Origin of the sequence: Trichococcus flocculiformis (assembly GCF_963662535.1) — a bacterium.
Lineage (GTDB): Bacteria > Bacillota > Bacilli > Lactobacillales > Aerococcaceae > Trichococcus > Trichococcus flocculiformis.
On record NZ_OY759718.1, the window covers coordinates 537,166 to 715,000 of the forward strand.

The 177,835-nt window shown below is 47.3% G+C and carries 157 protein-coding genes and 1 other annotated feature (2 of these 158 running past the window's edge); of the genes, 118 read left to right on the plus strand and 39 right to left on the minus strand.

The annotated features are described in order from the left end of the window. The 4 genes from ACKPCD_RS02860 to ACKPCD_RS02875 form a co-directional block, all read right to left on the minus strand. Window positions 1-177, minus strand: partial view of a Crp/Fnr family transcriptional regulator gene (locus tag ACKPCD_RS02860; RefSeq protein ID WP_086990338.1) — the beginning only. It extends 534 nt beyond the left edge of the window; the window shows 177 of its 711 coding nt (coding positions 1-177); the start codon lies at window positions 175-177; its stop codon lies beyond the left edge, outside the window. A 240-nt stretch (window positions 178-417) separates the two neighbouring features. Next, window positions 418-2,328, minus strand: a complete 1,911-nt coding sequence (locus ACKPCD_RS02865; RefSeq protein WP_321433934.1) for a heavy metal translocating P-type ATPase — start codon at window positions 2,326-2,328, stop codon at window positions 418-420. A gap of 326 nt (window positions 2,329-2,654) precedes the next feature. Then, window positions 2,655-3,242: an Rgg family transcriptional regulator gene (locus ACKPCD_RS02870; protein ID WP_321433935.1), complete on the minus strand. Its 588-nt coding sequence runs from the start codon at window positions 3,240-3,242 to the stop codon at window positions 2,655-2,657. Window positions 3,243-3,299: 57 nt separating this feature from the next. Next, window positions 3,300-3,521 carry a helix-turn-helix domain-containing protein gene (locus ACKPCD_RS02875; RefSeq protein ID WP_321433936.1) on the minus strand — a complete coding sequence of 74 codons (222 nt, stop codon included), beginning with the start codon at window positions 3,519-3,521 and terminating at the stop codon, window positions 3,300-3,302. A gap of 286 nt (window positions 3,522-3,807) precedes the next feature. Here ACKPCD_RS02875 and ACKPCD_RS02880 point away from each other — a divergent pair, with 286 nt between their 5' ends. The 4 genes from ACKPCD_RS02880 to ACKPCD_RS02895 all read left to right on the plus strand — a co-directional run bounded on the left by ACKPCD_RS02880 (window position 3,808) and on the right by ACKPCD_RS02895 (window position 7,374). Beyond that, the gene (locus tag ACKPCD_RS02880; protein WP_321433937.1) at window positions 3,808-3,936 is read left to right on the plus strand and encodes a hypothetical protein; all 129 of its coding nucleotides are present in this window, start codon (window positions 3,808-3,810) and stop codon (window positions 3,934-3,936) included. Between the two features lie 1,102 nt (window positions 3,937-5,038). Continuing rightward, window positions 5,039-5,356, plus strand: coding sequence for a hypothetical protein (locus tag ACKPCD_RS02885; RefSeq protein ID WP_321433938.1), 318 nt, complete (start codon window positions 5,039-5,041; stop codon window positions 5,354-5,356). A gap of 481 nt (window positions 5,357-5,837) precedes the next feature. After that, window positions 5,838-6,728, plus strand: coding sequence for a hypothetical protein (locus tag ACKPCD_RS02890; RefSeq protein ID WP_321433939.1), 891 nt, complete (start codon window positions 5,838-5,840; stop codon window positions 6,726-6,728). Further along, a complete protein-coding gene (locus ACKPCD_RS02895; RefSeq protein ID WP_321433940.1) occupies window positions 6,721-7,374 on the plus strand; it encodes an ABC transporter ATP-binding protein in 654 nt (217 codons plus the stop codon). Before ACKPCD_RS02890 ends, ACKPCD_RS02895 begins: the two co-directional genes overlap by 8 nt. Window positions 7,375-7,517: 143 nt before the next feature. Here the strand turns inward: ACKPCD_RS02895 and ACKPCD_RS02900 are convergent, their stop codons facing one another. From ACKPCD_RS02900 to ACKPCD_RS02920, 5 genes are all read right to left on the minus strand, one after another. Continuing rightward, a complete protein-coding gene (locus ACKPCD_RS02900; protein WP_321433941.1) occupies window positions 7,518-8,912 on the minus strand; it encodes an L-cystine transporter in 1,395 nt (464 codons plus the stop codon). Window positions 8,913-9,417: 505 nt separating this feature from the next. After that, window positions 9,418-9,639 (minus strand): heavy-metal-associated domain-containing protein, encoded by a 222-nt coding sequence (locus ACKPCD_RS02905; RefSeq protein WP_276647283.1) that lies wholly within the window; start codon window positions 9,637-9,639, stop codon window positions 9,418-9,420. A gap of 85 nt (window positions 9,640-9,724) precedes the next feature. After that, the gene (locus tag ACKPCD_RS02910) at window positions 9,725-11,110 is read right to left on the minus strand and encodes an alanine/glycine:cation symporter family protein (RefSeq protein ID WP_321433942.1); all 1,386 of its coding nucleotides are present in this window, start codon (window positions 11,108-11,110) and stop codon (window positions 9,725-9,727) included. Between the two features lie 342 nt (window positions 11,111-11,452). Further along, window positions 11,453-11,803, minus strand: a complete 351-nt coding sequence (locus ACKPCD_RS02915; RefSeq protein ID WP_321433943.1) for a YtxH domain-containing protein — start codon at window positions 11,801-11,803, stop codon at window positions 11,453-11,455. A 140-nt stretch (window positions 11,804-11,943) separates the two neighbouring features. Further along, window positions 11,944-12,828, minus strand: a complete 885-nt coding sequence (locus ACKPCD_RS02920; RefSeq protein ID WP_321434528.1) for a MurR/RpiR family transcriptional regulator — start codon at window positions 12,826-12,828, stop codon at window positions 11,944-11,946. Between the two features lie 155 nt (window positions 12,829-12,983). Here ACKPCD_RS02920 and ACKPCD_RS02925 point away from each other — a divergent pair, with 155 nt between their 5' ends. The 5 genes from ACKPCD_RS02925 (at window position 12,984) to ACKPCD_RS02945 (ending at window position 19,708) form a co-directional block, all read left to right on the plus strand. Then, complete coding sequence (locus tag ACKPCD_RS02925; protein ID WP_321433944.1) at window positions 12,984-14,393, plus strand: glycoside hydrolase family 1 protein; 1,410 nt, start codon at window positions 12,984-12,986, stop codon at window positions 14,391-14,393. A 51-nt stretch (window positions 14,394-14,444) separates the two neighbouring features. Further along, the gene (locus ACKPCD_RS02930) at window positions 14,445-15,782 is read left to right on the plus strand and encodes a PTS sugar transporter subunit IIC (RefSeq protein WP_321433945.1); all 1,338 of its coding nucleotides are present in this window, start codon (window positions 14,445-14,447) and stop codon (window positions 15,780-15,782) included. A gap of 33 nt (window positions 15,783-15,815) precedes the next feature. Further along, complete coding sequence (locus tag ACKPCD_RS02935) at window positions 15,816-17,309, plus strand: glycoside hydrolase family 1 protein (protein ID WP_321434529.1); 1,494 nt, start codon at window positions 15,816-15,818, stop codon at window positions 17,307-17,309. Between the two features lie 167 nt (window positions 17,310-17,476). Next, window positions 17,477-17,809 carry a hypothetical protein gene (locus ACKPCD_RS02940; RefSeq protein ID WP_321433946.1) on the plus strand — a complete coding sequence of 111 codons (333 nt, stop codon included), beginning with the start codon at window positions 17,477-17,479 and terminating at the stop codon, window positions 17,807-17,809. A 468-nt stretch (window positions 17,810-18,277) separates the two neighbouring features. Beyond that, window positions 18,278-19,708: a 6-phospho-beta-glucosidase gene (locus ACKPCD_RS02945; RefSeq protein ID WP_321433947.1), complete on the plus strand. Its 1,431-nt coding sequence runs from the start codon at window positions 18,278-18,280 to the stop codon at window positions 19,706-19,708. 82 nt (window positions 19,709-19,790) lie between these two features. Here ACKPCD_RS02945 and ACKPCD_RS02950 read toward each other — a convergent pair whose 3' ends face one another. The 3 genes from ACKPCD_RS02950 to ACKPCD_RS02960 are packed head-to-tail and all read right to left on the minus strand — an operon-like array spanning window position 19,791 to window position 22,268. Then, window positions 19,791-19,994: a hypothetical protein gene (locus tag ACKPCD_RS02950; RefSeq protein WP_321433948.1), complete on the minus strand. Its 204-nt coding sequence runs from the start codon at window positions 19,992-19,994 to the stop codon at window positions 19,791-19,793. 10 nt (window positions 19,995-20,004) lie between these two features. Then, window positions 20,005-20,685, minus strand: a complete 681-nt coding sequence (locus ACKPCD_RS02955) for a response regulator (protein WP_276647293.1) — start codon at window positions 20,683-20,685, stop codon at window positions 20,005-20,007. Further along, the gene (locus ACKPCD_RS02960; RefSeq protein ID WP_321433949.1) at window positions 20,685-22,268 is read right to left on the minus strand and encodes a Spo0B domain-containing protein; all 1,584 of its coding nucleotides are present in this window, start codon (window positions 22,266-22,268) and stop codon (window positions 20,685-20,687) included. Before ACKPCD_RS02960 ends, ACKPCD_RS02955 begins: the two co-directional genes overlap by 1 nt. A 234-nt stretch (window positions 22,269-22,502) precedes the next feature. On the opposite strand from ACKPCD_RS02960, the gene ACKPCD_RS02965 reads away from it, so the two are divergent. The 3 genes from ACKPCD_RS02965 (at window position 22,503) to ACKPCD_RS02975 (ending at window position 25,954) form a co-directional block, all read left to right on the plus strand. Next, complete coding sequence (locus tag ACKPCD_RS02965; protein WP_319996420.1) at window positions 22,503-23,801, plus strand: 2-hydroxycarboxylate transporter family protein; 1,299 nt, start codon at window positions 22,503-22,505, stop codon at window positions 23,799-23,801. Between the two features lie 43 nt (window positions 23,802-23,844). Beyond that, window positions 23,845-25,017 carry an NAD(P)-dependent malic enzyme gene (locus tag ACKPCD_RS02970; RefSeq protein WP_321433950.1) on the plus strand — a complete coding sequence of 391 codons (1,173 nt, stop codon included), beginning with the start codon at window positions 23,845-23,847 and terminating at the stop codon, window positions 25,015-25,017. 253 nt (window positions 25,018-25,270) lie between these two features. Continuing rightward, window positions 25,271-25,954 carry an RraA family protein gene (locus ACKPCD_RS02975; protein WP_177208652.1) on the plus strand — a complete coding sequence of 228 codons (684 nt, stop codon included), beginning with the start codon at window positions 25,271-25,273 and terminating at the stop codon, window positions 25,952-25,954. 65 nt (window positions 25,955-26,019) lie between these two features. Here the strand turns inward: ACKPCD_RS02975 and ACKPCD_RS02980 are convergent, their stop codons facing one another. Continuing rightward, entirely contained in the window at window positions 26,020-27,177 is a 1,158-nt protein-coding gene (locus tag ACKPCD_RS02980; protein ID WP_321433951.1) for an ROK family protein, read from the minus strand. A 325-nt stretch (window positions 27,178-27,502) separates the two neighbouring features. Between ACKPCD_RS02980 and ACKPCD_RS02985 the strand changes: the two genes are divergently transcribed. From ACKPCD_RS02985 to ACKPCD_RS03020, 8 genes are all read left to right on the plus strand, one after another. Next, the gene (locus ACKPCD_RS02985; protein ID WP_321433952.1) at window positions 27,503-29,113 is read left to right on the plus strand and encodes a glycoside hydrolase family 43 protein; all 1,611 of its coding nucleotides are present in this window, start codon (window positions 27,503-27,505) and stop codon (window positions 29,111-29,113) included. A 55-nt stretch (window positions 29,114-29,168) separates the two neighbouring features. Then, a complete protein-coding gene (locus tag ACKPCD_RS02990; RefSeq protein ID WP_321433953.1) occupies window positions 29,169-30,674 on the plus strand; it encodes a sugar ABC transporter ATP-binding protein in 1,506 nt (501 codons plus the stop codon). A 68-nt stretch (window positions 30,675-30,742) separates the two neighbouring features. After that, complete coding sequence (locus ACKPCD_RS02995; protein ID WP_321433954.1) at window positions 30,743-31,726, plus strand: ABC transporter permease; 984 nt, start codon at window positions 30,743-30,745, stop codon at window positions 31,724-31,726. A gap of 75 nt (window positions 31,727-31,801) precedes the next feature. Then, window positions 31,802-32,860, plus strand: coding sequence for a sugar ABC transporter substrate-binding protein (locus tag ACKPCD_RS03000; protein ID WP_321433955.1), 1,059 nt, complete (start codon window positions 31,802-31,804; stop codon window positions 32,858-32,860). A 236-nt stretch (window positions 32,861-33,096) separates the two neighbouring features. Then, window positions 33,097-34,404: a xylose isomerase gene (gene xylA, locus ACKPCD_RS03005; protein WP_321433956.1), complete on the plus strand. Its 1,308-nt coding sequence runs from the start codon at window positions 33,097-33,099 to the stop codon at window positions 34,402-34,404. 52 nt (window positions 34,405-34,456) lie between these two features. Beyond that, entirely contained in the window at window positions 34,457-35,950 is a 1,494-nt protein-coding gene (gene xylB, locus ACKPCD_RS03010; RefSeq protein WP_321433957.1) for a xylulokinase, read from the plus strand. A 107-nt stretch (window positions 35,951-36,057) separates the two neighbouring features. Beyond that, a complete protein-coding gene (locus ACKPCD_RS03015) occupies window positions 36,058-38,439 on the plus strand; it encodes a phosphoketolase family protein (protein WP_321433958.1) in 2,382 nt (793 codons plus the stop codon). Window positions 38,440-38,926: 487 nt separating this feature from the next. Next, window positions 38,927-40,024 (plus strand): DgaE family pyridoxal phosphate-dependent ammonia lyase, encoded by a 1,098-nt coding sequence (locus ACKPCD_RS03020; protein WP_321434530.1) that lies wholly within the window; start codon window positions 38,927-38,929, stop codon window positions 40,022-40,024. Window positions 40,025-40,307: 283 nt separating this feature from the next. On the opposite strand, the gene ACKPCD_RS03025 is transcribed toward ACKPCD_RS03020, so the two are convergent. Genes ACKPCD_RS03025 through ACKPCD_RS03035 form a run of 3 tightly spaced genes read right to left on the minus strand, consistent with a single transcriptional unit; the run spans window position 40,308 to window position 45,362 of the window. Beyond that, complete coding sequence (locus ACKPCD_RS03025; RefSeq protein ID WP_140187239.1) at window positions 40,308-41,936, minus strand: glycoside hydrolase family 13 protein; 1,629 nt, start codon at window positions 41,934-41,936, stop codon at window positions 40,308-40,310. Next, window positions 41,933-43,558, minus strand: a complete 1,626-nt coding sequence (locus ACKPCD_RS03030) for a glycoside hydrolase family 13 protein (RefSeq protein ID WP_321433959.1) — start codon at window positions 43,556-43,558, stop codon at window positions 41,933-41,935. The genes ACKPCD_RS03025 and ACKPCD_RS03030 overlap by 4 nt, the downstream gene beginning before the upstream one ends. A gap of 40 nt (window positions 43,559-43,598) precedes the next feature. Continuing rightward, window positions 43,599-45,362, minus strand: a complete 1,764-nt coding sequence (locus ACKPCD_RS03035; RefSeq protein WP_321433960.1) for a glycoside hydrolase family 13 protein — start codon at window positions 45,360-45,362, stop codon at window positions 43,599-43,601. Between the two features lie 297 nt (window positions 45,363-45,659). Between ACKPCD_RS03035 and ACKPCD_RS03040 the strand changes: the two genes are divergently transcribed. The 15 genes from ACKPCD_RS03040 to ACKPCD_RS03110 all read left to right on the plus strand — a co-directional run bounded on the left by ACKPCD_RS03040 (window position 45,660) and on the right by ACKPCD_RS03110 (window position 61,441). Further along, complete coding sequence (locus ACKPCD_RS03040) at window positions 45,660-46,934, plus strand: extracellular solute-binding protein (RefSeq protein ID WP_086943530.1); 1,275 nt, start codon at window positions 45,660-45,662, stop codon at window positions 46,932-46,934. An 80-nt stretch (window positions 46,935-47,014) separates the two neighbouring features. Further along, a complete protein-coding gene (locus ACKPCD_RS03045; RefSeq protein WP_086989999.1) occupies window positions 47,015-48,364 on the plus strand; it encodes a carbohydrate ABC transporter permease in 1,350 nt (449 codons plus the stop codon). A gap of 4 nt (window positions 48,365-48,368) precedes the next feature. Next, a complete protein-coding gene (locus ACKPCD_RS03050) occupies window positions 48,369-49,241 on the plus strand; it encodes a sugar ABC transporter permease (protein WP_321433961.1) in 873 nt (290 codons plus the stop codon). Between the two features lie 197 nt (window positions 49,242-49,438). Then, the gene (locus ACKPCD_RS03055; RefSeq protein ID WP_068561215.1) at window positions 49,439-49,789 is read left to right on the plus strand and encodes a type II toxin-antitoxin system RelE/ParE family toxin; all 351 of its coding nucleotides are present in this window, start codon (window positions 49,439-49,441) and stop codon (window positions 49,787-49,789) included. Window positions 49,790-49,793: 4 nt separating this feature from the next. Next, complete coding sequence (locus tag ACKPCD_RS03060; RefSeq protein WP_245734417.1) at window positions 49,794-50,072, plus strand: type II toxin-antitoxin system RelB family anti-toxin; 279 nt, start codon at window positions 49,794-49,796, stop codon at window positions 50,070-50,072. A 212-nt stretch (window positions 50,073-50,284) separates the two neighbouring features. Continuing rightward, the gene (locus ACKPCD_RS03065; protein ID WP_321433962.1) at window positions 50,285-51,499 is read left to right on the plus strand and encodes a DUF1186 domain-containing protein; all 1,215 of its coding nucleotides are present in this window, start codon (window positions 50,285-50,287) and stop codon (window positions 51,497-51,499) included. 304 nt (window positions 51,500-51,803) lie between these two features. Continuing rightward, the gene (locus tag ACKPCD_RS03070) at window positions 51,804-52,637 is read left to right on the plus strand and encodes an AraC family transcriptional regulator (RefSeq protein WP_321433963.1); all 834 of its coding nucleotides are present in this window, start codon (window positions 51,804-51,806) and stop codon (window positions 52,635-52,637) included. Window positions 52,638-52,733: 96 nt separating this feature from the next. Then, window positions 52,734-54,044 carry an alpha-glucosidase/alpha-galactosidase gene (gene melA, locus ACKPCD_RS03075; RefSeq protein ID WP_321433964.1) on the plus strand — a complete coding sequence of 437 codons (1,311 nt, stop codon included), beginning with the start codon at window positions 52,734-52,736 and terminating at the stop codon, window positions 54,042-54,044. Window positions 54,045-54,488: 444 nt separating this feature from the next. After that, the gene (locus ACKPCD_RS03080) at window positions 54,489-55,184 is read left to right on the plus strand and encodes a response regulator transcription factor (protein WP_321433965.1); all 696 of its coding nucleotides are present in this window, start codon (window positions 54,489-54,491) and stop codon (window positions 55,182-55,184) included. After that, window positions 55,168-56,196, plus strand: a complete 1,029-nt coding sequence (locus tag ACKPCD_RS03085; RefSeq protein ID WP_321433966.1) for a sensor histidine kinase — start codon at window positions 55,168-55,170, stop codon at window positions 56,194-56,196. Before ACKPCD_RS03080 ends, ACKPCD_RS03085 begins: the two co-directional genes overlap by 17 nt. 120 nt (window positions 56,197-56,316) lie before the next feature. Beyond that, a complete protein-coding gene (locus tag ACKPCD_RS03090; RefSeq protein ID WP_086629832.1) occupies window positions 56,317-57,084 on the plus strand; it encodes an ABC transporter ATP-binding protein in 768 nt (255 codons plus the stop codon). Then, window positions 57,077-59,032 (plus strand): FtsX-like permease family protein, encoded by a 1,956-nt coding sequence (locus tag ACKPCD_RS03095; protein ID WP_321433967.1) that lies wholly within the window; start codon window positions 57,077-57,079, stop codon window positions 59,030-59,032. Before ACKPCD_RS03090 ends, ACKPCD_RS03095 begins: the two co-directional genes overlap by 8 nt. 347 nt (window positions 59,033-59,379) lie before the next feature. Continuing rightward, a complete protein-coding gene (locus ACKPCD_RS03100) occupies window positions 59,380-59,988 on the plus strand; it encodes a type IV toxin-antitoxin system AbiEi family antitoxin domain-containing protein (RefSeq protein WP_272162582.1) in 609 nt (202 codons plus the stop codon). Next, window positions 59,985-60,188: a nucleotidyl transferase AbiEii/AbiGii toxin family protein gene (locus ACKPCD_RS03105; RefSeq protein WP_068562648.1), complete on the plus strand. Its 204-nt coding sequence runs from the start codon at window positions 59,985-59,987 to the stop codon at window positions 60,186-60,188. Before ACKPCD_RS03100 ends, ACKPCD_RS03105 begins: the two co-directional genes overlap by 4 nt. Before the next feature lie 245 nt (window positions 60,189-60,433). Further along, window positions 60,434-61,441 carry a DUF1186 domain-containing protein gene (locus tag ACKPCD_RS03110; RefSeq protein ID WP_321433968.1) on the plus strand — a complete coding sequence of 336 codons (1,008 nt, stop codon included), beginning with the start codon at window positions 60,434-60,436 and terminating at the stop codon, window positions 61,439-61,441. A gap of 174 nt (window positions 61,442-61,615) precedes the next feature. On the opposite strand, the gene ACKPCD_RS03115 is transcribed toward ACKPCD_RS03110, so the two are convergent. Then, window positions 61,616-62,434 carry an endonuclease/exonuclease/phosphatase family protein gene (locus tag ACKPCD_RS03115; protein WP_321433969.1) on the minus strand — a complete coding sequence of 273 codons (819 nt, stop codon included), beginning with the start codon at window positions 62,432-62,434 and terminating at the stop codon, window positions 61,616-61,618. Between the two features lie 298 nt (window positions 62,435-62,732). Beyond that, complete coding sequence (locus tag ACKPCD_RS03120) at window positions 62,733-64,403, minus strand: PTS transporter subunit IIBC (protein ID WP_321433970.1); 1,671 nt, start codon at window positions 64,401-64,403, stop codon at window positions 62,733-62,735. A gap of 246 nt (window positions 64,404-64,649) precedes the next feature. On the opposite strand from ACKPCD_RS03120, the gene ACKPCD_RS03125 reads away from it, so the two are divergent. The 4 genes from ACKPCD_RS03125 to ACKPCD_RS03140 are packed head-to-tail and all read left to right on the plus strand — an operon-like array spanning window position 64,650 to window position 69,681. Further along, window positions 64,650-66,923 carry a maltose phosphorylase MdxK gene (locus tag ACKPCD_RS03125; RefSeq protein ID WP_321433971.1) on the plus strand — a complete coding sequence of 758 codons (2,274 nt, stop codon included), beginning with the start codon at window positions 64,650-64,652 and terminating at the stop codon, window positions 66,921-66,923. Window positions 66,924-66,946: 23 nt separating this feature from the next. Further along, entirely contained in the window at window positions 66,947-67,621 is a 675-nt protein-coding gene (gene pgmB / locus ACKPCD_RS03130) for a beta-phosphoglucomutase (RefSeq protein ID WP_086988954.1), read from the plus strand. Then, window positions 67,614-68,627: an aldose epimerase family protein gene (locus tag ACKPCD_RS03135; RefSeq protein WP_321433972.1), complete on the plus strand. Its 1,014-nt coding sequence runs from the start codon at window positions 67,614-67,616 to the stop codon at window positions 68,625-68,627. Before pgmB ends, ACKPCD_RS03135 begins: the two co-directional genes overlap by 8 nt. Window positions 68,628-68,664: 37 nt before the next feature. Next, window positions 68,665-69,681, plus strand: coding sequence for a LacI family DNA-binding transcriptional regulator (locus ACKPCD_RS03140; RefSeq protein ID WP_068562642.1), 1,017 nt, complete (start codon window positions 68,665-68,667; stop codon window positions 69,679-69,681). Window positions 69,682-69,881: 200 nt separating this feature from the next. Here the strand turns inward: ACKPCD_RS03140 and ACKPCD_RS03145 are convergent, their stop codons facing one another. Beyond that, a complete protein-coding gene (locus tag ACKPCD_RS03145) occupies window positions 69,882-70,838 on the minus strand; it encodes an AraC family transcriptional regulator (protein WP_319995156.1) in 957 nt (318 codons plus the stop codon). A gap of 400 nt (window positions 70,839-71,238) precedes the next feature. Here ACKPCD_RS03145 and ACKPCD_RS03150 point away from each other — a divergent pair, with 400 nt between their 5' ends. The 17 genes from ACKPCD_RS03150 to ACKPCD_RS03230 all read left to right on the plus strand — a co-directional run bounded on the left by ACKPCD_RS03150 (window position 71,239) and on the right by ACKPCD_RS03230 (window position 88,809). After that, a complete protein-coding gene (locus ACKPCD_RS03150; RefSeq protein ID WP_319995157.1) occupies window positions 71,239-72,732 on the plus strand; it encodes a sugar ABC transporter ATP-binding protein in 1,494 nt (497 codons plus the stop codon). A 15-nt stretch (window positions 72,733-72,747) separates the two neighbouring features. After that, the gene (locus tag ACKPCD_RS03155) at window positions 72,748-73,761 is read left to right on the plus strand and encodes an ABC transporter permease (protein WP_319995158.1); all 1,014 of its coding nucleotides are present in this window, start codon (window positions 72,748-72,750) and stop codon (window positions 73,759-73,761) included. Further along, window positions 73,762-74,754 carry an ABC transporter permease gene (locus ACKPCD_RS03160; protein ID WP_319995159.1) on the plus strand — a complete coding sequence of 331 codons (993 nt, stop codon included), beginning with the start codon at window positions 73,762-73,764 and terminating at the stop codon, window positions 74,752-74,754. A gap of 14 nt (window positions 74,755-74,768) precedes the next feature. Continuing rightward, window positions 74,769-75,800, plus strand: coding sequence for a substrate-binding domain-containing protein (locus ACKPCD_RS03165; RefSeq protein ID WP_319995160.1), 1,032 nt, complete (start codon window positions 74,769-74,771; stop codon window positions 75,798-75,800). Between the two features lie 295 nt (window positions 75,801-76,095). Then, entirely contained in the window at window positions 76,096-76,410 is a 315-nt protein-coding gene (gene rhaM, locus ACKPCD_RS03170) for an L-rhamnose mutarotase (protein WP_319995161.1), read from the plus strand. Window positions 76,411-76,916: 506 nt separating this feature from the next. Beyond that, window positions 76,917-77,747: a sugar ABC transporter substrate-binding protein gene (locus ACKPCD_RS03175; protein ID WP_321433973.1), complete on the plus strand. Its 831-nt coding sequence runs from the start codon at window positions 76,917-76,919 to the stop codon at window positions 77,745-77,747. Continuing rightward, window positions 77,747-79,045, plus strand: a complete 1,299-nt coding sequence (locus ACKPCD_RS03180; RefSeq protein ID WP_321433974.1) for a sensor histidine kinase — start codon at window positions 77,747-77,749, stop codon at window positions 79,043-79,045. Before ACKPCD_RS03175 ends, ACKPCD_RS03180 begins: the two co-directional genes overlap by 1 nt. Further along, entirely contained in the window at window positions 79,038-79,718 is a 681-nt protein-coding gene (locus ACKPCD_RS03185) for a response regulator transcription factor (RefSeq protein WP_321433975.1), read from the plus strand. The genes ACKPCD_RS03180 and ACKPCD_RS03185 overlap by 8 nt, the downstream gene beginning before the upstream one ends. Then, the gene (locus tag ACKPCD_RS03190) at window positions 79,711-81,003 is read left to right on the plus strand and encodes an ABC transporter substrate-binding protein (protein WP_321434531.1); all 1,293 of its coding nucleotides are present in this window, start codon (window positions 79,711-79,713) and stop codon (window positions 81,001-81,003) included. The genes ACKPCD_RS03185 and ACKPCD_RS03190 overlap by 8 nt, the downstream gene beginning before the upstream one ends. Window positions 81,004-81,444: 441 nt before the next feature. Continuing rightward, a complete protein-coding gene (locus ACKPCD_RS03195) occupies window positions 81,445-81,870 on the plus strand; it encodes a PTS sugar transporter subunit IIA (RefSeq protein ID WP_321433976.1) in 426 nt (141 codons plus the stop codon). 14 nt (window positions 81,871-81,884) lie between these two features. Then, window positions 81,885-82,379, plus strand: a complete 495-nt coding sequence (locus ACKPCD_RS03200) for a PTS sugar transporter subunit IIB (RefSeq protein ID WP_321433977.1) — start codon at window positions 81,885-81,887, stop codon at window positions 82,377-82,379. Between the two features lie 24 nt (window positions 82,380-82,403). Then, window positions 82,404-83,237: a PTS mannose/fructose/sorbose/N-acetylgalactosamine transporter subunit IIC gene (locus tag ACKPCD_RS03205; protein ID WP_272162566.1), complete on the plus strand. Its 834-nt coding sequence runs from the start codon at window positions 82,404-82,406 to the stop codon at window positions 83,235-83,237. A 4-nt stretch (window positions 83,238-83,241) separates the two neighbouring features. Next, entirely contained in the window at window positions 83,242-84,075 is an 834-nt protein-coding gene (locus tag ACKPCD_RS03210) for a PTS system mannose/fructose/sorbose family transporter subunit IID (RefSeq protein WP_321434532.1), read from the plus strand. 259 nt (window positions 84,076-84,334) lie between these two features. Beyond that, window positions 84,335-85,597: a CdaR family transcriptional regulator gene (locus ACKPCD_RS03215; RefSeq protein ID WP_321433978.1), complete on the plus strand. Its 1,263-nt coding sequence runs from the start codon at window positions 84,335-84,337 to the stop codon at window positions 85,595-85,597. A 126-nt stretch (window positions 85,598-85,723) separates the two neighbouring features. Then, window positions 85,724-86,989, plus strand: coding sequence for a GntP family permease (locus ACKPCD_RS03220; RefSeq protein ID WP_272162564.1), 1,266 nt, complete (start codon window positions 85,724-85,726; stop codon window positions 86,987-86,989). A 97-nt stretch (window positions 86,990-87,086) separates the two neighbouring features. Then, window positions 87,087-88,229: a glycerate kinase gene (locus ACKPCD_RS03225; protein WP_321433979.1), complete on the plus strand. Its 1,143-nt coding sequence runs from the start codon at window positions 87,087-87,089 to the stop codon at window positions 88,227-88,229. Window positions 88,230-88,440: 211 nt separating this feature from the next. After that, window positions 88,441-88,809, plus strand: coding sequence for a YccF domain-containing protein (locus ACKPCD_RS03230; protein WP_272162562.1), 369 nt, complete (start codon window positions 88,441-88,443; stop codon window positions 88,807-88,809). A 123-nt stretch (window positions 88,810-88,932) separates the two neighbouring features. On the opposite strand, the gene ACKPCD_RS03235 is transcribed toward ACKPCD_RS03230, so the two are convergent. Then, window positions 88,933-89,802, minus strand: a complete 870-nt coding sequence (locus ACKPCD_RS03235) for an SDR family oxidoreductase (RefSeq protein WP_321433980.1) — start codon at window positions 89,800-89,802, stop codon at window positions 88,933-88,935. Window positions 89,803-89,938: 136 nt separating this feature from the next. On the opposite strand from ACKPCD_RS03235, the gene ACKPCD_RS03240 reads away from it, so the two are divergent. Together ACKPCD_RS03240 and ACKPCD_RS03245 are read left to right on the plus strand one after the other, a co-directional pair. Beyond that, window positions 89,939-90,289, plus strand: coding sequence for a winged helix-turn-helix transcriptional regulator (locus ACKPCD_RS03240; protein ID WP_321433981.1), 351 nt, complete (start codon window positions 89,939-89,941; stop codon window positions 90,287-90,289). A gap of 342 nt (window positions 90,290-90,631) precedes the next feature. Continuing rightward, window positions 90,632-91,564, plus strand: coding sequence for an alpha/beta hydrolase (locus tag ACKPCD_RS03245; RefSeq protein ID WP_321433982.1), 933 nt, complete (start codon window positions 90,632-90,634; stop codon window positions 91,562-91,564). 177 nt (window positions 91,565-91,741) lie between these two features. Here the strand turns inward: ACKPCD_RS03245 and ACKPCD_RS03250 are convergent, their stop codons facing one another. After that, window positions 91,742-92,311, minus strand: coding sequence for a histidine phosphatase family protein (locus ACKPCD_RS03250; protein ID WP_321433983.1), 570 nt, complete (start codon window positions 92,309-92,311; stop codon window positions 91,742-91,744). A gap of 456 nt (window positions 92,312-92,767) precedes the next feature. On the opposite strand from ACKPCD_RS03250, the gene ACKPCD_RS03255 reads away from it, so the two are divergent. The 5 genes from ACKPCD_RS03255 (at window position 92,768) to ACKPCD_RS03275 (ending at window position 99,226) form a co-directional block, all read left to right on the plus strand. Further along, entirely contained in the window at window positions 92,768-94,090 is a 1,323-nt protein-coding gene (locus ACKPCD_RS03255; protein WP_321433984.1) for a purple acid phosphatase family protein, read from the plus strand. Between the two features lie 158 nt (window positions 94,091-94,248). Further along, window positions 94,249-95,544, plus strand: a complete 1,296-nt coding sequence (gene rpoN / locus ACKPCD_RS03260) for an RNA polymerase factor sigma-54 (RefSeq protein WP_319995176.1) — start codon at window positions 94,249-94,251, stop codon at window positions 95,542-95,544. A 271-nt stretch (window positions 95,545-95,815) separates the two neighbouring features. Further along, window positions 95,816-96,226: an IS200/IS605 family transposase gene (gene tnpA, locus ACKPCD_RS03265; RefSeq protein WP_321434533.1), complete on the plus strand. Its 411-nt coding sequence runs from the start codon at window positions 95,816-95,818 to the stop codon at window positions 96,224-96,226. Between the two features lie 34 nt (window positions 96,227-96,260). Further along, window positions 96,261-97,775, plus strand: a complete 1,515-nt coding sequence (locus ACKPCD_RS03270) for a transposase (RefSeq protein WP_321433985.1) — start codon at window positions 96,261-96,263, stop codon at window positions 97,773-97,775. A gap of 221 nt (window positions 97,776-97,996) precedes the next feature. Beyond that, window positions 97,997-99,226, plus strand: a complete 1,230-nt coding sequence (locus ACKPCD_RS03275) for an NCS2 family permease (protein ID WP_321433986.1) — start codon at window positions 97,997-97,999, stop codon at window positions 99,224-99,226. A 419-nt stretch (window positions 99,227-99,645) separates the two neighbouring features. On the opposite strand, the gene ACKPCD_RS03280 is transcribed toward ACKPCD_RS03275, so the two are convergent. Beyond that, complete coding sequence (locus ACKPCD_RS03280; protein WP_321433987.1) at window positions 99,646-100,770, minus strand: plasmid pRiA4b ORF-3 family protein; 1,125 nt, start codon at window positions 100,768-100,770, stop codon at window positions 99,646-99,648. Between the two features lie 332 nt (window positions 100,771-101,102). On the opposite strand from ACKPCD_RS03280, the gene ACKPCD_RS03285 reads away from it, so the two are divergent. Then, window positions 101,103-101,393, plus strand: coding sequence for a hypothetical protein (locus tag ACKPCD_RS03285; protein WP_321433988.1), 291 nt, complete (start codon window positions 101,103-101,105; stop codon window positions 101,391-101,393). 17 nt (window positions 101,394-101,410) lie between these two features. Beyond that, a complete protein-coding gene (locus ACKPCD_RS03290) occupies window positions 101,411-102,478 on the plus strand; it encodes a hypothetical protein (protein WP_321433989.1) in 1,068 nt (355 codons plus the stop codon). A 13-nt stretch (window positions 102,479-102,491) separates the two neighbouring features. On the opposite strand, the gene ACKPCD_RS03295 is transcribed toward ACKPCD_RS03290, so the two are convergent. Beyond that, window positions 102,492-102,683, minus strand: coding sequence for a hypothetical protein (locus ACKPCD_RS03295; protein ID WP_143148235.1), 192 nt, complete (start codon window positions 102,681-102,683; stop codon window positions 102,492-102,494). A gap of 170 nt (window positions 102,684-102,853) precedes the next feature. Here ACKPCD_RS03295 and ACKPCD_RS03300 point away from each other — a divergent pair, with 170 nt between their 5' ends. The 12 genes from ACKPCD_RS03300 to ACKPCD_RS03355 all read left to right on the plus strand — a co-directional run bounded on the left by ACKPCD_RS03300 (window position 102,854) and on the right by ACKPCD_RS03355 (window position 116,376). Then, window positions 102,854-104,017 carry an ATP-grasp domain-containing protein gene (locus tag ACKPCD_RS03300; RefSeq protein ID WP_321433990.1) on the plus strand — a complete coding sequence of 388 codons (1,164 nt, stop codon included), beginning with the start codon at window positions 102,854-102,856 and terminating at the stop codon, window positions 104,015-104,017. 15 nt (window positions 104,018-104,032) lie between these two features. Then, entirely contained in the window at window positions 104,033-104,785 is a 753-nt protein-coding gene (locus ACKPCD_RS03305; RefSeq protein ID WP_321433991.1) for an esterase family protein, read from the plus strand. A 404-nt stretch (window positions 104,786-105,189) separates the two neighbouring features. Then, window positions 105,190-105,449: a binding site (T-box leader), on the plus strand. A 52-nt stretch (window positions 105,450-105,501) separates the two neighbouring features. After that, a complete protein-coding gene (locus ACKPCD_RS03310; protein ID WP_321433992.1) occupies window positions 105,502-106,548 on the plus strand; it encodes a uroporphyrinogen decarboxylase family protein in 1,047 nt (348 codons plus the stop codon). Window positions 106,549-106,698: 150 nt separating this feature from the next. Then, window positions 106,699-107,739: a Gfo/Idh/MocA family protein gene (locus tag ACKPCD_RS03315; RefSeq protein ID WP_321433993.1), complete on the plus strand. Its 1,041-nt coding sequence runs from the start codon at window positions 106,699-106,701 to the stop codon at window positions 107,737-107,739. A 1-nt stretch (window position 107,740) separates the two neighbouring features. Then, window positions 107,741-108,844 (plus strand): uroporphyrinogen decarboxylase family protein, encoded by a 1,104-nt coding sequence (locus ACKPCD_RS03320; RefSeq protein WP_321433994.1) that lies wholly within the window; start codon window positions 107,741-107,743, stop codon window positions 108,842-108,844. A 32-nt stretch (window positions 108,845-108,876) separates the two neighbouring features. After that, complete coding sequence (locus tag ACKPCD_RS03325; RefSeq protein ID WP_086990056.1) at window positions 108,877-109,749, plus strand: transporter substrate-binding domain-containing protein; 873 nt, start codon at window positions 108,877-108,879, stop codon at window positions 109,747-109,749. Between the two features lie 61 nt (window positions 109,750-109,810). Next, the gene (locus ACKPCD_RS03330) at window positions 109,811-110,521 is read left to right on the plus strand and encodes an amino acid ABC transporter permease (RefSeq protein ID WP_321433995.1); all 711 of its coding nucleotides are present in this window, start codon (window positions 109,811-109,813) and stop codon (window positions 110,519-110,521) included. A gap of 24 nt (window positions 110,522-110,545) precedes the next feature. After that, entirely contained in the window at window positions 110,546-111,331 is a 786-nt protein-coding gene (locus ACKPCD_RS03335; RefSeq protein ID WP_369813491.1) for an amino acid ABC transporter permease, read from the plus strand. Then, window positions 111,306-112,046, plus strand: coding sequence for an amino acid ABC transporter ATP-binding protein (locus ACKPCD_RS03340; RefSeq protein WP_321433996.1), 741 nt, complete (start codon window positions 111,306-111,308; stop codon window positions 112,044-112,046). Before ACKPCD_RS03335 ends, ACKPCD_RS03340 begins: the two co-directional genes overlap by 26 nt. 216 nt (window positions 112,047-112,262) lie before the next feature. Further along, on the plus strand, window positions 112,263-113,930 hold the full coding sequence (locus tag ACKPCD_RS03345; protein ID WP_321433997.1) for a peptide ABC transporter substrate-binding protein: 1,668 nt from the start codon (window positions 112,263-112,265) through the stop codon (window positions 113,928-113,930). Between the two features lie 130 nt (window positions 113,931-114,060). Continuing rightward, window positions 114,061-115,353: a peptidase T gene (gene pepT, locus ACKPCD_RS03350; protein WP_321433998.1), complete on the plus strand. Its 1,293-nt coding sequence runs from the start codon at window positions 114,061-114,063 to the stop codon at window positions 115,351-115,353. A 36-nt stretch (window positions 115,354-115,389) separates the two neighbouring features. Continuing rightward, entirely contained in the window at window positions 115,390-116,376 is a 987-nt protein-coding gene (locus tag ACKPCD_RS03355; protein ID WP_321433999.1) for a hypothetical protein, read from the plus strand. Window positions 116,377-116,444: 68 nt separating this feature from the next. On the opposite strand, the gene fghA is transcribed toward ACKPCD_RS03355, so the two are convergent. Both fghA and ACKPCD_RS03365 read right to left on the minus strand, forming a co-directional pair. Next, on the minus strand, window positions 116,445-117,275 hold the full coding sequence (gene fghA, locus ACKPCD_RS03360; protein WP_321434000.1) for an S-formylglutathione hydrolase: 831 nt from the start codon (window positions 117,273-117,275) through the stop codon (window positions 116,445-116,447). Window positions 117,276-117,279: 4 nt separating this feature from the next. Further along, a complete protein-coding gene (locus ACKPCD_RS03365) occupies window positions 117,280-118,395 on the minus strand; it encodes an S-(hydroxymethyl)glutathione dehydrogenase/class III alcohol dehydrogenase (protein ID WP_068561550.1) in 1,116 nt (371 codons plus the stop codon). A gap of 123 nt (window positions 118,396-118,518) precedes the next feature. Between ACKPCD_RS03365 and ACKPCD_RS03370 the strand changes: the two genes are divergently transcribed. The 11 genes from ACKPCD_RS03370 to ACKPCD_RS03420 all read left to right on the plus strand — a co-directional run bounded on the left by ACKPCD_RS03370 (window position 118,519) and on the right by ACKPCD_RS03420 (window position 134,249). Beyond that, on the plus strand, window positions 118,519-118,857 hold the full coding sequence (locus ACKPCD_RS03370) for a winged helix-turn-helix transcriptional regulator (protein ID WP_083546523.1): 339 nt from the start codon (window positions 118,519-118,521) through the stop codon (window positions 118,855-118,857). A gap of 382 nt (window positions 118,858-119,239) precedes the next feature. Next, window positions 119,240-121,912, plus strand: coding sequence for a lipocalin-like domain-containing protein (locus ACKPCD_RS03375; RefSeq protein WP_321434001.1), 2,673 nt, complete (start codon window positions 119,240-119,242; stop codon window positions 121,910-121,912). Window positions 121,913-122,125: 213 nt separating this feature from the next. Beyond that, window positions 122,126-122,710 (plus strand): NfeD C-terminal domain-containing protein, encoded by a 585-nt coding sequence (locus tag ACKPCD_RS03380; RefSeq protein WP_086990034.1) that lies wholly within the window; start codon window positions 122,126-122,128, stop codon window positions 122,708-122,710. Then, window positions 122,711-124,225, plus strand: coding sequence for a flotillin family protein (locus ACKPCD_RS03385; RefSeq protein WP_086990031.1), 1,515 nt, complete (start codon window positions 122,711-122,713; stop codon window positions 124,223-124,225). Window positions 124,226-124,393: 168 nt separating this feature from the next. Continuing rightward, complete coding sequence (locus ACKPCD_RS03390; protein WP_068561546.1) at window positions 124,394-125,491, plus strand: glycerol dehydrogenase; 1,098 nt, start codon at window positions 124,394-124,396, stop codon at window positions 125,489-125,491. Beyond that, a complete protein-coding gene (ald, locus tag ACKPCD_RS03395) occupies window positions 125,488-126,600 on the plus strand; it encodes an alanine dehydrogenase (RefSeq protein ID WP_321434002.1) in 1,113 nt (370 codons plus the stop codon). The genes ACKPCD_RS03390 and ald overlap by 4 nt, the downstream gene beginning before the upstream one ends. Window positions 126,601-126,731: 131 nt before the next feature. Beyond that, a complete protein-coding gene (locus ACKPCD_RS03400; RefSeq protein ID WP_068561544.1) occupies window positions 126,732-127,805 on the plus strand; it encodes a GntR family transcriptional regulator in 1,074 nt (357 codons plus the stop codon). A 165-nt stretch (window positions 127,806-127,970) separates the two neighbouring features. After that, on the plus strand, window positions 127,971-129,581 hold the full coding sequence (locus ACKPCD_RS03405; protein WP_321434003.1) for a xylulokinase: 1,611 nt from the start codon (window positions 127,971-127,973) through the stop codon (window positions 129,579-129,581). Window positions 129,582-129,597: 16 nt separating this feature from the next. Next, window positions 129,598-130,296, plus strand: a complete 699-nt coding sequence (locus ACKPCD_RS03410) for an L-ribulose-5-phosphate 4-epimerase (RefSeq protein WP_119092681.1) — start codon at window positions 129,598-129,600, stop codon at window positions 130,294-130,296. Between the two features lie 13 nt (window positions 130,297-130,309). Next, a complete protein-coding gene (araA, locus tag ACKPCD_RS03415) occupies window positions 130,310-131,734 on the plus strand; it encodes an L-arabinose isomerase (RefSeq protein ID WP_319215133.1) in 1,425 nt (474 codons plus the stop codon). Between the two features lie 109 nt (window positions 131,735-131,843). Continuing rightward, window positions 131,844-134,249 carry a phosphoketolase family protein gene (locus ACKPCD_RS03420; RefSeq protein ID WP_321434004.1) on the plus strand — a complete coding sequence of 802 codons (2,406 nt, stop codon included), beginning with the start codon at window positions 131,844-131,846 and terminating at the stop codon, window positions 134,247-134,249. A gap of 307 nt (window positions 134,250-134,556) precedes the next feature. Here ACKPCD_RS03420 and ACKPCD_RS03425 read toward each other — a convergent pair whose 3' ends face one another. Both ACKPCD_RS03425 and ACKPCD_RS03430 read right to left on the minus strand, forming a co-directional pair. Continuing rightward, complete coding sequence (locus ACKPCD_RS03425; RefSeq protein WP_321434005.1) at window positions 134,557-136,338, minus strand: ABC transporter ATP-binding protein; 1,782 nt, start codon at window positions 136,336-136,338, stop codon at window positions 134,557-134,559. Then, window positions 136,319-138,076: an ABC transporter ATP-binding protein gene (locus tag ACKPCD_RS03430; protein WP_321434006.1), complete on the minus strand. Its 1,758-nt coding sequence runs from the start codon at window positions 138,074-138,076 to the stop codon at window positions 136,319-136,321. Before ACKPCD_RS03430 ends, ACKPCD_RS03425 begins: the two co-directional genes overlap by 20 nt. Window positions 138,077-138,199: 123 nt before the next feature. On the opposite strand from ACKPCD_RS03430, the gene ACKPCD_RS03435 reads away from it, so the two are divergent. Beyond that, window positions 138,200-139,039: an AraC family transcriptional regulator gene (locus ACKPCD_RS03435; protein ID WP_321434007.1), complete on the plus strand. Its 840-nt coding sequence runs from the start codon at window positions 138,200-138,202 to the stop codon at window positions 139,037-139,039. Window positions 139,040-139,363: 324 nt separating this feature from the next. Here ACKPCD_RS03435 and ACKPCD_RS03440 read toward each other — a convergent pair whose 3' ends face one another. Genes ACKPCD_RS03440 through ACKPCD_RS03450 form a run of 3 tightly spaced genes read right to left on the minus strand, consistent with a single transcriptional unit; the run spans window position 139,364 to window position 143,359 of the window. Next, window positions 139,364-140,938, minus strand: a complete 1,575-nt coding sequence (locus ACKPCD_RS03440) for a response regulator transcription factor (protein ID WP_321434008.1) — start codon at window positions 140,936-140,938, stop codon at window positions 139,364-139,366. Window positions 140,939-140,953: 15 nt separating this feature from the next. Next, on the minus strand, window positions 140,954-142,378 hold the full coding sequence (locus ACKPCD_RS03445; RefSeq protein WP_321434009.1) for a sensor histidine kinase: 1,425 nt from the start codon (window positions 142,376-142,378) through the stop codon (window positions 140,954-140,956). Between the two features lie 12 nt (window positions 142,379-142,390). Next, window positions 142,391-143,359 (minus strand): ABC transporter substrate-binding protein, encoded by a 969-nt coding sequence (locus ACKPCD_RS03450; protein ID WP_321434010.1) that lies wholly within the window; start codon window positions 143,357-143,359, stop codon window positions 142,391-142,393. 268 nt (window positions 143,360-143,627) lie between these two features. On the opposite strand from ACKPCD_RS03450, the gene chvE reads away from it, so the two are divergent. From chvE to ACKPCD_RS03475, 5 genes are all read left to right on the plus strand, one after another. Beyond that, window positions 143,628-144,677, plus strand: a complete 1,050-nt coding sequence (gene chvE / locus ACKPCD_RS03455; RefSeq protein ID WP_407702688.1) for a multiple monosaccharide ABC transporter substrate-binding protein — start codon at window positions 143,628-143,630, stop codon at window positions 144,675-144,677. Between the two features lie 65 nt (window positions 144,678-144,742). Continuing rightward, entirely contained in the window at window positions 144,743-146,275 is a 1,533-nt protein-coding gene (gene mmsA, locus ACKPCD_RS03460; protein WP_321434012.1) for a multiple monosaccharide ABC transporter ATP-binding protein, read from the plus strand. Further along, a complete protein-coding gene (gene mmsB, locus ACKPCD_RS03465) occupies window positions 146,276-147,487 on the plus strand; it encodes a multiple monosaccharide ABC transporter permease (protein ID WP_321434013.1) in 1,212 nt (403 codons plus the stop codon). Between the two features lie 13 nt (window positions 147,488-147,500). Continuing rightward, entirely contained in the window at window positions 147,501-147,824 is a 324-nt protein-coding gene (locus ACKPCD_RS03470) for a PTS sugar transporter subunit IIB (protein WP_086630159.1), read from the plus strand. A gap of 370 nt (window positions 147,825-148,194) precedes the next feature. Next, complete coding sequence (locus ACKPCD_RS03475; RefSeq protein WP_321434014.1) at window positions 148,195-148,917, plus strand: dihydrofolate reductase family protein; 723 nt, start codon at window positions 148,195-148,197, stop codon at window positions 148,915-148,917. 101 nt (window positions 148,918-149,018) lie between these two features. Here ACKPCD_RS03475 and ACKPCD_RS03480 read toward each other — a convergent pair whose 3' ends face one another. Beyond that, window positions 149,019-149,387 (minus strand): VOC family protein, encoded by a 369-nt coding sequence (locus ACKPCD_RS03480; protein WP_086630157.1) that lies wholly within the window; start codon window positions 149,385-149,387, stop codon window positions 149,019-149,021. Between the two features lie 180 nt (window positions 149,388-149,567). On the opposite strand from ACKPCD_RS03480, the gene ACKPCD_RS03485 reads away from it, so the two are divergent. Continuing rightward, entirely contained in the window at window positions 149,568-150,254 is a 687-nt protein-coding gene (locus ACKPCD_RS03485) for a CBS domain-containing protein (RefSeq protein ID WP_072763807.1), read from the plus strand. Window positions 150,255-150,526: 272 nt separating this feature from the next. On the opposite strand, the gene ACKPCD_RS03490 is transcribed toward ACKPCD_RS03485, so the two are convergent. After that, on the minus strand, window positions 150,527-151,966 hold the full coding sequence (locus ACKPCD_RS03490) for a SulP family inorganic anion transporter (protein ID WP_321434015.1): 1,440 nt from the start codon (window positions 151,964-151,966) through the stop codon (window positions 150,527-150,529). A 233-nt stretch (window positions 151,967-152,199) separates the two neighbouring features. On the opposite strand from ACKPCD_RS03490, the gene ACKPCD_RS03495 reads away from it, so the two are divergent. After that, on the plus strand, window positions 152,200-152,493 hold the full coding sequence (locus tag ACKPCD_RS03495; protein WP_068561524.1) for a type II toxin-antitoxin system RelB family anti-toxin: 294 nt from the start codon (window positions 152,200-152,202) through the stop codon (window positions 152,491-152,493). Window positions 152,494-152,556: 63 nt separating this feature from the next. On the opposite strand, the gene ACKPCD_RS03500 is transcribed toward ACKPCD_RS03495, so the two are convergent. After that, a complete protein-coding gene (locus tag ACKPCD_RS03500) occupies window positions 152,557-153,360 on the minus strand; it encodes a Cof-type HAD-IIB family hydrolase (RefSeq protein WP_321434016.1) in 804 nt (267 codons plus the stop codon). A gap of 201 nt (window positions 153,361-153,561) precedes the next feature. On the opposite strand from ACKPCD_RS03500, the gene ACKPCD_RS03505 reads away from it, so the two are divergent. Together ACKPCD_RS03505 and ACKPCD_RS03510 are read left to right on the plus strand one after the other, a co-directional pair. Next, window positions 153,562-153,804, plus strand: a complete 243-nt coding sequence (locus ACKPCD_RS03505) for a hypothetical protein (protein WP_068561522.1) — start codon at window positions 153,562-153,564, stop codon at window positions 153,802-153,804. 24 nt (window positions 153,805-153,828) lie between these two features. Then, window positions 153,829-154,140, plus strand: a complete 312-nt coding sequence (locus ACKPCD_RS03510) for a hypothetical protein (protein WP_321434017.1) — start codon at window positions 153,829-153,831, stop codon at window positions 154,138-154,140. Here the strand turns inward: ACKPCD_RS03510 and corA are convergent, their stop codons facing one another. After that, window positions 154,141-155,094: a magnesium/cobalt transporter CorA gene (gene corA, locus ACKPCD_RS03515; protein WP_321434018.1), complete on the minus strand. Its 954-nt coding sequence runs from the start codon at window positions 155,092-155,094 to the stop codon at window positions 154,141-154,143. Window positions 155,095-155,240: 146 nt separating this feature from the next. On the opposite strand from corA, the gene ACKPCD_RS03520 reads away from it, so the two are divergent. Next, window positions 155,241-156,044, plus strand: coding sequence for an HAD-IIB family hydrolase (locus ACKPCD_RS03520; RefSeq protein WP_321434019.1), 804 nt, complete (start codon window positions 155,241-155,243; stop codon window positions 156,042-156,044). Window positions 156,045-156,174: 130 nt separating this feature from the next. After that, window positions 156,175-156,558 carry a MerR family transcriptional regulator gene (locus ACKPCD_RS03525; RefSeq protein ID WP_068561589.1) on the plus strand — a complete coding sequence of 128 codons (384 nt, stop codon included), beginning with the start codon at window positions 156,175-156,177 and terminating at the stop codon, window positions 156,556-156,558. A 74-nt stretch (window positions 156,559-156,632) separates the two neighbouring features. Here the strand turns inward: ACKPCD_RS03525 and ACKPCD_RS03530 are convergent, their stop codons facing one another. Continuing rightward, entirely contained in the window at window positions 156,633-157,088 is a 456-nt protein-coding gene (locus ACKPCD_RS03530) for an OsmC family protein (protein ID WP_321434020.1), read from the minus strand. 202 nt (window positions 157,089-157,290) lie between these two features. Here ACKPCD_RS03530 and ACKPCD_RS03535 point away from each other — a divergent pair, with 202 nt between their 5' ends. Next, window positions 157,291-157,638 carry a hypothetical protein gene (locus ACKPCD_RS03535; protein ID WP_086990091.1) on the plus strand — a complete coding sequence of 116 codons (348 nt, stop codon included), beginning with the start codon at window positions 157,291-157,293 and terminating at the stop codon, window positions 157,636-157,638. Window positions 157,639-157,731: 93 nt separating this feature from the next. On the opposite strand, the gene ACKPCD_RS03540 is transcribed toward ACKPCD_RS03535, so the two are convergent. Both ACKPCD_RS03540 and ACKPCD_RS03545 read right to left on the minus strand, forming a co-directional pair. Next, entirely contained in the window at window positions 157,732-157,965 is a 234-nt protein-coding gene (locus ACKPCD_RS03540; protein ID WP_321434021.1) for a hypothetical protein, read from the minus strand. Window positions 157,966-158,108: 143 nt separating this feature from the next. After that, window positions 158,109-159,038, minus strand: a complete 930-nt coding sequence (locus ACKPCD_RS03545) for a LysR substrate-binding domain-containing protein (RefSeq protein ID WP_321434022.1) — start codon at window positions 159,036-159,038, stop codon at window positions 158,109-158,111. A 421-nt stretch (window positions 159,039-159,459) separates the two neighbouring features. Between ACKPCD_RS03545 and ACKPCD_RS03550 the strand changes: the two genes are divergently transcribed. The 3 genes from ACKPCD_RS03550 (at window position 159,460) to ACKPCD_RS03560 (ending at window position 163,294) form a co-directional block, all read left to right on the plus strand. Next, entirely contained in the window at window positions 159,460-160,395 is a 936-nt protein-coding gene (locus tag ACKPCD_RS03550) for a nitronate monooxygenase (RefSeq protein ID WP_321434023.1), read from the plus strand. An 84-nt stretch (window positions 160,396-160,479) separates the two neighbouring features. Continuing rightward, window positions 160,480-162,048, plus strand: coding sequence for an acyl CoA:acetate/3-ketoacid CoA transferase (locus tag ACKPCD_RS03555; RefSeq protein WP_321434024.1), 1,569 nt, complete (start codon window positions 160,480-160,482; stop codon window positions 162,046-162,048). A 13-nt stretch (window positions 162,049-162,061) separates the two neighbouring features. Then, a complete protein-coding gene (locus ACKPCD_RS03560) occupies window positions 162,062-163,294 on the plus strand; it encodes an L-lactate MFS transporter (protein WP_321434025.1) in 1,233 nt (410 codons plus the stop codon). A gap of 295 nt (window positions 163,295-163,589) precedes the next feature. Here ACKPCD_RS03560 and ACKPCD_RS03565 read toward each other — a convergent pair whose 3' ends face one another. After that, a complete protein-coding gene (locus tag ACKPCD_RS03565; protein WP_321434026.1) occupies window positions 163,590-164,144 on the minus strand; it encodes a plasmid pRiA4b ORF-3 family protein in 555 nt (184 codons plus the stop codon). A gap of 178 nt (window positions 164,145-164,322) precedes the next feature. Between ACKPCD_RS03565 and ACKPCD_RS03570 the strand changes: the two genes are divergently transcribed. The 6 genes from ACKPCD_RS03570 to ACKPCD_RS03595 all read left to right on the plus strand — a co-directional run bounded on the left by ACKPCD_RS03570 (window position 164,323) and on the right by ACKPCD_RS03595 (window position 171,068). Next, window positions 164,323-164,661: a thioredoxin family protein gene (locus tag ACKPCD_RS03570; RefSeq protein ID WP_288927687.1), complete on the plus strand. Its 339-nt coding sequence runs from the start codon at window positions 164,323-164,325 to the stop codon at window positions 164,659-164,661. 116 nt (window positions 164,662-164,777) lie between these two features. Then, a complete protein-coding gene (locus ACKPCD_RS03575; RefSeq protein ID WP_321434027.1) occupies window positions 164,778-166,526 on the plus strand; it encodes a LytS/YhcK type 5TM receptor domain-containing protein in 1,749 nt (582 codons plus the stop codon). Between the two features lie 2 nt (window positions 166,527-166,528). Then, window positions 166,529-167,263: a LytTR family transcriptional regulator DNA-binding domain-containing protein gene (locus tag ACKPCD_RS03580; RefSeq protein ID WP_276645767.1), complete on the plus strand. Its 735-nt coding sequence runs from the start codon at window positions 166,529-166,531 to the stop codon at window positions 167,261-167,263. Window positions 167,264-167,420: 157 nt separating this feature from the next. Beyond that, window positions 167,421-168,926 carry a carbon starvation CstA family protein gene (locus ACKPCD_RS03585; protein WP_321434028.1) on the plus strand — a complete coding sequence of 502 codons (1,506 nt, stop codon included), beginning with the start codon at window positions 167,421-167,423 and terminating at the stop codon, window positions 168,924-168,926. Window positions 168,927-169,153: 227 nt separating this feature from the next. Beyond that, window positions 169,154-169,534, plus strand: a complete 381-nt coding sequence (locus ACKPCD_RS03590; protein WP_198143327.1) for a Na-translocating system protein MpsC family protein — start codon at window positions 169,154-169,156, stop codon at window positions 169,532-169,534. A gap of 154 nt (window positions 169,535-169,688) precedes the next feature. Then, window positions 169,689-171,068 carry an L-lactate MFS transporter gene (locus ACKPCD_RS03595; protein WP_321434029.1) on the plus strand — a complete coding sequence of 460 codons (1,380 nt, stop codon included), beginning with the start codon at window positions 169,689-169,691 and terminating at the stop codon, window positions 171,066-171,068. Window positions 171,069-171,136: 68 nt separating this feature from the next. Here the strand turns inward: ACKPCD_RS03595 and ACKPCD_RS03600 are convergent, their stop codons facing one another. Further along, entirely contained in the window at window positions 171,137-171,394 is a 258-nt protein-coding gene (locus tag ACKPCD_RS03600; protein ID WP_068561508.1) for a hypothetical protein, read from the minus strand. A gap of 266 nt (window positions 171,395-171,660) precedes the next feature. Between ACKPCD_RS03600 and ACKPCD_RS03605 the strand changes: the two genes are divergently transcribed. The 8 genes from ACKPCD_RS03605 to ACKPCD_RS03640 all read left to right on the plus strand — a co-directional run. Then, a complete protein-coding gene (locus ACKPCD_RS03605) occupies window positions 171,661-172,029 on the plus strand; it encodes a CidA/LrgA family protein (protein WP_321434030.1) in 369 nt (122 codons plus the stop codon). Continuing rightward, entirely contained in the window at window positions 172,001-172,699 is a 699-nt protein-coding gene (locus ACKPCD_RS03610; protein ID WP_321434031.1) for an LrgB family protein, read from the plus strand. Before ACKPCD_RS03605 ends, ACKPCD_RS03610 begins: the two co-directional genes overlap by 29 nt. A 273-nt stretch (window positions 172,700-172,972) precedes the next feature. Beyond that, window positions 172,973-173,581, plus strand: coding sequence for an ECF transporter S component (locus ACKPCD_RS03615; RefSeq protein WP_321434032.1), 609 nt, complete (start codon window positions 172,973-172,975; stop codon window positions 173,579-173,581). Between the two features lie 12 nt (window positions 173,582-173,593). Further along, complete coding sequence (locus ACKPCD_RS03620; protein WP_068561503.1) at window positions 173,594-174,361, plus strand: energy-coupling factor transporter transmembrane component T family protein; 768 nt, start codon at window positions 173,594-173,596, stop codon at window positions 174,359-174,361. Beyond that, window positions 174,358-175,209 carry an energy-coupling factor ABC transporter ATP-binding protein gene (locus tag ACKPCD_RS03625; protein ID WP_068561502.1) on the plus strand — a complete coding sequence of 284 codons (852 nt, stop codon included), beginning with the start codon at window positions 174,358-174,360 and terminating at the stop codon, window positions 175,207-175,209. The genes ACKPCD_RS03620 and ACKPCD_RS03625 overlap by 4 nt, the downstream gene beginning before the upstream one ends. Beyond that, a complete protein-coding gene (locus tag ACKPCD_RS03630) occupies window positions 175,202-176,002 on the plus strand; it encodes an energy-coupling factor ABC transporter ATP-binding protein (protein WP_321434033.1) in 801 nt (266 codons plus the stop codon). The genes ACKPCD_RS03625 and ACKPCD_RS03630 overlap by 8 nt, the downstream gene beginning before the upstream one ends. A gap of 257 nt (window positions 176,003-176,259) precedes the next feature. Continuing rightward, window positions 176,260-176,694, plus strand: a complete 435-nt coding sequence (locus ACKPCD_RS03635) for a MarR family winged helix-turn-helix transcriptional regulator (protein ID WP_276645797.1) — start codon at window positions 176,260-176,262, stop codon at window positions 176,692-176,694. Between the two features lie 2 nt (window positions 176,695-176,696). Then, on the plus strand, window positions 176,697-177,835 hold the 5' portion of the coding sequence (locus tag ACKPCD_RS03640) for an MATE family efflux transporter (RefSeq protein WP_321434034.1). Its footprint extends 211 nt past the window's final position; 1,139 of the gene's 1,350 nt are visible here — the first part of the coding sequence; its start codon is at window positions 176,697-176,699; the stop codon falls past the right edge of the window.

Here is a 177,835-nt window from a genome sequence, read left to right on the forward strand (position 1 = left end):
GGGGCGGTAGAGCAGTTCGCCTTTTTTGTAGGTCGCCGGATGCGTGACGGACATGATTTCGTCCATCTGGTCCGGCTCCAAGTGATTGAAGATCGGCACCAGCGAAATGCAGGATTTGTGCGAGTTGCAGGCGCAGTCTCCGCCGCAATTGTGCGCTGGTTTATGGGTTTCGTTCATAGGGAAAATCCTCCGTTTCGGAATGGGACAGGCAGTCTTGGTTGCTTAAATTGTACCGCAAACCGTAGGCTGCATGCGAATTTTATCTTGGATGTGAGCTTTTTATAACGACTGATGGCTAGCTTCACGGGTTAGCCCTTCGGAAAGGATAAAGGAACCCCTTGTCTCTACGAGCCAAGGATACTATTCGACTAACCTGCTGACGCAGGAAGTCTCTCAGCATATTGCGCTCTACGATGCTCAGTCGGCACGATTTCCTAAATTTCTCTCATGGCTGAACGAACCCGTTCCGCTTTTATTCCGGTTGAAGCCGATTAAACGCATAGCGTTCAGGATGACGGCCAGGATGCTGGCTTCATGAATGAACATACCGCTGGCGAGATGGACGGAACCCATCAGCACGCCCGCCAAAAGGAAGAACACGACTCCAACCGCAATGGCGATGTTCTGTTTCATGTTGCGCATGGTCGCCTTTGAGAGCGAATAAGCATGGGAAAACTGCATCAGTTTGTCGGCCATCAGCACAACATCGGCTGTCTCCATCGAGATGTCGGTCCCGCCTTCGCCCATGGCCAAGCCGATGTCGGCTGTCGCGATGGCCGGTGCATCGTTGATGCCGTCACCGGCCATCGCCACGACGGCGCCATCTGCCTGCAGTTGTTTGACGAAACGCACTTTGTCCTCCGGCAACAGCTCGGCATGGAAAGCGTCCAATCCCAATTGTTCGGTGACCGCTTGGGCGGTGTGGCGGTTGTCCCCCGTCAGCATAATGATCTGTTTGATGCCGTTGCGGCGCATTTCGGCCAAAGCCTGCGGTGCGTCCTCGCGGATCTGATCAGCAGTGGAGAAGAGCCCGGCGAGCGTGCCGTCAATGGCCACGAAAACGACGGTATTGCCGGTTTTTTCGCGTGCAATCGCGTAGCTTTCTGCTGCTTCATTTATCAAGATTCCGGACTGGGCCATCAGTTTGCGGTTGCCGGCGACGAGATGTTGACCTTCAACTGTCGCTTTCAATCCGTGGCCTTTGATGACTTCCGCATCTTTCGGCGCAACAGATGTTTCCAGCCCTTGTTGATGTGCGTATTTCACGATTGTTTGTCCGAGATGGTGTTCGGAAATGCGCTCCGCCGAAGCCGTCAGCTGCAGCAGTTCGCTGCGATCGGCGCCACTGAGGACATGGATATCGGTCACTTCCGGTTTGCCTTTCGTCAGCGTGCCGGTCTTGTCGAAAACAAGTGTATCGACTTTGGAAAAGCGATCCATGACCTCGCCACCTTTCACCAGCACGCCGTATTTGGCGCCGTTGCCGATGCCGGCCACGTTCGATACCGGAGCACCGATCACAAGCGCACCCGGGCAGGCGATCACAAGGAAAGTGATGGCAAGATGCAGGTCGCGCGTCCAAACGTAAACGATGACGGAGAGCACCACAATCGCCGGCGTGTAGAAGTTGGCGAAGGCATCTAGGAAACGTTCGGCCTTGGATTTGGATTCCTGCGCCTCTTCGACCAATTCAATAATTTTTGCGAAAGTTGTGTCATCGCCGACCTTTTCCGCGATCATTTCAATGAAGCCATCGTCCACCAATGTACCCGAAAAGACTTTGTCATCCAAGGATTTATTGGCCGGGATCGCTTCTCCCGTCACAGCGGCTTCGTTGATGGCCGCCTGACCCTTCACGATGATGCCGTCAACCGGAATTTTGCCGCCGGGCTTGATGAACAGCCGATCCCCGACAGCCACTTCCTCGACCGGCACAACGACTTGATCGGTGCCATGCAGGACGATCGCTTCCTGGGGCGCCATGTCGATCAACGACCGCAGAGAAGAGCGGGTCTTTTCCAAGGTGCGTGCTTCCAGGAAGTCACCGAACAGAAACAGGAAGGTGACGACGGAAGACTCCGTATATTCGCGGATGAACAGCGCACCGATGACGGCAATCGTCACCAGCAGCTCGATGCTGAAAGCCTTCATCCGCAACGCCAGATAGGCTTTGTACATGATCGGAACCACCGCGATGAGCGTCGCGAGGATAAGCGCGAAGTCAGCAGCAGTGGTATATCCGAGAGTTTTCAAAGCAAAACCGATGACGATTAGGAAGCCTGATAGTGCGGTAATGCGGTTTTTGTATTTATTTATCCATTTGATCATTTGAATGACCTCCTCTGGTATTTTCCTATAGCCTAATCATACGCCATCAGGCAGGAAAGCGACTTGATGGGGGTCAAGCTTTGGATGCGCAATTTCGCTCAGCAGAATCTCAACCGTTTTCCTCCGGCGAACGGAGGCTACGCCGGAGTACGGCCCACATTTAAGTCTTGTGCTCCGACGAAACCCTGCCCGCAGGAGAAGAGCCCGCAAGTTACCGCTGTTCTCCGGTGTGGGAAGCCTCGCCGGAGGAACGCACCGATTCAGCTCGCTTAACTCCGCTCAGCGACGCTTCACCGTTCATTTTTGGTTATTCTGCCAATAAAGAGTCATTTTTTCTGATGGTTTTGTTTAATATGCTCTAGTAGCTGTAGGCACTGATTCTTTTTGTGCTCCATTCCTAAATATCCGAATGCATCGAGGATGCTATTGGCAGCAGCAAGATTCCACGTGGGATTCTCCAGCAAAGAAATAGCCTCCCGAAAGAAGTACACCATGGTTGTTTCATACATCCGAGTGTTGTCCACAGCTATATTCTCACGAAGTTCTTGCCAGTAGACGAGACACCCTTTGACGTCGCCAGCTTCGATTCGCACCACCAGAATATTGGAAATTAGAGTGAAAAGTTCGTTCTTATAGCGTCGCATCTCCTTGACTCCCTGCATCTTCGTACGCACTTTGCTGTATACGGTATCCACCATTTCGCTTGGAATGAAATCAAGGGCATTATTAAAGAGGACAAGCTCATAGTAATTCCAAGATTGAATCTGGAAAAGATAGTCTAAAATGATCTCTACCTGCTTTTTGGGATATGGCAATTCTACATAGGTCGTAGCTAAAAGGCGGGCAATACAGGCGTAGTGAAGATAACCCAAGTAGGAGGTCTTCTCATATTGCGCGGAAAAACCTCTTTCCAAGATCAGCAGGCTTTCTCCGTCCGATAACTTGTGGACTCGTACCAATTCGTCGAGAATTTAGAACAAAGGGTTCTCTCGACTGTTATAATACAAAAAGTAGAACTCATCAAGCGAGATATTAAGTCTCTGGAGAATCAGGAAAAGTCTCTCTGTCGTGGTGTCGCTCTCTCCCCGTTCAAAGCGGATACTGGCTGGGCGGGTAAGAATATCGGTGTATACATCCTTGGCCTTCAGTTTCTTGTTTAAGCGGATTGCCCTCACTAGTTTTCCAGTTTCCATTTTCTTCCTCCTTTTTATTGCTTATTGTTAACATTTTTTCCATCTAAGCGAATCTTACTTATAATTCTATTATAACCAAACGCAGAGGTCTAACGGGATTTGTGCAGAGGGAGGCGGTACAGGATGGGAGAGAACCTAGATTCCCTGATATGGGATATCATTGGGGGGCTTTGAATAAGTGGATGCTTGGCAAAGTCGGCTGTTATGTAAACTGCAATATATGCTGAAAATGAGGAAATGATAGGTTAAATCATTTTCTAAAATTTGATGAATGGAAGAGATTAATATGAAAAAATTAATTTTGTGCAGTTTAACTGGTTCGTTGTTATTAGGAGCTATCGTGCCAACTGCGACTGTTTTGGCTTCAGAAAAAGATGGCAATTATTCTAAAGACGGAAATCTTAAAATTGCCTAAGTAATTAATGAGAACGCTTCTGCATCTGATTTCGAAATCATTTCTATAATAGATCATCCTGTTGAAACAAAAGATGGTAATGATAGTCTTATAAAACCATATGTTATAATTAACGATGCGGGATACTCGTGGACAAGAATCAATACTAGGTATTATAGCGATGCATTATCAAATAGTATAGTCTATAATACATCAAATTATTTAGTAAATATTGTCCTTACCTATTTCGGTAGCAAAATAATTAAATCAGCTGTACAACTGAGTGATTTTATGAGTGCACTCGCTTCTTCTTCAGTAGCCAATGTTACAAATATATTAAGCCAGCCAGCAACTGTCTATTATACAGTTACTACATACGAGGACTATGGCTCAGTAAACTATTATGTTAAGCAAAATATAAAAATATATTCTGATAGCTCTCGAACAAAATTAGTTTCTAATTCAGATGTTGTTAGTAGATTCACAAGAAATTAGGAACAAATAGATGAATAATTATGTCAAAATTTTGGAGGGTTTATGTCTAAAAAAATGCGACTTTTTTTACTAAAAAACTCGATAACTTATCTTTGGTGTATATTTATAGGGATTATTTGTAGCACTTTTTTAAATTTCAATGTTGAGAAAGATAATGTTATCTTGTTTTTAATATTGGTGCTATCTGGCATGATGATTTCCATCTTTATAGACTATGTATTTAAGGATAAAAAATTAGACTCCGAAATGAGAGATAACAAGTCAATCGTTATGTACGTAGTCATTTATTTAACTCTTCGGTGGTTTCCTAGGTTATTCCCAAGATCAATAATTGAGCTAGTATTTTTCCTGACTGTTATATTTTTGCTAATAATTGGACAAAAGTTTTTCATCGATAAGAAAATAAATTGAATTTTTAGTAACGATGATATCTTTGAGTAATGAAATAATGGAGAGCTAGCCTATTTATGGGATATTGAAACTGAAACAAATCCAGGGTATGATTTTGAACCGTCAATTGATACGTAGATTATTCTAAAATAAATAGTACATCATACGCTGAAGGTGTAACACAATATATATATCCCATGTCGGGCATTAAGCGAAGCGAAAGGAATGAATAATAAATATGAAAAAACTAGTACTAGCGCTTGTTGCCGCAGTTTTCCTTTTTCCCGTCGTAGCATTTGCAACATCTTACTGGAGCGGCCCCAAGTGGGTAGCTAACACAGAGAATTGGCATCAATTGTCCTATTTTGGTGAAGCGTATACAGTCAAAGGATACGGTGGAGCACAGATTACTTATTATCGAAATAATAACTATGTTGGAGGAGCATACGCCTATGTAGACACTTGGCGAACAGAGAAGACTGATTATCAAACAGTAACCATATGGGATTCTTTAAATCCAGTTGCACCAAAAACAATATATTATTATGGTTTCTAGAAAACACTAATACAGTTAGAGCATTCAATGACATTAAATTCTATTTTTGTCATTGAATGTTTTTATTAAAAAAAGTGAGAATTACTATGACAAAAAAAACAAAGTTATCCATTACCGTATTGAATCTGTACACAATCAGTCTAATAGGCATGTTTTTACTTTTTCAAAATCAAAATAGAGCGGTCTTATTTATTTTGTTTTTGATTTTTATCAATATTGCCGTCTTTACAGTTATTGTGCTGTCTAATAAAAAGGAAATTAAAATTAATTTTATAGTAGGCAAATCCAGGAAAAAAGAAATCGTAGACAGCTTCATTTTGAATGGATCGACCCAATTTCTCGCGGTAATTCTATTTGGAATTTTTTCCTGGGCTGTGTTGAAAAACAGTGATATTGCTCATACAATAATTTTATGTATGATCGCTGTTGTTTTACTTGCTCTAAAAATAATCACTTTGTATGCATTGTTGAGGAAAATAATATGAAAAAAATAAATAGCTTGATTATGAGAAAAAGGTTCTTTCTGTTTGTATTACTGTTTTTAACAACGTTTTTAATGAATCTCTTTCTTTGGAACGAAACTACTCAGCTGATACGACAAATACCTATATTGGTTTCTTTGAAGGAAAACAGCACCGACGATGTTTATGAGCTTCATTATCAGCCTTCAGCAGATGAGAATAATGTGATTCAGACTTATTCAAAAAGTGAACAGGATCGTATTTTACAGTTTCTGGAAAATAGCTTTTTTGATTCTGATGGACAATCGAATCTTTATAGCGGTAAACAAAGTTATTTATCTGATCCAAATGCGAGAATGGACAAAGAGAACCTAACACCTGTCACGAAAGAAATGTTGGATAGCGAAATACGAAAAGATTTTATTGATGCAACATTTATGAATGATATTCTCGTACTTGATATAGAAAAATCCGTCATGAATGACATGGAAGAAGCTGCTGAAACTTTAGATTTTCGAATCGGATTAAATTCTTTAAGTGAAAAGTTCCGTGAGGAATTCAATTATTATTTTGGAAACTTTATTTTTGGCCTGGTCTTATCCTTGGTCTTTATGTCTTTTGGACTTTTGATTGTATATTGGATCATCTCTTCCAGCCTTAAAATTTTTCAACAGGATATTAGGTTACATCGCGTGATGGGGCTGACAAATAGAAAGATAACGAATAATTTCAAACTTCTACTGATGATTCCGGTCATTGTCTCTTTTATGGTATTCCTGGTCTTCGCTTATTCTACAGGCTTCCACGTTTTGCTTATCGATTATCTTTATCTTCTTTTGTTAAACAGTAGCGTACTCATTTTTTCAAATCTGATCATCAAAAAGAAGATGGGGAGGATGTTAGATGCTTAGCCTAAACAACATTACAAAAAAATACAAAGATAAAGTAATCTTTCAAAACGCTGATTTTGAAGCTGCAACAGGCGAAATAGTATTGCTTATGGGCCAATCGGGAATTGGCAAGTCCACTTTTCTTGATATTATCGCTGGAATAAAAAGCTTTGATTCGGGAAGATATTATTATCAAAATCAAGAGATATTTCCAAAAAATGACGAACAAATGAGTGCATTCAGAAATCAAACGATAGGCTATATATTGCAGGACTTCGCTTTAATAGACGAGTACAGTGTACTGGAAAACATCATTTTGCCTTCATTTTATAATGCAGCTATGGACACGGAAGCGGCAAAAGAAAGAGCCAGATATTTGTCGGATAAATTTGATTTAACAGAAATCCTCCCTAGCAAAGTAAAGAATATTTCTGGCGGTCAAAAGCAACGGGTTGCGATAGTCCGAAGTCTGATTTTGGACCCACCCATTATCTTAGCTGACGAACCCACTACGAATTTAGATGCGAAAAATTTTGATTTTGTCATGGAAACTTTCAAAGAAGCGGCACATAAAGGGAAAATGATCATCATTGCAACACATGATGAACGTATTCTGAATATAGCGGATAAGGTTTATCAAGTTGAAAACTATAAATTGATTGTCTGACATGTATTTCCACAAAAAAATATACTGTCCAGAAATGAACTATTTTCTGGACAGTATATTGGTAATAGATAGTGAGTTAGTTAGTTAGTATCTCTAATAGATTCAGATGTAATATCTTAGTTATTTATCGATGATACAAAAGACTAGATGGCATCCCCATCAACAACGGCTGCGTTGTCGTTCAGGATAGAGGAGTCAAATTCCCCGATGTTGCGGGAAGAAACGACGCCAGCCAGCATGCTGTCGTTGACGTTTGTCAGCGTGCGCATCATGTCGATGACCGGTTCAACGGAGATGACAAGTCCGGCGATTGTGACAGGCAAGTTCATGGCGCCCAGAACGATCAAAGCGGCGAAAGTAGCACCGCCGCCGACACCGGCAACCCCGAAGGAACTGATCGTAACGACCAAGATCAATGTCAATACAAAACCGATGCTGGTGACGTCGATGCCCAAAGTTGGAGCCACGATGGTCGCCAACATAGCAGGATAGACGCCCGCGCAACCGTTCTGACCGATCGACAAGCCGAAGCTGGCGGCGAAGTTGGCGGAAGCATCATCGACGCCCAAAGCTTTCGTTTGTGTTTCAACGTTCAACGGCAGTGCGCCGGCGCTGGAACGGGCAGTGAAGGCGAAGCTCAATACCGGGAAAGCTTTTTTGAAGTAGGTAATCGGATTGACGCCGACTCCAGCCAAAATCAAGCTGTGCACCAGCAGGACGACCAGTAACGCGGCATAGGAAGCGACCACGAACAGTCCTAAGTTGACGATGGCTTGGTAACTGGATGTCGCCATCATTTTGGTCATCAAGGCCAAGATTCCGTATGGAGTCAGACGAAGGACCAAAGTAACGATGCGCATGACGATCGATTGGATGACTTGCAACCCTTTCTTGAATAGAGCGGCATTGTCGGGTTGTTTTTTCTTGATGCCCATATAAGCGATTCCGACAAAAGCGGAAAAGACCACGACGGCAATCGTACTCGTGCTGCGCAGACCGGCCAGATCCTGGAAGATGTTGGTCGGGATGAAGCTGAGCACTTGACCAGGAATCGTCAAGTCAGCGACTTGTGTCTGTTGGGTAGTCAAAGCTTCGATTCTTGCAGTTTCAGCGGTACCTTGCGTGAATTGTGCGCCATCAAGATTGAAGAGAATGACCGATGCCCACCCAATCAGAGCCGCGATGGCGGTTGTGCCCAGCAAAGTTCCAAGAACGGATCCGCTGATTTTGCCCAGGTTCTTTGTTTCTTCGATGCGGGTAAAAGCGCCCACGATCGAAACGAAAATCAATGGCATGATCAGCATTTGCAGGAAGCGGACATAACCGTTACCGACGATATTGATCCAATCGATGGCGGTTAGTGTGATTGTGCTGTCAGGAGCAAAAAGTAACTGGATGGCGGCCCCGAAGACGATCCCTAAAGCCAGCGCGATGAAAACGCGTCTAGAGAACTTAACATGTTTGGAGCCTAAACGATAAAGTGCGAAAAGCAGTGCCACAAATACGGCCAAAATAATGACGATGGAAATGATATCCATTTGTATTCCTCCTTTAATTTAACTATCCCGAGAACGTAAAAAAGCCCTCGTCCCTATACTCCAAATGCTTGGAATACAGGGACGAAAGCTCTTCGTGATCCACCCTTGTTCGCACGACCCTCGCGGATGGTGCCTTATGAAGTACGCAAAATCAGCCATACTTCTGTACGCTATCGGGTACAAACCGAAATGACACTAACGCATCATCTTGCTCCGAGACGCATGTTCGCTTTACTAGCCATGCCTCTTCTCACCGACTGAGGCTCTCTTTGATGACCCTGAAAGGTACTTCTTCTCTTCAACGCACAACTTATTTTCATTTGTATTTTCATGATAGCATGCTAATTTTTCAAAAGCAACCAATATCCCTCGATTCAGGAATAATTGAATTTGCGGGAGTGATACTACGCGAAAATGAATCACTATCCGGAATCCATGTTTCAGGACATCTCCGACAGCAAAAAAATAGGGGTCGACTCGAAATTGAGGCGACCCCTAAAATGATTTAGGATTCTTTGACCGATTGGACTTCGTAGCCCAATTTTTGGATTGTTTCGCTGATGGCGTTCCCTGAAGTCTTGTTGCTGTCGAATGCGGCTTTGACTTTGCTGGAGTTGAACAGCACTTTGACGGTTTCGACGCCCTCGATTTTGCTGACGGCGGCTTCGATTTTCTTGATGCAGGATGGGCAAGTGACGGGTCCCAATTGGATAACGGCTTGGCTCATGATTCATTCCTCCTATGTGTCTGTTATGATTATAGTATAAGCGGAATAAGCCGGAAAGGACTTGACCGGCATCAAGTATTCGAAATCATTTTACGTCGTAGTCGTAGAAGATGCGACCTTCCAATTTGCAGCGGTCGTAATCTTCCAAGACAGCTTTGACTTGATTGGACAAGAAGAAGAGACCGAACAAGTTGGGGATGACCATTAAAGCATTGAAGGTGTCGGCAAGCATCCAAACGATATCGACTTCCTGCAAGGCGCCCAGGAATATGAAGATTGCCACCAGAATCTGATAAGGCAGAACACCTTTCGTTCCGAACAGGTATTTGATGTTCGATTCGCCGAAGTAGTACCAGCCGATGATCGTCGTGAAGGCGAAGAAAGTCAGACAGATGGCCAAAAGGACGGATCCGCTGCCTCCGAACGCGATCGAGAATGCCGCCTGGGTCACTTGTGCACCTTTCAGCGCTGGATCCATGTAGGATTCAGTAACCAAAATGATCAGTGCTGTAGCGGAACAGACGACGACGGTATCGATGAAGACACCAACCATCGCTGCCAAACCTTGTTGTACCGGGTGATCGACGTGCGCCACAGCATGCGCGTGCGGTGTCGAACCCATTCCAGCTTCGTTCGAGAACAGACCGCGCGCCACACCTTTTTGGACTGCGGCTCTTACGGAAGCACCGGCGATACCACCGATTGCAGCTTGGGGTGAAAAGGCTCCGACAAAAATCATTTTGAGAGCAGGGACCACATTATCGCGGAAAAGGAATAAAATAACGAGACTGGAAACGATGTAAACAAGCGCCATGATCGGAACCACGAATTCGGCGAAAGATGCAATACGCTTCATTCCACCTGCAAAAATCAGGATAGCTGCCAAAGCAACCAGGAAGCCGGTCACCCATTCCGGAATGGCGAAGGCGGTAGTCACTGCCGATGCGATCGAGTTCGATTGCACCATATTACCGATGAAACCCAACGCTACGATAAGCGAGACGGAGAAGAATTTAGCCAATGCATTGGAACCGACACCTTTGGAAAGGTAGAACGCCGGTCCTCCTACAAGGTCACCCTTGTTGCGGTCGCGCATCCGGTAGACCTGAGCGAGGATCGCTTCGTTGAAAATCGTGCCCATACCGAGGAATGCGGACACCCACATCCAGAAAATGGCTCCCGGTCCGCCGCCGAGGATGGCCGTAGCCACACCCGCCACGTTTCCAGTCCCGACTTGGGCGGCTATGGCCGTCGCAAGGGCTTGGAAGGAAGACATCGAACCTTCCTGGGAAGCGTCTTTTTTGAACAATTTACCGAAAACTTGTTTGAAAGCTTCCCACATGCGCGTAACTTGCGGGAACCCGAAGCGGATCGAGAAGTACAATCCGGCAAAAAGCAGGCCATATGTCAAAAAGTAGTCCCATAAGAGAACATTCACATAGTCGGCCAAAAAATTATATACAACATCCATATAATACCAAATCCTCCAATAAGTGAATTCACACCATTTTATTATGTATCTTTGATATTCTATCGATATCACAGGACGGTGTCAATGTAATTGTGAAACTTTCATTAGAGAAAACGCAATCAAAAAAGGGAATGATTAGAATTTTGTGATTAAAAACACATGTTTGCTGTTGGGAATAATGTTTTGCCCCTGTGAGTCACGAAGCGCCGTTCAGATGAAATGCTCCCCAGCCCCATAATCAAAAAAGCGAGAACGCATAATGTGAATGCAGGCTCGCTTTTACAGTTATCAAGTTGTTTAAGTTAATGACATGGAACTATAAAGTCACTTCTTCATCTACGCTCATAATGTCTTTAGCGCTTCCTCGATCGGATCAAGTTTGTCCGACTCGGTCGCTTGCGCTTCCGTTTCGGCATCGAATCTTTCCTCCGCTTCAGGGGCTTTCGCGGCGAATTTTTGCTTCACCGTATCGGTCGTTTCCTGAGCCTTTTCTTTGACCTGATCGACTGCCTCTTTCGCAGTCTCTTTGGCGGTTTCCGTGGCTTGATCGGCGTAGTCCATCACTTTGTCCAACGCTTCATCGGCTTTGTCGGCCAAATCTTTGCGGATTTCCTTCCCAGGCTTTGGCGACAGCAGCAGGGCAATCCCTCCGCCGATCACCAGCCCTTTGACGAAACTAGTAAATTTTCCCATTTTTGGTTCCTCCTTTATTTAGTCCAAATACCACCATACAAATGAACGGATTGGATGCTTGAAGAAAAAACAAAGACGATTTTACACCTTCAGTATAAGTCACGCCCAAAATTAAACAAAACAAAAACCACTGGCGCGCTCTAAATATCGTTCATCTTCTTGTTGATATGGACCATACTCAACCGGCCGGTATGCTCCAGCAAGTATTCGTAGTTGGCCAAGTAGTCCTTTTCGAAGAGGCCGCTGTAAAAAAGATCAAGGATATAGCTGAAGCCGGCGGAGGAAGCGAATTGGCCGACTTTTGAATAGTACTTTTCCCAAGGCGGGATGAAGAAATTGTAGTCGCAGGCTTCGCTGAGGCTGTTCTGGCCGAATGACGTGATCGAAATCGTCTTCGTTCCGCCGTAGCGGCACAGCTGGGCATCTCCGATCGTCTCATGGGTTTCGCCGGTGTAGGACAGCAGAATCGCCACATTCTCCTCGGAAGAACGGCTGGCGTAATAGTCCTGTTCACCCGGTCCGCTGGCGACGATCACGCGTTTGCCGATGCGCATGCAATGGTATTGGAACTCTTTGGCATGAGCGATTGTCGAATGGGAGCAGTAGACATTGATTGTTTCAGCCGCCACCAAGAGCGCGATGACCTCCTGCAACTTGGTGTAATCCAACAGGCTCTTGGTCTCTTCAATGGCGGCTTCCTTCAAGGATGCGATGTTGGTCGCGATCTTCTGCACTTTGTCGCCGCTTTGGATCGGGAAGTTGGCATCCAATTTTTCGGCTGACGGGGAGTCCGACTTCTGTTCCGTCAAGTATTTCAGTTTGAAATCATTGAAGCCTTTGTAACCGAGCTTCTGGCAGACCCGGACGACAGTGGCGTTCGATGTGAAGGTGTGCTTGGCCACTTGTAAAGTCGTCATATCGACGACGCTGTCAAAATGATTGATGAAATATTCCACTACTGTCTTTTCCGTTCCGGAAAAAGACTCCGAAGCAAGCTTCGTCTGCAAGTCCATCCTTCTGATCACCTCATTCAAAATTTTTACTCTTGTAATGCCGTTACAAGCAAACGGCAGGATGCAAACAAATTATGTAACCGCTTTCCAAATGCGTCCGAAAGTATATACGCGGGTCCTCTTAATGATTATCATAGCATTAACGAATCGATTAGAGGAGGAAAAAAATGAGTAGATTTCCAAAAGGCTTTTTGTGGGGAGGGGCGATCGCCGCGAATCAAGCGGAAGGCGCCTATCTGGAGGATGGCAAAGGTTTGGCCATCTCTGATGTGTTGACGAACGGGGTGCTGTCGCAACCCGATGAGGCAATCGATCCGGATAAGTTTTATCCGAGCCATGAAGCAATCGATTTTTACCACCGTTATCAGGAAGATCTGCAGTATATGGAAGAGATGGGCTTCAAGGCTTTCCGGACATCGATTTCCTGGGCGCGCATCTTTCCGACAGGCGAGGAAGAGGAACCGAACGAAAAAGGGCTGCAGTTCTATGATGACCTATTTGCGGAGATGCTGAAGCGCGGCATGGAGCCAGTCGTCACTTTGTCGCATTACGAAACGCCTTACGCCTTGGTTCAGAAATACAATGGTTGGGAAAGCCGTGAGCTGATCGGGCTGTTCGAGAAATATTGCCGGACCGTGTTCGAACGCTTCAAGGACAAAGTCAGCTATTGGATGACCTTCAACGAAATCAACAATATGCACACGATCCCGTTTGCGGCAGGCGCCGTGATTTTGGATGAGACGGACGAAAACGAGAAGCTGCGCGTCATCTATCAGGCTTCCCACAATATGTTCGTCGCCAGCGCCCGGGTCAACAAACTCTGCCACGAAATCATGCCGGAAGCGCAGATCGGCTGCATGCTTTCCTTGAGCGCGGTCTACCCGAACACCTGCAAACCGGAGGACATCTTCGGGGCGATGTCGTTGCGAAGACGGTCGTTGTTCTTCAGCGATGTGATGCTGAGAGGGAAATACCCGTCGTATGCCGACCGCATTTTTGAGGATTACGGCATCCAGCTTGAGATGGGCGAAAACGATCTGGCGGAAATCGCCGCTAATCCGAGCGATTATCTTGGTTTCAGCTATTACCGCAGCACGACCTACAAAGACGGCATGAAAATTCTGGGAAATACAGGCGGCATCATCGGTGAGAAGAATCCGTATCTGGATGAAACGCCTTGGGGCTGGCAGATCGATCCGCTGGGCTTGCGTTATGTCTGCAACGAGCTCTACGACCGCTATCAAAAACCACTGTTCATCGTGGAAAACGGTATGGGCAGCAACGACGAAGTGACGGATGACAACAAGATCCATGACGACTACCGCATCGATTACACGAAGAAGCATCTGGTCGAAGTCGCTGAAGCGGTGAAGGACGGGGTTCCGGTCATGGGCTACACCTACTGGGGGCCGATCGACATCGTCAGCGCCGGCACCGGCGAGATGAAGAAACGCTACGGCTTCGTCTACGTCGACAAGGACAATGCAGGCAACGGTTCGCTGAAGCGCCTCAAGAAGGACAGTTTCTATTGGTACCAGGAAGTCATCGCAACAAACGGAGAAAGCCTGTTCGAATAGGACAGGTTGATCATAGCAAGACAGTTCGAAACAGTTGAAGGAGGAATTTTAATGAGTTTCATGGACAAACTTAGCTCAGGGATCGATGTCGTCGCAGAAAAGGTCGAGGGGAACAAATATCTCCGCGCCATCAAGGATGCATTCACCGCCTACATGCCTTTCATCATCATCGGCTCGTTCGCATTGCTGTTCAATGTACTGCTGACCAGCCCGACGACCGGACTTGCCCAGTTCGCGCCGTTCAGCTTCCTGACCGCGTTGGCACCGGCATTCAGCACGATCAATTTCGCAACGATGGACATCATGTCCCTGCTCATTCCTTTATTTTTGGCTTCAAATCTTGCAAAAAGCAATAATACGAATCCGTTGATCACAAGCGCGGTCGCACTGATCGCTTACGTCATTGTGGTTCCGCAGTTCTTCACTACGACAGTCGATGGCGTGCAACAACTGGTAAAAGGATTGCCGGCAACGAGCACGAACGCTTCCGGCCTGTTCATCGGTATGATTTTGACGATCCTGGTCGTCGAATTGTTCACGAAATTATCCAATGTGGATGCGTTGCGCATCAAAATGCCGCCGAGCGTGCCGGGCGGAATCGTCGCTTCCTTCAACGTGCTGTTGCCGATTTTTGTGACCCTGATCATCGTGGCAATCGCTTCACAGGTGTTCCTGAACTTCAGCGGGATGTACGTGAATGAATTCATCTACAAAATTCTGCAGGCACCACTGGAAAGATTGGTCCAAAGCCCAGGCGGTATCATGCTGTTGGTCATCGTCAGCCAAATCTTCTGGTTGGTGGGTATCCATGGCGGCTTGATCATTTCGCCGATCCGCAATCCGTTATTGATCGCTGCTTTGGCCAACAACATTGCAGCCGTCCAAGCCGGTGAAGCTGCAACGAATCCTGTCACAATGGGATTCTGGATGTCCTTCATCGTTCCTGGCGGAGCCGGGTTGACGTTGTCGCTGCTGATTGCCATCCTGATCGCTTCCAAGCGTGATGACCACAAGGCCGTCGCCAAAGTATCCTTTATGCCTGGTTTGTTCGGGATCAGCGAGCCTGTAGTATTCGGTCTGCCGTTAGTGTTGAACCCGGTTTTTGCGATTCCTTTCGTATTCGCCTCCAGCATCGGAACGGCGATTGCGCTGTTCTTCAACCAAATCGGCTTCCTGCAGCCGAACACGGTCGATGTACCGTTCGGTCTTCCGATTGGAGCCGGAGCATTCCTGGGTTACGGCATCAACGGTGTGATCGTGCAGTTGCTGATTTTGGCTCTGGGCGTTGTCATGTACTTACCTTTCGTCTTGGCTACCAATAAAGCGACGGTTGCGGCAGAGGAAACGGAAACCGAAACTGAAAGCCGCATTGCCGCAGAAAAAATCTAAACAAAGGCTAACGAAAACAGAAAAGGGGACATCATAATGAAAAGTTACTATCAGGAAGGATTTCTCTGGGGCGGCGCCATCGCCGCCAACCAGGCGGAAGGTGCCTGGAATGTGGACGGAAAGGGCATGTCGGTAGCCGATGTCGCCCGTTTCAAACCAAGTATTTCAGTCGAGGACTACAAATCGCAATGGCACGTGTCGTTGGAGGACATCGCCATCGCGAAGGAGAGCGATGATGTCGTTTATTATCCGAAAAGAAGAGGCATCGACTTCTTCCACCGCTACAAGGAAGACATTGCTTTGTTCGCCGAAATGGGCTTCAAGGTGCTGCGCGTTTCGATTGCTTGGACGCGGATTTTCCCTAACGGAAACGAAACAGAGCCGAACCAAAAAGGCCTGGACTATTACCGCGACTTGTTGGAAACGCTACGGGCGCACAACATCGAGCCACTCGTGACGCTTTCGCATTATGAAATGCCGCTCTATCTGGTGGAAAACTACGACGGCTGGGTTTCGCGTGAAGTCGTCGGTTTCTTTACCAAATTCAGCGAGACGGTTTTCCGTGAGTACAAGGATCTGGTAAAATACTGGCTGTCCTTCAACGAAATCGACAGCGTCTTCCGCCACCCGTTCACGACGGTCGGTGTGATCGAAGAGAAATACGCCGACAAAAAAGCCGCCGAAGAAGCCATCTACCAAGCGTTGCATCATCAGTTTGTGGCCAGTGCGGAAGCGACCAAGCTGTTGCGCGAAATCATTCCGGGTGCACAGATGGGCGCGATGCTGACGAAAACGATGACCTATGCGGAGACTTGCGATCCGGACGAGGTGCTGATGGCGCAAAAAGCTAACCGCGACAACCATTTCTATGCGGATGTGCAGATTTTCGGGGAATATCCGAAACATGTATTGAACTACTTCGAAGAGAACGGCTTCCAGATCGCTTGGACTGAAGAGGATCTGCAGCTGTTGAAGGAATACACTGTCGACTTCCTTTCCTTCAGCTATTACATGTCGATGGTCGTGTCGAAAAACGCGGCCCAGCGCGAAAAAGTCGGCGGCAACTTGATGACCGGCGTGAAGAATCCGTATCTGAACACCTCCGAGTGGGGCTGGCAAGTCGATCCGGTCGGGTTGCGCATTTCCCTGATCGACCTCTATGACACGTACCGCATTCCGCTGTTCGTCGTCGAGAACGGCATCGGCTCGACCGATGTGCTGACCGCAGACGGAACAGTCGAAGATGATTACCGGATCGCTTATTTCCGCGACCATTTCGAACAGATGAACTTGGCCATCAAGGACGGCGTCGAGCTGATGGGCTACACTTCATGGGGCTGCATCGACATCGTCAGCGCCTCGACTTCCCAGATGTCGAAACGCTACGGCTTCATCTATGTGGACGCCGACGACCTCGGCAATGGGACCTACGACCGCTTCAAGAAAAAATCGTTCCACTGGTACAAGGATGTTATCGAAACGAACGGAGCCAGCCTGTACACGGAGCTGCAGACGGCAATAAAATAATCACGAGAACCATATCGGATGGCATGTCGCGCCATCCGATATGGTTTTTGCGAGTTTGGAAAAATTGTACAGCCGCTTGGATGGGCGTATAATCGAGTTGAGGAAACTATCTGATAACACAATTGTTAAGTGCGTCTGTTCTGGTACAGAAAAGAGGGGAAACCATTATGAAGAATCAATTTCTTCCGCAAACGTCCAAAGGCAAATGGTCCGTGGGCTTGTTTGCTGCCTTCCTGGTGCTGGGACTTGCGGCGAACCAGATTTCTACAGCGATAGGCAATAGCATAGAATATCCCAATCCCATCAACAGCCCCTTATTGGGAAGCGTGATCTACCTTGCTTTTACGGCTGCGATATTGGCTTCGCTGATGGGAATCCTGGCTGTAAAGAAGGATCATGAGCGCTCAATTCTGGTGTTCCTGTTGATACCGATCGGCCTGTTCTTTTTGGTCGCCATCGTGGGGTTTATGATTGCGAATCTGATCGGCCCGCCGGACTGATAAGACAGCTAAGGTGCTCTTCATCGGGGCGCCTTTTTGTTTGGGGATGTGGATGCGCTCCAAATATTCGGGAATATCGCTTTTACTCCGCTAGCTCAACTCCGGTGAGCGGATGCTGGCCGGAGTTGGACGTCTTGCGGGCATCTGTCCTCCGGCGAAGCCGCCGTGGTCGGAGGTGATGATCTTTTTGGAACTCCTCCTCCGGCAGAGGGGTGCTCACCGGAGAAAACCACGCTATGCTTTCCTGAGCCGGACGACCTTGCCGCGTCTTTGACTGTGAATCCGCAATAATTAGATTCCTTGTCTAACAATATTTACATTTTTCGCCCAAAAGTGTTAGTATTATTAATGTAACCGATACCGGGAAGCTCCTATCAATTGGTAGCGGTTGCTGGAAGCTTTTGCATAAGCGAAAGTGATGAACAGCTCATTCAATTATTCTGTATAAAAGATCAAGGAGGATGGCAAATGGCTTTAAGAGAAGACTTTTTATGGGGTGGCGCGACTGCTGCCAATCAATGTGAAGGTGGATACAACGAAGGTGGCCGTGGCTTAGCGAACGTTGACGTTGTTCCTGTCGGCAAGGACAGAGGAGCCGTCATCACAGGGAAAATGAAAATGTTCGATTTTGACGATGAGCATTTCTATCCTGCATTGGAAGCCATCGACATGTATCACCGCTATAAAGAAGACATCGCATTATTCGGCGAAATGGGCTTCAAAACTTACCGTTTATCGATCGCATGGACACGCATCTTCCCAAATGGAGACGAAACGGAGCCGAATGAAGAAGGGCTGCAATTCTACGAAGACCTGTTCAAAGAGTGCCATAAATATGGAATCGAGCCATTAGTGACAATCACGCATTTCGATTGCCCGATGCACCTGATCAAAGAATACGGTGGCTGGCGCAACCGTAAGATGGTCGGCTTCTATGAAAATCTGTGCCACGCCATCTTCAACCGCTACAAAGGTCTGGTTAAATATTGGTTGACTTTTAATGAAATCAACATGATTCTGCACGCGCCATTCATGGGTGCTGGTCTGTACTTCGAAGAAGGCGAAAACGAAGAGCAAGTCAAATTCCAATCTGCGCACCATGAGTTGGTTGCCAGCGCAATCGCTACCCGCATCGCGCATGAAGTGGATCCTGAAAACCAAGTGGGCTGCATGTTGGCTGCAGGGAACTACTATCCTTATACGTGCGATCCTAAAGATGTCTTCAAAGCGCAAGAAGAAGACCGCGAAAACTACTTCTTCATCGACGTGCAATCACGTGGCGAATACCCTGCTTACGCGCTGAAAAAATTGGAGCGCGAAGGCATCGAAATCCAGATGGAGGAAGGCGACAAAGAAATCCTGAAAGCAAACACAGTCGATTTCATTTCCTTCTCCTACTATTCTTCACGCGTAGCTTCCGCTGATCCTGAAGTGAACGCAAAAACAGCAGGCAACATTTTTGAATCCGTCAAAAATCCTTATTTAGATGCGAGCGAATGGGGCTGGCAGATCGATCCCTTGGGACTGCGCATCACGATGAACGCGATGTACGATCGCTACCAAAAACCATTGTTCATCGTTGAAAATGGTTTGGGAGCTGTAGATGTGCCGGACGAAAACGGCTATGTCGCAGATGATTACCGCATTGCTTACATGGCGGCGCATATCGAAGCCATGAAGGATGCTGTGAACTTGGATGGTGTCGATCTGTTGGGTTACACCAGCTGGGGCTGTATCGACCTTGTCAGCGCGGGAACAGGCGAAATGAAGAAACGTTACGGTTTCATCTACGTCGACCGCGACAATGAAGGCAATGGTACGCTGAAACGTACGAAGAAAAAATCCTTCGACTGGTACAAACAAGTCATCGCCAGCAACGGGGAAGACTTGTCGTTCTAAGAGCTAATTGGTTCGCTTGCTAGGGGCAAGCGGAAATTGCATAAGACACAAAAATAGCAGCAGTGAGGCATTTTTTGCCTCGCTACTGCTTTTTTTGCGGCGTGCCCGCTGCCGGGTTGTCACCTCCGGCGAGGGCCTGTTCACCGGAGTAGCCGGACGGAATCTGATCGTCAACTCCGGCGAAGACCCGCTCATCGGAGATGACGAATAAAATTTGATCATCAACTCCGGTGAAGACTTGCTCCCCGGAGTTGGCGACTGAAATCGACCAGTCGGTGCCGATCAAGCTGTTCCGTTTATTTTTTCCGGTAAAACGCGGTCGGTCTTCCGACCGTTCCGTATTCCAGCCTCATTTCAATGACCTGTTTGTCCTCCAGATAGCGCAGATATTTCCTGACCGATACATGCGACAGGTTCGCCAGACTGGTGATGTCGTTTACGGTGAAATCGCCTTTCTGTTGGTCGATGCAAGCCATGATCATGGCCAGCGTCGAAGGGGTCAGACCCTTGTCGATGGCGTCGTCGTCCTTCTCATCCGGTTGCTTATCCAGCGAGTGGAGCTGGTCCAATTGTTTTTGTGTGACCGGATTGCGGGAATGCAGCAGCTCCTGGCGCTGCACGAAAGCTTCGATGCTCTTTTCGAAGCGTTTGAACTGGAACGGCTTGAGGATGTAGTCGACGATGCCGCACTGCAGGCCGATCCGGATCGCTTCCTGTTCGCCGGCCGCCGTGATCATGATCAGCTCGGCCGGGTAATCCCTTTTCCGCAGTGCCCGGATCAGATCCAATCCGCTTTTGCCCTGGATGTTGACGTCGACCAAAAGCAGGTCATAGGTATGCTTGCTGGTCAAACGGATGGCCTCATCGAAGCTGCCGCAAGTCCCGGATACGATAAAGCCGGGTATTTTCTCCAGATAACGACGATTGATGGACAATACCATCGGATCGTCCTCCACAATCAAAACGTGATAGACCATCAGTTCCCTTCCTTTCGGTACGCAGTCTTCAGAGAAATCTTGATCCAGCGCTCATTGCTTTCGATTTCCAGTTGCCCGTCCACTCTTTTCAGGAGTTGGGAAATGACCGGCGCATGCAGTTCTTCCGTCAGCTGCTCTTTCATGGCGGGCTCCAACTGTAATTCATAAACAGTTTCCAACCGGTCGTTCCAGAAGCCAAAATGGATCTGCAGATCGTCCGCCAACCGGTTTTCCAAAATGAATTGGTCCAGGAAACGGATGATGTTGATCCAGCATTGGACAGCCGTATGATCGGTGGTCGGCGGCACATCCGGGTAGACTTCAATCATGAACGGATAGTTCTGCTCCGTGAATTTGCTGCGTTCGCCGATCAGGAAGCCGGCGATGACCGGATTTTTGACCAGGAAAATCATGCGGTGCGAAAATTCCTGCTCCGGTTCGAGTATTTTGCCTAAGTAGTCGTTCAATTCCTCATATTCCTCCAAGTCCGCCAAGCCGTAGATGACATGCAGCTTGTTCAGGAAATCATGCGATTGCGTCTGCAGGGTGGTGGTGTAGGTGGCCGCGTTGAACAGCTGATCCGTCAGCAGATAGAGCTCCGTGGCATCACGCATCAGGATGATTTGGCCGATGACCTTCTTGGCGACGGTGATCGGGGCTGTCGAAAGCAAGTAGTCCACGCCGTCCTGATGATAGATCCGGTCAGTCGTTTTGTCTTTCCCGGCCAACAGCTGCAAGTCCTGCGCTACAGGCAAAAGCGATTGGATCGGAAGGCCGACGATGGACTCATCCAACTCGTCCCCAGTTGTGCCATCCGCCTTTGCAGGCCGGAACAGTTTTTTTGCCTCCAGATTGGACAGGACGACCCGGTTGTCCTTGTCGGTGACGAGGATGGCGTCTTTCGTGTTCTCCAGCATCGCATTGCGTTCTTCCAATAATCGGGCTATTTCGATTGGCTCCAGATTGTACATTTGGTTTTTCAGCTGGAATGCAGTGAAGATCGCGGCGGCAGCTCCGAACAGCAGGCTGACCGCGAAACTAACAGAGAAGGGCTGCATCGTTTTCTTGGTGATCGAAGCGAGCGTTGTTGTCTTGATGCCGATCGCGACGACGCCGATTTCCACGTTTTCAGCATTGAAGACAGGGACGAAGGCGCGCAGCGATTGCCCCAACGTACCTTGCGCAATCGAAGTTGTCTCCTGGCCCGAAAGCGCGTCCTCTTCATCGCCGCCCTGGAAGGGGGCATTGATCTTTTCCGGATCGGGATGGGTGAGGCGGATGCGGTCCATCGTCATGACCACGACGAAGTCCAGCTGATAGGTTTCGGTTATCTGATTGGCATAGGTTTGCACTTCCGGATTGGTGGCGCCGTTGCTCAGCGTTTGGATCACCAACGGCTGCGCGGCCACGATTTCGGCGATGGACAGGAGCTGTTCTTCTTCCTGCGTCTGCGTCGCTTCATAGATGCGGTTCGTCAGCGAGAGGTAGAGGACGCTGACCGTCAGTGCCACCGTGATCAGTACCATGAAGGTCAACTTCACCCATAAGCGCTGATTTTTCCATTTTTGCTTCAGTTTGATCATTCTTCCATGTTCCTTTCCTATTGCACAGTCATTATACCAAATGGAAAGTAGGCGTTCTCAATTTAATTAATTGAATAACGCTTAAATTAATTAAATAATCTATTTTATATCTGTAAGCGGTAGCATAATGAAACCAGGTTAAAGAAAGCGCTTTATGAATTGCGGTTAATCAAAAGGAGGAGAAGGAAAGTGAGAGACACGACAAAAGAATTGGAGCTTGAACAGCTCCCGGGCATTTCCGAGTTGACGGTTTTCGACAGATTTAAAAATGCGAAGGTAGGCGCGATTCCGTTGCCGACTTATCTCGTGATGTCAGCCATTATAATAGCTTCTGCTTATCTGGGCGAGTTGCCCGTCAACATGCTGGGCGGTTTCGCAGTCATCTTGAGTTTGGGTTGGCTTCTGGGTGGAATCGGTGCTAGCATCCCGGGATTGAAAAATTTCGGGGGATCGGCCATCCTGTCGCTGATGGTGCCATCGATCATGGTATTCATGAATGTATTCAACCAAAATACGCTGGATGCAGCGAACATGCTGATGAGGGAAGCGAACTTCCTGTATTTCTACATCGCCTGTCTTGTCTGCGGAAGTATCCTGGGGATGCACCGCAAGATTCTGGTGCAAGGCTTGATTCGGATGATCATTCCGATGGCAGTGGCGATGATCGCTGCATTGATCGTCGGAACTTCAGTTGGAACTTTGTTGGGATTGGGTTTTGAGCATACGCTCTTCTACATCGTGACACCGATCATCGCCGGCGGAATCGGCGAAGGCATCCTGCCGTTATCGTTAGGCTACAGCGCCATCACCGGTATCCCGAGTGGGGAATTGGTTGGACAATTGATTCCAGCAACCATCATCGGTAACTTCTTTGCGATCATCTGCTCCGGTATTTTGAATCGCCTAGGCGAAAAATATCCGGAGAAAAGCGGCAAGGGCCAATTGATCAAATTCGGCGGCGACGACGATATGGCTGATGCCATGCAGGAAGACAAGAGCCCGCTGGACATCAAATTGATGGGCGCCGGCGTATTGACGGCCTGCACACTCTTCATTGCAGGCGGACTTTTGGAAAGACTTACGGGCTTCCCGGGACCGGTCCTGATGATCCTTATCGCTGCAACCATCAAATATTTGAGCCTGTTGCCTAAAGATGTCGAAAAAGGCTCGAAACAGCTGTACAAATTCGTTTCAGGCAACTTCACTTTCCCGTTGATGGTCGGCTTGGGCTTATTGTACATCCCGCTCAAAGACGTCGTCGGCATGCTTTCTTGGCAGTATTTCGTGGTTGTGATCTCAGTCGTGTTGACCGTAGTCCTGACCGGTTTCTTCGTCGGTGGAAAAATGAACATGAACCCGATCGAAGCAGCCATCGTAACGGCTTGCCAAAGCGGCATGGGCGGAACCGGGGATGTCGCCATCCTATCTGCTTCCAACCGCATGAACTTGATGCCGTTTGCCCAAGTAGCCACACGTTTGGGTGGAGCCATCACCGTCATTTCCATGACATCCTTACTGCGTTTCCTGTTCTAACAACATAAAAAACTAAAACGAGAAGAAAGAGAGAGTGTTCACTATGACAGATGTAAAAGAAAAAGCATTGGCTATCAGCAAAAAATTCGGCGGTAAATTGGAGGTCATCTCAAAAGTTCCGATCGAAACGATGGAAGATCTGAGCATCGCCTATACACCGGGCGTCGCGGCCGTCTGCATGGAAATCGCGAACAACAAAGAATCCGTCTATACTTATACAACCAAAAAAAATCTTGTTGCAGTCGTAACGGATGGATCGGCTGTCCTGGGCTTGGGCAATATCGGACCGGAAGCAGCCATTCCGGTTATGGAAGGCAAAGCGGCCTTGTTCAAACGCTTCGGGAATGTGGATGCCGTTCCTATTTCCTTGAATACGCAGGATGTTGAAGAAATCATCTCGCACGTTGCTGCCATCGCACCTTCTTTCGGCGGGATCAACCTGGAAGACATCAGCGCGCCTCGCTGCTTCGAAATCGAACGCCGCTTGAAAGAGATGTTGGACATTCCGGTCTTCCATGATGACCAACACGGGACCGCGATTATTGTTCTGGCTGCCCTTTACAATTCCTTGCGCCTGACAGGCAAAAAAATCGATGAGATTCAAGTGGTCGTCAATGGCGGCGGTGCTGCAGGGATCGCCATCAGCCAAATGTTCCTTTCCGCTGGCATCAAGAACCTGATGGTCGTGGACCGCACCGGCATCATTTCCGAAACCGATCCTGAATTGGCCGAACGCCATGTAGAAATCTCAAAAGTTACGAACCGCAGTTTCAGAACCGGAACTTTGGAGGATGCAGTTGTCGGAATGGACGTATTCGTCGGCGTATCCGCGCCAGGCGTCCTGAAGAAGGAATGGATTGCGACCATGAACGAAAAACCGGTCATCTTCGCGATGGCGAACCCGACACCGGAAATCTTCCCGGATGAAGCAAAAGCAGGCGGCGCCTATATCGTCGGCACCGGCCGCAGCGACTTCCCGAACCAAATCAACAATGTACTCGCATTCCCGGGAATCTTCCGCGGAGCCTTGGATGCCCGTGCCAAAGACATCACGATCGAAATGCAGCTTTCCGCAGCGCGCGGCATCGCCAGCATCGTCAGCGATGAGGAACTGAACGTCGACTACATCATGCCGGATGTCTTCACTCCGGGCGTAGCCGACATCGTAGCCGCCAGCGTTATGAACGCAGTCAAGAAAGAGGAAGTACTTGTTTAAAAAGTAGAGAACGAAGAAGCTGCCTCCAGAGTGGGGCAGCTTCTTCTGCATCCGCCGGAGAAGGAGCTAAAATCCGACAATCTGATTGCGCACGGGTCCAACGGATTCTTGTTTCGTCTGTCTGATTTGTCGGAAAAGTGTTTTTCCTTTGGTTTTCATGTCTCTAGCATATATACAAAAAAACGTCTATTCTGATATGGTTGAGTCAACAGTATGCTTTTTTGGGAAAAATCAAAAAAATGGAGGCATGAACATGAGCGAGAACAAGCAAAGAATGGGCTTCAGAATCTACAAGGACATACCCAGACCGACACCGGAACTGTTGGAAAGGTTGAACAAATTCACCGTACCGGAACTGTGCGACGGGATGGACGTCTTCCGCGCAATGGATTACCAGATCAAGCCAATGGTAACGACGCAAAAAATTATCGGGCCTGCCGTCACGTTGCAGTTACTGCTCGGCGACAGCCTGATTGTGCCGAAAGCTTTGGAGGTAGCGCAACCGGGTGACATCATCGTCATCGATGCGAAAGGCAGCTGCAACAATGGCGTTTGGGGCGATAACCGCAGCCGCGTGGCCAAAGCGATTGGCTTAGCCGGCGTCGTGATCGACGGTGCCTTCCGCGATATCGAAGAAAATGAAGCACTCGGCTTCCCAATCTACGCCCGGGCGAACACCTGCGGCAGAAGCACAAGGGGCGCGAAGGGGGAAGTCAATGTACCGATTTCCTGCGGCGGCGTGTCGGTGCGCCCCGGGGACATCATAGTTGGGGACCGCAACGGGGTCGTCGTGATTCCGTTGGAGCATGCCGAGGAAATCATCCAAGCAGCCCAAGAGCAGGTGGATAAGATGGAGGCGCAGATTGCCAAATTCGAGGCGACCGGACAGATCGTCCCGGACAGCCTGGAAGCGGAATTGAAAAGATTAGGCTACTAAAAAGAGACAACAACTCAAAATACAAAGACAAAACCACCTGTGCAGGGAGCGCAGGTGGTTTTGTCTTAGTTTTCGGTATTCATTTTCAGGTTTTGGATGTTCAGGAAATTTTGTGTGGACTTGGCCACACCCCCGAACAAGGTCGCTTTCCGCTTGAGCGAGCTGCTGATGACACGCGTATCGCACGAAAATTTACCTTTGAGGTCCCCTTTAAGGATGCTGATCAACTCAGGGATTTGCGAATAAATGGAACTGTTGATCACCACCAGATCGGGCTCGTAGATCACCGCCAGATTATTGACGGCGATGCTCAAATAATGCGCATTGGTCCGCAGGGTTTTTTGGATAACGGGATCGCCTTTTTTGTAGCGTTCGATCACCAAGGACGAATTAATGTCCGGCAACGCAAGCGTCTGTTCCAATTCGCTGTAGATGGCCTGGTGGGAAGCATACTGTTCGAGGCAACCTTCATTGCCGCAAGGGCATTTTCGGCCATCTGGATAGAGGATACTGTGGCCGATTTCACCGGCTTTGCCTTTTTTCCCTGTCCTCAGTTTTCCATTTTCGACGATTCCGGCTCCGATGCCCGTATGGATGCTCAGGCTGACGACGCTGTCCGAAATGGATCCAAAAGTATATTCACCGAGTGCCGCCAGATTCGCTTCATTTTCCAAATATACATAGAAGGGATAAATTTGTTCTAATTGAGACTTCAAATCACTCTGCAAAGTATAGTTGGGCGTAAAGATAATTTCTTCCTGATTGACGAGTCCGTGGATTGCAACGCAGACTCCCGTGATGCCATGCGGGGTTTCCACAGCGTGTTGCGTCAATTTGTCAACCATTTCCTTGATGTAGGCGATGACATTGTCGGAAGAAACTTTGATGCCTCTGATTTCGGATTCATAAAGGACCTTTCCGTCAATATAGGCGATGAGCCCTTCGATGTAGTTAGGGGCAACATCCAAGGAAAGGGTAAGCGCAGCTTTTCCATTAAAAGTGAGCATGATGGGCTTCCGACCACCGATTCTGGCTGCGTCGCCGATCCGGTCTTCATGGATCAACTCGTCTTCCAGCAGTTTTTTGGTGATTGCGGATACGGAAGCCTTATTCAAACCGGCAAGAACTGATAATTCAGCGCGGGAAATTTCTTTCTGGCTGATGATAGCATTTAAAATAATAGCTTCGTTGTTTTCGCGGATCGTATATTTGCTATGAATCAAAAAATACCACTCCTTCTTCCTTCATTATCTATCATATATCTTCTGAAAGCGCTTGACAATAAAAAAATAATCGTTTATATTGTGTTTATGAGTTGGTTGAGCGAACTAACTCAAATATTAGTAATGCAATCATATCATTTTTTAAGAAGGAAGGAAAGGGTGGAAAAGTTTAACAAACTATTAGTAAAAAGTAGCAGACCTCATACCTTATTAAATCAAGTCACATTTGCTGCACCTGATTTAGAGTAGTGATGGTTATTTACTTCAGCGAAAGATCATCTTTTTTTATTCAGAATACGGAAAGCTGAAAGGAAGAAGTTTATTTATGAAAATTATGAATCCAATACTAAAAGGATTTAACCCAGACCCTTCGATTATTCGTGTAGACGATACTTATTATATCGCTAATTCCACTTTTGAGTGGTTTCCGGGTGTTCAAATTCATGAATCAAAAGATTTGGTTCATTGGCAACTGATCACACATCCGCTAGCGACTACTGAACTGTTGGACATGAAAGGAAACGCTGATTCAGGTGGTATTTGGGCACCGGATTTATCTTATGCGGACGGTAAGTTTTGGTTGGTCTACACCGATGTGAAAGTGGTGAATGGTGCCTTTAAAGATTGCATCAACTATCTGACAACTGCTGAAAACATCCATGGTCCTTGGAGTGCCCCGATCAAATTAAATGGTGTCGGTTTTGATGCTTCGCTTTTCCATGATGACGATGGCAGAAAATATTTGGTTCAGATGGAATGGGATCATCGAGAGTATCACCATCCGTTCAACGGCATCAAATGTACAGAGTATTCTGTCTCAGAAAAGCGACTATTACCGGAAACTTCCAAGATTATTTGGAGAGGGACGGACGTCAAGTTGGTTGAAGGACCGCACTTGTATAAGTTATTCGGGAAATATTATTTGTTCTGCGCCGAAGGCGGCACGACCTATACGCATCAAGAAGTTGTTGCGCGTTCAGCCACTCTTTTTGGTGAATATGAAGGGCAGCCTGAAACGTTCCTGACGGCATTTGCGCACCCGGACAATCCGCTGCAAAAATGTGGACATGGCGCGCTCGTGGATACGCCAGACGGAGAATGGTATTTTGCGCATTTAACGGGAAGACCTTGGCATCATGCAAATGAATCCAGCCATGATCCCCGCGGTTGGTGTACCTTAGGAAGAGAAACTGCGATTCAGAAGGTGGAGTGGTCGGAAGGCCAATGGCCTCTGATTGTCGGCGGAAGACAAGGCAGCCTAGAAGTGGACGCGCCAAAAAATGCAGTGCCGGTTGAGTACCCTTCCAATTATCTGACGAAGGATGATTTTGATCAAGAAGAGTTAAACATCCACTTCAATACATTGCGTGTGCCATTTACAGAGAAAATCGGGAAAATTGAGGATGGCCATCTTGTCTTGAAAGGATTGGGCAGCTTAGCCAATCAGCATGACAATTCGCTTATCGCCAGAAGATGGCAAGCATTCGAATTCGAAGCTGAAACAAAATTGAGTTATGATCCGACAACCTACCAACAAATGGCCGGATTGACAAATTATTACAATACGCAACACTGGTCCATGATCCAAGTCACATGGGATGAGGAAAAGGGGCGTGTGATTGAAGTTACCGAGAACAACCAAGGTATTTTTACCAGCTACTTGAAAGAAAATGCAATCCCTGTGCCGGAGGAGATTGAATATATCTACTTTAAAACTAAAGTGAACGCGTGTTTTTACTTGTATGCGTATTCATTTGATGGGGAAAACTGGATCGATATTCCAGTCCAATTGGATGCCAAGGTTTTATCGGATGATTATGTGAACCAAAGTTATGGCGGCTTCTTTACGGGAGCTTTCGTCGGGATGGCCAATGTTGATTATTCGGGATACGAATTGGAAGCTAAATTTGATTACTTCAGCTATCTAGAAAAATAGCTGCATGCGATAAAAATAAGTTGATTATTCTCTGAGAGAGGAGAAAGAAAAGACAATGGAAGATGAGATTTTATTCTCAATGACTGGGATCGAGAAAAGTTTTGGTCCCGTTCATGTTTTAAAGAAGGCTCAACTTGAAGTACGCAAGGGTGAAATTCACGCATTTATGGGTGAGAACGGCGCTGGTAAATCGACTTTGATGAATATTCTGGCAGGTTTGTTGGAAAAGGATGCAGGGAAGATTGTTTTTGAAGGAAAAGAAATTGAAAAAATGACTCCAGAACTGGCGACCGAGCTAGGTATTGGATTTGTACATCAGGAACTTAATTTAGCAGAGGATGTTTCTGTCGCGGAAAATGTTTTTATTGGCCGGTTGCCATACACAAATAAGTTTTTGGGTATTGTGAATTTTAAAAAACTGTACGAAGATACAGCTTATTGGTTGAACATGGTCGGAGCAAAAGTCAATCCGACAGATCTTGTGGGATCGTTGTCCACTGCGAATAAGCAATTGATCGAAATTGCCAAAGCGTTGAGTTTGAATGCCAAAGTCATCATTTTTGATGAACCTACGACCGCTCTTTCGGATAAAGATGTCGAAGTGTTGTTTATCATTATTCGTCGCTTAAAAGAGAAAGGATTTTCAAGTATCTATATTTCTCACCGAATGAAAGAAATCTTTGAACTGGGCGAACGCATTACAATCATGCGCGATGGAGAGTATATTGCGACGGACTATGTAAAGAATCTGACTGAAGATCAGATTATTTCGATGCTGGTTGGACGGGAAATAAAGGATTTATATCCAAAACAGCCTACGGAAGTTGGAGCACCTTATTTACAGGTTAAAAATCTGACAGACAGTTTAGGTAAGGTTAAGGATGTCAGTTTTGAAGCAAGGCGCGGAGAAGTGTTGGGATTTGCAGGTCTGGTTGGTAGTGGCAGGACTGAAACGATGCGATTAATTTTTGGAGCGGATCGTGCAAAATCAGGAGACATAAAGATTGGTGATCGTGATGTAACCATCAAGTCTCCGTTAGATGCGATCAAAAATGGAATCGGTTTATTGACTGAAGACAGAAAGCATCAAGGACTTATGGCGGGGCTATCGATCAAAGACAACATAACAATCACCAATCTCAACCAATTCCGTCTTGATCATAAGCAATTGAATGAAATAGCCAATCGATATGTCCAAGAAGTGAATATCAAGGTCAGTGATATTGAGAATCCAGTTTCAAGTTTATCTGGAGGTAATCAGCAGAAAGTGGTACTGGCGAAATGGCTGAATACTGACAACCAAATATATATTTTTGATGAACCTACAAAAGGAATTGATGTAGGCGCGAAATCAGAAATTTATGCAATTATTAATCAGCTTGCTCTTCAAGGGAAGACGATTTTGATTGTTTCTTCCGAAATCCCTGAATTACTGGGTATTTGTGATCGTATTCACGTGTTTCACGAAGGAAAGATACGCGGCGAACTTGCTGTTGCTGACTATAGGAATAACAAAGACGAAGCACAAGAACTGGTCATGAAATATGCAACTGGCAATTAATAAAATCTGATTATCGGAAACAGTTGTCATCAAACATAATTATTAGGGAATGATAGGAGAGCCAAGTTATGGAAAACGAAACAAAGAAAATAGAAAAGAATAAAATAGATATAAAATCGTTGTTTATGAACTATTCGGTATATCTGGTTTTAATAATGTTAGTAGTGTATTTTTCGATTGCAAACAGTGATTTTCTAAGCACGTACAATATCGAAAACTTTTTGCAACAGATACCGCCTGTGGGGATTCTGACCGTTGCGTATGCAATGATCCTCATTTGTGGATATGTTGATCTATCAATCGGTTACGTAGGGATGGCATCTGGGATGGTGGGGTTATTTGTTTCCAATATGGGGCTTCCAGCGCCCATCGTTATCGTAACTTCTTTAGCTGTAGGTGCGATACTTGGAACTATGAATGCTTTATTGATCAAAAAATTTGATCTGCCTTCATTTATTTTGACTTTAGGAACAAGCTATGTGATTAAGGGAATGCTTGGTTTCTTTACGGATGAGCAGTTCATTGGTTCCGAACAGGAGTGGTTCAATAAATTAGCCAAAACACCTATTGGTACTGAAATGTTCAAAAGTAATGCATTGATATTTTTTGTCATCATTGCGATTGCTGTGTTCATCATGAAAAAAACTCGTCTCGGAAAATACACCTATGCTATAGGTTCAAACCAGGAAGCGGCGCGTCTTTCCGGCATTAACACGGATCTCCACATTGTTAAAATTTTCGTTATCGAAGGTATGTTGGCAGCGATTGCCGGCCTGTTGATTATTTCTAACTTAAATGGTGGCGCTTCAAAAGATGCTAATGGATTAGATTTGTTTGCGATGGCAGCTGCAATAATGGGGGGAACCTCTTTTAGTGGAGGTATTGGTACCATTGGTGGCGCAGTGGCAGGGATAATGACATTACAAGTCTTCAAAAATGGATTGACTCTGATGGGCATGAATTCCTTCTTACAGGATACTGTAACAGGTCTTGTCATCATTTTGTCCATCATTATCGATTATTTGAAACGAAGAGCAAGCCGGAATTCTTAGTAAGTTTTGTAAACGGTTTTATTTTTGGCGGTACTACATGTAAAAAAATAAAAAATTCAAAGGGGATACTTTATTATGTTTAAGAAAAGAAAATCGATGATTACTGGGATTTCAATTGCAACAATGTTATTGCTGGCTGGCTGTGGTAATGAAGGTTCTGCAGATGCAGATATGGCAAAAACTTTGTACTTTGTCCCTATTGTGGATACAGGAGCGTACTGGAATCCGATGAAAAAAGGGGCTGAAGATGCAGCTGAAGAATTAGGCTACACACTAGTCACCAAGACTTCTCCATCAGCTGAACCAAGTAAGAAAGAAAAACATATTGGATTCATAAAAGAAGCGACAGCAAAAGATGTGGCCGGGATTGCAGTTGCACCGATCGAAAAGAAAGCTTTTGTTGATCCGATAGTAGCTGCAATGGATAAAGATATCCCTGTCATTACTTTTGATGCAGACTTAGAAAATGAGACGGACCGTACAGCTTATGTTGGAACCGACAATATATCGGCCGGAAAAGAGTTAGGCAAGCAGGCTGCAGAAGAAATGAAAGAAAAAGGCATAACAAGCGGATCTATTGCGATCGTTTGCGTGGATGTTTCACAACCAACTATGATTGACCGCGAAGCAGGCATTAAAGCGGGATTTGAAGAGGTCTATGGCGCAGATGCGAGTAATTTCAAATTTCTAGCTACTATCCAGGATAATGACCAACCATCTGAGTCCAAGAAACAATTGGAAGGTTATATTTCCGCTAATAAAGACTTAGTAACAGTATTTTCATTAGGATCAGAAGGTCCTGACGTGGGTGTTATGAGCGCGATTGAATCACAAGGGAAATCAGGAGAAATTCTACATTATGGATTTGACTACACAGATACTTGGTTAAAAGGAATTGAAGATGGCCGGATCACTGCAATTGTTGATCAGGATGCATACCAAATCGGCTATCAGGTGATCGAGAACTTGGTGAAAGCAATCGATGGTGAAGAGATTGATAAGACAATTCCGATTGATGTGAAGTATGTTAAAGCTGCTGAATTGAAAGCTTACGGCGAAGAGAAAAGTAAAATAAAAACAGGATCGACTGATGATATTGAAGCTGAAGGTTCTGAAACAAAAGATTCAGAGTAACAAAAAGGATATACATAGTCATCGGGAGATAACGGATAAGTTATCTCCTATTGCTATCGAGAAAAAGGTTTGAAAGAGCAGTGAAAAAAAGAATAAAAGAATAAAATATAAGAAAAAAATACCTGAAAGCGTTTGACAAAGAAACGTTGATGGTTTATATTATGTTTATGAGTTAGTTGAGCGAACTAACTCAAACGACAAATAAAAATAAGATACCATTTTTAGGAGGAAAAGAAATGAGTTATTTTTCAACAGTAGATAAAATTAAATATGAAGGCGTTACCACAGAAAACCCAATGGCATTCCGTCATTACAACCCGTCTGAAATGGTGATGGGCAAAACGATGAAAGAACACTTGCGCTTCGCGGTAGCTTACTGGCACACAATGACGCAGAACGGTTCCGATCCTTTCGGAAGCCCTACGAACATCCGCACGTGGGAAGGGTCCACTCCAATGGAAACCGCAAAAAACCGCGTGGAAGCTTTCTTTGAAATCTTGGAAAAACTTGGCGTTGACTATTTCTGTTTCCATGATGTGGATATCGCACCAGAAGGAGATTCGCTGGAAGAATTCTTCAATAATATCGATGAAATCACGGATTTGATCAAAGAAAAAATGGATCAAACCGGCATCAAACTGTTGTGGAATACAGCAAACATGTTCTCCCACCCACGTTATGTGAACGGGGCAGCTTCCTCCAATAGCGCTGAAGTTTTTGCCTATGCAGCAGCACAAGTGAAAAAAGGCTTGGACATCAGCAAGAAATTGGGCGGCGAAAACTATGTCTTCTGGGGCGGCCGTGAAGGCTACGAGTCCTTATTGAATACGGATATGAAATTCGAACAGGACAACATCGCGCGCTTGTTCAAAATGGCAGTTGCTTACGGCGAAAAAATTGGCCACAAACCACAGTTCCTGATTGAACCAAAACCGAAAGAACCATCTAAGCACCAATATGATTTCGATGCAGCAACAACAATGGCCTTCATCCAAAAATATGGTTTGGAAGGCGACTTCAAGCTGAACCTGGAAGCGAACCATGCGACATTGGCTGGACATACATTTGAGCATGAAATGAATGTCGCCCGTTGCTACGATGCGCTGGGATCGATCGATGCCAACCAAGGCGACATGCTGTTGGGCTGGGATACAGACGAATTCCCGACAAACATCTACGATACGACATTGGCTATGTATGAAATCCTTGAAAACGGTGGGATTGCACCGGGCGGAATCAACTTCGATTCCAAAGTACGCCGCTCTTCATTCGAGATGGAAGATCTGTTATTGGCACATATCGCCGGGATGGACACTTTTGCCCGCGGATTGAAAGCTGCTGCCAAGTTGAAAGAGGAACGTTTCTTCGATGATCTGAAGGACAAACGCTATGCCAGCTACAACGACGGCGTTGGGGCAAGAATCTTGTCTGATGAAGAAACTTTGGAATCATTGACAGAGTACTCCATGCAAAACGGGGACATCAAATTAGAGTCCAGCCATCTTGAATTCGTCAAATCCCGTTTGAACGACTACCTAGTATAATCCATACAGAAGTCGTTCGGTTGATGGATGCAACAGAAGAGGAGCAGAAATTATGGCGTATGTATTAGGAATAGATTTGGGCACAAGTTCATTGAAGGGGTTGCTGCTGGATGAGCATGGCAAGGCAGTAGCTTCCGCCCAGAAAGATTATCCGCTGATCCATCCGAAATCCGGCTACAGCGAGCAGGATCCAGGGCAATGGATCCTGGCCTGCGAATATGTACTGGACAGACTGAAAGATGAAGTTGCGGACTTCACTGCACAACTGGAAGGAATCAGCTTCTCCGGCCAGATGCACAGTTTGGTTGTGTTGGATGAAGACAACAATGTCCTCCGCAATGCGATCCTTTGGAACGACGTCAGGACAACCAAACAGTGCAAGGCGATCACGGATGCTTTCGGGGAAGAACTGCTTGCGATCACGAAAAACATCGCGTTGGAAGGATTCACTTTGCCGAAGATTCTGTGGATTCAGGAAAATGAGCCGGAAATCTGGGAAAAAGTGCGGCATATGTTGCTGCCGAAGGATTATCTGGGATATTGGATGACCGGCACCATGCATATGGACTACTCGGATGCAGCCGGCACGCTGCTTCTGGATGCAGAAAAGAAAGAATGGTCCAAAGCCGTTCTCGAAAAATTCCGCATCCCGGAAACCCATCTACCTGAATTGATCGGCTCATCGGGAATGACCGGAAACTTGCGGTCGGAACTGGCAAACCGCTTCGGCTTTGAAAAGGAAGTAAAAATATTTGCGGGTGGCGCGGATAACGCCTGCGCTGCGATCGGCGCCGGTATCGTGAATGATGAGACAGGCATGGCCAGCATCGGCACATCCGGTGTGTTCCTCGCATTCGAGGATTCGGCTGAGCAAGATTACCAGGGCAAATTGCATCTGTTCAACCACACCATTGAGGATGGCTATTACTCGATGGGCGTCACCTTGGCGGCAGGACACAGCCTGAACTGGTTCAAAGATACTTTCGCGCCGGACAGCACGTTCGAAGAACTGTTGGAAGGCATGGATGCGACCAAACCAGGTGCAGACGGCTTGTTGTTCACCCCTTATATCGTCGGGGAACGCACGCCGCATGTAGACAGCCGGATCCGCGGCAGTTTCATCGGGATGGATACGAATCATACAATCAAACATTTTGCGCGAGCGGTTCTGGAAGGAATCACCTTCTCCTTGAAGGATTCGCAAGTACTGATGGAACAAGTGGCAGGCAAGTCCTTCAAGCGGATCGTTTCCGTCGGCGGAGGCGCCAAAAATCCGGATTGGCTGCAGATCCAAGCAGATGTTTTCGATGCTGAAATCACCTGTCTGGAAGTCGAACAGGGACCTGGATTGGGCGCTGCAATGTTGGCAGCGGTCGGACTTGGATGGTTCCCGACAGTGACTGCTTGCGCGGACGTGTTTGTTGCCTACAAAGGTATCGTCCGGCCGATTCCGGAAAACGTCGCAGCATACGAAAAAGTATATGCACTGTATACGCAAGTTTACGGAGCCACAAAAGAGCTTTGTCACGAATTAACAAAAGAGTAGTTAATCAGTCGGTTTGACAGAAAATCGTCAAATCGACTTTTTTGTAGGATATTTGTGAAAGACGTCGCAAGCGTTTTCGATAATACAACTGAAAAGGAGCAACAAAAATGACTGCATTTGATTCAAAAGCGTATCTGGACAAGGTGGATGCCTTCTGGCGCGCCGCCAATTTCATCTCCGTGGGACAACTGTACCTGAAGGACAATCCTTTGCTGCAACGCCCGATCGAGGCAACCGATGTGAAGCTTCATCCGATCGGCCACTGGGGAACCATCTCCGGACAGAACTTCATCTATGCCCACTTGAACCGCGTCATCAACAAATATGATCTGAACATGTTCTATGTCGAAGGTCCGGGACATGGTGGCCAAGTCATGGTTTCGAACTCTTATCTGGACGGTTCTTACACAGAAATCTATCCGGAAATCACGGAAGATCTGGAAGGGTTGACGAAACTCTACAAACAATTCTCCTTCCCCGGCGGGGTCGCTTCCCATGCGGCACCGGAAACACCCGGCTCGATCCATGAGGGCGGCGAACTCGGCTATTCGCTTTCTCACGCGACCGGCGCTATCTTCGACAATCCGGAAGTGATCGCGGCGACTGTCGTCGGTGACGGGGAAGCTGAAACCGGTCCGTTGGCGGCAGGTTGGTTCTCCAATGTGTTCATCAACCCGGTAACCGATGGGGCTGTTTTGCCGATCCTGTACCTGAACGGCGGCAAAATCTCCAATCCGACGATCCTCGACCGTAAATCGAACGAAGAATTGACGCAGTACTTTAACGGCATGGGCTGGGAGCCGTTGTTCGTGGAAGGGACCGATCCGGAAGCGGTGCATCCGATCATGGCGCAAGTGTTGGATACGGCTGTCGAAAAAATCAAAGCGATCCAAACCGAAGCCCGTAAAGGCTCCGCAGCCGAAGCGAAGATGCCGGTTTGGCCGGTCATCATTTTCCGCACCCCGAAAGGCTGGACGGGTCCGCAAACATGGGACGGTGAACCGATTGAAGGCGGCTTCCGCGCTCACCAAGTGCCGATTCCGGTAGATGCGCATCATATGCAACACATCGATGCGCTGGTGGATTGGATGCAGTCCTACCGTCCGGAAGAGTTGTTCACTGCCGACGGCCAATTAGTGGCTGAGCTGAAAGAAATGGCACCGAAAGGCGACCGACGGATGGCTATGAATCCGGTCACGAACGGCGGAATCGATCCGAAACCGCTCAATATTCCGGATTGGAAGCAGTATGCCGTCGACACGACGACTCCGGGCGCAGTCATTGCCCAGGACATGATCGAGTTCGGTAACTTCGCGCGCGACCTGGTCGTGGACAATCCGGATAACTTCCGCATCTTCGGACCGGATGAAACCAAATCGAACCGCCTGAACAAAGTCTTCGAAGTGACGAACCGCGTCTGGATGGAAGCGATCGATCCTGCGTATGATGAATGGCTTTCTCCGTCCGGCCGTGTCATCGATTCGCAGTTGTCCGAACACCAGGCCGAAGGTTTCCTGGAAGGCTATGTCCTGACCGGTCGCCATGGTTTCTTCGCCAGTTACGAAGCCTTCCTGCGCGTGGTTGATTCGATGATCACCCAACATTTCAAATGGTTGCGCAAAGCCAAAGAACAGACGTGGCGCAAACACTATCCGTCCTTGAATTTGATCGCGACTTCGACCGTGTTCCAACAGGACCACAATGGCTACACCCACCAAGATCCGGGTTTGTTGACGCATTTGGCTGAGAAGAAACCGGAATTCATCCGCGAATACTTGCCGGCAGATGCGAACTCCTTGATGGCCGTGATGGCGGAAACGATGGCTTCCGAGGAACAGATCAACCTGATCGTGTCTTCGAAACACCCGCGTCCGCAATTCTACTCTGCGGAGGAAGCGGAAGTGTTGGTCAAAGATGGCCTGAAAGTGATCGACTGGGCTTCGACTTGCGGAGATGAAGAACCGGATGTCGTGATCGCGGCAGCAGGAACGGAACCGAACCTGGAGGCACTTGCCGCAGTCACGATCCTGCACAAGCAGTTCCCGGCATTGAAGATCCGTTTCATCAACATCGTGGACTTGTTGAAACTGCGCCATCCGGACGTGGATCCGCGTGGTTTGAGCGATGAAGCCTTCGACGCCTATTTCACGGCCGACAAACCAGTCATCTTTGCTTTCCACGGTTTTGAAGGGTTGATCCGTGATATCTTCTTCGATCGCCACAACCATAACCTGCACATCCACGGCTACCGTGAGAACGGGGACATCACGACACCATTCGACATGCGCGTCTTGTCCGAGATGGACCGTTTCCACCTAGCGCAGGATGCGGCAAACGCCGTCTATGGCGAAGAAGCATCAGCCTTCTCGCAACGGATGACGGAAACGGTGGACTTCCACCATAAGTTCATCCGCGAGAACGGCGAGGACATTCCGGAAGTGATGGAATGGAAATGGGAAGCTTTGGAAGGTGCTGTTCCTCAGCGTTAAAGTAGGCCGACCTATTTGGTGAACGCAATCTCTGTCGATAAAGAGAACTATAAAGCTGAGCTGATCGATACGGAATGTTATACAGAAGCCGATTCAGCGCAATAAACGATAGGAACAAATGGAGGCTGCCTCATTTCGAGGCGGCCTTTCGTTGTTCTCCTCCGGTGAACGGAGGCTTTGCCGGAGCACGGCCCGCATTTTGAGTTGTGCTCCGAAGAGGACGGACTCGCAGGAGGAGAACCCGTAAGATACCGCTGAACTCCGGCGAGGGGAGCCTCACAGGAGGAGGGCATCGATTCAAATGGGCAACTCCAACAAACGAAATTTTGAAGATGATTGTACAGCAACGAATGGCTGATGTATGATGATGTTATACAACATTATCCAGGGAATCAGAATAGGACAGCCTACTTTTAGGGTCGGTGAAGGAAATCCGATAGCTGCAACGAATATCCAAGAATCCCTATCATTATTGGAGGACAATGCTATGACGGTCAGTTATGAGAAGTTTGATTTGAAGGAAGTTATCAATGCTTCCGGTCGGATGACGATTTTGGGTGTATCGAAAGTATCGCAAGCTGTTCTGGCTGCCCAACAATATGGGGGAGAACACTTTTTTGAGATGGAAGATCTGTCGGTGAAAGTCGGCGCTTATTTGGCTGGTTTGCTCAAAGCGGAAGACGCCCAAGTTGTGTCTTCTGCTTCGGCGGGCATCGCTCAATCCGTGGCAGGAGTCATCGGCAAAGGCAGTTTGTTTCATGCCTACCATCCTTATGCAGAAACAATCACGCAGCGGGAAATTATTTTGCCCAAAGGCCATAATGTGGATTACGGAACCCCGGTTGAAGTCATGGTTCAGCAAGGGGGCGGCAAAGTCGTAGAAGCCGGATATGCAAATGTGTGTACTCCGGAGCATGTGGAAATGATGATCACCAAGGAAACGGCGGCCCTGCTTTATGTCAAAAGCCACCATACCGTGCAGAAAAGCATGCTGACGGTGGACGAAATGGTGGCAGTGGCCCGAAAGTACGACTTGCCGGTGATCGTCGACGCCGCAGCGGAAGAAGATTTATTCGGCTATTACGCAGCGGGGGCGGACTTGGTGATCTATTCAGGAGCCAAAGCAATCGAGGGCCCGAGCGCCGGCTTGGTCGTCGGCAAAAAAAGCGCGGTTGAATGGGTGCGGCTGCAAGGTAAGGGGATTGGCCGAGCCATGAAGATCGGCAAAGACAATATTCTGGGGTTTGCCCAAGCCGTGGAAGATTATCTGGCTAATGGCAACGAAAGCGGCGAATCGATGAAGGCGCGTCTAGTGCCCTTTATCGAAGCGGTCAATCAAATTCCCGCTTTGCAAGCCACTGTCGTGCAGGACAGTGCCGGCAGGGAGATCTATCGGGGCAGTGTCAAGGTGTCTGGAGAAATAGATGCCAAAGAAGTCATCCGTCAGTTAAAAACGCAAAATCCGGCGATCTATACGCGCGAATATCAAGCCAATAACGGCATTATCGAGTTTGATATCCGTTCCGTCAACCAAACGGAAATGATGAAGACTGTGCAGCGGTTGCGGGAAATTTTGGGAGAATGATGAAAAAGTGATTCCCACCGTTTATTACCAGAAAGACAAAAACAAACAGCGAATGGACAACCTATTGTAGGCGTTCCATTCGCTGTTTGTTTTTTGTGGCACTCGATTGTCCTCCTCCGGCGAACGGAGGCTTTGCCGGAGGTCGGCCCACATTCAGGGGACTGTGCTCCGACTAGGACAGGCTCTCAGGAGAAGCGCCTGCAAATTACCGCTGTCCGCCGGTGTGGGAACCCTCACCGGAGCAGGGCACCCAATCCGTCGCGCAACTCCGATAAGCAGGCAATCAGCCGATTTCCTCAAACACCCAAGCATCGTAGGGCTGCATCTGCAGCCGCTTTGCAACAGCAGGCACGTCCGTTGTATTCGTCGACAGCAACTGCCATTTTTTGTTGGCAATCCGTGTCGGCAGATCGATTTGGCAAGGGTTGCGGCTCAGGTTCGTGAGCACGAGCACCTGTTTTGTGTCCGATTTCCGCAGATAAGCAAAGACTTGCGGATGATTTTTCAGAATCAGTTCGAACGTTCCCTCGGCGTAGACGGGCTGCGCCTTCCGCAACCGGATCAGGTGCTTGTAATGGCTCAAAACGGACTGCTCGTCCTTTTCCTGATCAAAAATGTTCACCTGCGTGGTGTTCGCATTGACGGCCATCCAGGGCAGCAACTCGGAAAATCCGCCGAACATGCCGCCTTCCCACTGCAGCGGGGTGCGCGAATGGTCCCGCGTCCAGTGGGTGACGTTGCGCAAGGCTTCTTCCGGCGAGGAACCTTTGTCCAATAACAAACGATAGAGATTATGCGAATCCTGGGCGTCGACTTGCTCCATCGATTCGAACGCGAAATTGGTCATGCCGATTTCCTGACCTTGATAGATGAAGGGCGTCCCTTTCAGCAGCATGTACATCGTCGCGATTGCTTTGGCAGATTTGGGCGATTCGTCCCCCAGAATCGAAGCGATCCGCGGATTGTCATGATTCTCCACGTACAGGGCGTTCCAGCCGTTCGCCCCCAAATCCTTTTGCCAACGCGAAAGCACCTTTTTGAACCCCAACAAATTGAGCCGTTCCGCACCCGGTTGGCCTTCGCGCACATTATGCTCCAACTCGAAGATCATGTTCAGATAGCCGTCTTCTTTGGTCCAATGCACCGCTTTTTTGCTGGAAACACCGCTTGCTTCGCCGACCGTCATGATCGGGTAGGCATCAAAAATTTCCTTCAGCTCCTGCATATAGACTTCGATCCCCGCGACGTTCATGAAAGGAGCCCAAGGATTATCGGTGATTCTGAAATCCCAGGGTTCTTTCTGGATATGGCTGATCGCATCCAAACGGAAGCCGTCGATCCCCAAGTCCAGCCACCAGCGGATCATCCGGTAGATTTCTTCCCGCACTTGCGGATTTTTCCAGTTCAGATCGGGCTGTTCCGGCGCAAAGACATGGAAATAGGCCTGGCCCGAGTTGTCATCGTAAGTCCAGGTCGAGCCGCCGAAGAAGCTTTGCCAAGCGTTCGGCAGCTTGTTTTCCGTGGCATCCGCCCACAAATAATAGTCGCGGTAAGGATTGTCTTTGCCTTTTTTTGCTTCCAGAAACCAAGGATGCTGGTCGCTCGTATGGTTCACCACCAGATCCATGATGATTTTGATGCCTGCAGCATGGGCTTTGCCCAACAGTTCCTCGAAATCGGCCATCGTCCCGAAATCGGGATGGATGTCCTGATAATCGGAAATGTCATAGCCGTTGTCGACATTCGGCGAAGCGTAAACAGGGTTCAGCCAGATGAAATCCACGCCCAATGATTGCAGATAGGGTAGTTTTTCGATGATTCCCTGCAAGTCGCCGATGCCGTCGTGGTTGGCGTCCCGGAAACTCCGGGGATAAATCTGATAGCCTACTGCATTTTTCCACCATCTGCTCATGCGCTCACCTTCACCACGAAAGCTTGCCAAGGCTTCAGTTGGAGGTCCTTCAAACTGGTAATCTCATTCCCGTCATTCTGGATGATCACTTCGGCTATCTCGTCTTCAGCCGAGAACGGTTGCGCGGCATCAGAGAAGTTGGCCACGACTAGCCAGCGTTCGCCTTCGTATTCCCGGTAATAGCTGATGACTTCGTCGACCGTATCGACCAGCTCGAATTCGCCCCAAATTATAATTGGGTTTTCTTTGCGCAAGCGGATCAGTTTTTGGTAGGTATAAAAAATCGAATCCGGATCGGCCAAAGCAGCTTCTGCATTGATGACCGGATAATTTTTGTTCACGGCAATCCAAGGGGTGCCTGTCGTAAATCCGCCGTGGGAAGAAGCGTTCCACTGCATCGGGCGGCGGGCATTGTCGCGGCCTTTGACATTGATGGAAGCCAGGATATCTGCTTCGGAATAGCCTTTCGCCAAGCGCTCGTTGTACATATTGAGCGTTTCGATGTCCCTTGCTTCGGCAATATCAGTGATCGGCGTATTGGTCATGCCGATCTCTTCGCCTTGATAGATGTAGGGCGTGCCTTTCATCATGTGCAACAGGATCGCTAGCATTTTCGCGCTCTCCGAACGGTATTCCTGGTCATTTCCCCAGCGCGAAAGCATCCGCGGCAAATCGTGGTTGTTCCAGAACAGGGAATTCCAGCCGTCGTGCCCGAGTTCGGTCTGCCATTTCGCCAGAATCCGTTTCAGTTCGGCGACTTTCATCGGCTGCAGATCCCATTTCTCGCCGTCCGATTTTTGGTCCAGGCCGATATGCTCGAATTGGAAAACCATCGACAATTCGTTGCGCTCAGGAGCAGAGTACAGTTTGGCGATTTCCGGAGTCGCTCCCCAGGTTTCGCCGACGGTCAGCAGGTCGTGGTTGCCGAAAGTCGCCTGCTGCATTTCCTGCAGAAATTCATGCAGCTGCGGCCCATTTCCGGTGATGGCTTTTTCGGGGATTTTTCCGATCAGGTCGATGACATCCATGCGGAAGCCGCCGATCCCTTTGGCGATCCAACGGTTCATCATCGCGTAGATTTCCTGGCGCATTTTTGGATTCTGCCAGTTCAGGTCCGGCTGTTTTTTGCTGAAAAGATGCAAGTAATATTGACCGCTCGCCGCATCCCATTCCCAGGCCGGTCCGGAGAAGGCGGAGCCCAATCCGTTCGGAACGCCGCCATCCACGCTAGAGTCTGCCCAGACATAATAGTCGCGGTACGGATTGTCTTTGCCTTTTTTGGCTTCGATAAACCAGGCGTGCTCATCCGAAGTATGGTTGACCACCAGATCCATCACCACTTTGATGTTGCGCTTTTCGGCTTCCGCGATAAAATGCTCCATCTCTTCCATCGTGCCGAACTCGTCGAGAATGGCTTCGTAGTCGGAAATATCATACCCGTTGTCGTCGTTCGGCGACTGGTAGACAGGCGAAAGCCAAATCGCTCCGATACCCAATTTTTCCAGATAGTCCAATTTTTCGGTCATACCGGCGATATCGCCAATACCGTCGCCGTTGCTGTCCCTGAAGCTCCGCGGATAGATCTGATAAACGACAACCTCTTGCCACCAATGTTTTTTCATGCTGCAACCTCATCTCTTATTAATTCTAAATAGGCAGTGATTATTCTTTCATCAACACAAAACCTTTGCGCGCCAATTCGACAGCCCCGTCCGATACGTCCGCAAGGTTCGAGAACAAAGCCTCTCCGATCAGCTCGACCCGTGCCGTGTGCTCGCCGGTATTGAAGGCGCCGCGGATGACCTCGCCGCCCAGCATGCGCTCAAAGATGACTACGCCGGATTCTTCGGATACCTGGCGCCAATAAACAGTGCCTTCCGAAAGGATTTTTTGTTGCTCTTTGCGGATCCCGTTCAGTTCTTTCACGAAACGGTGCAGATCGCGATCCTGTTTTTCTTCTTCCCAGACCATGCACTTTCGGCAATCCGGGTCCATCCCGCCGGTCAAACCGATTTCATCCCCGTAGTACAGGCAAGGGACGCCGGGCTGGATGTAGGTGAAGGCCATTGCTTGTTTCATGACGTCTTTGTCCTCGTTGGCTTCCGTCAACAAGCGCGGGGTATCGTGGGAATCGAGGATATTGAATTGCATCTGGTTTGTCTGATTGCGGTAGAGCATCAGCTGGTTGTTCATTTCCGAAACCATTTTACTCAATGATAATTCATTCTTCACGAAATAACCCATAATCGCATCAGTGAAGGCGTAGTTCATGACGGCATGGAATTCGTCGCCCTGCAGCCAGTTTTGGGAAGAATGCCAAATTTCGCCGAGAATGTAGAAATCTTTTTTGGCTTCATCGCAGACAATCCGGAATTTTTTCCAAAAAGCGTGATCGACTTCGTTCGCGACATCCAAACGCCAAGCGTCGATATCGAAAGCTTCGATCCAGTAACGGGCGATGTTCAGCAGATAATCCTGCACTTCCGGATTGGCCGTGTTCAGCTTCGGCATATGCGGGTTGGCGGCAAAGACATCGTAAGTGATGTCGTAGGCATCTTCGAAATTTTCACCGCGTTTGTAGGAAGCCGGAAACTCATTGATGTGGAACCAGTCGACGTATTGCGAATCTTCCCCATGCGCAAGTACGTCCTGCCATTGCGGCGAAGAATCACCGATATGATTGAAGACGGCATCCAGCATGACTTTCATGCCGCGTTTGTGGCATTCTTCCACGAGTTTTTTGAAAGTTTCTGCATCGCCGAAAGCCGGGTCGATCTTCAGGTAATCGATCGTATCGTACTTATGGTTGGAAGAAGCTTCAAAAATCGGGCAGAAATAGATGCCGTTGATACCCAAGTCCTCCAAATAATCAAGGTGATCGATGACCCCCTGCAGGTCGCCGCCGAAGAAGTTCTCGCGGCTTGGATCTGCCGAACCCCAAGGCAGCGTGCCTTCCGGATCGTTGCTCGGATCCCCATTGGCAAAACGTTCCGGGAAAATCTGATACCAAACTGTTTTTTTGACCCATTCCGGTGTTTTGTAGCGATCGACTTCATGGAAGAAGGGCATCCGAAAGTAGTTGTTCGGCATCCGCAAATAGTCTTCTTCTAATGGATAAACGCCGTGATCGCCGTAAAATACGGAAATCCCATCATGACCCTTCAAGGCAAATGCATAAGACAGGCGCTTTAAGGGGGCCGTGACTTCGACGAACCAGTAATCGTAAAGATCAGTGGAAAGGGTTTTGATCATCTGAAGCGGTTTGCGGAACCACTCTTCTTTGTCCAAAAAATAAGGATCCCCGTAAAGCAAACCCATCTCGCGGACGTCTCCACGAGCAGTACGCAGACGGACGTGCATCGTTTCTGGGTCATATAGGTAGGCAAATTCGCTTTCAGGGCGATGGTAAAGTGCGGAAGTGTTCATAGTAGTATCGGCTCCTTTTCATTCTTTGTTTTCCCACATTGTGTCACATCGCATAGTAGGATGCAAGAACTTTTAGCAATCGGTTGCATTTTGATTTTTAGTTAGGGAATGGCGTCCGATGGGTTATTGTTCACCGGAAAAGCTTTATATAACTATATAAGTAAGCTTTTTGGGACGAATCAAACACTGTCGGAAAATGAACCATTTTCTTTTTTTAAGAAATAAAGCTTGACTATTGAAGCAATCGGTTGCATAATCAAACATGTAAAGGAAATTCATTTCAAGGGGGACAAGTAAGTGAAAACGAATTGGAAAAAGTATTTTGGAAGCGGTTTAATATTGGGGGCATCTGCTTTAATCTTGGGCGCATGCGGCGGCACAGCTGATACAAGCGATACAGGCTCAGCTGAAAACACATCCGGAGAAGTCGTTGTGGAAGGCGACGTCAAATTGTGGGTGGACACAGATCACGTGGAAGTCTTCAAAGGGATCGTAGCAGAGTTCGAAAAAGAATTCCCTGAAGTTACGGTTGAAGTGGCGGCAGGAAGCTCAGCTGATGCAAAGAAAGATGTCTCGAAAGATCCAAAAGCAGCGGCTGACGTTTTCATGATGCCGCACGACCAAGTCGGTCAAATGGCTGAAGCAGGTCTGTTATATCCGAACACAAAATATGCAGATGAAGTAAAAGCAAATAACGTGGAATCGGCTGTCGAAGGCGTAACGTGGAACGATGAGCTTTACGGCTACCCATACGGCGTTGAATCGCAAGTTCTCTACTATAACAAAGCGAAACTGACTGAAGATGATGTGAAGAGCTGGACGACATTGTCTGAAAAAGGCAAAATCGGCACAAACTTTGCTGAAGCAGGAGCCAACTATATCTTCGGACCGCTGTTCATGAGTAACGGTCTTTACTTGTACGGTGAAACCGGCGAAGATCCAAGCGGAACCAACTTTAATGACGAAAAAGGTGCTGAAGTCCTTGCATGGATCGCAGCTCAAAAGAACAATCCAGGCGTGATCCAGTCCGGTGCTGAAGCCTTAGCCAACTTGGAAGCAGGCGTTTCGGACGCATTCCTTTCCGGACCTTGGTCGAAAAATGATGTCACCAAAGCATTGGGTGAAAATATGGGCGTTGCGGCTTACCCGACAGTCGATTTCGGCAGCGGCGAAGTTCAGATGAAAGCTTTCTTGGGCGTCAAATTATTTGCGGTAAACCAACAGACAGATGCGCCTTTAGCATCCATGGCTTTGGCGAACTACCTGTCCAATGAAACTTCCCAATTGATTGAATTCCAGGAAATGGGCGTTATCCCATCGAACAAAGTCGTTCAGGCAAATGCGGAAGTGCAAGAAGATGTCGTGGCGAAAGCAGTCATGGAAATGTCCCAATCCACTCATTCAGTCGTCATGCCTAAAGTTCCGGAAATCGTTTCGTTCTGGCCAGCGATGGATGCCATCATCAATGATGCATATAAAGGCAACATCACCGCAGACGAATACATGGAAAAACTGGACAAATTGGTAGAAGACACATCCAAAGTAACAGAACCTGAAGAAGAAAAAGAATAAAAGAAACTAAAAAGGGAGGGCGAAAGATCACGCATCTTTCGTCCCTCCTATTTAAAATGATGAAAGTGAGTGGGGAAGCCATGTTCAAGAAAAAAAGTTACGGCCAGCAGATGACCTTTCGGGAATTGTTCAAAGAAGGGGACGTCGCAACAAAACTTTCCTTTGTTGTCATGGGAGCTGCCAATCTTGCCAATAAACAATACCTAAAAGGTTTGATTTTCCTGTTTTCGCAGATCGCCTTCTTCTATTGGCTGATCCGCAACGGACTGCGGGCGCTATCCATGTTGGCGACGTTGGGTACCCAATCGCAAGGGCTCGTTTTTGACGAACGCCTAGGGATTGAAGTGCTGCAAGAGGGCGACAACTCGATGTTACTGCTATTATTCGGGATTGCTGCCATTGTGATTTGTTTGCTCCTTGTTGGTTTGTACGTCATCAATCTGAAAAGCGCAAGGAATATCCATGAACTGAAAAAAGCAGGAAAAAAAATCCCGAGCACGATGGATGATTTGGCGAGTTTGTTGAATGAACGATTCCATGCCACCTTGATGACGATTCCGTTGTTGGGCGTACTTTTGTTCACGGTCCTGCCGCTGCTCTACATGATTTCGATCGCCTTCACGAACTATGACCACACGCACCTGCCGCCGAAAAACCTTTTTACCTGGGTCGGCTTTGTAAACTTCGGTAACGTCATTTCCGGAAATATGGCAGACACCTTCTTCCCGGTCTTGGGCTGGACGCTGATTTGGGCGACGTTGGCAACAGTCACTTGCTTTTTCTTCGGCATCCTGCTGGCACTTTTGATCAATACTAAAGGCCTGAAATTCAAAGGCGTTTGGCGCACAATTTTCGTCACCACGATGGCCGTTCCGCAGTTCATTTCACTGTTGGTGATGCGTAATCTCTTGAATGGCGCGGGTCCCATCAACGCGACATTGTTGAACTTGGGCCTGATCGATTCAGCCATTCCATTTTTGACGGATCCGATTTGGGCAAAAATTACCGTCATTGTCGTCAACATGTGGATCGGGATTCCGGCAACGATGCTGGTTTCGACGGGGATCATCCAAAACCTGCCGACGGATCAGATCGAGGCGGCACGGATCGATGGCGCCAACAAACTGCAGATTTTCAGGAACATCACTTTCCCGCAAATTCTGTTCGTGATGATGCCTGCGTTGATCCAACAGTTCATCGGCAACATCAACAACTTTAACGTCATTTTCCTGTTGACCGGAGGCGGACCTTCGAACTCCGACTTTTACGGCGCGGGTTCGACGGACTTGTTGGTTACGTGGCTGTACAACTTGACGGTCAATACGATGGACTACAATTTGGCATCCGTCATCGGTATCCTGATCTTCATCCTGTCCGCAGTGTTCAGTCTGCTGGCTTACACAAGAACGAATTCATTCAAGGAGGGCTAAAAAAATGGCAAAAGAAAAGAAAACAACAGGATACAAAGCGCAACGGCGGTTTTCGCTGGCTACAGTCTATGCCGTCCTGGCTGTTCTGTCGGTCATTTGGCTATTCCCTATCGTGTGGATCGTTTTGACCAGCTTCCGGGCAGAAGGCGGCGCGTTCGTTCCGTACATTATTCCAAAATCATTCACGTTGGATAACTACAGGATTCTTTTGCAGAACACAACCGGAAATTATCCGTTTGTGCGCTGGTTCCTGAACACGTTGTTTGTTTCCGTCATCAGTTGCATTCTGTCGACTTTCATCACAATCGCAATGGCGTACGCACTGTCGCGCCTGCGCTTTAAGATGCGCAAACCGTTCCTGAAAGTCGCGTTGGTCCTGAACATGTTCCCCGGATTCATGAGCATGATCGCCGTGTACTACATCCTGAAAGCCCTGAACCTGACGGAAAGCCTGCTTGCTTTAATCCTGGTCTATTCCGCCGGCTCGGCGCTGGGCTTCTACATCGCCAAAGGATTCTTCGATACGATCCCGATGGCATTGGATGAATCGGCCATGATCGACGGTGCCAACAAGTGGGAGATCTTCACAAAAATCACACTGCCGTTGTCCAAACCGATCATCGTGTACACGTCCTTGCTGGCTTTCATGGGACCGTGGATGGACTTCATCTTCGCCAAAATCATCATGGGCGACAACATCCCGAACTACACGATCGCGATCGGGCTGTTCACGATGATGACCCGTACGACCGCGAACTCGCTGTTCATGGCGTTCACCGCCGGCTGCGTGCTGATCGCCATCCCGATCACGATCCTGTTCATCTTCATGCAACGCTTCTACGTGGAAGGCGTGACTTCCGGATCAGTCAAAGGATAGGAATATATAGTGAAAAATCCCAAAAGGCGCTCTTGCCGGAGCGCCTTTTGGGATTTTCTGTAAGGCCGAGGTTTTCTGCCCGATGAATCTGGATAAATGAAAATAGGACAGGGGTTGCCTAGAGTCTGAGTTCATTTTCAAGGTGCTGAAGTTGAGGGGATATTTACTTTTAATCACTTATAAGTTATAATGAGGGTATGAAAAAATACAATTTTGATGTCTATGAAAAAGAAAACGGTGAAGCTCCCTTTTTGGTGTATTTAGATAGTTTGGATGTAAAATCCAGAGCTAAAGTATTACGCGCAATAACTATTGTGGAAGATTTTGGAGCGCAGTCTCCACCAGGGTATATCGATCACTTAGGCGATGGCATTTACGAACTTCGAGTGAAATTCTCAAGCAATATATTTAGATGCTTATATTTTCATTTTCACAATAATAAGTATATTATCACCCATGGTTTCACGAAAAAAACACAAAAAACCCCGTCAAGAGAAATCACTAAATCTAAAGAGTATCGTAAAGACTACCTGGAAAGGAATGAGTAAAAAGATGGAAAATAAATTACAAAAATACTTTGATACCCAAATGGACACGCCAGAATTTGCTGAAGCATGGAGAGAAACCGAAGCCAGCTATCAAGCGGCAAACATTCTTTTGAAAATTAGAGCAGAAAAACAGTTAACCCAATCTGAATTAGCTAATCTAACTGGGAAAAAACAATCTTACATTGCCCGAGTTGAAAAAGGTACTCAAAATATTAGTGTACAAACATTGAATGATATTGTGGAATCTGCAGGCGGAAAGTTAAAAATAGAAGTAGTCGTTTAAAATTGTGTGAATTCTGCAACCGCACATGAGAAAACACAAAGGGGCGGGGTTGTCTGTAAAAGAGACGGCCCCGTCTTTTTTGTCTTGCGTTGCTCTGCGTTTTTTTGGTAACGGTTTCTGATCAAGCGTGCTCCGGAAAGCAGGGGTATGGTAAACTGGATGTACATAAAAGGGCAGTTCCAAAAATCTATATCATTGGTGAGGTGTTGGTGATGGTGAGCGAAGAATTGAAAGAGGCTATGTTGGAAGTAGTGGATAATCAATTGAATGACAATGATCCAAAATGCACGACAGACACTTTTGAACGTCTTGTTGCTTCGGGATGCAGCCCGCAGGAAGCAAAAGAGCAGATTGCTGAAGTTCTTTTAGACAGGACGACTGCGAGTTTGGTAGCGGGAAAAGCGTTCGATGAAGAGGATTTCAGCAGGCGCTTGGATTATCTCAAGGGTAAAGGGAAGCAGCATCCGGACACTGATTACACCTCAAAAAACACGATGGATGAAATAGTGAAACGAATCGAATACATTCGCGGAACTGTTTTTCCTGAAGAGGAATTGAAGGAAATAATTGCCAGAAAAGAAGAAGCGATTCCTTTGTTGTTGAATATCTTAAGGCAGGTAAGGGATAACCCGGAAAAATACATCAGCCGCCCTGACTATTTTGGTCATAATTATGCTATTTATTTGTTGGCGCAGTTCAGAGTTGAAGAAGCTTATCCGATCGTATTTGATATCTTCAGTCTGCCGAATGACATGGCGTTTGACTTGCTCGGAGACGTGATGACGGAAGCGGGTGGACGGATAATCGCTTCCCTTTGCGGAGATGATTTGGAATCCATAAAGAGAATGATCAATAATGAAGTAGTCGACGAGTACACCAGAGTTCAAGCCGTAAATGCCTTTGCTGTTTTGGCGATGAGCGGGGACATCCCAAGGGAAACGGTCATTGATTACTACAGAGAGCTCTTTCATACCCTTGACAACAGTACCATGCTCTCGATGTTGATAAATACCTGCGTTACTATCTACCCTGGAGAATTGTATGACGAAATCAAGGAAGCTTACAAAAACAATCCGGCGCATTCTGAAGTAGTCAGAACAAGTTCCGTGGATCGGGCAATGAAAAAAGGTAAAGCGGCAGTATTAGCGGATGCCTCAGACAATAAATACTTACATAAAATCGAGGATACGATCGCCGAATTGAGGGACTGGGGATGCTTCGAAAATGAGTATAATGATGAGTATGACGATTATGATGACGAAGAGGACTTTTTCACAGATCTGTTTTTCGATCAGCTGATGAAAAACAATCCGGACTTCATTTCCCAAATAAAACGTACACCAATCGTAAACGAGCCGAAAATCGGCCGCAATGATCCTTGCCCTTGCGGGAGCGGCAAGAAATACAAGAAGTGCTGCGGGAAATAAGGTACAAAATGGCAAAGAAATGTAGGGACCGGAATGATTTAGCACGCCAACCCGCTTTGAAGGGTTTTTCGGACCGGATTCGATCAGAAATAACCTTCCAAAGCCGCTTTGGAAGGTTATTTCGGTGGGGAACTCTCTGTTTTCCTTGCCATCCTGTATTCGTGATCAGCTGGTAGCCGTTGTTGCGGATATCGGCCCGTTTTACCGGTGTATCTGATCCTTTTCTATCACCATCAACAGGTGTTGTGCTAAAATCTAGCTATACAAATATACCGATAAATAAACGGACAACAGAGGGTACCCTATGAGCGAAAAACTATTGAAGGATCTATTTTTTAAGGAATACTATTTCTCGGATTTTTTCTTTTTCAATGTGGGATACGAGAAGTGCCAGAGTGGGCATCGATTTGGGCCTTCGTTACGGGACAACTACATCGTGCATTTTGTGATCAGTGGAAAAGGGCGGTATACCGTGAATGATACAACGCATCATTTGGGTACTGGTGATTTTTTTCTGATCCGTCCGAATGAACTGGTCGATTACGAAGCGGATGTGCAAGATCCATGGGAATACTATTGGATCGGATTTTCGGGCACCAAAGTGAAAGAAATCCTGCATACGAACGGGATCGGAGCCAAAGACTATATCGGTCAAGTTGGCGCACAAAAAGAGCTGCAGGAGAAATTCGCGCATTTCATGGAAGCCGATTTTTTTGATGATGCCAAAAAACTGGCGAATCAGGCGCTCTTCTATGACATATTTTCATTCTTCAAAATCCATAATGAAAATATGGAAATGGGGGTCCGCATCAGCCGAACAAAAAAATACAGTGAAGCTTTTTTGTTGTATGTGGGAAATAATTATTATCGCGAGGATCTGACGATCGAAGAAATTGCGAAATCGATGTACCTCCACCCAGCCTATTTCAGCCAGGTAATCAAGGAGGAGTTAGGCTTGACCGCCCTCAAATATTTGAATCTATACCGCATGAACAAAGCTAGCCAGTTGTTGAAAACAACGGAATTGTCGGTGGAGCAAATAGCAAGCGCGGTAGGATACCAGAACCGGCACTCTTTTACACGGGCCTTCAAAAACAGATTCCAAAGTTCCCCGACCCGGTATAAGCTCGAAAAATAAGACCTGAAAAATTGTACCCTGAAGCTAAAACCATGCCCTTCTTATTCAGTGAGAATAGCCTATACTGAAGACATCAAAAGGAAAAGGAGCATGAACATGGTCAAAATTTGTTTTATCGGTGCAGGCAGCACAATCTTCGCAAAAAACGTTTTAGGGGATGCGATGTTGACGTCTAGTCTCCAGGATGCAGAAATAGCATTGTACGATATTGATGAAAACCGCTTGAAAGAATCCGAACTGATGCTTCAGACCATCAACAAAAACTCGAATCAAAGCCGCGCAAAAATACAATCTTTCAGCGACAGAAAAGAAGCTTTGAAAGATGCGAATTTTGTCATCAATGCGATCCAGGTGGGCGGCTACAAGCCGAGCACTGTGATTGATTTTGAGATTCCTAAAAAATACGGCTTGCAGCAGACAATCGGGGACACTACCGGTATCGGCGGGATCTTCAGAGGATTGCGCACACTTCCGGTGATGTTTGACATCGCCAAAGAAATGGAAGAAGTTTGTCCGGATGCATGGTTATTGAACTACACCAATCCGATGGCCATTTTGACGATGGGCATGCTGAAAGCGACGAAGATCAAAACGGTCGGCTTGTGCCACAGTGTCCAAGTCTGTGTGCCGGAATTATTCGAACATCTGGGCATTAAAGATCAATACAATCTGGATGAATTCCAATGGAAAATCGCCGGCATCAACCACATGGCTTGGCTGCTGGAAATTAACCGGAACGGAAAAGATTTCTACCCTGAAATCCGCAGACTGGCTTCAGAAATCGCCAATCCGCATAAGGATTCTGTGCGCTTTGAATTGATGAAACACTTCGGCTACTACATCACAGAATCCAGCGAGCATAACGCAGAGTACCATCCTTACTTCATCAAAAAGAATTATCCGGAATTGATCGATCAATTGCAGATCCCGATCGATGAATACTTGAGAAGATGCGTTGATCAAATCGCAGGCTGGGAAACGCAAAGAGACGAGATCGTCAATGACGGTTCGTTGGAACACACAAGAAGTCGCGAATATGCGTCTTATATCATGGATGCGATTACAACTGGAACGCCAACGATGATTGCCGGGAATGTCCTGAACAAAGGCCTGATCACCAACTTACCGGAAGATTGCTGTGTGGAAGTTCCGTGTTTGGTGGACAAAAATGGCGTTCAACCTACCTATGTAGGCAAACTCCCTACGCAATTGGCTGCATTGAACCGGACAAACATCAATGTCCAGGAGTTGACGGTTGAGGCCGCAATGACACTTGAAAAAGACAAGATCTATCAAGCGGCGTTGATGGACCCGCATGCTAGTTCCGAGCTGTCCATTTCCGAAATAAAAGCAATGGTGGATGAATTGATCGCTGCCCATGGCGATTATCTGCCGGCTTATAAATAAAACAGTGCCTGCGAATCGCTCTCCTGCTTCAGGTTGTCCGATATTTTGCGATTATCGGACAAGCAGGACAGCGTAGTCTGCGTAGATGTCCGATTCTATAGAGTTATCGGACAAGCATGCCGGTATAGTCATCCTGGATGTCCGATTCTATGAAGTTATCGGACATCCGTGTCACAATAAGCTACCTAAATGTCCGATTCTTCGCAATTATCGGACACCCCCCAAAAAGAATAACGCCCAACCAAAGCTGCCTCGTCAACGAGACAGCTTTTTCTCTGTACTCATCCACACTAAAAATTATACAGCCATATTTTGTTAGTGGGATGCTTATCTTGTGAAATAATTGAACAGTCAAAATGGTTACTAAGTCCAAGGTCCAATAGGCTGATGGCAATTAATCCTGTATAGTAGAAGCAACGAATGAAAGATAAGTAGGTGAATAGGTTGATGAAAATTATGATTATTGAAGATGATTTAGTCATTGCCTCAAGTTTGCAGGAAGAGTTGCTGAAGTGGCAATACAGTGCCTTTTATGTCACCGATTTTAATGACGTCATGAACACATTTACGCAAGAAGCACCTCAATTGGTCTTAATAGACATCAAACTTCCGTACTTTAACGGGTATTATTGGTGTACGGAAATTCGTAAAATCTCTCAAGTACCCATTATTTTTGTTTCTTCACAGAGCGAACGAATGGATATTGTAATGGCGATACAAATGGGAGCAGATGATTTTATCAGTAAGCCCTTTGATTTAACTGTTGCTTTAGCAAAAATACAGGCATTGTTGCGGAGAACCTATGACTTTACCGGCAATGACATTTATTTGAGTCATCGGCAGGTACATCTGAAGACAAGTGAATTAAAGGTTCAATACCAGGATCAGGAAGTAGAATTAACCAAAAATGAAATAAAGATTTTGGAAGTACTCTTTCTGCAAAAAGGGGCCTTTGTTTCCCGAGAGGCCATCATGATGAAACTATGGGAAAATGATTCCTTTATTGATGACAATACATTAGCTGTCAACATCAATCGCTTACGCAAAAAACTTGCAGAAATAAATGTAACTTCCTTTATTGTCACGAAAAAAGGATTTGGATATGGACTTCAGAAGGACGAGCATGATGAAACAAAATAAGAAATGGGCAGACATTTTGATAGCTTTTATTAAAGCCGAACGCTCTTTGATGATCCTATATATGCTTAACGTCATGGTGTTCAGTCTCGTCTATATATTGGGACGATTGCCACTCTATTTTTTGCTATTCGCTATCGAGCTTTCTTTGTTTTTAGGCAGTTGTTTTTTCGCATTTCAATTTTCGAGGTATTACAAGCGGTTTCGATTACTGGAACGCCTGGATAAAGATCCAATCCATGCGCTGAAACAATTAGCTGCTAGCCAAGACCCAAGTGAAGCTTTTCTTCGTCTTAAAATCGTAGACTTAATCAAAGAGATCCAACAAATCGAAAGAAATAATGTGCAGAGAAGCAATTCTCAGATGGATTATTTTACCTTGTGGCTGCATCAGATCAAAACACCCATTTCAGCCATCAGCTTATTGATGCAACGAGATAGTCAAATGAATTATCGGAACCAAATGGAACAAGAGCTGCTACGGATTGAAAATTATACACATATGGCATTGAATTATGTGAGAATTGAACAAAGTGGTACAGATTTGGATTTTGCAGATGTTTCGCTCGATCGCGTAATCAAAGAGACGGTAAAAAAATTTTCTATTTTGTTTATTTACAATCATATCCAATTAGACTATCAAGAGACAGCAGCAATTATCTTGTCAGATGAGAAATGGCTGCGTGTTCTGGTTGAACAAATTCTTTCCAATAGTTTGAAATATACGCCCGAAGGTGGCACCATCAAGATTTACATGAGCCCCACACAAGAGCAGCAGCTCATTATTGAAGATACTGGTATTGGCATCCGATCTGAAGATTTACCGCGCATATTTGAACGTGGGTATTCAGGTTTTAATGGGAGGATACATGAAAAATCAACCGGGCTAGGATTATTTCTTAGTCAGGAAATTACAAAACGTCTGGGCCATAACCTCATAATCGAATCAACTTTAGGGAAAGGCACCAAAGTCACGATTGATTTAGCCAGAGAACCGTTACGGAGGGACCATTGATGGGTAATCTTACAAAACTGTAAGGTTAAGCAACCCTTTGTAAGAAAAGATAAAGGCAGCCGATGTTCATTTTCATTAAACTAGTGATAGGGACAAAGAAATGAACAGGAGACAACAAATATGACATTATTAGAAGTGACGCATTTAAAAAAGACCTATACGGGAATATTTTCAACACAGGAAGTCCAAGCCTTAAAAGACATAAATTTTTCAGTTGAAAAAGGAGAATTTGTCTCGATTATGGGAGAATCGGGTTCAGGAAAAACAAGCTTGTTGAATATTTTGGCAACACTTGATACAGCTACTGCGGGTGAAGTAATGCTGGAAGGAAAAGACCTGACACAGATCAAAGATAGTGAGATTTCTAACTTCCGTAGAGATTACCTAGGGTTTGTTTTCCAAGATTTCAACTTATTGGATAATTTTTCGATAAAAGACAATATATTATTGCCGCTTGTCTTATCCAATACGCCAATAACTGAAATGGAGAATCGTTTGATGCCCATCATTCAAAAGTTGAAAATTGATGGGCTGATCAATCATTATCCGTATGAAGTTTCTGGGGGACAAAAACAGCGCGCAGCGGTAGCCCGAGCGTTGATCACAAATCCAAAATTATTGCTTGCAGATGAGCCCACTGGAGCATTGGATTCGAAATCCAGCCAAAGTCTATTGGAGACTTTCGAAGCAATAAATGATGCGGGGCAGACGATTATCATGGTCACCCACAGTACAAGGGCTGCAGCTTACTCGAACCGGGTATTGTTTATTCAAGATGGCGAAGTGTATCATGAAATTTACCGTGGCGAACAGACACCGGATCAGTTTATGGACAAAATCTCGCAAGCGTTGGTTGTCTTGGCAAACAGAGGTGAGCAACATGAATAAATTTTTTTTTTCAAAGCTAGCCCTGCGTAACCTTAAATCCAATAAGCAAATTTATTTTCCTTATATTTTTGCTTCAATTGCAACGGTAGCGATGTTTTACATGATGGTCGCGTTAAGGGGAAATAAATTTATTCAAACCAGATCAGATACGTTGTCTTTGCTTTTCGCTTTAGGGGCTATAGTCGTTGGGGTGTTTTCCTTTATATTTATTTTGTATACCAACAGTTTCCTGATCAAACGTCGAAAAAAAGAAATTGGTCTATATGCCATATTGGGAATGAAGAAGAGCCACGTTTCCAAAATATTGACGATTGAATCAATGGTAACAAGCTGTTTTAGTATTGTTGTAGGTGTGGTAGTGGGGCATCTATTGGGAGAACTTGCTTTTCTTGTTTTGAACTATGCTTTAAAGTTCGGGATAGAAATGTCTTTTCCTTTTACGATACAGGCAATGCTGGTTACGATCGGACTGTTTGCCCTCATCTTTTTAACAACGTTGGGTTACAATATCACTCAAGTTACGTTTTCTAATCCTATCCAACTGATTAAAGGCAAGCAGACAGGAGAACGGGAGCCGAAAAGTTCGCTTATACTGTTTATTCTTTCATTGTTATTGATTGGATCAGGATACTGGATGTCGCTGACCATTGATAACCCGCTTGATGCCATGATTTATTTTTTCCTTGCAGTACTGTTGGTTATTGCGGGTACGTATTTCTTATTCATTTCCGGCTCTATTTTCATCCTGAAAAAACTGAAGAAAAATAAGCCGTTCTATTATCGCCCGAGTCCATTTATTTCAATCTCCGGGATGCTTTATCGGATGAAACAAAATGCAGTAGGGTTAGCCAATATCACTATTTTAGCAACCATGGTCATTGTTGCGGTATCAACGACAGCAGCTATTTTTATTGGGACCGAAGATACTTTGACGGTTCGTTTACCTTATGAGAATCAACGAACCTACTATGAAACCGTCGATTTGGAAGAACAACTTGAAGCCATCGAAAAGGAAACAGAAACGAACGGATTAAACGTTACGGGGACAGAAATGTATGTGTACTATAATCTGTTCAGTATCATTGAAGATAACAAAATTATGATTGGTGCGGCTGATTTTGCTAAAGAGATACCGGATACTATTCAGCTGCTTATCAGAGAAGATTATGAACGGATAGTTGGCGAAACCGTCCCGTTAAGTTCTGATGAAGTATTACTGTTTGATTCAAAAAATACATTTGGTTTTTCCACAGTGATAATCGGAAATACAACGTATCAAGTCAAATCAAAAATCGATAACCCCTTGAAAATGGATAAATCACAGAGTCCTAATATGATTATGATAGTGGATTCTAGAGAGACCTTAGAATCCATTATGGAAACTGATTTTAGATTAAGAGAGATTGACCTTCCGATTGTTGCAGATGCAGTTATTTCTTGGAACACGAATGGAACGCAAGCGCAGAAGAAGGACTATTCTGAAAAAACGGCTGCTGTCGTTAGTGACAGTGGAAACTCATATTTTCAGTCAAGGGAACTTCTACGTGAAGAATGGTACAGTATGAATGGCGGCTTCTTGTTCTTGGGGATTTTTCTTGGGTTATTGTTTACTTTTGGAGCAGCGCTGATTACATATTTCAAACAAGTTTCAGAAGGCTATGATGACCGAGACAAATTTCAAATCATGCAAAAAGTTGGCTTGGATAAGCAAATGATTCGTAAAACGACCCGGCTGCAAATTGTATGGATGTTTCTCTTGCCGCTCATCATTGCTGTGATTCATGTAGCCTTTGCCTTTCCGATTATTCAAAAACTATTGCTCTTGTTCAGTGTGGTCAATACAGCATTAGTCTTCTGGTGCTTTATCGGCGTAATAACCGGATTTAGTGTGATTTATTGGCTCATTTATCAAGTAACGTCAAAAGTTTACTATGGCATTGTTGAATAGTATGCATCAGTAAAAACAGGAGCCGTTCCCGTGTGGGGCGGCTCCTGTTTTCGGATATCTGGCTTGGCTGTCCGATACTGTGGAGTTATCGGACAACAACCCCCACAAAAATCGAGCCCAACCAAAAAAAGCTGCCTCATGAGACAGCTTTTTCTCTTTATTCATCAATGAAGATGTAGTCGCTGCGGAGCGGGGGTTCGTTTCCTTCCCAGCCGGCGAGTACGATAAACAGAGCCACCCAATGCGAAAGAAAAAGCCGCTGATATTGGGCAGTCCCTGCTTTTTGACTTTCATACTACATTGATATATAGTTTGTTGTATATAAATCAAAATAGGTGGTGATTACCGTGTCGGAAAATCAAAATAAATTAATGGAACTCGTAGCGCGCGAGGTAGAAAAAAATCACGGCGTTGTGTTCTTGGCCACGTTGAAAGAGGAAGGCTATCCGAATCAAGCATCGTTAAATTATCTGAAAAAAGAGGGATTCGAAAAAATCAGCGGGGGAATCTATTTGTCACCACTTTATTACGAGGATGAGATGTATATTTATCAAAAACGGTTTGCGAAAGGCGTATATTCCCATGAAACGGCTCTTTACTTGCATGGATTGTCCGACACAACGCCTTTTATCTACACGATGACCTTCCCGCGCGGTTATCATTCGAAAAAAATTAAAGAGCAACCCATTTCGTTGGTATGGAAGGAACGGTCAGTTTGGCAGGAGGACCAAATGACAGTGAAAAGCAGCAATGGGAACGATATTGTGATCTATTCAATGGAACGGACCTTGTGCGATATGTTTAGTACACGGTATGAAGCGGATAAAGATACACTTTTACAAGCAATCATAAAATATATGCGAAGACCCGATAAAAATATCCCAAAATTACTTAACCTGGCTGAAAAATATAACGTTTTGGACAAAATAAAAACTTACGTGGAGGTATTGTTGTGATAACCCCAACTCAAATGAAACAAAAAATCAAAAACATACAAACCAAAACGGGTATCCCTGCACAATTACTGCAGCGTAACTTCATTATGGAACGATTTCTTTTTCGTTTAAGTCAATCGGCTTATAAAGAAAACTTTATTCTGAAAGGTGGATATTTGGTCGGGCAAAATAAAAAGAAAAACAGATGGTTCGTGATATAGAGCCGCCACGATTTGAGAGGCTCCTGTTTTTTTGGGCCTGGATGTCCGATTCTTCGCAATTAACGGGCCCAACCAAAAAAATTGCCTCTTCGTTTTGCAGACAACTGCGCTTTTTTGCTTACATTGTTTATCATTTTTGATCACCGCTTTTACTAAAGGGTGCTCAAAGTAGTAACGGTATGATAAGATGAAGCTGCATAAAAGAGCAGTTCCAAAAAACCTATATCATTGGTGAGGTGTTAGTGATGGTGAGCAGAAAATTGAAAGAAACCGTGTTGGAAGCAGTGGATAATCAATTAAACGGCAATGATCCAAAATGCACGACAGGTACTTTTGGCCATTCCGAAAAGACGATGGCTGAACTAATTGATCGCATCAAATGTGATCCCGACAGGATTTTCCCTGAGGAAGAGTTGGCGGAAATTATTGCCAGAAAAGAAGAAGCGATTCCTTTATTGATGGCTTTCCTTGAAGAGGTGAGGGATAATGCGGAACAATTCAGCAACAACTTTGATTATTTAGGGCATATTTATGCGGTTCTTCTGTTGGCTCAGTTCAGAGTCAAGGAAGCTTATCCTATTGTGCTGGAACTGTTCAGTCTGCCGAATGGGCTGACGGACAAGTTGTTTGGAGACGCGATGACAGATTATGCCGGAAGGATAATGGCATCCATTTGCGGAAATGATGTGACATCCATAAAGCAACTGGTTGAGGACGAGGAAGTCGATAAGTATATCAAAGTTGAAGCGCTAACCGCCTTGGCTATTTTGACATTGAACGGGGAGCTCGAACGGCAGGAGCTTATGGCTTATTACAAAGAACTGCTTCCCACGATCGATAATCCAACCATTCTCACGTTGCTGATAAATCTCTGTACGGATATCTACCCGGGCGAGGTGTATGATGAAATAAAGGAAGCCTATAAGAATGATAAGGTGGATTCTTTCCTGATTGGTATGGGATCCGTAGATCAGGCCATGGTGGAAGGCCAGTCGATGGTACTGTACAGAGCCGAGAGAGATAGAAACTTACAAAAAATCGATGATACGATCGGTGAAATGAGGAACTGGGCGTATTTTGAAAATGAAGAAGATTCTGCCGAAGAGAACTATTTTGAGCAGCTGACCAACAACAATCTGAATTTCGTGCACCAACCGAAGGTGACGCCAATCGTCAATGAACCAAAAATCGGCCGCAATGACCCTTGTCCTTGCGGGAGCGGCAAGAAATACAAGAAATGCTGCGGGAAGTAAGTGGAAAAACGATATAAGAATGTAGGTGACGAAGTGAATTAGCCCGTCAAAACGCTTTTGGCGGGCTAATTCCGCATTTCGCGGCACCCCCGCCACTGGGTCCAACAAAACTAAATGTAAAAAGAAGATCTACCTCGCGCGAGGTAGATCTTCTTTCTTTCAAATGTATCAATCTCAGGCGTATGTCACCGCAACCCCATAATGATCAGACACGCAAGGCAACTTCTTCCCGTCGAATTTGACTTCGTACGTTTCGACCGCTTGCGGCTGGTCTGAGAAGATATAGTCGATGCGCAAGGGGACTTCGTTTCCTTCCCAGCCGTCGATTGCCGGCGGAACGGTTGCAGATCCGATTCGCGTTGCGGCGACGGCGTAGGCATCCTGCCAGCCGGCGTTCGTGATCAGGTCGTAGCCTTCGTTGCGGACGTCGGCTGGGTTGTTGACGTCACCCATGACATAGATGGGCTTGATGCCGCGCAGTTTTTTGACAGCCGTCTCAACGGAAGTCCACTCCAACAAGAACGGATTTTCTTCTTCCGTTTTCCACCAGGACAGGTGGACGGAGACGAAAGCGGCCGCTTCGGTCTCGAGGACCAAGGCGCGGCGGGTGTGGATGCTTTCGAAATCATTGACTACGGAAAGTTGGACTTGTTCGACTGACTGAATCGGCGCTTTGCTGAGGATGGCGACTCCTTCATCGAAACGGAAGTAGCCTTGGTGGCAAGGTACCCAGGACCAATGATAGGAAAGTCCTTTCTCCGCCAAGGACTTCACCAAGAAGTAGGCGAAGTTATCCGATTTGATCGGGATTTCGTTCTGGGTGGGCAGATAGCCCTCCGGTTCGTTGACGCTTGTGCCGCTGGAAAGCTGGTTCACTTCCTGCAGGGCGATGGCGTCGTAATCATTTTCCAGAATGTCCGCAATCAGGGCGGCGTAAGTTTCAGGGTCTGCTGTTTGAACCCAACTGTACGTATTCAATGTCAGTAGTTTCATGAGGTCCTCTCCTTTCTAAATATATAGCTATTAAGATAATCTTTTAAAATAGAAAGTGCATCATTTGGGATGTTTTACAGACTTTTAAAGTGTTTCGTGCATCCAAAATGATGGCTAGCTACACGGGTAAGCCCTTCGGAAATTATTTATGAAGGAACCCCTTGTCTCTTCGAGCCAAGGATACTGTTCGACTAACCTACTGACGCAGGAAGTCTCTCAGCATATTGCGCTCTTCGATGCTCAGTCGGCACGATTTCCTAAATTTCTTTCAGGGCTGAACGAACCCGTTCCGCTTTTCCTATCTTCCTAATAGATCTATTATATCAGATTTTAGGACATCTGCTTGGGGACCGTACACGACTTGGATGCCTTTGCCTTTGCGGATGACGCCGCGTGCACCCAATGTGGACCATTTTTTATCTTCTGCAACTTGGGTTTCATCTTTGACCGTGACGCGCAGACGGGTCATGCAAGCATCGACTTCAGTGATGTTTTCTTGGCCGCCGAATGCGTCGATGATGTTCCAAACTAGTTTATCGTTATCGGATGCACCAGCGTTGCCTTCCGGTGTTGCAGTGGCAGGAGCAGCTTCTTCAGCTTCGCCGTCGAGGTCCGTGTAGTTGCCCAAACGGCCTGGCGTTGCGAATTTGAAGCGTTTGATCATGAAGTTGGCAACGAAGTACATGATTACGGCAAATGCGAGCGTCACCCAGATATAGTTGACGACATCCAACCACAAGCCGGCTTTCAAAGACATCGGGATGCGGGTCAGGAATTCCAGCGTACCGAAGGAGTGGACGCGCAGGCTGATGATGTCGGCCATAGCGAATGCGGCTCCTTGCAATACTGCATAAACGCCGTAAAGCAGTGGTGCAGCGAACATGAACATGTACTCAAGCGGTTCGGTTACCCCTGTCAGGAAAACAGCGATGGCTGCGGAGAAGAACATGGATTTGTATTTCGGACGTTTGTCGACATCGACGTTGCGGTACATAGCATAAGCCAAGCCCATCAAGCTGCCGGCTGCGCCGATCATTTGACCAACTTTAAAGCGGGCAGGAGTGAATGCGTTAAGCAACTCATTGTAGGCTGCTGTATCGCCGGTGTTGTTCAAGTTCACCAAATCGCTGGCCCAAGCCAACCAAAGCGGATCTTGACCGAACACTTGAGAACCTGCAGCAGCGCCTGTCAAAATGGTGTAAGTTCCACCCAAAGAAGTGTAGTTCATCGGAATCGTCAGCATATGGTGCAGACCGAACGGCAACAACAGACGCTCCAGCGTACCGTATACGAACGGCGCCAAAATCGGTGCGGTATCCGCGGAGTCCGCGATCCAAATCCCGAAATTATTGATGCCGGTCTGAACGACTGGCCAGATGATTGCCAAGACAAGGGAAATAAGGACGGACCAACCGATTACGACGAAAGGCACGAAGCGTTTGCCGTTGAAGAAGGACAACGCATCAGGAAGTTTGCGGTAATTGTAGTATTTGTTGAAGATGACCGCACCGACAAAACCGGCGATGATCCCAACGAAGACACCCATATTCAAAGCGGGCGCGCCCAAAACATTGGTAAAGTAACCATTCACCAGAATGTCCTGGCCGAACAAGGTTTTGGTAGTCGCTCCGTCCGTAGCCAACATATCTCCGGTCACTGCGAAAAGTTTACCGGTCGTGCGGTTGATCAGGATGAAGGCAAGCAGTGCTGCGAAGGCTCCGCCGGCACGTTCTTTCGCCCAGGAACCCCCGATGGCGACAGCGAACAGGATATGCAGGTTGACGATGACAGCCCAGCCCAGGTCTTCGATTACCCCAGCCGTTGTCAGCAACAATTGGACATCTCCAGAGAACATAGCGATCATCTTGCCGATACTGATCATCAAACCAGCTGCCGGCATGACCGCTATAACGACCATCAAAGCCTTACCGAATTTTTGCCAAAAATCGAATGTAAATATATTTTTCATTTTAAAACTCCTCTCAAATTTGTCAGTGCAATCGATTGCAACGTTTGCGATTCAAAGTATAGACCATATCCAGAAATTTTGCAAGCGGTCTATTTTAGAATAAATTGGTTTTTAAACGGATAGATGAAGAAAACGTTTCAATGCCAAGGAAATCATGCGTCGGAAATAATAATGCAACTTTTGCATTGACAATGCAACCGATTGCACGTAAAATAAGGGGGAAGAACAAATAAGGGGGAACCAATAATGACGCAACAAATTTTTGAAATCAATCCTTGGAAAGTAACAACCAAACAATTAGACAAAGAAAATCGCCGCCTGCAGGAAAGTCTGACCAGTCTCGGCAACGGCTACATGGGCATGCGTGGAAACTTCGAGGAAGCCTATTCGGGCGATCACCATCAAGGCACGTATCTGGCGGGCGTCTGGTATCCCGACAAAACACGCGTCGGCTGGTGGAAAAACGGCTACCCGGAATATTTCGGAAAAGTGATCAATGCGATGAATTTTCTGTATATGCACATCTTTGTGGACGGAGAAGAAATCGATCTTTACACCGATGAAGTGAAAGACTTCGACTTGACGTTGGATATGGAAAAAGGCCGCTTGGAACGCTTCTTTACGGTAGTGAAGAACGGTAAAGAAATCACCGTCCATTTCACCCGCTTCCTGAGCATCGACATCAAGGAACTTTGCGCTATCAAAGTGGAAATCACAGCCTCGGAAAAGGCCGCGATCCGTATCGAAAGTGCTCTGGACGGGAATGTCCAAAACGAAGATGCCAACTATGATGAAATGTTCTGGGAATGGGTCGAACAGACGGATGATACGCTGGTCGTCGAAACGATCCCGAACAACTTCGGCATCGAGCGCTTCAGCGTGGCTGCCACGATGCACCACAATGCGACAGGCTTCGCGCAAAAAGGCAACAACAGCAAAGAATTGTTCGTCTCCCAAGTGTTCGAAGGGAAAGCCGGAAACGGCCAAGTCCTTTCATTAGAGAAATACGTGACGCTGACGACGAGCCGCGATCATGCGAAGGACCAGCTGGCAGCAACTGCCGAAGAAATCTACGCCACCAAAGTAGCTGGCCAAAGTTTCGAAGAATTGGAAGCAAAACAAGCGAATCTGTGGACTAAGCGTTGGGATCTGGCGGATGTCGAAATCGGCGGAGATGACGAAGCGCAACAAGGCATCCGTTTCAACCTGTTCCAACTGTTCTCTACTTATTACGGCGAAGATGAGCGCCTGAACATCGGACCGAAAGGCTTCACCGGCGAGAAATACGGCGGCGCTACCTACTGGGATACGGAAGCTTACGGCGTGCCGTTCTACTTGGCGGTTACCGAGCCGGAAGTTACCCGCAATCTCTTGAAATACCGCCACAACCAATTGCCGGGTGCTTTCCATAATGCTAAGCAACAAGGGTTGAAGGGCGCGTTGTATCCGATGGTGACCTTCACCGGCGTGGAGTGCCACAATGAATGGGAAATCACTTTCGAGGAAATCCACCGCAATGGTGCGATCCCTTACGCAATCTACAATTACACCGCCTATACAGGCGATGAAAGCTACCTGGCCGAAGAAGGGCTGGAAGTGCTCAGCGCCGTCAGCCGTTTCTGGGCGGATCGCGTACACTTCTCACAAAACAAGCAATGCTACATGATCCATGGCGTAACCGGACCGAACGAGTACGAAAACAACATCAATAACAACTGGTACACAAACCGTTTGGCTGTCTGGGTGCTGCGTTATACTTTGGAAAGCCTGGAGAAGTATCCGGAACGCGCAGAAGCATTGGGCATCACCGCAGCCGAAAAAGCAAAATGGCAGGACATCATCGACAACATGTACTTCCCGTACGATGAGGAGCGCCAAGTTTTCGTGCAGCACGACACGTTCCTGGACAAAGATCTGAAACCGGTCAGCGCGCTGGACAAAGCTGATTTGCCATTGAACCAACACTGGTCATGGGACAAGATTTTGCGTTCTTGCTTCATCAAACAAGCCGACGTCCTGCAAGGGATCTACCTGTTCGGTGACGAATTCACGCTGGAAGAAAAAGAACGCAACTTTGACTTCTACGAGCCGATGACCGTGCATGAATCAAGTTTGTCACCATGCATCCACGCGATCCTTGCGGCCGAGCTGCACAAGGAAGAAAAAGCTGTGGAACTGTACCAACGCACTGCCCGTCTGGATCTGGACAACTACAACAATGATACCGAAGACGGCTTGCACATCACTTCGATGACCGGTAGCTGGTTGACGATTGCGGAAGGCTTCGCCGGCATGCGCGCCAAAGACGGTCTGAGCTTCGCGCCGTTCTTGCCGAAAGACTGGACGCACTACCAATTCCACATCAACTACCGCGGTAGCTTGATCCTGATCGCGGTGAACGAAGAACACGTCAGCTTGACCTTGGTGAAAGGCGAAGCGTTGTCTGTCCGCATCTATGATGAAGAACTGCAACTGAAAGATGAAATCAAAGTCGCACTGAAAAAGACCGTGTCCGCATGAGCGGCACCAAAGGAGAGAAAGAAATGTTGAAAGCAGTATTGTTCGACTTGGACGGCGTCATCACCGACACTGCCAAATTCCATTTTTTGGCCTGGCGTGACCTCGGCGCGGAGTTGGGGGTCACCGTTGACGAAGCCTTCAATGAAGAGCTGAAGGGTGTCAGCCGCATCGATTCGCTCGAGCGCATCCTGGCATTCGGCGGCTTGGCGGATAAATATTCCACAGCTGAAAAAGAAGCCTTATGCACAAAGAAAAATGACCATTATCTGGAATTGATCCAGGAAATGACACCGGCGGACATCCTGCCTGGCATCCTGCCGCTTTTGGAAGAATTGCGCGAAGCGGGTCTGAAGGCGATCGTGACTTCCGCCAGCAAGAACGCACCTGGCATCCTGGAGCTTTTGCAGGTCAAGGACTACTTCGACGGCATCGTCGATCCAGCCTCAGTGGCTGCAGGTAAACCGGCTCCGGACATCTTCTTGGCCGGCGCGGAGCTGGCAGGGGCAAAACCAGCCGAGTGCATCGGCGTGGAAGATGCCGCTTCAGGCGTGGAGGCCATCAAAGCTGCGCATATTCCTGCGATCGCAATCGGCGACGCTGAAGTGCTGGCGCAAGCCGACCGCGTCTTGGCGGACACGAGCGACTTGTCGCTTGCCGTCCTGCGCGATACGTGGGAGAAGGCGACGGCCAATGGCTAGCATCTCTATCCGCGAATGGGGCAGCATCGGAACGGAACAAGTCATGCGCATCGATTTGAGCCAGCCGAACGGCATGTCCGTCAGCTGCATCAACTACGGCGCACGGCTGATCCGCTTGCTTGTCCCGGACCGGGAAGGCCAGAGCGAAAATGTTGTCCTGGGCTTGGCTGATGCCGAAGCCTACGGTAACGACCAGGCATCCTTCGGCGCGACCGTTGGACCAGTTGCCGGCCGGATCGCTGAAGGCAAATGGGGCGCAGCGCAGCTGGAGCAGAACAATGGTGTACACCATATCCACGGCGGCAGCCGCGGCTGGGGCCAGCAGTTCTGGGACTTCACGACCGAAGAGGCGGCAGAAGCAGTGACCGTCACTTTCACATTGGAATCGACGCCGGAAACGGTCGGCTATCCCGGCCGGCTGCAGGCGAAAACCAGCTATACGCTGGATGCAGAAGGTTGCCTGAAAATCACGATGGAAGGGATCAGTTCCGAGGAGACGCTGTTCAACCCGACTAGCCATATCTATTTCAACTTGAGCGGCGAGGCTAAGCGTCCGATCACTGAGCACACTTTGCAGCTGGCCTGCGAAGAAGTGCTGGAATTGGATACAGATAAGCTGCCGACCGGTACGAAACAAGCGGTGGCGGGGACGGCTTTCGATTTCCGCGAAGCGACTGTTATCGGCGACGCCATTCAAAAAAAGCCTGAAGGATTCGACGACGTGTTCCTGATGCACTCGGACGAACAAAAGCAGTTGGTCCTCAGCGATGCGGGCAGTGGCCGGGAAATGGCGCTGTCCAGCAACCGCAGCAGCATCGTGTTGTTTTCGACGACTGACATGAATGAGCCTTACCTTGTGAACGGACGCCCGATGCAAAGCCACCTCGGTTTGGCGATCGAAGCGCAGGAAGTGCCGGATGCCATCCATCATCCGGGCTGGGACAATATCGTTCTGGCGCCAAATACTTTAGCGACAAGGGTTCAAAATTACAACTTTACATGGTAATCTTAGAATACAAAAATGAACTCTGAGGAAAATGCCTATGACCGTTACAATAAAAGATGTCGCCAGAGAAGCAGGCGTCGCTACTTCAACCGTTTCACGCACGTTGAAGGACAGCCCGCTGATCAGCGAAAACACAAAAGTGAAAGTGCGCCAAGCGATGCATAAACTGGGCTATACGCCCAACTTCGCCGCCCAGAACCTGGCCAATAAGTCCACGCAGACGATCGGTGTGATCCTGCCGGTGGGGACGATGGGGAATCCTGCGCAGAATCCGCTCTTCCTGGAGATGATCCAGGAAATCGGCGTCGTCTGCAACGAACAGAAATACATGATCTCCCTGGCGACCGGGAAAACGATGGCGGAACTGAAGGACAGTGTGCGCCTGATGCATCAACGCAAACTGGTCGATGGCTTCATCCTGTTGTATTCGGAGGCGAAAGATCCGATCCGCAAGTTCCTGCATGATGAGAAGATTCCATACGCACTGTTGGGGAAACCGGATGTCTACGAGAACGAAACGATCTATATCGACAACGACAACCGCCTGTCCGGCAAATCGGCGGCCGACTGCCTGATCCAGCATGGGCACCAGCGGATTGGCTATGTCGGTCTGACGCCTTCCCAAGTCGTCGACAAGGAACGCTATAAAGGCTATTCCGATGCCTTACGCGACGCCAACCTGACCGTCCATCCGGAACTCTATTTCGAAACGCCGACTGATTTCATGGCTTTCCAGGAGTTCCTCGAAGAGACCCAACCGACCGGACTCGTCGTCGGCGATGACCGCCTGGCCTTACGCGTCCTGCAATATCTGCAGCTGGACAAGTACAAAGTGCCCGACGACATCTCGCTGATCAGCTTCAACAATTCCGTCTTTGCGACATTGTCCCATCCATTCCTGACGACCATCGACATCCACGTCCAGGAACTGGCCCGACAAGCCGCCGCCCTCCTGATCCGCCAACTCAACGAACCGAGCGCCTTGCTGCCGAAGATGATCGTGCCGCATGAAGTGATCGAGCGGGAGACGGTTATGAGGGTGCGGGGGGAATAATTCCTCAATAAATAAATTCAGTAAAACACAGCAAGCCCCCAATTTCCGACATCAGATCGGAGGTTGGGGGCTTGCTGTTTTTATTTTTGGGGCATAGCTACGCGAGCCTCATATATAATCCGAGAATGATTTGGTCAGGAACTTCAGGAATTGCTTAGCTTCATGGCTGATGTTTTCTCGTGTTCTTTTCTTTATTTGTCCTATTTTTTACGGACATCAGAAGGTAATCTCTGGAATTTCTCTTTATAGCATTTATAGAAGTAGGTTTTATTCGAAAAGCCTACTTCAGATAATATGGTATTGATTGGTATTTCAGTGGATTCGATCAATAGATTTGCCTTCAATAATTTTTTCTCGTTGAGCAATTCTGTGAAGGTTTGGCCACTTCGTTTTTTAACCATATTACTCAAATAGTTTTTGTTGAAATTTAATATTTTTGAGGCTTCATTAAGCGTAATTGTCTCGAATTCTGTGTCTATCAATTGGAGGACCTCGTAGAAAGGATCTTTTTCGCTGAAATTCTCATTGTATTCGTATGGTAAGGAACGCGCCAATTCATAAAGAAGGATGGGCAAGTAACTACTGATAATTTTGCTGGAAAAGACCTTAGGGAAAAAATATTCGTTCAACATACTGTTGATGATTTGCTGGATGTGTTCGTTTTGTTCATTTCTATAAAGAATATAGTTTGTATGATTTGAACCTTGTTGATTATTGGTAAGTAACATTTTATACAGGATGCTATCGTTATGGTTCATGTTCTTGAGCCAATCGATGGAAATACTCTTATTATTGAATAGGATGTTCAATAGGAGATCCTCTTTCCCTAGCGCTTCAATCGAATGCTCACTGCCGGTGTCCATCAGCAGGATATCGCCTTCCTTCAACAGATATGGGACGCCATTGATGAGTTGGCGGCATTCACCCTTCACGATGTAATTAAGCTCGAGGAATTGATGCGAGTGCTCGGGATAGGCGGCGTAGCGACTATGTTTGCTTATGTAGATATCCTTGTTTTCGAAAAAAAAGTTGTTCTTGATTTTGGGCACTTTTGTCTGCAGGTTGTCCAAATCTGGTAAGTCCGGAACAAATACATGCCTCTTTTTCTGCTCCTTTTCAATAATAGTCTCTTCCATTAGGAATTTGATAAGTTGCATTCTAACACCTCCTGTATAATTGGTACTCAAAACGTATTTATGGACATTGTAACATAAAAGATTAAGTTGTTTAATAGTAATGTAAACATTTTCATTGCGGAGATGTTTAGTAAGTAAATATAGTACTGTATAGTAGCTGATATTATTACTTCAGGCTCTAGATTATGATTGTCAAAATAGACATGATATGACAGTAATTGCATTTATTTTTAAGCGCTTTCAAAATAGGGTGGCCTTGCAGGATAAATATTTTTTGTAAAAATAAAGGTATCTCAGCGGCAACTATCCAAAACTTACTTATGGATGCAATTAAAAGCGGTTACAATTAGGTGTCAGTAAAGGAGACTTGTAGTAAAAGCATTACTCCATTTAAAAATAATGAGATAAAGGAGGAATTAATATGGAAGATTACGTGCTTCAATTAGAGGGAGTTTCAAAAATTTTCCCAGGTGTCAAGGCTCTGGATAATGTGAATTTCAAATTAAAGGCAGGAGAAATTCATGCATTAATGGGAGAAAATGGTGCTGGTAAATCTACATTTATCAAAGTGATGACCGGAGTTCACCAGCCGGAAGAAGGAAAAATTTATCTAGATGGGAAAGAAGTTAGTTTTAAGAATACAAATGATTCTAAAAAAGCTGGGATTGCAGCTATTTATCAGCATTCAACAAGCTACCCTGACCTTTCGGTAACGGAAAATATATTTTTAGGCCACGAGTATACAGCTGGAAAAATTAATTATTTAAATTGGAAAAAGATGAACAGCGAAGCAAACCAATTGTTAGAAAAAATTGGTGCAAATTTTGATGCCCGCCGAATAATGGGAGAGTTGTCGGTAGCCCAGCAACAAATTGTAGAAATTGCGAAAGCACTTTCTCAAAATGCCCGCATTATCATCATGGATGAACCTACTGCATCCCTTACAATTAACGAGAGTGAGGAACTCTATAAAATAGCGGAGGATTTACGTGATCAAGGGAAGTCTATTATATTCATTTCCCATAGATTTGAAGATATGTATCGTTTAGCTTCAAAAGTATCCGTTTTACGTGACTCAAAATATATAGGTACTTGGGATGTTGATAAAATTTCGAATCACGATTTAATCGTAGCAATGGTGGGAAGAGAAATTAATACGCTATTCCCCAAAAAAGAATTAGTAATCGGAGATACTGTTTTGAAGGTTAATAATTTATCACGAACTGGTTACTTCAAAAATATAAATTTTGAAGTAAAAGCTGGAGAAATTGTTGCTTTGACGGGATTGGTGGGCGCAGGGAGAACTGAAATCGTAGAAACCATTTATGGTTTAGAAAAACATGATGAAGGTAGTATCGAATTAATGGGTGAGACCTTCATACCCAAGTCACCATCCCATGCTTTAGAAAATGGTATTGGATTATTATCAGAAAATAGACATGAAGGTGGGTTAATAACTGAATTAGAAATATATAAAAGTATAACCTTGACCAATTTGAGAAAAATGACCAATCGATTTTGGATAAATTCCCAAGAAGAATTTGAAGTTGCAAAAACTTTCGGCGAAAGAGTTAACGTAAAGGCTAATTCTATTTTTGATAAAGTATCCAATTTATCAGGTGGGAATCAACAAAAAGTTGTATTAGCTAAAATATTGACTTCATTCTTGAGAGTCATCATTCTTGATGAGCCAACAAAGGGAGTGGATGTGGGAGCAAAAGCTGCAATGTATGAAATAATGGGAGAATTAGCTGAAAAAGGATATGGAGTCATATTAGTATCCTCAGAAATGCCTGAGGTTTTGGGTATGAGTGATCGAATCATTGTCATCAAAGAAGGTAAGGTTTCCGCTGAACTAAATACCAAAAATACTTCTCAAGAGGAAATATTACAGTATGCAATGTCAGAATCTTAAAAAGGTGGTGGTAAAATGAGTGAAAATATTCTTAAAAAAAATAGGTATAAGAATCTAACTAAGAATATGAACGTAAAAGAAATAGGGTTACTCGTATTTATGATCATTGCTATGATTTATATTCAAATGAAGAATCCGCAATTTCTCACGGGTACCAATATCACAGATTTGCTAAAGAATACTAGTTTATTAGGAATGCTTTCGGTCGGAATGATGCTAGTAATGCTAACTGGAGGGATAGATTTATCCATCGGAGCGGTTTTAGCGTTATCCGGAATGTCTGCAGCTCGTTTTGTAAGTATTTACCCTGATTTGCCAGTTGTCTTCTCTCTTTTATTGGGAATGATGATTGGAATAGTTACGGGACTCATTTTAGGTTTGCTTGTTTCAAAAGGTCGAATTAATCCAACAATTGCATCATTAGGAATGATGAATGTGCATAGAGGATTGACATATGTTGTCGGTAATAATGCTTGGATCAGCGCTCATCAGATGACACCAGCCTTCAAATCGTTGTCCACAGGAAGTCTTTTCGGTTTGAATAACCTAATCCTGTTCTCGATCACGACATTTGCCATTTTCTACTATTTTCTACAATATGCGAAGACTGGTAGAAATATTTACGCTGTTGGATCTAATTACGAAGCAACGAGTATAACGGGGATTGCAACCAATCGTACCATTGTGACAGCATATGTATTAAATGGCTTAATTGCGGGTTTAGCAGGTGTACTGTGGGTTAGCAAGTATGCATCAGCGCAAGGGGATACAGGCGTCGGCTATGAAATGTCGGTTATTGCAGCTTGCGTATTAGGCGGAGTGAGTGTACGAGGCGGAGTCGGTAAAATTTCCAGTTTGATTCTAGGTGTACTTATGCTAGGTATTTTGAATAATGCTTTACCATTATTAAATATATCTACATTCTGGGAAGATTTCATTACAGGGTTCATTATATTAGTTGCTATTCTTTTGAATCTTTATATTCAAAAGCGTCAAAAGAAAGATGCATTGAAAAGGAGGGCAATATAGATGGAAGAACTCAAGTGGAAATATGAATTATCTACGAAAAAAGATAAGAGTATTAAATCCTTTTTCATGCAGTGGGAATGGTTGTTGGTTGTTATCCTCATATTGATTATTACTTTTAACTCTTCTATTTCGGGAAATTTCTTTACTGTAAATACATTTTTGACTGCACCAATGTCATTTATGGATAAAGCCTTTATGGTTTTACCAATGACTTTCATCCTCTTATTAGGGATGATTGATATCTCTGTAGGATCCATAGTTGCTTTGTCTGCTGTTATGATGGGTTTGGCTTTCCAATCAGGGGCACCCATGTGGTTGGCAATAGTCACAAGTTTATTTACAGGGGTTATCTGCGGATTTTTAAACGGTTTATTGAATACTAAGTTTTCGGAACTTCCTCCAATGATTCTGACATTTGCTACTCAAACAATTTTTAGAGGTTTTTCCTATGTTCTATTGGAAAATAATTCGATATCTGGATTCCCCACTTGGTATACCAACTTGGGATGGGGCTCTGTAGCAGGTATTCCTATTATTATGCTTGTATTTATAGTAGTAGCGATACTATTTACCGCTGTTCTCCACAAAACCGTATTTGGCAGAGAAATATATGCTATTGGTTTCAATAAACGAACTAGTATTATTTCCGGAGTCAAGGTTAATAGAAATATTATCATTGTCTTTACCTTAATGGGATTAATGGCGGCAGTTACTTCTCTGTTCTTAACTTCTAGAATGTCAAGTGTTAGAGCGGATATTGGTATGGGCTATGAACTTGAAGTAATTGCTATGGTTGTATTAGGAGGTGTCAACACGAGTGGCGGTATTGGTAGAATACTAGGCCCAATTATTTCAGTATTCATAATTGGATTCTTGAGATATGGCTTAGGGATTGCAAATGTAAGCAGCCAAACAATCACTCTAATTATTGGGGTACTGTTAATCGTTTCAGTATTAGTTACTAGAATCAAAATAAAAAATAAAAAAATTTAAGGGGATGAAAGAATATGAAAAAAACACTATATTTTTTAGCAGCAACAGCAGTATTATTGGCAGGATGTACAAATTCCGGTTCTGAAGGAGAAACAGGATCTACTGATGATGTGAAAAGTTTTGGATTTGTTTACAAAAATACGGGTAACCCATTTGGAGAAAAACTTATGGAAGGTTTTATAAACTCGATTGAAGAACAAGGGTATACAGCCATTACGAAAGCACCAGATTCTCCTACAGCTGAGCAACAAATAAATATGATTCAAGAGTTAGTCGCTCAGGGAGTAGACGGGATCGCCATATCAGCTAATGATCCAGATGCATTACAACCGGCATTGAATGCCGCAAGGGACCAAGGAATCCAAATTATAAGTATTGATTCCGCTGTAAATACGGAATCTAGAAATACCCATATTCAACAAGCTGATCCTGTAGGAATTGGTCGCGTGTTAGCTGAGTCCGCATTGGACATGGCTGACGGTGCTGGTGAGATAGCCATTTTATCTGCAACGAGTACAGCAACCAATCAAAATACTTGGATTGAAGAAATGCAGAATGTTATGGATAGTGATGAAAAATATGCAGATCTAAAAATAGTAAAAATTGCATATGGTGATGATTTACGTGATAAATCGACTTCCGAAACAGAAGCATTATTACAATCTTATCCAGATTTAAAAGTAATTGTAGCTCCATCTACTGTAGCTTTAGCTGCTGCAGCAAAAGTAGTAACAGATAAAGGAATCGGAGATAACGTTAAAGTAACAGGTTTAGGATTACCATCAGAAATGGCCGAATATATTGAATCAGATGTTACGCCATACATGTATCTATGGAACCCTATTGATATGGGCTATCTAGCGGGATATACTTTAGCTGAAATGGCTGATGGAAATATTTCAGGTGAACTAGGTGATACTTTTGATGCAGGAGATTTGGGAACTAAAGAGGTAACTGAAGCAATGGATGGTGGAACAGAAGTATTATTGGGCGAACCGTTTAAATTTGATGCTGAAAATATTGATCAATGGAAAGATATTTTTTAGAAAATATCTTATAGTCTACATGACGAATGAGAGTGTTTTGGATTAACCAACAAATGTTGAATTGAATACTAGGATTGGCGATTATATGGTAGGTACTAGAAAAGTGATGACTGATCTATTCCCAGACTCCATTTATGAAACAATCACAATATGAAACACGATAATGCTTCCAGTTATCGTGTTTTCATTAACACAATTATGCCCGAAGATATTTTACTCGATGTAAAAAAGAAAATAGACAATACTATATGGGATGAATTTAGTTCTAAAATACTCAATAAGGGAGATTAGCAAAATGTACAGATTGGCTTCAATTATGTATCTCTATCCTGGGAATCAAGTAGAATATGAAAGGCGGCATACAGAATTATGGCCTGAAATGAGTAATAGCCTAAAGGAGTACGGTGCTTCAAACTATTCAATTTTTTTAGATGAAGAGAAGGATACCTTATTTGCATATGTGGAAGTGAAAGACAAAGAAACCTATGAGAGCTTCAGCAATACGGAGATTTGCAAAAAATGGTGGGAATATATGGCCCCAATCATGAAGACAAACGACGATAATAGTCCGATCAGTAAAAGTTTAAGACAAGTTTTTTATTTGGAATAATGAATTGATTTGGGTGTCACAATATTCCTTTAAGAAATTCCAAACATAGTAAACAAAATCAAGCATCCGGTCCTCCGCAAAGGCAAAGTCACCGAAGTCGACGCACGCTCCCGGACTATGTTGTGAAGTTTGATGGCATAGTGACTTCTCTACCGCTAAATTATTTAAAACAGCAAGCCCCCATTTCCGATATCCAATCGGAGACTGGGGGCTTGCTGTTTTCTTTTTGGGGGATGGTTCTGAGCCCAGCCGAATTCGGACGCAGGTTTATACCCATGCAGAAGGAGATAAAAAATGGAAGTGATTGCATAAAATTACTTTTGTCAATTTACATATGTGACAAAAGTATATAGACTGTGAGGTGGGAGAGTGATGATAGGGTGCGAAATGTAAGCAAAATGATGGTTATAATTGTCTCTGTTTGTGTCATCGCGGTTTCATCCATCTATTATAATTATAAATTCGTCAGATATGACAGTGAAAAAATTGTTTTTGGTGCTACTTATATGACCATGAATAACAGCTTTTACAAGGCCATAACAGATGAAATAGAAAAACAAATCAATGATCGTGGCGATATCTTATATACCCGGGATCCGGCTTTGGATGTCGAGAAACAGAACGAACAAATCAATGACTTGATCGAGATGGGGATTGATGTATTGATCATCAACCCGGTTGATTATTCGAAAGTGAATGATTCTTTGAAAAAAGCCAAAGAAGAAGGCATCAAGATTATTGTCATTGATGCGCAGCTGGATGACGATACCATTGCCGATACGACTGTTTTGTCCAATAATTATGATGCGGGCGTGCAGTGTGCCAAGGATATGATGCGCAATCTGGCTTCAGCAAAAATTGTGCTTTTAAAACACAGCGCTGCTTTATCGTCCGTTGATCGGATCAACGGTTTTCTGGATACGATCAAAGATAATGCTAATTACACGGTTGTTGCAAGCGAAGAGTGTTTGGGCCAAACGGAAGTCGCGATGCCCGTCATGATGGAAATCATTGATAAAAAAATCGATTTCGATGTTGTCATGGCTTTAAATGACCCCAGTGCATTGGGTGCTTTGGCGGCAATAAAAGATAAACAAATCAATCATGAAGTACTGGTCTATGGCGTGGATGGTTCACCGGATATGAAAAAACTATTGATTGACAGTGATGAAGTCCAAGGAACTGCAGCGCAATCGCCTACTACGATGGGGGCAAAAGCGATTGAAGCAGCCTATAAAATTGTTAATTATGAACAATATGAAAAGTCGATTGTTGTGCCGGTTACCTTAATAACCAAGAACAACATCAGCGAATATGACATTTCGGGGTGGCAATAATGAAAAATTTAGGAACGAAGCATATAGCTTATATTCATAATTCCTTATTGCTACTGAATTTTATTATCGTATTGTTTAATGCCTCCATCTTTTTACTTTCAACTAAATACTTGCAAGCACATGGGTATGCCTCGGCTTTTTTGGAAAACCTCTCTTATGTCCCTCCGGCTCCGGAAAAGACCTTTTTTGGGGCGATCCTGTTGTTCTTGGTATTACTGGCGAGTATGTACTTCCGCACGAAAGACAGTTACATCGTTTATTGGCTGATCTATCTGGAAATTATCGTGATGATCACATTGATCATCGTTTTGAACGGCAGTTACAATGGCATCGTGTTATTGGTGTTCGCAGATATTTTGTACAATACAAAGAAAATTAAATATTGGCCCGCACTGTTGGTCGTCAGCTTTGGACTGCTGATCATCTCTGATTATGCCATTCTTTCGCTCATTGTCAGAATGCCATCGATTGAAACCTATATCAATTTTTATCCCAGCGGAGCCAGAACGTTGATCTTGTTCTTCAGAAACATCCTTGCTTCGCTGAATATCGTTGGCTTCATTTCTTTTCTGGCGACTTCTTTATTTGTCCAACAAAAAGAAAAACAACGGGTCGGAGAACAGTTGGCGATGGTCTCACGCGTAAATGTCGAATTGAAGAACTATGCCAATCTGACTGAAAAAATCGGCGAAGATAACGAACGGAAAAGAATCTCCAGGGAAATACACGATACGCTGGGCCATGCTCTGACCGGAATATCGGCGGGTGTCGATGCCTGCATTGCCATCATTGATATCGATCCGGAAAAAACGAAACAGCAACTGTTGCTGGTCAGCGACGTTGTCAGGATGGGCATCAAAGATGTGCGGCGTTCCTTGTATAAATTGCGCCCGGGCGTTTTGGAAGACAGCACGCTGAAAGATGGATTGACCAAAATGATCGCCGAGTATGAAGGCGTATCCAATCTGAAAATAGATTTATATTACAAATGGGATAATGTTGATATTGAGAATACCAAAGAGGACATTATTTTCAGGATGATCCAAGAATCGATCACCAATTCTTTGCGGCACGGGCATGCCACAGAGATTGAAATCAATATGTTTGTCTACGAGAATGAATATGTCATCATCATCCAAGATAATGGTACGGGCTGTGAAAGCATCAAATGTGGTTATGGGTTAAAGCAGATGTGTGAACGCGTATCGATTTTAAACGGTACGATCAGATTTTCTGGTGAGAACGGTTTTAGAACTGCCATAGAAATACCGATCGAAAGGGGAATAAATTATGATTAAAGTAATGATTGCCGATGATCAAGAGTTGATTAGACAATCCCTGGAAATTGTTTTATCGACCAAACCGGGTATTGAAGTTGTCTCTACCGTAGCGGATGGATTTGAAGTGCTGGAAAGCATCAAGAAATGCAAACCGGATGTCATTCTGATGGACATCCGGATGCCCAAAATGGATGGCGTCTACTGCACGAAGATGGTGAAGGAACAATACCCTGACATCAAAATCATTATCCTGACTACTTTTGATGACGATGAGTTTGTGTTCAGTGCCTTGAAATACGGCGCCAGCGGTTATCTGTTGAAAGGCGTCAGCATGGACGGTTTGCATCAGGCTATTCTGACTGTCGTGAATGGGGGCGCGATGATCAACCCGGATATCGCCACCAAAGTATTCAAAAAATTCTCGCAAATGGTAACCAGCAGTTATGCGATCCAAGTGGATGACAAAAATGTTGCGGATATCTCCAACCGTGAAATGAAGGTCATCCAACAAGTGGGATTTGGCCTGTCCAACAAAGAAATATCGCAAAAGTTATTCTTATCGGAGGGAACGGTCCGGAATTACCTCAGCACCATTTTGTCCAAATTGGATTTAAGGGATCGGACACAACTGGCTATTTGGGCAGTCCAAACGGGTCAAACCGCAAAAGATTTCGGTAATGAAAATGACTAAAATGAAAAAGTTGGTCCTCGCATTAATCGGTTTTAGTCTGTTGATGATTTATCTGTTTGTCAGCTCTCGCAGGGAAATCACGATTACGCTGGGGATGTTCACCGGCAGCAATTGGGATGTCTACAATGCGGAAAGTTATAAAGTGATTGATGATGCCATCGCAAAATTTGAAAAGGAACATCCAAACGTAACCATAGAGTATAAGAGCGGCATCTTGAAACAAGATTATTCAGCCTGGTTAGCTTCCAATATCGCCAGCGGGGAGCAACCGGATGTTTTTATGGTATTGGCTGAAGATTTCAATAAGTTGTCTTCATTGGGCGCATTGATGCCGTTGGATGAATTGATCAAAGCTAACAACGTGAGTACTGATATCTTCTATGAAAGTGCGCTCAGTTCGGGCAGTTACCAAAATACGCAATATGCCTTACCCTATGAGATCAACCCGACCATGATGTGCGTCAATCGCGATCTGTTGGAAAAGGAAGGTATCGCGATACCTGAGGGTAATTGGACGATCGAAGAATTTTATCAAATCTGTGCACAAGTAACCAAGGATACGGATGGTGATGGCACGATCGATCAGTATGGCTCCTATGGTTTTAAATGGCAAGATGCGGTAAATGGTTATGGCATCAGCTTGTTTGATGAGGAGGGTGCCTCAAGCAATCTGAATCAAAGCGATGTAAGAGAAGCCCTATCCTATATTCAAAAACTGAAAGACCTGAATAAGGGCTATCAAGTATCGTCAGAGGACTTCGATAAAGGCAATGTCGCTTTTTGCCCGTTGACGTTTGCGCAATACCGGACTTATCAACCATATCCTTATCGCGTCAGTAAATATTCTACTTTCAAATGGAGTTGCTTGGCGATGCCGGGGACAACTGCTAATCAAAAGACTTCCCAAATAGCCACCTCTTTGATCGCGATAAATTCCAAAACGACACAGCAACAATTAGCTTTTGAGTTTCTGGAAACCTTAACGATTGACCAAGAAATTCAACAGGAATTATTTGAAAATTCTCAAGGGGCTTCCGCTTTGAAGAGTGTGATGGCCAGCGACAGCACCAAAGTGCTGCTGGATCAGGATGCCATGAGCAATTATTCCTTAAAACAAGATGTGCTGGATGCTATTATCAAAAATGCGGTGATCGAACCGAAATTCAAAAAGTACAACAATATCATCGAAAGATGCGATTATCTGATCACGAATGCATTGAATGAAAATAAAATTGATGATGAGCTGGTCGACATCGAAAAAGAAATCGATAATCTTTTAAAATAATCGGAATGACAAATGTCACACGGAGGATGAGGTCTGTTAAGTCCGAGTAATCAGCTGTATACTGCAACACGAATAGAGGCTGAATCAGAACCAGAACGGTATTTTCTGGCTTTGATTCGGCTTTTTTTTGTATGAGAATTGAATTTATGCGCAGAGATTCCCCGCCAAAACCCTTTTGGCGGGGGGAAATGTCTAAGGGCAACGCGAGATAGCCCGCCAAAACCCTGTTGGCGGGGAAAAACGTCCGCGGACAATACGAGATAGACCTCCAAACCCAATTTGGCGGGGAATTCCACCGCTAAACCGCAGTCCGGTAGTGAACAGTTTTAATTATTTCGTGTCAAATGTCACATGAATGTGTTGACACCCGACACGATGCAAGCGCTTCGATGGGTGGTATTCTTTAGAGGCTAATTGATATACGCGAAGGAGGAAAATAATTTGAAATATGTGGTTCTGGTAAGCCACGGTGATTTTGCGACAGGCTTAAAGACATCGTTGGATATGCTGGCTGGAAAACGGGATGATGTGATCGCAGTTGGATTGCCTGACGGGAAAACAGCGGATGAGTTTGCTTTGATGTTCAAGGAAGGCATTCAAGCTGTGACTGGGGATGATGAAATCATCTTGCTTGCTGATATTGTAGGCGGCTCACCTTTGACAACTTCATTGAATGTTTTAGCGGACATAGGCAAACTTGCCAACACGATCACTATCGGCGGCATGAACTTGCCATTGGCTTTAACTTCCGTTTTGATGAAAGACAGCTTGGATGGAGAAACTTTTACTGCTACGGTCGTATCCGAAGCGAAAGCAGCTTTGCAGGAATTCAAATTAGAACAACCAGAAGAAGACGACGAAATTTAGAGGAGGAAAGAGAAATGACAGTATCATTTATTCGGATTGATGATCGGATGATCCACGGGCAAACATGTACGCGTTGGGCAAAAGAGTACCCTTGTGACGGGTTAGTCGCTGTGAATGATAAGGCGGCTCAGAGTGACGTTCTAAAAGCGGCCTATAAGAGTGCCAGCGGTTTAAAAACGTTCATTTGGACCAATGAGGAATGGCAACAAAAAAATCAAAAAGTATTGGACAGCAAAGATCGCTATTTCCTGATCACCAAAGATCCTTTGGACATGAAAAAGATTTTGGTGGATCAAAAATTCAAACCCGGAATCGACACTGTAATCGTAGGTCCGTGCAATGACCGTGAAGGTGCTACGAAATTAGGGAATAACCAATCGATCACACAAGCAGAAGCAGAAGCCTTTGAAGAGATGCATCAAGCTGGTTACAAAATTAAGTTTGCCTTGTTGCCTGATGTTTCGATCGGAAGCTGGGAAAACTTCAGAAGCAAATTCGGTTTTAAATAATAAAACAAAAGGGGAGAAGCAATCATGACAATCAGTTGGATTCAAGCAGCTATGCTAGGGCTGTTCGCCTGCTTATCAAGTATGCCTGGCTTAGGTGGTACATCATTCGGAAATTATACATTAGGTCGTCCTTTAATCGGTGGTTTAGTATCAGGCATTATCTTAGGCGATATCCAAACGGGTATTTTAGTCGGTGCTGCAATGCAAATCGTGTACATCGCATTGGTCACTCCTGGTGGAACGGTCTCAGCTGACGTTCGCGCGGTCAGTTATATCGGTATCCCGCTTGCGATGGTCGCTCTAAAAAGCTATGGCTTGGCGGCTCTTAGCGTGGAAGGTGCAGCATTGGCTACATCATTCGGTACGATGGTCGGGACTTTGGGTACCGTATTATTTTACGGAACTGCAACAGCTAACTTGGCATGGCAACACATCGGTTGGAAAGCGGTGGAAAAAGGCGAATTCCGTAAGCTATATGCAGTCAATATGGGCTTGCCTTGGATTTCCCATTTCTTCTTCTCCTTTATCCCAACCTTGATCATGTGTAAATTGGGAGCCGATGTTGTTGAGTTGATCAAAGAAACCTTACCGATGGACGGCTTGGCAATGAAAACTTTATTCACAGTCGGATCCTTGCTTCCTTGCGTCGGGATTGCGATTCTGTTGAAACAAATCGTTACCAAAGCAGTAGACTTCATTCCCTTCTTCTTTGGCTTTACGTTGGCTGCTTCATTAGGGATCAACTTGGTTTCAGCGACAGTGGTTGCGGCTATGTTTGCATTAATCAACTATCGCATCAAACTGCTGTCATTGCAAAGAGTGGTTTCAGTAAGCGGCGATGAAGAGGAGGACATTTAAGATGATGGCTAAGGAATTAAGCAAAAAAACATTAACGAAATCTTTCCACAATTGGTATTACGGAAACTTGACCTGTTTCTCCCAAGAACATATGCAAACATTTGGCTATCTATGTTCGATGCTGCCGATCGTTGAAGAACTCTATGATGAAAAAGAAGATCAAGCAAAATCGATGAAGACCTATACTGCCTTCTTCAATACGGAACCACAAATCGGTACAGTCGTAGTCGGTATTACAGCTGGGTTGGAAGTCGCTCGTGCCAACGGGGCAGCGGATGTCGATGATGAAACGATCAATGGTTTGCGTGCCGGTTTGATGGGACCTTTGGCGGGTATCGGTGACTCCCTGATCGTTGGAACGCTGATTCCGATTTTACTTGGTATCGCACTGGGCTTATCTACGGATGGCTCACCCTTAGGCGCAATTTTCTACATGATCGTGTGGAACCTGATTGCCTACTTCGGGATGAAATTCCTTTACTTCAAAGGCTATGAACTAGGCGGTAAAGCTGTTGATTTCTTAGTAGGACCACAAGGGTTGGCGTTACGTGAATCGATCACTTTATTAGGCGGAATGGTCATCGGGGCGGTTGCAGCTACTTGGGTAAGTGTCAAAACATCGTTCGCGTTGATTGGATCAGACGGAAACAGCATTTTGACGCTGCAAGACAAATTCGATTCCGTATACCCGGGATTATTGACGGCTTCCTTTGTAGTAGGCTGCTGGTATTTGCTGTCCAAAAAGAATATGTCACCGATCAAAGTCATGTTGATCTTGGTAGTCGTTGCCTTTGTCGGCGTTTTGGTTGGATTCTTCAACCCAGGATTGTCTTATTAGTATCTAGTAATATTGTCTTGGCTGACTGACCTTGATAAATTTAAAACGAAATATCCCCATAAGTCGCGTTGTATACGCGGTTATGGGGATTTTTTTTTAGTTTGGAAATAAACAGTTGAAACTTCTCGCATAAAAAACGATCTCAAAGCCTTGCTGCTGTAGTATCTGTAAGCGCAAAAAAGCATGAACCTTTTCGGTCGGGTATAATTGAGTCACAACGAAACAATTATTAACGCAGTTAAATTCAGTACTTAGTCTGATGAATGAACAAGGTCAATTGGCAACGGGTGGCTTGTATGTTTATGCCCCGATGAGCGTGAAAAGTTGTAAAGTGGTGTATATAAACATGCGTTGTCGAAGAGAATTGAGAGGGAGTGGAAATATGCATGCAACTTTAACATCAGAAATTTCTCAAAATATCGTAAATCGCACGATGAAAATACTTCCGTATAATGTGAATGTTATGGATAACGAAGGTAAAATCATAGGATCTGGGGACCCGAAAAGAATATCCATGAAACATGAAGTGGCGGTTGAAGTTATCCGCAAAAAGCAATCCATAGAGGTAAAATCAGAAGATGCTCTTCTATGGGGAGGCGTAAAGGAAGGTCTGAATTTACCGATTGTAATAGGGGATGAAATTGTAGGTGTAGTAGGGATTACAGGAAAATTAGATGAAATTAGAGGCTATGGCGAGTTAGTGAAAATGACAGCTGAAATGATTATTGAACAATCGATTCTTGAGAAAGAACTTCAACTTGATGAACGCATCAACCGAGAAGTTATCACACAATTGATAAATAAAGGGTATAAATATGACACCCTGTTCTATAAAAAAATCAAAATATTACAGTTAAACTTGAATGAACCAAGGGTGGCTATTGTAATCAAAGGCAATACCGATGAATTGAGATTATTAAGCCGCTTAACAGATATGCTGAAGGAATTAATTGAAGAACACGATTTATATACCACCCTGTTCACAGGAGAAATGGTGATACTAAAAAAAGTAAGTCTCAATGACGGGATTTGGAATGAAGAAAAAACATTGCAAGTTTTAAAAATTTGGTTAACGAAGTTAGACAGATTGGGATTGGAAATATCAATTTCCATTGGCAGTTTTTATAGTGAGCATAAAGAATGGTGGAAATCATACGAAGAAGCAAAAGACGCTCTAGTTGTTGGAGAAAAATTAAAAGTCACCCAAAGAATTTTTCAGTTTCGAGATGTTTCTATATATGTACTTTTATCAAAGATGATCCCTACTATAAAGGAAAATTCTATTTTCCGGGGTTATGATAAGCTGAAACTGAATGATAAGAACCTAGAATTACAAAATACATTGGATTCCTATATAAAAAATAGTGGTAACAGCAAGCAGACGGCTGCTGAATTGTATGTCCATCGTAATACTGTCCAATACCGATTGAGTAAAATTCATGAGATTACAGGAAAAAATCCTTTTTTTTATTCTGATTTATTTGAATTATATCTGTCATTGATTGTTGATAAATTAGATTAGATACAAAAAATGGAAAATTGCACAATAAATTCATTTGGGAGCGCTTCTCATTTGTGCTGTATGCTAATGCTTCCGGAAAGTGAAACGGTTACAATTTGTGTATTGAAATTTGGGGAGGAATTATTAATGGATGTGCAAGTAAGTGCTTTAGGAGCAATAGTGGGCTTGATAGTAGCTATTTTTTTGATTTTTAAAAAAGTTCCACCGGTATATGCATTATTTAGCGGAGCGCTGATCGGAGGGTTATTAGGCGGTGCTACTTTGGTAGAAACCGTCAGTTTGATGAATCAAGGAGCGCAAGGAATTGTCACTGCAGTTCTAAGAATACTATCTGCTGGTGTTCTGGCAGGAATACTAATAGAGTCAGGTGCAGCTTCATCTATTGCCCAAACAATCATAAAAAAATTAGGTCATTCAAAAGCTCTGTTTGCCTTAGCTTTAGCAACGATGTTGCTTACGGCAGTAGGTGTGTTTATTGACATAGCAGTTATTACTGTTGCTCCTATTGCAATGGCGATAGCCTATAAAACAAACATGTCAAGAACGGCTATTTTATTAGCAATGATTGGCGGAGGCAAGGCTGGGAATATTATTTCGCCAAATCCAAATACGATAGCAGTATCCGAAGCTTTTGGTGTACCTTTAACAAATGTTATGTTGGCGGGAGTCATTCCTGCTGTTTTCGCAGTGGTTGCCACTTATTTTATCGCTAAACGTTTAGTGTTGAAAGGAAGTTCCATTTCCGAAAAAGAATTATCGGAAGAAACGCAGTCAGTTCCTTCTTTTGGGAAAGCGATTGTGGCGCCTTTGGTAGCGATTGTTCTGTTGTCATTAAGGCCGATTGCCGGTATTGCAATTGACCCAATGATTGCATTGCCAGTCGGAGGAATAGCCGGAATAGTTGTGATGGGAAAATTTTCCTCAATCACAGCTTATACTATTTCGGGATTAAATAAGATGTCTGGAGTAGCTGTATTATTGTTAGGGACGGGGACACTGGCCGGAATAATCAGTAATTCGGCGTTGGGTGAGGTACTGATCAGCGGGATTGAAACAATGGGCTTGCCTGCCTATATGCTGGCTCCAATTTCAGGGATATTCATGTCAGCTGCAACAGCATCTACTACATCGGGAGCTGCCGTAGCAAGTAGTGTCTTTAGTCAAACACTTTTAAAAGCTGGTATCAGTAACATCGGAGGAGCAGCTATGGTTCATGCGGGAGCTACTGTATTGGATCATTTGCCGCACGGGAGTTTCTTCCATGCAACTGCGGGAAGTGTCACGATGGATTTTAGAGAAAGACTAAGATTAATTTCTTATGAGTCTCTTATAGGGTTGATCATTACTGTGATTTCTACACTTATTTTTGGAGTATTTAACTTATTTGGTTGATGAGATGAAAAAGATGGCCATTCATCAATAAGTAAAGCGAAGTATCTCACTGAGACGAAAACGATTTGGAGAAAGATAAAGGAGAGTGACTGATTACATGAAAATTGTTATCGCACCAGACTCATTTAAAGAAAGTTTGACAGCATTAGAAGCAGCTAATGCTATTGAAGAAGGATTTAAAAAGGTATTTCCTGATGCCGAATACTTAAAAGTTCCGATGGCCGATGGAGGCGAAGGAACGGTACAGTCTTTGGTCGATACAACAAATGGTAAAATTCAGACGCTCACTGTTCATGGCCCATTAGGAGAATTGGTAGAAGGATTTTACGGCATTTCAGGAGATGGGAAATTAGCCATTATTGAAATGGCGGCAGCTTCAGGTTTGGACTTGGTTAGCCCTTCAGAGCGAAATCCGTTGATCACATCCACATGGGGTACCGGGGAATTGATTCAAGATGCTATAAACAAAGGGGTAAAGGAAATTTTGATTGGCATAGGAGGCAGTGCGACCAATGATGGTGGTGCTGGAATGATTCAGTGCCTGGGCGGTAAACTCTTGGATAAAGAAGGGCAACAAATCGTTCCTGGTGGAGTCGGCTTGGCTGATTTAGTTTCGATCGATCTTTCCGAATTAAATCCCAAATTAAAAGAAGTTGAAATCAAAGTAGCTTGTGATGTGGATAATCCTTTTACCGGACCTAAAGGCGCTTCTTATATTTACGGGTTTCAAAAAGGCGGAACGGCTGAGCAAGTAGAACAACTCGATAAAAATCTGGCATATTTTGCCAGTTTGATTCGCCAGTATCTGAATAAGGACATTGAGTTTGTTGCTGGGGCAGGAGCAGCTGGCGGTTTAGGTGGTGCTTTGATGGCCTTTTTAGACGCTAAGCTGCAAAATGGCGGCGAGTTGGTAAGCGAATTGGTCGGTTTAGCAGAAAAGATTTGTGATGCCGATTTGGTGATAACGGGTGAAGGCGGAATAAACCACCAAACGATTTATGGGAAAACACCCATTTGTGTAGCTAAAATTGCTCAAAAATATCAAGTCCCAGTCATCGCTATTGCAGGAAGCTTGACTGGTAATTACGAGACAGTCTATGAACATGGAGTGACGGCAGTATTCAGCATTCTTTCTGAGCTCACTTCATTAGAGACAGCGTTGGAGATGGGATATGAGAATATAAGAAAAACAACACAGAATATTGCGTCAGTTATTCAATTAAGTCAGAGCAGGCTTTGAAAAATAAAATTAAACATCCGTAAAAAGTTCAATCGGCAGCTTATTCAAAAAGTTGCTGATTGGATTTTTTTTATTGCACTGACTTTTTCAAAATCTGCAGGTGGTACTGTTTTCGTTGAGTTTATGATTTCAGGCGGAAAATTCAGTACTTAGTCTGATGCCTTTGTACGCAACAGGGATTATAATGTAAGGGAAAGAGAGGGGAAAGGCCATGAATTTCTTAATGAATCTGATTTGGTTTGTGTTGGGTGGTTTCATCAGCTTCATTTCCTGGGTTGTGATCGGTGTTTTGTGGTGCCTAACGATAGTCGGGATCCCAATCGGTATGCAATGCTTCAAGTTCGCGGTGATGGCGGCTGTGCCGTTCGGTAGGGAAATCCGCATCAGCGAAAGCGGCACGTCTTTAGTGTTGAATATAATCTGGATGCTGTTGGGCGGCTTGGCATTGGCTGCTGAGGAAGTCATCCTGGGCATCGTCTTCTGTCTGACTATCGTAGGCATTCCGTTCGGGCTGCAGCACTTCAAACACGCCAAGCTGGCATTGTTTCCGTTTGGGGCGGAAATCTATCGGGTTGCATAACAGGCAATATCATTGTCGGATGAGTACGCTACCGAAGACTCTATTTTAAAAAGCAATGAGGCCCTTTATTTCCAGTCAATCACTGGGAATAAAGGACCTCATTTTTACGGTTCAATGCAATAATTAATTTTGCGTAATGCCATTTACGATTTGGCTCAAACCCTCATTGATCGGGGTTGCTGGACGGCCAAGGAGTTTTTCGAAATCATTGCTCTCAACATCCAGGGAGCCAACTCGAATGCTTCTTTGGATTTCAACAAGGATAGGGATGACGAAATCCGGCACCCCAGCAGCCTGCATAATATCAGCATAAGTAGCGTCATCAACCTGTTGGACAGTTATTTCTTTGCCCAATACACTTCCGAGGGCGGCTGCTATTTCTTCCTGAGTCAATACTTTGCCAGAAAGCTCGTAGATTGTATTTTCGTGCCCTTTACCGGAAAGTACAGCAGCCGCAGCCTCTGCATAATCTTGCTGAAGAGCCCAGCCCACCTTGCCGTTTTCTGCTGATGTGACCCATGGAGCTCCTGCCAGGACACCTTGAATTCCTGAAATTTCATTCTCCAAGTACCAGTTGTTGCGCAAGAAGGAGTAGGGAATCCCAGTTTTCAGAATTGCTTCTTCTGTGGCCTGATGCGTTGGGGCGAATAAGTTTTTGCTTTCTTTTGCATTCGCTAAACTGGTGTATGCGATGAAACCGACTCTGGCGTGCTCTGCCGCAGCCACTGCATTGGCGTGCTGGCGAATTCTTGTTTCATTATCCCCATCCGCGGAAACAAGCAATAAACGATCAACGCCTGCAAAAGCAGCATCCAGTGTTTCCGGGTGATCAAAATCCCCTTGGCGGACTTCCACGCCACGAGCCCTTAACGCTTCCGCTTTCTCTGGGTTACGAACACTGACAGCCAGTTGACTTGCCGGTACAGTCTTCAACAGCGTTTCTACAACCTTCGAGCCGAATTTTCCTGTTGCTCCCGTTACTAATAATTTCATATGGCATTTCTCCAATTCTTTTGTTTACTTATTTAATGTAAACTAATAGTATAGCAATAGACAGATTTTTGAAAGTAGGCACTTTTTTATGACCTAGTCATAAAAACAGTACCATTGTGGAAGAGAGGCGTTTATTATGGCAAGAAGTTGGTTCGGCGACCCCGCAGATGAACAATTGGAGGCGACGGTTTGTCCCATCACGCAAACGCAAGACATCATTGCGGGCAAATGGAAAATCATCATCCTGTGGAATCTGAGCACGCAGACGAGAAGGTTTAATGAGCTTCAACGGTTGTTGCCGAATATTTCGAAAGGGATATTGACAAGGCAATTGCGGGAATTGGAAGAAGACCAGATGGTTCACCGGGAAGTCTATAAGGAAGTTCCACCTAAAGTAGAGTATTCCTTGACGCCATTGGGAGAGAGCTTTATTCCGATACTGCAGAGTATGGGCGAGTGGAGCAAGAAAAATTTGGTGAGCAAGTAAAAAGTTGAAGTGATGGGGGAATCAGCCCCCTCTTTTAGTTTGGATAATTTGATAGGCTGATTGAACAACTGGCTGTAAAATAATTGATGGTCAAAGGTATCTGTTGACAGGTTCCTTTTTCTTGCGTAAGCTTTGATATATATTTCAGCTTAGGGAAGGAATATGGCTGAAAGGAGCGGATATGTGGAAGCGGTATCAGTTTGTTTGGATAGCGAAATCACACCGATACGGCGAAACTTCATTTTTTTACGAGGGCTAAACACACACGTATGGGTGACCGATCGCTAGCTCGCCGTTTTGTGGAAAAACTGGGAAAAGCAAAAAGTACAAGGAGGCAAAAATATGATTGTTGAAACGATAAAATTGTATCCGGAACGGGAAGACGTCACGCTGACGACTTATGTACTGCAGGATTCGCCTGAATTATTGGACGGCGCAACGCGTCCGGCCGTACTGATCTGCCCTGGCGGCGCCTATCTTTCCTGTTCGGATCGGGAAGCTGAGCCCGTGGCGATGCGGTTTGCGGCGATGGGCTATCATGCTTTTGTGCTGCGCTATTCTGTTTACTTGGATAAGCACGAACCTTACGAATCCATTTTCGAAGGAGTTGAAAGGCGCGAGCATACGGTCTTTCCGGCAGCGATCCGGGACATCGGCAAAGCTATGCTGACGATCCATAAGAACAGCGAAGCATGGTTGGTGGATATGGATCGGATCGCTTTGTGCGGCTTTTCGGCTGGTGCGCACAATGCCGCGATGTATTCGGTCTATTGGGACAAACCGATTCTGACCGATCATTACCAAGTGTCGGAAGAAAAACTTCGTCCCGCTGCTACGATTTTGGGCTATACGTTGAGCGATTATCTGTTCATGAAAGCGACCGAAAAGGATGAAATGGGCACCCTTCTGTTTGATGCCTCCGTAACGTCGCTGCTGGGAGAAGCGACCCCTAGCGATAAAACGCTGAAGGAAGTGAGCCCGGCGTTGTTGGTGACCGAAAAAACACCGCCTATGTTCCTGTGGGCCACCGCATCCGACGCACTTGTTCCGGTCGGGCACACGTTACGGATGGGGATGGCTCTTTCGGAGCGCGATATCCCGTTTGAGATGCACGTATTTGAAGAAGGTCCGCATGGATTGAGCCTTGCCACGCAGGCTACAGCCAACGCTAAAACGTTGATAGACCAAAATGCCGCCAAATGGATCGACCTGGCGGACGCCTGGCTGCTGAAACGCTTCAGTTTCGATTTGCAGGATAAAACCAAGTGGGATTAGGAAGTGTGCTGGCAAGATCCTGGGGGGGAAGATGAATAAGAGAAAATTACTCATCGTTTCGGCTTCTCAGGTAACCAATTAAATGTGGGAAAAGCGCAAAAAAGTTAAGGGAAGCCTCGTTATTTCGAGGCATTTCCTTAACTTTTCTTTTTTATCCAGATTTGTTTTCAAGGAACCTTAAAACCCATGCCGTTCGACTTCCAACAGCGCAAAAGTTTTCGCTTCTACGTCATACTCGTACTTGAAGACGCAACAGTTGGTGATGCCGTTCTTCACTACTTCATGCGGATCCTGCCATGCGCGCAGGAAGTGGATGCAGGCGCCGGCATGGGAAACGGCGAGTACGTTTTGATGATCATCCTGTTCCATGATTTCGGTGCAAGTACGGACCATCCGTTCCATTACCTGGTCGCCGGATTCGCCGCCGTACTGCACAAAAAAAGTGCTCTTGTCTTTGGGATTGAGATCTTCGCTCTCGCCTTCAAAAGTGCCGAAATGCATCTCCTTCAGTCCTTTCAGGCGTTTATAGGGCATCAATTCGTTCGTCACGATTTCCAGTGTATCACTGGCGCGCTCGGCAGTGGAGCTGTAGGCGTGGTCGAGATCGATATCATCAAAGTAGGCACTGGCGATTCCGGCTTGCTGGATGCCGAGCTCCGTCAGAGGCGAATCGCAGGCGCCCTGGATTTTTCTGCGGACATTGAAAAGCGTCTGGCCATGGCGCATCAAGTATAAGGTTTTTTTCATATGGAATCCTCCTGAATTGTGAAGCGTATGCATTATCATTATACTACTTGCTTCGGGTGATACGTCAACAACAATGAGGTTTGTCCTCCGGCGAACGAAGGCTACGCCGGAGGATGCTTCACATTATAAGTCTGTGCTCCGATTAGAATAGGCTTGCCGGAGAAGAACCTGCAAGGTACCGCTGTCCTCCGGTGGGGGAACTCTCGCCGGAGGAGCATTTTCAGCGCGCCCTCCGCAGGTAATCTGTCGTCCAAATCTTCCAGCTAAACGATTGGGATGGGCAGTTTCTTTAGCCTTATCAGGAGTTGAAGCGTTTTTTCTTCAGAAATCCGAACGACCAGGTATAGGTGACGTACGGCAGTGCAAGCATCGACAATGCTGATTAAGGCTTAGCATTGTATAATGGAAGCAAATCAACTTATTGTCAATGGCCCTATGACGTTTTGGAGGGGATCAATGATGTTAAACAGAAAATACAGGACTAAGATCCTGTTTGCAACGTTGCTTTTGACGGTTTTTGCAACCGGCTGTACGAATGAATCGACTACAGAAACCATAGTCGGAGATTCGGCTTCAGCCACTAAAGATCCGACAAAATTGGACGCATTCTATATTGCTTTTTCCCCCGGTTCAGACGAAACGGAGCGGACATTCAGCTGGCATACTCCGAAAACGAACAAAGAAGGTTTCGTTGAGTTGCGTTTGTTGGATGAGGAAGGCAATGTTCTATCGACTGAAATTTTTGAAGCGACGGTTGCGGATACGCAGAGCGGTTATTCTACGCACGAAGCGTCCGTTTCCGGTCTGGAACCAAACCAATTCTACACCTACCGCTTCGGGGACGGCTATCGAGCCTGGTCGGAATCCTACTCTTTTCGGACCCAAGAAGCTTGGGACGGGGCATTCAATTTACTTTTCTTCGGCGATCCGCAGATTGGGGCCGGCGACGGCACGCAGATCGATGCGGATGGATGGGACAAGACAGTGACGGTTGCGACGGAGATGTTTCCTGATACGGATTTCCTTGTATCGGCGGGTGATCAGGTGAATATCGCCAACAATTTGAACCAATATGACGGCTACTTCTTTCCGGAAGAACTGACCTTCTATCCGATCATGACCCTAATCGGCAACCATGATTACACGCCTTTTGCCGATTATTTCAATCCGCCCAACGAGACGGGGCTGGGCGCGGATGATGCCGGCAGTGACTTTTATTTTACCTATGGGAACACGCTGTTTATCGCCTTGAACACCCAAAGAAACAATATCGAAGAGCATCGGGAAGCAATGGAATTGGCTGTAGCGGAAAATCCGGAGGCTACGCATCGAATTGTGCTGATGCATAAATCCATCTACAGCAGTGCCGATCATGCGCGCGATGAGGATGTGTTGGCTTTCCGGGACGGATTGGTACCGGTCTTCGATGAACTTGATATCGATGTGGCTTTGATGGGGCATGACCATGTCTATGTGCGAACCTATCAGATGAAAGGCGATGCGGTCGTTGAGGAAATCGCCTACGATGAGGCAGGCGCCGCTGTCGATCCGGAAGGCACACTGTATTTGACCGGTAACTCAGCTTCTGACTCCAAATATTACGACATGCAGGATTTCTCCGTCTATGAACGCTATGCCGCCGTTGCGCTGCAGTTGGAGGAACCGACTTTTATGAATGTCGAAGTGACCGACGATTCCCTAACTTTCACAACCTATAAAACCGCCGATCAGTCGGTTGTGGATGCTTACAGCATTGTGAAGGTGGATTCGGGGGAATGAAAGAGAAAAGCTGGATAGTCTTTTCGTTGCCTTCGGATGAGCTTTCTCGAGGGTAACGTTTTTTTTGCGCCAAAATAAAGCCATTTTTTACCGAAAAATGTTATAGTGTCAGTGCATGCATCATCGAACTAGAGTTGAATCAGAAAAGAGGAATATGTGTGAACTTAAGCCAAAACCAAAATCTTACCCAAACGCAGACACAAAAGCAAACGCTTTCCCAAACGATGCTGCAAGGAATCCATATACTTCAGTTAGGAAATCTCGAACTGCACGATTATCTGAATCAGAAGGTTTTGGATAATCCGTTTCTGCAGATGAAAGTAAGGGAGTCGCGGGTTTCCAGAAGCGGCAGTCAAGCCAATGATTTGAGTTGGATACCTGACCGTAAACAATCCCTTTATGAATATATTACGGAGCAAGTTATGCTGACTTATCGGGATACCTACCTCCGCACCTTGATTGTTTGGTGGATTAACCAATTGAACGATAAGGGGTATGTCATCAAAAGCATCGAAGAAGCTGCTGCTGAAACGAAGGCCACCCCGATCCAAATGATGGATGCCTTGACACTGCTGCAGCAACTCGATCCGCCTGGCATCGGGGCGCGTAACCTGCAGGAGTGTCTGATGCTGCAGACGGAACGGCGGGAGGATGCACCCGATATCGCTTATATCGTGTTGGAAGAGTCATTTGATGATTTGATCAACAGAAAATGGGGCGCCATTTCTAAAAGATATGCGGTAACATTAGAAAATATCCAATCCGTTTTCGATTTTGTCCAGCATCTGAATCCTTCTCCCGGGTCAGCATTCCAAGCCGACGAGCAAATCTCGATCAGACCGGATATCATTGTCACCATCAAGGATGCACAACTTCAGATAAACGAAGCCCGCTACGGCGTGCCGATCCTTTCCTTCAATAAAGCCTACGCAGAGGAACTGGAGCAAATGAAGGACAAGGAAGTCGTTAAGTATGTCAGGGAAAAAAAGAAAGAGTACGAATCGCTGCAGGAAAATTTGTCGCTCCGCAGTGAAACGATTTTGCGCGTGAGTACGGCAATCGTGCACAGACAGGCAGCTTTTTTCTTTGATGAAGCGCATCCGCTTGTTCCACTGCAATTAACAGATCTCGCCGAGGAATTGAATCTGCACGAATCCACCATCAGTCGCGCAATAAACGACACGTATGTCCAAACAGATTCGGGTCTCTATGAACTGAAGTACTTCTTGTCCCGGAAAGCCAAATCGGGAAATGAAGACGCCATCTCCACAACGTCGGTCCAACAGATGATCCAAAAACTGATTGAGGAAGAGGACAAGCACAAACCGCTGTCCGATCAGAAAATAGTCGATCTGTTGGTCCAAGAGAAAATCGATATCTCGAGGCGGACAGTGGCCAAGTACAGGACGGAGCTCAACATCCCAGCCACTTCGAAGAGGAAACGGTTCGATTGAATTGTAGCAAGCAACAGAAAGGAAGGGAATTGTGAAAAGTAAAAGACTACATTTGATTGTTTTGGACTCTGTTGGAATTGGAGTGGCTCCCGATGCGGCAGCTTGCCCGGATGCGAGCGTGAGATGATGGAACTATTGCAAGAACTCTTTCATGTGAAAGAGAAAGGGAGTTCTTTACCGAAAGAGCGTCGTAAAGCCCCTTGCTTTAGCTATGGGGATATAAGACGTGCACTTAGTTGTGTTATGTGGTGATTCGTTGCATAATCAATATATGGAAAATAAAAAATATAAATCAAATAATAACATCGTTTATTCTTGTACCTACCATGTTGTCTGGTGTCCAAAATATCGGCGAAAGGTCCTTGTCGGACCAGTAGCGGTACGCTTAAAGGAGCTCATTGTAGAGATGTGCACCGGTCTATCCGTCGAAATTCAGGAAATGGAGATCATGCAAGACCACGTTCACCTCCTATTGGATATAGATCCACAATTCGGGGTTCACAAAGCAGTCAAACGCATCAAGGGAGTTTCTTCCCGCGTGCTGAGACAGGAGTTTAAGGAACTGACGACGAAGCTACCCACGCTTTGGTCGAATAGCTATTTCGTTTCCACAGTGGGTGGGGCACCGCTTGAAATGATTCAGCAATACATCCAAAGCCAAAAGACCTCACAACGCCAGTAAATGCAAAGCAATCATCAAGAAAGGAGGAACACGTATGGCTAAAAGCAAAACAGCTTCATTCGTCGTAGAGCTGGGACTTGTTACACATCAAAATGAACAAGCAGTGCTGGATAAGCGTTTCAAAATTGCTGAAAAATTGTATAACAAGGTCTTGTACCATGCGCGGACGCAGCTAACAGAGTTGTATAAGAACCGTCGATACCGAGACGTGCTGGCAGAACGCCGCTTGTCCATCAAAGCAAACGACAAGATTCGTGTGATGGCGTGCAACAAGGAATTGCAAACGATCCAAAAGACCTTCGGTATGACGGAATACGCTTTGCATGCTTACATCGGACGGATGCGCGAGGCGTACAAGAAGCATATCGACAGCTTCACCGCACAAAAAATCGCTTCTGCGGTCTGGACAAGTGTGTCCTCCCTTCTGTATGGCAAAGGCAAAAAGGTACGTTTCAAAAAGTTCGGCCAGCTGGAATCATTGGAGGGCAAGTCGAACGCTACAGGCATGCGCTTCAAAGGCGACCGTTTGGAGTGGAACGGGCTGATTCTGCCCGTCACTATCCGTACCAACGACCTATTTGTTCAGGAATCCCTTTCCTTGCACCGGGTGAAATATTGCCGCATCGTACGCAAGGCGTTCAAGGGCGGTAATCAGTACTTCTTGCAACTGGTGCTGGAAGGTAACCCGCCAGTGAAACGCAACAATAATACGGGGATGCCCCGCCGACAACCCGCTCCGAATGCGGAAGTGGGCATCGACATCGGCACCTCTACGGTGGCGGTGGCAGGTGATGACGGCGTCATCTTGAAGGAATTATTTCCAGAAGGAGCGTCCTATGACCACGCGATTCATCTGTTGCAACGAAAACTGGACCGGAGTCGCCGCGCAACCAACCCCGCCAACTTTAATGTCGACGGCACCGTCAAGCGGGGTGTCAAGTTGACCTGGGTACGGAGCAAGAACTACATGAAAATAATGTTTCGCTTGAAGGACCGCTACCGCCGTCGGGCGGTGGCATTAAAAGAAGCCCACAACAAAACCGCCAATGCCATCCTGGCACTGGGGAATCAGGTTTATGTGGAGGACATGGCTTTCCGTGCATTGATGAAGCGGGCTAAAGAAACGACCGTCAACAAGAACGGGCGGTTCAACCGCAAGAAACGCTATGGCAAGTCCATCGGCTATCATGCGCCGGCCATGTTGGTCGGCATCGTGAAGCAAAAAGCACCCCAAGAAGGGGGTGCGCTGTACGAGGTGGATACCTTTAAATTTCGTGCCAGCCAGTATAACCACGTAAACGATACGTATATCAAAAAGACACGTGATGAACGTACGACCTTTGTTGCCGGGCAGCTTGTCCAACGGGATCTGTACAGTGCGTTCCTCCTGAAAAACAGCCAACCGACACGCAACGAGACTGACCGCACAAAATGTAGCGCGACGTTTGATACCTTCATGGCGCACCACGACACCTGCATACAGACGCTCTGCCAATCAACCGGACGCCAGTCCTGCAATTTCGGACTGCGAGATTTTCAATTAGCTTAACAAATGGATAGAGCAACCAAAAGGTTCAGCTGTGAGCCTTCAACGCGAATGGTGCCATCGGGCGCCTTGTTGAGAAAGTCTAAGGGCTTTTGGGAATAGAACGGAAATAGAAAAACGACATCTCCACTTTTTTGGAAATATCGCCAGTACAGTCCGTGACGTCCCAACAGCCCTTGGAACCCCCTGGATTTATCCATGGGGAGCAGTCAGGGACCGAACTGTTGGCGAGTGCGACTTCCTTTTTCTCTATTGTGTATATTGTGGCCGTCAATGCGTTGATTTTGTCTCAAGCCGGTATGGATTATAATTCGGTTGTGATTGCGACGATACTGACAACGGCCGTCAGTAACATTCTGATGGGCCTGTATGCCAATTCACCCTTGATACTTGCCCCAGGGATGAGCGACAATGCGTTCTTTACCTATATCTTGGTCGGTGCCTTTGCTTTTACTTGGCAACAAAGTTTATCGATTATCTTTATCGTCGGGCTGCTCTTTTTTCTGTTGACGCATTTCAACGTGGTAGATCAACTCCTTCGCTCCATCCCGGTGACTTTGATCAAAGGGATGAGCGCGGGAGTCGGCTTCTTCCTGATATTTCTTGGCCTGAAGAACGGCGGCATCATCGTATCCTCAGAGGGTACAATCGTGGCACTGAACAATATTTTTCAACCAGTGCCGTTGACGCTCTTGGCAACGCTGCTGGTCGGGCTGATCCTGTTCGTCAAAAATGTAAAAGGCAATTTTTTATTAACGATTATTTTCGGTGTTCTCATTTCCATTGCTTTAGGGGTAACGGACATCAGCTCATTTTCCTATTCCTTTATCGATCTGGGTTCTTTAGAGCCGTTTGTCTTCCAACTTGATTTTTCCGGTGTTCTGTTGATGGACTATTGGGTAGCCGTATTTTCGCTCTTAATTTTGGTCGTTTTTCAGAATTTAGGGACGCAGGTCAGTTTTTTGACATCTGAACAGCCTAAAGTGCTGAAAAGAACACTTAAATCAAATGCATTATCAGTGATGCTTGCCGGTTTGCTGGGATGTAGTTCCACCTGTACGAGTGCGGAAGGCGCTACAGGTATCGCTGTAGGAGGAAGGAGCGGATTGACATCCTTCATGGTGGGCGTTTATTTCCTGTTCACCATCGCGTTGATTCCCTTCATTGCCCTTATCCCGCTGGCGGTCATCTCGGCTTTGCTCATCATTGTAGGGTCCTTGTTAGCGGCCAACAATCTGAAGGGCATCAATTTTGATGATTTCACGGAATATTTTCCGGCTATCCTGATGGTGCTGATGATGGTGTTGACGTTTAATATCGCGGATGGTATCGGCTGGGGGTTTATCCTGTATACGTTCATCAAAGTGTTTTCGGGTGATCGACAAGCGGTATCAAAAATGATGTACGGATTGACGGGTATCTTTATTCTGTATTTCGTTTTGAAACTTATTTGAAAAAGGCAAAAAGCTGGTCTCTTTTGGAGATCGGCTTTTTGCTTTTTGATCGAGACGCAGGGGTGCGGGTCTTAGCTTATGCGGAGTGAATCGCTGTGCTCACCGATTCATCACCGATAAAAAACTGTACAGGAGGGTGAGATTGTCGAATAGTGGACGGCTATTCGACTAATTAACCTCAGCGTAAGGTGAAATTGTCGAATAGGTGAAATCATTCGACAATTTGATCACAGCATGGAACGGAATTGTCGGATGTTGCAGTAGCATTCGTCAATTCACCCAAAACGAAGGACGAAATCACAAAAAAAGCTGATTGCATATCCGCAATCAGCTTTTTTCTGTGGAAGTTCTCCTCCATAACTAGACGAGATCCTCGAATGTAGGGGGTCTATTCGGGAAAACGGCCTCGCCACAGTTTGTTACTTTGTCTTCCGAGATATTTTTTTCTTATGCATCCTCCGTTCCAGTTCCCCATTCACATCCGCGATGATCCCTTTAGCATCGCTGTTGAGGAGGCTGAGACTTCCGGTGATGACTTCATAACGACTGTCTTCGTAAGGGGCATCGTTTTTGGCGGCCGTGCAGATCGGATAGGTCGTTCCTTCTGCGGGCTCGAGAATTTTTTCGAGGACAATCTTATGTTGCCAATCATCGCCGAAGTCATAGGTGTAACGCGCCTGATCCTTCTCCACCAGAAAATGATCATGCAGACGCTCCTCTGTTTCGGAGAGGTAGGTCTGTTCATCATCAAAAAAGAGACTGTCGAAGGGGGATGAGGCTTCTTCATCAGATTCGATGACGACGTTTTTCTGGCGGATGCCGTTCGATTTCTGGATCCTGAATTCGTGCAGATGGTCATCCTGCCAATCGAACAGGATCTGGATGATTTTGTGCAACTCCAGGAAAGTGCTGGAGCTGTTGACCTGCACCTTCCGCCAGACCGGGCCTCTGACGTTTTCAAGCGTGATCTTGAAGGAGTAGATTTGTGGCTGCTTAGGTGCGGCTGGCTTTTTCGATTTTCGGGAGGATGGATTCAATAGCTGTGTTAATTCTTCCATCTGCCCTTTTATAATGTCATAGCTATCTCCGCGTTCGGGAGACCGTTCAATGAGTTGGTTGAGCTCTGCCAAGATAGCCTCTGCGGGAGTTAATGTTTTTCTGAAAGTGACTGTGTATTCATCTGGAATATCCTGAACGGAAATGTACGTTGCCGCGTCACCGGGTTTCTTGAAGTAGTCCTTGAGGGGTGTGCCATTTTCATAGAATCTTTCATCGAAAAGCGAGGTATTCTCAGAGTCTTCGTTGTAAACAAAGGGATCTTCAGACACTTGGTCAGAGGCAGGTTGCGGCTGAATCGAGACGCCGGACTGCTTTTTTCCGTTGGAACGTATGATTTGGAAAGAATGATTTTTGGGAGCCTCTTCCTGGAGGACTTCCAAAATATCTTGATACAGTTGCTCGAATGTGGAATTGTCCTCAATCCGGATTGTGTGAGAAATCGGTTCGGTCAGCAGATTTTTTTCTATCGTCATTTCGTAAATCACGTAAGAGCCTCCTTGGCAAAAATAATTGCCGCAATTTGGGTGTTAGTATCCCTATCATAACCAATAATGGGGTTGGGAAGCAACCTGATATTTTGCGGATGAGCATACCAGAAAATAGTTATATCAGTATAAAAAGTTGCCGTTTAAGCGGCCGTATCAAGGGGCATGAAAGTCAATTTTGTGAAATATTGACGACGAATTCACAAAATTGTTTCAGTGTGTGTCTAGGTGTATGATAGGTATAACGAAAGGTTGCAATCGTTTCGTATACCCATTTGTTTTTTGAGCACTGTCCCTTCGGATTTGTCATTCAGAGGAATGGAGTGTTGAAAATGACCAGAAAAAAAGATCAGAGAATGGTCCAAAGCAAGTTCATCTGCCAAGAATGCGGAGCGCAGATGGTGCTTTACCGCAAAAGAGCAGAGCAGCGTAAATTGGGGCACGTCAAACATATGTATTGCCCGAGTTGCAAGGAAACAAGGGCCTTCACGGAAATCAAGGATTGGGACCGGAGTGTTGTTTTTTGGGAAGATTATCAAAATGCGCTATTGACCGAAGCGGAAACGGACGAACTCTGGGATTCACTCTGGACGCGCAGTTCCGAATCATTGTTACATGGTTGAAAGGGAGGCGGACAATAATGGATGAAGACAATATTTTTGAGAGTCATGAATTTGAGGCAAAAGCTGATTTTGAAATGAACTGGGAAGACTTGTTGGAAGAACTGAGCGATTATGAAATACCTGAAGAGAGATTGAGTGAATTGGCTGCTCAGGATGGTGGCTTTCCGTTCCTGGAACTGCATTTCCAAGAACTGCGCTATCTGAATTTGATGGATGAACAGCTCTATGTCGGAGAAAACGAATCTGCAGAATTCTACACAAGCATGGCGAACACATACGGCACCAGGGTAATCGATGGGATCGAATATGCCCTCATGGATGACTTCGCCTATCATTATTTTCATGAAATGATGACGGTTGAAGCGGTGGACCGCCAAGGCAGGCAGTTCGTCATGGTCTACGGCATGCCCGATAACTGGGAGGAAATTGAGAAATATGTAGAGGAAAAGGTCTGGGATCCCAGTGAGGAGGATGAAGTGGCGGCAGCTGATGGAACCGAGACGTGGGAACACCCGGATATGGTCATCAGCATGATCGATTTCCGCAACGAAATCATCAATCGGGCAGCGCTTGAGTTGCGAAAAAATGGCTTCCCATTGGACCTGAATTTCCAGTCCAAACGGATGTTCATGGACGATGTGCTCATATCGAGGGCGATCACACTTCAGATGCCGGGCATAATCGCGGCTTTTGAAAAGATCTCCGCAAACTTCAGTGATGTCGACCACATTGGGTTTTCGATGGATGAGAAAAGGATCCGCATTTTTTACGCCGACACGGACGAAACAATCGACCATATGCTTTCGGCTTGCGGAAAGATAGCGCACGGATCGGCAAAAAAGACCGGAATCGGTGAGGTTTTTTATGATACTTTCTTGGATCGGGTCGAACGCGCATTGTTCGAACTGATCTTCCTTGTCAACAAACCGACAGATGAGTTGGCTTTCGTGAGTGGGGTCGCGAGGCAACGATTGGATGCTATCCGGGCAGGTGAACTGGAGTTGGGGGAACTGACCTTGGACCAGGTCAACCGGTTGATGCTCAGCTTTCCGGAACTGTTGAATTTGGAATGGCTGTTCGTTTAAGAAAGTGAGGTTGTTAACGCTCAATCAATCCCCTTAGAGCTTCGTCGTATTCAGCCATGGATTCAATCACACATGCTAAAAATGTTTCCGAATCATTCGTTTTCTGATTTTGTTGTCGGGAAAGAAGGGTGCTTCGCGCATCTGATGAGAGTCGAATGATCCTGGCGGATGCTCTTTTGGCTGAGAACCGATTTATCTTTTTCATACTGTTCACGCCTTTCGAAGAAATGGATTTTAGTTATTCATAGCTTATCAGAAAAACCTCACGATTGTATCAATATTTTTCGTTTTCACCAGAAAAACGCTTGTAAATCTGCCGTTATAATGGTACATTCTCATTATAATCTAATGTTCGGAAGAGAGAAGGGAATCAGCATGAATTATGTATTTATTTCACCCCATTTTCCCAGTAATTTCAAGAATTTCGCGGTCGGTCTGAAGAAGGCGGGCGTGCATGTTTTCGGGATCGCCAGCGAACCTTACGAGTTGTTGGATACGGACTTGCGCGAGAGTCTGACCGAGTATTTCCGCGTCAATGATATGGAAAATTATGATGAAATGTTGCGCGCGGTGGCTTACTTGACATACAAGCACGGCAAAATGGACCGAATCGAATCGCACAATGAATACTGGTTGGCGCAGGATGCGCGTCTGCGCACCGATTTCAACGTGTTCGGCTTCAAAAATGAGGATATGGCCTTCGTAAAACTGAAGTCCGCCATGAAAGAAAAATTCAAGGAAGTCGGTATCCGGGTAGCACGCGGGCGTGTCATCGATGACTATCAAGATGCCCTCGGGTTATGCCAAGAATACGGGTTCCCGGTCTGCATCAAGCCGGATTCCGGTGTTGGTGCGGCGGATACGCACAAAATCCGTTCCGAAGAGGAACTAGGGCACTTTTTCCATGTGAAGAATCCTTATGAGTCCTACATTCTGGAGGAATTCATCGACGGAAAGATCGTCACGTATGACGGTCTGACCGATGCCGCGGGTAATATCCTTTTTGATGCCACGCTTGTTTACGAAAAAGCCGTGTTGGAAATCGTCGAAAAGAATGCGGATATGTTCTACTATGTCGACCGCAATATGCCGGAAGACTTGCGCGAAATCGGAACCAAGCTCGTTCAGGCCTTCAATGTCCGTGAGCGTTTCTTCCATTTTGAGTTTTTCCGTTTGCCTGACGGCAGCCTTGTTGCCTTGGAGGCCAACCTGCGTCCGCCTGGCGGGCATACGATGGACATGTGGAACTGGGCGAATGACGTCGATCTCTATGCCGCTTATGGCGAACTGGTCGCGACCGGAAATTTCACGGCGCAGATGCATTTTCCTTATTACTGCTGCTACGTCAGCCGCAAGGGCGTCCATCCTTACCGCTTCACACATGAGGAAGTGATGGCCCGTTACGGTGGCAACGTGGTCCTGTTTGAAGAAATGCCGGGGATTTTTGCGGCTATTATGGGGGATTTCGGCTACGTGATCCGTGCGGCAGAATATCAAGAACTGATGGACATCATCCACATGATTTCCGTAACCGAATAGACTGGGGGAAATAAGATGCACGTAGAATATTCATCACAATGGAGCGGTCACCTAAACCGTGAGATGCGTTTCAATCGCTATGGACATGCTGGTAAACCGATCATCGTCTTCCCGTCATCCGGAGGCAGCCACAACGAATACGCGGACTTCGGCATGATTGAAGCTTGCCAGTGGTTCATCGACCAAGGCTTGGTGCAGTTTTATACGCCGGACAGCGTCGACAACGAATCCTGGCTGTGCGAATGGAAAAGTCCGTACGACCGCGCCAACATGCACGAACGCTATGACCGCTACATCATCGAGGAACTGGTGCCGCACATCAAGCATCAGACGAACCATCAGGGACCGATGATTGCGACCGGCTGCAGCATGGGCGGCTACCACAGCCTGAACTTTTACCTGCGCCATCCGGACGTTTTCGACAGCGTCATCGCGCTGAGCGGGCTCTACGATGTCCGTTACTTCTTTGGAGACTACCATGACCGCAACGCTTATGAGAACTCCCCGGTCGACTACCTTTGGAATCTGAACGACGGCTGGTTCCTGGATAAATATCGTTCCGGAAACATCATCGTTGCGACCGGCCAAGGCAACTGGGAAGAAGTCAGCATCAAAGACACGAAGAAAATCGAAGAAGCCCTGCGCTTCAAGAACATCCCCGCCTGGATCGACTTCTGGGGCGAGAACGTTCACCACGACTGGGAATGGTGGCGCGTCCAGATGCCGTATTTCCTGGGCAAACTGAACGAGCAAGGCAAATTGAATTGATGAAAAATCTGTCCTTCCGGCATTTTACCGGGAGGACTTTTTGTTGCGTGACGATGGATGTTGTGGCGGGCCGTCCGTCTTTTTTGAGCGTAAACATGAATAACTAGCCGTTATCCATCTTTTTCGTGAGGCGGCGGCTCGAAAAGATGGATTCATAAATATTATTCATCTTTTATGTAGGTCAAACATTCGAAAAGATGAATACTTTCGCGGTATTCATCTTTTTGGGCCCTTTTCGCATTCGAAAACATGGATACTTGGCCGTTATCCATGTTTTCCCCAAGCATGCATACTCAACCGGCCACTCCACTGTTCGCTTTTCCCTGTCAATCCTGTTCGGAATCGTGTGCTTTTCAGGCCGTGGCTGCGATGGTAGACTTTGTCTATGAATCACAGCCATACAGAAAAAAGCAAAGAAGAGGAAAGTACTTGTTGAATAGTCCTGCAGAGAGCTCTTGGTCGGTGGAAAAGAGCGGACGGCAGCACAGGAAAAATGGCCTCGGAGTTGATGCGTTGACAGGGATTTTCCTGCAGACGTATCCGGACGCCCCCGTTAGTCAGGCAACGGTATCGAGCGCAGCAAAAGGCTCTGTACCGGTTGAGGCGGCAAGCGCAAGCTTTTCGCGAAAAAAGGTGGAACCACGATCTAACAGTCGTCCTTTCTGGAACAATCCAGGAAGGGCGGCTTTTTATTTTACATTTTAGGAGGAAAACATATGACAGAGACGAATAGAAAACAATTGATTTTTGACACTTTCGACAACAAAGAAACGGAGCGTGTGCCAGTTGGCTTTTGGTTTCACTTTGTTTTCGGTGATGCTCAATTCCGTGGTTTGGAGGACAGATCGATTTTGGATCGAGTGATCGCGGGGCACAAAAATTTCTATGACGCCTTCAAACCCGATTTCGTGAAGATCATGAGCGATGGCTTTTTCGGGCATCCGAGTCTGTTGGAAAAAAGGATTGAAATAGCGGATGACCTCTACAACGTCCAAGCAGTTGGGCCGAATCACCCTTGGATCACGGAGCAGGTCAAGACGGTGAAACGGGTCAAGGAATCCTTCAACGGCGAAGTCGCAACTTTCTATAATATCTTTTCGCCGGCGAACTATATCCGGATTGCCTTCGAAGCGTGGGACAAGGATCCCGAAAAATTTACCCGCTTCTTCGAAACCGAACCGGAAGCCCTTGCTTATGCGGCGAATGAAATCGCCAAGGATATCGCAGTTTTGACCCAGAGAGTCATTGAAGAGGCTGGCACGGACGGCATCTATCTGAGCGTGCAGAACGTCCAAAGCAGCACTGCGACCAAAGAAGCCTATCAAAATTATATCGCGCATAGTGAATTGGCGGTATTGGCGGAGGCGAACAAAGTCAGCGACTACAATATCCTTCATATCTGCGGCTATGAGCATCATCAAAACGACTTGTCGTACTACCGAGATTATGAAGCAAAAGCCTACAACTGGGCGGTACACACCGAAAAAATCAGCCTGAAGGAAGGCAAAGATTTCTTCGGCAACAAAGCGGTGATCGGCGGCTTCGACAATAACACCGGTACATTGTTGGACTCGGGGAACAAGGTGGACATCGCCCAATTCACGGTCGACATCATCCACGAAATTGGCGATACAGGGGTCATCATCGGAGCGGATTGCACTGTCGATCCGCAGATTGAACTGGATCGTTTGGAATTGGTAAGGCAAACGGCGGCGGGTGTCTCAGGCAAAAACAACAAACAAACGACGTCGCTGCAAAAATAAAACAGGACGGCAGGAGCGGTGTTCGCCAAAGTCGGTCAACCCTGATAGACAATCGGTATTATTTTTAAAATAAGCACCGTGTTAGAATCAGACACATACTTAAAAACGATAGCCATTCCGGTAAGCCGGAGTTCAGGAAGGAGGGGTCCCATGGTCGGGATCGTCATCATCGGTTGCGGGGATGTTTCGAAACAGCGGCACGCCCCTCTAAGCGATAAAAACGAAAAAGTCGATCTGGTTGGATTCTATAACCGTACGATCGCAAAAGCAGAAGCTTTCCAAAAGAAGTACGGCGGAAAAGTCTATCGGACTCTTGAGGAAATCTGGGAAGACGGAACGGTCGATGCCGTTATCGTCGCAACGAACGAACAATCGCACAGCCCCATCACCATCGCTGCACTGGAAGCCGGTAAGCATGTGCTGTGTGAAAAGCCGATGGCGGATTCGGTGGCCGAGGCCGAACGCATGCAGCAGACAGCCGAAAAAACGGGGAAAAAGCTGATGATCATCCATAACCAACGACTTTATCCCGCACATCAGCTGCTGAAAAAGTTGCTGACGGAAGGGACACTCGGAAAGATTCATGCTTACCGGACGACATTGGCCAACCAAGGTCAGGAAAATGACGGTTGGGGTACGGCGGTCCCCGATTTCTACGATCGGATCGGCCATACGAACGGCGCTCTGGCGCAGGTGGGCGTCCACCGTATCGATTTGTTGAACTACTTATTCAGCGAAGATCCCGTCACTGCAGTGTTGGCCCAGACCGCGACACAAGGCAAGCAGTTGGCGGACGGAAGCCCGGTTCCTTATGAGGATTATGCAGTGTTGCAACTCCAACATCGCTCGGGCATCCAAGGAACCTTGCTGACCCACTGGTTTGATTATTCGAACGAAAGGCAGACCGTCATCTACGGCGAAAAGGCCACGGCCGTAACTTATGCGGACGGGCATCCGGTGGCACTTTACCGGAAGAACGGGGAAAAGACCTACCTGGATGATCCCTCGCAGGACGGCTTCTATGCAGAACCATTGACACCGATCGTCGACAGATTCGTCGAAAGCATCGAACAGGATACAGTTCCCTTCGTGACAGCGGAACAGGGGATAACGGCATTGCGCATTCTGGCCGCCGCTTACCGCTCGCAAGCAACACAGACATGGATACCCATCGAACAGGAGGATGCATAACATGACAGAAACATTTAATGGAAGAAAAAGAATAGAAGCGGCACTCAAGAAGCAACCTTTGGACAGACCGGCCATTTCCGGTTGGCGTCACATGCCGTTGGTGGATCGGGATGTTGAGGCGTTCGCCGAAGCGACGATCGCCTTCACGGATGAGAATGATTGGGACCTGATCAAGCTGATGTCGCAAGGCCAATTCTTCGCTGAAGCCTACGGAACGCCAATCACCTTCTCGACGGATGCGAAAGAATGGGCGGGCAAAATACTGGACTATCCGATCCGGAGCGCGGAAGATTTGACCCGTTTGGTGCCTCTCAAGGCGGACAATCCGGTGATCCAGCGCGAAGCCACTTTTGCCAAGAAAATCGTGGAGCACTACAAAGGCGAAAAAGTGGTCGTCGGTACCGTCTTCTCGCCTTTGTCATGGGTGAAGCAATTTGCGCCGGGTAACGATTCGATCGCGCATATCGTCGACGGACCGGAAGAAAGCCCGATTGCAGAATTTCTGGAGCATCACCGTGAGGAATTGAAGGCGGCGCTCGATGTGCTGCATGCCTCCAACAAGGTGTTCGTGGACGAATTGATCGCTGCCGGTGTGGACGGCTTCTTCATCGCCGAACAGTACAGCCAGCGCGGCGACATATCCGAAGCCGATTATGCCGCTTTCGCCAAACCTTATACGGATGACCTGTTGGCTTATATCAAGGACCGTACCTGGTTCAATATCCTGCATGCGCATGGACATGTCGATTTGGCTGTGGAGCGTTTTATCGATTACGATGTCCAAGCCATCAACTGGGAAGACGGCAGCGATCACGCGGAGGATCCAACCCGGTTAAGTTTCCGCAAACTACGTGCCCTGACGGATAAACTGCTGGTTGGCGGTATCTCGCCAAAAACCGATCTGACGTTCTCAAATCAGGCGCAGGAAATCGAGGACTTGCTGGTCGATCGCTTGGCGAATGTCCTGACTGAAACCGGCGACACGGGCATCGTATTTGCGCCGGGCTGCGCGATTTCATTGGAAGCCAACCCGGATTTTTACCAACGCATCCATGCGGCTGCCCAAAAAGTGCAGGCGACCATTCTAAAAACAGCGAACCATTAAACGAATCGGAAACATACAGGAGGAGTAAATATATGAAGCGAAAAAGATTAGTGACGACAGTAAGTTTATTGGGGGCGGCATTTTTGGCTGGCTGCGGCCAGATCGGAGCGGAAACTTCAAGCGAAGCAACGAGCGGTTCTGCAGCTGAGGCGGTGGAAGTGACTACGGTGAAAGTCGCGCATACACAAAGTTCCGCACCGATGAATTATGTCGATGAGAACGGCGAATCGACCGGCTATGAAGTCAGCGTGCTGAAGGCCATCGACGAGTTATTGCCGCAGTATGAATTCGAATATGTGCCGACTTCCGACGAGGATCTGCTGATCGGGATCGAATCCGGCAAGTATGCTGTCGGAACGAAAGGCGCTTGGTACACCGAGGAGCGCGCACAGAAATTCATTTTCCCTGAACATTACATCGGCGCCAGCAGTATCGGCGTGCTGATCCGTTCGGAAGATGCGGCTGAAATCACGGACTTGGAAACATTCGCGGCTGCCGGCAAGAGCCTAGTGCCGATTTCGCCGAACAACGCCCAGTACAATGTGATCCAAGCATTCAATGAAGAGCACCCGGATACGCCGATCGAGTTGACTGCGGCAGACGTATTCGAAATCGCGGATGCCTACACCTGGTTGTTGGAAGGCCGCTATGACGGCTACTTCGCCGTCAAGACCGCTTATGAAGTGAATGTGCTGGCAGAAGGCGCACCGTACAGCCAATACAAGGATGATTTTTCCTACTTCGTCTATGAAGCGCTGCCGACATGGCCGTTGTTCAACAAGGACCAACAAGCGTTGGCCGACGCATACGACGAAGCCTTCCTGCAATTGCAAGAAGACGGAACAATCGATGATTTGATGATCGAATTTCTTGGCGAAAACACATTCCAATACGTGAAGGAATAAGATTCGCGCTGCTGCCGGAGAACGGAACACAACAGCTGAAGCTACAAAGGGAGGCAAAAAGATGAATCGTCCATTCGACATCACTTATATTTGGAAGGCAGTGCCGGACATTCTGTCCGGTCTCGGCGTGACGTTGCAATTTTTGATCGGAACGATCGTGATCGGGGGCATACTGGGATTTTTGGCGACCTGGGCAAGACTCAGCGGTCCGAAATGGGTGCGGGCAATCGTCCATAGCTATATCTGGATCATCCGCTGCACGCCTTCGATCGTCATGATGTTCTTGGTCTTTTACGGTCTGCCGGAGGTGCTGTTGGGTGTCTTCGGCATCGACATCAATAGCTGGAACCGCCTCTACTTTGTCGTCATCGCCCTGTCGCTCCTGTTCTCCGCACCTTGCTCGGAAATCATGCGTTCGGCTTACTTGGCGGTCGCTAAAGTGCAACGTGAGGCTGCCCTCAGCATCGGCCTTACGGAAGCGCAAGCGTTCAGAAGAATCGTTTTGCCCCAAGCGCTCGTGAGTGCGTTGCCGAACCTCGGAAATTCGTTCATCCTGTTGATGAAGGAGGGGGCTTTGGCCTACACCATCGGCATCGTCGACATCATGGGCAAAGGCCAGCTGATCATCGCGCGCAATCTCGGCGGATATTCGATCGAGACCTACATCGCCTTGGCGGGCATCTATTGGCTATTGACGCTGGCGATCGAAAAAGCGTTCAAGTTGGCGGAAGACAAACTATCAGCAGGAAAACAACCGCTGCGCGCGGCCTAAGAGAAAGGAGCAAGACGCATGACCATTGATTTAGCCTATGTGCAGGAAATTCTGATCCTTGTGTTGAAGGGCATCCCGACAACACTGCGCTTGACCTTTATCCCCTTGCTGCTCGCGTTGCCGTTCGCTTTCCTGATCGCAGTGGCAAGACAGCGCAATCTCAAAGTACTGGCCCGTGTTTCCCAAGTTTATGTGTCCTTCATCAGAGGAACCCCTTTGATCGTTCAGATTCTGGTGATGTACAGCATCTTCCCGAGCCTGTTGAATGTGTTCGTGAAAAGCAGGGGAATCGATTTCGACGTTTTCGGCATCAATCCGATCTACTACGCCTATATCGTCTTTACGCTGAATACGATCGCAATCCTGTCCGAAGTCTTCCGTTCGGCCCTCGAAACGGTCGACAAACGTCAGCTGGAGGCGGCCCTTTCGATCGGCCTGCTGCCGATCCAGGCCTACCGTCGCATCGTGATTCCACAAGCATTGGTGGCGGCAACGCCGAACTTGTGCAACAGCACCGTCAATCTGCTGAAATCGACCTCGCTGGCCTTTCTGATGTCGGTCCAGGATATCACGGCCATCGCCAAGACGGAAGCGGCATTCGGCTACAATTATCTGGAGTCGTACCTTGTGATTTTCATTGTGTACATTGTGCTCTGTTCACTCGTTCAGGTGTTTTTCCAATTGTTGGAGCAGCGCTTGTCCCGCTACAAACGCGGGCGTAACATTGCCGTAAAATCAGAAAACCAACCGGAGTATTTTTTAGATGCGCGAAAGGAGCGATACCATGCTGGAATTGAGGAATATTCATAAGAAATTCGGTGAACTGGAAGTCTTGAAAGGTGTGGATATCGCCGTTGAAAAGGGCGATATCGTCGTGATCCTGGGCCCAAGCGGTTCGGGTAAGACGACCTTGCTGCGCTGCATCAACTTCCTTGAGCGAGCCGACGAGGGTTCGCTGCGTTTCGATGAGATTCAGACCGAATTTTCGAAAGCAAGCAAGAAGGACATCAATGCGGTGCGGAAAAAATCTGCATTCGTTTTCCAGAATTACGGCCTGTTCGACAACAAGACGGTATTGGATAACGTCACTGAAGGCCTGATCGTCGGACGCAAAGTTCCCAAAAAGGAAGCCATCGAAGCGGCTATCCGCGCCTTGGAAAAGGTCGGGCTGAGCGACCGCTTGGCCTACTATCCTTCGCAACTATCCGGAGGCCAACAGCAACGGGTGGGCATCGCCCGCGCCCTCGCGGTCAACCCGGACGTCATCCTGTTCGACGAGCCCACTTCGGCTTTGGATCCGGAACTTGTGGGCGAAGTGCTGCAAGTGATCCGCAAACTGGCGGAGGAAGGCACCACTATGGTCATTGTCACGCATGAAATGACCTTCGCCAAGGAAGTGGCCAACCGCGTCATCTTCATGGATCAGGGGGTCATTGTGGAGGAAGGCGCCCCTGAAGCTATTTTCGGCAATCCGAAAGAAGCCCGCACCAGAGGGTTCCTGCAGCGGATTTTGGCCCGCGCTTGATCTAACTGGCAGCTCCCTTATTTAGCTCGTCCTACCGTTCGCAACGGGGGCGAGCTTTTTGTGGTTATTGGAAGTATCGGCGTTGCCTATCACAGTTGTTCGGAAATCGGAATTATCCTAAAGCATCCTGTGATGGTAAGCTACTTGTACATACATATCAAAGAAATGAATTCCAACATAGGGATAAAAATAATGAGAATCGTCAGGAGGAACAGTATGTTAAAAGATAAATGGGTCATCACGACAACGCTAGCGATAAGTTTGGTGTTGGCGGGCTGTTCGACCGGGGATGCCGCAAACACAGAAAGCAGCGAAGGGGCAGCCGCTTCATCAGCCACACCTGCCGCGGAGCAAGTCATCACTATCACGAATACGGGGGAGTTGGCTTCCTTGGACAACGCCATCTCAGCAGATAACTCCAGCTTGGTGGTGCTCGAGAACGCAAATGAAGGTCTTTATCGCGTCGGTGACGATGGCGCGTTTGAATTGGGTATCGCCGCCGAAGAGCCTGTCGTCAGTGAAGACGGACTGGAATATACTTTCAAGATTAGGGAAGATGCGAACTGGTCGAACGGTGATCCGGTGACTGCGCAGGATTTCGTCTATACCTACCAAAAAATCGTCGATCCGGCGACGGCTTCCCCGAACATCAATAAACTGTACCCGTTGAAGAACGCCGAAGCGATCAACAACGGGGAGTTGGACAAAGCGGAACTGGGAGTCGAAGCGATCGATGAGAAGACCGTGAAGTTCACTTTGGGCAATCCGACCGCTTATTTCAAGGATTTGTTGGGGACGTCCTCCTATTTGCCGCAGAACCACCAAGTGGCGAGCGAGTTGGGCAGCGCCTACGGAACGAACAGTGAAAACACTGTGTACAACGGACCTTTCGTGGTGGAAGGTTGGGATGGCACGGATCTGAACTGGTCGATGGTTCCAAACGAAGCTTATTGGGACGCGGAAAACGTCAAATTGGATCAGATCAACTGGGAAGTCAGCAAAGAAATCGCCACGAACATCAACTTGTTCGAATCCGGTGAGGTCCAGTTGACGCAGATCAGCAATCCTTACATTGAACAATATGCAGGATCCGACGCTTTGGTGACGGAACCGAAAGCTCTGTCCGGCTATGTCTGGTTTAACCAAGGCCGCACGAGCACAGCCAATGTCCATCTGCGGAAAGCTCTTTCTACTTCGTTCGACAAGGAAGCGTATGTGGATACCGTTTTGAATGACGGTTCCGTGCCTTCGAATGGTTTTGTGCCTTCCAATTACGCGTACAATCCTGAAACCGATGAAGATTTCCGCGAAGAGAGCGGCGATTTGGCAGTCTACGATCTGGAAACGGCACAGGCTGAGTGGGAAACCGCGAAGGAAGAGCTCGGAATCGAAACATTGTCGATCGAATTGCTGACTTCCGATACCGAAACTTCCAAGACGACTGCCGAATTTCTGCAATCACAATGGCAACAGAACTTGCCCGGTTTGACGATCACGATCCGCAATGTACCATTGAAGAGCCGGATGGAATCGACCACGAACGGTGATTACGACATCGCCTACGGAACGTATACCCCGAGTTACGCCGATCCGATTGCCTTTCTGGAGATGTATGAATCCACAAGCGGCCTGAACAGTTCGCGCTTTGCGGATGAAGGTTACGATGCCTTGTTGGACGACACCAGAAGCACGTATGCGAACGATGCGGAACAACGTTGGGAAACACTATTGGCGGCGGAAGAAACCTTGATTGCCGAGAACGCCGTGAATGCGCCGATCTATCAAGGCGCCAACGCCAACTTGGTCGATCCGTCCTTGAAGGATGTGCAGATCCAACCAGTGGGGGCAGCGATGTATTTCCGAACGGCTTACGTGGAAGAGTAAACGGACAATAGACTGAAAACAAGCACTTGAGAAAATATCCGCTTAACGGACTTGCCTTCAGAAGGCGACCGTTAGTCGGATATTTCCTTATATTGATATGAAAAGCGTCAAAGAAAGGCGGATGAGGTATATGTACGAAAATTTATTGGAAAGATTCATCGCATACGCAAAGGTCGACACGCGTTCGGATGACAGCAGCTACACGGTGCCGTCAACGCATAACCAGGTGACATTTGCCTTGGAGTTGGCAAAGGAACTGATCAGAATCGGTCTGGAGGAGGTCGAATATAATGAAACGAACGGCTTTCTGACCGCGACCCTGCCAAGCAATACGGCAGAAGCAGTGCCGGTCATCGGTTTCATTGCGCATCTGGACACGGCCGATTTCAACTCAGTCAATATCCATCCACAGGTCCATTGTGCTTATGATGGCGGCGATATCGTCTTGAACGAGGCTGAAAAAATCATCCTCTCGCCGAAGGAATTCCCGCGCTTGCGGAACTATATCGGGGAGACGGTCATCACTACGGACGGCACGACCCTGTTGGGCGCTGACGACAAAGCCGGCATTGCCTCGATCGTGACCGCCTGCGAGCAATTCATCGCGCATCCGGAACGGAAGCACGGGAAGATCCGTCTTGCTTTCGGACCCGATGAAGAACTTGGGGCTCGCGGGGCGAAACTGTTCGATGTGGACCGTTTCGCGGCCGACTTCGCCTACACGATCGATGGCGGACCGATCGGAAATCTGACCTACGATAATTTCAATGCGGCCCAAGCGGAACTCACTATCCGCGGCACGAGCGTCCATCCCGGTTCCGCAAAGGATACGATGGTCAACGCTTTGCTGGTCGCCAGTCAATTTGCGACGGCTTTGCCTCAAGAGGAGACTCCGGAACGCACCAGCGGCTACGAAGGCTACTACTTGCTGACTAGCCAGAGCGGGACCGTCGATGAAGTTAAACAGACCTACTACATCCGCGATCATGACCGGGAACGCTTCGCTGCCCGCAAGCATTTTTTCGCCGAACAGGTGGCGGCGTTCAACGACCAGTTTGTCGAACCGCGGATTTCCTTGACGTTGTTCGACCAATACTACAATATGCGCGATATCATCGAACAGCATCCGATCGTCGTGGACTTGGCGGTGCAGGCTTATGAATCCTGCGGCATCACGCCGGTCTTTAAACCGATGCGGGGCGGAACGGACGGCTGCATCATCTCGCACAAAGGCTTGCCGACACCGAACCTGTTTTCCGGCACCGAAAACGGCCACGGTAAATACGAATTCGTGACGCTTGAGACGATGGAGCAATCCGTCAATGTCATCATGGCGATCGCTGAACAGAGTGCCGTACTGAGTAAAACTTTTCAGCTGGAAGGTATCTTCTCCTTAACGCAAGCCGTCAAAAATCGGGTATAATATACTTAGCAAACTGCAATTGGGGGGATGAATTGCATGAAAGAAACGGAAAAAGTATTGAAACAGTTGAACAAATTCATTTTGAATCACGTCGAGGATTACGACTCTGTGGATGAAGCAGTTGAAGCATTCACGAAGCTTTCCAACGAGGCCAGTGCCAAGGGCGAAACGTTCGTAATCGGAGAAATGACAAACGAGGAAAAAGCGACTGAAGAGCTGGAGAAGCTGGAGTTCGCGGCTTCCGAACGCGAATACGCAGCGATTTTGGAGCGTGCCTTGAAGTTGGATCCGGATAATTTGGAAGCCCGGCTATTTAAACTGGATCCTGAATCACTCGAATTCATTCATGAACTCAAGAAACTGGAGACACTCGGAAAGGCAGTGATGCAAAAGCGCGGTCTGGATGATGAGGAGTCCATCGGAAACTATTGGGGAATCGTCGAAACCAGGGCATACTTGCGCATCAAGGCGCTGTATGCGGATGAATTGCAGAAACGCCGGATGTTGACGGCTTCCGTGAGGGAGTATGAAGATATTTTGCGGTTGAACGAAGCTGACAATATGGGGATCCGCTACATTCTGATGGGTATCTACTGTCAGTTGGAACAAATGGAAAAAGCCAAAGAGCTTTACCAGCGCTCCCCTGAAGCATCCGCTCAGATGCTGTTGCCGCTGATTCTGCTTTCATTGAAATACGATGACGAGTTGAGCGCGAAACGCTATTACAAAGATCTACAGAAAGAAAACAAAAGCTGCAAAAAAGTTTTTGGCCGGCGGGAGTTTGATCTGGAGAGCATGGTGGAAGCAATCGATGCTGTTGATTATCTTGCGGACAGCGAAGAAGAACTCTACATCGCGATTTCCAATGTAATGACCGACTTTGCGGTCGTGCCGGATATGTACTATTTCAACTGGCTGAAGAAAAATCTAATCAAACCGCCTTCATCTAAACCGTCTAAGCCATCTAAGAAATGGATCCAGAAGAAAAAAAAGTTGCCTGGGTGTTTGACAAAAGCTCGGTAAAAAAGCCGATAAGGAAACGGAATATCCGTGATCTTATCGGCTTTTTGTGTGCTTATGGTTGCTGCTTTCTACTTCAAACAGTCTTTATGGAATTGCAGATGGTCTTCGATGAAGGTAGCGATCGTAAAGTAACTGTGATCGTAACCGTCCAGTTTTTCGTAGCGCACTTTCTTGCCTTCAGCGGCTTGCAGGAAGGCTTCCTCGTTCAGTTGGACATCATAAAAATTGTCAGCTGTCCCTTGCGAAATAAGGATGGGCGGAGCTGCAGGGCTTTCCGCGATCAAGCTGGTCGCGTCCCACTCCGCCCAATTTGTTTCATCAGTCCCCAGGTAGGCGGTGAAGGCTTTTTGGCCCCAGGGAACCTGTGACGGATTCAGGATCGGTGCAAATGCCGAAATGGAGCGGAAGCGTTCCGGATTCTTCAAGCCGATGACCAACGCGCCGTGGCCACCCATCGAGTGTCCCATGATGCTCTCTTTTCCTGAAAAATTTGGAATCAGAGCATAGACAAGTTGAGGCAATTCTTCCGTCAAATAAGCATACATCCGATAGTTTTTTGCCCACGGTTCCTGGGTGGCATTCAAATAGAAACCGGCGCCTTGGCCTAAGTCCCAACCTTCATCATCCGCCACAGCCGTTCCGCGTGGGGAGGTGTCGGGCATGACGACCGCCATGTGGTGCTGGTTTGCGTATTTTTGGAAGGCGCCTTTTTGGCTGAAGTTGTCGTCGGTGCACGTCAAGCCTGAAAGCCACCAGATTAAATCTGTCGGCTTATTGTCCGTTTGTTGGGGCAGGAATAGACTGAAAACCATATCGCAATCCAGTGTTTCAGAATAGTGGCGGTATTTTCTTTGTTCGCCCCCGAACGCTTTATGCGTTTCGATCAGAGTTGTTGTCATGTCCTTATTCTCCATAGGTCAAAATCGTGCGGATCGACTCGCCTTTGTGCAACAGGTCGAAGGCTTCATTGATGTCGGTGAAATTCAGGTGATGCGTGATGAAGCTGTCCAAGTCGATTTCGCCGTTCATGAAATCCTCAACCATTCCGGGCAGTTCCGTGCGGCCTTTGACACCGCCGAATGCAGAACCTCTCCAGACGCGTCCTGTCACCAATTGGAACGGACGGGTATGGATCTCTTTGCCGGCTCCCGCGACACCGATGATGATGCTTTCGCCCCAGCCTTTGTGGCAAGCTTCCAAAGCGGCTTTCATGACTTCGACATTTCCGATGCATTCAAAACTGTAATCCACGCCGCCGTTGGTCATTTCGATCAGGACTTCCTGGATCGGACGATCATGTTCGCTTGGGTTGACGAAATCAGTGGCGCCCATTTTTTTGGCCAGTTCCCATTTGTCGGGATTCATATCAATAGCGATGATGCGCTTGGCTTTGGCTTTTTTCAAACCTTGGATAACAGCCAGTCCGATTGCTCCAAGTCCGAAGACTGCAGTCACTGCGCCTTCTTCGACTTTTGCCGTGTTTTCGACAGCCCCGAGGCCGGTCGTCACGCCGCAACCGAACAAAGCAACTTTATCCAATGGCGCCTCTTTATCGATGTTGACTAGGTTGATTTCATTCACAACGGTGTATTCACTGAAAGTGCTTGTCCCCATATAGTGATAAATCGGCTCTCCGTTGTAAGAGAAACGGGTCGTTCCATCCGGCATCAAGCCCTTGCCTTGGGTTTCGCGGACGGCTGAACACAGATTTGTTTTGCCGGACAGACAGAATTCGCATTCCCCACATTCCGGCGTGTAAAGAGGAATGACATGGTCCCCGGGCTTCACGGAAGTGACTTCATCACCCACGGCAACGACCACACCGGCACCCTCATGGCCCAACACGGCAGGGAAAACACCTTCCGGATCTTCACCCGACAAAGTGAACGCATCGGTATGACAGACGGAAGTGTAAAGAATCTTCACCAATACTTCTTTGGCTTTTGGCTCTGCCACATCTATTTCCACGATTTCCAACGGTTTGCCTGGTCCAAAAGCGACAGCTGCTCTGCTTTTCATAATTTAATTTCCTTCTTTCTAAAAAATGGTATTTCGTTCTGTTAAAGAATACTATATAATGACTGTTGTGTGAATACTGACATAATTGTCACTATGATTAATTTTATGAAAAGAGGCTGCCTGATGATCCAATACCAAGAGAAAGAATTTTACAACACTAAAGATTTAGCGTTATCTGTTGTGGGGGGGAGATGGAAAATTGCCATCATCTGGTCCTTGCTGCACAACGGAACGCTGCGGCTGAGCGAGTTCAACAAGATCCTTCCTGACATCAACCAACGGATGCTGATCCGTCAGCTGCGGGAACTGGAGCGCGACCTGATCATCGCCAGGACGGTCTATCCTGTTGTTCCCCCAAAAGTCGAGTACCACCTGACCGACATCGGCAAGGAATTGGCACCGGTCGTCCAATCCATTTGCGACTGGGGAGACCAATATCTGAAAGTAATAACGGAGGAATAGTCTGTGATTGAGTCATTAGCCGGAAGAGTATAAGGCTGCAAGAATACTAAAAACCCGCCAAACCCTTTTGGCGGGTTTTTAGTATCGAAAGGTGAGTGGAGTACCCCGCCAAAAACCAGTTGGCCGCTTATCTCGGCGAATATAACGCAAAATAAACGACCAAAAGCCCGTTGGCGGGTTATTTAAGCCAAAACGAAAGAAAAATAACCCGCCACCCTGCTCAAAATAAAAAAGTAACCTCCGACCACCATAATAGTTGTACGAACAAATTAAATGTGATATCTTAATTTGTAAGTACATCTATTTTGTGCGGAATCAAATGTTAGCGGTTGCAATTATAAAGGGGGCGTTTTTTATCATTACCAGGTCAAGAATATCCAAGTTGTTGCTTTGCGGTATGGCCATCAGCATGGCTGCAACGGTCCAGTCCAAGTCACAGGTGCACGCGGCAGAATCAGATGAGCCCATCACTTTCTCGAATGCATCGGTCCACGATCCTTCCATCATCCAAGATCAGAAATCCGGGATGTATTACGTATTCGGTTCGCATATCGCAGCCGCGAAATCGCCGGATCTGATCAATTGGCAGAATTTCACCAACGGCTACACCAGTACGGACAACACGATTTACGGTGACCTGAGCGGAAACCTTTCCAAATCCTTCGCTTGGGCCGGGGAAGATGATGCTGACAGCAAAGGCGGCTATGCGGTCTGGGCGCCGGATGTCATCTGGAACAAGCAGTACAGAAATGCGGACGGCAGCAAAGGCGCCTACATGCTGTACTACAGCGTTTCATCTACTTACATTCGTTCGGCTATCGGCTTGGCTGTGTCCAAGAATATCGAAGGACCCTACACATATGTCGATACGATCATCTATTCCGGATTCACGGAGGAAGAAACGTATGATGCGAACAGTGACGTCAACAAGCAATGGGAGAGCACAAATATCGATGAGCTGATCGAAGAGGGCGTACTGGAAGAGCCTAATCCAGAGTGGTTCACGGAAAACGGTGTCTACAACAATGCGGAATACACGAACGCCATCGATGCCAATGTCCTGTACGACAAGCAAGGGAAACTGTGGATGACGTATGGTTCGTGGTCGGGCGGGACCTTCATTCTTGAATTGGACAAAAAGACGGGCATTCCGCTTTACCCGGGCGAAGACGGCGTGACTAAGGACGGCCGAATGATCGACCGTTATTTCGGAACCAAGATCGCCGCCGGGTATGGGCGTTCTTCTGAAGGGACTTATGCCGTCTACGACAAAAAAGCAGGCTATTATTATCTTTATTTGACATATGGTGGATTGGCGTCTGACGGCGGCTACCAGATGCGACAATTCCGTTCGAAGTCGATCACAGGACCTTACGTGGATGCAGCAGGAAGCGAAGCCGTCTATCCCGAAACCTTCGACAAAGGTGTAGGCAATTTCCCCGGGGTCAATGACCATCAGGATATCGGCAACAAACTGATCGGGAACTTCCTGTTCACCCGCGAATTGGGTGAGGACGGAACCGGGGACGGCGTCGGCTATCTGTCGGCGGGACACAATTCCTATTACATCGATGCCAAAGCTGATAAGGAATTTCTCGTGTTCCATACCCGCTTCCCGAACAAAGGCGAGACGCATGAAGTGCGTGTCCATCAGACGTTCAAGAACAGCAACGACTGGCCGGTTCCGACACCGTATCGCTATGCCGGCGAGACGATAACGGAAGTGACCCAAGAAGAAGTCACCGGCACTTACAAATTCGTCAACCACGGCAACCAGATCACCGGCCAATTGACGGAATCCACACTGATTCAGTTGCAGGCTGACGGTACGGTTGCGGGGGCACAGGCAGGCACATGGCGGCTGTATGATGATTATCGGGTTGAGCTGAAACTGGCTGACGGCACTTATGACGGGGTGTTCATCAACCAATGGGATCCGACGACAGAAGCGTGGGTCATGACCTTCAGCGGCATGTCCGAGAGCGGACAGGTCATCTGGGGAAGTCAAAGGAGTACGACAACGGACGCGCAGCAGATGGAGAAAATCAAAGCGGAACTTTCTGCGTCCATGCCGGAATCCGTCGTGAAGAACATCGAGTTGCCGACTACCGCTGCGGGCGGAACCACTATCCAATGGACTTCCTCCGATCCTGCAGTCATTTCGGAAACAGGCGTCGTCACACGTCCCGAAGCGGACCAACCGGCAGCGATCGTGACGTTGACGGCACTTATCCAAAACGAGCTGCAATCGGAGCAACTCAGCTTCGAAATCCAAGTCGAACCGAAGGAAGCCGGCAAGCTTTCGGCTTATTATTCCTTTGATGAGACCTATCAGAATGCGGCAGGCGATCAAACCGATGCGCAAGTGACCGGGGACCGGATCAACAACACAGGCGGAGCTGTGCCGTTCGTTGAGGGTATCAAAGGGCAGGCTGCTTCGTTCGACGGTAAATCCGGACTGTCGCTTGGAAAGGGCTTGATCACCCAGAATGCCTATACCGTAGCTTTTTGGATCAATCCAGCTGAGTTGAATCAGTTCACGACGGCCTTCTTCGGGGCTGCCACTGAGCAAAGTTGGATCAGCCTGACGCCTGTAGGTCCAGCCAACCAGACGATGCTCTGGTCCGGTCAGCAATGGTATGATGCGCCGATCGGTTCCACCATCCCGGCTGATACGTGGAGCCACGTGGCCTTTACCGTTTCGGATGGAAAGGTTGCCGTCTATATCAATGGCGAGGAACGGTTCGCGGGTGAGGCGTTCCCGAACATCTTTGAAGGTTCAGCTGCATCATTCGGCTTGGCCGTCAACTACTGGGATCAGCCGTTCAAAGGTCTGATCGATGAATTGTACATCCAGGACGGCATCGTCCTCCCGGCGGATGAAATCAAAGCGCTGTACGATGAAGGGGCCGCAGTTAATCCTGATGCGCTCGTCGCCGAAACATCCGTCAGCCAATCGACTTTATTGTACGGCGGACTTGCTATCGGAGTTATGGCCATCGCTAATGTTTCGGGGATTTACTTCAACAAGTCAGGTAAGAAAACAGAAGAGTAGTTCATCCGAATGGGGAAGCCATGTTTTCCTTGAACGGAAATGCAAAGAGGCCGGATCGCTGTATCGGGGCCTCTTTTGTTGATTGCCGACAAGGCCGGATTTGAATAGCCCGGAAGGGTTCTGGCTTTACTTCAGACTCTATTTGTTCGATAATGAACATGAATGCGGCTCATTTTTGTGACAAAAAATTTATCGAAAGGAGGATGACGAAATATGATTACACTTTTCCGAACGATTGAGCCGTTGGAATTGCTGTTCATCATTGGTGTGGCCGGCACTGTCTTGACATTCCCGCTCAATGATATTTTGTCTGTGGGCTTCTACGATATCACTGATTTTTTTCTGGGCATTTTGACGGCGAGCCTGCTCGTCAATGCGCTGCAAAAATCGGATAGTTGGTCAAATGCCTCGTTCGCAGTGGCTTTTCTGGTTGTTTCAGCTTTCATCATCGCCTTCAAGATTTTCTTTGTCCTGCCCTTATTGAAGCGCGCGGAAAACAGCACCATCACCAGCTCAAAAGATTTGGAAGGCAAAGAAGCGACGGTGACCGTGCCGATCGGGCAGAAAACGATCGGTGAAATCATCGTATCGACCGGATTCGGTAAAATGAACAGAATGGCGCTCATCTATGCCTGTTCCGACACCGCGGATATTCTGAACATCGCCAGCGGAGAAACGGTACTGATCATTGAAGTGCGGGATAACATCGCCTATGTCACGCCCTACAGAAATGCTATCCACAGCCCTGTGGATAAAACGACTGAATGGAATCAAAAAAAATATAAAGGTGGAAAATAAATGACGAATTTTTTAGATCAGTTTATGGGTATCGGTATTTTAGTGGTTTTATTGGTGGTTGCTTTGATCATTTTCATCGGGCGCTACAAAACGGCTTCGCCGGATAAGGCGCTGATTGTCAGCGGGAGTTTTCTTGGCAGCAAGAATACGCACATCGACAAAGCGACCGGCAACACGATGAAAGTGGTGCGCGGCGGTGGTACTTTTGTCATCCCGGTATTTCAGACAGCCAAGGAGCTATCGCTCTTGTCGAGCAAATTGGAAGTCAGTACGCCGGCTGTCTACACGGAGGAAGGGGTTCCTGTCTCAGCTGACGGAACAGTTATCATTAAGGTCGGTTCCACAGTGGAAGAAATAGCCACAGCAGCCGAACAGTATTTAAGCAAGCCGACAGAGGATCTGGAGAATGAAGCCCGCGAGGTTTTGGAAGGCCATCTGCGCTCTATTCTGGGTTCCATGACGGTCGAAGAAATCTACAAGAACCGCGATAAGTTTTCGCAAGAAGTCCAGGCAGTCGCCAGTGTTGATTTGGCTAAGATGGGCTTGGTCATCGTCTCTTTCACCGTGAAGGAAGTGACCGATGAAAATGGTTATCTGGATGCTCTGGGACAACCGCGGATCGCCCAGGTCAAACGGGATGCGCATATCGCTCAGGCTGAAGCCGATAAGGAGACGCGCATCAAGCGTGCCCAAGCGGAGCAAGAATCGAAGGAAGCCGAAATTTTGAGAGAGACCCAGATTGCGGAATCGAATAAACAGAAGGAATTGAAGCTGGCGGCATTCCGTCAAGAGCAGGACGTAGCCAAAGCAAAAGCCGATAATGCTTATGCGCTGGAAAAAGCGCAGCTGGACATCTTGTTGAAAGAAAAAGAAATGAACGTTGACATAACGGAACGTGTGAAACAAATCGAACTGGAAGAGAAAGAAATCATCCGGAGAGAAAAACAATATGACGCAGAAGTGCGTAAGAAAGCTGATGCAGAGCGGTATGCCATCGAAACCAAAGCGGCTGCCGACAAACAAAAAGCAATCTGGGAATCCGAAGCAAGGGCCAAAGAGAAGGAACTGAACGGTTTGGCGGAATCTGCCAGCATCCTTGCGATCGGGGAAGCCGAAGCGAAAGCGAAGGAAGCTTTAGCGAACGCGTTGAAACAATACGGGGAAGCAGCCATCTTGACGATGCTGATCGAAAAATATCCGGATATCGTGCGTGCCGCTGCGGAACCGATCTCCAATATCGACAGAATCACGGTAATCGATGGCGGCAACGGCAGTCAAGGGGCTGCAAAAGTGGCCAACTATGCCAGTCAAGTCCTCACTGCTACCCAGGAAGGCCTCAAAGAAACGACCGGAATGGATGTGACTGCTTTGATCGAGTCTTTCATCGGAAATAAAAATATCGGCAGCAAACTGGGCGCGCTCAATGACACCTTGTCTGCAGACATTTCAGCTGATAAGGAGATCAGTCCAGCGGCAGCCGGCAAAGAACCGGAATCGGGAGTAGCAGTTTCTTAAAAGTAGGCATACAGCCAAGGCCTAACAGTCAGAATATTCATAAAATCAGAATCCTTCGGAAGCCCAAAAGCTCCGAAGGATTTTTTTTTTGACCAGAAAAAAACGGGGCGTAATTGTGGTAAAATCATTATATGATAATTAAATCACAATTGGAAAAGGGGCGCGCATATGGCTTATCGTGTTTTTCGGTCGCCTAGCCGGTATATTCAAGGAGTAGGCGCTATAGACATATTAGGGAAGGAAACGGCTGTCTATGGGAAAAGGGCATTCCTGCTTACGGACGATTTCGTTTGGGGCTTGCTCCAGGAAAAAGTGGAACGGGCGCTGGAGGGTTTTCCTTACCATTATGAAGCCTTCACTGGCGAAGCCTCGATTGATGAAATGGTCCGTTTGGCTGACGCGGTCGCCGATGTCACTGCGGATGTGGTCATCGGTCTCGGCGGCGGCAAAATCATCGATGTCGCGAAAGGCATCGCAGCGGCTTGTGATTTGCCGGTCGTGATTGTCCCGACCACCGTTTCCACGGATGCACCGACCAGCGCCATCTCTGTTCTCTATACCGAGGACGGGTTGTTCGATCATTACCGGTTCTATGCGAAGAACCCTGATTTGGTGCTCGTGGATACGCAGATCGTTATTCAAGCGCCGATTCGATTCTTCGCAAGCGGTATGGCGGATGCCTTGGCTACCTGTGCAGAAGCGCTGGCAACGAAAGCCTCGGGGGAGAATGCTTTGGCCGGCGGTTTGCCAACGATTGCCGGCACCGCTATTGCGGAAGCGTGCGAAGAAACCTTATTCCGTGAAGGACTCAGCGCATTCGCTGCTGTCCAAAAAGGCTTGGTGACGCCGGCTGTCGAGGCGATCGTCGAGGCGAACACGCTGCTGTCGGGACTGGGTTTTGAAAATGGTGGCTTGGCCGCCGCCCATGCCATCCACAACGGATTCACGGCCATCAAAGGCGAGGTCCATCGCTTGACGCATGGGGAAATAGTCGGCTTTTGCCTGTTGGTCCAACTCATACTTGAAGAGCGCCCACAAGAAGAATTCAAAAGGTACAGCCGTTTCCTGGCCGCAATCGGGATGCCGACGACTTTGGCCGAGATGCATCTGACCGGAGCCACGCGTGAAGAGCTCCTTGAAATCGGAAAGCTTGCAGTGGCGCCGAGCAACACCATGAAAAATCTAAACAAAAACATAACGGCTGAGCAAGTCGTCGCCGCCATTTTGGCAGTGGATACATTCATCGGAAAGGAAGAAAAAGAATGATCATTGGAGTACCGAAGGAAATCAAAAATAACGAAAACCGCGTGGGAGTAGTGCCGGCAGGTGTGCAGATGCTGGTACAGAACGGCCACCAGGTAATGGTCCAATCCGGATGCGGTGTCGGATCGGGATTCGAAGACGGACAATACGAAAAAGCGGGAGCGAAAGTGTTGGCAGACGCAGGCCAAGTCTGGGCCGCGGAAATGGTCATCAAAGTGAAGGAACCGTTGGAATCGGAGTACAAATACTTCCGCGAAGACCTGATTCTGTTCACATACCTGCACTTGGCGGCCGCACCGAAATTGACGGAGGCGATGCTGCAAGGGGGCCTGACCGCAATCGGCTACGAAACGATGGTCGGCAAGAAAGGGGACTTGCCGTTGCTGACGCCGATGAGCGTCATAGCGGGCCGTCTTTCCGTCCAGATCGGCGCGCAGTTCCTGGAAAAACCATACGGCGGTAAAGGTATTCTGTTGAGCGGCGTTCCGGGTGTTGCGAATGGGAAAGTCGTCATCATCGGTGGCGGTGTGGCCGGACGCAATGCTCTGCAGATTGCGTTGGGTTTAGGTGCCCATTGCACGATCCTGGACGTCAGACCGGAAATATTGACGGAAATCGAAAATTTGTACGGAAACGCGGTCATTACGTTGCTGTCGAACGAGTGGAACATTGCCCATGCCATCAAGGATGCTGATGTCGTCATCGGGGCTGTCCTGATCCCAGGCCGGAAAGCGCCTACGTTAGTGACCGAAGAAATGGTGAAAAGCATGCAGCCGGGTTCCGTGATCGTCGACATCGCCGTGGATCAAGGCGGTATTTTCGAAACCGAAGATCGCACGACCACCCACGACAATCCAGTCTATGAAAAATACGGCGTCCTGCATTATGCGGTGCCGAACATGCCTGGTGCCGTCGCACGCACTGCCACGATTGCGTTGACAAATGTGACCTTGCCTTATGCTTTGGAGATTGCTGATCAGGGAGCAGTCCAAGCGGCAAGAAACAATCCGACCATCCTGACCGGATTCAACGTGCACAACGGCAAGTTGACGAATAAAGATGTCGCCGAATCGGTCGGTGCAGCCTACACCCCAATCGAAACTTTGTTGTGAAAGTTACCGGAATCCCTGCTATATCAAGCAGGGATTCCGTTTTTTGCATAGTATCCATCAATGGGCACTTGTATTTTTCTGCACAGTTTACTATACTATTTGTACGGACATATATAGAGGGAGAACATACGATGAAAACAAAATACCAGGTGATTGCCGATGAGATACGCTCAAAAATACTTTCGAACGAATTCGTGGTAGGTAAAGTCATTCCGCCCGAACTGCAATTACAGAAGGACTATGGAGTCAGCCGCCATACCGTCCGGGAAGCGATCGCCTTGTTGGTGAATGAAGGCTTTTTGCGCAAGGAGAAAGGTTCCGGGACTTACGTCGACGATACGTATCAGAGACGTGGTGACGGAGTGTCTTCGAGCAAAACGATCGGCGTTATCACGACGTATCTGTCGGATTATATTTTCCCGTCGATCATCCGCGGCATCGAGCAGAAGCTGCGGGAAAATGGCTACTCCTTGCTGTTGGCGAGCACGAACAACGATGTCGATCAGGAGCGGGAGTGTCTGGAACAGATGCTCAGCCAAGGCGTCTCGGGGCTGATCGTGGAACCGACAAAAAGTAACCAATACAATCCAAATTTGGCTTATTATCTATCCTTCAAGGAACGCGGCATTCCGGTCGTTATGATCAATGCCAACTATGAGGAACTGTCGGTCCCGTTCATTTGCGTCAATGACACGAAAGCGGGCTATCTCGCTACGAAACATCTGTTCGAGCAAGGCCATCAGCATTTGGCGCTGATCACGAAAATTGATGACCTGCAAGGGAAGTACCGCATGAAAGGCTTCATCAAAGCCCACGAAGAGATGCGTACAAATTTCGATCCGAAAAATGTCTACACGTACACAACAGAGACGAAGGCGCAAGTTTTCCAAACGATTCGGGAGAAACTGGCGAGCGATCAGGAAGTCACCGGAATCGTCTGCTACAACGATGAAGTGGCGCAGGGCTTGATCCAAGCGCTTGCTGACATGGGCAAACGGGTTCCGGAAGATTATTCAGTGGTCGGCAACGACGATTCGTTCCTGAGCACGGCAGGCAGCGTCAAGCTGACGACGCTTTCCCATCCGAAAGAAGAATTGGGAGCGGCAGCTGCTGAATGGATCATGCTGGCCGTACAGCAAGAAGTGACAGGCAACAAAATATTCGAGCCGGAGCTGATCATCCGCGATTCGGTCAAACGGATCTGATAACTGAAGAATGAAGCTGTCCCAAAAACTGGGATGGCTTCTTTTTTTGTGTTCGGACAAATATTTAAATTACTCCTTTACATGTACGGACATATAGAATATAATGAATCCAAGAAGAACGGACAGCATCCGCAAAAGGGTGTACCGCAAAAAGGAGGAAATATTTTGACTGAGAAGTTACAAGCGATAGTCACTGATATCGAATCGCGGCAGACGAGCATCGGAATCGAATTCGGCTCCACCCGCATCAAGGCGGTGCTGATTGACTCCCGCTTCGCTCCGATCGCATCCGGCAGTTACGAATGGGAAAACCAATTGGTGGAAGGCATTTGGACGTATTCATTGGACCAGATTTGGAAGGGCCTTCAGACAAGCTATGCAGAACTGACGCGCGAGGTTAAAGAGAAATACGGCGTGACCTTGACCGCAGTCGGATCGATCGGTTTCAGCGCGATGATGCACGGCTACATGGCGTTCAATCAGGAAAATGAATTATTGGTGCCGTTCCGGACTTGGCGCAACGCCACTACGGCTGATGCCGAAAAGGAATTAACCGCACTGTTCAAATACAATATCCCGCAACGCTGGAGCATTGCTCACCTGTATCAAGCGGTTTTGAATAAGGAAGAACATACAAATGAAGTCGCTTTCTTTACGACTTTGGCAGGCTACATCCATTGGCAACTGACAGGCAAGAAAGTTTTGGGAATCGGCGACGCATCCGGGATGTTCCCAATCGATGTCGAGAAGAAAAATTACGACGAACGGATGATTGGTCAGTTCGATGCATTGGTCGCAGAAAAAGGCGCGACTTGGAAATTGGCGGATCTGCTGCCGGAAGTATTGTTGGCAGGGGACGCGGCCGGGAATCTGACGGAAGCGGGAGCCAAACTGCTTGATCCGACTGGCACACTCGAAGCGGGCATCCCGTTATGTGCGCCGGAAGGGGACGCCGGAACCGGTATGGTCGCCACGAACAGCGTGGCAGAACGCACCGGAAATGTATCCGCGGGGACTTCGGCATTTGCGATGATCGTCTTGGAGCAGGACTTGAATGAAGTGCATCCGGAAATCGATCTCGTGACGACACCGGCAGGCAGTCTGGTCGCGATGGTTCATACCAATAACTGTTCATCCGACATCAACGCCTGGGTCAAGCTTTTCCGGGAATTCAGCGAGGCAGCCGGTTTCGCGATTGATACGGACAAATTGTTCGCCACTTTATTCAACAAAGCGCTTGAAGGCGATACCGATTGCGGCGGATTGCTCTCGTACGGCTATTACTCGGGCGAGAACATCACCCATTTGGCGGAAGGACGGCCGTTGTTTGTCCGCACACCGGAAAGCAACTTCAACTTGGCCAACTTCATGCGCGTGCACCTCTTCACCGCTTTCGGTGCAATGAAGATCGGCATGAACATCCTGAAGCAGGAAAATGTCGCAATCGACAAAATCGTCGGCCACGGCGGCATCTTCAAAACCCCTGAGGTCGGCCAGAAAGTGTTGGCTGCCGTCATGGACGCACCGGTCACCGTCATGGAGACGGCCGGAGAAGGCGGGGCATGGGGCATCGCATTGTTGGCTGCCTACGCTGACCGCAAGGAAACGTCAGAGACTTTGGATGCATTTTTGGACAAGAAAGTATTCGGTGCCGATGAAGGCATCACGATCGCTCCTGATGCGCGCGACGTTGAAGGTTTCGGAACTTTCATCGAACGTTACCAAAAAGGGTTGGCGATCGAACAGGCTGCAGTCGAGCATTTGAGTTTGAGATAGAAGGGAAGGAAACATCTTGCTGGAACAATTAAAAGAAGAAGTTTTTCAAGCCAATCTGGAATTACCGGAACGGGGACTGATCAAATATACGTGGGGAAACGTCAGTGCGGTTGACCGCGAAAAAGGCTTGTTCGTCATCAAGCCCAGCGGCGTCGGCTATGACGACATGAAAGCGAGCGATATGGTTGTCTGCGACTTTGACGGCAACGTCATCGAAGGGGATCTGAACCCGTCATCCGACATGCCGACGCATGCCGTCCTGTACAAAGAATTCCCGGAAATCGGCGCGGTTGTGCACACACATTCGACTTGGGCCACGATTTGGGCGCAAGCCGGATTGGATGTGCCGGCCATGGGCACGACACATGCCGATACTTTCTACGGCACGGTTCCCTGCGCGCGTTTCCTGACGCAAGCGGAAATCGACCGGGGTTACGAGGAAGAAACGGGAAACGCCATTGTGGAAACGTTCCGCGAACGCGGCATCAAACCGATGGAAGTTCCCGGCGTATTGCTGCATGGGCACGGGCCCTTCACTTGGGCCAAGGATGCGAAGGGTGCTGTACTGAATGCGGTCGTATTGGACGAGGTCTGCAAAACCAACCTGTTCGCCCGTCAATTGAATGCCTTCGCGGAAGAACTGCCGCAACGCATTCTGGATAAACATTATTTGCGAAAACACGGAGAAAACGCCTATTACGGGCAGAAAAAATAGAGGAGCTGGAGATATGTTAGAAGTAGGAAAAAAAGAATTTTGGTTCGTAGTCGGTTCACAACATTTATATGGTGAAGAAGCTTTACAAACAGTTAAAAACAATGCGGCTGTTATCGTGGAAAGCCTGAACAACAGCGGCAAACTGCCTTATCCGCTTGTGTTGCAGGAATTGGCGGTAACGCCCGATACGATCACGAAGATCATGAAAGAAGTGAATTACCGTGATGAAGTGGCAGGTGTGATCACTTGGATGCATACCTTCTCGCCAGCCAAAATGTGGATCCGCGGAACGAAATTGTTGCAAAAACCGTTGCTGCATCTGGCAACTCAATTCAACGAAAGCATTCCATGGGCAACAATCGATATGGATTTCATGAACCTGAACCAAGCAGCACATGGCGACCGCGAGTACGGCTTCATCAACGCGCGCCTGAAAAAGAACAACAAAGTCGTTGTCGGCTATTGGGAACGTGAAAATGTCCAAACCCAAATCGCGGAATGGATGGATGTGGCGGTAGCCTACAATGAAAGCTTCTCCATCAAAGTGGCGCGTTTCGGCGATAACATGCGTAACGTTGCCGTGACCGAAGGCGATAAAGTGGAAGCGCAGATCCAATTCGGCTGGACAGTCGATTACTACGGCATCAGGGATCTAGTGGACTATGTCGATGCGGTCGCAGATGCAGAAGTCGATGCTTTGTTCAATGAATACAAAGATTTGTATGATTTCGACTATGGCGACTATGAGCAAGGCAAATGGGAAGCGCACGTAAAAGTGCAGGCGCGTCAAGAAATCGGCATCCGTCGTTTCTTGGAAGCGGGCGGCTATACTGCCTTTACCTCAAACTTTGAAGATCTGCATGGCCTGCAACAATTACCAGGTCTCGCAGTACAACGTTTGATGGCAGAAGGCTACGGATTCGCAGGCGAAGGCGACTGGAAAACAGCAGCAATCGACCGCTTGATGAAGATCATGTCCCACAACATCGACACCGGCTTCATGGAAGACTACACGTATGAAATGGCTGAAGGCAGAGAAGCGATTCTGCAATCGCATATGTTGGAAGTCGATCCAGGACTGGCAGTCAACAAACCGAAAATTCTGATCGCACCATTATCGATGGGGAATCGTGAAGAGCCTGCCCGCCTTGTATTCGACGGCAAAGCAGGGGACGGCGTTGTCGTTTCGATGGCTGACTTCGGAACGCACTACAAATTGTTGGTGAATGAAGTTGTTGCTTTTGAACCGACTGAGGCAGCTCCGAACCTTCCTGTCGCACGCGTCCTTTGGGAAGTGAAACCGAATTTCCATGACGGCATCCGCGCTTGGATCGAAGCTGGCGGCGGTCACCACACTGTTGTTTCATTGAGTTTGAGCACAGATCAGATCCTGGCTTGGGCAAAACTTGTCGGTCTTGAAGTAGCCTTAATCAAATAGTTTTTTTCAATCGGTTTGACAGTAAATCGTCAAACCGATTTTTTGGAGGACATTTGTGAAAGTGTTCGCAAGCGTTTTCAATAATAAAAAATGAAAAGGAGCAATAAAAATGACTGCATTCGATTCAAAAGCGTATCTGGATAAGGTGGATGCCTTCTGGCGCGCCGCCAATTTCATCTCCGTGGGACAGCTGTACCTGAAGGACAATCCCTTGCTGCAACGCCCGATCGAGGCGACTGATGTGAAGCTGCATCCGATCGGCCACTGGGGAACCATTTCCGGACAGAACTTCATCTATGCCCATTTGAACCGCATCATCAACAAATATGATCTGAACATGTTCTACGTCGAGGGACCGGGACATGGCGGCCAGGTCATGGTTTCGAACGCCTATCTGGACGGTTCCTATACGGAAATCTATCCGGACATCACCGAGGATCTGGAAGGCTTGACGAAACTCTACAAACAATTCTCCTTCCCCGGCGGGGTCGCTTCCCATGCGGCACCGGAAACACCCGGCTCGATCCATGAGGGCGGCGAACTCGGCTATTCGCTTTCTCACGCGACCGGCGCTATCTTCGACAATCCGGAAGTGATCGCGGCGACTGTCGTCGGTGACGGGGAAGCTGAAACCGGTCCGTTGGCGGCTGGTTGGTTCTCCAATGTGTTCATCAATCCGGTCACGGATGGGGCTGTCTTGCCGATCCTGTACCTGAACGGCGGCAAAATCTCCAATCCGACGATCCTCGACCGTAAATCGAACGAAGAATTGACGCAGTACTTTAACGGCATGGGCTGGGAGCCGTTGTTCGTGGAAGGGACCGATCCGGAAGCGGTGCATCCGATCATGGCGCAAGTGTTGGATACGGCTGTCGAAAAAATCAAAGCGATCCAAACCGAAGCCCGTAAAGGCTCCGCAGCCGAAGCGAAGATGCCGGTTTGGCCGGTCATCATTTTCCGCACCCCGAAAGGCTGGACGGGTCCGCAAACATGGGACGGTGAACCGATTGAAGGCGGCTTCCGCGCTCACCAAGTGCCGATTCCGGTAGATGCGCATCATATGCAACACATCGATGCGCTGGTGGATTGGATGCAGTCCTACCGTCCGGAAGAGTTGTTCACTGCCGACGGCCAATTGGTGGCTGAGCTGAAAGAAATGGCACCGAAAGGCGACCGACGGATGGCTATGAATCCGGTCACGAACGGCGGTATCGATCCGAAACCGCTCAATATTCCGGATTGGAAGCAGTATGCCGTCGACACGACGACTCCGGGCGCAGTCATTGCCCAGGACATGATCGAGTTCGGTAACTTCGCGCGCGACCTGGTCGTGGACAATCCGGATAACTTCCGCATCTTCGGACCGGATGAAACCAAATCGAACCGCCTGAACAAAGTCTTCGAAGTGACGAACCGCGTCTGGATGGAAGCGATCGATCCTGCGTATGATGAATGGCTTTCTCCGTCCGGCCGTGTCATCGATTCGCAGTTGTCCGAACACCAGGCCGAAGGTTTCCTGGAAGGCTATGTCCTGACTGGGCGCCATGGTTTCTTCGCCAGTTACGAAGCCTTCCTGCGCGTGGTTGATTCGATGATCACCCAACATTTCAAATGGTTGCGCAAAGCCAAAGAACAGACGTGGCGCAAACACTATCCGTCCTTGAATTTGATCGCGACTTCGACCGTGTTCCAACAGGACCACAATGGCTACACCCACCAAGATCCGGGTTTGTTGACGCACTTGGCTGAGAAGAAACCGGAATTCATCCGCGAATACTTGCCGGCGGATGCGAACTCCTTGATGGCCGTGATGGCGGAAACGATGGCTTCCGAAGAACAGATCAACCTGATCGTATCTTCGAAACACCCGCGTCCGCAATTCTACTCTGCTGAAGAAGCAGAAGTATTGGTGAAGGATGGCCTGAAAGTGATCGACTGGGCTTCGACTTGCGGTGACGAAGAACCGGATGTCGTGATCGCAGCAGCGGGAACGGAACCGAACCTAGAGGCACTTGCCGCAGTCACGATTCTGCACAAACAGTTCCCGACATTGAAGATCCGTTTCATCAACATCGTGGACCTGTTGAAACTGCGCCATCCGGATGTGGATCCGCGCGGCTTGAGCGACGAAGCCTTTGACGCCTATTTCACAGCCGACAAACCAGTCATCTTTGCTTTCCACGGTTTTGAAGGCTTGATCCGTGACATCTTCTTTGATCGCCACAACCATAACCTGCACATCCATGGCTACCGCGAGAACGGGGACATCACGACACCATTCGACATGCGCGTCTTGTCCGAGATGGACCGTTTCCACTTGGCGCAGGATGCGGCCAATGCTGTTTACGGCGAAGAAGCGTCAGCCTTTTCGCAAAAGATGACGGAAACGGTGGACTTCCACCATAAGTTCATCCGCGAGAACGGCGAGGACATTCCGGAAGTGATGGAATGGAAATGGGAAGCTTTGGAAGGTGCGGCAGCAGCCAAAGAACTGATCGCAAACAAAGCGGACTGACGTAAGAAAAACTGTTAAAAACATCAAAAAGATGCGTTCCCGCGCCTAGGAGCAACTGCTCCAAGGCCGGGAACGCATCTTTTTCGACATAATGAGATCCATTTATTTTTTCAAACATAGAAGAGCATCACCGCAGTTGTCTCATATATTTGCAAAGGGGTTCATGCATCTAAAAGATGTCTAGCTTCACGGGTTAGCCCTTCGGAAATTAGATAAATCTGACCCATTGCGCTCTACGATGCTCATTCAGGGCCAGATTTCCTAAATTTCTTTCAGGGCTGAACGAACCCGTTCCGCTTTTCCTTCTTCACACGGCCTGCAGCAGGTCGTATTGGGATTGGTAGAGATGGTGATACAGGCCTTTTTTGGCCATCAGCTCTTCATGGGTGCCGGCTTCGGCGATATTGCCTCCTGCCACGTAGAAGATCCGGGAGCTGTTTTTGATTGTCGACAGCCGGTGGGCGATGATGAAGGAAGTCCGGTCTTTCAGCAGTTTCTGGAGGCCTTCCTGCAGCAGTTCTTCGGTCCTGGTATCGATGCTGGCGGTAGCTTCGTCGAGAATCAGGATCTTCGGATCGGCAAGCAGGGCCCTGGCAAAGGAGAGCAATTGTCGTTGGCCAGCCGATAGGGTACTGCCGCGCTCTTCAACAACGGTGTGGTAGCCGTCCTTCAGGTTTTGAATGAAATCATGGGCGCGTACAACTTTCGCGGCTGCGATCACTTCCTCCTCGGTTGCATCGAGCTTGCCGTAGCGGATGTTTTCCAGAATCGTACCGGAGAAGATGAAGGTATCCTGCAGCATGACGCCCATTTGGCTGCGCAAGGAGCCGAGGGTGACATCGCGGACGTCGTGACCATCGATTTCGACGCTGCCTTCATTGATGTCGTAGAACCGGCTCAGCAGATTGATGACGGTCGTTTTGCCCGCACCTGTTGGACCGACTAAAGCGATGCTCTGTCCCGGTTCGATATGGAAGTTGACCTTGTGCAAAATATCTTTGCCTTCCTCATAACGGAAGGTTACATTTTCGAAGTCGACTGCGCCTTTGACTGGCGGCAACTCGTAGGCGTCCGGCGCATCCTGGATGGAAGGCACCTCGTCCAATGTTTCGAAGATGCGCTCCAAATAGGCCGTGGCAGTGATCAAGGAATTATAGAAGTTCCCGATATTGATGACGGGATTCCAGAAATTGTTGATGTAGCCGATGAAGGCGATCAATGTTCCGGTCGAAACGGACACACCGATCTGACGGATGCCCACAAAATAGATCAGGCAGGTCGTCAGTACCGAAATATTCAGTACACCGGGCCACATCAGGAATTGGATTTTGACGGCTTTCATCCAAGACGTCCGGTATTCCTCGCTGACTTCATTGAAGATGTCATAATTGACCTGTTCGCGGGCAAACGATTGGGTGATTTTGATTCCCGAAATGCTTTCGTGGATATAGGCGTTGAGGTTGGACTGTTTGTTGCTCAAAATCTGAAAGGCTATCCGCTGGCGCTTTTTGATGAACAGCACCAGTCCGAAGAGAACCGGCAAAAGAGCCATGCTGTAAAGCGTCAAGCGCACATCGATGAGAAGCATGAAGCCCAATGTGATCACTACATTGAAAAGGTCAGAAATCAGATTGATGAGCCCATTGCTCAGCAGGTCGCTCAGCGTATTGATGTAATTGACTACGCGGATCAAAATCTTGCCGTGGGGCCGGTTGTCGAAGTAAGCAAACGGCAGGCGCTGCAGATGTGCAAAAATATCGTAGCGCATGTCTTTCAGAATGTCCTGGCCGACTTCGGTGATGGCATAGATCCGATAGCGCATGCACCAGCCGATCAGCACAAGGGAAAGGATGAAGATCCCACCCAAACCCAACAGCTGGGGCACATTTCCTGACGGTATCAGGTCATCGATTGCAATTTTTGTGAAATAAGGTCCCGCCATGCCGGCGATGTTCGCCACAATGATGACAGCCAATATTTTTGAAATTGGTTTTTTGTAGGGGCGGATATAGCCGGCCAAGCGCCGGTAATGTCCCCAATTGAATTCTTGTTCTAAGCTTTCGTCGACATCATACGTATTGCGTGCCATTGATTTCCCCTCCAGTCAATCCGAGTTGTTTGCAGTAAACGTCATAGTATTTGCCTCGCTTGGCCAAAAGTTCCGCATGGGTTCCTTGTTCGACGACTTGGCCTTTTTCCATCATCAGGATCAGATCTGCATCCCGCACCGACGAAATCCGGTGGGCGATGATGAAGGTCGTTTTGTTTTCCGTCAATCCAAGTAACTCCTGTTGGATCTTCGATTCGGTTTCCATGTCGACCGCGGAAGTGGTGTCATCCAAAATAAGGATGGCCGGATCCTTCGCCAATGCCCGTGCCAAAGAAATACGCTGCTTTTGACCCCCAGACAAACCGACTCCGCGTTCGCCGACAATCGTGTCGTATCCTTGGGGCATACTTGTGATGAAGCCATCCGCATCGGCAATCCGGGCCATCTGTTGGATATAGGAGCGGTCTAACTGAGGATTACCGAAGGCGATGTTGTCCTCGATCGTATCTGAAAATAAAAAGACATCCTGCATGACCATGGCGATATTTTCCCGCAATTTGCGGACCGGGTAGTCCTTGGCATTTTTGCCATCGATCAGGACATTTCCTGAAGTCGGATCGTAGAATCTTCCTACCAGATTGACGAGCGTCGTCTTGCCTGAGCCGGTTTCGCCCAAAATCCCCAACGTTTGTCCGGGACCGACCGTAAAGGAAACGTGGGACAGGATATCCGTTCCGGGGTCATCAGAGAAGGCGAAAGAGACGTCGTCGAATGTGACGGTGCCCTTGATTCGTTGCTGCTCTGGGGCAGTCGTTATCGGAATCCGCGCCTCTGTATCCAGCATGTCGCGAATTTTGACGCAGGCGGCGGAGAAGCGCTGGACATCGTTGATGAGCCAGCCGCTCATCCGCATCGGCATATTCAGCATCCAGAGGAAGCCATTGAAGGCGACCAGATCTCCCATCGACATTTCCCCGCGGATGACGTACAAGCCGCCGAGCACCAAGGCGATTGCATTCAGTGTTCCGGCGAAACCGTCGAGCCAAGGGAGATACGTGCGGGATACGGAAGCGGAATCCAGATTGCGGCGCTTGAAGTCCTCGTTGTGCTTCGTGAATTTTTCGATTTCATGGTCTTCCCTCGCGAACGCTTTGACGATGCGGTTGCCGCCGATGTTTTCTTCCACCATCGAATTCAGGCGGGAGAAGCTTTCCCTGATCTGGAAAAACAGCGGGAAGGCTTTCTGGGACATCTTTTGCGTCAGGATGAAGATGATTGGCGTGACGGCCACCAAAGCCAGCATCAGCGGAAGGTGGATTGTGCCCATGACTGCGACGGCCATCACGAACCAGAGGATGCTTTCCAGGATGTTGTAGGTGACCCAGGAAACAAAGTGACGGATAGCATCGGTATCCCCGGTCATCCGGGCCATGATATCCCCGACCCGGGTATGGTTGAAGAAGTCGAAGTCCAACTCCTGCAGTTTCCGGTACATATCCTGGCGCAGCACAAAGAGTGTGTTTTGGCCGATCCGCTCAAACAGCATCTGGTAGCTGTAGCGGATGGTCGTCCGGAAGAGCGTGATGCCGATCATCAATGCCAAAATCGGCACCAATAAATTATCCTGCCCGCCATCGATGACTTTGTCGATCAATTCCCCCGCCAAGAGCGGATTGATGATGATCAGGAGGGCATTCAGGAAAATAAATAATAAAGCCAGTAAGCTTTTGGATTTGTATGCCTGTGCGTAGCGCCAAATCCATTGGTAATGATTCATAAGACAGTCCTCCTCAAAAAAAGTGTATGTTAACAGGTTACTGTTTTTTTTAGGAATGAGAATGGCTTTTCTTCGTCAGATTCCTGTACAATATAAGGGTATTCAACAGAAAGGACTTTTGCGATGGCCTACACACACGTACAAACATTCAATCCCGAAATTCTCTATGCTTTCGATCCGCTGAACGAAGCCGGAAACTATTCCAAAACGCACAGCCACAACTTTTTGGAAATCAGCATCCTGCTCGAAGGGGAAGCAGATTACTTGGTGGATGGGGAACGGCAGGACGTGGGAACCGGCACCGTCATGCTGTTCAATCCGGGAGTGAAACATGCGGAGCGGCAAAAAGAGGGCACATTTTCCCATCAACTGCATATCGGTTTGACGAACCTTTCGCTGAACGGGCTTCCCCGTAACCATTTTCCGAACAAACGCGCTTTGTTGGATCTTGGCTGTTATGCGGATGCCTTCATGGCGAAGGCGTGGCAAGTGACGAGGGAGTTCAATGAGCAACGGAGCGAATATCAGTTGATGGGGAAAGGGCTGATATTGGAGATGTTAGGGTTGTTGCTCCGCAGTCTGGAGGACGGATCCGATAACACGATTCCTTCGGCGCTTTCCCAAACGGCCGTGCGCCAACAGCATCTGGTGAACCATGCCGTCTATTATCTGGAAAACCACCATTCCGAAGAAATCACGCTGGAACAACTGGCGCAGCAACTCTTCGTCAGCCCGGCCCATCTTTCGAAAATCTTCAAGGAAGCGACCGGGTTGAGTCCGATCCATTACCTGATCCACGTGCGCCTGAAGCATGCGAAGGAACTGCTGAAGCAGGAAGAATGGACCATCAAAGAAGTGGCACAGGCTGTCGGTTACCAGGACGCGTACCACTTCAGCAAATTGTTCAAGAAATACTACGGAACCGCGCCTTCGCAAGTCGCTAAGGAAGAGCGAACGGTGTAGAGAGTATCAACACAAAGAAAAGGAGCCACCCCGAAATAATGGGTGGCTCCTTTTCTATATGGATTAAACGCGAATTATCATGCTCTGCGTAAACGCGTTCTGATTCGCAGGGGATTCCGCCTAAGCTGCTATTACGTCACGGCCAAAAAGCGGCCGTTCTCGTAATAGCCTCTTAGTGCTCACCCCCTAAACGCGAATCATCACGCTCTGCGTAAACGCGTTCTGAATCCCAGAAATCTGTGCCTAAGCTGACTACCACACGAGGACAAAAAGCGTCCTCTTTGTGTTAGTCCTCTTAGTGCTCGATTTCTAGAGCGGGATTCATCACGCTCTGCTGTGTGTTCTTCGGAATTCTTTGGGTGTCTGGCCTTCCCTCTTTTTGAAGAGGTAGCTGAAATAATTGGGATCGTTGTAGCCGATGTCCATCGCAATGGCGGACAGTTTGTCATCCGTCCCGACCAACAACTCTTTCGCATGCTGCAGGCGGCATTCGGTCAGGAAGTCGATGAATGTCTGCCCCAAGGACTGCGAGAAGATGGTGCTGAAATGCGACGGACTCAGGTTTACGGCATCCGCCACGACATTCAGGGAAATGTCCGGATCGGTAAAGTTCTCCTTTATGAATGCCAAGGCCTTTTGGATGACGCTCTGATACTTCACCATGGAAGGGTGGATGTGGGCCGCCATCAGGAAAGCCAGCAGCTTTTCGATGATCTGGGTATATTCCGCGGCATCGGCCGCCACCGCCGCCAATTGATCAAGGTCATTCATTTTTTCAAGCAAAGGCTGCTCCGAACCGGGCTTCTTTTTTTGGACAAGATGGCCCAGCTCGGTCAGCACGAAAAAGCGGAAGAGGCGGTTGCGTTCTTCAGTGTCCCCGGGCGTTCCCTGAAGCTCCAGTACCAGTTCCTCCAATTCATCCGCTTCGGTCTGGGCAATTTTCTGGGCCAGATCGAGTTTGAAAGGATTCGTCGGGGAAACTTCGCCGTCCTTGATGTCGTCCTCGTAGCTGATGATCCGTTCGGTCCGCAGCACCCCGTAAGTCTGGAGCATATTCTGCGTGTAGCGGTAGGCTTGCGGGATTTCGCTGAGCCGTTCAACAATCGGTCCGATAGAAACGATCAGGTCCTCCACCTCTTCGTCCTTCAGTTCATGGACGAGCGTCTGAGCCAGTTGGTAACTCTTTTCCAACAACCTGTCCGTGTCGCTGTCCATCAGCAGAAACTTGATGAAGCGCGATGAGATACTCGAGAAAATGATGCTTTCGTCCGCTCCGAAAAGGAAATGCAGATAATTGCTGAAACGGAAATAATCATCGAAATTTTTGTCGTAATGATTGGTGGCCAACACGACGCAGGTCTTTTTCCCTACCACCGAACGCTTCAAGGCCGCGGATTCCTGCAGCACTTCCGGAACCGACAAATCCCCGCGGAAGATGCCGTTCAGGAAATGATTTTTTTTCAGCTCGAAGACGAAATTATCCGCATGCGTATCTCGTTCCATGACGGGTTCTTTTTGTTTGTCCAATACCGTGATGACAGCCTCGAGCGTTTGGATCAGCTCGGTGTCTCTGATCGGCTTCAAAAGATAGGCATCCGCCTGCACTTGGATGGCTGTGCGCGCGTATTCGAAATCATCGAAGCCGCTGATGAAGATGATGCGGATCCAAGGGAAGATCTTCCGGACTTCTTTGGCCAAACTCAGGCCGTCCATGAAGGGCATCCGGATATCGGTCAGCAGGATATCCGGTTTGACGTCCATGATCGATGCCAAGGCCATTTCTCCGTCGGAGGCTTCCCCGGAAAAAATCAGCGGGTGCGTTTCGGCGAGGGACAGCAGCTGGTTCCGCAGGCTGTCCCGGATCAGGTGCTCATCCTCGACTATAAAGACTTTATACATGCTTGTTCGCTCCTTTTAGGTAATCTTCGGTACTGTGACTGTGACGGTCGTGCCTTTTCTGTAGGTGCTATCGATCTGGAGGGAAGCGGCATTGCCGTAATACAGCAATAGCCGCTTCCTGACGTTGTAGAGGCCATAGCCGCCTTCACCGGAGTCATCGACAGTGGCTTGGGAAAGCCGGGTTTGGATTTCGAGGAGACGCTCCTCTGGCATGCCGATGCCGTTGTCCGTCACGAAGAATTGGATCGTGTCAGCCGTATAGGTTGCTGCGACTGTCACTTTCCCGGCTCGGCGGACATGTTTGGTTCCGTGGTAGACCGCATTTTCCACCAACGGCTGCAGGATCATCTTCAGCACTTCCGTCTGGAGGATGGACTCCGGGATGTCGATGGCGAACTTCAGCATGGCGCCATAGCGGATCTGCAGAATTGTCAGGTAATCTTCCACATGACGTTTCTCTTTCTCGATCGTGATCCAGTCCTGGCCTTTGCTCAAAGAGATGCGCAGGAAATCGGAGAGGGCATAGGTCATCGTCTTCACCTGCTCGCTGTTGCCTTGTTCAGCCAAGGACAGGATGGCATCCAGGGTATTGTAGATGAAGTGGGGTGTAATCTGCGCCTGCAGGACACGCAACTCGCTCTGGGCCAGATCGAATTGCTTCACGGCGTTTTCTTCAATCAGCACACGCAGATTCTGCGCCATGTCATTCATGCTTTCCGTAACGACGCGCAACTCCGCGACTTTCGGCTCTTTTGCGCGGTAATCCAGATGTCCTTGCGACAACTCCTCGGAAAGGACGATCAAGTCGTTCAGCGGCTCCTGGATCTGTTGCGTCAAAAAGCGGTTGTTTTTTCGGGCATAGTAGACGATTACCAGAACGATGATGAGCTCAAATAGAATAAGATAATAGAGCGACACAAGCATATCATCGCTGGTTTTACCCGCAAGTTCGATTTCGACGCGCACGAAGTCCTGCAGAATATCATAAAGCAACACCGTGACGGCATCGACTTGGAGCATGATGGCTTCATTTTCAGCGAACGGCCGTCCGTTGGCGATATTGCTTTCCATCTCGGAAATGTAATTGTCGAGCGTATCCAGTGTCCGCAGAGCGACATCCAGTGTAGCGGCTTCCTTTTCGGTAGTGGTGTTGGCCTGGATTTCTTCGATGGCGAGCCGCACCTTTTCCAGCTCGTTGCCGGAATCGTAATCATTGACTTGGATGAGTCCGAAGACCAGGTCCCACAGTTCCTCCAAAACATTTTCCTGGACGATGTTCGAAACCGTATTCGCTTCCTCGACGTTCGCCAGTGCGCTACGGTAAATCAGGATATTGCGCGTGTAAAAGATACTGATCACCAACAGGGGGATCAGGGTGATGCTGAAAAGCAGGCGATTGGTCTGCTGGAAAATATCTTTGATACTGGCTATTTTTTCCATCACGCTGCCTCCCTAATAGTCCCTTGGCGGAATGCTATCGAGATTCCCTTTATCTGAAAAGACGGTTTCGGGCATATAGATTTCATCCGGGATAGTATTGCCGTTCAAATAACGCTTGATGGTGTTGCGGACGTACCAACCGGCGTTCGGATTGCATTCTACTACGCAATTGACCTTGCCGGCGCGCAGATTCTCGATCATTTCTGATTGGCCGTCGTTTGTGACTATGATGATGTCCTGGCCGGGGACGATGCCACTTTCTTTCATGACCTCCAGTATACCTAGCGTCATCTCATCGTTGTGGCTGTAAAGGACATCGATGTCTATCCAACCGTTCTCCTCGATGTAGTTCCGGAAGACGTCCTTTGCTTTGGAACGGATATAGTCCCCTTCCAATGACGCTACGATGGCTATTCGGGAATCGCGGCTGATCACTTCCGTGAAACCTTCGTTTCGGAAGTTGGCGCTTGAAGTTTTTGCAAGCCCTTTCATTTCCAGGATGTTTATGGAAATCTGAGAGCTGTTTTGGAAATGATTAGTGATGTAAAGTCCCGCCCGGTTTCCTTCCGCCTTGAAGCTGGGACCGATGTGCGTCAAATACAGATTCTCTTCAGCTGTGCGGATATGCCGGTCGACAACGATCACGGGTATGCCCGCAGCTTTTGCTTCCAACAGCACAGCATCCCAACCATCTTCCACGATAGGCGTGAAGACAATCATATCCACTTTATAGGCAATGAAGGTGCGCATGTCCTGGATTTGGCGATCCTGGTTCATGAAGCCATTACGGTACAGTACTTCATAGCCTTCTTTATTCATTTCTTCTATAATTGATTCTGTGTGCCGCTTGCGCCAATTGCTTTCCGTTCCAGATTGCGAGAATCCGACGACGATGTTCTCGGGCTCTGCTTCTGTATAAGGACCGTTCGCGCAACCGCCGACAAGAAACAACAGGAGAAACAAATGCAACAGGTATTTCATGAGGGAAACTTCCTTCCTAATTATATGAAAAATAAATCGTTACCATCGAATAGTTTAGCATAGTTTAAAGGGTGTTCGAAAAAAAACAAAGAAAATCGCAAAAAATCCATATGGAAACGGATACAAATCAGTAAGAATATCAAGAAACTGGAAAAGATAGTGAATGTAAGCGGTGTCTGTTAGCGATACAATGTGTATATCAAATAAAACAGCAGTGGAGGAATTCGGGATGAAATTCAATTGGAAGAAAAGTTTTCTTACGGCAGCAATGTTACTATCCGCAGTAGCGCTAGGTGCTTGCAGCGATGGCGAAGCATCTACAGGGGATGCAGGCTATGTAGGGATTGCGATGCCGACGAAGTCAATGGAGAGATGGATTTCTGATGGTAACAACATGGTTACCGAGTTGGAGAAATTAGGCTATAAGACGGACCTTCAATATGGCGAAGACAAAGTAGAAAACCAAGTTTCCCAAATTGAAAACATGATCACAAAAGGCGTGGATCTTTTGGTTATTGCTCCCATTGACGGATCCGCTTTGACGGATGTACTTGAAAAAGCAGCCAATGAAGGAATCGAAGTGATCGCTTATGACCGCCTATTGATGAATTCCGAAAACGTGGATTACTATGCCACTTTCGATAATTTTGGAGTAGGTGTGCTGCAAGCTTCCTATATCGAAGATGCGTTGAACTTGAGTGAAGGCGAAGGTCCCTATAATATCGAATTGTTTAGCGGATCTCCGGATGACAATAACGCTTTGATCAATTACGACGGTGTAATGTCCGTGTTCCAACAGTACCTTGATAGCGGTCAATTAGTGGTTCGTTCCGGTCAAACAAAATTCAGCCAAATCGCAACACTGCGCTGGGATGGTTCGACTGCACAAGGACGGATGGATAATCTTTTGAGCGCAAACTATACAGATACACTACTGGATGCCGTCTTGTCTCCTAATGATACGATCAGCTTGGGGATCATTTCTTCCTTGAAAGGGGTAGGATACGGTTCAGCGGACAAACCGATGCCGGTCATCACAGGGCAAGATGCAGACCAAGCAGGGGTGAAATCAATCATTGCCGGCGAACAGACACAAACCGTCTTCAAAGATACGCGCATCCTGGCTCAAAATACAATCGAAATAATCGAAGCGATCTTCAACGAGGAAGAAGTGCCTGTAAACGATACGGAAACGTATGATAACGGCGTGAAGGTCGTACCTACTTATCTGGCTAATCCAATCTCAGTCGATAAAGAAAATTATCAGGCTGAATTGATCGATACAGACTACTATTCTGAAGAAGATTTAGGCCTATAAAAATGTAAATAACGGAGACTTCCTTGGCGTCGCGAAGGAAGTCTCTTCCATAGAGGAGGGATATCATGGCGGATTATATATTGGAGATGCGGAATATCATCAAAGAATTTTCTGGCATCCGGGCATTGAATGATGTGAATCTAAAAATTGAGCGTGGCGAAATCCATGCCTTATGCGGTGAAAATGGCGCGGGGAAATCAACGCTGATGAATGTGTTGAGCGGTCTGTATCCATACGGCAGCTATGAGGGGGACATCGTCTACGACGGCGAGACATGCAAATTCAAGGATCTGAAGGACAGCGAAAACAAAGGCATCGTCATCATCCACCAGGAATTGGCGCTCAGCCCGTACCTATCCGTAAGTGAAAATATTTTCCTCGGCAATGAACAGGCGAAACGCGGCATCATCGACTGGGACCTGACGGAAAAGAAGACAGCCAATCTGCTGAAGACGGTCGGGTTGAAAGTGAATCCCAATACGCTCGTTTCCCAGATTGGGGTCGGGCAGCAGCAATTGGTCGAAATCGCGAAAGCCTTCTCGAAATCGGTACGCCTGCTGATTTTGGATGAACCGACAGCCGCACTGAATGAGGAAGAGAGTGCCAATCTGTTGGAGCTGATCAAGGAATTCAGAAGACAAGGCATCACTTCCATTATCATTTCCCATAAGTTAAACGAAATCGTCAATGTGGCTGACCGCATCACGATTCTGCGCGATGGCAAAACGATCGAAACGCTGGAAAAAGAAGCCATCAACGAGGAACGCATCATCCGCGGTATGGTCGGAAGGGACTTGACGAACCGTTATCCCGAACGCCATCCGAACCTCGGCGACGTCTATTTTGAAGTGAAGGATTGGACGGTTCACCATCCGATTGATGCGCACCGCGTCATGAACGACAAAATCAATTTCAATATTCGCAAAGGCGAAATCGTCGGGATTGCGGGATTGATGGGGGCGGGCCGGACGGAATTCGCGATGAGTGTCTTCGGACGTTCCTACGGCAGCAATATTTCCGGAAAAGTCTTCAAAGAAGGGCAAGAAATTTCGGTCAAGGATGTGCCGGCAGCCATCGAAAACGGGCTTGCTTATGTATCCGAAGACCGGAAAGCGCTGGGATTGAACCTCTTGATGGACATCCGTGAGAACACGACGATCGCAAGTTTAGGGAAAATTAGCAAGCAGGGTGTATTGAACAAAGAAAAGGAAGTCCAGATAGCCGAGGAATACCGCAAAAAAATGCGCACGAAGACGAGTTCAATCTACCAAAAAGTCAGCAGCCTCAGCGGTGGGAACCAGCAGAAGGTCGTCCTTTCCAAATGGCTGATGACGGAACCGGATGTCCTTTTCCTGGATGAACCGACACGCGGGATCGACGTCGGCGCCAAATACGAAATCTACACGATCATCGAGGAGATGGCGGCTGCCGGCAAATGCGTCTGCATCATCTCGTCCGAACTGCCTGAGATTTTGGGGATGTGCGATCGCATCTACACAATGAATGACGGAAAATTCACGGGTGAGGTTTTGCGCAAAGACGCGAACCAAGAATCGCTGATGAATCTAATGACTAGGGAAGAAGAGGGGGCGTTATAGATGGAAACGACGAACGGAATAAAAAATGGAGCAAAAAAAGAGAAGCAAACACTGGATCTAAAAACAAAGGCGCTTGATATTTTCAGTAAATACAGTATGGTAATCATTCTGATTGGCTTGCTGTTAGCCTTCCAGCTCATGACGGACGGCATCTTCTGGCGGCCGCTGAACATCACCAACATCGTGCTGCAGAACAGCCACATTCTGGTTCTGGCTGCTGGTATGCTATTGGTGGTCCTGTTGGGCCATGTCGATCTTTCGGTCGGTTCCGTTATGGCTTTCGTGGGTGCCATCTCCGGAATCTTGATGGTGAACTGGAACATGAGCCCTTGGTTGGCGGTACCAATTTGCATCGCGATCGGAGCGATCATCGGCGCATGGCAAGGTTACTGGGTAGCCTACTTTGGCATCCCGGCTTTCATCGTCACGTTGGCGGGTCTGTTGATGTTCCGTGGGTTGACGCAGGTCGTTCTGGGCGGTCAATCACTGTCGCCTTTCCCGGAAATATTCCAAAAAATATCTACAGGCTATCTGCCTGATTTGACTGACGGCAGCGTGCATCTGTTGACGATGATCCTGGGCGTCCTTATCGCGGCAGCGCTCGTTTTCGGACAATGGCGCACACGCGAAAAACGCAAAAACAATTTGTTTGAAGTGGAATCAATGAACGCTTTCACGCTGAAAGCAGTCATGACAGCAGTAGTAATGATCGGTGTGACTTATATCTTCGCATCCTACCAAGGCTATCCTGTCATTTTGGTCATCTTGGGAGTCATCGTAGCAGCTTATGCTTTCTTGACGAACAAGACAGTTGCGGGACGCCAAATTTACGCAACCGGCGGAAACCGTAAAGCGGCAGAATTATCCGGTATCAAAACGAAAAAAATCACTTTCTGGGTATTCGTGAACATGGGCGCTATGGCTGCATTGGCCGGCCTGATTTTGGCAGCGCGTCTGAACGCGGCCACACCGCAAGCGGGTACTTCCATGGAATTGGATGCGATGGCAGCTGTATACTTCGGTGGAGCCTCCACTTCAGGTGGGGTCGGAACCATCGTGGGAACGATCGTCGGCGGTTTGGTTATGGGTGTCTTGAATAACGGGATGTCCATTCTCGGCGTCGGCGTCGATTGGCAGCAAGCAATCAAAGGTTTGATCCTCTTGTTGGCCGTCGTCTTGGATATCTACAACAAGAAAAAGAAAGCAGCATAAGGGGTTGAAGCAGATGACCGAACAAAAGACAGCCTTATTGATTTGTACGGCAGGCATCACGACCGGCTTGCTGGTGAAGAATGTGCAGAACGCGGCGGATGAAAGGGGACTGGACATCCATGTCTACTCCGCGCCGGCGATCATCGCGGAGCAGGCAATCCAAAGCCAATCGATCGATGCGCTGATGATCGGCCCGCAATCTAAATACGAAATCGCGCGGCTGAAGGACTTCTTGACTTATAAGGCAGTGCCTTACAAGTTGATTTCGAGGGAAAATTATGAAATCCTTGACGGGGAAGCTGTGCTGGAGGAGATCATTGCGTTGATTGGGAAATAAGAAAAGAATAATTATGGGAGCCGTCTCAAGTTGAGGCGGCTCTTTTTGCCGTAAACTTCGGAATAGCTGCTAACATATCGCTGAACGAAAGATCCGACTCTCAACTCCGGCGAACAGAGGCTTGGCCGAAGGTAAGTTTGCATTTTGTATATGTTCTCCGATGAGGCGGGCTTCACCGGAGATAGGGGCGATAGTTACCGTTGTCCTCCGGCGAGCGGGGGCCTCGCCGGAGCTGGGGATAGATTTTGAGTTTTCCTTCAATCGCGAGGCCATCTGAGCATATTTTCCTGACAGTTTCTTATTGACTTAAACTAGCCTCAAGGGTTTATGATGGAATCATCAACTAAGATTCGGAACGGAGGAAAATGAAATGAACAGATCTTACAAGGTGATTTGCCATATGGCTATGTCAATAGATGGACGTGCGGCAGGGCACTATTTAAGTGCGGTCGAATTTGGGCCGTACGGGAAAGCCTATGAGGAGACGCTACAAGCTTACTCTTCGGACAATTGGATCTGCGGGCGGATCACGTTTGAGCAGCACATCACCTTCGGGAACAAAGTGGATCTGTTCGTTTACTCGGATGAAGCCATCCCGAGGGAAGATTACATTCACCCGGCTGCATTCAACTCTTACGCAATCGCGGTCGATCCGGAAGGGAAACTCGGCTGGCAAACGAATGTGATCGGTGACGAGTATCCGGAAAGAAAAGGCGACCATATCGTCACGATTTTGAGCGAGGGGGTCTCGGACCGGTATCTGGCCCATCTCAGGAAAGTGGGCGTTTCCTACATCTTTGCGGGGAAGAGCAAACCATTGTCCATGACGGATGCCTTGGATAAGCTACACAAACATTTTGGCATCGAAACTTTCATGCTGGTCGGCGGAGGATTTGTGAACGGATCGTTCGCGAGCGAAGGCTTGGTCGATGAAATCAGCCTGATCATCGCTCCGCTTGTCGAAGGCGTTTCCGATTCCGTTTCTTTGTTCGAGTTCGGGAGCAGTACGGATCAGCGTATTCGGAAGTTCAGGCTGGATAAATTTGAACGGATTGGCCTAGACGGCATCCACTTGATCTATCTTTCGGAGTAAAACGAGGGTCATAAAAAACGAAATAACCACCGAATCCAAGGCGTTTCCCCTTCGGATCCGGTGGTTATTTGACTTAACTTTGTTCGGAGCGCTTGGTCTGCTTATTCAGCCGTTTCCCGGACGGCGTAGTAGTTGCCGTCCCTGTCGGGGAAGTTAAAGGTTCTGGCGCCGCCCATTTCGATGATTTCGCCGACCGTCTCGTTGTTTTCCTTGAAGCGCGCGTACAGTCCATCGAAATCAGAGATGTCGAACAATAAAGAAGGCTTGTTGGAGGCCACTTCCGGTGAATTCTTTCTGATGAAATCGATGTCGAACAGCTGCAGGTTACACGTAGGGTTCACCGCCAGCACAATGCTGATGGAATCCCCAAAGTCAAAGCGGTCGACCTCTTTGAAATCGAGATATTGTTTCCAAAAATCGGCATTCGCTTCCACATCTTCTACATAAAGCATGATATTCGCTGTGGTCATATCATTTCCTCCGTTTCTTATCGATCATAATATCATTATACGCTCGGAGTAATTCGGAGGCCAATGTGAAGAACGGTTGCAGCAAGCGTCTTTGGATGAAAGGCTTTGGATTCGTATTTCCCGCTTTGACTTGTTAGAATAGAAGCATAACGAGATCAATTTGAGAGAGGGTGAAGGCGATTGAATAGCAATAACGAAGCATTTATGGGTTATTTCAATGATATCGAGAGTTTCTTCAACAAGACGTACAAGCCCAATCGCGGGAAATCCTACTATAGCTTTTATGAGTTGGTGGAGAACGCCGCGCGCTACGACAGTTTTGTGAAAAGGAAGCGGGATGACTTCCAGATACTAGGGGATCTGCGCAATTTCTTGAGCCACGGAAACCAAAGCGATCTGGTGCTCGTCAATGAGGAGTCACTGACTATGATCAAAGCAATCCATGAACAACTGTTGAAACCAAAGACGGCTTTCGACATCAAATCGGATGATGTGAAATTCTTCAAGGAAACTACCCCGCTATCCGCTGTCCTCGAAACGATCAGGAACACTGATTTGACGCAATTCCCGATTAAAGACGGAAAAGGAAAAGTGATGGGCTTGTTGACAGAAAATGGCATCACGCACTGGCTGTCCCAACATGCGCATGAGGCAACCGTGTCGATCGGCGGAACGCTGGCACGCGATATCCTTGTACTGGACGATAACAAGGATAATTTTGCCTTCGTCAAAAAAGATGCGAGCATTTATGAGGCGGAAGCGCTATTCGACAACCAAAAAATCGATGCATTACTGGTGACGCACAGCGGCAAAAATACGGAAAATCTGCTTGGCATCATTACACGATTTGACCTGGTGGAAGTGTAAATAGATTTTAGTTCAGAAAATACGACAAAGACAGGCTACCCATTTTTGTGGGAAAGCCTGTCTTTTTTGGAACAGAGCGCCGAAATGTATACACAGCTCCTGTGAGTGACCCCTTCGTCGGAGGCAACCTGTAACAATCAGCCTCACCTCCGATTAAGCTTGGTTCATCGGAGAACGCAACTCGGAATGATAGCCGTCCTCCGGCGAAGATCACGCTCGCCGGAGGAAGAAGATGATAAAAGGCCGCCTCGAGAGGCAGCCTGTGAGTTTTCTTATTTTTCCGTGTGGATCGAAATCCGTTTGAAAAGAGCGGAACTTTGCGTGTTCGCACCGGTAAGCGTCGTTTTTACACCCCGTTTGTTGTTGCGGGTAATGAGCTTGTCGATCGCTTCGACAGCAGTGGAATCCCATAGAGTCATGGCGCTGATGTCGATAACGATTTCTTCCTCCTGTTCGATCTCTTCAGCGAAAAAGTCCAGGAATTTTTCGGCGGAAGCGAAGTAAAGGTGGCCGTCCACTTTGTAGTGGTGATCATCATCAGCAGTCCCTGTCGCAACATGGAGATGGGACATTTTGAAAGCAGCGAAGATGGCGCTGACCAAAGTACCGGCTACGACACCGTAAGCCAAGTTATGCGTTCCGATAACAATGGCGACGGTCAGGATCATAGCGAAGCTTTCGTTTTTAGGGTTCGTGCGCAAACGTTTGATCGAATCCCAATTGATGGTTTCAATAGAGACAACGACCATGACCGCCGCCAAAGCGACAACCGGAATCTGCACGACAGAACCGTTTAAAAGAACAACGGACAACAACATGAAGAATCCGGACAGGAAAGTCGCAAGACGGCCAAGGCCGCCGTAATTCAGGTTGATGATTGTTTGACCGATCATGCCACAACCGGCGATACCGCCGAAGAATCCGGAAACGACATTCCCGAGACCTTGGCTCAACGTTTCCTGATTTTTGTCGCTCTTCTCTTCAGTGATTTCATCGACCAATTGTGCAGTCAACAGGGACTCAACCAATCCGACGATAGCAACCGAAAGTGCAGTTGGGAAAATGATCCGCAAAGTTTCCACTGTCATCGGAACAGCCGGGATGCCGAAGCGCGGCAAATCCGTAGAGATGGAGCCCATGTCGCCCAACGTTTTCACATCCAAGCCAAAACCCAGGACAATCGCGGTGATGACCAAGATCGCAACGATAGGCGCAGGGATTTTCTTCGTAATTCTAGGAAACAGGAAAATGATCGCGATTCCCAACAGACCCAGGAGCGGCAAAAGCAGGCTGCCTTGGAAATGATCCAATTGCGAAGTGAACATCATGATCCCCAAGCCGTTTACGAAACCGGTCATGACAGGCTTCGGAATGTAGCGCATCAAGGTGCCTACCTTTAATAAGCCAAGCGCGACCTGCAGGATACCTGCCAAAATCGTAGCAGCAAAAAGGTACTGGATGCCGTATTCAGCGACCAGATGGGCCAGGACCAAGGCAACTGACCCAGCAGCGGCTGAAATCATGCCTTTGCTGGAGCCAAAAAAGGCTGCGATGGCTGTGATGAAAAAAGTGGCGTATACTCCGACAATCGGTGGCACCCCTGCGACGATCATGAAGCCGATGACTTCTGGGAAAAGCGCCAGACAGACGACGATACCGGCTAGGATATCCCCTCTGATATTGCCGAACCATTCTTGCTTGTATTGTTGCATAAATACCTTCCTTCTTGAAAAAATAGTGTCTATTTTGATTTAAAAAATTATTGAACGTGCTCACAAAAATATATGTTAACACATAACAGAATAAAGGGGAATAAAAATTTATTCATAGGTGTATATTTTGAATGATACGTTTAAAAAAGAGTTAAAAAGCTTTAAATTTTAAGCTGGGGTGTGCTAGTATGTAAAAAGAAATGTTGAATCAAAGGAAAGAGGATCAGATACGCATGGAAGTAGGCAGTCGCATTCAGGAATTACGCAAACTGAACAAAATAACGGCGAAAGAGTTGGCTGAGCAAATCGACGTTTCGCCTTCCTTCATTTCAGCCATCGAACACAATTCGACTAAATTGTCCTTGAAGACGCTCAACCATATCTGTGAGGTACTTGGGGTCACCTTGGCGGAATTTTTCAATACGGAAATGAGCCCTGTGGAAAAGAAACTGACTGCTCAAATCAAAAAAATGCCGGAAGAGAAAAAGTATGAATTATTGGCCTTTTTGACAGGCTTGATTTCCTGATAAGAATAGAAAGGGAAGATGCATCCCGCTTCAATATGAGGCGGGGACATCTTCCTTTTTCGTTTACTCCATTTCGAGCAGTTGTTCGATTGCAGCCAACACGCCTTCTTCGTTGTTCGAAAGGGTACAGAATTTGGCGGCCTTTTTGACGTCATCGGCCGCGTTCGCCATCGCGAAGCTGTAGGCCACATGCTCCAACATCTCGATGTCATTCCCGCTGTCTCCGAATGCGGCGGTCTCCTCATCGGAGATGCCCCACAGCTTTTGAAGTAACTGGATACCGGAAGCTTTGTGCATGCCCGGGATGATGAGGTCGATCGAACCATGGCCGGTCGGCACCGGCGAGACGACATCGCCCACTTCGCGCATGAAGTGTTCCAAGAGGGCAGGAACCTCATCTTCTGCGAAACCTGATGCAAACTTGAAGATGATGTCATCTATTTCGGAAAAAGAATCCACCCGCTTCAGGCGATGATAGAAGCGTTTCGTGTTTTGGTAAAAGTAATCGGAAACGGAACTGTCGACATAGGCGCTGTTTTTGCCGCAAACGACCAATCGCGAACAGGCGTCCAGTTCCTTGAAGGTCCGGAGCACTTTATCGATGGTCTCTTGCGTCATCTCACCGATGGCCAGTTCTTTGTTGCAATCCACGACGAAAGCGCCATTTTCCGCTACAAAAGCAATATTATCCTGTATTTCAGGAAAAAAAGAACGCAGTTGGTAGTATTGGTTCCCGCTGGCCACGACAAAACGGATATCCTTTTCGAGCATGCGTTTATAGAGGGCATCAAAGCGTTCCTTGTTGAACTTTTTCCTGCTGTCCAGGAATGTTCCGTCCATATCGACGGCGATCAGTTTGATGGGCATGGCGAAACCTCCTTTCGTCGGATGCAAGCGTTTTCCGGTTTGAGCCATCAGTTTTTAGCATCCGCTTATGTTTAAAACATCTTAACATGTTCCCTTATTATTCCCAAAAGGAAAAGAATGCTTTGAGCGGTTTTTCCGATAAGGAAACAGTTGACAAAAAGAACGCATGTTCGTATTATGGTGTTAAAGGATGTGACTGATATGGAAAATGGGATTTGCCTGAAAGGCTCAGTGGAAAAGATCAAAATTCTCAAACTGGAAGAGACGCCACTGATCCGCTTCACGCTGACGGTGGACAAGGAAGAGAAACAGAATTGCCTGATTCGCGCGCACTCGCTGGATTTTTTGTATCAGGTCACCGAAGGGAACGCAATCGTAATTTATGGTAGGAAGAACAAGCGCAATCAAGTCGTGGTGCAGAAATATCATGTAAATCAGAAATGATGGCTGATGGATAGGGTGAGGAAAATGAGGTTGATGCAAAAAGGAATCTGGAGAAAAAAACTGGATATCGCCGATCTGTTGGAACGAAAAGGCTGCTCTGAGTTTACGTTGTTGGATGATAAGTTTTCCTTCAGAGGAGAACTGTTCGAAATCTGGTGGTACGTCTATGGTGGAAACAATCATATCTTGACCAAAAGTAAACGTTGTCCAACCCGCCTCTATTTCTTTTTGCTTGAGCCAGGTGATCTCTTCGCGGTGGATGATTTCCGCAGCTATCTGGAAACAGGGAAGTTAAAATACCCTGTCGCCACCTATTACAATAAAAACGGCTGGTGATCAGAACCAGCCGCTTTTCTTGAACCAGCGATACATCGCCAAACCGATTCCAAACATCAGACCGATAGCCAAAAAGTAGCCGTATTTCCAAGTCAATTCCGGCATATGTTCAAAGTTCATCCCATAGATGCCGGCGATCAACGTCAAAGGCGAAAAAATGGAAGTAATGATGGTAAGCACCTTCATCACATTATTGGTCTGATGGGAGTTCAGCGATAGATAGCTGTCGCGCATATCTGTCGTCACCTCGCGGTTTGAAGTAATCATCTCGGATACCTTCAGCAAATCATCGTGGATATCCGAAAAATAACTCCGCCTTTTGCGGACGCCTTCCAGGTGTTGGGAATTCAGCATGCGATAAAGCAGATCCCGCATTGGATTGACGGTCTGCAGCAGACCCAGCAGAAGATGCCGAGATTCCATCAATTCTGGTATGAATGCGGCAGTCGTTTTGTTCAGATTATCCTCTTCAAGTTGAGCCAACCTGTCTTCGATGTCGTGGATTAAAGGGAAATAATTATCCACAATCTGATCAAGGATTCTGTAAAAAATAAAGTACGGGTCCCAGTTTTCGGCATTATGTTGGGCCAACAATTGTTTCTGTACATAGGCTACTTCTTTTGAGTGAGCGAGTTGAAAAGTGACGATGAGTTTTTCACTGACAAAGAAGTCCAACTCTTCTTTGAAGAGGTCTCTACCTTCTTCGCGAACGTGATGCGTCACATAAAATGTGTAATCGTCATAATAATCCAGCTTCGGACGCTGCAGTATCTGCAGGCAGTCTTCGATAGCGAGCGGGTGGAAATGGAAGGTCTTCTCGAGATATTTTACTTCGGAGGGGCTAGGTTCATTGAAGTCGGCCCAGATCCATTTGTAGGCTGAAAGGTCGGTCGCATCCAAATCGATGTCTGTGTGGACGAGATTGTCAGCTGTGATGCCGATAACTGTTATCATATAATTGCACCTTCTTTACGAGTGATTTCAATATCCATTATACGGGAAATGCATTGCCGATGCCATTTTTGGGTCATTCAGCATTCCAGTAGCAGAGAAATGTGCGATAATGGGAGCAAGAAGACAAACGGAATGGAGGACATCGGATGATCAAGTTGATTTTGACTGATATGGACGGCACTTTCCTGAACAGTCAAGGAGATTTCAATAGGGAACTTTTCAAGCAGGTCAAGCAATTGATGACGGAACAAGAGGTCGTCTTTGCGCCCTGCACAGGCAAGCAGAGCGAGCGCGTCGAGGAAATATTCGGCGAAGATGCCGCTGATTTTTGGATCCTGGGGGACAGTGCTTCGCGGATCAAACGCAATGGTGCAGTCGTCTATGAATCTTTATTGGAGAATCGGACAGGTCGTGCCATCCTGCGCGAACTGGAAGAGATGCAGCTTGGGCATACGTTGATTGCTTGTACGAAAGAAGCCGCCATGATCAAAACTGATCTGTCGCCCGAAGAATCTGCAGCTGTCAGGAGATCCTACAAAAAAGTAGTTACGGTGGCGGATTTCGGGAGCATCGAGGATGATTTTATCAAAATCACGGTGCGCGATATGCAAGAGCGCTGCATCGAGACTGCTGAAAAACTGGCTGCTTTTCGCAATCGGGCGCATATCGTCGCTTCGGAAAAGGCCTGGCTGGACATCACCGATTTGAACGTGCATAAAGGGAGCACGGTCGCCCATCTGCAGGAGCTGCTGCAGGTCACCCCGGAAGAAACGATGGTGTTCGGAGACGGAATGAATGATGTCGAAATGATGAAGAGCGGCAGGTACAGCTTCGCTGTGCGGAACGCTTATCCAATCATCAAGGACACGGCGGCATTCACCACGGGAAGGTCGAATGATGAGGACGCGGTGTCGCATACAATCCTGCAGTTGCTTGCGTTGCAAGGCTGAAAGCTTGTCGAGGCGGGCCCCGTCCATTTGCCTGGAAATTCCATTTGACTTGGAGTCCACTCCAAGGTGTAGGATACAATTGAAGCTAACTGTCAGGATAAGTTTTGATGCCGAAAGGATGGACGAGATGATAAACATAAAGAAAGCCAGCGAGGAAACGGGTGTATCGGCCGATACGATCCGCTACTATGAGAGGATCGGTTTGATTCCACCGATCAAAAGAAACGAAAACGGGGTCCGTGAATTTGATGAAGAAGATCTGAAGTGGATCGCCTTCAGTCGCCAGATGCGCAATGCGGGGCTATCGATAGAATCCTTGATCGAATATCTTGCGCTCTTCCGCAGCGGTGAAGAGACTGTTCCGGCAAGGATGGATCTTTTGGTCGAACAACAGCATGAACTGCAGGAACGGATCGATGTCATGCAGCAGGCAATGGATCGGCTGACATTCAAAATCGAAAATTATACAAGTCATATGGTTCCGAGCGAAAACAAATTGAGGGAATTCAAGTGATTCAAGCCTAAAAAGCTCCCGTCAAAACATTGCAGCTATACAGCGATGTTTTGACGGGAGCTTTTGCATTTCTTTTAGTTGGTTCGGATCCATTGAGTCGACATGTCGACGCCCGCATCCAGCATGAGATTATAGACGGGACACCTTCTTTCAACTTCAGCCGCCAGCTTCTCGATGGCTTCGTCGGTTTCATCTGTCTCGATATGGTTCACGAGCGTGACTTCCTGGAAGTAGGTCCGGATATCATCTTCTCCGGCAAAACCGCGCGGATCAAAGGTGCCTTCGACGGTGAACGACAGGCCTCTGTAGGCGAGCCCTTGTTGTTCGGCTACATAGTAGGCAATGATCGAGGTGCAGCCTGCCAGCGAACCCAAAAGATACTCCAGCGGATTCGGCCCTTTGTTGTTGCCGCCCATCCGTTCCGATTCATCGACAAAAAATTCGGGCAGATTGCGGACTTTTACCGTAGTGGTGATGCCATTGTGCGATTGACCAGTGATCCTCAGTTTCGATAATTTTGTTTCTGTCATCTGGATAACCCCGTTTCTGTTTTTTGGTAGCGCTTACTTATTTATTTTATCACAGCAGCTCGGTATAGGCTTACCAGAAGCTCTGATCCGCCCCGGCAGGATATCCAAAATAGCCCGCGAGTGGTATACTATTCCTGAAGAGAAAGTTGCTGACAGGCAAATGTTTGCTCACGTTTATTCATGAAGAAAAGGGGTTTTCTCAATGGAAAAAAAGGATTTGGATCTTATATTGGCTAATTTTGGACCGGAAAAGGAATTCATCGGCGATGGCTATTTCCGTATCCGCGACAAGGGCAATGAGCATTATGAGATCGCTTATCTTGTATCAGCCTGTTGTGGAACAACGAATTACTTCCCGCAGATTACTGTTCATGTCGAAGGCGATAGAGTGGTTCCCGACTCCTTACTGGATCTGGTATCCAATCCGGCAAAAATGCTCAGTTATTCACCTGAGACGAGTGCTGTGATGGAAGAGGAATTGGATAAACTCTGCCAAAAGTTTTTGGATATCAAAGGGTTGAAAACAGCAAACGCCGGAACACCAGACTGATCTCTGGTGTTTTTTATATTAGTTTGAAAAAAGAGCAAGTGAGTGCGGAAATGACGCACTCACTTGCTCTTTTTTTGATTTTTTTCGTTTGGATCAATAAGGCTTTGCTGCTTCGAACGAGCCTTTGATGACACGATTGCAGTCTCCGCATTTCAACCAGTGGCCAAGATCGTTACTTTCCTGATACACGCTTGACGGTTTTTTGCACTGGCAATACAGGATTTCAGTTTCTTGAGGGGGATCTTCGGGAACAATATCCAGAAAGGGCTCTTCGGTCAACCAAGTGGCATCGATAGAATGATCGTTATCTTTTGATAATTTATCCATGATAATCCCTCCTATGGTTAAATATCCGCTCTTGTGCACAACGCATGGAAAATCTTCTGTACTCAATTTGATGATACAACTTCTGCTACCGAAAGCCAAATGATATGGTTCTCAGCGAAAAGGCGCGTTTTTTTAATATTTTTTCAAAGGCTGTCGCTGTAGGCTGTCATTAATTCCTTCGCCATATCGATCATGGCCAAGTCGACTGAGGAAAGAGTCTTTTCTTTGCTGTAGGCAATGAAGTAGCGGGTGCGGACGATGCTGGTTTCGATATAGAAAATATTGTAACTGTCCATTAATTCGCTGTTGTTAAGCGCACTTTTGGGCAGAAAAGTCAGTCCCATGCCTTTTCGGGCAAGGGCCGCCGCCGTAGAGATATTCTGGGTCTCCATAATGATATCAGCTTTTATATCGAGATGCTTCAGGAATTCGTTGGCTTGTTTGCGGATACCGGATTGGGAGGTAGTCAACACATACGTTTCGTTCTTCAACAAGTTCAAAGGATAAGGGAATTTTGTGATTTCCTTCAATTCGGACTGGTAAAGAGGGCTTGTGTCCGGAACGATGACGCACCACTTATCTTCGGCGAGCATCGTGTAGGAAAGTTGTTCATTATGGATCGGCATCATGCCCAGGTACAAATCGACTTTATTTTCCAGCAGATCCATTTCCGTTGTTTTGGCGTCCTGTTCCATGATTTTCAAGACGATGCCGGGATATTTTTCATGGAACTTCGGCAGAATCAAAGGGAGCAGAAAAGAACCCATGATCGGATGGACGCCGATACGAATTCGGCCGTATTTCAGCTTAGTGATCATGGTCAATTCGTTTACCATATCTTCATATTGGTTCTGCATTTTTTTCATGTGCGTCAAAAACCTTTCACCGGCATAGGTCAATTCCATAGGCGTCCGGTTGCGCTCAACCAATTTGGTTTGGAGTTCATCTTCCAGTTTCGTGATGGTTTTGCTGAGGTAAGGTTGGGAAATATATAGAGACTTTGCCGCCTGAGTGAAGGTGCCTTCACTGACGATGGCATCCAGGTAGGCGATGATGGTGGTCTGTTGCAGCATTCTTAGTCATCCTTTCAATCGTGCTGTTCTACTGTTGGTTATACTGGGAAATGTTTAAGAATTGCAAGCGTTATTGTACCTCATTTTTTAATTGTGAAAGATAAAATAATCACAATTATAACAGAAGAGTTATGAAGATGATATCTATTCAGAACAAAAAAGATATGGACGAAGAATGACCCATTAAAATAGAGGTGTATTATATTTGTTCATAAACTCACTAATAACGAGCTTTACATCCCAAATCTAATTATTTCATATAACCAAATGGTTATGATAAACCGGTGAAGATTACTATTTCACAATAGTTCAGATAAATTCTATAATGCAATCATAAAGAGAAAAGGTGAGCAAATGCAACGACGATTTCATTCGTCTGTGAAGGCTCATCACTCACAATTCAAGGAAGAAGGAAAAATAGATGACAACAATATGCGAAATGCTGGGAATAGAATATCCAATTTTTCAAGGAGCAATGGCCCGGATTGCAACAGCTGAGATCGCTTCTGCCGTTTCGAATGCAGGCGGGCTCGGTATCATCGGTTCAGGCGGGATGACAGCAGATCAATTGCGTGCAGAAATTCAAAAATGCAAAAGCATGACGGATAAACCATTTGCGGTAAATTTGATGTTGATGATGCACAATTGTCCGGAATTGGTGGATGTCGTGATTGAAGAAGGTATAACAGTCGTTACAACTGGAGCAGGCACACCCAAGCCATTCATGCCGAAATTCAAAGAGGCAGGGATCAAAGTGATTCCAGTAGTAGCATCCGTGAAACATGCGCAAAAAATGGAAGCTTTAGGTGCAGATGCAATCGTAGCTGAGGGAACGGAAGCGGGTGGACATGTCGGCGAAACGACAACCATGTGTTTAGTGCCGCAAGTAGTCAGCGCAGTCAACATCCCTGTATTGGGAGCCGGCGGAGTCGGTGACGGCCGCGGAGTCGTTGCGATGTACGCGATGGGGGCGCAAGGAATCCAAGTCGGAACCCTCTTCTTGTCTGCTGAAGAATGCCCGGTTCCGACAACATTCAAACAAGCGGTACTGGATGCTGATGATACAGCGACAATCGTTACAGGCCGCCGCAACGGGGCACCTGTCCGTTCCATCAAAAATAAGATGCTTACGAAATTCCAGGAACTGGAAAACAACAATGCATCCCGTGATGAATTGGAAGAGTTGGCGTTGGGTTCGTTGAGCAAAGCCGTGTATGAAGGCGATGTCGAGAACGGATCGGTCATGGCCGGCCAAATCACCGGTATGGTCCGCGATATCCGTCCTGCTAAAGAAATCATCGAAACGTTGTTCAAAGATGCCGAAGCAATCGCTAGCTCATTGAAAATTGCTTATTAATCAAAACTGAAAAAGCTCAGAGTAAGACTGAGCTTTTTTCTTACAAATGAATGTGAATGAACGAGCAAACAGGAGGGTACACTTATGACAAAAGTAATCACAGCTGCGGAAGCGGCAAAATTGATCAAAGACAACAGCACAGTGGCATTGACGGGATTCGGGTTGGCCTGTGTGAACGAAGAAATGGCCATTTCCATCGAAGATCGCTTTAAAGCGGAAGGCCATCCGAACAATCTGACAGTCATCCACGCGAGCGCTGTAGGGGATCGCCGCACGAAAGGGATGAGCCATTTGGCGCACGAAGGTCTGATCAAACGTTGGATCGGCGGTATCGTCAGTGCTTCTCCGCAAATCAGCGATCTGATCGTCGAAAACAAATGCGAAGCCTACAACCTTCCGCAAGGGGTCATCACCCAACTGTACCGTGAAATCGCCGCAAAACGCCCGGGCTTGTTCACTAAAGTCGGCATGCGCACATTCGTTGATCCGCGTCTGGAAGGCGGCAAGCTTTCCCCGTGCACGACCGAAGACATCGTCAAAGTCGTTGAAATCGAAAACGAAGAATGGCTGTTCTACCCTACATTCCCGATTAATGTCGGTCTGATCCGCGGAACGGTAGCCGATGAAAAAGGCAACTTGACGCTTGAAAAAGAAGGCTTGCACATGGAAGTCCTTCCGGTAGCTCAAGCAGTCAAAAACTCAGGCGGGATCGTGATCGCTCAGGTGGAAACGTTGGCGGCTGCAGGCACGCTGCATCCTAAAGACGTGAAAGTACCGGGCATCATGGTCGACTACATTGTCGTGGCACAGCCAGGCAATCAATTCCAAACAGAGAACACTGAGTACAATCCAGCTTTCTCCGGAGACACAAAAGTACCATTGGATGCTGTAACGGCACTTCCGTTGGATGCCCGTAAAGTTATCGCCCGCCGTGCAGCGATGGAGTTGGTTCCTTCAGCTGTACTGAACCTTGGCGTAGGGATCCCTGTCAACGTAGCGACTGTCGGTGCCGAAGAAGGCATCAGTGATCAATTGGTATTGACTACCGAAGCAGGGTCGATCGGCGGCGTTCCGGCAGGATTGAGAGATTTCGGACACGCCTTCAACAGTGAAGCGATCATGGATCACCATGCGCAATTCGACTTCTACGATGGCGGCGGCTTGGACTTATCCGTGTTGGGACTGGCTCAAACCGATGCTTGCGGAAACGTGAATGTATCCAAGTTCGGCAACCGTGTCGCAGGTTGCGGCGGATTCATCAATATTTCCCAAGCTGCCAAAAAATTGGTGTTCGCAGGGACCTTCACTGCCGGCGGTTTGCAGCAGGAAGTCAAAGATGGCCGTTTGACGATCATCCAAGAAGGCAAAGCGAAGAAATTCGTAGCCGAAGTTGAACAAGTGACCTTCAGTGGGGAATACGCGTCCGAAGTGGAACAGGAAGTATTGTATGTGACCGAACGTGCGGTATTCGACCTTGAAAAAGGCAAATTGCGCTTGATCGAAATCGCGCCTGGAGTCGATCTGGAAAAAGATATTTTGGGGCAAATGGGCTTCAAACCGGTGATTGCCGATGATTTGAAAGTAATGAATGAAGGTATGTTCCGCGAAAATTGGGGAGAACTAAAAAACATCGTCATGGCGAATGGAAAATAAGGGAGTGTTGTTTATGAAAAAGGAAATTAATCGTTGGGCTGTCTTGGTCAGCTCGATGGGTATCTTGATGTGTACGGGTGCAGTTTATGCTTTCAGCGTGTTGGCAGGACCGTTGTCTGCCGCAAGAGGTTGGACAATGGCTGAGGTCATGGTAGCCTTCGCAATCAACGCGGCTTTAGGGCCGATTCCGATGATTTTGGGCGGCTTCTTGACCGACAAAGGTTGGTCGAAATGGAGCACGATGGCCGGAGCGGTATTGTTCGGAGTCGGTTTTGCTTTGGCGGGTACAGCTACGACTTTGACGGAATTATACGTGTATTATGGTTTGATGGCCGGTTTCGGACAAGGATTCGCTTATTCAGGCTGCCTAAGCAACACAATTCGTTTCTTCCCGGATAAAAAAGGTTTGGCTTCCGGATTGATCACAGCAGGTATGGGCGGAGCGGCCATCATTGCAGCTCCGATCGCGAACCAATTGATCCAAAGTATTGGCGTTGCTGACACTTTTGTGCGGATGGGTATCGCCTATGCAATCATCAGCTTCACTTGCAGCCTCTTCATCAAGGTTGCACCGAAAGATTACATGCCAAAAAATATGAACGCAGCGGCTACTGCAGCCGCGAATAAAGCGGTCGTAAATAAGAACTGGAAAGAAATGCTGCAGGATCCAAAATTCTATATGATCATCCTGATGTTCGCTATGGGTGCTTTCTCAGGCTTGATGATCGCTTCAAACGCTTCACCGATCGGACAATCGATGTTCGGCCTATCCGCAGCAGCGGCAGCCGTATATGTCAGTGTGTATTCTCTCAGCAATACAATGGGTCGCGTTATCTGGGGCGCTGTTTCCGATAAATTGGGTCAGCCAACGACTATCAGCATCATGTATAGTGTCATCATTCTTACTTTCTTGATCCTTATTTTCGTCAAATCGATGTTCGGCTTTACGATAGGGATCGTTGGTTTGGGCCTATGCTTCGGCGGTGTGATGGGCGTATTCCCATCATTGGTCATGGATAACTTCGGACCGAAATTCCAAGGCGTCAACTACGGTATCGTGTTCATCGGTTACTCGACAGCCGCTTTTGTTGCACCTAAAGTAACAGCGGGAATCGCTGCTGCGAACAACGGTGACTTCACTAAAGCTTTTTATGTCGCTATCGTGGTTGCGGTTGCAGGTTTGATCCTGGATCTTGTCTACAAGAAAAAAACAGCAACGAAAGCAATCACAGAAACAGCTCAATAAACAAAAACACCTTCTCGAACGCGAGAAGGTGTTTTTATTGAAATGATTTGTCTGATAACCGGGAGTTATCCGACATTGCGTGAGAATGTTCCACAGAAGTTGTCGGATTCTTCCGGGTTATCCGACAACTAGGCAGTCCCCGGTGTTGATTATGTCGGATTCTTCCGAGTTATCGGACAACCCGACAGCCCTCGGGAAGGATTATGTCGAATAATTACGGATTATCCAACAAATAGAGACTGGTCACGCGGTTGATTTTGATTACTTGCAGATATTTCCTTTTGCAACAATGCCTTCAAATATGGCCGCCGTCGTCTTCCCATTCATCTTCGTCATCATCCAGAGCTACCCATTCATCTTCATCGAGCCCCGGCAGGCCTTCGCCAAGGCCGCTGACGTTCAGATAGGCCAATTCTTCATTGATCGCTTTCGCGATTTCCCCGGAATCTTTGTATGCGAGGTCGAGTGTGCCGTCCGTGATGTCCAGGCGGGTATGGTCTTCCTCAGGCGCCAGATTCTCGGCGCGCACGCAACGGGGATAGAGCACGTCATCCTTCGCCTCGAAGGCTTTTTGCAGGACGATTTCATGTTCCCAGTTCTCTTCCATGTTGTACGTGTAAATGATTTTATCGTCTTTTCCTTGGATGTGGTCCCGCAGACGATCGGCTTCTGCCAATGTATCCTTATGCGGCTGGGCAAACCGGAAAGTGTGCGGGTGGAGATCGGACCAATTGAATGCACTTTGGAGAATGAAATGCAGATCGGAGAAAGTGGTGTCGTCATCCAATTGTATATCCCGCCAGACTGGTATGCCGACATCCAAAAGCGTAATTCTTAGTTCGAACATCATCTGAAAAACCACCTTTTTTATTTTCAGTATAGCGTTTTCATGACCCGAGTTCAAATAGGAGGTGATGCGCGAACCACAAAGAGAACTTAGCACCGTAGCGCTGGCCGATCCGCAAAACGGACTTATTCCGATTCACGTGCTATAATGGCGAAAAATGAAAGAGGAAGAAGGTCAAATTGTGTTTTATCCAAATAATTTCCAACAAGCAACATCAATAGAAGAAATCCGTCGTTTTATCGCAGAGAATAAGCTGGCATTCGTATACATTTCCCGGACGAACTGTGGCGTCTGCCATGCGGTTCGGCCGCAAGTGCAGGAGATGCTGGAGGAATTCCCCGCAATCAAAGCAATCCAGGCGAATGCCGATGACATCCCGGAAGTTGCGGGTGAATTCACCGTCTTCACCGTTCCGGCCTTGTTGCTTTTCGTTGAAGGCAAGGAAATGATCCGCGAAGCCCGCTTCGTGGTGATGGATGAGCTGCATCACCAATTCCAGCGGATCACGGATAACTTCTGATAGCTTGATAAAGGAACGATAGCCTGAAGTGCAAAGCTTGGGCTATCGTTTTTTCTGCACAAATTAGATGTTTCTGGTGTAAACTGAAGATAATCATTTTCGGGAAAGGAGCGGCCATGTTTAATTTATTCATTTTGATATTGGAGCGGGTCGGGCTGATCATCATATTGGCCTACCTTTTGATGAATACACACTATTTCAGGGACAAATTGGGCGAACGTCAACGCTTGAGCACCAAAGTGGCGCTGATTGTCGTATTCGGAATATTCGCGGTCATCTCGAACTATACAGGCGTTGAGATCAGTCAGGACCGCATCGTATCCGACCAGGTGCTGATGAAACTTTCGGAGGGAGCGTCCTTGGCGAACACGCGGGTGCTCACGATTGGCGTCGCCGGTCTGATCGGCGGGCCGTTGGTCGGCACATCCGTCGGCATCATCTCGGGCGTCATCCGTTTCTTCCAAGGTGGGGAAGAGGCCTATATTTATGTGATTTCTTCCATCTTGATCGGGCTCATTGCCGGTCTGTACGGCGCCAAAACGATGCGCAAAAATGCCTATCCGACAATAAAGGAAGGTTTTATGATTGGAGCCGTGACGGAAGGAGTCCAGATGCTCAGCATCCTGGTGTTGAGCCGCAATCTTCAGGCTGCCTGGGATCTGGTGACGTTCATTGCGTTTCCGATGATCCTCGTCAACAGCATGGGGACCGGCATTTTCCTTTCCATCATCGGCTCCACGCTGCGCCAAGTCGAACAGACGAAAGCGGTGCAGACGCATGATGTGCTCCAATTGGCGAACCGAACGATGCCTTATTTCCGTTCCGGCATGAACGAAGCTTCTTGCACGGAAGCGGCCAAAATCATCCAACAATTGATGAAAGTATCCGCTGTCAGCATCACGAATACCGAACGGATTTTGGCCTATGTCGGTGCGGCCAGCGATCACCACATCGCCTCGAACGAAATATTGACCGAATTATCAAAAGAAGTGCTGCGGACAGGTGAAATCAGGGAAGTCCATTCCCATGACGAAATCGGCTGCAACCATCCGGGCTGTCCCTTGCAAGCGGCGCTCGTCATCCCGCTGAAAGCGCAAGGGAAAACGATCGGCACTTTGAAGCTGTATTTCACGGATTCGGCCAAACTGACTTTTGTCGAAAGGCAGTTGGCGGAAGGACTCGGCAACATCTTCTCCAGCCAGATCGAATTGGGAGAAATCGAACTCCAGAGCAAACTGTTGCAGGATGCCGAAATCAAGTCCTTGCAGGCGCAAGTGAATCCACATTTCTTTTTCAATGCCATCAATACGGTCTCTGCTTTGATCCGGGTGGACAGCGAAAAGGCGCGGAAGCTGCTGATCCAACTCAGCAACTTTTTCCGTGCCAATCTGCAAGGCGCCCGCACCAACCTGATTCCGTTGATGAAGGAACTGACGCAAGTGGAAGCCTACCGCTCGTTGGAGCAGGCCCGTTTTCCTGATCGCTACCAAGTCGACATTGCCGTTGAGGAAGGCATGGAAGAAGTGCTGCTGCCGCCGTTCCTGATTCAGATTCTGCTGGAAAATGCATTCAAACATGCTTTCGGCAGCCGGAAAACCGACAATCGGGTGTGGATCGACGTGAGAAGCAGTCCCGATGGCGTGTTCATTTCCGTCCGGGACAACGGCGAAGGCATCGATACAAAGCGCTTGGAGAAACTGGGCAAAGAAGCCGTGCCGTCGCTGGAAGGCACAGGATCGGCATTGGATAATCTGAATAAACGGTTGACTAGTCTGTTCGGCGAATCGGCCAAATTGCATTTTGTATCTTCACCAACAGGAACGACCGTGCATTGCACGGTACCTTATCAAGAAAGGCAGGGATGAGTATGCGGGTATTGATTGTGGATGACGAACCATTGGCAAGGGATGAATTGGCTTACCTGCTGGGGAAATGCGAAGGCGTGAGCGCCATCACCCAAGCGGATTCGATCGAAGAAGCGCTCGGGACGATGCTGGAGGACCCGGTGGACCTGATTTTCTTGGATATTCACCTGACGAATGAGAGTGGCCTCTCACTGGCTGCTAAGATCAACAAACTGAAGAAGCCGCCGATGATCATTTTTGCCACGGCGTATGACGACTATGCCGTCAAAGCGTTTGAGCTGAATGCGACCGATTATGTCCTGAAGCCTTTTGAGCTGGACCGGATCCAGCAAGCGGTCAAAAAAGCCTACGGACAGTACCACAAGCAACAGATCGAAGAGCCGGAAACACCGAAGCAGAAGGATACTGGATTGCAGGTGCTGCCTATCCAGATGGACGAGCGGATCTATATACTGCAGGTCCCGGAAATCATTGCGATCGGAATCGAGAACGGCGAAACGACCATCTACACGAAAAATATGGAGTACATCATCCACGAACCGCTCAGTGCGCTCCAGAAAAAGATCAGCGGACAGTCGTTCCTGAGGGTTCACCGGGCCTTTCTAATCAATCTGAAGGAAATAAAGGAAATCCAACCATGGTTCAATCATACATTCCAACTGACGATGAGCAACGGCTTGAAGATACCCGTCAGCCGTTCTTATATGAAGGATTTTAAGGGAAAAGTAGGCATCTGATCCAAAAATAGATGAATTTCAAAACTGCAGGCGTGCAATTCAGCCTGCAGTTTTGTCGTTTCGGGCGCAAATGACCCAAAAGTTTCTTTTTCTCCAGTAAAGTAAGGGCATAGAAAAAACGTGTTGGCCGCACATTTATTTTGAAGGAGGAAAAAAGATGCTTACTTTACTTGGAGGAATCGCCTTACTGGTTCTAGGTTACTTTACTTATGGGCGCTACATCGAAAAGAACTTTTCCATCGATCCGGAAAGAACGACCCCCGCTGAAGCACTAAAGGACGGATACGACTTTGTCCCGATGTCCAAATCAAAAAATGCCATCATTGAACTGTTGAATATTGCTGGAACGGGTCCTATTTTCGGGCCGATTATGGGAGCGCTTTACGGTCCGGTCGCCTATATTTGGATCGTCGTGGGCTGTATCTTCGGAGGGGCCGTCCACGACTACATGATCGGGATGATTTCCTTGCGGAACGACGGTGCGCACTTGCCGGAGTTGGCCAGCAAATACTTGGGCAAACCGGTCAAACATGTCGTCAACATCTTCGCCATGCTGCTCTTGATGCTTGTGGCCACTGTGTTTGTCACTTCACCCGCCAATCTGATCGCCAGCATTACGCCTGATTGGATGACAATCGGCATCATCACCGTGCTGATTTTCGCTTACTATCTCATCTCAACCATCTTGCCGATCGACAAGGCGATGGGGAAAGTTTACCCTTGGTTCGGGGCGGTCCTGATCATCAGCACGATTGCGATCGGCATCAGCTTGCTGACGGGCGGACATAACATTCCTGAATTGACGATGGGCGCTATGCAGAATTTCCATCCGAAAGGCACACCGATTTTCCCGGCAATCTTCTTTACGATTTCCTGTGGCGCCATTTCCGGTTTCCATGCGACCCAAGCGCCGATGGTTTCCCGGACGTCGACGAACGAGCGGGAAGGCCGCTTCCTTTTCTACGGCATGATGATCGCAGAGGGCGTCATCGCTATGATCTGGGCTGGAGCGTCCATGGCCTTGTTCGATGGTCAAACATTGAGCCAAATGATCGATGCCGGAACACCATCAGCTGTCGTCAACCAAGTTTCCACTATGTTATTGGGTAATGTCTTCGGTACGGTCGCCATCATCGGCGTCATCGTCTTGCCGATCTCTTCTGGCCTCTCCGCCTTCAGAAGTCTGCGCACAATCTTGGCTGACTACATGAGCATCAAACAGGATTCAATGAAAAAGATCCTGATGATGACGATCCCGTTGTTTGTCATCTCGTTCTTCCTTACTAAAGTGGATTTCAACCTGATCTGGAGATACTTCAACTGGGCAAACCAAGTCACAGCCGTCATCGCTTTGCTGATGTCGACGCGTTACTTGTATCTTAAAAATAAAAATTACCTGGTTACCTTATTGCCTGCAACATTCATGCTTTATGCCTGTGTCGTCTATATCCTGAGCGAGCCGATCGGATTCCGGATGGGGCTGCAGACGGCCACTTACTTGGTCGGTCTGGTTGCAACTGTTGCGATCATGGCACTTTACTGGACAACCGGCGTGAAACAGAAGGTTGCTTTGAGTCCTGAATCGGAACTCTTGAACGATCATCTGCCGATCGGGACGTTTTCTTCTATTGACGCAGTACCGGCAGCGGTAGTAGCCGAATAGCCCTATCTTTCAATTGAAACCTTATTGACCAAAAAACTCCCCGTAGCCGCTATAGGCCATCAGGGGAGTTTTTTGCTGTAGTTGGATTTTCAAATCTTCTCCATCAGTTGCGGTGCCTGCCCTTTTCAGGGCAAAGGGATACTTGTTGACGACAATATATCGGTGTGCTATAGTTTTGGCTGTAAGAAACGTTTCCCAACTTTCAGATGATTTAGGGGTTGAAGCGCATGGCATACACGGGAAGTTCAATGACAAAAGGACAAATCGAATCGAAATTGAGCGAAGCGATCAGTAAGTTTGAAATTGAACAAATGGGTAGGGGACCGGAGAAAATACGGACCGTTATCTTTCAGGATTTGATCTTGATAAGACTGAATGGTTTCCTGAGTATATCTGAGAAAAACTTGGCCAAGAATCCAGGTGGAATCCAGATGATAAAAAATGCTCGAACCGCATTGTTTGAGAATGCGCGTAAAGAACTCGAAACGACAATCAAAACAGTGCTTGATGTGAATATCGTAAGTACCTATTCCGACGTCAGCACCAAGACGGGCGAAAAAATCATCGCAATAGTTGTCGACCAAGATATAGAAAAATTGATTAAGTGAATACGGAAGATGCAACGAAAGGCAAACAGCCAGTCGACGCGTAAGCCAATAATAAGTACTCCGCAGGGGGCTTGTTATTGGTTTTTTTTTGCAGATCGGCATGTCAGTAAGGGAATTTATCCGGAAATTATAAGGAAAGAAGGCAGGGATGCAGATGCAACAGAAAATGAGAGTAGAAAAGCAAGTGATGTCAAAGGCAAGGTGGCTGTATGTAATTTTGGGACTGGTGATTATGATGGCACTTGGGACGGTGTATTCCTGGAGTGTTTTCCGTCTGCCGGTGGAGGTGTTGTATGATGTCGGGACTGCCCAAAGTGGATTACCCTACATGACGGCGCTATTGTTTTACTCGCTGTTCATGTTTTTGACCGGGAGGTTTTTTAAGGATTGGAGTCCGCGCAAGACCATACTGACAGGGACTCTCTTGGTTTCTGTCGGCTGGATTTTATCGGCATTCGCCCCGAATATTCAGACGTTGACTATTGCGTATGGTGTGATCAGTGGCGCGGGGGTCGGGATTGCTTATGGGGCTCCGCTGACGGTAGTGACTAGATGGTTCCCGGAAAAAAAGGGTATCGTGATTGGGCTGGTGCTACTCGGATTTGGACTCTCGCCGTTGCTTACAGCGCCGATTGCTAGGGCGTTGGTCGAACAATACGGAGTGACGCAAACATTCCTCATATTGGGAGTCGTCTTTGGAGTGCTGTTGCCCGTGTTGGCAATGCCATTCAAGTATCCTGAAGCGGATTGCGTCGGGGAGGAGAAAGTCCTCGGGGCAGAGTCGAAGGAGAATGATATGGATAGCGCCGAAATGGTCAGATCCGCTAACTTCAAGGGGCTGTATTTCAATTTTATTATCGGAACGATGATTGGACTGATGATGATAGGGTTGACAAGCAACATCGGCATTGAATTGATAGGGATGGCGCAAAAGGATGTAGTGCTGTTTATATCTTTGTTTGCAGTGTTCAATGGTATCGGGCGTCCCATGTTCGGATGGCTGACGGACAGGCTGTCGGCAAAGAAAGCGATGCTCTTTTCCTATGCTCAAATCATCCTGGCAGCATCTTTGATGTTGCTGGCAAAAAATGGCAGTATCGTTTTATTTTTCATCGCTTTTTCCATATTTTGGTTCAATGTTGGGGGGTGGTTGGCAATAGCGCCGACTGCCACTAATAACATGTACGGGCCGAAGCACTACAGCGAAAATTATGGTGTCGTATTTACAGCATACGGAATAGGTGCTGTTTTGGGTGTGGGCAGTTCAGGCCTGTTGCTGGATACTTTCCAGAATTTCGACTACATATTCTATTTGGTAATCGTTTCATGTCTGATCGGGTATCTTTTGACGTTGCTATTTTTTAAAGCGAAATTGGGAAACAAAACGAACCTGGCGACGGTAAGCTCCTTGTTTGATTCGGCTAGCCGCAACAATGGAGACCGTAGCGCTCCGTTGGATGAACTGCGCGAAACCAACAGTAAAGCGGAAGCTGGAATCGGCACTGTAAATGATCGGTTTCCGATTGAAACCTGAAACAATAAACAAAACTCCCTGAAGAGCTCTGCACTGTTGCAGGCACTTTGGGGAGTTTTTTTGACATATTATAGATATGTTTTTAAAGCTTCGGCGATGCTTTCAAGCATAGCTAGTTCATCATTTGATGGGTTTTCCAATGTGAGCAAAGCTTCCTCGGCGCGGGCTTCCGGGTTGCCATCTGCATCTGTTGCTACATCCAGTATCAGTAGCTCGGCAAACAGATCATCCAAATCCCTTTGCGGTTGCACAAGGAATTCAAACGTACCTTCGGGATGACTTGCTTTGAACGCTTCAATTTTTTCAATCAATTCTTCTAAGTTCATTTATTTTCGCCTTCTTTCTGTTCTTGTTCATTTGCTGCACGGCTCATTATACCTCATTTATCCTTTATATGTATTGTGTAATAGGTTTTGATCATCGACTATAGCGGGCTGTTACATTTTGGGCAACTAGGACAACTTCATTTTTGTTTTTGTCAAAATGCATCTTTTCAATTCGATACGGGCTGATATGATTAAACAATAGTATTTCAGATTCATTCGGACAAGGAGGAATCCACTTCGTCAGGCATTATTTAAAACAATTTACTGTGATCATCGCTATTTCAGCTGTAAGCGAATTGTTGGCCATTTTCATTCCGCTGCCCATTCCGGCCAGTATCTACGGTATGATGCTGCTGTTCCTGCTGCTGATGACGGGTGTTTTGAAACTTAACCAAGTGGAAAGTGCCGCCAATCTGCTGTTGGGTATCATGCCGGCTCTGTTCGTAGTTAATGGTGCCGGACTCATAACGTCCTACGAGCAAATTGCCGAAAATTTTGCCAGCTGGGTAGCGGTCAACATCGCCTCTACCATCGTAATTTTAGTGACTACTGGTATTCTGGCGCAGGGGTTGATAAGAAAAAAGAAAGCAAAGGAGGCTGCCGCGGATGGTTGGTCATCTGTTGGAGACGACTAAATATCTCGGGCTGTTCATCAGTTTGGGCGCCTTCATGATCGGATTGAAGTTGAATAAAAAATATCCCTATGCATTCATGAATCCTTTGCTGATGGGGTCGATCCTGGTGATGGTCTTAATCCTTGTCCTGGACGTCGAAGTGGCCGTTTTTCAAAAAAGTGCGCAAGTACTGTCTGATCTCCTGACACCGGCAACGATATGCCTGGCTGTTCCGGTCTATCGGCAATTCAAGATTTTGCGCGAAAACAGTTGGGTTGTCTTGATCAGTTGCCTGGCAGGGATGATCAGCGGACTGGTCACAATCATTGGCTTGGCCCTGACCCTTCAGATGAGCGATGTCACGACTTTATCCACCTTGGCGCGCTCGATCACGATGGCCATTGCGTTGGATACGACTGAATTGATCGGCGGAGTCGCTGGCGTCATAGTGGCTGGCGTCATCTTCGCCGGTATTTTCGGAACGGTGGTTTCCAGCCTGATTTTCAAAATCTTCAGGATCGAAGAACCGATAGCGAAAGGGTTGGCCATTGGTGCGGCTTCCCATGCCATCGGGACGGCTGAATCGTTGAAAGCGGGAGAACTGCAAGGGGCGATGAGCAGCCTGGCGATGGTCGTTTCCGGTGTCTTGATGGTGGGGTTTATTCCGCTTGCGGCAATGTTCGTCCCATAAGGTCAACGATTCATAGAAAACATAAGAAGCAGTGCTCGCTTTTAAAAGGAGACTGCTTCTTTTTTACGCAGAGAAAGCCGTTACTCATCAAGGGTTATCCGATGCCAGACGTTTCCCGCTATGCTATACTGAGGACATAAAATGGTATCAGTATCTTGTATTTTTTGTCTGGTTATTCCGGAGAAGTGGCTACCGAACAAAAGGAACAGAATCAAATCAAACTGGCATTATCCGCTTTCCATGCATGGCATCAGGCAAAAGGAGGAGAATGAAATGAATGCAGAAACAAAAAACAAGCTGAACTACAAGTTGTCTACGGCTTCCATCGTCTTGATCCCGATCGCAATCGGGATCAATTATCTCGGCAAATACATCGCGGGCGTATTGCGTCTGCCGCTTTGGTTGGACTCGATCGGAACGGTATTGTCCGGTATGTTGGCGGGACCGGTAATCGGTGCCGCTTCCGGGATCATCAATAACGTCATCTACGGCGTGACGGCCGATCCGATTTCGACAGTGTATGCAGTCACCAGTGCAGTCATCGGTTTGATGGCGGGTCTGTTTGCCGCTAAAGGCTGGTTCAAGGACATCAAGACCGTGCTGTTGGCAGGTTTAATCATCGGCTTGGTGGCCGCCACAGTCTCGACGCCTTTGAACATCCTCTTTTGGGGCGGACAGACCGGTAATGTCTGGGGGGATGCCCTCTACGCTTTGCTGATTTCGAATGGGCAACCGCAATGGCTGGCTTCTTTCCTGGACAGCATCGTTGTGGATGTGCCGGATAAACTAGTGACGGTTCTCATCAGTTACTTTATCTTCAGGGGCTTGCCGAAGAAACTCACGAACACTTTCCTGAAGGATGGCGCGATAGAAGAATTATAGGGGCTGATTTGAATGGATGCAATGACTTTGTATGTACCGCGCAACTCGCCGATCCATCATTTGGATCCGTTGACGAAGATGCTTTATGTCGTCGTGAGCATCGCTGCGGCCTATTTATTGGATGATCTGTGGCAAGTTGCGGCAGTCATGCTGACCAGTTTTGGTATCTTGTTGGTAGGGAAGGTATTCCGTAATATTTTGCCGGTGATTGCACTCAGTTTTTTATTGATTCTGTCGATCGTCATTGTGCAAGGTTTTTTCAATCCTGCCAACGAAACGTTACTTTATGAATTGGGCCCGATAAAATTCTACAAAGAGGGCCTGATTATAGCCTTTCGTCTGACCATGCGCGTCATCAATATGGTCAGCGCCTTTGGAGTGTTGGTGCTGACGACTTCACCGACGGAACTGGTTGAACGGCTGCAGCAGAAAGGCATGTCCCCGAAAATCGGCTATGTCATCCTTTCGGTTCTGCAGATCATCCCACAGCTTCGGGCCACTTACGGCAAAATTCAGGATGCACAACGGTCGCGCGGGATGGAGACTGAGGGCAGCCTGTTTGTTCGGGTAAAGGCATTCTTCCCATTGTTGGGACCGGTCATCCTGAACGCCCTGAACGATACTAGGGAGAGAGCGATTGCGCTCGATGTCCGCGGTTTCGACAGGGACACTCCGAAAACCTATCTGAATGAAGCGAAGTCCTATCGTTACAGTACTTTTTTGAATATTTTGCTGTTGGTGATTCTGGCCGGTTTGATCGTTTGGAGGGTGATGGGATGAGTATCATAGAAGTGAAGGATCTGAAATATCGTTATCCCGACACGACCAAATTGGCGTTGGACGGCATCAGCTTTTCGGTCGAGGAGGGTGAATTCATCGGCCTGATCGGAAGAAACACCGCCGGAAAATCGACTTTGTGCTATGCGCTGAGCGGTTTGGTGCCGCACTTCTTCAAAGGGGCCTACGGCGGATCGGTGATGATAGCCGGTTTGGATGTGCGCACGACGGATGTGAGCGAAGTCACTGCAGCAGCCGGATTGGTGTTCGAAAACCCGTTTTCCCAGATCACCGGCTCGCGTTTTACAGTATATGAAGAAATCGCATTCGGCCTGGAGAACATGGGACTGCCGCGCGACGAAATCATCAAGCGGATCGAAGAAAGTTTGGACTTGCTGGATATCCGCAAAGTGAAGGACAAGAACCCGTTCGATCTTTCCGGCGGGCAAATGCAGCGGGTTGCGATCGCCGGTGTGGTCGCGATGAAGCCGAAAGTGCTGATATTGGATGAACCCACTTCCCAACTGGATCCGCAAGGGTCGGATGAGGTCTTCAAAGTTGTGGAAAACCTTACGAAAGAAGGCATCACTATCATCATGGCCGAGCAAAAGATGGAAAAAATCGCGCAGTACGCAGACAGGGTCCTGCTTTTGGACGATGCCAAGTTGATCGCGTATGATACGCCCGAAGCTATTTTTTCGCGCGAGGACTTGGCGTCTCTGGGCGTACAGCCGCCCGCCGTGACCGCGATCGCCCGCCATTTGAACAAGCGGAAGGCCAATGGGCATTATCCTGTGGAATTGGATGAGCTGAAAGGCTTGCTTGCGGAAGAAGGTGTCCCTCATGAATAAACTGGAAATAGAGAAGCTGCATTTTGCATACGACAAAACAACACCCGTCATAAAAGGCATTAATCTGGTGCTGGACGACCGCAAAACCGCCATCATCGGACAGAACGGCTCGGGAAAAACCACCTTCGTAAAACTGCTGAAGGGACTTTTGCGTCCCGATTCCGGCAGGATCCTGCTGGACGGGATCGACTTAAAAACTTTGACGGTTGCCCAGATATCCAAGAAGATTGGTCTGGTTTTTCAGAACCCCGATGACCAGATTTTCAAGAATACGGTTTTGGATGAAGTGATGGTCGGTCCGTTGAACATCGGACTTTCTTTGGATGAGGCAAGAGCCAGTTCACGCGCGGCATTGGCTCAAGTAGAATTGGTGGATGTCGAGAAAGTGAATCCATACGACCTCAATCTGGCGCAAAGAAAGATGGTGGCGTTGGCTTCGATTTTAGCGATGGACACGCCCATCGTCATTTTCGATGAACCCACGATGGGGCAGGACGCTACCGGGAAAGCAATCATCAAAAAAGTGATCGAAAACCTGCAGGCAGAAGGGAAAGCCGTACTGTGCATTCTGCATGACATGGATTTTGCGGCGGCAGTTTTTGAACGCATCGTCGTCTTCAGCCAAGGGCAATTGCTGCTCGAAGGCGGTGCAAGGGAAGTCTTCAGCAAAAAAGACCTTCTGCAGCAAGCCTATCTGGATCAACCCCAAGCCATGAAAATCGCGCAAGCTTTGGGAATGCAAGGGTATCTTTTGAGCGTTGAAGAAGTGATATCCGCTTTGGAGAAACCATGATTTCAGCAAAGGACCGAAATAGTGGAATTGTACCTTGCGGATTGTAAAGATGAGACGGAATCATCTGCGGAAACTCTGTCAGCTATCAATAAAACACATACAGCAATAGGGCTCTTTGCGAGTTCGTATTGTTGCGTGTGTTTTTTTTGATGGGAAGGTTGTTCTGCCATGAAAAGCAGCTCATAAACGGATGGTATACAAGTGAACTATTTAGCGGTAAAATAGTTTTAGTTTGAATACATGGGGGCGTAAGATTTATGAAAGAAAAGAAAAATCTGCTGATCAGCTTGTCCAAGCTGTCGAAAGTGTATCGGGCAGAAGTGAAGGTAGAGATGTCCGCTTCGGATTTTTCTCCGAACGAGTTGGATCTGATCACCTTTTTGTCAAATAACGAAATGGACACATCCAAAGAAATAGCAGATTTCCTGGGACTATCAAAGTCTTTGATTGCCAGATCGGTCGATTCGCTTGTCGCAAAAGGGTACTTGGAGACAAACGTTGATGAGGGAGACCGTCGCTATATTCATCTTGTATTGACTGATCGGGCAAAGCCGATAGCGGACCGATTACGGAATATCCGGAAACAGTTTATCGCGTCGATGACAGAAGGAATCAATCAAGAACAGTTCACGCAGTTTGAAGCGATGCTTGAAAAAATGGTAGCGAATGTGGAACGGAAGAAGGAGGAGTAATCGTGCAAGAATTAAAAGGATCACGCATGGGGACGGAGAAAATCCCTAAACTGATGATGGAACTGGCCATACCGAGCATTATTGCCCAAGTCATCAATATTCTTTACAACATTGTGGATAGGATGTACATCGGACATATACCCGATGTAGGGGCTGTTGCATTGACTGGGTTGGGAATCAGCGCACCGCTTGTGCTGATCATTTCTGCGTTCAGCAGTTTTGCCGGAGGTGGCGGGGCTCCTTTGGCGGCCATTGCGTTAGGCAAGAACGACAAAAATGAGGCCGAAAAAATCCTCGGCAATGCTTTTTCCATGCTCACGCTCATGGCAGTCGTTTTGACTATTGTCTTTACCTTGATCAAAGAGCCATTATTATATTTATTCGGTGCCAGTGATGTTACTTTCAATTATGCGAATGACTATACTTCCATCTATATAATGGGCACAATTTTTGTACAATATGCATTAGGCCTGAATCTATTTATAACCAGTCAAGGAAAAACAAAAAACGCTATGTTTTCAGTACTGATTGGAGCTATTGCCAATATTATCCTGGATCCGATTTTTATTTTCGGTTTTGATATGGGAGTTCAGGGCGCTGCGATTGCAACAGTCATTTCCCAAACCCTGAGTGCGATCTACGTCCTCCGATTCTTGACGTCCGAGCATTCGATTATCCGGATCCGCAAGAAGAATATGGGGCTAGAGATTGGGCTGATAAAGAGAATTGTTTCCTTGGGAATTTCGCCATTCATTATGCAAGCGACCGAAAGTGCGATTGTGATTGTCTTCAATACAGGACTGCTGAAATACGGCGGCGATCTTTATGTTGGTTCCATGACAATCATGCAAAGCATCATGCAATTGCTGACAGTGCCTGTACAAGGTTTTACGCAAGGTGTTCAACCAATCATCAGCTATAATTATGGAGCAGGGAATTACAAGCGTGTGCGAGAAACTGTGCGCCATTCCATGAAGGTAACGGTTGGGCTTACAGTCTCCTACTTTTTATTGGTGATGTTCGTGCCGGGTCTGTTCGCACGCATCTTTACGACAAATTCGGATTTGTTGGCTTTAGTCACCCGTGTTCTGCCGATTTATATGGGCGGAATGTGGCTGTTCGGAGTGCAGATGAGCACACA

Coding starts and splice junctions, on each gene's coding strand:
- ACKPCD_RS02865 (WP_321433934.1), bottom strand. CDS start 2,328: ATGATCAAATGGATAAATAAATACAAAAACCGCATTACCGCACTATCA.
- ACKPCD_RS02875 (WP_321433936.1), bottom strand. CDS start 3,521: ATGGAAACTGGAAAACTAGTGAGGGCAATCCGCTTAAACAAGAAACTG.
- ACKPCD_RS02880 (WP_321433937.1), top strand. CDS start 3,808: ATGAAAAAATTAATTTTGTGCAGTTTAACTGGTTCGTTGTTATTAGGA.
- ACKPCD_RS02885 (WP_321433938.1), top strand. CDS start 5,039: ATGAAAAAACTAGTACTAGCGCTTGTTGCCGCAGTTTTCCTTTTTCCC.
- ACKPCD_RS02890 (WP_321433939.1), top strand. CDS start 5,838: ATGAAAAAAATAAATAGCTTGATTATGAGAAAAAGGTTCTTTCTGTTT.
- ACKPCD_RS02895 (WP_321433940.1), top strand. CDS start 6,721: ATGCTTAGCCTAAACAACATTACAAAAAAATACAAAGATAAAGTAATC.
- ACKPCD_RS02900 (WP_321433941.1), bottom strand. CDS start 8,912: ATGGATATCATTTCCATCGTCATTATTTTGGCCGTATTTGTGGCACTG.
- ACKPCD_RS02905 (WP_276647283.1), bottom strand. CDS start 9,639: ATGAGCCAAGCCGTTATCCAATTGGGACCCGTCACTTGCCCATCCTGC.
- ACKPCD_RS02910 (WP_321433942.1), bottom strand. CDS start 11,110: ATGGATGTTGTATATAATTTTTTGGCCGACTATGTGAATGTTCTCTTA.
- ACKPCD_RS02915 (WP_321433943.1), bottom strand. CDS start 11,803: ATGGGAAAATTTACTAGTTTCGTCAAAGGGCTGGTGATCGGCGGAGGG.
- ACKPCD_RS02925 (WP_321433944.1), top strand. CDS start 12,984: ATGAGTAGATTTCCAAAAGGCTTTTTGTGGGGAGGGGCGATCGCCGCG.
- ACKPCD_RS02930 (WP_321433945.1), top strand. CDS start 14,445: ATGAGTTTCATGGACAAACTTAGCTCAGGGATCGATGTCGTCGCAGAA.
- ACKPCD_RS02940 (WP_321433946.1), top strand. CDS start 17,477: ATGAAGAATCAATTTCTTCCGCAAACGTCCAAAGGCAAATGGTCCGTG.
- ACKPCD_RS02945 (WP_321433947.1), top strand. CDS start 18,278: ATGGCTTTAAGAGAAGACTTTTTATGGGGTGGCGCGACTGCTGCCAAT.
- ACKPCD_RS02955 (WP_276647293.1), bottom strand. CDS start 20,685: ATGGTCTATCACGTTTTGATTGTGGAGGACGATCCGATGGTATTGTCC.
- ACKPCD_RS02960 (WP_321433949.1), bottom strand. CDS start 22,268: ATGATCAAACTGAAGCAAAAATGGAAAAATCAGCGCTTATGGGTGAAG.
- ACKPCD_RS02970 (WP_321433950.1), top strand. CDS start 23,845: ATGACAGATGTAAAAGAAAAAGCATTGGCTATCAGCAAAAAATTCGGC.
- ACKPCD_RS02975 (WP_177208652.1), top strand. CDS start 25,271: ATGAGCGAGAACAAGCAAAGAATGGGCTTCAGAATCTACAAGGACATA.
- ACKPCD_RS02985 (WP_321433952.1), top strand. CDS start 27,503: ATGAAAATTATGAATCCAATACTAAAAGGATTTAACCCAGACCCTTCG.
- ACKPCD_RS02990 (WP_321433953.1), top strand. CDS start 29,169: ATGGAAGATGAGATTTTATTCTCAATGACTGGGATCGAGAAAAGTTTT.
- ACKPCD_RS02995 (WP_321433954.1), top strand. CDS start 30,743: ATGGAAAACGAAACAAAGAAAATAGAAAAGAATAAAATAGATATAAAA.
- ACKPCD_RS03000 (WP_321433955.1), top strand. CDS start 31,802: ATGTTTAAGAAAAGAAAATCGATGATTACTGGGATTTCAATTGCAACA.
- xylA (WP_321433956.1), top strand. CDS start 33,097: ATGAGTTATTTTTCAACAGTAGATAAAATTAAATATGAAGGCGTTACC.
- xylB (WP_321433957.1), top strand. CDS start 34,457: ATGGCGTATGTATTAGGAATAGATTTGGGCACAAGTTCATTGAAGGGG.
- ACKPCD_RS03015 (WP_321433958.1), top strand. CDS start 36,058: ATGACTGCATTTGATTCAAAAGCGTATCTGGACAAGGTGGATGCCTTC.
- ACKPCD_RS03020 (WP_321434530.1), top strand. CDS start 38,927: ATGACGGTCAGTTATGAGAAGTTTGATTTGAAGGAAGTTATCAATGCT.
- ACKPCD_RS03025 (WP_140187239.1), bottom strand. CDS start 41,936: ATGAGCAGATGGTGGAAAAATGCAGTAGGCTATCAGATTTATCCCCGG.
- ACKPCD_RS03030 (WP_321433959.1), bottom strand. CDS start 43,558: ATGAAAAAACATTGGTGGCAAGAGGTTGTCGTTTATCAGATCTATCCG.
- ACKPCD_RS03035 (WP_321433960.1), bottom strand. CDS start 45,362: ATGAACACTTCCGCACTTTACCATCGCCCTGAAAGCGAATTTGCCTAC.
- ACKPCD_RS03045 (WP_086989999.1), top strand. CDS start 47,015: ATGTTCAAGAAAAAAAGTTACGGCCAGCAGATGACCTTTCGGGAATTG.
- ACKPCD_RS03050 (WP_321433961.1), top strand. CDS start 48,369: ATGGCAAAAGAAAAGAAAACAACAGGATACAAAGCGCAACGGCGGTTT.
- ACKPCD_RS03055 (WP_068561215.1), top strand. CDS start 49,439: ATGAAAAAATACAATTTTGATGTCTATGAAAAAGAAAACGGTGAAGCT.
- ACKPCD_RS03060 (WP_245734417.1), top strand. CDS start 49,794: ATGGAAAATAAATTACAAAAATACTTTGATACCCAAATGGACACGCCA.
- ACKPCD_RS03065 (WP_321433962.1), top strand. CDS start 50,285: ATGGTGAGCGAAGAATTGAAAGAGGCTATGTTGGAAGTAGTGGATAAT.
- ACKPCD_RS03070 (WP_321433963.1), top strand. CDS start 51,804: ATGAGCGAAAAACTATTGAAGGATCTATTTTTTAAGGAATACTATTTC.
- melA (WP_321433964.1), top strand. CDS start 52,734: ATGGTCAAAATTTGTTTTATCGGTGCAGGCAGCACAATCTTCGCAAAA.
- ACKPCD_RS03085 (WP_321433966.1), top strand. CDS start 55,168: ATGATGAAACAAAATAAGAAATGGGCAGACATTTTGATAGCTTTTATT.
- ACKPCD_RS03090 (WP_086629832.1), top strand. CDS start 56,317: ATGACATTATTAGAAGTGACGCATTTAAAAAAGACCTATACGGGAATA.
- ACKPCD_RS03095 (WP_321433967.1), top strand. CDS start 57,077: ATGAATAAATTTTTTTTTTCAAAGCTAGCCCTGCGTAACCTTAAATCC.
- ACKPCD_RS03110 (WP_321433968.1), top strand. CDS start 60,434: ATGGTGAGCAGAAAATTGAAAGAAACCGTGTTGGAAGCAGTGGATAAT.
- ACKPCD_RS03115 (WP_321433969.1), bottom strand. CDS start 62,434: ATGAAACTACTGACATTGAATACGTACAGTTGGGTTCAAACAGCAGAC.
- ACKPCD_RS03120 (WP_321433970.1), bottom strand. CDS start 64,403: ATGAAAAATATATTTACATTCGATTTTTGGCAAAAATTCGGTAAGGCT.
- ACKPCD_RS03125 (WP_321433971.1), top strand. CDS start 64,650: ATGACGCAACAAATTTTTGAAATCAATCCTTGGAAAGTAACAACCAAA.
- pgmB (WP_086988954.1), top strand. CDS start 66,947: ATGTTGAAAGCAGTATTGTTCGACTTGGACGGCGTCATCACCGACACT.
- ACKPCD_RS03135 (WP_321433972.1), top strand. CDS start 67,614: ATGGCTAGCATCTCTATCCGCGAATGGGGCAGCATCGGAACGGAACAA.
- ACKPCD_RS03140 (WP_068562642.1), top strand. CDS start 68,665: ATGACCGTTACAATAAAAGATGTCGCCAGAGAAGCAGGCGTCGCTACT.
- ACKPCD_RS03145 (WP_319995156.1), bottom strand. CDS start 70,838: ATGCAACTTATCAAATTCCTAATGGAAGAGACTATTATTGAAAAGGAG.
- ACKPCD_RS03150 (WP_319995157.1), top strand. CDS start 71,239: ATGGAAGATTACGTGCTTCAATTAGAGGGAGTTTCAAAAATTTTCCCA.
- ACKPCD_RS03155 (WP_319995158.1), top strand. CDS start 72,748: ATGAGTGAAAATATTCTTAAAAAAAATAGGTATAAGAATCTAACTAAG.
- ACKPCD_RS03160 (WP_319995159.1), top strand. CDS start 73,762: ATGGAAGAACTCAAGTGGAAATATGAATTATCTACGAAAAAAGATAAG.
- ACKPCD_RS03165 (WP_319995160.1), top strand. CDS start 74,769: ATGAAAAAAACACTATATTTTTTAGCAGCAACAGCAGTATTATTGGCA.
- rhaM (WP_319995161.1), top strand. CDS start 76,096: ATGTACAGATTGGCTTCAATTATGTATCTCTATCCTGGGAATCAAGTA.
- ACKPCD_RS03175 (WP_321433973.1), top strand. CDS start 76,917: ATGACCATGAATAACAGCTTTTACAAGGCCATAACAGATGAAATAGAA.
- ACKPCD_RS03180 (WP_321433974.1), top strand. CDS start 77,747: ATGAAAAATTTAGGAACGAAGCATATAGCTTATATTCATAATTCCTTA.
- ACKPCD_RS03185 (WP_321433975.1), top strand. CDS start 79,038: ATGATTAAAGTAATGATTGCCGATGATCAAGAGTTGATTAGACAATCC.
- ACKPCD_RS03190 (WP_321434531.1), top strand. CDS start 79,711: ATGACTAAAATGAAAAAGTTGGTCCTCGCATTAATCGGTTTTAGTCTG.
- ACKPCD_RS03200 (WP_321433977.1), top strand. CDS start 81,885: ATGACAGTATCATTTATTCGGATTGATGATCGGATGATCCACGGGCAA.
- ACKPCD_RS03205 (WP_272162566.1), top strand. CDS start 82,404: ATGACAATCAGTTGGATTCAAGCAGCTATGCTAGGGCTGTTCGCCTGC.
- ACKPCD_RS03210 (WP_321434532.1), top strand. CDS start 83,242: ATGGCTAAGGAATTAAGCAAAAAAACATTAACGAAATCTTTCCACAAT.
- ACKPCD_RS03215 (WP_321433978.1), top strand. CDS start 84,335: ATGAATGAACAAGGTCAATTGGCAACGGGTGGCTTGTATGTTTATGCC.
- ACKPCD_RS03220 (WP_272162564.1), top strand. CDS start 85,724: ATGGATGTGCAAGTAAGTGCTTTAGGAGCAATAGTGGGCTTGATAGTA.
- ACKPCD_RS03225 (WP_321433979.1), top strand. CDS start 87,087: ATGAAAATTGTTATCGCACCAGACTCATTTAAAGAAAGTTTGACAGCA.
- ACKPCD_RS03230 (WP_272162562.1), top strand. CDS start 88,441: ATGAATTTCTTAATGAATCTGATTTGGTTTGTGTTGGGTGGTTTCATC.
- ACKPCD_RS03235 (WP_321433980.1), bottom strand. CDS start 89,802: ATGAAATTATTAGTAACGGGAGCAACAGGAAAATTCGGCTCGAAGGTT.
- ACKPCD_RS03240 (WP_321433981.1), top strand. CDS start 89,939: ATGGCAAGAAGTTGGTTCGGCGACCCCGCAGATGAACAATTGGAGGCG.
- ACKPCD_RS03245 (WP_321433982.1), top strand. CDS start 90,632: ATGATTGTTGAAACGATAAAATTGTATCCGGAACGGGAAGACGTCACG.
- ACKPCD_RS03250 (WP_321433983.1), bottom strand. CDS start 92,311: ATGAAAAAAACCTTATACTTGATGCGCCATGGCCAGACGCTTTTCAAT.
- ACKPCD_RS03255 (WP_321433984.1), top strand. CDS start 92,768: ATGATGTTAAACAGAAAATACAGGACTAAGATCCTGTTTGCAACGTTG.
- tnpA (WP_321434533.1), top strand. CDS start 95,816: ATGGAAAATAAAAAATATAAATCAAATAATAACATCGTTTATTCTTGT.
- ACKPCD_RS03270 (WP_321433985.1), top strand. CDS start 96,261: ATGGCTAAAAGCAAAACAGCTTCATTCGTCGTAGAGCTGGGACTTGTT.
- ACKPCD_RS03285 (WP_321433988.1), top strand. CDS start 101,103: ATGACCAGAAAAAAAGATCAGAGAATGGTCCAAAGCAAGTTCATCTGC.
- ACKPCD_RS03290 (WP_321433989.1), top strand. CDS start 101,411: ATGGATGAAGACAATATTTTTGAGAGTCATGAATTTGAGGCAAAAGCT.
- ACKPCD_RS03295 (WP_143148235.1), bottom strand. CDS start 102,683: ATGAAAAAGATAAATCGGTTCTCAGCCAAAAGAGCATCCGCCAGGATC.
- ACKPCD_RS03300 (WP_321433990.1), top strand. CDS start 102,854: ATGAATTATGTATTTATTTCACCCCATTTTCCCAGTAATTTCAAGAAT.
- ACKPCD_RS03305 (WP_321433991.1), top strand. CDS start 104,033: ATGCACGTAGAATATTCATCACAATGGAGCGGTCACCTAAACCGTGAG.
- ACKPCD_RS03310 (WP_321433992.1), top strand. CDS start 105,502: ATGACAGAGACGAATAGAAAACAATTGATTTTTGACACTTTCGACAAC.
- ACKPCD_RS03315 (WP_321433993.1), top strand. CDS start 106,699: ATGGTCGGGATCGTCATCATCGGTTGCGGGGATGTTTCGAAACAGCGG.
- ACKPCD_RS03320 (WP_321433994.1), top strand. CDS start 107,741: ATGACAGAAACATTTAATGGAAGAAAAAGAATAGAAGCGGCACTCAAG.
- ACKPCD_RS03325 (WP_086990056.1), top strand. CDS start 108,877: ATGAAGCGAAAAAGATTAGTGACGACAGTAAGTTTATTGGGGGCGGCA.
- ACKPCD_RS03330 (WP_321433995.1), top strand. CDS start 109,811: ATGAATCGTCCATTCGACATCACTTATATTTGGAAGGCAGTGCCGGAC.
- ACKPCD_RS03340 (WP_321433996.1), top strand. CDS start 111,306: ATGCTGGAATTGAGGAATATTCATAAGAAATTCGGTGAACTGGAAGTC.
- ACKPCD_RS03345 (WP_321433997.1), top strand. CDS start 112,263: ATGTTAAAAGATAAATGGGTCATCACGACAACGCTAGCGATAAGTTTG.
- pepT (WP_321433998.1), top strand. CDS start 114,061: ATGTACGAAAATTTATTGGAAAGATTCATCGCATACGCAAAGGTCGAC.
- ACKPCD_RS03355 (WP_321433999.1), top strand. CDS start 115,390: ATGAAAGAAACGGAAAAAGTATTGAAACAGTTGAACAAATTCATTTTG.
- fghA (WP_321434000.1), bottom strand. CDS start 117,275: ATGACAACAACTCTGATCGAAACGCATAAAGCGTTCGGGGGCGAACAA.
- ACKPCD_RS03365 (WP_068561550.1), bottom strand. CDS start 118,395: ATGAAAAGCAGAGCAGCTGTCGCTTTTGGACCAGGCAAACCGTTGGAA.
- ACKPCD_RS03370 (WP_083546523.1), top strand. CDS start 118,519: ATGATCCAATACCAAGAGAAAGAATTTTACAACACTAAAGATTTAGCG.
- ACKPCD_RS03380 (WP_086990034.1), top strand. CDS start 122,126: ATGATTACACTTTTCCGAACGATTGAGCCGTTGGAATTGCTGTTCATC.
- ACKPCD_RS03385 (WP_086990031.1), top strand. CDS start 122,711: ATGACGAATTTTTTAGATCAGTTTATGGGTATCGGTATTTTAGTGGTT.
- ACKPCD_RS03390 (WP_068561546.1), top strand. CDS start 124,394: ATGGCTTATCGTGTTTTTCGGTCGCCTAGCCGGTATATTCAAGGAGTA.
- ald (WP_321434002.1), top strand. CDS start 125,488: ATGATCATTGGAGTACCGAAGGAAATCAAAAATAACGAAAACCGCGTG.
- ACKPCD_RS03400 (WP_068561544.1), top strand. CDS start 126,732: ATGAAAACAAAATACCAGGTGATTGCCGATGAGATACGCTCAAAAATA.
- araA (WP_319215133.1), top strand. CDS start 130,310: ATGTTAGAAGTAGGAAAAAAAGAATTTTGGTTCGTAGTCGGTTCACAA.
- ACKPCD_RS03420 (WP_321434004.1), top strand. CDS start 131,844: ATGACTGCATTCGATTCAAAAGCGTATCTGGATAAGGTGGATGCCTTC.
- ACKPCD_RS03425 (WP_321434005.1), bottom strand. CDS start 136,338: ATGGCACGCAATACGTATGATGTCGACGAAAGCTTAGAACAAGAATTC.
- ACKPCD_RS03430 (WP_321434006.1), bottom strand. CDS start 138,076: ATGAATCATTACCAATGGATTTGGCGCTACGCACAGGCATACAAATCC.
- ACKPCD_RS03435 (WP_321434007.1), top strand. CDS start 138,200: ATGGCCTACACACACGTACAAACATTCAATCCCGAAATTCTCTATGCT.
- ACKPCD_RS03440 (WP_321434008.1), bottom strand. CDS start 140,938: ATGTATAAAGTCTTTATAGTCGAGGATGAGCACCTGATCCGGGACAGC.
- ACKPCD_RS03445 (WP_321434009.1), bottom strand. CDS start 142,378: ATGGAAAAAATAGCCAGTATCAAAGATATTTTCCAGCAGACCAATCGC.
- ACKPCD_RS03450 (WP_321434010.1), bottom strand. CDS start 143,359: ATGAAATACCTGTTGCATTTGTTTCTCCTGTTGTTTCTTGTCGGCGGT.
- chvE (WP_407702688.1), top strand. CDS start 143,628: ATGTTACTATCCGCAGTAGCGCTAGGTGCTTGCAGCGATGGCGAAGCA.
- mmsA (WP_321434012.1), top strand. CDS start 144,743: ATGGCGGATTATATATTGGAGATGCGGAATATCATCAAAGAATTTTCT.
- mmsB (WP_321434013.1), top strand. CDS start 146,276: ATGGAAACGACGAACGGAATAAAAAATGGAGCAAAAAAAGAGAAGCAA.
- ACKPCD_RS03470 (WP_086630159.1), top strand. CDS start 147,501: ATGACCGAACAAAAGACAGCCTTATTGATTTGTACGGCAGGCATCACG.
- ACKPCD_RS03475 (WP_321434014.1), top strand. CDS start 148,195: ATGAACAGATCTTACAAGGTGATTTGCCATATGGCTATGTCAATAGAT.
- ACKPCD_RS03480 (WP_086630157.1), bottom strand. CDS start 149,387: ATGACCACAGCGAATATCATGCTTTATGTAGAAGATGTGGAAGCGAAT.
- ACKPCD_RS03490 (WP_321434015.1), bottom strand. CDS start 151,966: ATGCAACAATACAAGCAAGAATGGTTCGGCAATATCAGAGGGGATATC.
- ACKPCD_RS03495 (WP_068561524.1), top strand. CDS start 152,200: ATGGAAGTAGGCAGTCGCATTCAGGAATTACGCAAACTGAACAAAATA.
- ACKPCD_RS03500 (WP_321434016.1), bottom strand. CDS start 153,360: ATGCCCATCAAACTGATCGCCGTCGATATGGACGGAACATTCCTGGAC.
- ACKPCD_RS03505 (WP_068561522.1), top strand. CDS start 153,562: ATGGAAAATGGGATTTGCCTGAAAGGCTCAGTGGAAAAGATCAAAATT.
- ACKPCD_RS03510 (WP_321434017.1), top strand. CDS start 153,829: ATGAGGTTGATGCAAAAAGGAATCTGGAGAAAAAAACTGGATATCGCC.
- corA (WP_321434018.1), bottom strand. CDS start 155,094: ATGATAACAGTTATCGGCATCACAGCTGACAATCTCGTCCACACAGAC.
- ACKPCD_RS03520 (WP_321434019.1), top strand. CDS start 155,241: ATGATCAAGTTGATTTTGACTGATATGGACGGCACTTTCCTGAACAGT.
- ACKPCD_RS03530 (WP_321434020.1), bottom strand. CDS start 157,088: ATGACAGAAACAAAATTATCGAAACTGAGGATCACTGGTCAATCGCAC.
- ACKPCD_RS03535 (WP_086990091.1), top strand. CDS start 157,291: ATGGAAAAAAAGGATTTGGATCTTATATTGGCTAATTTTGGACCGGAA.
- ACKPCD_RS03540 (WP_321434021.1), bottom strand. CDS start 157,965: ATGGATAAATTATCAAAAGATAACGATCATTCTATCGATGCCACTTGG.
- ACKPCD_RS03545 (WP_321434022.1), bottom strand. CDS start 159,038: ATGCTGCAACAGACCACCATCATCGCCTACCTGGATGCCATCGTCAGT.
- ACKPCD_RS03550 (WP_321434023.1), top strand. CDS start 159,460: ATGACAACAATATGCGAAATGCTGGGAATAGAATATCCAATTTTTCAA.
- ACKPCD_RS03555 (WP_321434024.1), top strand. CDS start 160,480: ATGACAAAAGTAATCACAGCTGCGGAAGCGGCAAAATTGATCAAAGAC.
- ACKPCD_RS03560 (WP_321434025.1), top strand. CDS start 162,062: ATGAAAAAGGAAATTAATCGTTGGGCTGTCTTGGTCAGCTCGATGGGT.
- ACKPCD_RS03565 (WP_321434026.1), bottom strand. CDS start 164,144: ATGATGTTCGAACTAAGAATTACGCTTTTGGATGTCGGCATACCAGTC.
- ACKPCD_RS03575 (WP_321434027.1), top strand. CDS start 164,778: ATGTTTAATTTATTCATTTTGATATTGGAGCGGGTCGGGCTGATCATC.
- ACKPCD_RS03580 (WP_276645767.1), top strand. CDS start 166,529: ATGCGGGTATTGATTGTGGATGACGAACCATTGGCAAGGGATGAATTG.
- ACKPCD_RS03585 (WP_321434028.1), top strand. CDS start 167,421: ATGCTTACTTTACTTGGAGGAATCGCCTTACTGGTTCTAGGTTACTTT.
- ACKPCD_RS03590 (WP_198143327.1), top strand. CDS start 169,154: ATGGCATACACGGGAAGTTCAATGACAAAAGGACAAATCGAATCGAAA.
- ACKPCD_RS03595 (WP_321434029.1), top strand. CDS start 169,689: ATGCAACAGAAAATGAGAGTAGAAAAGCAAGTGATGTCAAAGGCAAGG.
- ACKPCD_RS03600 (WP_068561508.1), bottom strand. CDS start 171,394: ATGAACTTAGAAGAATTGATTGAAAAAATTGAAGCGTTCAAAGCAAGT.
- ACKPCD_RS03610 (WP_321434031.1), top strand. CDS start 172,001: ATGGTTGGTCATCTGTTGGAGACGACTAAATATCTCGGGCTGTTCATC.
- ACKPCD_RS03615 (WP_321434032.1), top strand. CDS start 172,973: ATGAATGCAGAAACAAAAAACAAGCTGAACTACAAGTTGTCTACGGCT.
- ACKPCD_RS03620 (WP_068561503.1), top strand. CDS start 173,594: ATGGATGCAATGACTTTGTATGTACCGCGCAACTCGCCGATCCATCAT.
- ACKPCD_RS03625 (WP_068561502.1), top strand. CDS start 174,358: ATGAGTATCATAGAAGTGAAGGATCTGAAATATCGTTATCCCGACACG.
- ACKPCD_RS03630 (WP_321434033.1), top strand. CDS start 175,202: ATGAATAAACTGGAAATAGAGAAGCTGCATTTTGCATACGACAAAACA.
- ACKPCD_RS03635 (WP_276645797.1), top strand. CDS start 176,260: ATGAAAGAAAAGAAAAATCTGCTGATCAGCTTGTCCAAGCTGTCGAAA.